Genomic DNA, 164,488 nt, shown 5'->3' with positions numbered 1-164,488 from the left:
CGACACGCTGTCCACGGCCCCGATCAGGTGATCAGTCGTCGTACTCATCAGGCTCACTCCTTCGAGGAGGTCAACACCTGATTCATGACACTCCCTCGGCCGGCTCACGAGAGGCCCGTCGGGAGTGTCCCCCTACTTGGGGGCGTCGTCCTCACCGATGTGGTGCACGCGGACGAGGTTGGTGGAGCCGGAGACTCCGGGCGGGGAGCCCGCGGTGATCACGACGATGTCGCCCTTGGCGCAGCGGCCGTACTTCAGGAGGAGTTCGTCGACCTGGTCGACCATGGCGTCGGTGGAGTCGACGTGGGGGCCGAGGAAGGTCTCGACGCCCCAGGTGAGGTTGAGTTGGGAGCGGGTGGCTGGGGTGGGGGTGAAGGCGAGGAGGGGGATCGGGGAGCGGTAGCGGGAGAGGCGGCGGACGGTGTCGCCGGACTGGGTGAAGGCGACGAGGAACTTGGCGCCGAGGAAGTCGCCCATTTCGGCTGCGGCGCGGGCGACGGCGCCGCCTTGGGTGCGGGGTTTGTTGCGGTCGGTCAGTGGGGGCAGTCCCTTGGCGAGGATGTCCTCCTCGGCCGCTTCCACGATGCGGGCCATCGTCTTGACCGTCTCGATGGGGTATTTGCCGACGCTGGTCTCGCCGGAGAGCATGACGGCGTCGGTGCCGTCGATGACGGCGTTGGCGACGTCGGAGGCTTCGGCGCGGGTGGGGCGGGAGTTGTCGATCATCGAGTCGAGCATCTGGGTGGCGACGATGACCGGCTTGGCGTTGCGTTTGGCGAGTTTGATGGCGCGCTTCTGGACGATGGGGACTTGTTCGAGGGGCATTTCGACGCCGAGGTCGCCGCGGGCGACCATGATGCCGTCGAAAGCGGCGACGATGTCGTCGATGTTGTCGACGGCCTGGGGTTTTTCGACTTTGGCGATGACGGGGAGGCGGCGGCCTTCTTCGTCCATGATGCGGTGGACTCCGTCGATGTCCTTGCCGCTTCTGACGAAGGACAGGGCGATGACGTCGAAGCCGGAGCGCAGGGCCCAGCGGAGGTCTTCCTCGTCCTTGTCGGAGAGGGCGGGGACGGAGACGGCGACGCCGGGGAGGTTGAGGCCTTTGTGGTCGGAGACCATGCCGCCTTCGATGACGGTGGTGTGGACGCGGGGGCCGTCGACGGAGGTGACTTCGAGGCAGACTTTGCCGTCGTCGACGAGGATGCGCTCACCGGGTGTGACGTCCTTTGCGAGTCCGTCGTAGGTGGTTCCGCAGGTCTGGCGGTCGCCTTCGGCGCCTTCTTCGACGGTGATGGTGAAGGTGTCTCCGCGTTCAAGGAGTACGGGGCCTTCGGTGAAGCGGCCGAGTCGGATCTTCGGGCCTTGAAGGTCGGCGAGGATGCCGACGCTGCGGCCGGTCTCGTCGGAGGCCTTTCGGACGTGCCGGTAGCGCTCCTCGTGGTCGGCGTGGGTGCCGTGGCTGAGGTTGAAGCGGGCTACGTCCATTCCGGCTTCGACCAGGGCTTTGATCTGGTCGTACGAGTCGGTGGCGGGGCCCAATGTACAGACGATCTTTGCTCGGCGCATGGTTCGAGCCTAGGCCTTACCGGTCGGTAGAGAATTGGTCGCGCATGACTACTCAACAACCTTTGCGTGAAGGGTTATTGACAAGTGTTGAATTGTGCGCGGGGGTGCTCCGATGAGCAGAGGATGGCCCCCGGCGCGCTGGGGCGTACTGTTCCGCCCGGCCTGTGTCCAGTATCCGTCGGGCGGTGGGGTGGGTGCGTGGCAGAGCCGACTGGTGACTTTCCGTAGTGTCTGCTGGGTGGCTAGAGCCGGGGTGGGGCCATGGTGAAGCGGGCGTTGACCTGGGCGTGGACGTGTTGGCGTTGGGGTTCGAGGTCGAGGGGGGCGGGTTCGTCCTCGATGGGGCCGCCGCCGAAGGCGGACTTGCGCGCGGAGCGGGTGGACTGGGCGGCGAGGGCGTAGGGGTGGGTGTCCTCGGCGCCGATGTCGGCGAGTTCGACGAGGGCGGTGAGGGTGGTGTCGAGGGCCTCGGCGTATTCGCGGGCACGTTGGACGGCTTCGCGGACGGCTTGTTGGCGTGCTGTGCGGTGGGCGGGCGAGTCGGGGCGCAGGGCCCACCAGGGACCGTCGACCTGGGTGAGGTCGAGGTCGGCGAGGGCGGTGGTGAGTTCGCCGAGTGCGGTGAAGTCGGTGAGTTCGGCGGTGATGTGGACGTGTCCGTGATAGGTGCGGACGCGTTCTCCGCGGCCGTGGCGGCCGAGTTCGGGGCTGATGGTGAGGGCGCCGGTTTCGAGGCGTTCGACGGCGTCGCCGTAGCTTTTGACGAGGTCGAGGGCAAGGGCGTTGCGGCGGGTGAGGTCGGCGAGGGCTTCGCGGCGGTCTTTGCCGCGGGCGCTGACGGAGATGCCGATGCGGGCGATCTCGGGGTCGACTTCGAGGTGGGCTTCGCCGCGGACGGCGATGCGGGGGGTGTCGGGGGTGCCGTAGGGGACGGCGGGTGGGGTTTCTTGGCCGGCGGGAGCGGCGTCGGGGGCCGTGTCGGGGGTCATACGTCCCACTCTGTCACCGGGCGGGGGGTGTGTGGTGCCGTCAGGTCATCAGATGGAAACCTCCTGGGCCTGTTGCGGGGGCCGGTGTTGGGTCAGAATCTACGCGCGTCGTTGACCTTTCCCGAGGAGTTCCAGACATGCCGTTGAACCGCCGCAAGTTCCTGAAGAAGTCAGCCGTGACGGGTGCGGGGGTGGCGCTCGCGGGTGCGGCCGCGGCTCCGGCGGCGCAGGCCGCTGAGGCGAAGAAGGGTTCCAAGCCGGTGAAGCGGTATGCGCTGACGGTGATGGGCACGACCGATCTGCACGGTCACGTCTTCAACTGGGACTACTTCAAGGACGCGGAGTACTCGGACAAGGCGGGCAACGCGCAGGGTCTGGCGCGGATCTCGACGCTGGTGAACAAGATCCGTGAGGAGAAGGGCCGTTGCAACACGCTGCTGCTCGACGCCGGTGACACGATCCAGGGCACGCCGCTGACGTACTACTACGCGAAGGTGGATCCGATCACCGCCAAGGGTGGTCCGGTGCACCCGATGGCGCAGGCGATGAACGCGATCGGGTATGACGCGGTGGCGCTCGGCAACCACGAGTTCAACTACGGCATCGAGACGCTGCGGAAGTTCGAGTCGCAGTGCCACTTCCCGCTGTTGGGTGCGAACGCGCTGGACGCGAAGACGCTGAAGCCGGCGTTCCCCCCGTACTTCATCAAGAAGTTCCATGTCCATGGTGCGCCGCCGGTGAAGGTGGCGGTGCTGGGTCTGACGAACCCGGGTATCGCGATCTGGGACAAGGCGTATGTGCAGGGCAGGTTGACGTTCCCGGGGCTGGAGGAGCAGGCGGCGAAGTGGGTGCCGAAGCTGCGGTCGATGGGTGCGGACGTGGTGGTCGTGTCGGCGCATTCCGGCTCGTCGGGGACGTCGTCGTACGGTGACCAGTTGCCGTATGTGGAGAACTCGGCGGCGCTGGTGGCTCAGCAGGTGCCGGGGATCGACGCGATCCTGGTGGGTCACGCGCATCTGGAGATCCCGGAGCTGAAGGTCACGAACACGGCGTCGGGGAAGACGGTCGTGCTGTCGGAGCCGCTGGCGTACGCGGAGCGGTTGTCGGTGTTCGACTTCGAGCTGGTCTTCGAGAAGGGGCGCTGGACGGTCGAGTCGGTGGCCGCGTCGGTGCGCAACACGAACTCGGTGGCGGACGACCCGAAGATCACGCGGCTGCTGAAGGACGAGCACGACGTGGTGGTGGCGTACGTCAATCAGGTGGTCGGTACGGCGACGGACACGTTGACGACGGTGGAGGCGCGTTACAAGGACGCTCCGATCATCGATCTGATCACCAAGGTGCAGGAGGACGTGGTCAGGGCGGCGCTGGTGGGGACGCAGTACGCGTCGCTGCCGGTGATCGCGCAGGCGTCGCCGTTCTCGCGGACGTCGGAGATTCCGGCGGGGAATGTGACGATCCGGGATCTGTCGAGTCTGTATGTGTACGACAACACGCTGGTGGCGAAGGTGCTGACGGGTGCGCAGGTGCGGGCGTACCTGGAGTACTCGGCGAACTACTTCGTGCAGACGGCCGCGGGTGCGGTGATCGACACGGAGAAGCTGACGAACGCGAACAACCGTCCGGACTACAACTACGACTATGTGTCGGGGCTGCGATACGACATCGACATCGCGCAGGCGGAGGGTTCGCGGATCAAGAACCTGACGTACAACGGTGCGGCGCTGGCCGATGCGCAGCAGTTCGTGTTCGCGGTGAACAACTACCGCGCCAATGGTGGCGGTGCGTTCCCGCATGTGGCTTCGGCGACCGAGGTGTGGTCGGAGTCGACGGAGATCCGGACGCGGATCGCGGAGTGGGTGACGGCGAAGGGTTCGCTGGATCCGAAGGAGTTCGCGTCGGTGGACTGGAAGCTGACGCGTGACGGTACGCCCGTGTTCTAGGGCAGGCGGGGTTGGGTGACGGCGTCGGCGCGGATTCTCGCGTCGGCGCCGTCGGCGTTCGTGCCTGCGGGGCGGTTGGGGCGGCGGGGCGGTTGGGGCGGCGGGGCGGTTGGGGCGGCGGGGCGTGGCATTTCCGCCTCGCCGGGGTTCAGGCCTGCGGGCCCGTCCTGGCGTCCCGCTGCTTCCTCATCTTCCGTCGACCAGGGGGATGAGGGGAACGAGGGGGGTGAGTGTCCGGGTCTCCTGGGCCTGGCGGGCGGACGGGATGCGGGGGGTCTCTTCCAGGCCGAAGGTGGTGAAGGCCGTTCGGCCGGGGAGTGGGTAGGGGTCTTTGCCGGTGAGGGAGTTGAGGATGGTGGCGCTGCGCCAGGCGGCGAGGCCGAGGTCGGGGGCGCCGACGCCGTGGGTGTGGAGTTCGGCGTTCTGGACGTAGACGCGGCCCGTGACGGAGGGGTCGAGGATGAGGCGGAACTGGTCGTCGATGCAGGGGCGTTGGGCCTTGTCGCGGCGCAGGTAGGGGTCGAGTCCGGTGAGGAGGGGGGCGATGGGGCGTTCGCGGTAGCCGGTGGCGAGGACGACGGCGTCGGTGGTGAGGCGGGTGCGGGTGCCCTGTTGGACGTGTTCGAGGTGGAGTTCGACTTTGGTGGTGGCGACGCGTCCGGCGGTGCGGACGGTGACGGCGGGGGTGAGGACGGCGTCGGGCCAGCCCCCGTGCAGGGTGCGGCGGTAGAGCTCGTCGTGGATGGCGGCGATGGTGTCGGCGTCGATGCCCTTGTGGAGTTGCCATTGGGCGGCGACGAGCCGGTCGCGGACGGGTTCGGTGAGGGCGTGGAAGTAGCGGGTGTAGTCGGGGGTGAAGTGTTCGAGGCCGAGTTTGGAGTACTCCATCGGTGCGAACGCTTCGGTGCGGGCGAGCCAGTGGATGTTCTCGCGTCCGGTGGGGCGGTTGCGCAGGAGGTCGAGGAAGACTTCGGCGCCTGATTGGCCCGCGCCGATGACGGTGATGTGTTCGGCGGTGAGGAACTGCTCGCGGTGCCGGAGGTAGTCGGCGGCGTGGATGACGGGCACGCCGGGGGCTTCGACGAGTGGTTTGAGCGGTTCGGGGATGTGGGGGGCGGTGCCGACGCCGAGGACGATGTTGCGGGTGTAGGTGCGGCCGAGGGCCTGGGCTTCACCGTCGGCGTCGAGCTCGGTGAAGTCGACTTCGAAGAGCTGGTGTTCGGGGTTCCAGCGGACGGCGTCGGCCTGGTGTCCGAAGCGGAGTCCGGGGAGGTTGTCGGCGACCCAGCTGCAGTAGGCGTCGTATTCGGTGCGCTGGATGTGGAAGCGCTCGGCGAAGTAGAACGGGAAGAGGCGGTCGTGGGCCTTGAGGTAGTTGAGGAAGGACCAGGGGCTCTTGGGGTCGGCGAGGGTCACCAGGTCGGCGAGGAAGGGGACTTGGAGGGTGGCGCCGTCGATGAGGAGGCCGGGGTGCCAGTCGAAGCCGGGGCGTTGTTCGTAGAAGACGGTGTCGAGTTCGGTGAGGGGCTGGGCGAGGGCGGCGAGGGAGAGGTTGAAGGGGCCGATGCCGATGCCCACCAGGTCGCGGGGTGTTTCGGCGGCGGGGCGCTGGGGGTGGGGCGTCGGGCTCATCGGGGGGTGTGTCCTTCCACCAGTTTCAGGAGCGTGGCCAGGTCGCCCGGCCGGGTGTGGGGGTTGAGGAGGGTGGCCTTGAGCCAGCGGCGGCCGTCGACGGTGGCGCGGCCGAGGACGGCGCGGCCTTCGTTGAGGAGGGTGCGGCGTACGGCGGCGACGGTGTCGTCGGTGGCGTCGGTGGGCCGGAACAGGACGGTGCTGATGACCGGCCGGTCGTAGAGCTCGAAGCCGGGGTGGGCGGCGGTGAGGTCGGCGAGTTCGTGGGCGTGGGCGCAGACCTGGTCGACGAGGGCGCCGATGCCGTGTCGTCCGAGGGTTTTGAGGGTGACGGCGATCTTGAGGATGTCGGGGCGTCGGGTGGTGCGCAGGGAGCGGCCGAGCAGGTCGGGCAGGCCGGCTTCGGTGTCGTCGTCGGCGTTGAGGTAGTCGGCTCGGTGTCCGAGGGCGGTGAGGTCGGCGGGGTCGCGGACGGCGAGGAGTCCGGCGGCGACGGGCTGCCAGCCGAGTTTGTGCAGGTCGAGGGTGACGGTGTCGGCGCGGGCGAGTCCGTCGAGTCGGGTGCGGTGCCGGTCGCTGAAGAGGAGGCCTCCGCCGTAGGCGGCGTCGATGTGGAGGCGGGCGCCGTGGGTGGCGCAGAGGTCGGCGATGTCGGGCAGTTGGTCGATGAGTCCGGCGTCGGTGGTGCCGGCGGTGGCGGCGACGAGGAGGGGGCCGTGCAGGTCGGTGAGGGCGCTGTCGAGGGCGGCGGGGTCGAGGGTGCCGGCGGGTGCGGGGACGACGACGGGTTCGGGGAGGCCGAGGATCCAGGCGGCGCGGTGGAGGGAGTGGTGGGCGTTGGCCCCGTGGACGAGTTGGACGCTGCCGTGTTTCTCGCGGGCGAGGAGGAGGGCGAGTTGGTTGGACTCGGTGCCGCCGGTGGTGACGAGGGCGTCGCTCTCGGTGCCGTAGACCTCGTGGGCGAGGGTGCGGGTGAGGAGTGCTTCGAGTTCGGAGGCGGCGGGGGCCTGGTCCCAGGAGTCGAGGGAGGGGTTGAGGACGGAGGCGGCGAGGTCGGCGGCGGTGGCGACGGCGAGGGGTGGGCAGTGCAGGTGGGCGGCGCACAGGGGGTCGGCCGGGTCGGCGGCGCCTTCGGCGAGGGCACGTACGAGGGTGTGCAGGGCGTCGTCGCTGCCGTGCTGGGGCAGGAGGTCGCCGGCGGCGTCGCGCAGGCGCCGGGCGACCTCTTCGGGGCCTCCGGCGGGGAGGGGTCCTCCGCGCGCGGCGGTGCCTTGGGTGAGCGCGTCGAGGACGGTGTCGAGCAGGGGCCGCAGTGCGTCGGGGCCTTGGGGGCCTGAGGCGAGGGGCGGCGTGCTCATGGGTGTCCTCCGGTGGACGCGCGGCGGGGTACGTCTCCAGCGTGTACGCGTTTTGGGCAGGTGTGCCCGCCAAGGACAACGATTCGGCCCCCTGTGGGGGTACTGCCGTACGGAGGAAATGTGGGGGCGGGCGGGTGTACCGGGCCCTGTCGCGGGAGTCGTTCGGGGTGGTCGAGTCTGAACGGCCGTGTACGCGAACGCCGGAGAGGCTGGTGATCAGCCTCTCCGGCGTTCGGGGAGCGGGGTTCGGGAAGTGGGCAGTGAGCAGCGGGGGTCGGGCAGGGGCGGGAGCCCCGGGGGCTAGGCCTCCCTCACCCGCAAGGCCCGTGCGAGGTCGTCGAGTTGGTCGGTGAGCTTGCGGCGCAGGGCCGGGATGGGGTCGGCGTCGCCGAGGCAGGCCTCGCCGAGGGCGAGGGTCTCGGGGGCGACGGCGTGGGAGGGGAAGGCCCAGCGGCCGGCGGCTTCGGCGATGGCGGGGCCGCGCCGCCCGGCGACGGCGACGGCGTCGGGCCAGTAGCGCTCGACGTACTCGCGGACGAGGTCGGTCTGTTCGGGCTGCCAGAAGCCCTGGGCGGTGGCGGTGAACAGGTAGTTGGAGAGGTCGTCGGTGGCGAACATCGCGTCCCAGGCGGCGCGCTTGGCTTCCGGGTCGGGCAGTGCGGCGCGGCAGCGGGCCGCGCCTTCCTGGCCGGTGGCGCTGGGGTCCTGGACGAGTTCGGCGTCGATCACGGCGTCGTCGACGGCGCCGAGGACGGAGAGCCGGCCGAGGATGCGCCAGCGCAGCTCGGGGTCGAGCTCCGGGCCGCCGGGGACGGTGCCCTCGGAGAACCAGGCGCTGATGGTGTCGGGGTGGGCGGCGGCGTCGATGAAGTGGCGTACGGCGGTGAGGCGCAGGCCGGGGTGGGAGCCGTCCTCGGTGCGGCGGATGAGGTCGCGGCACAGGGTGGTGAGGGTGGCGAGGGCGGTGGGGCGTTCCTCGGGGCGCAGGAACCGGTCCGCGACGTGGAGGGTCGCGAAGGACAGGACGCCTTGGACGAGGGCGAGGTCGGTCTCGTGCGGCAGGTGGGCGCGGGCGGCTTCGATGTAGGCCATGGCGGGCAGTTCGCCGTCGCGCACGGCGTCGCGCAGGGCGTTCCAGACGACGGCCCGGGTGAGCGGGTCGGGGAGGCCGGAGAGGGCGGCTCGTACGGTCTGGAAGGACTTGTCGTCGAAGCGGACCTTGGCGTAGGAGAGGTCGCCGTCGTTGAGGAGGAGCAGGTCGGGGCGGCGGCCGGGGCGGGGGTCCGCGGGGTCGCTCCGGGGGACGTCGAGTTCGAAGCGGTCGCGCAGGACCAGGCGGTCGCTCTCGCCGGGGACGGTGTCGTAGGCGCCGGCGGCGATGCGGTGGGGGCGGCTGCCCTGGCGGTCGACGGTGAGCTGCCATTGGCCGTCGGCTTCGGCGATCGCGGGCCTGAGGGTGTCGACGCCGGTGGTGCGCAGCCAGGCGTCGGCCCAGGCGTGTACGTCGCGTTCGGTGGCGGAGGCGAGGTTGTCGATGAAGTCGGCGAGGGTGGCGTTGCCGAACTTGTGGCGGGCGAAGTGGGTGTTGATGCCGGCGAGGAAGTCCTTCTCCCCGAGCCAGGCGACGAGTTGGCGCAGTGCGGAGGCGCCCTTGGCGTAGGAGATGCCGTCGAAGTTGAGCATGGCGGACGCGGTGTCGGGGACCGAGTCGGGGTCGGGGGCGACGGGGTGGGTGGAGGGGCGCTGGTCGGCGTCGTAGCCCCAGGACTTGCGGGCGACGCCGAAGTCGACCCAGGTGTCGGTGAAGCGGGTGGCTTCGGTGAGGGTCTGGTAGCCCATGTACTCGGCGAAGGACTCGTTGAGCCAGATGTCGTCCCACCAGCGCAGGGTGACGAGGTCACCGAACCACATGTGGGCCATCTCGTGGGCGATGACCATGGCGCGGGTCTGGCGTTCGGTGTCGGTGACGGCGGAGCGGTAGATGAACTCGTCGCGGAAGGTGACGAGTCCGGGGTTCTCCATGGCGCCGGCGTTGAATTCGGGGACGAACGCCTGGTCGTAGGAGTCGAAGGGGTAGGGCTCGTCGAACTTCTCGTGGTAGCGGTCGTAGCAGGCGCGGGTGATGTCGAGGATCTCGTCTGCGTCGGCGTCGAGGTACGGGGCGAGGGAGCGGCGGCAGTGGAGGCCGAAGGGGAGGCCGCGGTGCTCGGTGCGTACGGAGTGCCAGGGGCCGGCGGCGACGGCGACGAGGTAGGTGGAGACGAGGGGGGTGGGCGCGGCCTTCCAGTGGCCGTGTCCGAGGTGTTCGGTGACGCCGTTGGCGAGGACGGTCCAGCCTTCGGGTGCGGTGACGGACAGCTCGAAGACGGACTTGAGGTCGGGCTGGTCGAAGGCGGCGAAGACGCGCTGGACGTCTTCCATGAAGAGCTGGGTGTAGAGGTAGGTCTCGCCGTCGGTGGGGTCGGTGAAGCGGTGCATGCCCTCCCCGGTGCGGGAGTAGCGCATGGTGGCGTCGACGCGCAGTTCGTGCTCGCCGGCGGTGAGGCCCTTGAGGGGCAGCCGGTTCTCGTCGAGGGTCTCGGGGTCGAGGGGCCGGCCGTCGAGGGTGACGGAGCGCAGTTCGGCGGGCTTCAGCTCGACGAAGGTGTCCGCGTCGGCGCGGGCGGTGAACCGGATGACGGTGAGGGAGTCGAAGGTCTCGTCCCCTCCTGTCACGTCGAGTTCGATCCCGTAGTGGTGGACATCGAGGAGCTTGGCACGGGTCTGCGCTTCGTCGCGCGTCAGTACGGACATGAGCACATGCTGCCCGATGCGGCGGACGGGACACAGAGGTGGTCCGGTATATACGCTTTGTCGCGGCCCGGTCACGGGCTGCGGTCACGGCGTGCGGCTCTGTTCCACGTGGTCGCCGTCCCCTGCTCGGCGGCGTCCAGGGGCGCGGTGTCTCCGGCGGGATCTGTGCGGGAGTGCGGTGCGCAGGATGCCTGCTGCGGCCCGCCGGTGTCACTCCCCCGCTTCGGCCGTGTCGCCGCCCGCGTCGTCGGCGATGCGCTCGTGGTGCCTGATGACCTCGGCGATGATGAAAGTGAGCAGTTTCTCGGCGAAGGCCGGATCGAGCTTGGCGCTCTCGGCGAGGCGGCGCAGCCGGGCGATCTGGTGGGCCTCGCGGGAGGGGTCGGCGGGCGGCAGCTGGTGGGCCGCTTTGAGGTGGCCGACCTGCTGGGTGCATTTGAAGCGTTCGGCGAGCATGTGCACGACGGCGGCGTCGATGTTGTCGATGCTGTCGCGCAGCCGGGCGAGTTCCGTGCTGACGGCGGGATCGACTTCCTGGGGCTTGCTGGTGGTCATGACAGTCAACCCTACGTGGCCCGTGGGGGTTCGATCATGGCCGGATCGTCGGGGTCCGGGACGTGGTCGCTCCCGTCGCCGGGGGCGGTGCGGCGCTGTTGTTCGCGGAAGCGGACGGGGGGTGTGCCGACGCGGCGGGTGAAGAGTCGGGAGAAGTAGGCGGGGTCGTCGTAGCCGACGCGGCGGGCGACGGCGGCGACGGGGAGTTCGGTGGCGGCGAGGAGTTCCTTGGCGTGGCCGAGGCGGATGCCGAGGAGGTAGTCCTTGGGGCTGCGTCCGACGCCGCGGCGGACGGCGGTGCGCAGTGCGGCGGGGGTCATGCCGTGCCGGGTCGCGTGGTCGGCGACGGACATCGGCTTGAACGCGTCGCGGGCGAGGGCCTGGAGGACCTCGTCGCCGTCGGGGGCGAGGTCGGCGCGTGCGCGGCGCAGGGCGACGAGGAGTTCGTGGACGGCGGCGCCGGTCTCGACCTCGAGGAGGGGGTTGCCGCGGCGGGCGGCGCGGGCGATGCGGGCGACGACGGTTCGGGCGCCGGCCGCGTCGGAGAGGGGCACGACGGGCCGGCCGGGTTCGATGTAGCCGAGTTCGGTGTACGTCGCGGTGGCGGGACCGGTGAAGTCGACGAAGCACTCGTCCCAGGCGGGGTCGGGCCCGTAGTGGTGGGGGGTTCCGGGGGTGAGCCAGATCAGGGCGGGTGCGGTGACCGGGTGGTGTCGTCCGTCGGGGGTGCGGTACCAGCCGCTGCCCTCGCTGATCAGGACGGCGACGTGGTGGTCGAGGGTGCGGGGGCCGACGGCGGGCAGTTCGCCGTGCTGGAGGCCGACGCCGAGACAGGCGAGGCCGAGGCGGAGGTGGACGGGGCCGGGGGTGAGGTAGCGCGTCCAGGTCTGGTACATCCGTGTTCGTCCCGCCCGGTCGGTCTCTTCGTTCCGTCCAATCAGCGACGATCTTTGTCCATGGACGCGCCCGCCGCCAGGGGTGATGGTGTGGCCATGAGCGAGTTCGCGGTGGGGGACACCGATTTTCTGCTGGACGGGCGCCCGGTGCGGCTGCTGTCCGGCGCGCTGCACTACTTCCGGGTGCATGAGGAGCAGTGGGCGCACCGGCTGGGGATGCTGCGGGCGCTGGGGCTGAACTGTGTGGAGACGTACGTTCCGTGGAATCTCCATGAGCCGCGTCCGGGCGAGGTGCGGGATGTGGCCGTGCTGGGCCGTTTCCTGGACGCGGCGCGCGCGGCGGGGCTGTGGGCGATCGTGCGGCCGGGTCCGTACATCTGCGCGGAGTGGGACAACGGCGGGCTGCCGTACTGGCTGACGGGGCGGCCGCGGACCCGGGACGCGGAGTATCTGGGGCAGGTGGAGCGCTGGTTCCGGGTGCTGCTGCCGGAGATCGTGTCGCGGCAGATCGACCGCGGCGGTCCGGTGCTGATGGTGCAGGTGGAGAACGAGTACGGCAGTTACGGTTCGGACGCGGTGTACCTGGGGTGGCTGGCGGAGCTGTTGCGCGCCGAGGGGGTGCGCGTTCCGCTGTTCACGTCGGACGGTCCCGAGGATCACATGCTGACGGGCGGCTCGGTGCCCGGCGTCCTGGCGACGGCCAACTTCGGTTCGGGTGCGCGCGAGGCGTTCGCGGTGCTGCGGCGGCATCGGCCCGCCGGGCCGCTGATGTGCATGGAGTTCTGGTGCGGCTGGTTCGGCCACTGGGGCGCCGGTCATGTCGTACGTGATCCGGCGGACGCGGCACGGGAGTTGCGGGAGATCCTGGAGTGCGGGGCGTCGGTCAATCTGTACATGGCGCACGGCGGGACCAGTTTCGCGGGCTGGGCGGGCGCCAACCGGGGTGGTGGCGCGCTGCACGACGGTCCGCTGGAGCCGGACGTCACGTCCTACGACTACGACGCGCCGATCGACGAACTCGGGCGCCCCACCGAGAAGTTCTGGCGTTTCCGGGAGGTTCTCGCCGCGTACGCGGACGGCCCCCTGCCCGATCCGCCGTCGGCGCCCGCCCGGCTGGGCGTCACCGCGCCGGTCGGTCTGCGCGGGTGGGCCTCCGCGGACGCCGTGCTGGAGGCGGTGGGGGGTGTCGCGGCGGAGTACGCCGTGCCTCCGACGTTCGAGGAACTCGGTGTGGACCGGGGGCTGGTCAAGTGCGAGGTGACCGTGCCGGGCCCCCGGCAGCCGTACCCGCTGTCCGTACGGGGGCTGCGGGATCTGGCGGTCGTGTACGTGGACGGGGTGCGGGCGGGGGTGCTCACGGAGGACGAGCCTCGGCTCGGGGAGCCGGTCGCGGGGCACGCGCGGGTGGAGCTGTGGGTGGAGTCGCTCGGGCGGGTCAACTACGGTCCGCGTTCGGGCGAGCCGAAGGGCATCACCGGGGGTGTGCTGCACGAGCGGCAGTATCTGCACGGGGTGCGGGCGCGGGGGCTGCGGCTGGACGCGCTGGACGGGGACGTCGGGCGGGTGCCGTTCGGGGAGCTGCCCGGGGACGGCTCCCCCGGGCTGTACCGCGGCACGGTCGAGGTCTGCGGCGCCGGGGACGCCTTCCTCGAACTCCCGGGCTGGACGCGGGGGTTCGTGTGGATCAACGGGTTCGGTCTGGGCCGCTACTGGTCCGTGGGGCCCCAGCGTTCGCTGTACGTACCCGGCCCGGTCCTGCGTGAGGGCGTCAACGACGTGTGGGTGCTGGAGTTCGAGAAGGCCGGCCGGGCGGTCCCGGACGCCGCGAACGTGTCGGGTGAGCGGGGTGAGGGGCCGGCGGTGCTGTCGCCGCCGGTCCTGCGCAGGCCGGACCCGGCCTCGTCCGCGCCGCGGACGGTGCGGACGCGCGGGTGAACTCGTGGTGCAGCGCGGCCGGTTCGGCCGGGGGGTGGCGGGCGTCCGGTGGGTCTCCGCCGGCCTGCAGGGGGCATTCACCGGGCGTCCGCCGCGCGTCCGGTGGCCGTGAACGCCCCCTACGGCTGTCCACCGGTGAGCGTCTTGTGGAAGTGCACGTCCTGATGTCCGCCCGGGATGCCGTCCGTGCGGCCGGTCTCCCGGTAGCCGTGCCCGCGGTAGAAGTCGGGTGCCTGGAAGGTGAACGAGGAGACGATCATCTCGGCGCAGCCGCGCCGGACGCTCTCCTCCTCGGCCGCCCGGAGCAGTTTGCCGCCCCAGCCCGCGTGCCGCTGGTCGGCCCGTACCCACAGCATGTCGACGGCGCAGCAGCTGCCCCACACCCAGGCGGTGAGTCCGCCGACGAGTTCTCCGTCGGCGTCGGTCACCCGGACCGAGAGCGGCTCGGGTTCACCGGCGCCGGTCGCCGTCGCGTTGAAGGCGGTGAGTTCGTCGTCGAGGCGCTGTTGCAGGGCGGCGTCCTTGGCGCCGATCTGCAACGACGCGGGAACGGGCTGGTGGTGTCGGCTGGTCATGGCGGCGAGTATGCCAACGCCGCGGCCGGGTGCCGAACGCATTTTCCCGCCCGGCCGCTCTCCCCGTGCGCGGTGCACGCTCCCCGGTACGCGGCCCACCCGCTCCCCCGCGGGTGCCCGCGCCCTCCCGGGGGCGACACCGCGCGGCGGTCGCCCGCGACCGGGATCACGGGCGCCGCGCGTACTGCTGGTGCTAGTGGCGCTGGTGGTGGTGCTGGTGGTGCTGGTGGTGCTGGTGCAGGCGGAACGTCCGGCGGTGTCAGAGCCCGGCGGCGGCCCTGGCTATGTCGGCCGCGAAGGTCGAGACCTCGCTGTACACGCCGGGGTATCCGGGCTCCGCACACCCCTGGCCCCAGCTGACGATCCCGACCTGGATGTAGGCGCCCGTGTCGTCCTTGCGGAACATGGGTCCACCGGAGTCGCCCTGACAGGTGTCGACGCCGCCCTGGGCGACGAATCCGGCGCAGATCTCGTCACCGGGGACGAGATCACTGCCGTACGCCTGCTTGCAGGTGGCGTCGTCGACGAACGGGACGGTGGCCTTGAGCAGGTAGCGCTGCTGTCCGCCGCCCTCGCGGGTGGCACCCCAGCCGGCCACGGTGAAGTTGCCGTTGTTGTAGGCGGTGCTGGTGGCGATCTTCAGGGTGGGCTGCTCGACGGGCCTGGCGAGCTTGATGAGGGCCCAGTCCTTGCCCTTGCCGTTGTAGCCGGGTGCCTGGAGCACCTTCGTCGACTTGACCTTGACGGCGCTGCTGCTCTGCAGGTCCACGACGCCGGTGGTGGCGGTGATGGAGGTGTTGGTGCCGGAGCCGTTCACGCAGTGCGCGGCGGTCAGGACGATGCTCTTGGTGTAGAGGGCTCCGCCGCAGCCCATGGAGAGGCGGACCATGAACGGGAACTCGCCCTGCGCGGCGCGCGTGCCGCCGACGACGGGAGCGGGTGCCGCATGCGCGGTCAGCGGCTGGAGGGACACGGCGGCGAGGGCGACGGCGCCGACGGTGAGCAGTCTTCTGATGACGCCGTACTTCTTGAGAGACTTCAACGCGCTTCCTTTCGTGGGGGGTTGTCCGCACGGCAGACGCACAGAAACACTTCATGGCATGCTCCTGCCAAGCTGGAGGGGATTATGAGGACCGGCCGCCGGAGCGGGCAAGAGCCGTATTCCGGCCAGACACCGTCCCGCCCGGGCCCGCACCCCCCGCCGCCGGGAGGAACCCCGCCTACAGTGGAGAGGAGTTCCGGCGTCTTCTGGGGGTGCGGACGTGGCGAACGGCGGACCCGTCGAGCACGGCTACCCGCATCTGGACACGGTGCGGGCGTCGATCACCGCGCTCTACAAACGGCTCTCGTACGACACCATCCACACCTTCGCGACCAGCCTCGCCCCCGCCGACGTGGCCTTCGCCGACAGCGACGACCTGCATCTGGGCGCCCAGCGCGTGGCCCGCGAGATGGTGCGGCACTACCGGCTGCCGGACGCCCGGATGATCGTCGGCTTCCGTGAGATGACCCACGCGGCCCACGTCGAACTCGCCGCGGGTCCCGAGTACTTCATCGAGCTCAACGACCGCTTCCGCACCCACCGCAGGGACATCGGCGCCGCCCTCGCCCACGAGGTGATGCACGTCTATCTGCACCGCCTCGACCTCTCGTTCCCCGGCACCCGCGACACCGAGATCCTCACCGACACCGCCGCGGCCTACCTCGGCGCGGGCTGGCTCCTGCTCGACGCGTACCGCGAGGACGCCGCGTCCTCGCAGAAGTTCGGCTATCTGACACCCGAGGAGTTCGGATACGTCCTCGCCAAACGCGCCCTGGTCTTCGGCGAGGACCCCTCGGTGTGGTTCACCAGCCCGCAGGCGTACACCGCGTACGCCAAGGGCATGGCCCGGGCCCGTCGCGACGAGCAGCAGCCTCCGCTGACCGCCGCGGGCTGGGCGGGCCGCCGCCGCTATGCCAGGGACCGCCGCCACGCCCAGGACCACGGCACCCCCGACGGCTCCGGCGTCCCCTACGCCTTCGCGCCCGACGACCGCGGCCCGCTGCGCGTCTCCTTCCCGTGCCCGACCTGCCACCAGCGCATCAGGGTGCCGGTGCGCGGCCGGGTACGAGCACGGTGCGCGCTGTGCCGGACGGTACTGGAGTGCGACACCTAGCGGACGGGCCGTGTGCGGCCCGCGGGCGTCCTGTGGGCAGGGATGACACCCGAGGGCCGGGAGGTGAGGCAGAACACCCCAAAAGTCTTTGCCTCGCGTGTCCTTGGCGAGCGAGGGTCGAAGGATGAGCACGAACGACCCCGCCGCACGACTCTTCCCCGCCCTGTACGAGGGGGACGAGGACGCGGTCGTACGGCTGCTGCGCGCCGGGGTGAGCGCCGAGGCGGTGGACGAGGACGGCCAGAGCGCCCTGTACCTGGCGGCGGTGAGCGACCGGCCCGGCGTCGTACGGCTGCTGCTGGCCTGCGGCGCACAGCCCGACCGCCTCAGCCTGGGCACCGACGCCCCCCTGTGCGGTGCGGCGTGCGGCGGGCACACGGAGGTGGTCCGCGTCCTGCTCTCGGCCGGCGCCGACCCGGACATCGTGGAGGCGTTCGGATTCACGGCCCTGACCTGGGCCCTGCGGCGGGGCCACACCGCCGTGACGGAGGCGCTCCTCGGGGCGGGCGCGGATCCCGACCGGCCCGGACCGACGGGCGAGCCCCCGCTGGTGACGGCCGCCCACCGGGGATCCGCCGGCTGCGTCCGGGCCCTGCTGACGCACGGGGCGGGCGCGCGGGCCGAGGCGCTGGCGGAGGCCCGCCGCCTGCTCGGCGTCGGCATCGAGGCGGAGCTGGCGGCGGGCCTGGCCCGCACGCACGGCCCCGGCCACCCCTCGGAGACCCACCGCCATCCGTCCCCCGAGGGCATCACCGTCGAGGTCCGGCTCCTCGACGCCGAGGGCCGCCCTTTCGCCGGCGACGACCTCCAGAGCGGCCACGCGGAGATCACCGCCCTGCTGGAACGCGCCCTGCGGAGCACGGGGCGCTGATCCTTCGCCGGACCCGGACGTGGCGGGCCCAGCCCGCATCGGCCACCGGGCCCGGACAGGCGGGGCGCCCTACCGGGTTCCGTACACCGCCCCCGGAGTCTCCGCCTCCGTCAGGAGCTTGCGGACCGCTCCGCCGGCCTCCGCCGGGCTCCACCGGGCCCCCTTGTCGGCGCTCGGACCCGGCCGCCAGCCCTCCATCACGGTGATCCGGCCGCCCTCGGTCTCGAAGACGCGGCCGGTGACCCCGGCGCTCGCGGCCGATCCGAGCCAGACGACCAGCGGCGAGACATTGCCGGGGGCCATGGCGTCGAAGCCGCTGCCGGGAGCGGTCATGGTGTCGGCGAAGGTCCGCTCGGTCATCCGGGTGCGGGCGGCCGGGGCGATGGCGTTGACCTGGACTCCGTAGCGTCCCATCTCGGCCGCCGCGACCAGCGTCAGCCCGACGATGCCGGCCTTGGCGGCGCTGTAGTTGCCCTGCCCGACCGACCCCAGCAGGCCCGCTCCGCTGCTGGTGTTGACGACCCGGGCGCCGGGTGCGCGGCCCGCCTTCGCCTGCGCCCGCCAGTGCGCCGCCGCGTGCTTGAGCGGCAGGAAGTGCCCCTTCAGATGGACCCGCATCACCGCGTCCCAGTCGTCCTCGTCGAGGTTGACCAGCATCCGGTCACGCAGGAACCCGGCGTTGTTGACCAGCGTGTCGAGCCGCCCGTACGTCTCCAGGGCCGTGCGGACGAGGGACGCGGCGCCCTCGGTCGTCGCGATGTCGCCGCCGTGGGCCACGGCTTCGCCGCCCGCCGCGCGGATCTCCTCGGCAACCCGCCGGGCCGGGCTGTCCGGTCCGGGGGTGCCGTCGAGGCCGACGCCGAGGTCGTTCACCACGAGCAGGGCGCCCTCGGCGGCGTACGCCAGCGCGTGCGCCCTGCCGAGCCCGCGGCCCGCGCCCGTGACGATCACGACCCGCCCCTCACACAGCAATCGTGCGCTCATCCCGCGTCTCCCTGCTGGTCCTTGTTGGCGGTGGCGGCGTCGAGGAAGGCGGGCCGCTCCCCGCCTCCATGGACGAGGATCGAGGCGCCGCTGATGTACGCGGCGGCGTCCGAGGCGAGGAAGACGGCGGCCCCGCCGACGTCGGACGGCTGGGCGAGGCGGCCCAGCGGGACGGTGCGGGCGACGGCGGCGACGCCGTCCTCACCGCCGTAGTGCAGATGGGCCAGTTCGGTGCGGACCATGCCGACGACCAGGGTGTTGACCCGGATCTCCGGGGCCCACTCGACGGCCATCGAACGGGCCAGGTTCTCCAGTCCCGCCTTGGCCGCTCCGTAGGCCGCCGAGCCGGGCGAGGGGCGCGACCCGCTCACGCTGCCGATCATCACGATCGAGCCCCGGGTCCGCCTGAGGTGGTCGTACGCGGCGATCGACGCGGTGAGCGGGGCGGTGAGGTTGAGCTCGATCACGCGGGCGTGCCGCTCGGCGTCCGCCTCGGCGAGGGGCCGGTAGGGGGCGCCGCCCGCGTTGTTGACCAGGACGTCGAGCCGGGGCAGGGCGTCGAAGAAGCCTCGCACGGCGGCCGGGTCCCGCAGGTCGACGGGGACGAAATCGACGTTTTCCAGGGGGACTTCGGGCGGTCGGCGGGCGCAGACCACGACCTGCGCGCCCGCCCGCACGAAGGCGCGCGCGACACCGGCCCCGACCCCGCGGGTGCCGCCGGTGACGACGACGGTCCGGCCGCCGAGGTCCGCGGCGGCGCCTCGGCGATCCATGGTGTCCATGTTGTCCACAGGGCCTCCCGCGCGGCTGCGATCACTGCTAGCTTCGCATCACACCTAACAAACGTTTGGTGGAAAGGTAGCTGATGTGCCCATGGGTGTCTCCACCTCGTCCCCGGAAAAGGGGATTTCCGTCGTCACGGTCGACTACCCGCCGGTGAACGCCCTGCCGGTGCGGGGCTGGTTCGACCTCGCCGACGCCGTGCGCGCGGCCGGCCGCGATCCAGGGATCCGCTGCGTCGTCCTGACCGCCGAGGGGCGCGGCTTCAACGCGGGCGTCGACATCAAGGAGATGCAGCGCGACACCACCGGTCACGGCGCGCTGATCGGTGCCAACCGAGGCTGCTCCGAGGCCTTCGCCGCGGTGTACGAGTGCGAGGTCCCCATCGTCGCGGCGGTGCACGGCTTCTGCCTGGGCGGCGGCATCGGGCTCGTGGGGAACGCGGACGCGATCGTGGCGAGCGAGGACGCCACCTTCGGCCTGCCCGAGCTGGACCGCGGCGCGCTCGGCGCGGCCACGCATCTGGCCCGTCTCGTCCCGCAGCACCTGATGCGCGCCCTGTACTACACCTCGCGCACGGCGACCGCGGCCGAGCTGCACACGCACGGCTCGGTGTGGAGGGTCGTGCCGCGCGGGGAACTGCGCCCGGCCGCGCTGGAACTGGCGCGCGAGATAGCCGCCAAGGACGGGCATCTCATCCGGCTGGCCAAGGCCGCCATCAACGGCATCGATCCCGTCGACGTGCGCCGCAGCTACCGCTTCGAGCAGGGCTTCACCTTCGAGGCCAATCTCAGCGGGATCGCCGACCGCGTCCGCGACACCTTCGGCAAGGAGGCCCACCGGTGAGCGACAAGACCATGTCGGCACAGGACGTCGTCGGCCGGCTGGAGAGCGGGATGACCCTCGGCATCGGCGGCTGGGGCTCGCGCCGTAAACCGATGGCCCTGGTCAGAGCGCTGCTCCGCACCGGGATCACCGATCTCACCGTCGTCGCGTACGGCGGCCCGGACGTCGGCCTGCTCGCCGCCGCCGGACGGATCCGCACCCTGGTCACCGCTTTCGCGACCCTCGACTCCATCCCGCTCGAACCGCACTACCGGGCGGCCCGTGAGCGCGGCGCGTTCGAGCTGATGGAGGTCGACGAGGCGATGTTCATGTGGGGGCTGCACGCCGCGGCGAACAGGCTGCCGTTCCTCCCGGTGCGGGCGGGGATCGGCTCGGACGTGATGCGGGTCAACCCGAGCCTGCGGACGGTCACCTCGCCCTATCCCGACGCGGCCTCGGGGGCACGGGAGGAGCTCGTCGCCATGCCCGCCCTGCGCCTGGACGCGGCCCTGGTCCACATGAACCGGGCGGACCGCGCGGGCAACGGCCAGTACCTGGGCCCGGACCCGTACTTCGACGACCTGTTCTGCGAGGCCGCGGACACGGCGTACGTCTCCTGCGAGCGGATCGTCGACACGGCGGAGCTGACCAAGGAGGCCGCGCCGCAGACCCTGCTGCTCCAGCGGTCGGCCGTCACGGGCGTGGTGGAGACGCCGAACGGCGCGCACTTCACCTCGTGCGTCCCGGACTACGGACGGGACGAGGCCTTCCAGAAGCTGTACGCCACCACGCCGTACCCCGAGTTCGCCGAGCGCTTCCTCGGCGGCGACGAACACGCCTACCAGAGCGCCGTCCAGGCCTGGCGGAAGGAGCGGGACCAGTGACCGCCGGTCGAACCGATCACGGCGTGGGCGTCTCCCGGGCCGAGTACTGCGTGATCGCCTGTGCCGAGGCCTGGCGGGACAACGGCGAGGTGCTCGCCAGCCCCATGGGCCTGATCCCGTCCCTCGGTGCCCGGCTGGCCCGGCGCACCTTCTCGCCGGACCTGCTGCTGACCGACGGCGAGGCGCTGCTCGTCGGCCTCGACGGGACCACCGAGGGCTGGCTGCCGTACCGCAGACATCTGACGGCGGTGACCGGCGGGCGTCGGCACGTGATGATGGGCGCGAGCCAGATCGACCGTTTCGGCAACCAGAACATCTCCTGTGTCGGCGACTGGTCCCGGCCCCGGCGCCAGCTGCTGGGTGTGCGCGGGGCCCCGGTCAACACCCTGAACAATCCGACCAGTTACTGGATCCCGAAGCACTCTCCGCGCGTCTTCGTGGAGCGGGTCGACATGGTGTGCGGGGTGGGGTACGACCGGGCCGCCGCCGCGGGCCCGAGCGCCACCCGCTTCCATCGCCTCCCCCGGGTGGTGACCGACCTCGCCGTCCTCGACTTCGCGACGCCCGGCCACTCGATGCGGCTGGCCTCGGTCCACCCGGGTGTCACTCCCGGGCAGGTCCGGGAGGCCACGGGGTTCGAGCTGACGATCCCGGACGAGGTCCCGTTCACCCGCGAACCGACGGTGGAGGAGCTGGAGTTGATCCGCGCGGTGCTCGACCCGAAGAGCCTGCGAGATCGGGAGGTGCCCGACCCGGGGAGCGGCACGGGGGCCCGGGAGACATCCGGCGGGAACGGCGCCGGACGAGACCGGAAGCCTCCTGGCGGGACGAGCGCCGCACGGGACCCTGAGGCATCCCGCGGAGACAGGCGTACTCGGGACCTGGGCTTCCCCGGCGGTCAGGGTGGGGGCGGGCGCTGATGGAGACCGCGCTGACCGGGCTCGTCGGGGTCAGGCATCCCATCGTGCAGACCGGCATGGGCTGGGTGGCCGGGCCCCGCCTGGTCTCGGCGACGGCGAACGCGGGTGCGCTGGGCATCCTGGCCTCCGCGACGATGACCCTCGACCAGCTCCGCGACGCCGTGCGGGAGGTCAGGTCCCGTACGGACCGGCCCTTCGGCGTGAATCTGCGCGCCGACGCCGGGGACGCCGGCGACCGGGTGCGGATCATCGTCGACGAGGGCGTGCGCGTCGCGTCGTTCGCGCTCGCCCCCTCCCGCGAGCTGATCGCCGAGCTGAAGGAGGCGGGCGTGCTCGTGGTGCCGTCCGTCGGCGCCCGGCGGCACGCCGAGAAGGTGGCCGCCTGGGGCGCCGACGCGGTGATCGTGCAGGGCGGCGAGGGCGGCGGCCACACCGGAGAGGTGGCGACGAGCGTGCTGCTGCCCCAGGTGGTGGACGCCGTGGACATCCCGGTGGTGGCGGCGGGCGGCTTCCACGACGGGCGGGGGCTGGTGGCGGCGCTCGCTTACGGGGCGGCGGGCATCGCGATGGGCACGCGTTTCCTGCTGACCTCCGACTCGACCGTCCCCGACGCCGTGAAGGCGCGGTATCTGGCGGCGACGGTCAAGGACGTCACGCTGACGACTGCCGTCGACGGGCTGCCGCACCGCATGCTGCGCAGTGAGCTCGTCGACGCGATGGAGCGGGCTGGCCGCACGCGGGCCCTCGTCCGGGCCGTGCGCCGCGCGGCCGGGTTCCGGCGGATCTCCGGCCTCTCCTGGTCCGGGATGATCCGCGACGGCCTCGCCATGAGACACGGCAGGGACCTGTCCTGGAGTCAGGTCCTGCTCGCCGCCAACACGCCGATGCTCCTCAAGTCGTCGATGGTGGACGGCCGGACGGATCTCGGGGTGATGGCGTCGGGGCAGGTCGCCGGGGTGATCGACGATCTGCCGTCGTGCGCGGAGCTGGTCGATCGGGTGATGGCACAGGCCCGCGCGACTCTCGACGCCCTTCCCCGCACCGGCGACCGGGCCCTCGCGGCAGGGGACGCCCCTGCCGGCCCGGACGGGTGAGCGCCCGGGGGCAGGGGGTGGACGCCAACTCCTCAGAGCCGCTCGATGATCGTCACGTTCGCCTGTCCGCCGCCCTCGCACATCGTCTGGAGTCCGAACCGGCCGCCCGTGCGCTCCAGTTCGTGCAGCAGGGTCGTCATCAGCCGCACGCCGGTGGCGCCGAGCGGGTGGCCGAGGGCGATCGCGCCGCCGTTGACGTTGACCTTCTCCGGGTCGGCGCCGGTCTCCTTGAGCCAGGCGAGGACGACCGGGGCGAACGCCTCGTTGATCTCGACGAGATCGATGTCGCCGATGGACATGCCGGTCTTCTTCAGGGCGTACGCCGTGGCCGGGATGGGGGCCGAGAGCATCCGGATGGGGTCCTCGCCGCGCACCGAGAGGTGGTGCACGCGGGCACGGGGGGTCAGGCCGTGTTCGGTGACCGCCCGCTCGGAGGCGAGCAGCATCGCGGCGGCTCCGTCGGAGACCTGGGAGGAGCAGGCGGCGGTGATGGTGCCGCCCTCGACGACCGGGTTCAGGCCCGCCATCTTCTCCAGTGAGGTGTCCCGGCGCGGGCCCCCGTCGACCGTGACCTCGCCGTGGGCGACGATCTCGCGTGCGAAGCGGCCCTCGTCGATGGCGCGGATGGCCCGCCGGTGGGAGCGGAGGGCGAACTCCTCCTGGTCGCGGCGGCTGATGCCCCACTTGGCGGCGATCAGTTCGGCGCCGTGGAACTGGTTGACGGGCTGGTCGCCGTAGCGTGCCCGCCAGCCCTCGCTGCCCGCGAAGGGTCCCTCGGTGAGGCCGAGCGGTTCGGCGGCCCGGCGGGAGGCGAAGGCGATGGGGATCTGGCTCATGTTCTGCACGCCGCCGGCGACGACCAGGTCCTGGGTGCCGGACAGGACACCCTGGGCGGCGAAGTGCACGGCCTGCTGGGAGGACCCGCACTGCCGGTCGACGGTGACTCCCGGTACTTCCTCGGGCAGCCCGGCCGCGAGCCAGCTGGTGCGGGCGATGTCCCCGGCCTGCGGCCCGACCGTGTCCAGGCAGCCGAAGACGACGTCCTCGACGGCCGCCGGGTCCACGCCGGACCGTTCGACCAGCGCCGTGAGCACCCGCGCGCCGAGGTCGGCCGGGTGGACCCCGCTCAGCCCTCCCCCGCGCCGCCCGACGGGCGTGCGGACCGCTTCGACGATGTAGGCCTCGGCCATGACGACTCCCTCGCGGACGTGAGTGTTTCGCTTACGGCTCCTCGCGGACGGAGATGCCGTCGAGCACCATCGACAGGTACTGCCGGGCGATCTCCTCCGGGCTGTGCTGACCGCCGGGCCGGTACCAGGAGGCGGCGACCCACACGGTGTCGCGCACGAACCGGTAGGTGAGCCGGATGTCGAGGTCGGCCCGGAAGACCTCGGCGTCGACACCGCGTTCCAGTGTGCTCAGCCACGCCTTCTCGAAGTTGCGCTGCGAGTCGGCGAGGAAGGCGAAGCGCTGCTGTGCGGCGAGGTGCCGGGCTTCCTTCTGGTAGATCGCGACGGCCGCGCGGTGCCGGTCGATCTCCCGGAAGGACTCGGTGACCAGGGCCTCCAGAGTCTCCCGGGGGCCCAGTTCGGCTTCCAGGACGGTGTCGTAGCCGTCCCAGAGCTCGTCGAGGAAGGTCCGCAGGATCTCCTCCAGCATCGATTCCTTGGAGTCGAAGTGGTAGTAGAGACTGCCCGCGAGCATCCCGGCCTCGTCCGCGATCTTGCGTACGGTGGTGGCGTTGTAGCCCTGCTCGGCGAACACCTCGGCGGCCGTGCCGAGCAGTTCGCGGCGGCGCTCCGGAGTGGCGGTCACCTGGGGCTTCTTCTTGGTAGGCACACGGTCATTGTCGTCCTATGCGTGCTGGCTGCTCACGGACACGACCTCGCCGGTCAGATACGAGGAGTAGCCGGACGCGAGGAACACGATCACGTTGGCCACCTCCCAGGGCTCGGCGTACCGGCCGAAGGCCTCGCGGGCGGTCAGTTCCTCCAGCAGTTCGGGGGTGGTCACCTTCACCAGGTGCGGGTGCATGGCGAGGCTGGGCGAGACGGCGTTGACCCGCACCCCGTAGGCGGCGGCCTCGATCGCGGCGCACCGGGTGAGGGCCATGACCCCGGCCTTCGCGGCGGCGTAGTGGGCCTGCCCGGACTGGGCCCGCCAGCCGACGACGGAGGCGTTGTTGACGACGACTCCGCCGCCGCCGCGCTCCTTGAGCCGCCGCAGCGCGGCCCGGGTGCACCGGAAGGTGCCGTTCAGTGTCACGTCGAGGACCTTCGACCACTGTTCGTCGGTCATGTCGACGAGGGGTGAGGTTCCGCCGAGACCCGCGTTGTTGACGACGATGTCCAGTCGGCCGTGGACCTCGGCGGCGGTGTCGAAGAGGGCCTGGACCTGGTCCTCGTCGGTGACGTCGCAGGGCAGTGCGGCGACCGCCGCGGCGCCGAACTCCCCGGCCAGGGTCCCGGCGGTCTCCTTGAGCCGGCGGGCGTGCGCGTCGCTGATCAGCACGCGGGCGCCCTCCTCCAGGAACCGGCGGGCCGTGGCCCCGCCGATGCCCGCGCCGGCGGCGGCGGTGATGACGGCGGTGCGGCCCTTCAGCAGCCCGTGCCCCGGTATGTACGCCGGACTCTCGACGTCGCTCATGACCCCAAGCTAACCTACCAAACACTTGTTAGGGAAGCTTGGAGTCACCCCGAAGCCCCACGCCGAAGCCCCCGGAGGCCACCGCCGACCCGGGGCACACCGCCTCCGGAGCCCACCGCCGAAAGGTGCCGCCGATGGATCTCACCCGCTCGCCCGCCGACGAGGCGTTCCGCGCCGAGGCCCGCGCCTGGCTGGACGCCCATGTCCCGGCGGTGCCGCTGCCCTCCCTGGAGACCGCGGAGGGCTTCGCAGCGCACCGCGCGTGGGAGGCCGAACTGGCGGCGGACCGCTGGTCGGTGGTGTCGTGGCCGTCGGCGTACGGCGGCCGGGACGCGGACCTCGTGCGCTGGCTGGCCTTCGAGGAGGAGTACCACGCGGCGGGCGCGCCCGGCCGGGTCGGGCAGAACGGCATCAGCCTGCTCGCGCCGACCCTCTTCGACCACGGCACCCCGGAGCAACGGGAGCGCGTGCTGCCGCCGATGGCCACGGGCGAGGTGGTCTGGGCGCAGGCGTGGTCCGAACCGGAGGCGGGTTCGGACCTGGCCTCGCTGACCTCGCGGGCCGTGCGCGCGGACGGCGGCTGGCGCTTGAGCGGACAGAAGACCTGGTCGTCGCGGGCCGCGTTCGCCGACCGCGCCTTCGGCCTGTTCCGCAGCGAGCCCGGCCTGCCGAAACCCCATCAGGGCCTGACGTATCTGATGTTCGACCTGCGCGCGCCGGGCGTGACGGTCCGCCCCATCGGCCGGCTGGACGGCAGGCCGGCCTTCGCCGAGCTGTTCCTGGACGACGTGTTCGTGCCGGACGAGGACGTGATCGGCGAGCCGGGGCAGGGCTGGCGGGTGGCCATGTCGACGGCGGGCAACGAACGGGGGCTGACGCTGCGCTCTCCGGGTCGTTTCCTGGCCGCCGCCGACCGGCTGGCCGCGTTGTGGCGCACCCACGGCGACCCGTGCGACTCGGCTCTGCGCGACCGGGTGGCCGACGCGGTGATCGGTGCCCGCGCCTACCAGCTCTTCACGTACGCCAACGCCTCCCGGTTCCTCGAGGGCGGGAAGGTGGGCCCGGAGTCCAGCCTGAACAAGGTGTTCTGGTCGGAGCTCGACATCGCGCTGCACGAGACGGCGCTCGATCTGCTGGGTCCCGAGGGCGAGTTGGCGGACACCGAGTGGTCCGAGGGCCATGTCTTCTCGCTCGCGGGCCCGATCTACGCGGGCACCAACGAGATCCAGCGCGACATCATCGCCGAGCGGCTGCTCGGCCTCCCGAAAGGCCGCCGCTGATGCGATTCCTCCTCGACGCCGAACAGCGCGCCTTCGCCGCCTCCCTGGACGCGATGCTGGCGTCCGCGGACACGCCGTCGGCCGTGCGGGCGTGGGCGACCGGCGACCACGCGCCCGGCCGGGCCCTGTGGTCGCGGCTCGCCGAGGCGGGCGTCTTCGCGCTGGCCGTCCCGGAGGCGTACGAAGGGGTGGGGCTCCTGCCCGTCGAACTGGCGGTTTCCTTCGTGGAGCTGGGTCGGCACGCGGTGCCGGGTCCGGTGGTGGAGACGGTCGCCGCGGCCGTCCTGCTGGGCGAGCTGGGTGAGCCGGGACCGGCCGAGCGGCTGCTGCCGGGGCTGGCCTCGGGCAAGAGCGTCACCACCTTGGCCCCGGCCGGCGCGTACGCGCTCGACGCGGACGCGGCGGCGGCGCTGCTCGTCGTGGAGGGCGAGAACCTGCGCCTCGCGCCCGGCCACGGCCCGGTGCGCGCGTCCGTGGACCCCTCCAGGCGGCTCGCCCTGCCCGAGGCAGGCGGCGAACTCCTCGCCACCGGCCCGCACGTCACCCGCGCCGTCGGCCGGGCCCTGGCCTGGGCCCGGCTCGCCACCGCCGCCCAGGCCCTCGGCGTCGGTCTCGCGCTCCTCGACCGGACCGTCGCGTACGTCGGGCGGCGCACGCAGTTCGGGGTTCCCGTCGGCTCGTTCCAGGCGGTCAAGCACCGGCTCGCGGACGCGGCGATCGCCCTGGAGTTCGCGCGCCCGCTGCTGTTCGGGGCCGCCCTGGCGATGGCACCGGCCGACGTGGCGGCCGCGAAGGTCACGGCGGGCGAGGCCGCGTACACCGCGGCCCGGACCGCGTTGCAGCTGCACGGCGCGATCGGTTACACGGCCGAGTACGACCTGTCGCTCTGGTTCACCAAGGCCCGCGCCCTGCGGACGGCCTGGGGCACCCCGGCCGAGTGCAGGGCCGAGGCGCTGGCCGGTCTCAGTGGTGGTGGTCCTCGCTCGTGATCTCCCGGTACTCCTCGGCCGTCGGCTTCGGGATCCGGGTGCCGGGCCCGTACAGGGCGCGCGCCAGCCGGGCGCGCAGCCTGCGGGCCGGGCCGACCCGGCGGACCACGCCGTTCGCGTCGACCAGCGGACCCACCTCGTACGGCGGCTCCTGTTCGTGCTGGGTGAGGGTGAACCGCTGGGCCGGGGTGAGCGGTTCGTGGACCTCGACGTACTCGCCGTGCGGCAGGAGCTTGATGGTGCCGGACTCGCGTCCGTGCAACACCTTGTCGCGGTCGGCGTGTTGCAGTCCGAGGCAGATCCTCTTCGTGACGACGTAGGCGAGCGCGGGCCCGGCGAAGACGGCGACGCGGACGAACCAGGTGATCGCGTTGATCGACAGGTGGAAGTGGGTGGCCCACAGGTCGTTGCCGCCGCCGACCAGAAGGACGGCGTACAGCGTGAGCCAGGCGACGCCGAGTGCGGTGCGCGTGGGCACGTTGCGCGGCCGGTCCAGGATGTGGTGCTCGCGTCGGTCGCCGGTGACCCAGGCCTCGATGAACGGGTAGACGGCGATGGCGGCCATGATGAGCGGGAAGAGCGAGAAGGGGATGAAGACGCCCAACTGGAGTGTGTGGCCGAAGGCGTTGATCTCCCATCCCGGCATCACCCGGATCAGTCCCTCGGAGAAGCCGAGGTACCAGTCGGGCTGGGCGCCGGTGGTCACCAGGTCGGGGCGGTAGGGCCCGAAGGCCCACACCGGGTTGATGGTGGCGATCGCGCCCATGATCGACAGGACGCCGAAGACGAGGAAGAAGAAGCCGCCCGCCTTGGCCATGTAGACCGGCATGAACGGCATGCCGACGACCGACTTCTGGTCCCGTCCGGGCCCCGGGTACTGCGTGTGCTTGTGGTAGAAGACCAGGATCAGATGGGCGGCCACCAGGCCCAGCATGATGCCCGGCAGCAGCAGGACATGGATCGGGAAGAACCGCGGGATGATGTCGTGTCCCGGGAACTCCCCGCCGAAGAGGAAGAAGGAGATGTACGTCCCCACGACCGGGATCGACAGGATGGCGCCCTGTGCGAAGCGGACGCCGGTGCCGGAGAGCAGGTCGTCGGGGAGCGAGTAGCCGGTCAGGCCGGTGAGGAGGCCGAGCATCAACAGGGTCCAGCCGAAGAGCCAGTTGACCTCGCGCGGCTTGCGGAACGCGCCGGTGAAGAACACCCGCATCATGTGCACGAGCATCCCGGCCAGGAAGACGAGCGCCGCCCAGTGGTGGATCTGCCGGATCAGCAGTCCGCCGCGCACGTCGAAGCTGATGTCGAGCGTGGACTCGTACGCCCGCGTCATGACGATGCCGTTCAGCGGCCCGTACGAGCCGTGGTAGACGACCTCGACGCCGCTGGGCTCGAAGAACAGGGTGAGATACACACCGGTGATGATCAGGACGAGGAAGCTGTAGAGGCAGACCTCGCCCAGCATGAACGACCAGTGGTCCGGGAAGACCTTGCGCATATTGGCCCTGGCCAGCGAGTAGAGGCCCAGCCGTCCGTCGGCCCAGTCGGCCAGCCGCTCCCCCTTGGCCGTCCCGGCCCGCCGCTCGCGCAGACTCATAGGCCCGCCTCCTCGGCCCCCAGGGTGGCACGCCCCTCGCGGGAAGCCAACGGTGCGACGGAGAAGGGGAGTTGTCCCGCCCCCTCCGCCCCTACCCGTCCCTATCCGGGGGCTGCGCCCCCAGACCCCCGCTTCGGCCTGACGGCCTTGTCCTCAATCGCCGGACGGGCTGGGACTTTCCAGCGCCGGACACGAACAGTTCAGCCCCTCCGGCGTTTGAGGAGCGGGGGGTCCGGGGGCAGCGCCCCCGGGTACGGGACGGGTAGGGGCGGAGGGGGCGAAACCCGCCTATGGGTCGACGCGGATCACCGCGACCGGACCTGCCCCCCGGAGTGCGGCGGGCTCCGCCGTGAGCAGGGCCGCGTCGTAGCGGCCGAGGGACAGCCCCGCGACCTGCGCGGATGCGCCGAGCGCGACGACCAGCACGGCCGGCCCGCCAGGAACGGGCACCCCGTTCCTGGGGAACAGGACGTCGACGCCCGGCACCGGCGAACCACCCCGGTTCCACATGACGTTGAGGTTCACGACCGGCCCCCCGAGCAGCCGGCAACCGGTGGGCAGGTCACCGGGAAAGCGCTGGGGCACGTACGGGGTGTCGACGAGCCGGCGGTCGTCCCCGACGGTCAGGTCCATCCCGGCGCCCTCGACCATGGTGAGGATCCGCTCCACCCCGGTGAAGGAGGAGAAGGGCCCGTCGGCGCCGACGTCGGCGAGACTCACCCGCCACGCGAAGCCGGACATGTCCGCGCCCTCGGGTCGGACGACGATCTCCCGGGTGACCCCGCCGCCGTTCTTCCAGGGCACGGCGGTCCGGCCGGCGGCGGGCAGGAGGTGTGCGCTCACGAGACGATCCCGCGGGCCCGCGCCGCCGCCAGCCACTGCGGGAATTCCGCGACCATCCGGTCGTACAGCTCCCCGTCGCTCACCTTCCGCGGATCCGAACCGGCGTGGAAGAAACCGGCGTTGTCGACGACCCGCTTCTGCGGCACCGCCAACTCGTCGAGCTTGCGCAGGAACTCGAACTGCCGGCTGCCCGGGTCGCCGAACCCGATGAACTGCCAGAACAGCGGCAGCCGGGCCGCCTTGCACAAGTACCGTTCGGCGGCGAGCTTGTTGATCGGCCCCCCGTCGGTCTGGAAGACGACGAGGGCCGGGGCCTTGGAGCCGCTGTCGAGGTAGTGGTCGATGACGGCGTCCATGGCGAGGTGGTAGCTGGTCCTGCCCATGTGCCCGAGCCCGGCCGCGATCCGTTCGATCCTCCCCCGGTGGTTGTCGAGCGCGATGTCGGTGACCGCGTCGACGTCCGTGGAGAAGAAGACGACCGGGACGGTTCCGTCGTCGTCGAGATGGGCGGACAGACCGAGCACACGGTCGGCGAGGGCCTGCACGCTGCCGTCGTCGTAGTACGGCTTCATCGACCCCGAGTAGTCGACGACCAGGTACACGGCGGCCTGTTGCCCGCTCAGCCCGTGCTTGGTGAGGGAGACCCCGGCGCTCTTGTACGGGCCGACCAGCGCGGGCGCGGTCTCCTCGACCTTGGTGAGGCTGATTCCGGCCATGCGGGGCTCCCGTCGCGCGAGGGTTCGGAACGCCGAGATTACGTCACGGTGTTGGCCCGGCCGCTTCACGGACCCTGCTGTTCCCTGCCGACGGGCCGGTTGGCTATTTTGATCATCGCCGTCCCCACCGGCTCGCTGTTTCCCTTCCCCGCGCTTTCCGAGGAGCCGGCCGTGGAGTCCGAGTCCGCCGTCACCACCTGCTACCGCCACCCCAAGGTGGAGTCCCATGTGCGCTGTACCAGGTGCGACCGCTACATATGCCCCAGCTGCATGCGCGAGGCGGCCGTCGGCCACCAGTGCGTGGAGTGTGTGAAGGAGGGCGCGAAGTCCGTCCGGCAGGCCCGCACCGCCTTCGGCGGCCGGATCTCGACGGTGCCCATGGTGACGTACGTCCTCATCGGCCTCAATGTGCTGGCCTATCTGGCCGAACTGCTGCGCTCGTCGGTCGTGGACCGGTTCGAGATGCTCGGCGCCGGCCTGGTGGGCACGGACGGGGCGCACTATCTCTGGCAGGCCGTGCACACCCCGGACTACCACCCGGAGGGCGTCGTCGACGGGGAGTGGTACCGGCTGCTGACCGGTGCGTTCCTGCACATGCCGCCCACCGAGGGCACGTTCGGGATCGCGCACATCGTGATGAACATGTTCGCCCTGTGGAACATCGGCAGGATCGTCGAGACCCAGCTGGGCCGGGTCCGTTACCTCGCCCTGTATCTGCTGTCGGCGCTCGGCGGCTCGGTCCTCGTGCTGCTGATCGCACCGGACGAGGCCACGGTCGGCGCGTCGGGCGCGATCTTCGGCCTCGGTGCCGCGTACTACGTGATGGCCCGCCGGCTCGGCGCGGACATGGGGAACGTCAACCGGTTCATGGCGGGCCTGCTGATCTGGCTGCTGATCTCGGCGGGGCTCACGTCCTGGCAGGGCCATCTGGGCGGCCTGCTGGCGGGCGGTGTCGTGACGGCGGCCTTCGCCCACGCTCCCCGGGACCGGCGGCGGGCGCCGGTACAGGCGGCCGTGTGCGTGGGGCTTCTCGCGCTGCTGGTCGTTCTCGCGGTCCTGAAGGCGTCGGCACTGCGGAACGGCGCCGTGTAGTCCCGGCACCGGACGGCCGCCGGGCCCGGTGCGGCACGGACCGAGGGCCCCGTCCGAGGGCGCGGGCGGACGGCGCAGGCCGCGGCCCAGGGGCCGGAGAGCGGGGCGGACGGCGGGTGCGACAGCGCCACGGGCCGCCGCGCCCGGCGCTGCCCGGTCAGCGCCCGGTGGCCCTGTCCTGGACGCCGAGCCTGCCGCGCTCCGGGGGCGCACGCGTGGCGTGCCCGGGGGCGCACAGCGCGTATCGGGCCGCGCACGTGTGGCCTACCCGGGCAGCGCGTCCGTACGCCACCCCTGCGTACCCTGTGCGTCATGAAACGAGCGGGTTGCCTGGTGTTCGCCGTCGTCCCCGTCCTGGTCACGGCGGCGGTCTACTTCGCCACGCCCGAGCACCCGGCCACGGCCGACGCCAAGCGCCCGGCGTCCGTGTCGCAGCAGGCCCGCGAGAAGGCCAAGGCCGACGCCGAGCGGGCGGCCGACGCCGAGGTCGTCGCCGATCTGCCGCCGGGCCTCGCCGCTCCCCGGATGAAGGAGCTGGCCCAGCAGCTCGTGGCCAGTGCCGAGAACTCCACGCTGAAGTGGCACGAGGCGTACGGCTACGTCGAGGACATCGGTGACGGCCAGGGCTACACGGCGGGCATCGTCGGCTTCTGCACCGGCACCCACGACCTGCTCACCCTCGTCGAGCGGTACACCAAGGCGCACCCGGACAACGGGCTCGCCCGCTATCTCCCGGCCCTGCGCGAGGTCGACGGCACGGACTCCCACGAGGGACTGGACCCGGGATTCCCCGCGGCCTGGCGCCACGAGGCCACGGTCGCCGCCTTCCGCGAGGCCCAGGACTCCGAACGCGACCGGGTGTACTTCGACCCCGCCGTCCGGCTCGCCAAGCTCGACGGGCTCGGCACGCTCGGCCAGTTCATCTACTACGACGCCATGGTGCTGCACGGGCCCGGCACCGGCGACCACAGCTTCTACGGGCTGCGCGAGCACGCCATGCGTGAGGCCGACCTCCCGTCCGAGGGCGGCGACGAGAAGTCGTACCTCGACATCTTTCTGGACATCCGTCGCGAGGCGATGAAGTCCAAGAACCCGGACCGCGACACCACCCGCATCGACACGGCCCAGCGCCAGTTCCTCTACGACGGGAACCTCGGCCTGGACACACCGCTGGAGTGGAAGGTGTACGGCGAGACCTACCGCGTGCCGTAGCGCGGGACCTCGCCGCGTCCGGCTGCCGCGTCCGGCTCTGCGCAGTCGACCCCAGCGACACACTCAGGCCCTCAGGCCCTCAGGCCCTCGGGCGCAGTGGACCCCAGAAAAGCACGCGGGCATGCGGCGGCGCCTGCCAGGTCGTCCGGTCGGGGACAGTGAGGCAGGCGCCGTCTCGTGTTCCGTACGCCTTTGTACGGGACGTTTTCGAGTGACCGTCAGGTCACGGTTCCCCGGGTCAGACCATCAGCGAACGGTCCGTCGGGCGGATCGGGGCCGGCAGGTCGCTCGCCCCGGTGAGGAAGCGGTCGACGCCGCGGGCGGCCGAGCGGCCCTCCGCGATGGCCCAGACGATGAGGGACTGGCCGCGGCCCGCGTCACCGGCAACGTACACGCCGGGAACGTTGGTCGCGAAGTCCGCGTCGCGGGCGATGTTGCCGCGCGCGTCGAGCTCCAGGCCGAACTGGGAGACCACGCCGTTCTCGACGTCCGTGCCGGTGAAGCCCATGGCCAGCGTCACCAGCTGGGCGGGGATCTTGCGCTCCGTGCCCGGCTTCTGGTTCAGCTTGCCGCCGACGAACTCGACCTCGACGAGGTGCAGCCACTGGACGTTGCCGTCCTCGTCGCCCTCGAAGTGGGTGGTGTTGACGGAGTAGACCCGCTCACCGCCCTCCTCGTGCGCGGAGGTGACCTTGTAGAGCATCGGGAACGTCGGCCAGGGCTGGCCCGGGTTCCGGTCCTCGCCCGGCCGCGGCATGATCTCCAGCTGCGTGACCGAGGCCGCGCCCTGACGGTGGGCGGTGCCCACACAGTCCGCGCCCGTGTCGCCGCCGCCGATGACCACGACGTGCTTGCCCTCGGCCGTGATCGGGGGCGCCACGAAGTCGCCCTCCTGCACCTTGTTGGCCAGCGGCAGGTACTCCATGGCCTGGTGGATGCCGTTCAGCTCCCGCCCGGGGACGGGGAGGTCACGGGCGGTCGTCGCGCCGGCGGCGATGACCACGGCGTCGTACCGCTTGCGCAGGTCCGTCGCCTTGAGGTCGCGGCCGATCTCGATGCCCGTGCGGAAGCGGGTGCCCTCCGCGCGCATCTGCTCGATGCGGCGGTTGATGTGCCGCTTCTCCATCTTGAACTCGGGGATGCCGTAGCGCAGCAGGCCGCCGACGCGGTCGGCGCGCTCGTACACCGCGACCGTGTGACCGGCGCGCGTGAGCTGCTGGGCGGCGGCGAGACCGGCGGGACCGGAGCCGATGACGGCGACGGTCTTGCCCGACAGGCGCTCGGGGATCTGCGGGGCGACGTCGCCCGTGTCCCACGCCTTGTCGATGATCGAGACCTCGACGTTCTTGATGGTCACGGCGGGCTGGTTGATGCCGAGCACACACGCCGACTCGCACGGGGCGGGGCACAGCCGGCCCGTGAACTCCGGGAAGTTGTTGGTGGCGTGCAGCCGCTCGGAGGCGGCCTGCCAGTCCTCGCGGTAGGCGTAGTCGTTCCACTCGGGGATCAGGTTCCCCAGCGGACAGCCGTTGTGACAGAACGGGATGCCGCAGTCCATGCAGCGCGAGGCCTGCTTGGAGATGATCGGGAGCAGCGAGCCCGGAACGTAGACCTCGTTCCAGTCCTTGAGGCGCTCCTCGACCGGCCGGGACCTGGCGACCTCACGGCCGTGGTTCAGAAAGCCCTTGGGATCAGCCATTGGTCGCCGCCTCCATCATCTTCTCGGTGATCTCGGACTCGTTGAGTCCGGCTCGCTCGGCGGCGTCCTTGGCGGCGAGCACTGCCTTGTACGTGCTGGGAATGATCTTGCTGAAGCGGTCCACGGACACGGACCACTCGGCGAGCAGCTTCTCGGCGACCGTCGAAGCGGTCTCCTCCGCGTGCCGGCGCACGACGTCGTGCAGCCACTGCTTGTCGGTGTCGTCGAGCTGTTCGACGGCGTCCACGTTGCCGACGTTCACGTTGTCGCGGTCGAGGTCGATCACGTAGGCGACACCGCCGGACATGCCGGCCGCGAAGTTGCGGCCCGTCTCGCCGAGGACGACCGCGTGACCGCCGGTCATGTACTCGCAGCCGTGGTCGCCCACGCCCTCGGAGACCACCGTCGCGCCGGAGTTGCGGACGCAGAAGCGCTCGCCGGTGCGGCCGCGCAGGAAGAGCTCGCCGCCCGTTGCGCCGTACGCGATGGTGTTGCCCGCGATGGTCGAGAACTCGGCGAGGTGGTCGGCGCCCCGGTCGGGACGGACGATCACCCGGCCGCCGGAGAGGCCCTTGCCGACGTAGTCGTTGGCGTCGCCCTCCAGGCGCAGCGTGACGCCGCGCGGCAGGAAGGCGCCGAAGGACTGGCCGGCCGAGCCCGTGAAGGTGATGTCGATGGTGTCGTCGGGCAGACCCGCGCCACCGAACTTCTTCGTCACCTCGTGGCCGAGCATGGTGCCGACCGTGCGGTTGATGTTGCGGATCGCCACCTGGGCGCGGACCGGCTGGGCGTCGGTCGCGGAGTCCGCGGCCAGCGCGTCGGCGGCCAGCTTGATCAGCTCGTTGTCGAGCGCCTTCTCCAGGCCGTGGTCCTGCTCGATGACCTGGTGCAGCGCCGCGCCCTCGGGCAGTTCGGGCACGTAGAAGAGCGGGGACAGGTCCAGGCCCTGCGCCTTCCAGTGGGTGATGGCGCGCTCCACGTTGAGGTTCTCGGCGTGACCGACGGCCTCTTCGATGGTGCGGAAGCCGAGCTCGGCGAGGATCTCGCGGACCTCTTCGGCGATGAACTTGAAGAAGTTGACGATGTACTCGGCCTTGCCGGCGAACCGCTCGCGCAGCACCGGGTTCTGCGTGGCGATGCCGACCGGGCAGGTGTCCAGGTGACAGACGCGCATCATGACGCAGCCGGAGACGACGAGCGGCGCGGTCGCGAAACCGAACTCCTCGGCGCCGAGCAGCGCGGCGATGACGACGTCGCGGCCCGTCTTGAGCTGGCCGTCGGTCTGCACGACGATGCGGTCGCGCAGGCCGTTGAGCAGCAGGGTCTGCTGGGTCTCGGCGAGGCCGAGCTCCCAGGGTCCGCCCGCGTGCTTGAGGGAGGTCAGCGGGGAGGCACCCGTTCCGCCGTCGTGGCCGGAGATCAGGACGACGTCCGCGTGGGCCTTGGAGACACCCGCTGCGACCGTGCCGACGCCGACCTCGGAGACCAGCTTCACGTGGATGCGGGCCTGCGGGTTGGCGTTCTTGAGGTCGTGGATCAGCTGAGCCAGGTCCTCGATGGAGTAGATGTCGTGGTGCGGCGGCGGGGAGATCAGACCGACACCCGGGGTCGAGTGACGGGTCTTGGCCACCCACGGGTAGACCTTGTGGCCGGGCAGCTGGCCGCCCTCGCCGGGCTTGGCGCCCTGGGCCATCTTGATCTGGATGTCGTCGGCGTTGACGAGGTACTCGCTGGTGACACCGAAGCGGCCGGAGGCGACCTGCTTGATGCTGGAGCGGCGCGCCGGGTCGTACAGCCGGTCCGCGTCCTCGCCGCCCTCACCGGTGTTGGACTTGCCGCCCAACTGGTTCATGGCGATGGCGAGGGTCTCGTGCGCCTCCTTGGAGATGGAGCCGTACGACATGGCGCCGGTCGAGAAGCGCTTGACGATCTCGGAGACGGGCTCGACCTCGTCGAGGGAGATCGAGGTGCGGTCCGAGGTGAAGCCGAACAGGCCGCGCAGCGTCATCAGCCGCTCGGACTGCTCGTTCACGCGGTCCGTGTACTTCTTGAAGATCTCGTAGCTGCCGGAGCGCGTCGAGTGCTGGAGGCGGAAGACCGTCTCCGGGTCGAACAGGTGGGGCTCGCCCTCGCGGCGCCACTGGTACTCGCCGCCTATGTCCAGGGCGCGGTGCGCCGGCGCGATGCCGGAGGCCGGGTAGGCCTTGGCGTGCCGGGCGGCGACCTCCTTGGCGATGACGTCGAGACCGGCGCCGCCGATCTTGGTGGTCGTGCCGTTGAAGTACTTCTCGACGAAGGCCCGCTCCAGGCCGACGGCCTCGAAGACCTGGGCGCCGCGGTAGGAGGCGACGGTCGAGATGCCCATCTTGGACATGACCTTCAGGACGCCCTTGCCGAGCGCGTAGATCAGGTTGCGGATGGCCTGCTCGGGCTCGATGCCCTGGAGGAAGGTGCCGGCGCGGACCAGGTCCTCGACGGACTCCATGGCCAGGTAGGGGTTGACCGCTGCGGCGCCGAAGCCGATGAGCAGGGCGACGTGGTGGACCTCGCGGACGTCACCGGCCTCGACCAGCAGGCCCACCTGGGTGCGCTGCTTGGTGCGGATGAGGTGGTGGTGGACGGCCGCGGTGAGCAGCAGCGACGGGATCGGCGCGTGCTCGGCGTCGGAGTGACGGTCCGACAGGACGATCAGCCGGGCGCCGTTCTCGATGGCGGCGTCGGCCTCGGTGCAGATCTCCTCGATGCGGGCGGCGAGGGATTCGCCGCCGCCGGAGACCCGGTACAGGCCGGACAGCGTCGCGGCCTTCATGCCGGGCATGTCGCCGTCGGCGTTGATGTGGATGAGCTTGGCCAGCTCGTCGTTGTCGATCACCGGGAAGGGCAGGGTGACGCTTCGACAGGAGGCGGCCGTCGGCTCCAGCAGGTTGCTCGCCGGACCGAGGGAGGAGCGCAGGGAGGTGACCAGTTCCTCGCGGATCGCGTCCAGCGGCGGGTTGGTGACCTGGGCGAACAGCTGGGTGAAGTAGTCGAAGAGGAGACGCGGGCGCTGCGAGAGCGCGGCGATCGGCGAGTCGGTGCCCATGGAGCCGAGCGGCTCACCGGCGGTGTTGGCCATCGGCGCGAGGATGATCCGCAGCTCTTCCTCGGTGTAGCCGAAGGTCTGCTGGCGGCGGGTGACCGAGGCGTGGGTGTGCACGATGTGCTCGCGCTCGGGGAGGTCGGAGAGCTCGATCTCGCCGGCTTCCAGCCACTCGGCGTAAGGCTTCTCGGCGGCGAGACCGGCCTTGATCTCGTCGTCCTCGATGATGCGGTGCTCGACGGTGTCGACGAGGAACATCTTGCCGGGCTGGAGGCGGCCCTTGCGGACGACCTTGGCGGGGTCGATGTCGAGGACGCCGACCTCGGAACCGAGGACGACGAGACCCTCGTCGGTGACCCAGTAGCGGCCGGGGCGCAGACCGTTGCGGTCGAGGACCGCGCCGACCTGGGTGCCGTCGGTGAAGGTGACACAGGCCGGGCCGTCCCAGGGCTCCATCATCGTGGAGTGGAACTGGTAGAAGGCGCGCCGGGCCGGGTCCATGGATGCGTGGTTCTCCCACGCCTCCGGGATCATCATCAGCACGGAGTGCGGGAGCGAGCGGCCGCCGAGGTGCAGGAGTTCGAGCACCTCGTCGAAGGAGGCCGAGTCGGAGGCGTCCGGCGTGCAGACGGGGAAGACCCGCTCCAGGCCCTTGTCCCCGAACAGGTCCGAGACCAGCTGGGACTCGCGGGCGACCATCCAGTTGCGGTTGCCCTTGACCGTGTTGATCTCGCCGTTGTGCGCGACGAAGCGGTACGGGTGGGCGAGCGGCCAGCTCGGGAAGGTGTTGGTGGAGAAGCGGGAGTGCACGAGCGCGATCGCGGAGGCGAAGCGGCGGTCGGACAGGTCCGGGAAGAAGGGCTCCAGCTGGCCGGTGGTCAGCATGCCCTTGTAGACGATGGTCCGCGCGGACAGCGACGGGAAGTAGACACCGGCCTCGCGCTCGGCGCGCTTGCGCAGCACGAAAGCGGTGCGGTCGAGGTCGATGCCCTGGCTCGCGTTGTCGCTCACGAAGATCTGGCGGAAGGCGGGCATCGTCGAGCGGGCGGTGGCGCCGAGGAGTCCGGGGGCGACCGGGACCTCGCGCCAGCCGAGGACGGTGAGGCCCTCTTCGGCGGCGATCGTCTCGATACGTGAGACGGCGTCGGCCGTGCCGTCCTCGGGGAGGAAGGCGATGCCTACCGCGTACGCGCCGGCTGCGGGAAGTTCGAATCCGGCCACTTCGCGGAAGAAGGCGTCCGGGACCTGGGAGAGGATGCCCGCGCCGTCGCCCGAGTCGGGCTCGGAGCCGGTGGCACCGCGGTGTTCCAGGTTGCGCAGAACGGTGAGCGCCTGCTCGACCAGCACGTGGCTCGCCTCGCCGGTGAGGGTGGCCACGAAGCCGACGCCACAGGCGTCGTGCTCGTTGCGGGGGTCGTACATACCCTGCGCAGCAGGGCGAGCATCCATGAAGGACCACTTCTGGTCGTTCGTGGAGTGCTGGGACGGCTGGCGCGGCGTACGCATCGGCTCTCCCGTCGTCGTCGGGGCGGGGGGTCCCTCCCAGGCCCTTGGGGCTCAGGGGGGAGACATCTGCCGAGGGACGACGTTGGCCCTCTGTTGGTGCAAAATTTCGTGCAGGTTACATGATGGAGCGATTCTCGGGAACCGGATACCGCGTTCCAACATGCGGACACCACGGGCGGCGGCGGGGGTACCGCGCTCAGCGGTGGAAAGTATGGGGACCTAAGCGGACAGATCAATGACCGTCGGCCCGGTTCGCGGCAGAGATCGTGATCCGCCGCGAGGAGTGCGGAGCAGGCGTCATTGCCTGCGGCGCTTACGGCTCATGCCCAGTGGTTAAGGAATCGAAACCGCCGGGTAACGACTACTTATGCAGTCCCGTGCATAGGTGATCGAGGCCTCATCCTACGGCCGCACCGAACAGACTGCCCAGGGCGTACGTCACACCCGCCGCGGCACCGCCGAGAGCGAGCTGCCGCAGCCCGCTGAACCACCAGGAACGCGCGGTCACCCTGGCCACCACGGCACCGCACGCGAAGAGGCCGAACATCGCCAGCAGCAGCGCCGGCCACAGCACGGTCGCGCCCAGCAGATACGGCAGTACGGGGAGCAGGGCGCCCAGCGCGAAGGAGCCGAAGCTGGACACGGCGGCGACAGCCGGGGAGGGCAGGTCGCCGGGGTCTATGCCGAGCTCCTCGCGCGCGTGGATCTCCAGGGCCTGCTCGGGATCGCGGGAGAGCTGCCGGGCGACCTCCCGGGCCAGCTCGGGCTCGACGCCGCGGGCCTCGTACAGCGCGGCCAGCTCGCGCTCCTCGTCCTTGGGGTGCTTGCGCAGCTCCCGCCGCTCGACATCGAGTTCCGCCTCGACGAGCTCGCGCTGCGAGGCGACGGAGGTGTACTCACCGGCGGCCATCGAGAAGGCGCCGGCGGCCAGGCCCGCGAGCCCGGTGATGACGATCGTCTGCTGGGAGACGGAACCGCCGGCCACACCGGTCATCAGGGCGAGGTTGGAGACCAGGCCGTCCATCGCGCCGAACACCGCCGGGCGCAGCCATCCGCCACTCACATCCCGGTGGGTGTGGTTGTCGCGGTGCGCCTCGTGCAGCGTCGCCTCGGTCTCGATGAGCGCCATACCGGTCCCCCAGGGTGCTTGATTGGACTGTTTCCACTTTTTGACAACTACGAAAGTACGCTTCGAATTTCGTCGCCGCCAGCAAGGAAAGGCTGCGCTAACCTGCACTTTTACCTTTTGACGCTCATCCGTGGCATGTCATGCACATATGTCGACCGGGTGACAGTGAGGCCCGCGAGGCTCCTGTCAACCGCCAAGGTGGGACAGATCCGCAAAGGGTTCCGCGCACCGCATTCCGCGCACCGGCAGGGGCCCTGAGAGGAGAGGCACGTATGGCTTCCATCGCCTGCATTCCCTCGGCCCCGGCACCCGGGAACGCCGCCGGTCTCCGCGACCGGGCGCGCGGCGCACTGCTCGGACTCGCCGTCGGGGACGCGCTGGGCGCACCCGCCGAGAACATGAAGCCGTCGGAGATCCGCGCCAAGTGGGGCCGGATCACCGGGTACGTCGCCGAGCATCCGGCCGGTACGGACGACACCGAGTACGCGATCTTCTCGGGGCTGCTGCTGGCCCGGCACGGCTCGGCGCTGACCGTGGCGCACGTCGAGTCGGCCTGGCACCAGTGGATCGCGGACCGCGACGAGGGGCCGTTCCGCGGCGCCGGTTTCAGCGAGCGCGGCACGCTGGAGAACCTCCGGCGGGGTCTCGCGGCGCCCATCTCCGCCCAGCACCGGCACGCCTGGAGCGACGGCCTCGCCATGCGCGCGGCCCCCTTCGGCGTCTTCGCGGCCGGCCGGCCCGCCGAGGCGGCCCGGCTCGTGGCGATCGACGGCTCGGTGAGTCACGACGGCGAGGGCATCTACGGCGGCCAGGCGGTCGCGGCGGGGGTCGCCGCCGCGATGGCGGGCGCTCCCACCATCGCGGTCGTCGCGTCCGCCCTGGCCGTCATCCCGGACGACTCCTGGACGGCCCGCTCACTGCGCCGCGCGGTCGCGGTGGCGCACCGCGGCGAGCGGGCGGTGCGCTCCGCGGTGGTGATCGGCGGCTACCCGTGGACCGATCTGGCCCCCGAGGCCGTGGCCCTCGCCTTCGGCGCCTACGCGGCGGCGGACGGGGCGTTCACCGAGTCGGTCCTCACCGCGGTGAACATGGGCCGCGACGCCGACACGACGGCCGCGGTGGCCGGAGCACTGGCGGGCGCGACCCGGGGCGTGTCCTCGATCCCGGCCGCCTGGGCGGCGGCCATCGGACCGGCCCGCGGCACCTGCCTCCCCTCCATGGAGGGCCACCACATCCTGGACGTGGCGGAACTGCTGACGCCGGAGGACGAGGAGAAGTGGGGCGCGGGAGGCCGCGTACCGCCCGCCCCGGACGCGTACGTCGTCACCGCTCCGGAGGCGTACGCCGTCACGGCCCCGGACGCGTACGTCGTCACCGCCTCGGACGCCTACGTCCTTTCGGACCCGGACGCCTGGGAGCCGGCCGCCGGTGACGACGAGGTGCGCTCATGAGCCCCGGCCTGGCAGGCGACGAGTCCGGCCCGGCGACGGGCGAGGGCGCCGCGTCGGCGCCGCCCCCCGAACCGTCACCGCCCGCCCCGGCGGAGACGGACGGGCCGCCCCGGAGCACCCTCGCACCCCGCACACCGGCACCGGTACCTGCAGCCGGCACCGGGGAGCCGGGGCCGGTGGCCCTCGTGACGGCGGCGGACCCGGCGGCGCCCACCGAGGAACCCGAGCCGGTGACACTCGCGGCAGAGGCCGGCCCGGCGGCACTCACCGTGGATGCCACGCCGGTACCCCTCACCGCGGGAGCGGACCCGGCGGCACTCGCGGCGGGCGCCCAGCCGGTGGCACTCGCCGAAGGCGGACAACCGGCCGCGCTCGCCGGGCGCGCCTGCCCGGTGGCGGTCGGCGGGGCCACGGAGCCAGGGGGGCTCGTCGGGGCGGCCGGGCCGGTGGCGGGTGGTGGTGAGGTGGCCCGGGAGCGGGGGATCTCTTCGGGGGAAGTGCCCGTGGAAGCGGGCGCGCGCCGTATCGAAGGGCTGCTCCTCGGACTGGCCGCGGGCGACGCCGCGGGCTGGCCCGCCGCACGGCACCGGGCCGCGCGGATGCCCGAGTGGACCCGGCGGCTGACCCGCGAGCTGGACACCTTCGCGGAGCAGAACGCGACGACGACCCTGCCCGTGCCGATCGCGCTGAACCAGCCGCCGGAGCCGTTGCGGCTCGGCCCGTCGGACGACGCCGAGTGGGCGGCGTTCGCGGCGGAGGCCGTGCTCCGGGCCGGGGAGACCGCGGCACTCGGGGACCTGAGCCGCGAGCGCAGGATGCGCGCGTCCATCGACCTGTCCTGGAACGCCGTCGCCAGCGAGGTCGCCGCCGCGGCGGATCGCGCCCCCGAGGTCGAGTCCGCCCTGCTCCCGCTGCGCGCCCGGATCTCCGTGCGCGCCGGACTCGGCAACCTCGCCACCGGTCTGCGCCCGCCCGCCACCGGCCACGACAACCCCCACTACTTCGACGACGCGGCCTGCGTACGGGCCTGCGTGCTCGCCGTGGCACACCCGGGAGACCCCCGACTCGCCGCGGAACTCGCCGAGTTCGACGCCCGCTACACCCAGGACGGCGACGGTGTGCACGGCGCCCGCGCAATGGCCGCCGCCGTGTCGCTCGCCCTCGCCGGGCACTCCGCCGCCGTCTGCGTGGACGCCGCCCTCGCGGAACTGCCCGCCACGACGGAGATCGGCCGCAACGCCCGCCACGCCCTCACCCTGGCCCGCGAAAGCGAGAGCACCTTCGCCCTGGTCCCCCTGCTGGAGCATCAGATCGTCGACCACGTCTACAGCTACGGCATCGCGGCGGCCGAGACCGTCCCCGTCGCCCTTGCCCTGACCCTGGCCGCGCGCGGCCGGATCGCCGAGGCGGTGCCCGCCGCCGCGTGCCTGTCCCGGGTCGCCGACTCGGCCCCCGCCCTGGCCGGGGCGCTCACCGGGGCGCTCGGCGGCGCCGCCGCGATCCCCGCCTCCTGGCGCGACGCCTGCCGCACCCTGTCCGGCTGCGCGCTGCCCCGTCTGACGGGGACGGATCTCATCGGACTCGCCGAACTCCTCGAGGCGACGGGATTCGCCGACCCACTCGAGGCGACGGGACTCGCCGACCCGCTCGATTCCCCGGAACTGACTGCCCCAGAGGGATGATTCGGGCATGACGCCCAAAGGAGAAGGAACGGGAACCCTCGACGAACGGATCACCGGAGCCCTCGTCGGAGCCGCCGTCGGCGACGCGCTCGGCGGCCCCGTCGAGGGGTACTCCCCCGAACAGATCACCGAACGCCACGGCGGCCGCGTACGCGGTGTCGTCGGCCCCTGGAACGGCGACGCCTGGCCCACCGCCCGCCCCATCGCCCCGTACCACAAGGGCGACGGACACGTCACCGACGACACCCTGATGACCCATGCCCTGGTACGGGTGTACGCCACCGTCCGCGACCACCTCGACGCCTACGCCGTCGCCGAGCACCTGGTCCCCGACCTGATGACGACCCCCCGCTGGATCCCGGAGCTGGAGGCCGAGGCCCTCCCCCTCCAGCGGATCTTCCTCGCCGAGAAGTGGCTGGTCGCCCGCCTCCACTACGGCCATGTGGACCCCCGGGAGGCCGGCGACGGCAACATCGTGAACTGCGGTGCCGCGATGTACATGGCCCCGGTCGGCCTCGTCAACGCGGCGAATCCGGCGGGCGCGTACGCCGAGGCCCTCGACATCGCGGGAGCCCACCAGTCCTCCTACGGCCGCGAGGCCGCGGGCGTCTTCGCGGCAGCGGTGGCCGCGGCCTGCTCGCCCGGCGCCACCCCCGACTCGGTCGTCGCCGCATGCCTGTCGCTGGCCAAGGACGGCACCCGCGCCGCCGTCGAGGCGGCCTGCGAAGTCGCCTCCCACCACACGGACTTCGAGTCGGCGCTCGTCCCGCTGCGCCGGGCGGTGGCTCCGTACGACACGGTCGGCCCGGACTACCGTTCCCCGTCGCTCGGCGCCCGCCGCCCCTCCCGTCTCCACTCCATCGAAGAACTCCCCGTCGCCCTCGGCATGTTGCTGGTGTCCGGCGGCGACTTCCGGCACGCGGTCCTCGGCTCGGTCAACTACGGCCGCGACTGCGACTCCATCGCCACCATGGCCGGCGCCCTCGCGGGCGCGCTGGGCGGCGAGGTCCCGCACGACTGGGCCAAGACGGTGGCCGAGTCCAGCCGCCTCGACCTGGACGCCCCGGCGCGTACGCTCGCCGAGGTGACCCGGGAGATCTTCGACCGCGACGTCCACCGGCGCCGGACCCACGAGGCGGCCTACGCCGCGCTGGCGGGAACACCGTGCTCCGACTGACCTGGGTCCAGCCCGAGGACCTCATCGGCCACGAGCTCCACCAGGCCGTCCAGGACGGCCGCGATCCAGGTCCCGTCGCCGCCCGCTGGCACGCGGCGGGCGGCCGACCGGCGCCGCTCCGCGCGGGTGCGTCGCCGGCCCCCGCCTCACCCGCCCTGCGCCGGCTGGCAGCCGGACTCCTCGACGAACTCGCCGGCCTGCCCAGCACGTCGGCGGACGACGAGCCGACGGAACTGGCACTGATCAAGGCCGGCTGCCCCACCTGGCCACCCCCTCGGCCCGCGCCCGGGCCCGCTCCCGCACGGGCCCGTCTGGAAGCGGCCTGGCTCGGCCGGGCCGTCGGCTGCCTGCTGGGGAAACCCGTGGAGAAACTCCCCCTCCACGGCATCCGGTCACTCGCCCGGGCCGCGGGCAACTGGCCCCTCCGCACCTGGTTCACCGCGCGGGGCGTACCCCTGGACCTCCTGGACGCCCACCCCTGGAACCGGCGCTCCGCCCCCACCTCCCTGGCCGAGAACATCGACGGCATGCCGGAGGACGACGACCTCAACTACCCGCTTCTGAACCTCCTGTTGCTCCAGCGCCACGGCAGGGCCTTCAGCACCGCGGATGTGGCCCGCCTCTGGCTGGACGAACTCCCCGCCGGCCGCACGTTCACCGCGGAGCGCGTCGCCTACCGCAACCTCCTCAGCGGCGTCGAACCCCCGGACACGGCCCTCCGTCACAACCCGTTCCGCGAATGGATCGGCGCCCTGATCCGCGCGGACGTGCACGGCTGGACCAACCCGGGCGACCCGGCCGGGGCCGCCGAACAGGCGTACCGCGACGCCGCCCTGACCCACACGGCCAACGGCGTCTACGCGGCGATGTTCACGGCCGCCGCCATCGCCGGGGCGGCCGGCGGGACGAGTGACGTCCACGCCTGTCTGCGCACCGGACTGACCGTCGTCCCGCCCGGCTCCCGGCTGGCCCGGGCGGTCCGCCACGCGGTCCGGCTCGCCCGTACGACACCGGACTTCGACACCGTCGTCGACGAACTGCACACCACCCACCGCGACTGCCACTGGGTCCACGCCGTCCCCAACACCGCGCTGATCGCCGCCGCCCTCACCCACGCGGACGGCGACTTCGGCGGCTCGGTCTGCCGCGCGGTGTCCGGCGGCCTGGACACCGACTCGAACGGCGCGACGGCCGGAAGCATCGCGGGCCTGCTCGCGGGCGACCCCGCCGCCCTGCCCGACCACTGGACGGGCCCCCTCAAGAACCGGCTCGCCACCTCCGTCTCCGACTTCGACGGCATCGGCTTCGACGCCCTCGCTCACCTCACACACCGGGAGACCGTTCGCCCATGACCCATATCGCCGTGCTCGGCAGCACGAACATGGACCTCGTCGCGTATGTCGCCAAAGCCCCGCAGCGCGGAGAGACCGTGACGGGCCGGGAGTTCCGTACGATCCCCGGCGGCAAGGGCGCCAACCAGGCGGTGGCCGCCGCGCACGCGGGCGCCGACGTCTCCTTGGTCGGCGCGGTGGGCGCCGACTCCTTCGGCAGTCAACTCCGTTCCACACTGGAGCACTTCGGTGTGAACACCGACCATCTGCGCACCACCGAGGGCCCGTCCGGCACCGCGCACATCGTGGTGGACGAGGAGGGCGGCAACGCGATCGTCGTCATCCCCGGCGCCAATGGCACCGTCACCTCCCTCGCCCCCGGCGACGAGGGCCTCATCGCCAGCGCCGACGCGCTGCTGCTCCAGCTCGAGATCCCGCTGGAAGCCGTGCTCTCCGGCGCGGAGGCCGCGCGCCGGCACGGCGTCCGGACGATCCTCACCCCGGCTCCCGCACGGTTCCTGCCGCCCCAGTTGCTGGCCACCATCGACCTGTTGGTGCCCAACCAGCACGAGGCCGCCGCACTCACCGGCTTCACCGACCCGCGCGAAGCGGCCGCCGCGCTGCTCGAACAGGTCCCCGAGGTCGTCGTCACCCTGGGCGCCGAGGGCAGCCTGTACGCGGCCCGCGGCGCCGAACCCGTCGCCGTGCCCGCGCCCAAGGTGACCGCCGTCGACTCCACCGGCGCGGGCGACACCTTCGTCGGCACCCTCGCGGTGGCACTCGCCGAGGGCCGGGAGATGCCTCAGGCGCTGGCGTGGGCGTCGGCCGCGGCCGCCATGTCGGTGCAGCGGCCCGGAGCGTCGTCCTCGATGCCGTACCGCTCCGAGATCGACGCCCAGGCCGGCTCATGAGAGGGCACACCGGGGGCGGCCCCCTCAGCGGCCTGCGCGTCCTCGACCTCGCGACCCTGTTCGCGGGGCCGCTCGCCGCCACCATGCTCGGCGACTTCGGCGCGGAGGTCGTCAAGATCGAGCATCCCACGCAACCGGACCCGTCCCGGGGACACGGTCCCTCGAAGGACGGCGTCGGCCTGTGGTGGAAGCTCCTCGGGCGGAACAAGCGCACGATCACGCTCGACCTGTCGAAGCGCGGCGGACGCGAGACACTGCTCCGGCTCGCCGCCGACGCCGACGTGATCGTCGAGAACTTCCGGCCGGGCACCCTGGAGAAGTGGGACCTGGGCTGGGAGGAACTGTCCGCGGCGAACCCCCGCCTGGTCCTCGCCCGGGTCACCGGTTTCGGCCAGTTCGGCCCCTACGCGCACCGCCCCGGTTTCGGCACGCTCGCGGAGGCGATGAGCGGCTTCGCGGCGATCACCGGCGAACCGGACGCACCACCGGTCCTCCCCCCGTTCGGCCTGGCCGACTCGATCGCCGGACTGGCGACGGCGTACGCCGTGCTGACCGCGCTGACCGCGCGCGACCGCACCGGCGAGGGCCAGGTGATCGACATGGCGATCATCGAGCCGATCCTGACCGTGCTCGGCCCGCAGCCGATCTGGTACGACCAGCTGGGCCACGTCCAGCCCCGCACCGGCAACCGCTCGGCGAACAACGCGCCCCGCAACACCTATCGCACGGCGGACGGGTACTGGGTCGCCGTGTCCACATCGGCCCAGTCGATCGCCGAGCGGGTGATGCGGCTGGTGGGCCGCCCGGACGTGATCGACGAGCCGTGGTTCGCGACCGGCGCGGACCGGGCACGCCACGCCGACGTCCTGGACGGGGCGGTCGGCGCGTGGATCGCCGAGCGCACCCGCGACGAGGTCCTCGCGGCCTTCGAGAAGGCGGAGGCCGCGGTCGCCCCGATCCAGGACGTCCGGGACGTCATGACCGACCCGCAGTACTTGGCCCTGGACACGGTAACCACCGTCGACGACCCCGAACTGGGCCCGCTGCGCATGCAGAACGTCCTCTTCCGGCTCTCCGCCACGCCCGGTGCGATCCACTGGGCGGGCCGCCCGCACGGCGCGGACACCGACGCCGTGCTCACCGAACTCGGCCTGACGGGACCCGAGATCGAGGCGCTGAGAGCGGAGGGCGCGCTGTGACCGCGGAACTCCTGCCCCTCACCTGGCTGTACGTGCCCGGCGACCGTCCCGAGGTGGTGGCCAAGGCCCTCGTCTCCGGGGCGGACGTGGTCCTCGTCGACCTGGAGGACGCGGTCGCCCCGGACCGCAAGGAGTACGCCCTCGCCGCCACCGCCGACCTCCTCGCCGAACCGCCGCCCGTCCCGGTGCACGTCCGGGTCAACGCGCTCGACGGCCCGTTCGCCGACGCCGATCTGAAGACGCTCTCGCCGCTGCCCGGCCTGTCCGGCCTGCGTCTGCCGAAGGTAACCTCGCGCTCCGACGTCGTACGGGTGGCGGAGAGCGCGACCCCCGCGGAGGGCGGCGCGATCCCGCTGTACGCCCTGCTGGAGTCGGCTCTGGGCGTGGAGCAGGCCTTCGCCATCGCGTCCGCCCATCGCGCCCTGCGCGGTATCGCGCTCGGCGAGACGGACCTGCGGGCCGATCTCGGTGTCCGGAACGAAGCCGGGCTCGACTGGTCCCGGGCACGGGTGATCGTGGCCGCCCGGGCGGCGGGGCTGCCCCCGCCGGTCCAGTCGGTCTATCCCGACATCCGTGACGTGGAGGGCCTGGCCTCGTCCTGCGCGCACGGCCGCGCCCTCGGCTTCCTCGGACGCGCGGCCATCCACCCCCGCCAGCTTCCCATCATCGAGCGGGCCTACCTCCCCACTCCGGCCGAGGTCGACTCGGCCGAGGCCGTCATCAGGGCGGCCGCCACCGATCCGGGCGCCCAGGCCCTTCCGGACGGCCGTTTCATCGACGCGGCGGTGGTCACGGGTGCCCGCCGCACCCTCGCCCTGGCGCAGCGCCTGGCCTGAGGCGGAGCACAGCGCCTGGCCCCGGGCACGGCGAAGGGGGCGCCGCGTCCTGGAACGCGGCGCCCCCTTCGGCGTACGGGGAGAACTCAGCTCTTCTTGGCCGACCCGGCCTCGTCCCGCGAGGTCGACTCCGCGTCCGGTTCCGTGTCGGGCTCCGGCTCGGATTCCGTCTCGGACGCGGACCCGGCGGACTCCCGGGACACGGTGGACTCGGTGGACTCGGTGGCGGCAGGCTTGTCGAGGCCGACGGACTCACCGTCGGTCCCGTCCCCGGCCTCGCTCTTGTCCTCGTCCTCGGCCTTGTCGGAAGCGGTCTCGTCGTCCTCGGCGGGAGCGTCCGCGCCGGCTCCGGGCTCCACGATCTCCTCGCGACCCGGACGCAGCCGGGCCGAGAGCACGATGTAGAGCACCGCCAGGAGGAAGACCACCATCGCGGTCCAGTCGTTGAGACGCAGGCCCAGGATGTGGTGGGCGTCGTCGACGCGCATGTACTCGATCCAGAACCGGCCGACGCAGTACGCGGCGACGTACAGCGCGAAGGCCCGCCCGTGGCCGAGCTTGAAGCGACGATCGGCCCAGATGACCAGGAATCCGACGCCGATGCACCACAGGGACTCGTACAGGAACGTCGGGTGGTAGTAGCCGGGCACACGACCGTCCGTGGAGGACGTGATGTGCAGCGCCCACGGAACGTCCGTGGCCCTGCCGTAGAGCTCCTGGTTGAACCAGTTGCCCCAGCGCCCGAGTGCCTGGGCGAAGGCGATACCGGGTGCGACGGCGTCGGCCCACGCGGGCAGCGGGATGCCCCGGCGGCGGCAACCGATCCACGCGCCCAGCGCACCGAGCGCGATCGCGCCCCAGATGCCGAGCCCGCCCTCCCAGATCTTGAAGGCGTCCACCCAGTTACGGCCCTCGCTGAAGTACAGCTCGTAGTCCGTGATCACGTGGTAGAGCCGGCCGCCGACGAGGCCGAAGGGCACGGCCCAGACCGCGATGTCGGCCACTGTGCCGGTCCGCCCTCCCCGGGCGATCCAGCGCTTGTTGCCGAGCCAGACGGCTACGAAGACGCCGATGATGATGCAGAACGCGTAGCCGCGCAGCGGAATGGGGCCGAGGTGCAGCACACCGTGCGACGGGCTGGGAATGTAGGCAAGTTCCATGGCAAGGTCGACGCTACCGTGCCGGACGCCGCCCACGGCGGGCAGCCCCGCAACGGGTCCATAACGTGCGGCGCCCCCAGGCCTGTGGACAGGCGGGGGCGCCGGAGCGTGCGGGACGGCTCAGCCCTTGTTGGCCGCCTCCACCATCTGCTTCAGCTTGGCGGGGGTCATGGACTGGTCCGCGTAGATGTTCTTGCCGCCCAGGAGCACGGTCGGTGTGCCCGTGAAGCCGCCGCTCTGGAACGCGGCGTTCGACTTCTCGACCCAGGTGTCGTGAGTGCCGTCGTTGACGCAGGTGCGGAAGGCCGGGGTGTCCAGGCCTTCGACCTTGCCGGCGAGCTCGATGAGCTTGGCGTTGTCGGCGAAGGCGTCGTCGGTCTCCTTGGGCTGGTTCTCGTAGAGCACGTCGTGGTAGGCGCTGAACTTCCCGGCGTCCTGGGCGCACGCCGCGGCGTTGGCGGCCTTGCGCGAGCCGCTGCCTCCCATGTTCCCGTCGATCAGCGTGACGAGGTGGTACTCGACCTTCAGCTGCCCCGAGTCGACCAGCTCGTGGATCGTCGGGCGGTAGGCCGCCTCGAAGGCCTGGCAGGCCGGGCAGCGGAAGTCCTCCCACACCGTGAGGGTCGACTTGGCGCTGTCCTTGCCGACGGGAATCGCGAGACCGTCCTTGCCGGTGGCGCCCGAGGGCGACACGACCGGGCCCGACGTGTCGCTCTTCTTGTCCTTGCCTGCGTTGGCGGCCACCACGCCGATCACGGCGGCCAGGCCGAGCACACAGATCACCGACGCCCCCACGATCAGCGCGCGCCGGCGCTTCTCCGCGGTCTTCTGCTTCTCTCGCTCGACCGCCAGCCGCTCGCGGGCGTTGCGCTTTCCGTCACGGTTCTTCTCGCTCACATCCGGCAGAACGAACCGGGGAGGCGCAGCGCGCCTCCCCGGTCCAAGGTCCACTCGTTCGAGTGAGCGGATTGTCCGTTACGTGCTCATCCGCACGGCGGCGTTACGCCGTTCCGCGCACACCCTTCGCGAGGTCGCCCGCCAGCGCCCGTACCGCTTCGAGTCCGGCCGCCTCGTCCGGCGCGTCCAGCATCCGCTTCACGAACGCCGAACCGACGATCACGCCGTCGGCGAAGCCGGCCACCTCGGCGGCCTGCGCGGCGCTGGAGACACCGAGGCCGACACAGACCGGCAGCCCGGTGGTGGCCTTGGTGCGCGCAACCAGGTCCTGGGCCTGGGCCCCGACCGACGCCCGGGTGCCGGTGACCCCCATCAGCGAGGCCGCGTACACGAAGCCGGTGCCCGCCGCGGTGATCTCGGCGAGCCGGGCGTCCTTGCTGCTGGGCGCGACGACGAAGACGGTCGCGAGGCCGTGCTTCTCGGCGTGCTCCCTCCACAGCGCCGACTCCTGGACGGGCAGGTCGGGCAGGATGCAGCCCGCGCCGCCCGCCTCGGCGAGCTCGGCGGTGAAGCGCTCGACTCCGTAGCGGTCGATCGGGTTCCAGTACGTCATCACGAGCACGGGCTTGCCGGTGGCCTCGAAGCCCTCCCGGACGGTCCGCATCACGTCCGCGATCTTGACGCCTCCCCGCAGGGCGATGTCGTCGGCGGTCTGGATGACCGGGCCGTCGAGGACCGGGTCGCTGTGCGGCAGCCCGACCTCGACGACATCGGCGCCGCCGTCGAAGACGGCCTTGACGGCGGCGATACCGCCGTCGACGGTCGGGAAGCCGGCCGGCAGGTACGCGATGAGGGCGGACCGTCCCTCCGCCTTCGCCGCGGCGAGGGTGTCGCTCAACAGCTGGATGTTGCCGCTCACTTGGCGTCCCCCTCGATCTCGGCGTTCTCGCTGTCGGCGTCCGCGGGGACGACCGCGTCGGCGCCCTCTTCGTACAGGCCGAAGTAGCGGGCGGCCGTGTCCATGTCCTTGTCGCCGCGCCCGGACAGGTTGACGACGATCAGCCCGTCCTTGCCCAGCTCCTTGCCGACCTCCAGGGCCCCGGCGAGCGCGTGGGCGCTCTCGATCGCCGGGATGATGCCCTCGGTGCGGGAGAGCAGCCGCAGGGCCTGCATCGCCGCGTCGTCGGTGACCGCGCGGTACTCGCCGCGGCCGCTGTCCTTGAGGTAGGCGTGCTCGGGGCCGATGCCCGGGTAGTCGAGTCCGGCCGAGATCGAGTAGGGCTCGGTGATCTGGCCCTCCTCGTCCTGGAGGACGTACGACCGCGATCCGTGCAGGATGCCCGGCTCGCCGGCGGTCAGGGTCGCCGCGTGCTCGCCGGTCTCCAGGCCGTGCCCGGCGGGCTCGCAGCCGATCAGGCGTACGCCGCTGTCGGGGATGAAGGCGTGGAAGAGGCCGATGGCGTTGGAGCCGCCGCCGACACAGGCGACGGCCGCGTCGGGCAGCCGGCCGGCGCGCTCCAGGATCTGCCGCCGGGCCTCGACGCCGATGACCCGGTGGAAGTCCCGGACCATGGCGGGGAAGGGGTGCGGGCCCGCGACGGTCCCGAAGAGGTAGTGGGTGCGGTCGACGTTGGCGACCCAGTCGCGGAACGCCTCGTTGATGGCGTCCTTGAGAGTGCGGGAGCCGGACTTCACGGCGATGACCTCGGCGCCGAGCATGCGCATCCGGGCCACGTTGAGCGCTTGGCGCCGGGTGTCGATCTCGCCCATGTAGATGGTGCATTCGAGGCCGAAGAGCGCGCAGGCGGTGGCCGTGGCGACGCCGTGCTGGCCCGCGCCGGTCTCCGCGATGACGCGGGTCTTGCCCATGCGCCGGGTGAGCAGGGCCTGGCCGAGCACGTTGTTGATCTTGTGCGAGCCGGTGTGGTTGAGGTCCTCCCGCTTGAGGAAGATCCGCGCGCCACCGGCGTGCTCGGCGAAGCGCGGCACCTCGGTGAGTGAACTCGGACGTCCGGTGTAGTGGACGAGCAGGTCGTCGAGCTCGCGGGCGAACTCGGGGTCCGCCTTCGCCTTGTCGTACTCGACGGCGACCTCGTCCACGGCGGCGACCAGCGCCTCCGGGATGAACTTGCCGCCGTACGCGCCGAAGTAGCCCTCGGCACTGGGGACTTGACCCTCGGGGTCGGGAATGAAGAACTCGCTGGGCATGCGGATACCTCGCAGGGGCGACAGCCCCGGTTACGGGTCGGACAGGGGTCACGGTGGCCGGACGCACCCGCGCTCCGCGGTCACCGACGGGTCGGTCGGTGACACCGCCCGCCCTGCCGCCGGCCCGCCCGCGCAGAAGACGGACGTGCCGCCTCGAGGACTGGGGGTGCCGGATCCGGCTCGGTCCACGCGTGAGGTGGACTAGGCCGAGGAGGGCGCGAGCGCGCGTACGCGCTCGGGCCATCGCATCCCGTTGACCTGACCCGGCTCGTCGCCGATGACGTAACGGACCCGGCGCCCGTGCACCCGGCGTGCGGGTGCGCGGCAGCCGCGCGGCCGGCAGCCGCGGGCGAGACGGGCGTAGGGGTCACGGACCGCCGCGGGGACCGGGAGCAGGGCGGCGGACGGCATGGAGGGGCGCCCGGCGGACGCGTCCCCCGAGCCCCCGGGAAGGGAGGAGTGGGTGCCCGGCGCGACGGGCGGGAGCGGGCTTCCGTCGTCCGTCCTCGCCACCGGTGCCCCGGCCCGGGGCCGCGAGACCCCGCCGGCCGGACGCGGCAGCGCCGACCCCGCGCGCGCCGGTACCCCGTCGGGGCACGGGCCCGGACGGGGTACGGCGGGGGCGAGGGTCGGGACGGTCACCGGCAGGTCAGTCCCGTCCGTGCCGCAGGGCCGGGTGGGCACCCGCGGCGACCAGGTCGGAGACGGCGGTCTTCGGGTCGCGGCCGGTCACGAGGGACTCACCGACCAGGACCGCGTCGGCGCCCGCGTTGGCGTAGGCGATGAGGTCGTGCGGGCCGCGGACACCGGACTCGGCGATCTTGACGAGGTTGTCCGGGATCTCGGGGGCGACCCGCTCGAAGGTCGTCCGGTCGACCTTCAGCGTCTTGAGGTCGCGCGCGTTGACACCGATGATCTTCGCGCCGGCGTCCACCGCGCGCTCGACCTCGTCCTCGTCGTGCACCTCGACCAGCGGCGTGAGCCCGATGGACTCGGCGCGCTCGATGAGGGACTCCAGGGCGGGCTGGTCGAGGGCCGCGACGATGAGCAGCGCCAGGTCGGCGCCGTACGCGCGGGCCTCCCACAGCTGGTACGACGTGACGATGAAGTCCTTGCGCAGCACGGGGATGTCCACGCGGGCGCGGACGGCCTCCAGGTCCGCGAGCGAACCGCCGAAGCGGCGCTGTTCGGTGAGGACGGAGATGACGGCCGCACCGCCCGCCTCGTAGTCGGCGGCCAGGGCGGCGGGGTCGGCGATCGCGGCGAGCGCGCCCTTGGACGGGCTGGACCGCTTGACCTCGCAGATGACCTTGACGCTGTCACCGCGCAGGGCGGCGACACCGTCCTTGGCCGCAGGAGCCTTCGCCGCGCGCTCCTTGAGCTCGTCGAGGCTGACGCGCGCCTGCCGCTCCGCGAGGTCGGCACGGACTCCGTCGATGATCTCGTCGAGCACACTCACGCGAGCGGCCCCCTTCCCTGCGGTGGACGGTTGAAGCGGTGGAGCAGTCGACCCGGGTGCACCGTCCCTGACGGAAAAGTCGGGTCACTGCGATGGTATCCGGAGGAAGGCGTAGGCCTCGCATCCGGTTGACGCCGGTCCCACTACCTGGACATTTGTCATTTGATCAAGGATGTAGCCAGCCGCCGGACGGCAGGTTCCGGACAACCGTGAAGACCAGCACCAACGCGCCCACGCTCCACAGATGGACCGGTCCGAGATCGAGTCGCAGGGGCCGTCCGCGCACCGCGCGGATCACCCAGACGGCCCACACCACCGCGAAGACCAGGTAGCCGCCGACGGCGAGCGCGTTGTCCGTGAGCGCCGTGGCGAGGTCTCCGTGCACGAAGGCGTGGGCGCTGCGCAGGCCGCCGCAGCCGGGGCAGTACAGGCCCGTGAGGCGCAGCAGCGGGCAGACCGGGTAGTGGCCGGGCTGATTGGGGTCGACGGCCCCGACGTACGCGAAGGCCCCGGCGACGGCCGCGAGCACTCCGCCGGGAACGCCGAGCCGCCGCACCATGGCACCGGGTCCGGTACCGGACCCGGTCTGTGTCACCCTCTGGGTTTCGGCGTTCACCCGACGCATTCTGCCTCTCGCGCGTAGCGGGCGCTCACCCGCGCACGCGAAAGGCGGCCCCGGCGTGTGCCGGGACCGCCTGGGCGAAGCCTCGGTGGGTCAGGCGTCGGCGCCCACGGTCTCGCGCGCCGTGTGCGTGGGCTGCGCGGAAGAGGTCTTCGGCTGGCCCAGTCCCATGCTCCGCATGACCATGCCGACGACACCGCCCAGGACCACGACGACCATGCCGCCCCAGAAGCCCAGCGGTTCGGCCAGCACCATGTAGGCACCCGCGATGCAGAAACCGATGAAGGCGATGATGACACCGGTCCAGGCGGCCGGGGTGTGACCGTGGCTGCTGCCCGCCATGACTTGCTCCTCGTTGCTGAATGCGTGTGTGAGTCGGACGCTCACCGCCCATTGTCCCGTACGTGCGGGCCTGCGGTGAGCGGGGGGTGGTTGCTCGCGCGTCCGTCCGGCCGAGTCACGACGAAGGACCGGGGGCGAACGACCCCGCGGGTGCCGGGACCTAGGTCCCGGCGGGGTCGGGACCGGTCGGGTCCTCGCCGCGGTCGAGAGCCTTCCAGAGGTCCTCGGGGCGATCCGGGTCGACCGGCTTGATCTTGCGGGGCCGGGGCCTGCCGTCCCGCTCGTAGCGGCCGGACATGGCGGGCCACAGCCGTCCGTAGCGCACGGCGAGCAGCCCGGCGAGCAGGATGAGTGCTCCGCCCGCCGCGGCCACGTACGGCCAGACGGTGTGGCTGAGCCCGCTCGCGGTGGCGGCGGTGTTGCCCGAGACGGCGGCTGCCCGCTCGTCGAGGGCGGAGCTGTCGCCCGCGCCGAGGACGGCGGCGACGACCGTGCCGGCGCCGGAGAGCGCGAGCAGCACGGAGACCAGGAGGCGGCCGGAGCGGCGTACGGCGAAGACGGCGACGAGCGCGGCGAGGCCCACTATGGCGAGCGCCGCGGGCACACCCGTGACGTCGCTGCCCTTGGCGGTCAGCGGGAAGGCTCCGCCGGCCACGGTCGCGGTCCCCTCCGCCCAGTTCTGCCGGGTGGACAGCAGGGCCACGGCCGCGCCGAGCGCGCCGCTCAGCAGGGTCACGGCGAGGCTGCGGCGGCCGGACCGGTCGGGTCCCGCGGCTTCGGATCGGGGGTGAGGTACAGCAGTCACGTACCCCACTATCGCCTGAACCCCGGGCGAACCGTCACCCGGGGCTCACGTGAGCCTCGTCCTATTGGCCGCGTGCACGGTCCGGGGCGGGGGCCGTACCGCCCCGGGTCGCCGTTGTGGCGCCCCGGGTTGCGGTCTACTGCCCGAGCCGGTTCGCGGTGTGCACCGCGCGCAGGACCGCCGCCGCCTTGTTGCGGCACTCGTCGTCCTCCGCGGCCGGCACCGAGTCGGCGACGATGCCCGCACCGGCCTGGACGTACGCCGTGCCGTCGCGCAGCAGGGCCGTACGGATGGCGATGGCGGTGTCGGAGTCGCCGGCGAAGTCGAGGTAGCCGACGCAGCCGCCGTACAACCCGCGCCGGGAGGGCTCCAGTTCGTCGATGATCTGCATCGCGCGCGGCTTGGGCGCGCCGGAGAGGGTGCCGGCGGGGAAGCAGGCGGTGAGCACGTCGAAGGCCGTACGGCCCGCGGCGACCCGGCCGGTCACCGTGGAGACGATATGCATCACGTGCGAGTACCGCTCGATGGACATGAAGTCGACGACCTCGACGGAGCCGGGCTCACAGACCCGCCCGAGGTCGTTGCGCCCCAGGTCGACGAGCATGAGGTGCTCGGCGCGCTCCTTGGGGTCGGCGAGCAGCTCGTCGGCGAGGGCCTGGTCGTCCTGGACGGTCGCGCCGCGCGGCCGGGTGCCCGCGATGGGGTGCACCATCGCCTGCCCGTCCTCGACCTTGACCAGGGCCTCCGGGGAGGAGCCGACGACGTCGAAGCCGTCGAAGCGGAACAGGTACATGTACGGCGAGGGGTTGGTCGCCCGCAGCACGCGGTAGACGTCCAACGCGCTGGCCGTGCACGGTGTTTCGAAGCGCTGGGAGGGGACGACCTGGAAGGCCTCTCCGGCCCGGATGCGCTCCTTGATGTCCTCGACGGCGTCCTGGAAGTCGGGGCCGCCCCAGAGCGCGGTGTACTCGGGGAGCTCGGAGGGCGGGAGGGCGGCGGGCGGCTGGGACACCGCCCGCGAGAGGTCGGCCTCCATGGCGTCGAGACGGGCGACGGCGTCCGCGTACGCCTCGTCGACGCCGGTGTCGAGGTCGTTGTGGTTGATCGCGTTGGCGATCAGCTGGACCGAGCCGTCCCAGTGGTCCAGGACGGCGAGGTCACTGGTGAGCAGCATGGTCAGCTCGGGCAGCTTCAGGTCGTCCCGCTCGCCGGGGCCGATCTTCTCCAGGCGGCGCACGATGTCGTAGCCCAGATAGCCGACCATGCCGCCGGTGAAGGGGGGCAGTCCCTCGCCGTGCGGGGTGTGCAGGGCCTCGATGGTGGCGCGCAGGGCCTCGAGCGGATCGCCGTCCACGGGGACGCCGACGGGCGGTGTGCCGAGCCAGTGCGCCTGCCCGTCCCGCTCGGTGAGGGTCGCGGCGGAGCGGACGCCCACGAAGGAGTAGCGGGACCAGGACAGGGAGGTGCGGCCGTTCTCCGCGGATTCGAGGAGAAACGTGCCGGGGCGCTCGGCGGCCAGCTTGCGGTAGAGCGCGACCGGCGTGTCGCCGTCCGCGAGCAGTTTGCGGCTGACGGGGATGACACGGCGGTCGGTGGCCAGCTTGCGGAACGTCTCGAGGTCCATGGCGGCTGACCTTACTGATTCCGGGCGGGTACGCCGGAATCGGCGTCCTCGGGACGGTGGCCGAGGTCCTTCAGCAGCACGTCGGCGTCGAAGCAGGTGCGGGCTCCGGTGTGGCAGGCGGCGCCCACCTGGTCGACGCGCACGAGGACGGTGTCGGCGTCGCAGTCCAGGGCCACGGACTTGACGTGCTGGAAGTGGCCGGAGGTGTCGCCCTTGACCCAGTACTCCTGGCGGCTGCGTGACCAATAGGTGCAGCGGCCCGTGGTGAGGGTGCGATGCAGCGCCTCGTCGTCCATCCAGCCGAGCATCAGCACCTCACCGGTGTCGTACTGCTGGGCAATGGCGGGGACGAGTCCGTCGGCGCTGCGCTTGAGGCGGGCGGCGATCCCGGGGTCCAGGCTGCTGGGCGAAGGCGTGCTGGTCATGGGTGCCATTGTGCCGCGCCGGACCGTCGCACCCGGACGTTGTCCACAGGCCGGACCCGCGTGGCCGTCCACAGGCGGACCCCGTCGGATCCGGCCCTCTCTCCGCTGGGCGCAGCGGCTACCCGGTCGTAGGCTTGCGGACATGTCGACCCATGCGAAGCGTGAACGACTTCTCCTCGCCGATCTGTTGGAGGCGGTGGGCCCGGACGCGCCCACCCTGTGCGAGGGCTGGAACAGCCGGGATCTCGCCGCGCACGTGGTGGTGCGTGAACGCCGCCCCGACGCCGCCGGCGGTCTCCTCGTCAAGCAGCTCGGGCCCCGCCTGGAGCGGGTGATGGCGGAGTTCGCCGAGAAGCCGTACGAGGAGCTGGTCCAGCTGGTGCGTACCGGCCCGCCCCGCTTCTCGCCGTTCTCCCTGAAGCAGATCGACGAGGCGTCGAACGTGGTCGAGTTCTACGTCCACACCGAGGACGTGCGGCGCGCGCAGCCGGACTGGACGCCGCGGGAGCTGGACGCGGTGTTCCAGGAGGCCCTGTGGTCGCGCCTGGACCGCACGGCCCGGCTGATGGGCCGCGGCGCCCCGACGGGTGTGGTCCTGCGCCGCCCGAACGGCCAGACGACGGTGCTGAACAAGGGCACGCCGGTCGTGACGGTGACCGGCGAGCCCTCGGAGCTGCTGCTGTTCGCGTTCGGCCGGCAGGGTGTGGCGGACGTCGAGCTGGACGGCGACAAGGACGCGATCGCCAAGCTGCACGAGGCGAAGCAGCTGGGGATCTAGGACGCCGGGTCACTCCCGCTTCGGCCGGCATCGGACACCGGATCACCCGGCGCTTCGGCCCGCGTCGGTCGCCGGGTCACCCGGCTCATGAGCCTGCGTCGGTCGCCTGGCCGCCGAAGGGTCCGGCGGCCATCGGGCGCCGGGCCCCTTCGGCCGGGAGCGTCAGCGGGGCAGTTCGGCGTTCCGCAGGTCCCGGACGCCCAGGGCGAGGATGCCGCCGAGGGCGCAGACCGCGGCGCTGGTGACGAAGACGGGCCCGGTGCCCCACCAGCCGATCGCAGCGGCGGTCAGCGGCATGCTGAGCGGGGCGAGGCCCAGGCTCACGATGCCGGCGACGGCGCTGACCCGGCCCAGGTAGGCGGGGTCGGTCTGGGTCTGGAGCAGCGCGCCGCACACGGCGCCGCTGAGTCCGGCGAGCAGTCCGACGAGCAGGGCGACCCCGACGGCCGCCGCGACGTTCGGTACGAAGGCGAGCGCGCCGATCGCGACCGAGCCCGCCAGGATCGCCACCGCGGCCAGACGTCCCGCGCGCGGCAGCCGCCCCCGCACGGTCAGCAGCAGCGCGGCGGCCCCCGCGCCGGTCCCGAATCCGGCGAGCACCCAGCCCATCCCGGACGCGCCCCAGCCCCGCTGGTCGGCCAGCAGGGCCAGGCCCACGTTCAGCGGCCCGACGAATCCGAGGTCGCCGAGGGCGATGGCGGCGATGAGCGGGGCGAGGACGCGGTGACGCCGGATGTAGCGCAGACCTTCCCGGAGGTCTCGCCAGGCGGTGGCCCGTGCGGGCTGCCCCGGCGCGCCGCCCCCGGCCTTCGCACCGTCCTCGCCGGCGGCCACGCGCGCGTGCCCCGTGTCCGCCGGAGCACGTGTCCCGCCCGCCCCGTCCTCGTCGGCCGCGGGCAGCTCCCGCATCCGTACGGAGATCAGCAGCGGCACCGAGACGGCGATCAGCATCCCGGCGAGCCCGAAGGCCGCCGCCGCTCCCCCGAGTGCCACACCGAGACCGCCGAGCGGTGCGCCGACCACGTTGGAGAAACGGATCGCCAGGCCCCGCATGCCCTGGACGCGGGCGAGCTGGTCCCGGCTCGTGATGCGGGCCGGCAGGGCACCCACGGCGGGCATGAAGACGGCGTCGACGGTGCCGAAGACGACGGCGAGCAGGGCCAGCAGCCACAGGCTCGGGCTGGTCGCGAACAGCAGCGCGGCCAGGGCGAGCACGGCGACGCAGCGCACGGCGTCGCTGCCGATGACGACTTTGCGCGGCCCGAACCGGTCGGCGACCACGCCGCCGCCGAGCATCAGCAGAGCCCGGGGAACCGCGCTCACGGTCATCACCAGCCCCGCCTGCGCGGGCGTTCCGGACTGCACGGCCGCCCAGGACAGCGCGATATAGCAGACGTTGTCGCCGATCATCGACGAGGCGTAGGCGCCGAGCCAGCGCAGGACGTTGCCGTCGCGGTGGGCAGGTCTGCCGGGGGCCTGGGTGGCGGGCGGTATGACGGTCGTGGTCACGGGGCCGAGTCCTCTCGGGGTCAGACGCGGAACGGGAATCCGTACAGGTGCAGTGCGACGTTCTCGCGCCCTTCGGTGGCGCCGGCCGCTTCGTCCGTACGGCCCTTCTCGTCGTACTTCCTGACGACGGCGAGCAACTCCTTGTGGAGTTCGGCCAGTTCGGCCGGTGTCAGGCGCAGGGTGGACTCGGAGTCCGATGCCGCCGTGTTCCACTCGGCGCCCCAGGCGTGCCGCTCGTCCAGAAAGCGCCGGTAGAGGTCGGCACGCTGGTCGACGAGGAGCCGGGCGAACGCGGTGTGGGCGGCGGACTTCTCCGGGGCGCTCCGGAAGTCCTCGTCGTGAACGCTCAGCCCTTCCGACGAGGGCTGCCACCAGCGCTCACGGCCGTCACCGCTGCGCGGCTCGGCCTCCTCGATCAGCCCGTGCTCGGCGAGCTTGCGCAGGTGGTAGCTGACGAGCGAGGGCGCCTCGTCGACCTGCTCGCCCAGTTGAGAGGCGGTGGCCGCACCCGCGATGTGCAGGGCGCGGTACAGCTGCATCCGCAGCGGATGGGCGATCGCCTTCAGCGTGCCCATGTCGGTGATCCGGCGGTCTTCCTTGCGTGCCATGTCCTCACGGTAGATGTGAAAGGAAAGTTGCGCAATCAAAATTGCGCAACTTTCCTTTCACGTCTGGAGTGAACAGAACCCCGGCCACCCAGTGACCGGGGTTCACCGACGAACGGGATCAGCGCACGGAACGCCGTGCGCGGGCGGCGGCGGCTCCGACGCTCACGGGTCGAGCAGCGAGTGGGCGGCCAGGGCCAGCGACAGCTCCACGACGTCCGCGGGCCGGGTCAGGGAGCGGCCGGTGAGCTGTTCGCAGCGGCGCAGCCGGTTCAGGACCGTGTTCCGGTGGCAGTAGAGGCGGCCGGCGGCCCGCTGGGCGGACCCGTCACAGGCGAGCCAGGCCGTCAGAGTGTCGAGCATGACGTCCCGGTCGGACAGGTCCAGCCGCAGCAGCGGCCCGAGAACCCGTTCGGAGAGCGCCGCGCCGAGGACCGGGGCGGAGACGACGAGCGCGGCGGGCAGGTGCTCCTCCAGCACGATGGTTCCGCCGGATCGCGGGCAGGCGCGCAGCGCCGTGTCGGCCAGCCGGCGGGCGTCACCGATCGCCGCGAGGCCGTCCACCACCGGACTCACGCCGACCCTGGCCACCGGCGGGGCGGTCAGCCGGCGGGCGATCTCCCCCGCGTCCACGTCGAGCCCGTGCGTACGGGGGCGCTCCCCGCCGCGGCCGTCGCCGCCGCCCGGACCGCCCTCGGCCGCCGGGGCGGACTTCGGCCCGGGAGGGGCGTCGAGGAGCCCGCTCTCGTGGCCGTGACCGGATTCGTCCCCCTCGTAGGGGTGGTCGCCGAGCAGGACGATGCCGTAGCTCCCGCCGCTGTCCCGGTCGCGGTCGCGGTACCAGAGGACCCGCAGGCCCGAGAGGTGCACCTGGCCCCGCACGTCCGCCAATGCCCGGCCGACGGGCAGGCGAGCGAGCACGACCGCGTACCGGCCCTGTTCGGGAAGCCCCAGGGCAGCCGCGGTGGCCGGCAGGTCGGCGATCCGCGCGGTGCCGTCGAGCAGTGCGGCCGTCATCAGCCGCAGCCGGTTCTCCCGGCGCCACATCAGCTCGCGTTCCGTCTGACGGTAGGCGTCCGCGACGATGGCGCAGTGGTCGTCGACGAAGTTCCACACATCGGCGGCGACATGCACGAGCAGACGCGCGTCGGAGGGGTGGCGGCGGGTCGTCTCGTCGACGAGCTCCTGCCAGATCATGCCGCCACCCAGCCGGAAGGCGCGCAGCAGGGCGTCCAGCGGGAGACCTCGTTCGGCGCGCGCCCTGCCGATGGCCCAGGAGCAGCGGTGGGCGGCCTCGCGCAGTTCACCGGGCCTGATGAGTGATCCGACGTTGAGCCGCAGCGAGCGCTGCACCTCGTCGCGCACGCTCTCCGCGTCGGTCTCCAAGGCCGCGCGGTACGCGGGTTCGCGCTCCCTGAGCATGTCCATCAGACGTTCCGTGAGTTCGGGCAGCCCGGCCATCAGCGCCCGGGCGGCACGGTGCAGCACCGAGAGGGCCTCCGCGTCGACGACCGGGCGGGCTGCGGCCACCCGGGGCCGCGGTCCGGGCAGGGGCCGCACGTGGGCGGGTACGAGGTGCTGCATCGCTGTCCTCCACCGGAGTCGGCTCGGTCCGGGACGCCCGGTCGGCCGACGCGCGGCACACGGGTGCTCCGGACCTCCTGATCCCGCAGGATGACATACCGCCCGGTCGGTACCTAGGGGTGTGCGGCGGTCTTCTCCGCCCGGTCCACCAATCGGGAGAGCTCGACACGGGAGCGGACCCCCAGCGCGGCGAAGACATTGCGCAGGTGATGGTCCACGGTGCGGGGGCTCACGGACAGCCGCAGCGCCACCTCTCGATTGGTGGCTCCCTCGGCCACGCAGCGGGCGATCCGCAGCTGCTGGGGGGTCAGGAGAGCGAGCGGACCGGCCGGCTCGCACGGTCCGGCGTCCCCGGTGGCCCGCAGTTCGGCCCTCGCCTGCGCGGCCCAGCCGAGCGCCCCGCCCCGCTCGAAGGACACCAGCGCGTCCCGCAGCCGGCCGCGGGCCTCGCCCGGTCTGCGCCGGCGCCGCAGCCAGGCGCCGTACAGGAGCTGGGTGCGGCCGCGCTCGAAGTCCCCCGCCACCCCGTCGTGACGGGCGAGCGCGGTGGTGAACAGCGCCTCGCGTTCCTCGGGGCCGCTCAGCAGCGCACGGCAGCGGGCCAGTTGGGCCGGAGCCTGGGGATCGGCGCCCTGCGCGGCCCAGCGGGCGAACTCGGCCACCGCGGACCGGGCGGCTTCCGCCTGGCCGGTGGAGGCCGCGGCCTCCACGAAGCAGGGGACGGCGAGCATCCGTACCGCGAAGTGACCGCGGCGCGGGCCGGCGCCGACCAGGGGGCCGAGCCGCGCGGCGGCCTCGGCGAGTCGGCCGCGGGCCAGATCGGCGCGGGCCCGCGCCCATTGCGCCAGCGTGGCCGCCTGCGCGAGACCGTGGGGCGCGGCGACGCGTTCGGCGGCGGCGGCATGCTCCGCCACGACCTCCCAGGACCCCTCGACCGACGCCACCAGCGCGAGGATCGCGTGGTGATGCGCCGCGAGGTTGTCCTGACCGGCGCCGAGGGCCGTGCGCAGGCCGTCCTCGGCGTGGGCGCGGGCGCGGGCGTGCCGGCCTGCGCGCAGTTCCCCGTAGGCCAGGCGTTCCAGCGCCTGGGCGATCAGGATGTGCGGGCCCCGGGCCCTTGCGACGGCGAGCGCACGGGAGTTGGCGCGACAGGCGGCGGGGAGATCACCGACGACGAGGGCGGCGCCCCCGGCCCGCAGGAGGGCCTCCGGGCTGTCGAGGATTCCGGCCGCCCCCGCTCCGGCCACCACCACCTCCCGCAGCGGCTGCCGTCCGGTGTCCAGGTGGCCGTGCATCACGGCGGACATCCCCGCCCGGTACGCAGCGAGCCGCCGGTCGGGTTCCTGCTGTGCCGGGGTGTGGTCCAGGGCTTCCCGGCACGCCGCCGCGTCGCCCATCGCCCAGGACGCCTCCACGGCGGCGAGCCGGGCGACCAGGGCGCGGTTCGGGTCGGTGGAAGCCAGTGACTCGGCGGCCAGCAGGAGTGCTTCACGGGCGTCGGCGACCGGGCCGTCCTGCAGGGCGAGCTGCCCGCTCACCAGCTGGGCCGAGCCGCGCACGGCGTCGTGCGGCCCCTCGCACCCGGCCTGTGCGAGCAACTCCCGCGCGCGGTGCGGCAGTCCCGCCAGCCGGGCCTGATCGGCGGCGTGGATCAGACGGACGGCGCGCAGTCCCTCGTCGACGGCCAGCTCGGCCGACCGCGCCCAGGCCGCCGAACGCTCCGCGTGCGTCGGTCCGCCGCCCGGCAGCGCCGCCGCCGCGGCGAGCGCGTCGCCGAGGCGGGGTGCGGGAGCGGTGGCCGCCGCGGCCCGGTGGAAGAGGACGGGCAGGGCATGCGGACCCCCGGTGTGGGCCCCGGCCAGCAGACGGTGGGCCGCGCGCCGGCGGGCGGGCGGGACGGTCGCGTAGACGGTGCGGACCGGACCCGGATCGACGACGCGGACGCGGCCTCCGGTGAGCTGGAGGAGTCCCGCGGCCTCGGCGGCGTCAAGGGCGTCCGCCGCGAGCCCGCCCGCCCCGGACGCCCCGAGAACCACCGCGGCGTCCACCCCGGCGGTCCTCATGTCCCACGCCCGCTCGGCCGCCACCAACAGGAGCAGGCCCGCCAAGGCCCCACGCAGGGCGCCCGGGCACTCGACCCCGTCCAGGGCGGCCGAAGCGGCGGGGCCGACGTGCTCGACGGCGAACGGCTCGACGGGGCCGACGTGCTCGACGTGCTCGACGGCGAACAGCTCGACGGGACCGGAGGATTGAAGGCCGGACGGCTCACCGACCGGCCCCCGGCTCGTTCCGGGCGAGGCACCGGGCAGGGCGCTGCGCAGGGCGCCGGACGATGCACCGGACAGTGCGCCGGGCCCGGGCCGCGTGCCAGACGGTGTGCCGGGCCGGGTGCCGGGCGGTGGGCCCGCCGACGCACCGGGCCGGGCGGCGAGCGGTGGGCCCGCCGACTCATGGGCCCGGGTGACGACCGGTGGACCCGCCGACGCACCGGGCCAGGTGCCGGGCGGTGTACCCGGCTCGGTCCCTTTTCCGGACCCCGGTGGCGGGGTGCCGGCCGGAAGCGGGTCGTATACCGCGGGTGGGTCGCCGGGGCCGGCGCTCGCACCGGCGCAGCCGGCCCGGGGCTCCGGAGGCTCGGGCCGCCGGCCCGTGTTCCCGTCGCCAAAACCGGCGGGGCCGAGGAGTGCCGCCGGGCCGGGCCCGGTGGGCGGCGGCGCCGTGAAACCCGGCGCCGGGAGGGATTCGGGGTCGCGCCCGGGAGCGGTCGGCCGACCTGCTCCGCAGCCCGGGCCCGGCTCGTCCGACGCACCCCGAGCGGGCGGCGGTAATGGCCTCCGGCCCGCCGTCCGGAGTGGACTTCGCGCAGTCGCGTTTCCCGTCACGACCGTCACGTTACTTCCGCGTAAACGAAGGCGGAAGTCCCGCGTTCACTTGTACCCGCGGGCTGGGACAACCCCTGTGACCTGGGCGGACAAGGTCCTCGTGGGGGCGTCGGCTGGGCGAACTCCCAGGCCCGGCCCGCAAGGCTTGTGCGCCCGCACAAGGACCGTGGGCCGCCCCGGAACCACCCGCGCACACGGGTGACGGCCACCGGATCGGCGGCCGTCACCTGCGCACGGGTCCCGTGCCGGGCGGTCAGGAGGTGTGCGGGCAGTTGCCCCGGTACTCGGCGATCGTCAGCGAGGCCTGCGGCAGCGGGCAGAGGAACTGCTCGTAGCGGGTGTCATTGTCGATGAACCGCTTCAGCCACGAAATGCTGTACTTCGCGATCGTCGTGTTCGAGCTGTTGGGCGTGAAGTGGGTGGCGCCCCTGAGTTCCAGATACGCCTTGTCGAGCGTGCTCGGCAGACTGGTGTAGAAGGGCTTGGAGTGCGTGGCCACCGGTGCGATCGTGTCGCCGTCGGCGCCCACGATCAGGGTCGGCGTCTTGATCTCCGGCCAGGTGGTGTCCAGGTTCCAGCCGGTGAGCGGGATCGCCGCCTGGAGCGAGGGGCGGCTCTTCGCGGCCTCCAGCGTGCCGCCACCGCCCATCGAGTGGCCCATGACCCCGAGCCGGCTGCTGTCGATCCTGGTCCGCACGGAACTGCTCTTGGTCAGGTAGTCGAGCGCGGCCAGCAGCTGCCGGCCACGGCTGTCGGGCTGGTCGAGGGTGGTGAGGGTGTCGATGGTGAACACCACGAAACCCTGGGAGGCGAGCCGGGGCCCGAGCCAGGAGATGGACGACTGGTAGGCCGTGTACCCGGGTGAGATGACGACCGCGCCGAAGGTGCCGTCGCTGGTCGAGGTCGGGTAGTAGACGGTGCCGCCGCCGAAGCCGCTCACGGACAGCGAGGAGACGGTGGTCTGAGAGACGGCGTACGACCCGCGGGAGGCCTCGATACTGGCGACCGTGGGGGCGGGGCCGCGCTCGTACGGGTTCGCGGCGGCCTGCGCCGAGACGACCGGTGCTCCGATGGCCTGCGCTCCGGTGGCCTGCGCGGCGACGAGGCCGCCCGCGGCCAGGAGCACCGCGAGGCCGGCCCGCGCCAGACGGCTCGTGAGCCGGTGCGGGCGGCGGGGGGACGGATCGGGGCCGACGGGTGCGGCGGGGAAGGGGCGGTTCGGCTGCTGCACGGTGGGTGCATCCTCTCGGTGAGGGAGGACGGACCCGCGCCGCGGCCGGAGCGCCGCCCTGGCATGGGTGTCGGAAGGCGCACGCGGCGAAGACGGCGGGGTCCGTCTCGGTGGTTGCGGTGGCAACTGTCCGCCCCGGACCCGGCCCGTACATCGGCAGAATCACCGGTCTTGGCCGCACGCCCCCGCACCCGGCACACCGTCGGACCCCCGCACCCCGGGCCGAACCCGCGGTGCCGAGGCCCGCGGGCCGCGTCCCTCCCCGCACAGGACACGGCCCGCACAAGGACACGGCCCGCACCCGGCAGCGGAGGCTGCCCCGGTGCGGGCCGTGTCCTGTGACGCGGGATCGTCAGCGGACGGGATGTCCCGCCTCGCGCAGGGTCTCCTTGACCTCTCCGATCCGCAGGTCACCGAAGTGGAAGACCGACGCGGCCAGCACCGCGTCGGCGCCCGCCTCGATGGCCGGCGGGAAGTGGCCGAGCCGGCCGGCACCGCCGCTGGCGATCAGCGGAACGGTGACGTGCTTGCGTACGGCCTCGATCATCTCGATGTCGTAGCCGTCCTTCGTGCCGTCCGCGTCCATCGAGTTGAGCAGGATCTCGCCCGCGCCCAGGTCGGCGGCCCGATGGGCCCACTCGACGGCGTCGATGCCGGTGCCCTTGCGACCGCCGTGGGTGGTCACCTCGAAGGAACCGCCCTCGGTCCTGCGCGCGTCCACCGACAGCACGAGCACCTGCCGCCCGAACCGCTCCGCGATCTCCCGGATGAGGTCGGGCCGGGCGATGGCGGCCGTGTTGACGCCGACCTTGTCGGCGCCGGCCCGCAGCAGCTTGTCGACGTCCTCGGCGGTGCGGACACCGCCGCCGACCGTCAGCGGGATGAAGACCTGCTCGGCCGTGCGGCGCACCACGTCGTACGTGGTCTCACGGTTGCCCGAGGACGCGGTGATGTCCAGGAACGTGAGCTCGTCGGCGCCCTCGGCGTCGTACACCTTGGCCATCTCGACGGGGTCGCCCGCGTCGCGCAGGTTCTGGAAGTTGACGCCCTTGACGACCCGGCCGTTGTCCACGTCCAGGCAGGGAATCACTCGGACCGCCAGGGTCATGACTGCGCCTCTCCCTGTTCTGCGGGGTCTTCGCCGGACCGTTCTGCGGGGCCCTCGGCGGAGCGGAAGGCCTCCACCTCGACCTCGACCACCAGCCGTGAGTCCACCAGACCCGCGACGATGATCATGGACGCGGCGGGGCGGACGGCGTCGAACAGCACCTTGTGGGCGCGGCCGACAGCCTCCACGTCCCGGGCATGGGTGAGGTACATCCGCGTACGGACGACGTCGTCGCGGCCGAGGCCGAGTTCCCCCAGCGCCGCGAACGCGACGCCGAAGGAGTTGACCGCCTGCTCGTACGGGTCGCCCTCGGCGATCTCGCCGTCGACCACGGAGGTGCAGCCGGACACCAGCACCAGGCCGTTCGGCAGCTCCACCGCGCGGGAATAGCCGAAGACGTCCTCCCAGGGCGCCCCGGTCGTGACGCGGCGTACGGCGCTCACCGGGCTACCGCCGCCAGCGCCTCTTCAAGGGTGAACGCCTTGGCGTACAGGGCCTTGCCGACGATGGAACCCTCGACGCCGAGCGGCACGAGCTCGGCGATGGCGCGCAGGTCGTCCAGCGACGACACCCCGCCGGAGGCGACCACCGGTCGGTCGGTCGCCGCGCACACGGTGCGCAGCAGCTCCAGGTTCGGGCCCTGGAGCGTGCCGTCCTTGGCGATGTCCGTCACCACATAGCGCGCGCAGCCCTCGGAGTTCAGGCGCTCCAGCGTCTCGTAGAGGTCTCCGCCGTCGCGGGTCCAGCCGCGTCCGCGCAGTGTCGTGCCGCGGACGTCGAGGCCGACCGCGATCTTGTCGCCGTGCTCGGCGATGATCTTGGCGACCCACTCGGGGGTCTCCAGGGCGGCGGTGCCGAGGTTCACCCGGGTGCAGCCGGTCGCGAGGGCGGCCGCCAGGGAGGCGTCGTCCCGGATGCCGCCGGACAGCTCGACCTTGATGTCCATCGCCTTGGTGACCTCGGAGATCAGGTCCCGGTTGTCGCCGGTGCCGAACGCGGCGTCCAGGTCGACGAGGTGCAGCCACTCGGCGCCCGCGCTCTGCCAGGCCAGGGCGGCTTCCAGGGGAGAGCCGTACGAAGTCTCGGTCCCGGACTCGCCGTGCACGAGACGGACGGCCTGGCCGTCGCGGACGTCGACGGCGGGGAGGAGTTCGAGCTTGCTCACAGTGTTCCGATCCAGTTGGTGAGGAGCTGGGCTCCGGCGTCGCCGGACTTCTCGGGGTGGAACTGGGTGGCCGACAGGGCGCCGTTCTCGACGGCCGCCACGAAGGGCTTGCCGTGCGTCGACCAGGTCACCACGGGTGCGCGCAGCAGCGGGTTGCCGACTTCCAGGGACCAGTCGTGGACGGCGTAGGAGTGCACGAAGTAGAAGCGCGCGTCGGCGTCGAGACCGGCGAAGAGCCGTGAGCCGGCCGGGGTGTCGACGGTGTTCCAGCCCATGTGGGGCACGACGTCGGCCTCCAGCGGCCCGACCGTGCCCGGCCACTCGTCCAGGCCCTCGGTCTCCACGCCGTGCTCGATGCCGCGCGAGAAGAGGATCTGCATGCCGACGCAGATGCCCATGACGGGACGGCCGCCGGACAGCCGGCGGCCGATGATCCAGTCGCCGCGCGCCTCCTTGAGACCCCGCATGCAGGCGGCGAAGGCGCCGACGCCGGGCACCAGCAGACCGTCGGCGTTCATCGCGGTGTCGTAGTCACGCGTGATCTCGACCTCGGCGCCGACGCGCGCGAGGGCACGCTCGGCGGACCGTACGTTCCCGAAGCCGTAGTCGAAGACGACGACCTTCTTGGGTGCGCTCAACTCCACACCTCCAGCCTCATGACGCCGGCGACGAGACACATCGCCGCGCCGATGGAGAGCAGCACGACAAGGCTCCTCGGCATGTCCTGCTTGACGAAGGAGTAGATGCCGCCGGCCAGGAAGAGACCGACGACGATCAGGATGCTGGAAAGGCCTGTCACAGCGCGCCCTTCGTGGAGGGGAGGATGCCGGCGGCGCGCGGGTCGCGCTCGGAGGCGTAACGCAGGGCACGGGCCAGCGCCTTGAACTGGCATTCCACGATGTGGTGCGCGTTGCGCCCGTAGGGCACGTGCACGTGCAGCGCGATCTGGGCCTGGGCGACGAAGGACTCCAGGATGTGCCGGGTCATCGTCGTGTCGTACTCGCCGATCATCGGCGCCATCTTCTCGGGCTCGGTGTGCACGAGGTAGGGGCGGCCGGACAGGTCGACGGTCACCTGGGCGAGCGACTCGTCCAGCGGCACGGTGCAGTTGCCGAAGCGGTAGATCCCCACCTTGTCGCCGAGTGCCTGCTTGAAGGCGGCGCCCAGCGCGAGGGCGGTGTCCTCGATGGTGTGGTGCGAGTCGATGTGCAGGTCGCCCTCGGTCTTCACCGTCAGGTCGAAGAGTCCGTGCCGGCCCAGCTGGTCGAGCATGTGGTCGTAGAAGCCGACGCCGGTGGCCACGTCGACCTTGCCGGAGCCGTCGAGATCGATCTCGACGAGGACCGACGTCTCCTTCGTCACCCGCTCCACGCGTCCTACGCGGTTCATGCGCTCTGCTCCTTCAGGGGTGTGGGGGTGTCCCCCACAGAGCCCAGTAGTTCACGTGCCGCGTCGAGGAACGCGTCGTTTTCCTCCGGGGTTCCGGCGGAGACCCGCAGCCACCCCGGTACGCCGTTGTCCCGGACCAGGACGCCCCGGTCGAGGATCTGCCGCCAGGCGGCCTGGGCGTCGGCGAACCGCCCGAACTGCACGAAATTCGCGTCCGACTCGGTCACCTCATAGCCGGCCGCGCGCAGTTCGACGACCAGCCGGTCCCGCTCGGACTTCAGCTGCTCCACGTATCCGAGCAGGGTGTCGGTGTGTTCCAGGGCGGCCAGCGCGGTCGCCTGCGTGACGGCCGACAGGTGGTACGGCAGTCGTACGAGCTGGACGGCGTCCACCACCGCCGGGTGCGCGGCGAGATACCCGAGGCGCAGTCCGGCGGCGCCGAAGGCCTTCGACATCGTCCGGGAGACGACGAGATTCGGCCGACCTTCCAGCAGCGGCAGCAGCGAGTCGCCGTGGCTGAACTCGATGTACGCCTCGTCGACCACGACCATCGACGGCTTCGCCGCCTGCGCGGCCTCGTAGAGCGCGAGGACCGTCTCGGGCGGAACCGCGTTGCCCGTGGGGTTGTTGGGGGTGGTGATGAAGACGACGTCCGGCCGGTTCTCGGCGATCGCCCGCTCGGCGGCGGCGAGGCCGATGGTGAAGTCGTCGTCGCGGGGACCCGAGATCCAGGCCGTGCCCGTGCCGCGCGCGATGAGCGCGTGCATCGAGTACGAGGGCTCGAAGCCGATCGCGGTGCGGCCAGGTCCGCCGAAGGTCTGCAGCAGTTGCTGGATGACCTCGTTGGAGCCGTTGGCCGCCCAGACGTTCTCGGTGCCGACCGGGTGCTTGCCGGTCTTCGTCAGATAGGCGGCCAGCTCGGTGCGCAGCTCCACCGCGTCCCGGTCGGGGTAGCGGTTGAGTCCGCGGGCGGCCTCGCGGACCCGTTCGGCGATCCGCTCGACGAGCGGCTCGGGCAGCGGGTAGGGGTTCTCGTTGGTGTTCAGACGTACGGGGACGTCGAGTTGGGGTGCGCCGTAGGGGGTCTTGCCGCGCAACTCGTCCCGTACGGGGAGATCGTCGATGCCAGTCACTTGCCCTCGGGTACCTTCCAACCGAACCTCGCCTTGATCGCCGCGCCGTGCGCGGGCAGATCCTCCGCCTCCGCCAGTGTCACCACGTGATGCGCGACGTCGGCGAGCGCGTCCTTCGTGTAGTCGACGATGTGGATACCGCGAAGGAAGGACTGGACGGACAGGCCCGAGGAGTGGCAGGCGCAGCCGCCGGTGGGCAGGACGTGGTTGGAGCCCGCCGCGTAGTCACCCAGCGAGACCGGGGCGAAGGGGCCGACGAAGATCGCTCCGGCGTTCCTGACCCGGTCGGCGACCGCCGCCGCGTCCGCCGTCTGGATCTCCAGGTGTTCGGCGCCGTACGCGTTGACGACCCGCAGGCCCTCGTCGATGCCGTCGACGAGGACGATCGCGGACTGCCGGCCGTTCAGGGCCGGGACGATCCGGTCCTCGATGTGCTTGGTGGCCGCGACCTGCGGTTCCAGCTCCTTCTCCACGGCGTCCGCGAGGGCGGCCGAGTCGGTCACGAGGACGGCGGCGGCGAGCGGGTCGTGCTCGGCCTGGCTGATCAGGTCGGCGGCGACGTGCACCGGGTCGGCGGTGTCGTCCGCGAGGACCGCGATCTCGGTCGGGCCGGCCTCGGCGTCGATGCCGATCCGGCCGGTGAAGTAGCGCTTGGCGGCGGCGACCCAGATGTTGCCCGGTCCCGTGACCATGTCGGCCGAGACGCAGGACTCGGTGCCGTACGCGAACATCGCGACGGCGGTGGCGCCGCCGGCCGCGTACACCTCGTCGACGCCGAGCAGGGCACAGGCGGCGAGGATCGTCGGGTGCGGCAGGCCGCCGAACTCGGACTGGGCCGGGGAGGCGAGCGCGATGGACCCGACCCCGGCCTCCTGGGCCGGGACCACGTTCATGATCACGGACGACGGGTACACGGACCGGCCGCCGGGCGCGTAGAGCCCCACCCGGTCGACCGGCACCCACTTCTCGGTGACCGAACCGCCGGGCACGACCTGGGTGGTGTGCGTCGTGCGGCGCTGCGCGCGGTGGACGAGACGGGTGCGGCGGATGGACTCCTCGAGGGCCGCGCGCACGGCCGGGTCGAGCTGCTCCAGGGCGTCGGCGATGGCCTGGACCGGAACACGTACGGAGTCCAGCCGTACTCCGTCGAACTTCTCCGCGTAGTCGATCAGCGCCGCGTCGCCCCGATGATGCACGGCCTCGCAGATCGGTCGCACCTTCTCCAGGGCGGCCGAGACGTCGAAGTCGGCGCGGGGCAGCAGGTCGCGCAGGGCGGAACCCTCGGGGAGGGCGTCGCCGCGCAGATCGATTCGGGCCATCGGGAAATATTGCAGCACGGACCCAATTCTCTCAGACGGCGACAAGGCGCCGGACGCCCGTATCAATGGCTGATACAAGCCACCTTCGGTTCCGCGGAAGATCCCCGTCACCAGTAGCGTTCGGGCCGTCACTGAGCGGGCATTGCACGAATGTACGAAACCCGCGAGTAGCTGGGGAGGAAGGGACGTGCCGTGACCGAGGGTGCCGGCATCCGCACCGGGGACCTGCCGGACGAACTGACCGCCGCCGAAGCCGGGATGTGGCAGGCCTTCCGCAACGGCAGCGTGTACGACCTGCGCGCCGGGAACACCACCGTCGACGATCCGCACGGCGGCCATCCCTGGGGGCCCGAGCGGAGTGTCCGGGCCCGGATAGTCGCCTGGCTGCTGCTCGACGGACCGCCCGCCCTCCAGGGCCGGGTCGCGTCCCTGAAGCTGACCGGCGTGCGGATCACCGATGTGCTCGACCTCGCGGGCGGCACGGTGGTGCCGTACGTGGAGCTGAAGGGGTGCCGGTTCGAGAAGGAGGTCCTGCTGCCGGAGGCCCGGTTCACGACCGTACGGCTGGTGGACTGCGCGGTGCCGCGCCTGGAGGCGGCCCGGCTGCACACCGAGGGCGATCTCCATCTGCCGCGCTGCCGCTTCCACAACGGGGTACGGCTGACGGACGCGCACATCGGCACGGACCTGCTGCTCAACCAGGCCGTGGTCTACCGGGACCGGCGCGGGCGTTCCATCACCGGCGACGGCATGACCGTCGGACAGGACCTCCAGGCCGAGATGCTGGAGTCGCACGGCGAGTTGAGCCTGCGCGGCGCCACCGTCGGCGTGTCGCTGAGCCTGCGCGGCAGCAGGCTGAGCAACCCGTACACCCGGCTCGCCCTCAACGCCCCCCAGCTGACCGTCAACCGCACGCTGTACATGACCCCCGCGGGCCTCGGCAATCCGGTGATGACCAGCGGCACCACACCGGCGCGCGGCACGCTGGTGCAGCGGTTCGAGTGCCAGGGCGGGGTCCGCCTGGACGACGGGCGGTTCGGTGACGCGCTCGACCTCGAGCGGGCCCGCTTCACCTTCGACGACGACCAGGAGCTGTCGCTGCGCCGGGTCCAGACGCCCGAGCTGCGCTTCCTCGGCGAACGGCCCGAGCGCGGCAAGGTCGTGCTGTCCGGCGCGCGGATCGTCAACCTGGTCGACCGGGCGTCCAGCTGGCCGGCGCCCGGCAGCCTGCACATGGGCGGTTTCACGTACGAGAGCCTGGTCCCGCAGGGCGCCTTCCCGCTGACCCGGCGCCTGGAGTGGGTGGCGGCGGCGACCGCCGAGTACAACCCGGAGCCGTACGAGCGCCTGGCCACCGTGCTGCGCAACTCCGGTGAGGACGAGGACGCCCGCGAGGTGCTGCTCGCCAAGCAGCGCCGCCGCCGCGAGACCCTGCCGCTGGCCGCGAAGCTCTGGGGGTACGCGCAGGACTGGACGGTCGCCTACGGATACCGGCCCGGCCGGGCCGCCCTGTGGATGGCGGTGCTGTGGGCGGCGACGTCGGTCGCGTTCTCGCACGCCGGCCATACCCCGGCCAACGGTGACGGGCATCCCCCGTGGAACGCCTCGCTCTTCGCCCTGGATCTGCTGCTGCCGGTCATCGACCTGGGCCAGGCCGGCTTCTGGCAGCTGCGCGGCGGCTGGCAGTGGCTGGCGGCGGTGGTGATCCTCCTCGGCTGGATCCTGGCGACGACGGTGGCCGCGGGGGCCACACGACTGCTGCGACGGGGCTGACGCGGGGGCGCGGGGCGAGGGGCGAGGGGCGAGGATCACTGGGGCCGGGACACCGGAGGGCTCCGGGGCCGGGGACGCACCGGGGGCCGACGGCACCAAGACCAGGGCCGAGGTCAGACGCCGGGGGTCGGGAGCCGGGGCCGGGGCCGGGGCCGGGGGCCGGGGGCCGGGGGCCGGGGGCCGGGGGCCGGGGGCCGGGGTCGGGGGCCGGGGGCCGGGGGCCGGGAGCAAGGGGGCTGGAACGGGGGGGTCGTCCGGCGGTTCGGGCGTCGGTGCGCGCCCGCCTCACACAGCCGCCGCACACGGAATCCCCACCACCATTTTACCCGTCCTTGACCGTGCGCCGCACAACCAAACGGTGGTTACGAAAGCGTCACCGCACACCTCTGGCACAGCTTCGACCTGCGGCTTTCAATGGTCGACACCATGGCACTGCTGCGCGCTCTCCTCCGTACGGCCCGGATGGCACGGAACACCTCACGCCTCGCCTCCGGACTGCCCGCCGACGACGAGGTACTGCTCGACGCGCCCGACGACCGTCTGGGCCCCGCACTCGTCGCGGCGGCCCGGGGCGAGTACGTCCCCGCGGCCAAGCTGCTGGCCACCACCCGCGAGTCCGCCGAGTGGGAGAACCGCGACCGGTACGCCATGCGTCTCGCCACCTTCGCGCGCTCCCGCGACACATGGCTCACGGAATGGCAGGCCGCCGACCCGCACGATCCGGACGTCCTGCTCGTCAGGGCCGAGCTGGCGGTCCGCCGCGGCTGGGAGTCACCCGCACGGGTCGAACTGCTGCGCGAGGTCGGCCCGCTGATCATGTCCGCCGCCGAGGGCGACCGGCACGACCCGGTTCCGTGGCGGATAGCGCTCGACCACGCCCGCGGCACGAACGTCGGGCACACCGGGTTCGAGCAGCTGTGGGCCCAGGCCGTCCGGCGCTCCCCGCACCACTACGGCTGCCACGTCGCCGCTCTCCAGTACCTCTCGGCCGCCTGGTACGGCTCGCACCGGGAGTGCTTCGACTTCGCCGAGCCGGCCGCGCAGGACGCGCTGCCCGGCTCCCTGGTCCAGGCGCTGCCGGTGCGCGCGGCCTTCGCCTATCTGACCGAGGGCGGCGGTCCCGAGGTCCCCCGCGAGCGCCTGGACGCCGCGGCCGACCTCGCGATCGCGGTCTCCGCGTCGTACGCCGCCGCCGACCCTTGGCCCGCCGAGGTGCGCAATCTGCTGACGTACGTCCTGGTCCGGCTGGAACGCTGGCAGGACGCCCTGGAGCAGTTGCGCCTCATCGGCCCGTACGCGACCTCGTTCCCCTGGGACCGGGTCTCCGAAGACCCGCTCGGCCAGTTCCTGGAGCTGCGCGACGGCGTCCGGCTGGAGGTCGCCTCGGGGCTTCCGCTGCGGGATCCGGACCCCCATCCGCGTCCCTGGAGCGGGCACGGCGGACGCGCCCGCTCCGGCGACCATTAGGCTTTCGCGTCGTGACCACCGTCCGGCTCCCGCTCTTCCCCCTGAACTCGGTGTTGTTCCCCGGGCTCGTGCTTCCTCTGAACGTGTTCGAGGAGCGCTATCGCGCGATGATGCGCGATCTGCTCAAGACCCCCGAGGACGAACCCCGCCGATTCGCCGTCGTCGCCATCCGCGACGGCCATGAGGTCTCTCACACCGCGCCCGGCATGCCGGACCAGACCGCCGTGCCCGAGCGCGGGCCCGCCGCCGGCTTCGGCGACGATCCGATCAAGGCCTTCCACGAGGTGGGCTGCATCGCGGACGCGGCGACCGTCCGCGAGCGCGCCGACGGCAGCTTCGAGGTGCTGGCGACGGGCACGACCCGGGTCAAGCTGCTGTCGGTGGACGCCTCCGGCGCGTTCCTGACGGCCGAGCTGGAGGAACTGCCCGAGGACCCGGGCGACGAGGCCGGCGCGCTCGCCGAGGGCGTCCTGCGCGCCTTCCGCCAGTATCAGAAGCGGCTGGCCGGAGCGCGGGAGCGCTCGCTGTCGACGGGCGCGGACCTGCCGGACGAACCGGCGGTCGTCTCCTATCTCGTCGCCGCCGCCGTGATGCTGGACGTCCCGGCCAGGCAGCGGCTGCTGCAGGCCTCCGACACGGCGTCCAGGCTGCGCGAGGAGCTGAAACTGCTGCGCGCGGAGACGGCGATCATCCGTAATCTGCCGTCGTTGCCGGCGTCGGACCTGACGCGCGGCCCGACGAGCCTGAACTGACGCATGCGAGAAGGTCGATGGCCAAGAAGTCCAAGAAGCAGCAGTCCGGCGGCACCCCGGCGACGGTGGCGCTGACGGAGGCGGGCGTCGCGTACACCGTCCACGCCTACGAGCACGATCCGTCCCACCCGTCCTACGGCGAGGAGGCGGCCGAGGCGATGGGCGTCTCGCCGGACCGGGTCTTCAAGACCCTGGTGGCGGACGTGGACGGCGCGCTCGTGGTCGCGGTCGTCCCGGTGGCGGGCTCCCTGGACCTCAAGGCCCTCGCCACGGCGGTGGGCGGCAAGCGGGCGGCGATGGCCGACCCGGCGGCGGCCGAGCGCACGACGGGATACGTCCGCGGTGGCATCTCGCCGCTCGGCCAGCGCAGGAAGCTCCGCACCGTACTGGACTCCTCGGCGGCCGGCCACGCCACGATCTGTGTCTCGGCGGGCCGCCGCGGCCTGGAGGTCGAGCTCTCCCCCGCCGATCTGGCGAAGCTCACGGAAGCGGTGTCCGCGCCCGTCGGACGTGCGTGACCCCTCGACGGATGTCCCGTCCTCGGTTAAGCACGAGGGACATGTCGAAGAAAACGCGGAAACGCAAGTGGCGCATCAGGAAGGGCCGCTCGAACCACGGCCGCCGTCCGGCGTGACCCACGCTCCGCATCCCGGGGCCGGCCGGGCGGCACTCTTCCGATGCCCGGCCGGTCCTGCCCGGTCTGCCCGGTCCTTCGACCGGACAGGGGCTAAGCGGCGGGAGGCCCCGGCGGCGTGGCCGGGTAGGGGCTCTGCTGGTACGGGTCGGGGTCCCTGGGGCCGAACAGGGCCATGAGGCCGAGGTGGACCACCAGGGCGCTCAGGGACCACGCCAGCAGCGCGCCCTTGGCCCCGAGCTTCAGCGGCGCGGAGAACGTGACGCCCTTGCCCACGGCCTTGGCGTGCGCGACCACGTTCTGTGTGGGTCCGAGCCAGATCCCGATCCGCCAGGCGAGGAGCGATCCGAGCAGACCCCCGACGGCGAGCCCGATCACCAGGGGCACACCGCCGCGCCGCCGCACGAGGAACACGACGAGGGCGCTCAGCGCTCCGAAGCCCAGCGCGAGCAGAGTGAACGTTCCATCGACGCCGATGGCCTGCTCCCCCTCGGTGTCCTTGAGGTACACCGCGGTGTCGTCCGCGATCAGCGGCACATGCGGGGCCAGCCACCACCAGAGCACCCCGAGCAGAGCCCCCGCGAGCGCGACCGCGACCGTGATCACGGCGGCCTCCCGCAGTTCGGTCTTCATCCCGGGTCCGTCCTGTCCGTAGGAGGCCTCGTACGCGGCCGGGTACACGGGGTAGCCCGCGGGGCCGGAAGCGGGCGGAGCCTGCCAGGCAGGGTGCGGTTGCTGCCGGTCCTCGGGGGACTGTTCGTGCGGCGGCGGAGGTGGAGTCAGCGGAGCGGTCACCCTGACATCGTGCCAGGCCCCGCCGTCGGCCGCGTCACCGGACGGCTGCCCGGCGATAGGCCCAGGCCGCGAGGGCCAGTGAGGCCACCGCGACTCCGGCGCACACGGCCAGATCACCGAGGACCAGCGCCCAGTCGGGGTGCGCCCCGAAGGTGCGCGCGAAGGCCTCGACACCGTAGGTCGAGGGCAGCAGGTCCCGGGCGTACTGCACCACGGTCGGCATCCGGTCCGCCGGAAGAACGCCCAGCAGCAGGGCCGCGGACATGCCCAGCTGGCCGAGCAGCGTGGCGAGCTCGGGCCGCGGCGCGAGGAGCCCGAACGCGGCCCCGAGCCCGGCGAGCGCGGCGCCCGCGAGCGGGACGACCGCGGCCAGCACCCACAGATGGGCCAGCGGCAGCCCGAACAGCAGACACCCGAAGACGGCGGTGACGACGGTGCCGGGCACGGTGAAGGACGCGTACGCGGCCGCGGCGCCGAGCACCACGGCCGATGGCGGCACCGGCAGCGTCGCATAGTGATCGAGCCCACCGCTCGCCCGCAGCTGCCCGAAGTACTGCGCGAGCAGATTGAGCGCGACGAAGGCCACGACCAGGACGGTCGACCCGGCCACCACGGCGCGCGCCTCGTCTCCGCCGTCCACCACCCCGCGCATCATGATCATGATGCCGATGGACTGGAAGGTGGCCACGAACAGCAGCGGGATCCGCGCCACGCGGGCCCGGGAGAGCTGCGCCCGGTACACGGCGGCCAGCGACGGCCACAGCCGCGCACGCGGCCCCAGCTCCGCGGCGCCACCGGCGGCCTCGGCCACGGGCAGCACGCTGCCCGGCAGAACTTCAGCGGGCACGACACTCACGTCGAACTGCTCCCCTCACTCCGGCAGCCGTCCTGTTCCGCACACGTACGACGCCCCTCTCCCGTACGGATTCCACGCCCCGGACACTCACGCCTTCACCAGCCCCTGCGTCGCGTGGCCGCCCAGCGCCAGGTAGACGTCCTCCAGGCTGGGCGTGGCCAGCGTGAAGTCGTCGAGCGCGGCGAAGGCGGCCCCGCCGGTGACCGTGGCCACGGCCGCGCGGGCCTCCTCGGGCGCGAGCCGCAGCGTCCAGCGGCGGCCCGACTCGACGGCGCGGTCGCGCAGCGCGGCGACCTCGGGGACATGGAGCGGGGCACTGGTACGCCAGACGAGTTCGACCCGGACCTCGCCCGCGACCCGTTCCTTGAGCCCGGCCGGGGTGTCGCAGGCGATGACCCGCCCCTCGTCCATGACGGCGACCCGGTCGAGGACGGTCTCGGCCTCGATGACGTTGTGGGTGACCAGCAGGACCGTGGCGCCCTGTTCCACCCGGCGCCGGTCGACGGCGGCCCAGACCGCGCGCCGGGCGACCGGGTCCATGCCGGTGGTGGGCTCGTCGAGGACCAGCAGCGGGCGCTGCCCGACGAGTGCGGCGGCGAGACAGGCGAGCCTGCGTTGACCGCCGGACAGCTTCTTCAGGGGGCGGGAGGCGAGCGCGGTCAGGCCCAGTTCCTCGAGGACCGCGTCGCGCTCGGCCCGCGCCGCGCGCAGTTCGAGCCCGCGCAGGCGTCCGGTCGTCTCGGCGGCGAGGGACACGGTCAGCTCGTCGAGGGCGGTGGACTCCTGCCCCAGGTAGGCGAGGATGCGCGCGGCCCGCTCGGGGTGGCGCACGATGTCGTGCCCGAGGATCTCGACACTGCCGCTGTCGGGGCGCATCAGCCCGGTCAGCTGGCGCACGAGGGTGGACTTGCCGGCGCCGTTCGGCCCGAGCAGCCCGAAGATCTCGCCCCGGTGGATGTCCAGACGTACCCCGTCGGTGGCCCTGACCTCGGGTGTCGCCGGGGTGCCGCGGCGGCCTCGGACCGCCGGATAGGTCTTGGTCAGACCTCGCACGGCGCACACGACATCGCCCCTGTGTCCGTTCCGGACTGCCTGTGCCGTGCGCGTACTCACGAAGGACGAGAGTACGTGGTCCGATGCCCCGTTATGCCCTCGGGGCCGTGGCGGGCCCTCGGCGAAGGCCTCCGCGCGCCCCCGCGGAGGGCTTCGGATCACTCCCCGACAGGGGCGTGTTCCGCCGCGGTGCGCACATCGATCTCCCGCCAGAATCCGGCCCGGATCGCGTAGCGGTCGTGCTCGTCGATCTGGTCGTCCTTGTGCGCGAGCAGGCCGAAACGGGCCGCGTAGCGCAGCAGTTCGCCATCCACCCGGTGCGGAACCCGCGGGTACATCGCCGACAGCTTCTGCACATGACTCGGGTCGGTCAGTCGCCCCATCCAGCGGCGCGCGAAGACCTGTCCGACCTCGTAGGGATCACCGCCGACCGTGGTGATGTCCTCCTCGCGGTCCGCCCACCGCTGCTCCGCGGAGGTGAGCTGAGCGAGCGTGGGCAGCGCGGCGGCCTCCGGGGACTCCGTGGCGCCGCCGGGCCGGTCGACCCAGCCCTTGTCCGAGGACCAGCGCAGCGTCGCGTTCGTGGGGTGCTGGGCGGCCTGGGTGCCCGGTCCGCGCAGCGCGGCCAGGTCCTTCGGTGTGGGGACCCCCTTGGGGGCGGACGACCGCTCCTGGGTGCCGTTCTGCGATTCGGCCGCCTGGTGGTGCTCGGCCTCCTGGGCGGAGCGCTCGGCCGCCGCCGCGAGCGCCGACTCGGGCAGCGGCGCGGAGAGGATGGCGGCGATCTCCGGGCGCGGCACCGGCGACGGCGCGCAGATCCCGCCGAGGTCCTTGGCACGGACCGCCTTGGTGATCCAGGCCCGGTCGAGCACCCGCCGCTCGTCGGCCTCGGCCACCAGGTCCTCGGACTGGTTGTAGTCACCGTCCGCGGCCTGCACGGCCCACAGGTGTACGGCCACACCGTGTTCCTTGGCGGCCATCATGCCCGGGAGCAGGTCCCCGTCGCCGGTCACGAGGACCACGTCGGAGCAGGCGCGGTTGCGTGCGAGCTCGGTCAGCTCGGCGTGCATGGCGGCGTCCACGCCCTTCTGCGCCCACCGCCCGTCGCTGCGGGTCAGCGCACCCAGGCGCACCGTCACCCGGGGCATCACGCGCAGCCTGCGGTGCTCGGGCTGCGGCACCCGGTCGGGGGCGCCGTCGAACCAGTAGATGCGCAACAGGGGCCGCTCCGTGTCGGACTCGGCGCGCTCGCGCAGGCCCTGGATGAGGGCGGCGTGGTCGACGGTGATCCGGGATCGCGAAGGCTCCCCGGCGAGGAGACTGGCAGCAGCCCCGAGCAGATACCCGGCGTCCACCAGGACGATGCAGCGGTCCACGCGATCCACCCTCTTTCCGGGAGGTTTGCTTCGGGCTTCCTTCGAGTCTGCCCGACCGTGCGGAGGTTAACGGCCGGAACTCGATCTTCGGCGTGGCGGATCGCGAGAACACCTACCGACAGGTCTTATTACGCACGGTAATTCTACGAAATGCGCCACTTCTCAGCCTATGTGAGTCTGGTCGCGGCCCTGGCCCCTAGATCCCCCTCAGGAGGCAGATCACCATGGCCAAGAACAAGAACCGCAAGCAGGGCGGCCACGCCGACCGCTCCTCGCAGGCTGAGCGTGCGCAGGAGCAGGCACAGCGGTCGTCGGCAGAGGCACAGCAGTCGCCGATGTCGCAGGCCCAGGGCAGCCCCGCTGATGTTGCCCGTAAGCATCAGAAGCGCTTCGGCCACAACTGAGGCCGCCGCGCGGGCCGTTGAGGCCCAGGCACGCACCGAGGGGCGCATCCGGTACCGGATGCGCCCCTCGGTGCGTGCCTCGTCGCCCGGCTTCCGCCGGGCCGGTGTCCCGTCGTGACGGCCTCTGCCGGGCCCTACGGCCCGCAGCCCGTCAGCCGGCCAGGCAGGACGGGCCGAGCAGCACCTTCAGGTCTCCGAAGAGCGCCGGATCCGGCTTCACCCGGTGCCGGTCGAGCCGCAGCACCGTGGTCTTGCGCGGGCCCTGGAGCCTGATGCGGACCTCGCTCTCGCCCTTGTGGTGGCTGAGGATCTCGCCGAGGCGGCTGACCATGGGCGGAGTGACCTTCAGCGCCGGGATGGTGAGGATCACGGGCGCGTTGGTGCCCGCGTTCGACAGGTCCGGGACCTGGAGCTCCATCGCGACCAGGCGCGGCACGTCCTCGCGCTTGTCCAGGCGTCCCTTGACGAAGACGACCGCGTCCTCCACGAGTTGGGTCGACACCAGCTGGTACGTCGCCGGGAAGAACATGCACTCGATGGAGCCCGCGAGGTCCTCCACGGTGGCGATCGCCCAGGCGTTGCCCTGCTTGGTCATCTTGCGCTGCAGGCCCGAGATGATGCCGCCGATCGTCACGACCGCGCCGTCCGCGTGCTCGCCCCCGGTCAGTTGGGAGATGCCCGCGTCCGCCTTGTCGGACAGCACGTGCTCGAGGCCGAAGAGCGGGTGGTCGGAGACGTACAGGCCGAGCATCTCCCGCTCCTGGGCGAGCAGATAGACCTTGTCCCACTCGTCGGGCGTGAACTCGACGTCGAGTCCGAAGCCGGGCTCGCTGGTGTCCTCGTCCCCCATGCCGCCGAAGAGGTCGAACTGCCCCTCGGCCTCCTTGCGCTTGACCGCCACAACGTTGTCGATCATCGGCTCGAAGTGCGCGGTGAGGCCCTTGCGGGTGTGCCCCATCGTGTCGAACGCGCCCGCCTTGATCAGCGATTCCGTGGTGCGCTTGTTGCAGGCGACCGCCTCGACCTTGTCGAGGTAGTCGGGGAAGGAGGCGTACTTCCCCTTGGCCTTGCGGCTGCGGATGATCGACTCCACGACGTTCGTACCGACGTTGCGGACGGCCGAGAGGCCGAAGAGGATCACGTCGTCGCCCTGGGCGGCGAAGTTCTGCTCGGACTCGTTCACGTTGGGCGGCAGCACCTTGATGCCCATGCGCCGGCACTCATTGAGGTAGACGGCCGACTTGTCCTTGTCGTCCTTCACCGAGGTGAGCAGCGCGGCCATGTACTCGGCCGGGTAGTTCGCCTTCAGGTAGCCGGTCCAGTACGAGACCAGTCCGTACGCGGCGGAGTGGGCCTTGTTGAAGGCGTAGCCGGCGAAGGGGACCAGCACGTCCCACAGGGCCTGGATCGCCTCGTCGCTGTACTCGTTCTTCTTGGCTCCGGCCTGGAAGATGGTGAAGTTCTTCGCCAGCTCCTCGGGCTTCTTCTTGCCCATCACGCGGCGCAGGATGTCGGCCTCGCCGAGCGAGTACCCGGCGATGATCTGGGCGGCCTTCTGGACCTGCTCCTGGTACACGATCAGGCCGTAGGTGACCGCCAGCACCTCCTCGAGCGGCTTCTCCAGCTCCGGGTGGATCGGCGTGATCTCCTGGCGGCCGTTCTTGCGCTCCGCGTAGTTGATGTGCGAGTTCATGCCCATCGGGCCCGGCCGGTAGAGGGCCGAGACGGCGGAGATGTCCTCGAAGTTGTCGGGCTGCATCTGGCGGAGCAGCGAGCGCATCGGGCCGCCGTCGAACTGGAAGACGCCGAGGGTGTCACCGCGGCAGAGCAGTTCGAAGGTCGTGGGGTCGTCCAGCGGGAGGGCGAGCATCTCCAGGTCGATGCCTTTGTTGGCCTTCACCATCTTGATGGCGTCGTCCATGATCGTGAGGTTGCGCAGGCCCAGGAAGTCCATCTTGAGCAGGCCCAGCGACTCGCACTGGGGGTAGTCCCACTGGGTGATGGTCACGCCGTCGGTGTGCCGCACCCAGATGGGGGCGTGGTCGACGATGGGCTCGCTGGACATGATCACGCCGGCGGCGTGCACGCCCATCTGCCGGACCAGGCCCTCGACGCCCTTGGCGGTGTCGATGACCTTCTTCACGTCCGGCTCGTTCTCGTACATCCCGCGGATCTCGCCCGCCTCGCTGTAGCGGGGGTGCTTGGGATCGGTGATGCCGTTCAGGTCGATGCCCTTGCCGAGGACGTCGGCGGGCATCGCCTTGGTGAGCCGGTCGCCCATCGCGTACGGGTAGCCCAGCACGCGCGCGGAGTCCTTGATGGCGTTCTTCGCCTTGATCTTGCCGTACGTGCCGATCATGGCGACCTTGTCGGCGCCGTACTTCTCGGTCACGTACCTGATCACCTCGACGCGCCGACGCTCGTCGAAGTCGATGTCGACGTCGGGCATGGAGACGCGCTCGGGGTTGAGGAACCGCTCGAAGATCAGACCGTGCGGGATCGGGTCGAGGTCGGTGATGCCCATGGCGTACGCGACGATCGAGCCGGCCGCGGAGCCGCGGCCGGGGCCCACCGCGATGCCCTGGTTCTTGGCCCACATGATGAAGTCGGCGACGACGAGGAAGTACCCCGGGAACCCCATCTGGATGATGACGTCCATCTCGTACTCGACCTGCTTCTGGCGGTCGTCGGGGACGCCGCCGGGGAAGCGGCGCTCCATGCCGAGGCGGACTTCCTCCTTGAACCAGGTGACCTCGGTGAAGCCGTCGGGGATGTCGAACTTCGGCATGAGGTTCTTCGCCTCGAACATGCCGGTCGTGTCGATCTGCTCGGCCACCAGGAGGGTGTTCGCGCAGCCCTCCTGCCAGGCGTCCGAGGAGTCGACCGCGTACATCTCGTCCGTCGACTTCAGGTAGTAGCCGGTGCCGTCGAAGCGGAAGCGGTCCGGGTCGGAGAGGTTCTTGCCGGTCTGGATGCACAGCAGGGCGTCGTGGGCGGTCGCCTCGTGCGCGTACGTGTAGTGCGAGTCGTTCGTCACCAGGGGCGGGATGCCGAGCTTCTTGCCGATCTCCAGGAGTCCGTCGCGGACCCGGCGCTCGATCTCGATGCCGTGGTCCATCAGCTCCAGGAAGTAGCGGTCCTTGCCGAAGATGTCCTGGTACTCGGCGGCCGACTTCAGGGCCTCGTCGAACTGGCCCAGGCGCAGCCGGGTCTGGAGCTCGCCGGAGGGGCAGCCGGTGGAGGCGATGAGCCCCTCCGACCACTGGGAGATGGTCTCCTTGTCCATCCGGGGCCACTTCTGGAGCCAGCCCTCGGCGTAGGCGTCCGAGGAGAGCTTGAAGAGGTTGTGCAGGCCCGTCCGGTTCGCCGCCCAGATCGTCTTGTGCGTGTAACCGCCCGAACCGGACACGTCGTCGCGCTTCTGGTGCGGCTGACCCCACTTGATCTTGCGCTTGTTGCGCCGGGACTCCGGGGCGACGTACGCCTCGATGCCGATGATCGGGGTGACGCCCGCCTTCCTCGCGGTGTGGAAGAAGTCATAGGCGCCGTGGAGGTTCCCGTGGTCGCTCATCGCGATATGGGTCATGCCCATCTCGTTGCACGCGTCGAACATGTCCTTGAGCCGCGCGGCACCGTCCAGCAGCGAGTACTGGGTGTGGACGTGCAGGTGCGTGAACGGCGGCTTTGACACGGCTTTGTCCTCCAAGAAGAACTATTGGCGACAGGCTGCGGACAGTCTGGGGGTCAGCGTCGAAGTCTATGACGCGGGACTGACACTCGGCGGAGGATCACCCGTACCTTCATGTGGGGGCACAGGATCCCGGGCCGGAGTTCGCCGCCGGGCCCCGGGCACTCCCGCGTATCTTCGTCCGTTGGAAGTGGACGGACCCCTCGTCCCAGGGGCGGCGCGCCCGTCCCGTCATGTCACGCACCACCTGCACCAGGAGGCACCCAGCGATGTCGGTCCCGCAGCTCAGCGCCGAGCAACGCGGCGAGCAGATCCTCGCCGTCTTCGACACCGCCTTCGGCGAGCTCCTGGCCGCCGACCCGGCCGCGTTCCGCGTGAAGTTCCGCAAGATGGCGGCCTCCGCCTTCGCGTTCTACCGCGGCACCGCGGCCCTCTTCTACCACGATCTCGACCAGGACAGGCGGGGCGGCCCGTACCTGGACGAGCGGACCTCGCGGGTGTGGATCCACGGCGACCTGCACGCCGAGAACTTCGGCACGTACATGGACGCCCAGGGCCGCCTGATCTTCAACGTGAACGACTTCGACGAGGCCTACGTCGGCCCCTTCACGTGGGACCTCAAGCGCTTCGCGGCCTCCGTGGCCCTCCTCGGCTACGCGAAGGCCCTCAGCGACGAGCAGATCACCGAGCTGGTGCGGGTGTACGCGGCCGCCTACCGCGAGCGCATCCACTCCCTCGCCACCGGTGCCAAGAGCGACGAGGTGCCGCCCTTCACGCTGGAGACCGCCGACGGCCCGCTCCTGGACGCGCTGCGCGACGCCCGCTCGCTGACCCGCTTCGGGCTGCTCGACTCGATGACGGAGATCCGCGACTTCGAGCGCCGGTTCGCGCCGGGCGGCGGCTCCATCGAGCTGGACGCCGCCACCCGCTACAAGGTCCTCGCGGCCTTCGACGGCTACCTGGAGACGCTTCCGGAGTCCTCGCTGGCCCGCCCCGACTCGTACCGCGTGAAGGACGTCGTGGGCCGCCGCGGCATCGGCATCGGCTCGGCCGGGCTGCCGTCGTACAACATCCTTCTGGAGGGCAACAGCGACGCCCTGGAGAACGATGTCGTGATCTACATCAAGCAGGCCCAGACCCCGGCCGTCTCCCGGCACGTCACGGACTCCTCGATCCGCGAGTACTTCCAGCACGAGGGTCACCGCACGGTGATCTCGCAGCGCGCCCTGCAGGCGCACGCCGACCCGTGGCTCGGCTGGACCGAGCTGGACGGCGCGGGCCAGCTGGTCGCCGAGGTCTCGCCGTACGCGGTGGACCTGGACTGGGGTGACATCGACGACCCCGAGGAGATCGCCTCGGTCGTCGCCGACCTCGGCCGGGCCACGGCCACGATGCACGCGGCGGCGGACGACGAGAGCGGTCACTCGGAGCTGGTGCCGTTCTCCACGGAGCGGGCCATCGACGCGGCCATCGCGGCCGACGAGGACGGCTTCGCCGGCCTTCTCGTGGACTTCGCGCACGACTACGGCACCCGCGCCCGCGGCGACCACCAGATCTTCGTGGACCTGTTCCGCAACGGACGGATCCCGGGACTGTAGGGCCCCGCCCCGCACTGCTCTCCCCACAACGCTCCCGTAACGCACAGGAACCCTTTAGGGGACGCTTACGGGAGCGCGTGGGAGACTCACCTCCGCTATGGACATATCCGGGACCCAGCTCAGAGCCGTTCGCGCGGCAGTGTTCACGGCCGTCGTCGTGACACTCTCCGCCGCGTCGCACGTGCTGCTGTCCCGAGTGCCGCTGCCGCTGTCCACCGTGGCCGTGATCGCCGCCGCCGTCTTCGCCCTCGCCTTCGCGCTGGCGGGCCGTGAGCGGGGCTTCGGCCGGATCGCGGCCCTGCTGATCCCGCTGGAACTGGCCGCCGACACCGTGTTCACCGCGGGCCAGCACGTCTGTTACGGCAGGGCGGGCGGCCCGGTCGCCGGTCCGCTGCGCTCGGTCGGCTTCGACGTGCTGTGCGGCGGCGGCAGCGTGGGCACCCCGCTGGCCCGGGTGACCGGCGGTGCCCCCGACCGGGCCGCCGCCCTGCTCGCGCAGGCCGACCCGGCCGCCTCCTGGCTGCTGCTCGGCGCGCATGTCGCCGTCGGCCTGCTCGCCGCCGCCTGGCTGCGCCGCGGCGAGCGCGCCCTGGACCAGCTCCTGCGGGCCGTGGCCGCGACGACGTTCCGGCCGCTGCTGCTCGCCGTCGCCGCGGTGACCGTACGGCTCGCCCCGGCCCGTCCGCTGCCGCGCACCGCGCGCCGGTCGATCGCCGCCCGTACCCGCCTGTTCGTGCACTCCCTGGGACGCCGCGGACCGCCCCGCCCGGTCGCCTTCGCCTGAGCGACCGCTCCCGGGCACAGCCCCTGAGCGCCAGCAGTCCCCCATACGTATTCCGCGTACGACGAGTGCGCGTCCCTGATGGAGATCACCACCATGAGCAAGCGGAACAGCCAGGCGTCCAAGACGGCGGCACGCGAGAAGCTGCGTGTCGAACGCGAGCGCCAGGCCAAGCGCGACAAGGTCAAGCGCCAGGCGATCGTGGCCGGCTCCCTCGTCGCGGTGCTCGCGATAGCGGGCGGCATCGGCTACGCGGTCGTGCAGAACAACAAGCCCAGCCAGTGGGAGGCCGTCGCGAGCGACAAGGTCGTCGCTCCGGCCAACACCACGGGCACCGACGGCACGACCGTGGTCCTCGGCAAGAGCACCGCGAAGAAGACCCTGAAGCTGTACGAGGACCCGCGCTGCCCGATCTGCGCCTCGTTCGAGCAGACTGTCGGCTCGACCCTGAAGAAGGACTTCGACGCAGGCAAGTACAAGATCCAGTACATCGGCGGCACGTTCCTCGACGGCGACTCCGACGACAAGGGAAAGATCCAGATCGGCTCCCGCGGCGAGGGCTCGAAGAACGCGATGAGCGCCCTGGGCGCCGCGCTGAACGTGAGCGGCGAAGCCTTCCTGGAATACAAGACCGCGCTCTACTCGGCGAAGTACCACCCCGATGAGGCGGACGACAAGTTCAAGAGCGACGACTACCTGATCAAGGTGGCGAACACGGTCGGCGCGCTCAAGAACAACAACACGTTCCAGAACGCCGTCAAGAGCGGCAAGTACGACGCCTGGGCGCTGGCCATGTCCCAGACGTTCAACACCAACAAGGACGGTGTCAACGGCACACCGAGCCTGGTGATGGACGGCAAGACGCTAACCGGTTCGGACGGCAAGAACGCTCCGATGACGGTCGCCGACTTCACCACGGCGATCGACGCGGCCCTCAAGGCCTGACCGTCGGCGCGGCGCCCCGAGCCGTCCACGGCGACGGTTGGGCGATCTGCGCGGCCCATGTGGTCCGAGTGACCTGAGCGGCGAAAAGCCAAAGAGCGGGCGAACTTTTCCGGTTCGCCCGCTCTTGGCTTGTACCGCTCGGTAACCTCATCGCCCGTGACCAGTCGACAGAGATCAACCGACTCCGCGGGCAGCCTCAACTCCCGCGCTCCGCGCCGCCGTACGGTCGTCAAGGCCGCGGCCGCCACCGCCGTCCTCGCCGCCCCGCTCGCGGCCGCCCTGCCCGCCCGCGCCGCCGAGGCGCCCGCATTCCTGCACGGTGTCGCCTCCGGTGACCCGCTGCCCGACGGCATCCTGCTGTGGACCCGGGTGACACCCGACTCCCAGGCGATACCGGGTTCCGGACTCGGCCCGGACACCGAGGTGAGCTGGACCGTCGCCAAGGACAAGGCGTTCACCACGATCGTCTCCAAGGGTTCCACCATCGTCACGGCCGCCTCCGACCACACGGTCAAGGCCGACATCCGCGGCCTGACTCCGGCCACCGACTACTGGTTCCGCTTCTCTGCGGGCGGCACCGACTCACCACCGGCGCGCACCCGCACCGCGCCGGCGGCGGACGCGGCCGTGCCGGGCCTGCGCTTCGGCGTGGTCTCCTGCGCCAACTGGGAGGCCGGCTACTTCTCGGCGTACCGCCACCTCGCGGCCCGGAACGACCTGGACGCCTGGCTGCACCTCGGCGACTACATCTACGAGTACAAGTCCGGCGAGTACGGGACCCGAGGCAAGGTCGTACGTCCGCACGCCCCCGCCAACGAGATCCTCACCCTCGCCGACTACCGCACCCGGCACGGCCGTTACAAGACCGATCCGGACCTTCAGGCCCTGCACCACAAGGCGCCGGTCGTCGCGATCTGGGACGACCACGAGTTCGCCGACAACTCCTGGTCGGGCGGCGCGGGCAACCACACCGAGGGTGCCGAGGGAACCTGGTCGTCCCGTCAGTCCGCCGCGAAGCAGGCCTACTTCGAGTGGATGCCGGTCCGTCCGGCGATCGCCGGCACCACCTACCGCAGGCTCCGCTTCGGCAAGCTCGCCGACCTCTCGCTGCTCGACCTGCGCTCCTTCAGGTCGCAGCAGGCGTCCACGGCGAGCGGCTCGGTCGACGACCCGGACCGTACGCTCACCGGCCGCGCCCAGCTCGACTGGCTGAAGTCCGGGCTCAAGTCCTCGGACACCACCTGGCGTCTGGTCGGCAACTCGGTGATGATCTCGCCGTTCGCCGTGGGCTCTCTCTCCGCCGACCTTCTCAAGCCGCTCGCCAAACTGCTCGGTCTCCCGCAGGAGGGCATCGCCCTCAACACCGACCAGTGGGACGGCTACACCGACGACCGCCGCGAACTGCTCGCGCATCTGCGCTCCAACGCCATCCGCAACACGGTCTTCCTGACCGGCGACATCCACATGGCCTGGGCCAACGACGTGCCGGTGGACGCCGGAACGTACCCGCTGTCCGCCTCCGCCGCCACGGAGTTCGTGGTCACCTCGATCACCTCCGACAACCTCGACGACATCGTCAAGGTCCCCGAGGGCACCGTCTCGGCCATCGCCTCCCCGGTCATCCGCGCGGCCAACCGCCATGTCCACTGGGTCGACACCGACCGCCACGGCTACGGCGTCCTGGACATCACCGCCACCCGCGCGCAGATGGACTACTACGTGCTCTCCGACCGCACGAACCCGAACGCGACCTCGTCCTGGGCCCGTTCGTACCGCACGCCCAGCGGCACGCAGAAGGTCGAGCGGACGTACGACCCGGTCTGACCGGCCCGACGACGCCCCCGCTGACGGGCTACAGGCTGTCGAGGAAGCCGAGCGCCACCTTCCAGGTGGCCTCGGCCGCCTCGGCGTCGTGGTCGGGCAGACCGGGGTCGGTGTAGATGTGCCCAGCGCCCGCGTACCGGTAGATCTCCACATCGGCTCCGGTTCTCTGCATCTGGAGATACCAGGCGCTCAGCCAGTCGTCCGTCTCGAACTGGTCGGGCTCGGCGACATGCAGCTGGACCGGCAGTTCGTCCACCGACGCGCTCTCGGCGATGTCCGACGTGCCGTGCAGCAGGAGCAGACCGACGGCCTTCTCGTCGCCGAGGGCCAGGGTCTGCGCGATGGAGGCGCCGAGGGAGAAGCCCGCGTAGACCAGGCCGCGCTCGGAATAGGGCGCCGCGGCCAGGACCGCGCGCTTGAGCAGCTCGTCCTTGCCGATCTCGTCGCTGAAGGCCATGCCCTCCTCGACGGTCTCGAAGGTGCGCCCCTCGAAGAGGTCGGGCGTCCACACCTCGTGTCCCGCGGCCCGCAGCCGGTCCGCCGCCGCGCGCACCGCCGGCCGGGGACCGTAGGTCGAGTGAAAGAGCATGATGTTCATGGGTCCCATGGTGCCAGCCAGCACCGACAGCGCCGGGCGCCCGTCCCCGTGCCGGGCGGGGGCCGCTCCGTGTCAGGCGGAGGGGTGCTCCGTCGTCCAGCGCGGAGGGGATACCCCGTTCCGCCCGGAGAACACATGTTCATGACCGCCCGAGGCCGGTTAGGTTCTCAGCCATGGAGAACGTACTGCGCCCGCTGATCGTCGTCGGTGGCTCGGTCGTGCTCACGCTGCTCATCGGGTGGTCCGTGGACCGCCTGTTGCGTCGGGTGGACGACCGGCACAGCGAGACCTCCCTGTGGGGTCTGCTCCGCCGCGGCCGTGTCCCCTTCCAGCTGCTCCTGTTCGCGGCCCTGCTCAGAGGCTCGTACGACCAGGCGAAGCTGCTGGTGGAACACCGGATCGGCATCGGCCGGACCCTGACCCTGATCCTCATCGGCGCCGCCGCCTGGCTGGTGGTCAGCATCGCGACGGCGATCGTCGAGACCTCGTACACCCGCTACGCGAACGCGCACCGCGATCCGGCGCGGGTCCGCCGGGTCCGCACCCAGGTCACGCTGATCCAGCGGGTGGTCTCCGCGGTCGTCGGCGTGGTCGCGATCGCCGCGATGCTGCTCACCTTCCCGGCGATGCGCGCGGCCGGTGCCTCGCTGCTGGCCTCGGCCGGAGTCCTCGGCATCGTCGCCGGTGTCGCCGCCCAGTCCACACTCGCGAACCTGTTCGCGGGTCTGCAGATCGCCTTCGGCGACATGGTGCGGCTCGGCGACACGGTGGTGGTCGACGGCGAGTGGGGCACGGTCGAGGAGATCACCCTGACGTTCCTGACGGTACGGACCTGGGACGAGCGCCGGATCACCATGCCGGTCTCGTACTTCACGTCCAAGCCGTTCGAGAACTGGTCGCGCGGCACCCCCCAGATGACCGGCATCGTCTTCCTGCACGTCGACCACTCCGCCCCGGTGGAGGCGATGCGCGCGAAGCTGCGCGACATCCTGCGCGAGTGCCCGGCCTGGGACGGCCGTGACTACGCCCTCGCCGTCACCGACTCGACGCCCAACACCATGCAGGTCCGCGCCCTGGTCACCGCGAAGGACGCGGACGACATCTGGACGGTACGGGTCACGGTCCGCGAGCAGTTGATCCGCTGGCTGACCGAACAGCACCCGCACGCGCTCCCCCGCGTCAACACCGCCGAGGCCGTGCTTCCCCCGGGGCAGACGCGGCGCCCGGGGCCCGCGGAGCCGGACGGCGCGGACGGAGTGGCGGCCCGCGCGAACCACGTCCGCCACATCCACGAGCCACCCCGGACGGGCCCCGGGCGGGGCTGACTCCGCCCCCGAGAACCGAAGGCCCTCCGGGTCCCCGGCTCCGTCCTCCGCGCTCGGCCGCGCCATCGCGTGTGCGGCCGGTGTGCGGACGGTGCCGGGGCCGGAGGCGGATCAGCGCAGGCTGCGTACGTCGAGGTGCCTCAGGACGCGGTCCACGATCTCCGGATCGGCTCCGGCCTCGCTCCGCGCGGACAGCACCTCGTGCCGGGCCGCGCTCATCATCTCGGCCTGGATGCGCCGCATCCGCTTGAGCCGCCGCACCCGCTGCTCGTGTGCCTCGCGCCGCTCCTCGTCCCCCATGTCGGGGCTGATCCGCACCCCGATGTCGAAGGCCCGGCGCAGCAGCTGCTCGGAGACCTCCTCCGGCAGCTCCTCCACCTCCTCGATCTCCCGCAGCCGCCGCTTCGCGGCCTTCGCGGCCCGCACCGCGAGTTCCTTCTCGAAGGCCTTCTCGACGTCCTCGTCGGCGCGGACCCCGAGCCTTCTGACCAGCCACGGCAGGGTGAGTCCCTGGATCACCAGGGTCGCCATGATCACGCCGAAGGCGATGAACACGATCTCGTCCCGGTCGGGGAACGGCGACCCGTCGTCCATCTCCAGCGGGATCGCGAGCGCCAGGGCCACGGAGGCGACCCCGCGCATACCCGCCCACCACATCACGACGGTCTCCCGCCACGATGTCGGGATCTCCTCGTCGTAGTCCCGTTTGGCGTGCAGCCGCTTGGTCAGCCAGGTCGCGGGCAGCAGCCAGACCAGGCGTACGAGCACGACCACGACCACGATGGTGGCGGCCCAGCCGAGCATCTCGCCCCACCGCCCCGACGCCGTACGGATCGCGTTGTGGAGTTCCAGCCCGATGAGCCCGAAGGCGACGCCGGTCACGAGCGTGTCCACCACGTCCCAGACGGTCGACCCGGCGAGCCGGGTCAGCACGTCGTCGGCGTCGGTGGCGTACTCCGCGAGGAACAGGGCGGTGGTGAGCACGGCGAGCACTCCGGAACCGTGCAGCTCCTCCGCCAGCACGTACGAGGCGTACGGCACCAGCAGGGTCAGCCCGATCTGGAGGGTCGCGTCGCCGAGCAGCGACATCAGTCTGTTCGCCGCCCATCCGAGGGCGAATCCGATGACGACCGCGACGACGGCCGACAGCACGAGGTCGAGTCCGGCCCGCCACGGCGAGAAGCTCCCGCTGACCGCGGCGGCGATCGCGACGTGGTAGAGCACGATGGCCGTCACGTCGTTGAAGAGCCCCTCCCCCTCCAGGATCGACACCAGCCGGCGCGGCAGCCCGAGCTGTCCCGCGACGGCGGTGGCCGCCACGGGGTCGGGGGGCGCCACCAGCGCGCCGAGCGCCACCGCGGCGGCGACCGGCAGGCCGGGCACGATCGCGTGGGCGACGGCCGCCACGGCGAGCGTGGTGACGAACACGAGCGCCACGGCGAGCAGGAAGATCGGGCGCCGGTTGGCGGTGAACTGTCTCCACGAGGTGCGCCGCACCGCCGCGTACAACAGCGGCGGCAGCAGCGCGGGCAGGATCAGCTCCGGCGGGATGTCCACGTTGGGGACGAATTCCAGCACGGCCAGCACTATGCCGAGCAGCGTCATCAGGACCGGTGCGGGGAGCCCGAACCGCTCTCCCACCGGGACACTGATCACGGCCCCGAGCAACAGCACGAACAGCAGGGCCAACTGATCCACGGTCAGCGCTCCGGCAGGTCTAGACGATCAAAGGCGAACCAGACGTCAAGCGTGCCACGCCCCTACGACAATCCCCGCTCACAGGGCCTTGCGCATCGCGCGGTGCGGCATTCCGGCGTCCGGGAACTCCGGTCCGTACGCCACGTACCCGAGCCGCTCGTAGAACCCCAGAGCGTGGGTCTGCGCGTGCAGGTCCACGGCGGCCAGGCCGCGCGCGCGTGCCGCGTCCTCGATGGCACCGACGAGCGCGGCGCCGACGCCGAGCCCGCGCGCCTCGCGCGTCACGGCGAGGCGTCCGAGCGAGCCGACGGCCGGATCCCCGCCGACCTTCGCCGCGGCCGCCTCCCCCTGGAGGAGCCGCCCGGTGCCGAGCGGCAGGCCGTCCTCGCGGACCGCCAGCACGTGCAGGGCGCCGGGGTCGTACGCGTCGTACTCGATGTCCTCCGGGACACCCTGCTCACCGACGAAGACGTCCTTGCGCACGGAGAAACAGGCCTCGCGGTCTGCGGCGTCCTCGGCCACCCGCACCTCGTAGGCACCGCTCCGCACCGCTGGGGCGGCGCCCGCCGCCCCGTCCGGGCCGCAGCTCACGCGTAGCTCTCCTCACGGACCTTGTCGAGTGCCTGCTGAAGGTCCTCGGGGTAGCCGCTCTCGAGCTCCACCCAGCGTCCGTCCGCGGGGTGCTCGAAGCCGAGCCGCACGGCGTGCAGCCACTGGCGGGTGAGGCCGAGGCGCTTGGCGAGCGTGGGGTCCGCGCCGTAGGTCAGGTCGCCGACGCAGGGGTGCCGGTGGGCCGCCATGTGGACGCGGATCTGGTGGGTGCGCCCGGTCTCCAGCTTGATGTCCAGCAGGGAGGCGGCGCGGAACGCCTCGATGAGGTCGTAGTGCGTGACCGAGGGCTTGCCCTCGGCCGTGACCGCCCACTTGTAGTCGTGGTTCGGGTGGCGTCCGATGGGCGCGTCGATGGTGCCGCTGGTGGGGTCCGGGTGGCCCTGCACGAGCGCGTGGTAGCGCTTGTCGACCGTGCGCTCCTTGAACTGGCGCTTGAGCGACGTGTACGCGTGCTCCGACTTGGCGACGGCCATCAGGCCCGAGGTGCCCACGTCGAGGCGGTGCACGATGCCCTGGCGCTCGGCGGCGCCGGAGGTCGAGATCCGGTAGCCGGCGGCCGCGAGACCGCCGATGACGGTCGGGCCCGACCAGCCCGGGCTGGGGTGCGCCGCCACACCGACGGGCTTGATGATCACGACCACGTCGTCGTCGTCGTACACGATCTCCATGCCCTCGACGGGCTCGGCGACGATCTGCACGGGGGCGGGGGCCTGCGGCATCTCCACCTCGAGCCAGGAGCCGCCGTGCACCCGCTCGGACTTGCCGACCACCGAGCCGTCGACCGTGACCTTCCCCGCCGTGGCGAGCTCTGCGGCCTTGGTACGGGAGAAGCCCAACATGCGGGAGATGGCGGCGTCGACGCGCTCGCCCTCCAGGCCGTCGGGCACGGGCAGGGTGCGGATCTCGGGAACGGTGCTCACCCGTCGAGTATGCCGGACGGCTCGGACACCGCCGGACCACAGCCCGAACGCCAGTGCGCTTGGAGGCCGCCCGGCGGGCGCCCTCGCGGGCCGTGACCGCCCGGCCGGGGGCCCCGTACGTCAGTCCTTGTGGACCGTGCCGTCCGGGTCGAGGCCCCGGAAGGACAGCAGCACGATCAGGATGCCGCCGCAGACGATCGCCGAGTCGGCGAGGTTGAAGACGGCGAAGTGCTTGGGCGCGATGAAGTCCACGACCGCGCCCTCGAAGACGCCGGGCGAGCGGAAGATCCGGTCGGTCAGGTTGCCGAGCGCACCGCCCAGCAGCAGGCCCAGGGCGATGGCCCACGGCACGCTGTAGAGCTTGCGGGCGAGCCGGGCGATGACGACGATCACCGCCGCGGCGATCACCGTGAAGATGATCGTGAACGCCTCGCCGAAGCCGAAGGCCGCGCCCGCGTTGCGGATCGCCTCGAACTTCAGCCAGTCGCCGATGATCTCGATCGAGTCGTGGTGCTCCAGCTTCGCCACCACGATCATCTTGCTGACGAGATCGAGGGCGTACGCCAGCACGGCCACAGTGAAGAGCACGGCGATCCTGCGCCTGCCCTTGGGCCGCTCGGCCGGGGCCGGCCCGTCGGCGCCGGACCGGTCGCCCGACGCCGCCACGTTCCCGTCGGTCTTCCCCGGCTCGGCTCCCGCCGCCTCCGGGATGTCCGGCGTACCGATGATGCGCTCCGCCTCTGCCACGTGAGTGAGTCCCTCGACCTAGGTTCCTGACTGAGGACGAGGGTACGGCACACCCTCCTGGGCCCCTGTGCTCAGGAGCCCTCGCGCACCACGAGGCGGCGGCGCTCCCGCTGCCGCCCGCGGTTCAGTGCCTGCGCTCCTGCTTCTGCTTGCACTCCACGCACAGGGTGGCGCGCGGGAAGGCCTGCATGCGGGCCTTGCCGATCGGATTGCCGCAGTTCTCGCAGAGCCCGTAGGTGCCCGCGTCCAGGCGGTCCAGGGCGCGCTCGGTCTGCTCCAGCATCTCGCGCGCGTTGGAGTTGAGCGCCATCTCGTGCTCGCGTGTGATGTTCTTCGTGCCGGTGTCCGCCTGGTCGTCGCCCGCGCCGTCGCCGGAGTCCCGCATCAGGCCCGCGAGCGCCTCCTCGGACGACGAGATCTCGGTGCGCAGCCGCAGCGCCTCCGACTGGAGCTCCGCGCGTGCCGACCCGACCTCTTCCGGGGTCCAGGGGTCCTCGCCCGGGCGCACCGCGAGCTCGCCGGGCTCCACCGCGGCGAGCCGCGCCTTGGGGACCGCGGTGGCCTTCTTCGCAGCCGTGGCCGTGCCAGGAGTCTTCTTCGCAACCACCGTCGTGGCTCCCGTCGTCTTCGCGGCCTCGGCCGCACCCTGGGCCGCGGAAGCGGCCGTCTTCTTGGCCGTGCTGGTGCTCTTCCTCGCCGTGCCGGCGCTCTTCTTGGCCGCGGACTTCCTGGACACCGGCTTCCTCGCCGCTGCCGCCGTCTTCTTCGCGGTGGCTTTCTTGGCGGTGGGCTTCTTGGCCGCCGCCTTCGTGGACGCGGATCTCGTGGACGCGGTGCCCGGGGACGCCGCTGTCGTGTCAGCCGCCTTCGAGGACGTCGCTTCGGAAGCTGCCTCCTTCGAAGCGCCGGCCTCGGCCGTCGCGGCCTTCGCGGACTTCGAAGGGGCCGACTTCCCGTCGGCCGTCCCGACGACCGTCTTGCTCACAGCCCCGTCGGCCGCCTCGTCGACGGTTTTGTCGACTTTGTCTGCGGTCTCGCTCGCCGTCTTCGCGGGCGGCGCCTTCCCTGCCGGAGGGGTGGCCCTGGAGGTCGTCTTCACCGGCTTCGCCTCACCCGTCGCGGGACCCCCCTGTGCGGTCTTCTTCCCACCCACGTCCTTGGCCGCCGCACCGGTGGATCTGCCGGACGCCGACTGCTGTACGGCGGTCTTCTTCGCCACCATGGCCGCGGCCCCTTCACATATTGTGATCTTGCTCGCGAATCGTGCTGGGACGATAAATCGACTTCTGGCCCGCGGCAACGGGGCACGCCCACGATTCGCCCGCCTCGCGAGCCCCGCGCGGCAAGCCTGCATGCGTTGTGCCCAGCTCCCCGCCGGGTAATCCGCCGGGCCCGGCGTCCCAGGATCCGGAAGCGTGCACCTCGCCATTCGGGTCACCGCGCAGGCCACGGCGGCGCCCGGGAAATCCGGTCGGCCGCTGTCCCCGGGGCGCCGTACACTGGGCGCAGCGAGAAGCGTGGATGGGGACGAGTAGCGGCGTACGCGGCCAGGAGCGACCCGGGGACGGTGGAAGCCCGGGGGCGAGCGCGACGCGAAGATCACCCCGGAGCCGTCGGCAGAACACCCCTCAGGGGCCAGTAGACCCGGCATCGCGACCCCAATGAGGGGGCTCACTGGTGCGAACGGCGCACCGGGGAGCCAAGGAGGGTGGTACCGCGGGAGCGCGCCGCACACGGCGTCCGCAGCAACAAGGCTCTCGTCCCTCCGACGGAAGGCAGAAAGTCCGTTGGAGGAAGCTCGCCGATGACAGCGCCGACGTACCGCCAGGTGCCCGCCCAGGTCGACCTGCCCGCCCTCGAGCACGCCGTGCTCGACTTCTGGCGTGAGCAGAAGATCTTTGCCAAGAGCCTTGAGCAGTCCGAGGGCCGGCCGGAGTGGGTGTTCTACGAAGGTCCGCCCACCGCCAATGGCATGCCGGGCGCCCACCACATCGAGGCGCGCGTCTTCAAGGACGTCTTCCCGCGCTTCCGCACCATGCGCGGCTACCACGTGGGCCGCAAGGCCGGCTGGGACTGCCACGGCCTCCCGGTGGAGCTGGCGGTCGAGAAGGAACTCGGCTTCACCGGCAAGCAGGACATCGAGGCGTACGGCATCGCCGAGTTCAACGACCGGTGCCGCCAGTCCGTGACCCGTCACACCGACGCTTTCACCGAGCTGACGAACCGCATGGGCTACTGGGTCGACCTGGACGACGCCTACCGGACCATGGACCCCGAGTACATCGAGTCCGTGTGGTGGTCGCTCAAGGAGATCTTCAACAAGGGCCTGCTGGTCCAGGACTACCGCGTGGCGCCCTGGTGCCCGCGCGACGAGACGGGCCTCTCGGACCACGAGCTGGCGCAGGGCTACGAGACGATCGTCGACCCCTCCGTGTACGTCCGTTTCCCGCTCACCTCCGGTCCGCTGGCCGGCCGGGCCGCGCTCCTGGTGTGGACGACCACGCCGTGGACGCTGGTCTCCAACACCGCGGTCGCCGCGCACCCGGATGTCGCCTACGTCGTCGTGACGAACGGCGAGGAGCTGCTCGTCGTCGCGCAGCCGCTCGTCGAGAAGGCGCTCGGCGAGGGCTGGGAGACCACGGGCGAGTCCTTCACGGGTGCCGAGATGGAGCGCTGGACGTATCAACGTCCGTTCGAGCTCGTCGAGTTCCCCGAGCCCGCGCACTTCGTGGTCAACGCCGAGTACGTGACGACCGAGGACGGTACGGGCCTGGTCCACCAGTCCCCCGCCTTCGGTGAGGACGACCTCAAGGTCTGCCGCGCGTACGGCCTCCCGGTCGTGAACCCGGTCCGCCCGAACGGCACCTTCGAGGAGAGCGTCCCGCTCGTGGGCGGTGTCTTCTTCAAGAAGGCGGACGAAAAGCTCACCGAGGACCTGCAGAACCGCGGCCTGCTCTTCAAGCACGTGCCGTACGAGCACAGCTACCCGCACTGCTGGCGCTGCCACACCGCGCTGCTGTACTACGCGCAGCCGTCCTGGTACATCCGCACGACCGCCGTCAAGGACCGTCTCCTCCAGGAGAACGAGGACACCAACTGGTTCCCGGAGTCGGTCAAGCACGGCCGCTTCGGCGACTGGCTGAACAACAACATCGACTGGGCGCTCTCCCGCAGCCGTTACTGGGGCACCCCGCTCCCGCTGTGGCGCTGCGAGGAGAACCACCTCACCTGTGTCGGCTCGCGCGCGGAACTGTCCGAGCTGACCGGCACCGACCAGTCGGACCTGGACCCGCACCGCCCGTACATCGACGCGGTGACCTTCCCGTGCCCGCAGGACGGCTGCGGCCTGACGGCGACCCGCGTCCCGGAGGTCATCGACGCCTGGTACGACTCGGGCTCGATGCCGTTCGCGCAGTGGGGCTACCCGTACAAGAACAAGGAGATCTTCGAGAGCCGCTACCCGGCGCAGTTCATCAGCGAGGCCATCGACCAGACGCGCGGCTGGTTCTACACGCTGATGGCCGTCGGCACCCTGGTCTTCGACAAGTCCTCGTACGAGAACGTCGTGTGCCTCGGCCACATCCTCGCCGAGGACGGCCGCAAGATGTCCAAGCACCTGGGCAACATCCTCCAGCCGATCCCGCTGATGGACCAGCACGGCGCCGACGCGGTGCGCTGGTTCATGGCGGCCGGCGGCTCCCCGTGGGCGGCCCGCCGCGTGGGCCACGGCACGATCCAGGAGGTCGTCCGCAAGACGCTCCTCACCTACTGGAACACCGTCGCCTTCCAGGCGCTGTACGCCCGCACCACCAACTGGGCGCCCAGCGAGGCCGATCCGGCCCCCGCAGACCGCCCGGTGCTGGACCGCTGGCTCCTCTCCGAACTCCACGCGCTCACCGACCAGGTGACGCAGGCTCTGGAGGCGTACGACACCCAGCGCGCCGGAAAGCTCCTGTCGGCCTTCGTCGACGACCTCTCCAACTGGTACGTCCGCCGATCCCGCCGCCGCTTCTGGCAGGGCGACAAGGCCGCTCTGCGCACGCTGCACGAGGTCGTGGAGACGGTCACGCGGCTGATGGCCCCGCTGACCCCGTTCATCACCGAGCGGGTCTGGCAGGACCTGGTCGTCCCGGTCTCCCCGGACGCCCCCGAGTCCGTGCACCTGTCGACCTGGCCGGAGGCGGACCTCTCGGTCATCGACCCGGAGCTGTCGCGCCAGATGGTGCTGGTCCGCCGTCTCGTCGAGCTCGGCCGGGCCACGCGCGCGGAGTCGGGCGTCAAGACGCGGCAGCCGCTGTCCCGCGCGCTGATCGCGGCGACCGGCTTCGGGACCCTCGACCCCGAGCTGCACGCGCAGATCACCGAGGAGCTGAATGTGAGTTCGCTCGCGTCACTCTCCGAGGTCGGCGGCTCACTGGTCGACACGACGGCGAAGGCGAACTTCCGCGCGCTGGGCAAGCGCTTCGGCAAGGGCGTCCAGAATGTGGCGAAGGCCATCGCCGAGACCGATGCCGCCGCCCTGTCCCTGGCCCTGCGCGAGGGCACCGCGTCCGTCGAGGTCGACGGCGAGACCGTGACCCTGGCCCCGGACGAGGTCATCATCACAGAGACCCCGCGCGAGGGCTGGTCGGTGGCCTCCGACTCCGGGGCGACCGTCGCCCTCGACCTGGAGATCACCGAGGAGCTGCGCCGGGCGGGCCTCGCCCGTGACGCGATCCGGCTGATCCAGGAGGCCCGCAAGAACAGCGGCCTCGACGTCGCCGACCGCATCGCGCTCCGCTGGACCTCCACGGACCCGGCGGTCATCGCGGCACTCGGCGAGCACGCCGGTCTGATCGCCGACGAGGTCCTCGCCACGGACTTCGCCCAGGGCGAAGCCGACGGCGCCTACGGGGAGCCCTTCACGGACGAGGGCCTGTCCCTGGTCTTCCGCCTCCGCAAGGCGTAACGAAGACCGGCGCACCCGAGCCGAAGGCCCGGGGTCACCAGGATTCCTGGTGACCCCGGGCCTTCGGCGTTGCGTACCCCGTACAAGCGCTCCACGGACCGCACAAGGGGCCGCACAAGAGGTCGCGCAAGGGGCAGGGACCGCACAAAAGGGCGGGGCCCCCGGATTCCGGGGGCCCCGCCCTGAACGCTGCCGACGCCTAAGGCGTGCTCATGGCCGTCAGTTGTCGTCCTCGTCGATGAGGAACCCGCGCATCGGCGAGGGCGCCTGCTGCATCGGCGACGGGCCCTGGGGCCGCACCGGAGCCATCGGCTGCGTCATCGCGGGGGACATCTGCTGCTGCCCGCCGTAGGACGGCGGGGCCTGCGTCGGGCCACCCATGCCCTGGTTGCCGCCGTAGGACGGCGCACCGGCGCCCGCGGGAGCCATGGAGGGCGCGGAGGACGACGGCAGGGACGCCGTGGCCGGATTGCGCGGCGGGGCGAGCGAGTCGTCCGCCTGCGTCTCCAGCTGGCGCAGCTGCGACTCCAGGTAGGACTTCAGACGCGTGCGGTACTCGCGCTCGAAGCCGCGCAGGTCCTCGACCTTGCGCTCCAGCGTGGCGCGGGCGGACTCCAGGGAGCCCATCGCGACACGGTGCTTCTCCTGCGCGTCCCGCTCCAGGGCGTCGGCCTTGGCACGGGCGTCGCGCTCCAGACCCTCGGCACGGCTGCGGGCCTCACCGACGATCTTGTTGGCCTCGGAGCGGGCCTCGGCGATCGCCTGGTCGGCGGTCTGCTGAGCCAGCGAGAGGACACGGGCGGCACTGTCGCCACCGGGGCTCTGCTGCTGCATCTGCTGGCCGTGACCGCCCATGGGGCCACCCATGGGGCCGCCCATCGGGCCGCCCATCTGCTGCATCTGCTGCATCTGACCGGGACCCTGGCCCATCGGACCCTGACCCATGGGGCCCTGGCCCATCGGACCCTGACCCATGGGGCCCTGGCCCATCGGACCCTGACCCATCGGACCCTGACCCATCGGGCCCTGGCCCATCGGACCCTGACCCATCGGGCCCTGGCCCATCGGACCCTGACCCATCGGGCCCTGGCCCTGCTGGCCGCCCTGACCGCTGGGGCCCGCGGGCAGCTGCGGCGCACCGCTGGGCAGCTGGGGCGGGCCTCCCATGGGGCCGCCCATGCCCTGCGGCGGACCCGATATGCCGGCGGGCACGGGGGCGCCCGGGCCTCGCATACCCTGCGGCGGGCCCTGCTGGTCCTGCTGCTCGGGCGGCTTGCGCATACCCTGCTGCTGCTGGTTCTGCGCGGCCGCGCGCGTGGCAGCGGCCAGCTTGGCGCGCAGGTCCTCGTTCTCGCGGAGCAGGCGAGTCAGTTCGGCTTCGACCTCGTCGAGGAAGGCATCGACCTCGTCCTCGTCATAGCCTTCTCGGAGGCGGACGGTCGTGAACTGTTTGTTCCGCACGTCCTCGGGGGTCAACGGCATCTCTTCACCTCAACGTAGTCGTCGGCATTCGGCAAGACCGTATCTCTCACATCGCTCACATCACGTTCTGCGTAAGTGTGATCAGGATGTAGACGATGATCATCAGCACGAAGAAGGACAGGTCAAGCGCCACGCCCCCGAGACGCAGCGGCGGAATGAACCGCCGCAGAAGCTTGAGCGGTGGATCGGTGACAGTGTAGGTGGCCTCCAGAACGACCACCATCGGCTTGCCAGGTTGCCATGAGCGGGCGAACTGGAAGACGTAGTCCATGACCAACCGGAAAATCAGCACGATGAGGAAGCACATCAGCGCGATGTAGAAGACCTGCCCGACCACGCTCATGATCCGTGCGTCCCTCTCCCCTGTTTCCCATGCGGTGTTCCCGGTCCTGCGTCTCAGCTCTGGTTGAAGAACCCGCCCTCTGCGATGCGGGCCTTGTCCTCCGCCGTGACATCGACGTTAGCAGGCGACAACAGGAACACCTTCTGCGTCACCCGCTCGATACTGCCGTGGAGACCGAACACCAAACCGGCCGCGAAGTCGACAAGTCGCTTCGCGTCGGTGTCATCCATCTCGGTCAGGTTCATGATCACCGGAGTGCCCTCACGGAAGTGTTCCCCGATGGTACGGGCCTCGTTGTAGGTCCGGGGGTGCAGCGTGGTGATCCGGTACGGCTCTCGTTCCGACACGACCTTGGGCATGATCACCGGGGCGTTCTTCTCCAGGCTTTGACGTTCTTGTGTGATGGACGCCACGGGGGCGATGCGTGCCGGACGCCCGGACTCCGCCGCGAGCGAAGCGGAATGCGGCACAGGGTCACGCGGCGCCGAGGGCTGTACCACTCGTACCGATTCATCCCTTTGGGACTGGTGCGCCTGATGTGACTGGTGCGACGGCTCATGCCGTCGCCGGTCCCGCTCGGGCTCAGGGTCGAGCTCGGGTTCGAAGTCGTCGTCGGGGTCGAATCCCCTGCCGTCGTACCCATCGTCCTCCACGAGGCCGAGGTAGACCGCCATCTTGCGCATCGCGCCGGCCATGCTCTGAGTCCTCCGCTCTGTGGTGGATCGGCTGACGAAGTGCCAAGTGCCCGCGATCCACGAGGTCGTTATGCCCGCCTTTGGCGGAAATGACCATATTTTCTACTGTGGTCCGACTTCTTGGCGACGTTACCCGAGGCTGGGTCGGACTCCGAGTACCGCAGTACCGACGCGTACATGTGTCGCTCCGGCCGCCACGGCCTGTTCGAGGTCCGAGCTCATCCCTGCCGAGACCATGTTCGCAGCCGGATGAGTCCGGCGCACGGCAGTCGACAAATCCATCAGCCGCTCGAACGCCACCTGTTGGCGCCCCGCGTACTCACCGGTGAGCGGAGCGACCGTCATCAGCCCGTCGAGCCGGAGCCCCGGGGCCTGCGCGACGAGGTCGGCCAACTCCTCGATTCCGCCGACCCCCACACCTCCCCGTTCACCCCGGCCGCGCTCCTGAGCGTCCAGCGCGACCTGGATGAGGCACCCCACCTCGCGCTCCACCCGCACCGCTTCCTTCGAGAGGGCCGCGACGAGCCTGGAGCGGTCGACCGACTGCACGACATCCGCGTAACCGACCACGGAACGCACCTTATTGGTCTGCAATTGCCCGACAAAATGCCACAACAGGGGCAGGTCCGAGCACTCCGCGGCCTTGGGCGCCGCGTCCTGGTCCCGGTTCTCGGCGACATGGCGCACACCGAGTTCCGACAGGATCCGCACATCGCTCGCGGGGTAGGTCTTGGTGACCACGATCAGGGTCACCTCTTCGCGCTTGCGCCCGGCGGCCGTGCAGGCCGCCGTGATGCGCTCTTCCACATTCGCCAGATTTGCGGCGAGTTGAGCCTTACGGTCTGTCATGCGCCATCAGTCCAGCCAGACATAGCCGGCGAGCCGCCCGGTGGCGCGGTCCCGTCGGTACGAGAAATGGTCCCCCGATTCGAGCGTGCACACCGGCGACTGCTCCCGGTCACGCACTCCGAGCCGTTCCAACTGCGCGTGCACTCCGGCGGTCACGTCGACCGCGGGCGTCCCCCACGTGGTCTCGGCGTAGGCCGCGGGCTCGACGGCGGCGACCTCGGCTCGCATCGCGTCCGGCACTTCGTAGCACCGTCCGCAGACCGCGGGTCCGGTACGGGCGACGATCCTGGCCGGGTCGGCGCCGAGTTCCACCATGGCCCGTACGGCCACGGGCACCACTCCGGCGACCATGCCGGGCCGTCCCGCGTGGGCGGCGGCCGCCACCCCGGCGACGGGGTCGGCGAGGAGGACGGGCGTGCAGTCGGCGGTGAGGACGGCGAGCGCGAGCCCCCGCCGCACCGTGACGATCGCGTCGACGGACGGGATCTCCGAGGAGCCCCACGGCGCCTCGACGACCGCCACGTCCGACCCGTGCACCTGGTTCATCCAGACGATCCGGGCCGGATCGAGGCCGAGCGACTTGGCGGCCAGTTCCCGATTGGTGCGTACGGCGTCGGGGTCGTCACCGACCGCTCCGCCGAGGTTGAGCTCCTCGAACGGAACGGCGCTCACCCCGCCCCACCTGTCGGTGAAGGCGAAGTGGGCGCCGCTCGCGGTGCTCGTTTCGGAGCGATGTCCTATCACTTCAGGAAGTCCGGCACGTCCAGCTCCTCGGCCGCGCTGTCCGAGTAGGAGCGGGACGGCGGGACCGGCGGGGACACCGGCAGTTCGCTGACCGGCTCCGGAGCGGGCTCCGGGGCGGCCTCCTTCGGGGTGACGCTGCCGAGCGACCCGAAGGACGGACGGCTCTCGGCGGGGCGCGCCGGAGCGGGCTCCTCGCGTCGGGCCGAGGTCGAACCGAGGACGTTGTCCCGCTTGGCCGGCGGCTGGCCGCCGTCGAAGCCTGCGGCGATGACGGTGACGCGCACCTCGTCACCCAGGGCGTCGTCGATGACCGCGCCGAAGATGATGTTGGCCTCGGGGTGCGCGGCCTCGCTGACCAGCTGGGCGGCTTCGTTGATCTCGAACAGGCCGAGGTCGGAGCCGCCGGAGATGGAGAGCAGGACGCCGCGGGCGCCGTCGATGGAGGCTTCGAGGAGCGGCGAGGAGATCGCCATCTCCGCCGCCGCCACCGCGCGGTCGTCGCCGCGGGCCGAGCCGATGCCCATGAGCGCCGAACCGGCCTCGGACATCACCGACTTCACGTCGGCGAAGTCGAGGTTGATCAGGCCGGGCGTGGTGATGAGGTCGGTGATGCCCTGAACACCGGAGAGCAGGACCTGGTCCGCCGACTTGAAGGCGTCGAGGACCGAGACCTGGCGGTCCGAGATGGACAGCAGCCGGTCGTTCGGGATGACGATGAGGGTGTCGACCTCTTCGCGGAGTTCCGCGATGCCGTCCTCCGCCTGGTTGGCGCGGCGCCGGCCCTCGAAGGTGAACGGGCGGGTGACCACGCCGATGGTGAGGGCGCCCAGTGAGCGGGCGATGTTGGCCACGACGGGCGCGCCGCCGGTGCCGGTGCCGCCACCCTCGCCGGCCGTCACGAAGACCATGTCGGCCCCCTTGAGGACCTCCTCGATCTCCTCACGGTGGTCCTCGGCGGCCTTGCGGCCGACTGCCGGGTTGGCTCCGGCCCCGAGGCCGCGGGTGAGTTCCCGGCCGACGTCGAGCTTGACGTCGGCGTCGCTCATCAACAGCGCCTGCGCGTCGGTGTTGATGGCGATGAACTCGACGCCCTTGAGACCGACCTCGATCATCCGGTTGATGGCATTGACACCACCGCCGCCGACACCGATGACTTTGATGACTGCGAGGTAGTTCTGCGGTGCTGCCACGTCGAAGGCCTCTCGCCTCGAGTTACGTGTCGTCGCCTCGCACGTTCGCGATCCGACGACTGATGCCGAATGGGACGGTCCGAACGCCGACCCGAACCCTAACGCTGAAGTTTAGGGTTACCAGTGTGTCTGTTCCTTGGACTCTTCCGAACAGGACACTAAGTCGACAAGTGGCGCACGTTCAACGAACACGCCGAACCTCCCGTTTTTCTTTTCACCCTATGTGATCAGGCGCAGCGCTGCCCAACCAGGGTGCTGGCCTGCGCTGATGCGCGTCAACTGCCCGATGAGGCGGGGGCGGTGGGGGCACTTACGTCGAAGTGCCGGGCCTCGGGATCGGCTTTCATGAGAGCAAGGAGCGTCCTGGCCTTCGCGCGACCCTTCTCGCCGCTGCCCCACTCGACGGTCCGGCCGCCCCTCAACTCCAGCGAGACGGCGTCGTAGGAACGGACCTTGACGGTACGGGTGTCACGGGCGACGGAGTCCGGAATGTCCCCGGCGATCCGTACCGCCTCGCGCACCAGCCGGTCGGCGGGGAAGCGGCGCAGAACGGCGGGCCGTGAAACGGTCAATTCCAGTACCGGCACGCCCTTCGGGGCATCGGAAACGGTCGCGAATCGCACACCCTTGGCGTCCACTTCGATGAAGTTTGCGCCCTTTTCGATCAACAGGACCGGGGTACGTTCGGCCACTTTGAGACCGATTCCATGCGGCCAGGACCGGACGACGTCAACCGAGTCGATTCGGGGCAATTTCCGGCGCAATCGCGCCTCGATCGCGTCCGTGTCGATGGAAATCAGCGGGGATCCGGCCGGAACATCGGCCGCTTCCTCCACCTGCCCGGCCGTCAGCACCCGCGTCCCGGAGGTCGATACGCGCTCCACGCGCAGCCATGGGGAGCCGTAGAGAATCCACACCGAGGCGACGCCGGCCAACACCACGGCGATCAAAAGGATGATGAGCCTATGAGGGCGGCGAAACCGCCCGAGGAAGGGCGGCCGGGGCGGGCCGGACTCCAGCTTCTGCCGTTCACCGCGCTCGGCGGTCGTCGGTCCGGCCACGCTCCCTGCCTTCCCTCATGCGGTCCTAGCGGTGGCGCGAGGCGATCGCTTCGTACACCATCGCGACGAGCAGGTCGTCGGCGTCCCGGCGGCCGAACTCGCTGGCGGCACGCGACATCTCGTACAGCCGGTGCGGGTCGGCGAGCACGGGAAGCACGTTCTGCTGCACCCACTGCGGGGTCAGCTCCGCGTCGTCGACCAGCAGTCCGCCGCCCGCCCTGACCACCGGCTGGGCGTTCAGCCGCTGTTCGCCGTTGCCGATGGGCAGCGGGACGTAGGCGGCGGGCAGTCCGACGGCGGTGAGCTCGGCGACGGTCATCGCGCCCGCGCGGCAGAGCATCATGTCGGCCGCGGCGTACGCGAGATCCATCCGGTCCACGTACGGTACCGGGATGTACGGGGGCATCCCCGGCATCTGATGCACCTGCGGCAGTTCGTTCTTCGGGCCGACCGCGTGCAGGATCTGGATTCCGGCCTGCTGGAGGTACGGAGCCGCCTGCTGGACCACCTCGTTGAGGCGGCGGGCGCCCTGCGAGCCGCCCGACACGAGGAGCGTCGGCAGGTTCGGGTCGAGCCCGAACGCGGCGCGCGCCTCGGGCCGTACGGCGGCCCGGTCGAGGGTGGCGATGGAGCGGCGCAGCGGGATGCCGATGTAACGGGCCCCGCGGAGCTTGCTGTCGGGCGTGGAGACGGCCACCTGGGCCGCGTACCGCGATCCGATCTTGTTGGCGAGGCCGGGGCGGGCGTTGGCCTCGTGGACGATGATCGGCACGCCGAGGCGCTTGGCCGCCAGGTAGCCGGGCAGGGCCACATAGCCGCCGAAGCCGACGACCGCGTCCGCCTTCGTGCGTTCCATGATCTGCTCGGCAGCCTTGATCGTGCCGCGCAGCCGTCCGGGGACGGTGATCAGCTCGGGGGTGGGCTTGCGCGGCAGCGGTACGGCAGGGATCAGCGCCAGTTCGTAACCGCGCTCGGGTACGAGCCGGGTCTCGAGTCCGCGTTCCGTGCCCAGGGCCGTGATCCCCACGGTCGGGTCCTGCCTTCGCAGGGCATCCGCGAGGGCGAGCGCGGGCTCGATGTGGCCGGCGGTCCCCCCGCCGGCGAGTACGACATGCACCGAAATTCACCGCTCTCCGGACGAACGCGCCGCCGAGGCACGCCGTCGCATCGTGTTCCATCTCCGGGGCCCCGCGGCCCTTGCGGACTCTCTCACCGCACCCCGCCTTCTGCCAAAGCGGGGTTGCCGCATCGCGAGTGCCGCCCGCGCAGCGGGGTCGTCACGCGCGAAGGCGATCAGCAACCCGATGGCGAACATGGTCGGCAGCAGGGCGGAGCCCCCGTAGGAGAACAGCGGGAGCGGGACACCGGCGATCGGCAGCAGACCGAGCACCGCACCGATATTGATCACGGCCTGCGCCGTGATCCAGGTGGTCACGCCTCCCGCGGCATACCTCACGAAGGGGTCCTCCGTGCGTCCGGCCACGCGGATACCCGCATAGCCTAGAGCCGCGAAGAGGGCGAGTACCGACAGCGTCCCCGCGAGGCCCAGTTCCTCCCCGGTGATGGCGAAGATGAAGTCGGTGTGCGCTTCGGGCAGTTGGCCCCATTTCTCCACACTGGCGCCGAGACCGGAACCGAAGAGGCCGCCGGAGGCGAGGGCGTAGATGCCGTGCACGGCCTGCCAGCAGGTGTCGTGCGGCCCCGGCTCGGTCGCCCCGATGCAGGCCAGCCTGGACATGCGGTTGGGGCTCGTCTTGATGAGGAGGAAGCCGATCGCCAGGGCGATGGACAGGACGCCCACGAACAGCCGGGTGGGGGCTCCGGCCAGCCACAGCAGCCCGAACAGGATCGCCGTGAGGATGATCGCCGTGCCCATGTCGCCGCCGAGCATGATCAGGCCGAGCAGCATGAAGGCGACGGGCACGAGCGGCACCAGCATGTGCTTCCACTGGGCCAGCAGCCGCTTGTCCTGCTTGCGGGCGAGCAGATCGGCGCCCCACAGCACGAGGGCGAGCTTGCCGAACTCGCTCGGCTGGATCTGGAACGAGCCGCCGAGGGAGATCCAGTTCTGGTTGCCGTTGACCGCGACTCCTATCCCGGGCACCTGCACGAGGGCCATCAGGAAGACGGCGCCCGCCAGTATCGGGTAGGCCAGCGCCCGGTGCAGCTTCACCGGCATCCGCGAGGCGGCCAGCATCAGCACGCCGCCGATCAGGGCCGCCAGGAACTGCTTGCGGAAGAAGTACGACCCGGGCAAGGACAGCTGGAGCGCCGTGATCTGCGAGGCCGAGTAGACCATCACGAGCCCGAGCACGGTGATCAGCAGGCTGCCGCCGACGATCAGGTAGTACGCGGTCAGCGGCCGGTCCCAGGCCTTGCGGGCACGGAGGAAGAGGCGGCGTACGGGATGGTCGCGCGACACCCGGGCGACGGGCCGCCGGCCGGCCCGCTGCACGGGAGGTCGGCCGGTACGGCTAGTCGGCATCGGCGTCTCCGGGCCACAACGATGTCACGCGTCCGTCCCTCCCAGGTTCGCCCGGCGAGGCGGCCGGGTCAGGCGCCGAGTTCGCGAACCGCCTCCGCGAACGCGTCACCACGCTTGTTGTAGTTGGCGAACATGTCCATGGACGCACAGGCCGGGGCCAGCAGCACCGTGTCCCCGGGCTCGGCGAGCCGCTCGGCCTCCCGGACAGCCGCGAGCATCGCCCCAGTGTCGGTCCGGTCGAGGTCGACGACGGGTACTTCCGGGGCGTGTCGCGCCAGGGCTTCACGGATCAGCGCGCGGTCCGCGCCGATGAGGACGGCGCCCCGGAGCCGCTTCGCCGACTTGGCGACCAGCTCGTCGAAGGTCGCGCCCTTGGCGAGCCCGCCCGCGATCCACACGATCGACTCGTAGGCAGCCAAGGAGGCTTCCGCGGCATGCGTGTTGGTGGCCTTGGAGTCGTCGATGTAGGCGACCTGGCCGACATCGGCGACGTGCGCGATGCGGTGCGCGTCCGGGGTGAAGTCCCGCAACCCGTCCCGTACGGCCCGCGCGGGCACCCCGAAGGCGCGCGCGAGGGCCGCCGCGGCAAGGGCGTTGGCGATGTTGTGCGGGGCGGGCGGACGGACGTCGGAGACCTCCGCCAGTTCCTGGGCGTTCTTCTGCCGGTTCTCGACGAAGGCGCGGTCGACCAGGATCCCGTCCACGACACCGAGTTGGGACGGCCCGGGAGCGCCGAGGGTGAAGCCGACCGCCCGGCAGCCCTCCTCGACGTCCGCCGCGCGCACCAGGTCCTCGGTGGCCTTGTCGGCCACGTTGTAGACGCAGGCGACCTGATTGCCTTCGTAGATGCGGCCCTTGTCGGCGGCGTACGCCTCCATGGAGCCGTGCCAGTCGAGATGGTCGGGCGCGAGATTCAGTACGGCCGCGGAGTGGGCGCGCAGCGAGGGTGCCCAGTGGAGCTGGTAGCTGGAGAGTTCGACGGCGAGGACGTCGTACTGCTCCTCGCCCAGGACCGCGTCGAGCAGCGAGACGCCGATGTTGCCGACGGCCGCCGTACGCAGACCCGCCGCCTTCAGGATGGAGGCGAGCATCTGGACGGTCGTGGTCTTGCCGTTGGTGCCGGTGACCGCGAGCCAGGGCGCGGCCTTCCGGCCGTCCTGCTCCCGCAGCCGCCAGGCGAGTTCGACGTCGCCCCAGACCGGGACGCCCGCCGCGGCGGCCGCGGCGAACAGCGGCTTGTCCGGCTGCCAGCCGGGCGCGGTCACGATGAGCTCGGTGCCCTCGGGCAGGGTCGCGCCGTCACCGAGGCGCACGGTGACGCCGAGCGCCTCCAGTTCCACGGCCTGCGCCCGGGCCCGCTCGTCGTCGCCGTCGTTGACGACCGTGACGACCGCGCCGAGGCCGTGCAGGACCTTGGCCGCCGGGATTCCCGAGACGCCGAGGCCGGCGACGGTGACGTTCTTGCCCTGCCAGTTGGTCACTTCTTGGCTGCCCATCCTGCGTAGAAGAGGCCGAGTCCGACGATCACGCACATGCCCTGGATGATCCAGAAGCGGACTACCACAAGGACTTCGGACCACCCCTTCAGTTCGAAGTGGTGCTGCAGCGGGGCCATGCGGAAGACACGCTTCCCGGTCAGCTTGAAGGAGCCGACCTGGATGACCACCGACATGGTGATGAGGACGAAGAGGCCGCCGAGCAGGGCGACCAGGATCTCCGTGCGGGAGCAGATCGCGAGGCCGGCGAGCGCGCCGCCGAGGGCCAGCGAACCGGTGTCGCCCATGAAGATCTTGGCCGGCGAGGTGTTCCACCACAGGAAGCCGAAGCAGGAGCCCATCAGGGCGGCGGCGACGACCGCGAGGTCCAGTGGGTCGCGCACCTCGTAACAGGCGGCCGGGTTGGTCAGGGTCGTCGCGTTGGCGCAGGACTCCTGGAACTGCCAGACACCGATGAAGGTGTAGGCGCCGAACACCATGGTCGCGGCACCGGTGGCCAGACCGTCCAGACCGTCCGTCAGGTTCACGCCGTTCGACATGGCGAGAATCATGAACAGCGCCCAGATCACGAACAGCACCGGGCCGATGGTCCAGCCGAAGTCCTGGACGAAGGAGAGCTTCGTGGAGGCCGGGGTGTTGCCGCGGTTGTCGGCGAACTGCAGGGCCAGCACCGCGAAGGCGATACCGACGATCAGCTGTCCGGCCATCTTCGCCTTGGCCCGCAGACCGAGCGAACGGCGCTTGACGATCTTGATGTAGTCGTCCAGGAAGCCGACCAGGCCCATGCCCGCCATCAGGCCGAGCACCAGCAGGCCCGAGAACGTGGGCGCGTAGCCCGTGATCACCTTCGACAGGAAGTACGCGATGATCGTCGCGAGGATGAAGGCGATACCACCCATGGTCGGCGTACCGCGCTTGCTGTGGTGCTCGCGCGGGCCGTCGTCGCGGATGTACTGGCCGTAGCCCTTGCGGGCCAGCAGCTTGATCAGCAGCGGAGTGCCGACCAGAGTCAGGAACAGGCCAATGACTCCCGCGAACAGGATCTGCTTCATCATCGGGCGGAAACCTCACCCTCGGCACCGTCGGCGAGCAGCGCGAGCGCCACCCGTTCCAGCCCGACGGACCTGGACGCCTTCACGAGCACGACGTCCCCTGGGCGCAGCTCGCTGCGCAACAGGTCGACAGCCGCCTGTGCGTCGGACACGTGCACCGACTCCTCACCCCACGAACCCTCGTTATATGCGCCCAGTTGCAGCCAGGACGCTTCCCTGCCCCCGACCGCGACGAGCTTGCCGACATTGAGCCGGACGGCAAGCCGTCCGACCGCGTCGTGCTCGGCGAGCGCCTCGTCCCCGAGCTCGGCCATCTGACCGAGCACCGCCCACGTACGACGTCCCTTGCCCATCGACGCGAGCGCGCGCAAGGCGGCTCGCATGGACTCGGGGTTCGCGTTGTAGGCGTCGTTGACGACCGTCACGCCGTCCGGACGCTCGGTGACCTCCATCCGCCAGCGGGAGAGGGAGCCCGCCTCGGAGAGCGCGCGGGCGATCTCGTCTGCGGACATGCCCAGCTCATGGGCGACGGCGGCCGCGGCGAGCGCGTTCGACACGTGGTGCTCACCGTACAGGCGCATGGTCACATCACTGCACCCGGAGGGTGTGCGAAGGCTGAAGGCGGGCTGTCCGTTCTCCGTGAGCCGGACGTTCTCTGCCCGTACGTCCGCTTCGTCGGACTCTCCGAAGAAAATCACGCGTGCCTTCGTACGGGAGGCCATGGCGCGTACGAGGGGATCGTCGGCGTTGAGGACCGCCGCGCCGTCCTCGGGGAGGCTCTCGACGAGCTCGCCCTTTGCTTGCGCGATCTGCTCGCGGCCGCCGAACTCGCCGATGTGGGCGGTGCCGACGTTGAGGACGAGACCGATCTTCGGCGGGGTGAGGTCCGCGAGATAGCGGATGTGGCCGATGCCGCGGGCGCCCATCTCCAGCACGAGGAACTTCGTCTCCTCGGTGGCGCTGAGCGCGGTGAGCGGCAGTCCGATCTCGTTGTTGAGGGAGCCGGGGGTGAAGACGGTCGGCGCCTTGCTCCGCAGCACCTGGGCGATGAGGTCCTTGGTGCTGGTCTTGCCGGCGGAGCCGGTGAGGGCGACGAGGGTCGCGCCGAGCCGTTCGACGACATGGCGGGCGAGGGCGCCGAGAGCGGTCTGCACATCGTCCACGACGATGGCGGGGACGCCGACGGGACGGGACGCCAGTACGGCGGTCGCGCCGGCTCCGATCACCGCCTCGGCGTAGTCGTGGCCGTCCACGCGTTCGCCGACGAAGGCGACGAAGAGACTGCCGGACTCCACTTCACGGGAGTCCCTGACGACCGGTCCGGTGACCTGTACCGCCGGATCCGGTATGTCGTACGTCTGCCCGCCGACGACTGCTGCGATCTCGGCGAGGGAGAGGGCGATCACAAGTTCATCCCTGAGTCTTCTGGATAGCTTCGCGAAGCACCTGGCGGTCGTCGAAGGGACGCACCACCCCGGCGATGTCCTGGCCCTGCTCGTGCCCCTTGCCCGCGACCAGCACGGTGTCGCCCGGCTTTGCGCGCGCGACGGCCGCGGCGATGGCGGCGGCCCGGTCCTCGAAGACCTGGACCTCGCCGCGCTCGTGCGCCGGCACCTCGGCGGCGCCCGCGAGCATCGTGGCCAGGATCGCCAGCGGATCCTCGGAACGGGGGTTGTCGGAGGTCAGGACGGCGGTGTCGGCGAGCCGGGCCACGGCCGCTCCCATCGGCATCCGCTTGGTCTTGTCACGGTCGCCGCCGCAGCCGAGCACCACGTGCAGCTCGCCCCCGGTCACCTTGCGCAGGGCGCGCAGGACGGATTCGACGGCGTCCGTCTTGTGGGCGTAGTCGACGACGGCGAGGTACGGCTGGCCCTCGTCCACGCGCTCCAGCCGGCCCGGGACCCCCGGGACGGCGGCGATACCGTCCGCGGCGGCCTGCGGGTCGATTCCGGCGACCGCGAGGGCGACGATCGCTGCGAGCGTGTTCGCCACGTTGAAGGTGCCCGCGAGCGGCGAGCGGGCGGTGATCCGCTCGCCCTTGGGGCCGACCGCGGTGAACGTCGAGTCCATCGGGCCGACTTCGACGCCCTCGGCACGCCAGTCGGCGTCCGGGTGGCCCTCGGCGGAGAAGGTGACGACCGGGACGGTGGCCTCCTCGCTGAGCCGGCGGCCGTACTCGTCGTCGAGGTTGACGACGCCGAGCCGGCTGCGTCTGGCCGTGAACAGCTGCGCCTTGGCCTGGAAGTAGTCCTCCATGCCCGTGTGGAACTCCATGTGTTCCGGGCTGAGGTTGTTGAAGACGGCGACGTCGAAGACGCAGCCGTCGACGCGGCCGAGGACCAGCGCGTGGCTGGAGACCTCCATCGCGACGGAGTCGACCCCGCGCTCGCGCATGACGGCGAACAGGGCCTGCAGGTCGGTGGCCTCGGGCGTGGTGCGCTCCGACTTGATGCGCTCGTCTCCGATGCGCATCTCGACCGTGCCGATCAGGCCGGTGGAGCGGACCGTCTTCAGGCCGCCCTCGACGAGGTAGGCCGTCGTGGTCTTGCCGGAGGTGCCCGTGATGCCGATCTGGAGCAGATCGCGCCCCGGGTGGCCGTAAATGGTGGCCGCCAGCTCGCCCATCGAGCCGCGCGGGTCCTCGACGACGAGGACCGGCAGACCGGTGGCCGCGGCACGCTCGGCGCCGGTCGGGTCGGTGAGTACGGCGACCGCGCCGAGGCCGGCCGCCTGGGTCACGAAGTCGGCGCCGTGCAGACGGGCGCCGGGCAGGGCGGCGTACACGTCGCCGGGTCGCACAGCGCGGGAGTCATGGGTGATGCCCGTGACCCCGGCGTCGCTCGACGGCTTGTCGGCGCCCAGCTGATCGGCCAGCTCCGCGAGGTGGATGGCGGCGACGTGAACCGGCCGCGGCGGCCCCGGATATGTCACAGGAACGCCCTTCTGGGTGGTTTGGGACTGATCAGCTTGTGGCACGGCGTGAGCGTACCGGGCCCACCCCCGCCGGGGCGAAGCGAGGGCGCGGGCGGAGGGTGCGAGGAGGAGCGGTTCCCGGGGTCCGGGGTGATCGTTGTCACGAGTGGTTCCTGGTCCGTTGTACGTGGGGGCTGATCAGGGCATGCGGTCGGAGGCGGTCACGGCTTGAACTCCACGGGCAGTCGGGCGGCGTGCGCGCCGGTGGGCGGGACCTGAAGGGTCTTCAGAGCGAACTCCATCACCTGCTTGAAGACGGGTCCGCAGATCTGGCCGCCGTAGTAGAGGCCCTTCGTGGCGTTCTGGATCGCGCAGTAGACGGTGATCCGGGGCTTGTCCGCGGGGGCGAATCCGGCGAACGACGAGGTGTAGCCGTGGTACTTGCCGGTGGCCGGATCCACGCGGTTGGCCGTACCCGTCTTGCCCGCGACCCGGTAACCGGGGATGCGCGCCTTGGCGCCGGTGCCCTGCTCGTCGTCCACCACGGACTCCAGCATCTGGGCGAGGCTCTTCGCCGTCTTCTCGCTCACGACGCGGGTCTTCTTCGGCTCGGCGGCGGGCGTGAAGCGACCGTCGGGCCCCTTCGTGCCGCGCACCAGGGTCGGCTCGATACGGACGCCGCCGTTGGCGATCGTCGAGTAGACGGAGGCCGCCTGCAGCGCGTTGATCGACACGCCCTGGCCGAAAGGAATCGTGTACTGCTGCGAGGTCGACCACTTGTCGGGGGGCGCGAGGATGCCCGCGGTCTCGCCGGGGAAGCCGAGCCCGGTGTGGCTGCCGATGCCGAATTTGCGCAAGTACGAGTAGAGGACCCTGTTCGCCTGCTTCTGGGTCTTGCCGAGCTGGCCGGTCGCCAGGATGGTGCCGATGTTGCTGGACTTGGCGAGCACCCCGTTGAGCGTGAGGTACCAGGTGGCGTGGTCGATGTCGTCCTGGAAGAGCCGGTCGCCGCGGTGCAGCCGGTTCGGCACGACGACGTGGGTGTCCGGGGTGGCCGCGTTCTCCTGGAGGACGGCGGCCATGGACATCAGCTTGGCGGTGGAGCCGGGCTCGTACGCGTCCTGGAGGGCCGCGTTGCCCATGGCCGCCGCGTTGGCCTGGGTGAGGTCGTTGGGGTCGAAGCCGGGCGAGTTGGCCATGGCGAGGACCTGGCCGGTCCTGGTGTCCTGCACTATCACGTAGCCGCGGTCCGCCCTGGACTTCTTCACCTGCTCGGTGATGGCGTCCTGCGCGGCCCACTGGATGTCCCGGTCGACGGTCAGCTCGACGTCGGAGCCGGCCACGGCCGGTGTCTCGGTGGAACCCACGGTCGGCACCTGACGGCCGCCGGACTGGGCGTAGCGGATCTTGCCGTCCTTGCCGGTGAGCTCCTTGTCCAGCTGCTGCTCGATACCGCCGCCGCCCTTGCCGTCGGTGTTGACCCAGCCCAGTATCCCGGCGGCGAGATCGCCGTTCGGGTACACGCGCTTGCTGGCCGGCACCGCGAGGACGCCCGCGAGGACGTTGACCGTGCTCCTGTCGGTCTCCGCCTTGGTCCCGAGCGTGCTCTTCAGGTCCTTGATCTGCTGCCAGACCTGGGGGGTGCGGCGGTGCGCGAGGAGCGTGTAGCGGGTGTTCTTCGCCCGCAGCTTCCTGGCGACGGTGTCCGCGTCCTGGCCGATGATCGGGCCGAGGAGCGCGGCGGCCTGCTCGGGCGCGTCCCCCACCTTGGTGGCCTCGCGCGTGAACATTGTCGGGTCCGCGGTGATGTCGTACGCGTCCACGCTCGTCGCCAGTTCGACGCCGTCACGGTCGGTGATCCCACCGCGCTCGGCGGCCAGCGTGCGCCCGACATACCGGTTCTGCTCGGCCTTCGCCGTGTAGGTGCTCGCGTCCACGGCCTGCACCTGGAGCAGCCGTACGACGAACGCGATCATCACCAGCGTCAGCGCGAGACTGACCATGCGCAGACGGGGGCGGGGGCTGCCGAGCCGGATGACGCGCGAGCCGTCGGGCCGGGCCGGGGCCGGGCGGCGCACGGGGCGGCCGCCCGGACCCGGGCGGCTCCGGCCGCCGGGTCGTACGGGCCTGGCGGGGCCTGGCACTCGGCGGCGCGGCGGTTCCCTGTCGGACACTTCCGTCACCTGCCGGGGGTCGTGGAGGGCTGTGTGGACGGGGCGGGGGCCCGGGTGGTGTGCGTGCCCGCGGACGGCTGCCGCGGGGCGGGCGCCGAGGCCGCACTCGACGCCGGGTTCAGGGGCCGGGCCGGGGCGAGGACTTCGGGCGGGGGGATCATCGGGGCCTGTGCGGCGGACTGCCGGGCGGCGGCTCCGGGGACACCCTTGACCGTGCCGTCGGGGTTGAGAAAGGCCGGGTCGCCGCCGGGGACCATGCCGAGTTCGCGGGCGCGGCGCTGGAGGGCGTCCGGGGCGGAGTAGGCGTCCACGTCCCGCTGGAGTCCCTGTTCCTCGTCGGTCAGGCTCTTGGTGTCCTTCTGGAGGTCGTCGAGGCGGAACGCCCCTTCGCTGAGCGCCGAGTTCAGCACGAGGAGCCCGATGAGACCGCCGCCGAGGAGAAGGACGACCAGGAGGACGAAGGGGGTGCGGGCGGCCTGTCCGGCACCGGCCGGAAGGAGCCGCGCGAGCCGCGCGGCCCGCCCTCTGAGTTCGGGTTTGCCGCTCACACGCCCTCCTTCTCCCCGCGCCTCACTCGGCGGCGTCCTCGCGGATGCGTTGGGCCCCCCGCAGCCGGGCGGGAGCCGCTCGCCGGTTCTCGGCGACCTCTTCCTCCGTGGGAAGTTCGGCACCGCGGGTGAGGAGCTTGAGCCGGGGCTGGTAGCGCTCGGGGACGACCGGAAGTCCGGGCGGCGCCGTGGTGGCGGCGCCGGCCGCGAACACCTGCTTGACCAGCCGGTCCTCCAGCGAGTGGTACGACAGCACGGCGATACGTCCGCCGACAGCGAGCGTCTTCACGGCCGCGGGAACAGCCCTCTCCAGGACGCTCAGTTCACCGTTGACCTCGATGCGCAGCGCCTGGAAGGTGCGCTTGGCGGGATTGCCGCCGGTGCGCTTGGCCGCCTGGGGCAGCGCGTCACGGATCAGTTCGACGAGCCGCGCGCTGTTGGTGAAGGGCTCCTTGTCGCGTTCGCGCACGACCGCGGAGACGATCCGCTTGGCCTGCTTCTCCTCGCCGTACGCCCGCAGGATCCGCACCAGTTCGCCCGGCGGGTAGGTGTTGAGCACCTCGGCCGCGCTCATGCCGGTCGTCTGGTCCATGCGCATGTCGAGCGGGGCGTCCTGCGCGTACGCGAAACCCCGGTCCGCCTCGTCGAGTTGCATGGAGGAGACACCGAGGTCGAACAGGATGCCCTGGACGCGCGGGATGTCCAGGCGGTCGAGCACGTCGGGGAGTTCGTCGTAGACGGCGTGCACCAGGGAGGCGCGGTCGCCGAAGGGGGCGAGCCGTTCTCCGGAGAGGCGCAGCGCCTCCTTGTCACGGTCCAGGGCCACGAGTCGTACGTCGGGGAACCGGGTGAGCAGTGCTTCGCTGTGACCGCCGAGCCCGAGCGTGCAGTCGACGACCACGGCTCCGGGGTCGGCGAGGGCCGGGGCGAGCATGTCCAGGCACCGGTCGAGCATGACCGGGACGTGTCGGCTCTGCCCCTCCGGTCGCCCGCTGCCGCCCTCGTTGGGGAGCGCTTCGCGCCCTGTCATTCCGGGCCCTCTCAGGTCCGGCGCGGCCATACGCACCGCCGGGTCCCCACCCGCTCGGGAAGGGGAGGTCTGCTGGCGCCGGATGAATGGTGTCAGCCGACCGGGAGCGGGAGGAGGCCGAGCCGTACGTACGCGCCGCGCACGCGGGGAAACTCCGGAAAGTCGCCGGGTCTCCAGGGAAAACAGTCCAGCGGGGAGAGCCTCGCCTCCCGCTTCGCGTCACTTTAGTCCACGGTGTCTCGCGGTCAATCAACCGGCATGCGCGTCGCGGACCCCGCTCGGAGCGAAGCCGTGGATCCTGAAGAATCACCCGAACGGGCACGTCGTCACCGCCCGTGTGGATTACCTCACAACAAGCCGCGATGACATTCTTTGTCCCCTCTCACAGCAGGACTGCTTCACGGGTGACCAGTAACGTCATGGGTATGACGACTTCCGCATCTGTTCCCACCGAACCCGAAGACGCCATAGCCGCAGAGCGCAAGGTCACCGACCGTCTCGTCGACGCGAACGGGAAGTACGCCGCCGCGTTCACCGACCCGGGGATGGACGCCCGCCCCGTGCTGCACGTCGCGGTGGTCGCGTGCATGGACGCCCGGCTCGACCTGCACGCCGCTCTCGGCCTGGAACTGGGCGACTGCCACACCATCCGCAATGCGGGCGGCGTGGTCACGGACGACGTGATCCGCTCCCTCACCATCAGCCAGCGGGCGCTCGGCACCCGCAGTGTGGTCCTCATCCACCACACCGGCTGCGGCCTGGAGTCCCTCACCGAGGATTTCCGGCACGACCTGGAGATGGAGGTCGGCCAGCGTCCCGCGTGGGCGGTCGAGGCCTTCCGGGACGTCGAACAGGACGTACGGCAGTCGATGCAGCGCGTGCGCACCTCACCGTTCCTGGTGCACACCGACGACGTCCGCGGCTTCGTCTTCGACGTCACGACCGGCCTGCTGCGCGAGATCGACCCCTCCTGACCGGCACCGCAGGACCCCCCGGTCGCCGGCCCTCGGCGGCCCGTGCGACCCTCTCTTCACCAAAAACCCCGACCGCCCGCTGCCCAAAGGGCCGTAAAACCTGACATATCGCGGCCAGTTATCCACAGGCGAGTGACACGAACCGGTAACGGCAACAAGAATGCGGGTGTGGCGTCACGCGGAACCTTTCGCGCGTGGTGTCCGTGTTTCGGGGTGGGCCGGTCCGCACAGGGCGTCGGCCCGGGAAAGGGCCGAGGAGGGCCGGGTGACGACCTATGACGATCGAGCGAGCCTTACAGATCTGACCGCCACTGTGGAGCGTGTCCGCAGTTCGGTGGAAGGAGTGATCGAAGGCAAGCCTGAGGTCGTACGGCTTTCGCTGACCGTGCTGCTCGCCGAGGGGCATCTTCTGATCGAGGATGTCCCGGGCGTCGGCAAGACCATGCTGGCCAAGGCGCTGGCACGGTCCATCGACTGTTCGGTGCGGCGTATTCAGTTCACGCCCGACCTGCTGCCCTCGGACATCACCGGTGTGTCCATCTGGGACCAGCAGCGCCGGGACTTCGAGTTCAAGCCGGGCGCGATCTTCGCGCAGATCGTGATCGGCGACGAGATCAACCGCGCCTCGCCCAAGACGCAGTCGGCGCTCCTGGAATCGATGGAGGAGCGGCAGGTCACCATCGACGGGCAGACCTACGAACTGCCCAGCCCGTTCATGGTGGTGGCCACCCAGAACCCGGTCGAGATGGAGGGCACCTACCCGCTGCCCGAGGCCCAGCGCGACCGCTTCATGGCCCGCGTCTCCATCGGCTACCCCAGCGCGGAGGCCGAGCTGCAGATGCTGGACATCCACGGCGGCGTGAACCCGCTGGACGATCTCCAGCCGGTCGCCCACGCGCACGAGATAGTGAAGCTGATCGACGCGGTCCGCACGGTCCACGTCGCCGACCCGGTGCGCCGCTACGCGGTGGACCTGGTGGCGGCCACGCGCACCCACCCCGACCTCAGACTCGGCGCCTCGCCGCGTGCCACGCTGCATCTGCTGCGCGCGTCGAAGGCGTCCGCCGCTCTCAGTGGCCGGGACTTCGCGCTGCCGGACGACGTGCAGGCGCTCGCCGTCGCGGTCCTGGCCCACCGCCTGCTGCCCACGGCCCAGGCACAGTTGAACCGCCGCACGGCCGAGCAGGTCGTCCAGGAGATCCTCCAGCGCACCCCGGTGCCCGCCGCTCCCCAGCAGCAGTCCGGCCTCTCGATGGGCCGGGGCGCGGCCACGTACGGTCAGCAGCCGCCCCGGAGGCTGTGATGACGCAAGCGGGCACGGGGCACACCGCCGAGGAGGACAAGGGCGGGCTGCGCACCGCGCTCGCCGGGCTCACCACACGCGGTCGCTCGTTCCTGGCCGCCGGAGTGGCCGCCGCGATCTGCGCGTACGTCCTGGGGCAGAGCGATCTGCTCCGGGTCGGCCTGCTCCTCGCGGTCCTGCCGCTGGTCTGCGCGACCGTGCTGTACCGCACCCGCTACCGGGTCGCGGGCAGCCGCAGGCTCGCCCCCGGGCGCGTGCCCGCCGGCTCCGAGGCCCGCGTCCATCTGCGCATGGACAACATCTCGCGGCTGCCCACCGGCCTGCTGATGCTCCAGGACCGGGTGCCGTACGTGCTCGGTCCGCGCCCCCGCTTCGTGCTGGACCGGGTGGAGGCGGGCGGCCGCCGCGAGGTGTCCTACCGGGTGCGCTCGGACCTGCGCGGCCGCTACCCGCTGGGCCCGCTCCAGCTGCGGCTGACCGACCCGTTCGGCATGTGCGAGCTGACCCGCTCCTTCTCGACGTACGACACTCTGACGGTCATCCCGCGCGTGGAGGCGCTTCCTCCGGTGCGGCTGACCGGCGAGGCGAAGGGGTACGGCGACGGGCGGCAGCGCTCCCTGGCCCTGGCGGGCGAGGACGACATCATTCCGCGCGGCTACCGCTACGGCGACGACCTGCGCCGCGTGCACTGGCGGCTGACCGCTCGCTACGGCGAGTTGATGGTCCGCCGCGAGGAGCAGCCCCAGCGCTCCCGGTGCACCGTGCTGCTCGACACCCGGGGCATCGCCTTCCAGGGCGCGGGCCCCGACTCGGCCTTCGAATGGGCCGTCTCGGGCACCGCGTCGACCCTGGTCCACATGCTCGAACGGGGCTTCTCGGTCCGCCTCCTGACGGACACCGGCAGCTCGGTGCCCGGCGAGGGCGCCGACGGGTTCGCGGGCGCCAGCCAGGAATCGGCGGACGCCGCCGGGATGATGATGGACACGCTCGCCGTCATCGACCACTCGGACGGCACGGGCCTGTCCCGGGCCTACGACGTGCTGCGCGGCGGCAACGAAGGACTGCTGATCGCCTTCCTCGGCGATCTCGACGAGGAGCAGGCGACCGTGCTCGGCAAGATGCGCCAGCGCAGCGGCGGGGCCGTCGCGTTCCTGCTGGACAGTGAGTCCTGGGTGCGGGAACCGACCCAAGTGCCCGGGCCGTTGGACAAGAGCGTGGACCGGCTGCGGATGCTGCGCGAGGCGGGCTGGACCACCGTCATGGTGCCGCGGGGCGCGTCGCTCGCCGACCTGTGGCGCGAGGCGGACCGTGAGCGCACGCACGTGGCGTCGACAGGTACTACCGCGGGGGGTGGTGGGACATGAGCGGGCGAGCCCGACTGGCACTGTGCGCGGCCGCGGCCACACTGATGGCGTCCTGCGCCCTGCTGCCGCTGGTGGACCCGGCGACATGGATCTTCCAGGCGGTGTTCCTGGTGACCGTGCAGACCGGCGTGGGCGCGCTGACCCGGCGGGTTCCGCTGGCCCGGCCGCTGACCGTGGCGGCGCAGGCGCTGGTGACGCTGATGCTGCTCACGCTGATCTTCGCCCGGCAGCAGTCCCTCGCCGGTATCGTCCCCGGGCCCGAGGCCCTCCAGCACTTCGCGACACTGCTCCAGACGGGCAGCGAAGACGTCGGCCGGTACTCGATTCCGGCCCCCCTGTCGGACGGGATCCGTCTGATGCTCGTCGGCGGCGTCCTGGTGATCGGACTCGCGGTGGACGCGCTCGCGGTGACCTACCGCAGCGCCGCACCCGCCGGCCTTCCGCTGCTCGCGCTGTACTCCGTCGCCGCGGGCCTCTCCGGCGGCGGCGCGGCCTGGCTGTGGTTCCTGCTCGCGGCGGCCGGTTATCTGATGCTGCTGCTGGCCGAGGGCCGGGACCGGCTCTCGCAGTGGGGCCGTGTTTTCGGCGGCTCCGGCGGAGCGTCCCGCGCGCCCGAGCCCGCGGACGGCGCCGTCGCGCCCGTCCGCACCGGGCGGCGGATCGGCGCGGTCGCGCTGGGCGTCGCCCTGGTGGTGCCGCTCGCCCTGCCCTCGCTCGACGGCGGACTGCTGGGCGGCACGGGACGCGGTGTGGGCAACGGCACCGGGGGCGGCGGCACGATCTCCGCGGTGAACCCGCTGGTCTCGCTCCGCGACAGCCTGAACGTGGACGAGGACCGCACGGTCCTGACCTACCGCACCAACACCGCGGAGACGCAGGACCTGTATCTGCGGATCGTCTCGCTGGACGACTTCGACGGCACGGCCTGGAAGCCGGCCCAGCGCCACATCGAGGACGTGCCGAAGTCGTTCCCGGCGCCGGCCGGTCTCGCCGGCCAGGTCAAGCGGGCCACGATCCGGACCCGTATCGCGGCGGCCGACTGGTACGCGCAGGACTGGCTGCCGATGCCGTATCCGGCCAGCAAGGTCGACATCAACGGCAGCTGGCGGTACGAACCCGTGGGGCGCACCCTCGTCGGTGACCACGGGCAGAACACCCGCGGTGTGCAGTACGAGGTCACGAGCCTGATGGTGCAGCCGACCGCGGAGCAGCTGGCGAGTGCCCCGGAGCCCTCGCCCGCGATGAGGCGCGAGTTCACCAAGGTCCCGGAGTCGTTGCCCGCGCTGGTGGCGGACACGGCCCGCAGGGTCACCAAGGGCTCGGCCAACCACTACGAGCAGGCGGTCAAGCTCCAGGACTACTTCGCCGTCAGCGGGAACTTCCGGTACGACACCGAGGTGCAGGCCGGCAGCGGCTCCGCCGCGATCGCGAACTTCCTGAGGGACAAGGAGGGCTTCTGCGTCCACTTCTCCTTCGCGATGGCCTCGATGGCGCGGACGCTGGGGATACCGGCCCGCGTGGCGGTGGGCTTCACGCCCGGGTCTCCGCAGGCGAACGGTTCGATGTCGGTGGGCCTGCGGGACGCGCATGCCTGGCCCGAGCTGTACTTCGAGGGCGTGGGCTGGACCCGCTTCGAGCCGACCCCGAGCCGGGGCACGGTCCCCGCGTACACGCAGACGGACACGCCGGGCAACGACGCACCGGTCGTGCCCAAGCCGTCGGTCTCGGCGTCCGCGGCGCCCTCCACCGCGCCGTCGGCCAGCGAGAGCTGCTCGCCGCAGATGCGGAAGCTGGAGGCGTGCCCGAGCGAGTCCTCGGCGGCGGCGGTCGGTGCCCAGGACGACGACTGGCCCTGGTTCAACATCCTCGGGCTGACGCTGGCCGGGCTCCTGATCCTGGGCGTGCCGCTGCTGCCCATGCTGTGGCGGATACGGACACGGGCCGTCCGGCTCGGCGGCCACGGCCGCACGGAGGCGGATGTGGCGGCTTACACGCTGGGGGCCTGGCTGGAGGTGACCGATACGGCGTGGGACCACGGGATCGCGCCGGAGGAGTCGCAGACGCCGAGGAAGGCCGCCGAGCGGATCGCCCGGATCGGGGAGCTCGATCCGGAGGCCTCGGCCGCGGTGCACCGGCTGGCCGCGGCCGTGGAGCAGGTTCTCTACGCTCCGCACCCCCGGCCGGTGGCGGGGCTCGCGAACGACGCGCGCCAGGTCGCGGTGGCTCTCAGGACCTCCGCGAGCCGTCCCGTCCGTCTGCGTGCTCTCCTCGCCCCCCGTTCGGCCGTCCGGGTGATCTGGGCGGCCTCGACCGCCTGGGCAGCCCTCGGAGCCCGCGTGTCAGCCCGCAAGGAAACCCTCCTGCACCGCCCGTCGAGCCAGAACACCTGACCCCCGCAGGCCGGCCGCACCGACCGGCCTGCGCGGTCACCCGCTGTGGGCAGTCGTCCCGCGGGGCAGGGAGGGCCGGGTGGGCACAGCCGCAGCCACCAGTGCCGGGTGCCGGGTGCCGTCGAAAGCGGTTCCCGGGCATCGGGCATCGGGCGGGCGGGTTCTCACCGCGGACGGTTCTCAGGAAGTCCGGGCCGCCGGGCTCCTACGGGGCCTCCAGGGCCGCCGGCCCTGGAAGGGAGCTCCGACGGAGCCCCCCGGTAGAGAGCCCTGGGAGCCCCGAGCCAGGCCCCGAGAGGGAGCGGCTCCCTGTCCGGCACGCCCGGCGTGCGCGCGGGCACCCGAACGCACGCGTGAGGGGGCGTCCACCCGGATGCGGGTGGACGCCCCCTCACGCGTATGTCTGCGGCTGCGACGCCGGAGGCTCAGTTACCGCCCTGTTCGTCGCGACGACGCTGCCAGCGCTGTTCGATGCGGTCCATCACGGACCGGCGTTGTCGGCCCTGACGGCGCGCGGCGGGTGCGCCGGACGCGGCCGGCTGTTCACCCGGCTTGGGAGCTTTGCGCCAACCGGTGACGGCGAGCACCGCACAGCCCAGCATGACCAGGAAGCCCACCACGCTCAGCCAGATCTGAACTGCGACCATTCCAGCCATGAGGAGCGCGATACCCACCAGGAAGCCCGCGACCGCCTGGTAAACCCGTCGCCGGGTGTACGTACGCAGCCCGCTTCCCTCAAGCGCTGTCGCGAACTTGGGATCTTCGGCGTACAGCGCTCGCTCCATCTGCTCGAGCATTCGCTGCTCGTGCTCCGAGAGCGGCACGGAGTCCTCCTCATCGTGCAGTCGCCGGGGCGACCGGGGGTCCCCTTCAGGATAGGCAGGGAATCGCCCCCGTGAAACCCGCCCCTCTACGCCAATTCGCCAACCGGAACCCGTCATGGCGACCCGATGTACTGAGGCGTGCATTCCCCAGCGAACGGTCCGTCATGCCGGACGGTCTCCCTCGATCATACGGCGCCGAGCACTCGATCGGGTGGTCTGTGGCGTACTCCATCTGCTGCCGAGCCCCTGATCAGCGGCGCACCACGGGAGGCGGCTCAGCCCTCGGCGCTACCCCGGGCCTCGCCGAGCACATGGAGCTGTGTGGCCACGGAGTGGAACGCGGCGAGTTCGGCCGCCGCAGCCTCCAGCTTCAGCAGTGCCTCCAGGGCGCCCGGCTCGGTGTCCACCAGGACTCCAGGCACCAGGTCCGCGAAGACCCGTACGCCATGCACGGCACCGACATGCAGGCCGGCGCCCGCGACCAGGGAGGTGAGCTGTTCGGCGGTGAACCGGTGCGGAACAGGATCACCCGTGCCCCAGCGTCCGTCCGGGTCGTCGAGCGCGTGCCGGGCCTCCTTGAAGTGCCCGGCGAGGGCGCGGGCCAGCACAGCTCCGCCCAGCCCTGCGGCGAGGAGGCTGAGCACGCCCTCGGGCCGCAGCGCGTCCACCACGTTGCGGACGCCCTCGGCCGGGTCGTCGACGTACTCCAGGACGCCGTGGCACAGCACGGCGTCGTAGCCGCCGCGCTCGACCACGTCGAAGAGGCCGTGCGCGTCGCCCTGGACGCCCTGCACGCGGTCGGCGACGCCGGCCTCGGCGGCGCGGCGCTCCAGCGCGAACAGCGCGTTCGGGCTGGGGTCGACGACGGTGACACGGTGACCGAGACGGGCGACGGGCACGGCGAAGTTGCCGCTGCCGCCACCTGTGTCCAGCACGTCGAGCGACTCCCGCCCGGCGGCCTTGACCCGGCGGTCCAGGGCGTCCTTGAGGACCTCCCAGACCACGGCGGTACGGAGAGAAGCGCGGGGGCGCATCGGGTCCGACACGGCAGTTGACTCCTCGGCGCGGCACCGCCTCTTGAACGGCGGAGCGATCTTCGGGCCTCCCGGCGGGGAGGCAGCAGGCGCCTCCACCCTATTGCCTACGCCACCGCGAACGATCCTCCGTCTCACGTGCGCCGCATCGCGCCCCGAGCGGGTGCCGGGCGGACGTCGAGCGGGTGGCGGCCCCACGCTCCGCCCAAGGCCCCGGAGCCGGTCGATCCGAGGTTCGCGCACCGGCCCGTGCTCGACGCCGCCGCGGTCAACCCGCGTCCGGAACCCCCCTGTCCGCCCGCTCCCGGTTCCCGTCCTGCCGGGGCTGGGGCAGCACCGGCTGGAGCACCAGCATCCGCTCGACGAGGCGCAGGAACATGGCGACGTCGCGTATCAGGTCGTCGGCGTCGCGGGTGGTGGCCGCTCCCTGGATGCCCGCCTCGGCACGGGCGCGACGGGTGGCCCCGGAGGCGAACAACGCGCTCCACTCGGTCAGTTCGGGAGCGATCTCCGGGAGGACTTCCCAGGCGCTGCGGATACGGGCACGGCGTCGGGACGTGGGCTCCGGGCGGCCTCGCGCGGCGAGCACGGCGGCGGCGGTTCGCAGCGCGGCCAAGTGGGCTGTCGCGTACCGCTCGTTGGATGTTTCCAGGGCCGTCGCCTCGTCGAGTCCGGAGCGGGCCTGGGAGAGCAGGTCGAGGGCGGCGGGTGGCGCCGTGGCCCGGCGGAGCACGGGGTGCACGTCGCCCGCCGGGCCGTTCAGTGAGGGGGCAGGGCCGGTGGCGCGGCGCCGGCGAGCGGCGGCTGCGGAAGAGCTGGCCATGACGAACCTCCTGTCGTCGTGTGACGGCACTGTGGCCGTATGTGCCCATCGTGAGGTATGCCACTGACAATCCGTTCTGACCTGGGCTTTTGCTTCGCTCGAAAGTTCGGGATAGTTTTTGCACTGACCAGTCAGTTCAAAAGTAGTTCCATGTTTCAGGGGATGGGGAATCTGTGGACGGTCCGCACGGACTGGGCGTCACGGCTGAGGACTTCGGGCTCGAGGGACCCCGCGGCTGGGCGTTCCGCGGGGTTCGTCTCGACGCGGAGCCCGGATCGCTCATCGCGATCGAGGGGCCGTCCGGGTCCGGCCGCACCTGCCTGCTGCTCGCGCTCACGGGCCGGATGAAGGCCACCGAGGGGACGGCGGCCGTGGGCACGGCCGGACTGCCGAAGCAGATGGCCGCGGTGCGCCGGACGAGCGCGCTCGCACACGTGCCCGGCGTCACGGACCTCGACCCCGCGCTGACCGTCGGGGAGCACCTGCGGGAACGGGCGCTGCTGCAGCGGCGGTTCGGCGGTTCGCTGCGCGTCCTGCTGCGACCGCGCGGCGAGCGGGTGAGCGAGACCGAGACGCGGATCGCCGCCGCGCTGGCCGCCGCGGGACTCGACCCGGAGACACTGCCCAAGGGAGCGAGGACCGCCGTACGCGACCTGGAACGGCTCGAAGCGCTGCGGCTGTCCATCGCACTGGCTCTGATCGGCCGCCCGCGGCTGCTCGGCGTCGATGACACCGACCTCAAGCTCTCGGACGCCGAACGGTCCGACGTCTGGGCCCTGTTGACGTCTCTCACCGAGTCCGGCACCACGGTCGTGGCGGTGTGCAGCGAGGCCCCCGAGGGCGCCGTCGTCGTGTCCACCGCACCGAGCGACACGTCGAGGACGGCCGGCGCACAGGGCCCCGACGGCTCCCGCGAGGCCGCACCGGCGCCCGGGGCCGAGACCACCGCCGACACCACCACCGCTGCCGCCGAGGCCACCACCAAGGCCGACGCCGACGCCACCCAGGCCGACGCCAGCACCGGCGCCAAGGCCACCGGCAGCACCGCCGAAACGGCCAAGGCCGACGCTGACAGCGACAGCGACAGCGACAGCGGGACCAACGACAAGGAGACGGCTGATGCGCTCACCGAAACTGGCCGCTCTTGAACTCCGCCGCTTCGGCCGGGGCAAGCTTCCGCGGGCCGCGCTGGCCGCGCTCCTGCTGCTGCCCCTGCTGTACGGCGCCCTCTACCTGTGGTCGTTCTGGGACCCGTACGGCCGTCTCGACCGCATCCCCGTGGCGCTGGTGAACGACGACAAGGGGGCGACGGCCGGCGGCAAGAAGGTGACGGTTGGCGACAACATCACCGAGGGGCTGCGCGACAGCGACACCTTCGAGTGGCACGAGGTGAGCTCCGCCGAGGCCCGCCGGGGTGTGGAGGACGGCACGTACTATCTGTCGCTGACCATGCCGGGCGACTTCAGCAAGAGGATCGCGTCCAGTTCCGGGTCATCGCCCGAGACGAGTGCGCTCCAGGTGCGGACCAACGACGCGAACAACTACATCGTCGGGCAGATCTCCCGCACGGTGTTCAGCGAGGTGCGGACGGCCGCGTCCACGAAGGCCTCGCGTTCGTTCCTCGACAAGATCTTCATCTCGTTCTCGGACATCCACGGGGCGACCGTGCAGGCCGCCGAGGGCGCCGACAAGCTCAACGGCGGTATCGGCAAGGCGAAGAAGGGCTCCAAGGACCTCGCGGACGGCCTGAAGGCGGCCAAGAAGGGCAGCGGAAAACTCTCCGGGGGCCTGAAGAAGCTCAACACGGGCGCCGGTGACCTGGAGGACGGTTCGCGCCAGGTCGCGGACGGGACCCAGGCGCTGGCCGACAAGGTCAACGGGGTCGCGGACAAGGTCGGCCCCTTTCTGAAGGACAACGAGAAGTCGATCGGTGACACGGCCCAACTGGTCGCCGACTCGGCCGCGGGGATCCGCCACAACCTCGACACCCTGGTGAAGACGGCCCCGGCCGCGGCCAAGGGCGCGCGCACCGCGTCCGACGCGCTGGACACCGTCCACCGCGCGCGGTGCGAGACCCTCCCGCTCCCCGACGCGGCGTGCCCCGAGCTGAAGAAGGCCAAGGAGGCGGCCGCGGACGTCGTCAAGGTCGCCGACGACGTGAACACGCTGATCGACGACCAGGACGGGGACCTCGACAAGCTGGACGAGAACCTGGCGACGCTGGAGAAGCAGGCGCAGGCCCTCGCCGACCGCTCGCCGCATCTCTCCGAGGACCTCGACGACAGCGTCTCCAAGATCAACAAGTTGAACGACGGTGCCTCCGCGGTCGCCAAGGGAGCGAAGCGGCTGCACTCGGGGCTCGGCACCGCCAAGACCGGCGCGGCGGACCTCGACGAGGGCGTCGGACAGTTGAGGACGGGCGCGAGCGACCTCGACGGCGGCCTGTACAAGCTCGTCGGCGGCTCCGGGAAGCTGGCCGGCGGACTGCACGACGGCGCCGACCAGATCCCCGACTACGCCAAGCCCGACCGCGACCGGCGCACCCAGGTCATGGCCGACCCGGTGCAGCTGGCCTCGAGGGACCTGCACAAGGCGCCCAACTACGGCACGGGGTTCGCCCCTTACTTCATCCCGCTGTCCCTGTGGGTCGGCTCGATGGTGGCGTACATGCTGATCCAGCCGCTGAACCGGCGCGCGCTCGCGGCGGGGGCCTCGGCGTGGCGGATCGCGCTGGCGGGCTGGCTGCCGGTCGCCGTCGTCGGCGTGCTCCAGACGGCCGCCCTGATGGCGGTGCTCCACTGGGCGATCGGCCTCCAGATGGTGCGGGCGGCCGGAACGGTGGGCTTCCTGTTCCTGGTGTCGGCCTGTTTCGCGGCGATCGTGCAGTGGCTGAACGCGCGCTTCGGGGCGGCGGGCCGGATCCTCGTCCTCGCCTTCCTGATGCTCCAGCTGACGTCGGCGGGCGGCACCTACCCCGTCCAGACCAGCCCGGGCTTCTTCAACGCGATCCACCCCTTCCTGCCGATGAGTTACGTCGTCGAGGCCCTCCGCAGGCTCATCACCGGCGGCGGCCTCGAGCCGGTATGGACGGCGTGCCTCGTACTGACGGCGTTCACCGTGGGCGCCCTCGCGCTCACCGCCCTGTCGGCGCGCCGCAAGCAGGTGTGGACCCTCGACCGGCTGCACCCGGAGCTGAGCCTGTGACCAAGCGCGCCGGCGCTCCTGTGACAATCGGGGCCATGGACAGCACCAGCACCACGGCGGGCGGCGGCAGCCGCCGCGAGGCGACCCGGCAGAAGCTTTACGAGGCGGCCGTCACACTGATCGCCGAACAGGGCTTCTCCGCCACCACAGTGGACGAGATCGCCGAGCGGGCCGGGGTCGCCAAGGGCACGGTCTACTACAACTTCGCGAGCAAATCGGTTCTCTTCGAAGAGCTTCTGCGGCACGGCGTGGGGCTCCTCACCGCCTCGCTGCGGGAGGCCGCGGAGAAGACCGCCCGGGACGGCGGCAGCAAGGTCGACGCGCTGGACGCGATGATCCGGGCCGGGCTCGTCTTCATCAACCGCTATCCGGCCTTCACCCAGCTGTACGTGGCGGAGCTCTGGCGCACCAACCGTGCCTGGCAGTCCACCTTGATGGTGGTGCGGCAGCAGGCGGTGGCGGTCGTCGAGGACGTTCTGCGCGACGCGGTGGCGGCCGGGGAGCTCAGCGACGAGATCGACATCCCGCTGACCGCGGCGGCGCTGGTCGGGATGGTCCTGGTGGCCGCCCTGGACTGGCAGGCCTTCCAGCCGGAGCGCTCCCTGGACGACGTCCACGCGGCGCTGTCCCGGCTCCTCCAGGGGCGTGTGAGCGGCCACCGCTGAACACTCGTACACACAAAGCGCCGGTTCGAACGGCCGCGTCCCCCGCGGGCCGTTCGAACCGGCGCTTCTTCGTGCTCCCCCGTGCCCCCCCGTGCCCCCCGTTGGGCCCCCGTTCGGTCGTCCCCCGGGTTCCCCCGTGTCTCACTCCCGCCGAGCGAGTCGGCGGAAGGAGCGGCCAAGGGCGCGAGTTCCGTTCCGCCGCCCCGTGTCGGCGGTGCCGGAGCCGCGCCCCTTTCCGTGTCCCCACTCTGCCGTTCGCGCAGGTGGGGCCCATCCGTGCGCCTACTCATCTCACCCTGTAGGTACGGATACTCAGGCATACGCACTCATGCCCAGGACGCGCCGTCGCCCACTGGTTACGATCGCGTCCGTGTCCGTACTCCCCCTGGTCTTCACCAGCGGCTGGGCCAGCGGCATCAACGCGTACGCGGTGGTGCTGCTGCTCGGCATCTTCGGCGCGACCGGGCTGAGCGACGAGGTCCCGGAGTCCCTGCAACGCCCTGAGATCCTGGTCACAGTCGGCGTGCTCTTCCTCTGCGAGGCCGTCGCCGACAAGATCCCGTACGTGGACTCGGTGTGGGACTCCGTGCACACCGTGATCCGGCCGGCGGCGGGCGCGTGGGTCGGGGCGCTGCTCGCCGGACAGAGCGGTTCGGTATCGGATCTGACGGCGGGCCTGATCGGCGGTTCGACGGCACTGGCGAGCCACACGGTCAAGACCGGGACACGGATGGCGATCAACACGTCGCCGGAGCCGTTCAGCAACTTCGTGATGAGCACCGCCGAGGATCTCGGGGTCGCCGGCCTCCTCACCTTCGCGATGTTCCATCCCGAGGCCGCGGCGGTCATCGCCGGTGTCCTGCTGATCACCGGGCTGGTGGTGCTCTACTTCCTCGTCTCCCGGATCAGACGGTTCCTGCGTCGCCGCGCGCAGCGCCGGGAGGAGAGACGGATGGCGGCGCTGGTGGAGCAGCCGCCCGGCCCGGCGTCACGGACGGACCCCGAGTGACCACGGCGGAGGGTCCGGGCGGCAGCCGGACCCGGTGACGCGGTCGCGGGACCGGCCCGATCCGCCTCCGGACAGGACTGTCGGTGGGGGCCGATAAAGTCGCCGGCATGGGACGGATTGCGGTGATCGGCGCCGGGATGGGCGCGATGGCGGCCGCCGCCCGGCTGGCCGTCGCGGGCCACCGGGTGGTGGTGTACGAGCGGACGGAGACGTACGGCGGCGCGGTGCGCCGCTTCGAGCGCGGCGGCTTCGCCTTCGACACGGGACCGGGACTGCTGCCGCTGCCCGCGGTCTACCGCGACCTGTTCGTCAAGACGGGCAAGCAGCCCCTGGAGGAATGCGTCGAACTGGTCCAGGTCGACCCGTCGACCGACCATGTCTTCGCGGACGGCACACGGGTGTCCCTCCCGAACGCCTCGCGCGCGGGCGTGCTCGCCGCGCTGGACGAAGCGCTCGGCCCGGACGCTGGCGCACGGTGGGGCGACTTCCTGGTGCGGGCCCGCGAGGCGTGGGACCGGACGCGCAGACCGCTCCTGGAGGAGCCCCTGTGGCCCAACTGGCCGGTGCTGGCCGAGCGCGAGCCCTACCCTTCGGTGCCGCACAGGAAGCTGCTGCGCACCCGCCGGGCCGGCACCCTCGCCGAGGTGGCCGCCTGGGAACTGCGCGACGCGCGCCTCACGGCGCTCCTGGAGAGTCACGCCCTGGCGTACGGGCTCGACCCGCGCGTCACCCCGGCGAGCGCCGCCGTGCTGCCGTACATGGAGCACGCCTTCGGCACCTGGTACGTGCGCGGCGGCATCCGGGAGCTGGCGCGCGCGGTGTACGAACGGTGTGTGGCCCGCCGGGTCGAGTTTTGCTTCGGGACGTCCGTCGAGCGGATCGTCGAGAAGGACGGCCGGGTCGTCGGTGTGGAGCTCTCCGGGGGCGCCTCCCGGCCTTCCGGCTCCGAGGAAGACACCTTCGCGGAGGCGGACTTCGTGGTCGCGGGCGTGGCGCCCGGCGTCCTGGACGGCCTCCTGCCCGGGGCGGTGATCCGGGGTGGTGACGAGGTCCCGGCGCAGTCGGGGGCGGCCAGCCGGCTGACGGTGCTGCTCGCCCTGCGCGGCGGGCGGCCCGCCGGGGTGGCGCACCGGACGGTGGTCCACACGGTCGACCGCGCGGGCGAGCTGGACCGGCTCTTCGGCGAGCGCCCCGGGCTGCCCGCGGCGCCCACGGTCGTGGTGTCTCGCCCCGACGACTCCGCGCTCGTACCGGACGCGGAGCACGAGGCGGTCACGCTGACGGTCACGGTGCCGTCGGGCGCCCAGGTGTCCGAGGCGGACGTGGAGCGGGTCCTCGACGCGGCCGGGCGCGCCCTGCCGGGCCTGCGCGACCGGCTCCTGTGGCACGAGGTCCGCACCCCGGCCGACATCGCGGAGGCGACCGGTGCGGAGGGTGGCGCGGTTCCCGCTCCCGCGCTCCCCGCGGGGGACGGCCGGCTGCTGCACCCGTCGAACAGCACGCGGATGCCCGGGCTCTTCGCGGCCGGGGGCTGGGCGCACCCCGGCGGCGGCCTGCCGCACGCGGGCATGTCGGGCGCGCTGGTGACCGGGCTGATCGTGGAGGGTCCGGAGTTCCAGGGCTCACAGTGAACGGACGCGGGCGGCGGCGAGGGGAGGCCGCCAGCCGCTGTCCGGCCGGTCAGAAACGGTACTGCTCGTCGTACCCGGCGTTGTTGTTGCCGTTGCCCTGGTACGGGTACTGCTGCTGCTCGGGCGGGAGTTCGCCGCCGTACTGCTCGTCGGTGCGCTGCTGCGGCACCCAGACACCGCCGGGCGGGGTCTCGCCGCCGTACGTGCCGGTGGCGTACTGGTCCTGGCCGTAGTTCTGCTGTTGCTGCGTGTACTGCTGGTCGCCGCCGGTGTAGGTGGTGTCGTACGAGGCGCCCGTGTACGTCTGCTGGCCGACGTACGGGTCGGAGTAGGCCGCGTACTGCTGCTGGCTGTTGTCGTAGCCGTACTGCTGCTGGTCGTAGCCCGTGTATCCGTCGTACGCGTACGCCTGCTGGTCCTGCGACTGACCGCCCGTCGCGTAGGCCTGCTGGTCCTGGGACTGGGCGGCCGCGGCGTAGGCCTGCTGGTCCTGGGACTGGGCCGCGCCGTAGGACTGATCGGTGGCGGCGGCATAGGCGGCCGCGTTGTAGACGCCGTAGGAGCCGGTGTCCTCGGGCAGGGGCTGCGGTTCGTAGACCGCGGTGGACTCGGCGGCCGCGGGGTCGGCGGACCCCGGGGGCATGAACCGGTCGGACTGGGCGGGCGTGAAGACGTCGTCCTCGGCGGCGTACTCGTCATCGTGCCGGTAGGCCGCTTCCTCGACCTCATCGAGGTCGGAGACCTCGAGCGACGGGTCCTCGTTCTCCGGCTCACCGCGGCGGCGCTTGCTGGGCTTGGCCGGCGCGGAGCGGCCGTTGATGGCCCAGCCCTGCGCGAAGCCCTGGCGGAACGACAGCGTCACATAGGTCTGACCGACGGTGAAGGCGGCCGCGCCCAGACCGATGACCACGACCGAGTGCATCAGGACGCCGAGAACCACACCGAGGAAGCCGACGAAGGCGAGCAGCCGGAACCGCAGCCGCGCCTTGTACTGCAGCAGCACCTCGCCGAGCAGCCACAGCGCGACGATGCCGAATGCAAGATAGAGGACCGTCAAGCCCATGTACGCCCCTCTCCCAGTGGCCGCTACGCAGTGTGTCGTACGCGGGTGCGACCGGTCTAGGCCTGCTGCGGGTGGTGCAGGCCCAGATTCTCGTAGATTTCCAGCGTCGCCGTGGAGTTGTTCAGCGTAATGAAGTGCAGTCCGGGGACTCCCTCGGCCAGCAGCCTCGCACAGAACTCCGTCGCGAACTCGATCCCAATGGAGCGTACAGCCGCCGGATCGTCTTTGACTGTGAGGATCCGCTCTTTCAGGACGTCCGGGAACGAGGCATTGGACAGTTTGGGGAGCCGTTCCAGCATCTTCACACTGGTCACGGGCATGACCTCGGGGATGACCGGCGTCGCGCAGCCCGCCGCGTCGACGCGGTCCCGCAGGCGCAGATAGGACTCCGGCTGGAAGAACATCTGCGTGATCGCGTAGTCGGCGCCGGCGCGGCACTTGTCGACGAAGTGGGAGACGTCCAGGTCCCAGGTGTCGGACCGCGGGTGCATCTCCGGGAAGGCCGCGACCCCGACGCAGAAATCGCCCGACTCCTTGATGAGGTGCACGAGTTCGGCCGCGTAGGTCAGACCCTTGGGGTGCGGGACCCACTCGCCCATGGGGTCGCCCGGCGGGTCGCCGCGCACCGCGAGCATGTTGCGGATGCCCGCGTCCGCGTACTGCCCGATGATGTTGCGCAGTTCCGCGATGGAGTGGTTGACCGCGGTGAGGTGGGCGACCGGGGTCAGGGTCGTGTCGAGGACGATCTGCTCGGTCTCCTTGACCGTGCCGGCCCGGGTGGAGCCGCCGGCTCCGTAGGTCACGGAGACGAAGTCGGGCGCGACGGCCTCGACCCGCCGCAGGGCGTTCCACAGGTTCCGCTCGCCCTTGGGAGTCTTCGGCGCCGAGAACTCGAACGAATACGTCTGTTTGCCGGTCGCGAGCATGTCGCGCACGGTGCGTGCGCGATCAGTCCTGGTGGAAGCAGATCCGAGGGCCATACTCGCAGGTTAGCCAGAGGGCGTCGGTCCCCCAACCGAACCGCTGGGATTTGTCCGATCTGTCGAGTTCTTGTCCACCCCTCGGACAGGGGCCGCATCGGCACTCTCCGCGCGGCCCGAACCGCACGCCCGGCAGAGACTCAGCCGTGCCGGCACGCTCCGCGCGGGCCGCTGCCGTGCCTACGCCGCACGCAGCCTCTTGGCGAACTCCGCCGCGGCCGCGCCGGGGTCGTCCGCCTCGGTGATCGCCCGTACGACGACGACCCGGCGGGCGCCGGCTTCGAGCACCTCGTCGAGCCGGCCGAGGTCGATACCGCCGATCGCGAACCAGGGACGGTCGGTACCGAGGGAGGCCGTGGTGCGGACCAGGTCGAGGCCGGGTGCGTGGCGGCCGGGCTTGGTGGGGGTGGGCCAGCAGGGGCCGGTGCAGAAGTAGTCCACGCCCTCCTGGACCGCGGCGGCCGCGGCCTCGGACGCGGCGTGCGTGGAGCGGCCGATGAGCACCTCGTCGCCGAGGATCGCGCGGGCCGCGGGAACCGGGAGGTCTCCCTGGCCCAGGTGCAGTACGCCGGCTCGGGCGGCGTGGGCCACATCGGCCCGGTCGTTGACCGCGAGGAGCTTGCCGTGGCGGGCGCAGGCGTCCGCGAAGACCTGGAGGTGTTCCAGTTCCTCGCCCGCCTCCATGCCCTTGTCGCGCAGTTGCACGATGTCGACACCGCTCCCCAGGACCGCGTCGAGGAACTCGGCGAGGTCGCCCTGCCGCCTGCGGGCGTCGGTGCACAGGTAGACGCGGGCGTCGGCGAGCCGGCCCCGCGCGGTCGTGGCGGCGTTCTCGGGCATGCGTGGATCCCCCGTTTGTCGGTGCGCGGGGAGTGCGGCGGCCGGGATGGTCCCGCCGCCGCGCTCCCCGTGCCGGACGGTCGCGTTCAGGTCAGACGGCGAGCGCCTGGGCGCGGCGCTTCACCTCCGTGCCGCGATTCTCGCTCAGAGCCTGCGCGGGGGTGCCGGGCAGGCTCGGGTCGGGGGTGAAGAGCCACTCGAGGGCCTCTTCGTCGGAGAATCCGTCGTCCCTCAGGAGCGTCAGGGTGCCGGCCAGGCCCTTGACGACCTTCTGTTCGTCCGCGTCGATGAAGTCGGCGGGGACGTGCAGCGCGCGGTTCTCACCACGGCGTACGGCGATCAGCTGGCCGTCCTTGACCAGCTGCCGGACGCGCGTCACCTCGACGCCGAACTGTTCGGCGATGTCGGGGAGGGTGAGCCAGGCGGGGACGAGAGCATCGATCTTTGCGTCAATCTCGGTCACGGGACAAGCCTGCCATCCCGGACCGACAGTCGGAAGCCGAGGGCACCCGACCTGGGGTGACGGATTCAGGCCGCGGCGGCCTTCAGCGGCCTCGACGGGTCCGCGAGCAGCTCCGGATCCATCAGCGCGCCCGCCTCGATGAGCCGGCGGCCCTGGGCGAGATCCCTCGGGCGGCCCACCGCCAGAAGAGCGACCAGACGCGTCTCGTGGAGCCAGCACACCGACCAGGAGGCGCCCGAGGAGTCGCCGCGCCACACCATGGTGTCGGCGGGCGCGTGGTGGCCGACGTACTGCACGAAGCGGCCGAACTGCTCGGACCAGAAGTACGGCACCGGGTCGTAGGCGGCGGGCGCCTCCCCGATGATGTTCGCGGCGACCGTGCGCGGGCCCTGCAGGGCGTTGTCCCAGTGGTGGACGAGGAGGCGGTCCTCGTAGCGTCCCGACGGGAAGGAGGCGCAGTCGCCGACCGCGTAGACGTCCGCCAGGGAGGTGCGCAGGTGGTCGTCGGCGACGATCTCGCGGTCGGCGCCGAGTTCGATGCCGGAGCCGGCGATCCAGGCGGTCGCGGGCCGCGCCCCGATCCCGACCACGACGGCGCCCGCGGGCACCCGGGAACCGTCGTCCAGGACCACCGCGCCGGGCTCGATGCGCTCCACGCGCGCGTGGGTGCGCAGCGATGCCCCGCTGTCCGCGTACCAGGCGGCCATCGGCGCGGCCACCTCGGCGGGCAGCGCCCCGGCGAGCGGCCGGTCGGCGGCCTCGACGACCGTCACCGCGCAGCCCGCCTCACGCGCCGCGGTGGCGAACTCGGCGCCGATCCAGCCGGCGCCGACGACCACGATGTCGTGCTGCTGGGCGAGGACCGGACGCAGCCGGTCGGCGTCGTCCAGGGTGCGCAGCAGGTGCACCCCGGGCACGCCCTCCGCGCCGGGCAGCTGGATCGGTTCGGCGCCGGTGGCGACGACCAGGACGTCGTACGGGACGGGTCCGCCCTCGGTGTCCAGTTCGTGGTCGCCGGGGCGCACGCCGAGGGCCGTGCGGCCCAGCCTCAGCTCGATGTCCAGGGCCTCGAAGTCGACGTCGAAGGCGGAGCCCTCGGCCTTGCCCAGCAGGACGGCCTTGGACAGCGGCGGCCGGTCGTACGGCTGATGCGGCTCCGCGCCGATCAGGGTGACGGTGCCCGTGAAGCCCTGCTCGCGCAGGGCGACCGCGGTCTGCACTCCGGCCATGCCCGCGCCCACCACGACGACCCGCCGTGCCGTGGGCCCCTGCGCCTGAGACTGCGTCTGCTCGCTCACCTGATCACCATAGACACCTGACAATTCGTCAGTCAGCTGACGTGCTCAGTGACCTGTTCCACACGGCCGGTCGAGCGCACCTCTTCCACCACGCTCGTCCCTGTGCCTGTCCGCGACTCCCACGCCCAGCTCTCCTCCAGCCGCAGCCGGCCGTCGGGCAGTTCCACCACGAGGGACACGCAGTGGCCCGACGAGGTGGTCCCGTCGTGCTTCAGCTGCACGTACCGGAAGTCGAGGCGGTCGCCCTCGCGGGTACCCACGAGGTTCCCGCGGACCACGTCGCCGCCCGCGTAGTCGGCCCAGACCACGCCGTCCTGCTCGTGGTACGCGAACCGGGTGCGGGTGCCCACCTGACCCGGCGCCTGGTCGGCGACGGGGGCCAGGACGAGGCCGTCGAGCGATCGTGCCATGGGCGGAGGCTCCCTTACTGGGGCGGGCGGGGGCGGGCTAGGGTGGCCAACGTAAAGCACTCGCGGGAGCCCGGACGCACCGGGCTGAGAGGGAGGCTGGGCGGCCTCCGACCGTACGAACCTGATCCGGGTCATGCCGGCGAAGGGAGGGGCTGGACGCCCATGTCGCCTGCACGTTCCTCAGACGTCCTCGTCATCGGGGGCGGAATCATCGGTCTGGTGACGGCGTGGCGGGCCGCTCAGCGCGGGTTCACCACCGCGCTCGTGGACCCCGAGCCGGGCGGCGGGGCCGCCCAGGTCGCGGCCGGGATGCTCGCCGCCGTCACCGAGCTGCACTACGGCGAGGAGACCCTGCTGGGCCTCAACCTCGCCTCCGCGCGCCGCTATCCGGACTTCGCCGCCGAGCTGACCGAGGCGTCCGGCCAGGATCTCGGCTACCTCCGGTGCGGCACGCTGGCTGTCGCGCTGGACGCCGACGACCGCGCGCACCTGCGGGAACTGCACGCTCTGCAGAGCCGGTCGGGGCTGGAGTCGGAGTGGCTGAGCGGCCGTGAGTGCCGCCGTCTCGAGCCGATGCTCGCGCCCGGCGTACGCGGTGGACTGCGGGTCGACGGCGACCACCAGATCGATCCCCGGCGCCTCGCGGGGGCCCTGGTCACGGCGTGCGAGCGGGCCGGAGTGGTCCTGCACCGGACCTGGGCGGAGCGTCTGACCGTCGTACGGGACCGGGCCGCCGGGGTCGTCACCACGGACGGCACCGAGCTCACGGCGGGCCAGGTGGTGCTGGCCGGGGGCAGCCTCAGCGGCCGTCTGGCGGGCGTCCCCGAAGACGTCCTGCCACCCGTGCGCCCGGTGAAGGGACAGGTCCTGCGGCTCGCCGTACCGCGGCGGTACGCGCCCTTCCTGAACCGCACCGTGCGGGCCGTGGTCCGGGGCAGTCACGTCTACCTGGTGCCGCGTGAGAACGGCGAGCTCGTGGTGGGCGCGACCAGCGAGGAGCTGGGCTGGGACACCACGGTGACGGCGGGCGGCGTCTACGAACTGCTGCGCGACGCCCATGAGCTGGTTCCCGGGATCACCGAGCTGCCGCTCGTCGAGACCCGCGCGGGGCTGCGCCCCGGCTCGCCCGACAACGCGCCGCTGCTCGGCCCGACCGCGCTGGACGGACTGCTGCTGGCCACCGGGCACTTCCGCAACGGCGTGCTCCTGACGCCCGTCACCGGCGACGCGATGGCCCACGTCCTGACCACCGGCGAACTCCCCGCCGAAGCCCGCCCCTTCAGTCCTCTGCGCTTCGGCGCCACCGCCCTCACGGAGCAGCCCGCATGAACATCGTCGTCAACGGGGAGCGGCAGCGGATCGCCGCCGGGACCGCTCTCGACGCCCTCGTCGCGACCCTCACCCCGGCGCCGGCCGGAGTGGCCGCCGCCCTGAACGAGACCGTCGTCCCGCGCGCGCGGTGGTCGTCCACCGCTCTCACCGAGGGCGACCGCGTCGAAGTCCTCACCGCCGTCCAAGGAGGCTGACCCATGGCCGACGATCCCTTCGTCCTCGGGGGCAGGTCCTATGCGTCCCGGCTGATCATGGGGACGGGCGGCGCGCCCAGCCTCGACGTCCTGGAGCGGTCCCTGGTGGCTTCGGGCACGGAGCTGACGACGGTCGCGATGCGGCGCGTGGACGCGTCCGTGCACGGCTCGGTCCTGTCGGTGCTCGACAGGCTCGGCATCCGCGTCCTGCCGAACACGGCCGGCTGCTACACCGCCGGTGAGGCCGTGCTGACCGCCCGCCTGGCGCGCGAGGCTCTGGGCACCGACCTGGTCAAGCTGGAGGTCATCGCCGACGAGCGGACCCTTCTGCCCGATCCGATCGAACTGCTCGACGCGGCGGAGAAGCTGGTCGACGACGGCTTCACCGTGCTGCCGTACACGAACGACGACCCGGTGCTGGCGCGGAAGCTGGAGGACGTCGGCTGCGCGGCGATCATGCCGCTCGGCTCGCCCATCGGGTCCGGGCTCGGGATCCGCAACCCGCACAACTTCCAGCTGATCGTCGAGCACGCGCGCGTGCCGGTGATCCTGGACGCCGGAGCGGGTACGGCCTCGGACGCCGCGCTCGCGATGGAGCTGGGGTGTGCGGGCGTGATGCTCGCCTCGGCGGTGACACGGGCGCAGGAGCCGGTGCTGATGGCGGAGGCCATGCGCCACGCGGTGGAGGCGGGGCGTCTGGCCCGGCGGGCGGGGCGCATCCCCCGGCGGCACTTCGCCACGGCGTCCTCCCCTGCGGAGGGCATGGCGGCGCTGGACCCGGAGCGCCCCGCGTTCTGATCTTCCGTCCGCGTGCCGTGCGCGTACCGTCCGTTTCCGGCCGTACGGGCGCGGTGGACCTGTCGCGGGAGCGTCGCCGTCGGCGGGTGCGCGGGTGCCGTGGTGTCCGGGCGGCCCCGGGAGCGGCCCTGTGACGTGCGCCTGGCTTCGGGGGCGGGCTTCGGGGCGGTGGATGCCGGGGCCGGCCGCGATCGGCCTTCGCGCGGGCGCAGGTTGTCGCGTTGTGGCCTTGCGGTGGCGGACAGGACCCGATCGGACATCAGTACGAAGACAGCGTCCCCGTGCGTGCGGCGTGCGTCACAGGTCGGCTGCAGTCGGGCCCCGGTATCGGCCGAACGGGGCGGTGTGACAGTGGCGGCTCGTAGACTCACCTGCGTGGATACGACCCTTCAGGACCCGCTTGTCGGACACGTGCTCGACGGCCGCTATCGCGTCGACGCGCGGATCGCCGTCGGCGGGATGGCCACGGTCTACAGGGCCCTGGACACCCGCCTCGACCGCGTGCTCGCGCTCAAGGTGATGCACCCGACGCTGGCCGCCGACGTTTCCTTCGTCGAGCGGTTCATCCGCGAGGCCAAGTCGGTGGCCCGGCTGGCGCACCCCAATGTGGTGCAGGTCTTCGACCAGGGGGCGGACGGGTCGTACGTCTATCTGGCCATGGAGTACATCGCAGGGTGCACCCTGCGTGACGTGCTGCGTGAGCGCGGCGCCCTGCAGCCGCGGGCCGCGCTCGACATCCTGGAGCCGGTGCTCGCCGCACTCGGCGCCGCGCACCGCGCCGGGTTCGTGCACCGCGACATGAAGCCGGAGAACGTCCTGATAGGGGACGACGGCCGGGTCAAGGTGGCGGACTTCGGCCTGGTCCGCGCCGTGGACACGGTCACGAGCACGACGGGCGCCGTCCTCGGCACCGTGTCGTACCTCGCCCCCGAGCAGATCGAGCACGGCACCGCCGACACCCGTGTCGACGTCTACGCCTGTGGTGTCGTCCTGTACGAGATGCTCACCGGCGCCAAGCCGTACACCGGGGACTCCCCCGCGCAGGTTCTCTACCAGCACCTCCACGAGGACGTGCCGCCTCCGTCGGCCGCCGTGCCGGGCATGGCGTACCCACTGGACGTGCTCGTCACCTTGGCCACCGCCCGCAACCCCGAGGTGCGCCCGGCCGACGCGGTGGCGCTGCTCGGCCAGGTCCTCGAGGCACGGGCCGGTCTCACCGCGGACCAGCTCGACGCCGTGCCGCCGGGGGCACTCGCCGTGGGCCACAGCAACGCCGACGACCGGACGAGCGTGATCCCGCGCTCGCTGTCCGTCCCCCGTCCGCTGCCCGTGAACGAGGACGACGGCCGCGACCTGAACCGGACCAGCCGGTTCGAGCAGGCCAGCCCCTTCGGTGCCGCGCCGGACGCGCCCGTGCGGCACCCGGGCACACGTCCGCGGCGCGGGATGCTGATGGTCGTCGCCGCGATCGTGCTGGTGCTCGGCCTCGGCGGCGGTGTCTGGTACATCAACTCCGGCCAGTTCACCAAGGTCCCGCCCGTCCTGACGAAGACGCAGCAGCAGGCCACGGACCGGCTCCACGACGCCGGGCTCGACGTCAAGCAGGTCAAGCACGCCTACAGCGACACCGTGAAGCGCGGCAATGTCATCAGCACCGACCCCGGTGTCGGCGAGCGGATCCGCGACAACGACTCCGTGACGCTGACCATCTCCGACGGCCCGAAGACGGTGAAGGTGCCCGACCTGAAGGGCTTCGCGCTGTTCAAGGCGAAGGACGTGCTCAAGGGCGACGGGCTCGCCGCGGGCATGGTCACCAGGCAGTTCAGCGACGACGTGGGCAAGGGCTTCGTGATCGGCACCGATCCGGTCGCGGGCACTTCGCGGCACTCGGGTTCGGCGATCGCGATCATCGTCAGCAAGGGCAGCCCGGTGGAGGTGCCCGAGGTGACCGGCTCGTCCGTCGAGGACGCCACCGCGGAGCTGGAGGACGCGGGCCTGAAGGTGAAGATCGCCCCGAACCGGGTCACCTCGGACTTCGACAAGGGCCAGGTGGCCCAGCAGACACCGGTCCCGGGCCGCGAGGCCGCCACGGGCGACACCGTGACGCTGACGGTCTCCAAGGGCCCCCCGATGGTCGAGGTCCCGGACGTCGTGGGCGACAGCGTGGACGACGCGAAGCAGGCTCTCGAGGACGCCGGGTTCGAGGTCGACGAGGACCGCGGGCTGCTCGGACTCTTCGGCGACACGGTCAAGAAGCAGTCGGTGGACGGCGGCGACACGGCGCCCAAGGGCTCGACGATCACGATCGAGATCCGCTGAGCCCCGGGGGACGTGCGGTCCCGGGCGGACGGTCGCCCGGGGACCGCTCCCCCACGAGGTCCGCCCGCGGGGGACTCGGCGGCGCGTGACACCCTGATGGGTGTGACCAGCAAGCAGCTCCGCAATCCCGTCGGCGGCCATGTCCCCGTGGCCGGCGGCCTCAACTCCGTCGGCCTGTCCTACGCCCGGGACCTCGCGGCCGAGGCCGTCCAGGTCTTCGTCGCCAACCCGCGCGGCTGGGCGACGCCCGCCGGGAACCCGAAGCAGGACGAGGACTTCCACGCCGCCTGCGCCACGGAGTCGATCCCCGCGTACGTCCATGCCCCGTATCTGATCAACTTCGGTTCGCACACCGAGGCGACGGTCGAGAAGTCGGTGGAGTCGCTGCGGCACTCGCTGCGGCGCGGCCGGGAGATCGGCGCCCTGGGGGTGGTCGTGCACACCGGGAGCGCGACAGGCGGCCGGGAGCGGTCCGTCGCCCTGAAGCAGGTGCGCGACCGTCTGCTGCCGCTGCTGGACGAACTGACCCACGACGACGACCCGTTCCTCCTCCTGGAGTCGACGGCCGGCCAGGGCGCCTCCCTCTGCTCCCGCACCTGGGACTTCGGACCGTACTTCGAGGCCCTCGACGCCCACCCCAAGCTGGGCGTCTGCCTCGACACCTGCCACATCTTCGCGGCGGGCCACGACCTGACCGGGCCGAGCGGGATGCACCAGACCCTCGATCTGCTGGTCGACACCGTCGGTGAGGGGCGGCTCAGACTGATCCACGCCAACGACTCCAAGGATGTGGTCGGCGCGCACAAGGACCGTCACGAGAACATCGGCTCCGGCCACATCGGCGAGGACCCGTTCCGCGCCCTGATGACCCATCCCGCCACCGAGGGCGTCCCCCTGATCATCGAGACGCCCGGCGGGAAGGAGGGCCACGCGGCCGATGTGGAACGGCTGAAGAAGCTCCGCGACGGCTGAGGGCCAAAAGCGCCCGGCGCTTCGCGGCCCCTTCGGAATACCCCCGTGGGGTATACGGTTCCTGCTATGTGGAGGAACCGTCACCTGACGTTGGGGGCCACTCATGCACTACGAAACGCACACGCACCGGGCGGTGCACACGCCTCACGAGGGACCGGCCGGCGATGCGCACGGGCACCACGATGCGCACGGCCACCCGCACGCGCCGGCGGGGGCGACCTGGTCCATGGCCGCCCGGGCGACGCTGCACTGCCTCACCGGCTGCGCCATCGGCGAAGTGCTCGGCATGGTGATCGGCACGGCGTTCGGCTGGGCCAACGCGCCCACGACGGCCCTCGCGATCGTGCTGGCCTTCTTCTTCGGTTATTCGCTCACGCTGCGCGGCGTCCTGAAGGCGGACGTCGGCTTCCGGACGGCGTTCCGGGTGGCACTGGCAGCGGACACCCTGTCGATCGCCGTGATGGAGCTGATCGACAACGGGGTGATCGTGCTGTGGCCGGCCGCGATGGACGCGGAACTGGCCGACGCGCTCTTCTGGTTCTCGCTGGCCGCGTCCCTGGTGATCGCCTTCGCGGTCACGACGCCCGTCAACAAGTGGCTGATCGGCCGCGGCAAGGGGCACGCGGTGGTCCACAACTACCACCACTGACGACGCACCCGGACTGCAACGCCGGGATCAGAGCTCGGGGCCGTCCCCGGGCTCTTCCTGGTAGGAGTAGCGCTGCTCGCGCCAGGGGTCACCGACGTTGTGGTAGCCGCGTTCCTCCCAGAAGCCGCGGCGGTCGGCGGTCATGTACTCGACGCCGCGCACCCACTTGGGCCCCTTCCACGCGTACAGATCCGGGACGACCAGGCGCAGCGGGAAGCCGTGTTCCGCCGTCAGCAGTTCGCCGTCCTTGTGGGTGGCGAAGATCGTGCGCTCGGAGGCGAAGTCCGCGAGGCGCAGATTCGAGCTGAACCCGTACTCGGCCCAGACCATCACATGGGTCACGGCGGGCGCCGGCGGGGCGAGCTCCAGGATCGTACGAGCGGGGACGCCACCCCATTCGGCCCCGAGCATGCTGAACTTCGTGACGCAGTGCAGATCGGCGACGACGGAGGCGTACGGGAGGGCGGTGAACTCCTCGTGGGTCCAGCACTGCTTCTCGGCGTCGGCGGTGGCTCCGAAGACCCTGAACTCCCAGCGTTCGGGGCGGAACTTGGGTACGGGCCCATAGTGCGTGACCGGCCAGCCGCGCTGAAGTCGCTGTCCCGGCGGAAGCTCCGACTGTGCCGTTTCTCCAGATTCACGCTCCACCGGCTGACCCATGACTCCATCCTGACAGACCCGGGACAGTGCCTTTGACCAGCAGGGGTCCGATTCGGGCAACTCCTACTAAGCATGTACTTACTGGACGGTCTCGGGTGCCGGTGCAAAGATGCGGCGCAACCTGCCCAGTCCCCCGCTTGGAAGGAGCCTCTGCGATGCAGGGCGACCCCGAGGTCATCGAATTCCTCAACGAGCAGCTGACCGGTGAGCTGACCGCGATCAACCAGTACTTCCTGCACGCGAAGATGCAGGAGAACTTCGGCTGGACGAAGCTCGCGAAGTACACCCGGCACGAGTCGTTCGACGAGATGAAGCACGCGGAGGTGCTCACCGACCGCATCCTCTTCCTGGACGGACTGCCGAACTATCAGCGGCTCTTCCACGTCCGGGTGGGACAGACCGTCACCGAGATGTTCCAGGCCGACCGGCAGGTGGAGGTCGAGGCGATCGACCGCCTCAAGCGCGGGATCGAGGTGATGCGCGCCAAGGGCGACATCACGTCCGCGAACATCTTCGAGTCGATCCTCGAGGACGAGGAACACCACATCGACTATCTCGACACCCAGCTGGAACTGGTCGAGAAGCTCGGCGAGGCGCTCTACATCGCGCAGCTCGTCGAGCAGCCGGAGAGTTAGGCGGCCTCGCGCCGGATGGTCCCGACCGGTCCGAGGACTTCGGAGAGCACCGGCATGCCCTGGTCGGCCAGCTCACGGCGTGGACACGAGCCCCTGCCCAGCAGTGCCTGGATCCGGCGCACGCACGAACCGCAGTCCGTGCCCGCCTTGGAGGCCGAGGCTATCTGCCGAGGAGTGCAGGCGCCGTCCTCCGCGTGCTTCTTCACCTGCTGTTCGGTGATCCCGAAGCAACTGCAGACATACACGCGGTCCACCTCCCGCCGGAATCATTGGGTCGCGCCATCCCGTTAATCGGTGAGGCTAACCTAACCTTACCCGTCACACAGGAACCATAAAAGTGGAGTGGGGCGCGGATCGTATGTGATCCGCGCCCCACCCCATGTGCCGGTAACAGGCGCACTCCCTGTTGATCTACTACTGGTCGCGGTACATCTCAGCGACGAGGAACGCCAGGTCAAGGGACTGGCTGCGGTTCAGACGGGGGTCGCAGGCCGTCTCGTAGCGCTGGTGCAGGTCGTCGACGAAGATCTCGTCGCCGCCGCCCACGCACTCGGTGACATCGTCACCGGTGAGCTCGACATGGATGCCGCCCGGGTGCGTGCCGAGGCCCTTGTGGACCTCGAAGAAGCCCTTGACCTCGTCGAGCACGTCGTCGAAGCGGCGGGTCTTGTGGCCCGAGGCCGCCTCGAAGGTGTTGCCGTGCATCGGGTCGGTCACCCAGGCCACGGTCGCGCCGGAGGCGGTGACCTTCTCGACCAGCTCGGGCAGCTTGTCGCGGACCTTGTCCGCGCCCATCCGCACGATGAAGGTGAGACGGCCCGGCTCGCGCTCCGGGTCGAGGCGATCGATGTACTGCAGCGCCTCCTCGGCCGTCGTCGTCGGACCCAGCTTGATCCCGATCGGGTTGCGGATCTTCGACGCGAACTCGATGTGCGCGCCGTCCAGCTGACGGGTGCGCTCACCGATCCACACCATGTGGCCCGAGACGTCGTACAGGTGGCCCGTACGCGAGTCGACGCGGGTCAGCGCCGATTCGTAGTCGAGGAGCAGCGCCTCGTGGGAGGCGTAGAACTCGACGGTCTTGAACTCCTCCGGGTCGGTCCCGCAGGCCCGCATGAAGTTCATCGCGTTGTCGATCTCGCGCGCCAGCTGCTCGTAGCGCTGGCCGGAGGGGGACGACTTCACGAAGTCCTGGTTCCAGGCGTGCACCTGGCGCAGGTCGGCGTAGCCGCCGGTGGCGAAGGCGCGCACCAGGTTGAGCGTGGAGGCGGACGCGTTGTACATCCGCTTCAGGCGCTCGGGGTCCGGGATACGGGACTTCTCGTTGAAGTCGAAGCCGTTGACCGAGTCACCCCGGTACGTCGGCAGGGTCACACCGTCGCGGGTCTCGGTGCCCTTGGAGCGCGGCTTCGAGTACTGGCCGGCGATCCGGCCGACCTTCACCACCGGCACCGAGGCGGCGTACGTGAGCACGGCGCCCATCTGGAGCAGCGTCTTGAGCTTGTTGCGGATGTGGTCGGCCGACACGGCGTCGAAGGCCTCGGCGCAGTCGCCGCCCTGGAGAAGGAACGCCTCTCCCTTGGCGACGGACGCCAACCGGGCGCGCAGCTGGTCGCACTCGCCCGCGAAGACGAGCGGCGGATACGACGCGAGGTCCGCGATCACATCGCGCAGAGCCTCGGCATCGGGGTACTCGGGCTGCTGCGCCGCGGGCAGGTCTCGCCAGGTGTTGCCAGCGCTCGCGCTGGACTTAGCGTTCACGGTCACCCTCACAACATTACGGGGTCGTGTCGGGCGTCCATTCACCTGCTCATCAAGTGAGACGGACCCCGCTCGATCGACATCTCTCCGGGCGGCCGTACGAACGGTCGCCGCGGCCGCCCGGAGAAGGAATCCGCTAGTCCACGTCGAGCCGGTCGCGGTCGATGGAGATCTTCACACCGCCATGGGTCTCGGTCGTGTCGCCGACGTACTGGTGGATGCGCCGGTGCTTGGACCACAGCGTCGAGGGGATCGACGCGTCGGACGTGGTCGACTCGCGGTTCCAGCGGGCGAAGTGGATCACGTCGGGCAGGGTGATGCTCGCCCGGTGGGCGATCAGGTCGGAGACCAGGGACGAGGTGCTGCCGTACGCGCCCGAGCGGTAGCCGAGCGCGTGCAGGCGCTCGGTGTAGGCGTCGATGTAGCCGAGTACCTGGTCGGTGACCTTTCCGCCGGGCTCGTAGTGCTCCAGGTCGTTGTAGATCACCGTGCCCTTGCCGAAGCCCAGCGCGGCGGCCTGCTTGACCGCGTCGTCGGCGGCCGCGGTGCCCTGCGGCACCGGGCTGGTGATGGCCGCGCAGCCGCCCCCGCAGCTGCCGCCGTCGGAGGAGGGCTGCCGGCCGACGTACAGCGGGAAGAACCGCCAGCCGCGCGTGTACTGGGTGCGCACCCAGCCGGAGGTGAGGTGCTGCTGGGCGCAGGCGCGGTTGAGGCCTCCGATGTAGACGCCGATGGCGCCGTAGCCGGAGTCGTCGCGCCAGGCGTCCATCGCCGACTGGCTCGGGGCGGTGCAGGCGTCGAAGCCCTCCCCGCGGAAGGAGGTCGCGTTGGTGGGCAGCGGGGTCACCGCGGGCCGTTCCGCGGCCCTCTCGGGCCGTGCTGCGGCGACGGGCAGTCCGGCGCTGCGCAGGACGTCCTGCATACGGGCGCGGTCGTACCCGTAGGCGGCGGTGACGGCGATGCGGTTGCCGGTGGCCCGGTAGGTGCGGGCCGTCGGGTTCTCCGTGACGGCCCCGGCGGCGGCGGGAGCGGGCTGGATCAGGAGCGCTTCGGTACGTCCGCTGGCTCTGGCGGGGCAGTTCTGGTCGCTGCCCGGTGTGCCGAGGTAGACGGCGTGCCGGTCGAAGCGGACACAGGTGTTGGGATGTTTGTTCAGGTCCACGATCTGCCAGGAGGCGGGGACGGTGAAGATGTGGCCCCGGTAGGCGACCTGGGTCAGGTCCTCGGAGTCGGTCGGGCGCGGGGCGGAGAGCGCGGGGTCGAGCGGCCCGGCGGCGAGGGCGGCGGCCGCGAGGAGCACGGTCAGGGCGCGGGCGCGGGTCCGGCGGGTCTGGGACGAACGGGCTGTGAGCATGGTTCTCGCTTCTCGGTGGGTTCGGTCTGTCTGGCCATCCATGGCCGGTGACCGTGCGCTCGGAACGCCACGCGGGAACGGTTCACGCTGTTGCCCGCCCACCGCCCTCGGGTAAGGTGCGGCGCATGTTCGCGCATTCGAACCAGAACTGGTGGTGGACCGCTCATCCGGCGGCCCACTGACTGCGCGTACGCACGACTTCGCGAAGGCCGCCCGAGGGGCGGCCTTCGGTGTTTGCGGACCCGGGTCGTTCCTCTCCGAGATGCATCATCCGAGAGAAGGACCGCACCGATGAATCTGCTCGACCTGCTGGACGACCCCCGTCCTTTCGCCCTGCTGCGCCGCCGCACTCCGGGCCGCGACCACGACGTGGTGGAGCTGCTGCTGGGGCCGGTGCGCGAGGTGGAGCGCCTCGCCGACATCCCTGACGAGGGCCTCGCGCTGATCCCGTTCCGGCAGATCCGGGAGCGCGGTTTCGACGTCCGCGACGACGGGACCCCGCTCGCGGTGCTCACCCCCGAGGAGCGTCACGAACTGCCGCTCGCGCAGGCGCTGACGCAGCTGCCGGAGCACGACGTGCGGGTGGAGGACGGCGGCTTCGACGTCGACGACGAGGAGTACTCCGGGATCGTCGAACGGGTGCTGCGGGAGGAGATCGGGCGGGGCGAGGGGGCGAACTTCGTGATCCGGCGGACGTACGAGGGACGGATCCCGGGGTTCGGACGGGCCGACGCCCTGGCGCTGTTCCGCCGGCTCCTGGTCGGCGAGCGGGGCGCGTACTGGACGTTCGTCGTGCACACCGGGGAGCGGACACTGGTCGGGGCGAGCCCGGAGGTGCATGTGCGGATGTCCGCCGGGACCGTCGTGATGAACCCGATCAGCGGGACCTACCGCTACCCGGACGGGGGTCCCACGCCCGAGGATCTGCTCGCGTTCCTCTCGGACGGCAAGGAGATCGAGGAGCTCTCGATGGTCGTCGACGAGGAGCTCAAGATGATGTGCACGGTCGGTGACATGGGCGGGGTGGTGATCGGGCCGCGGCTCAAGGAGATGGCCCATCTCGCGCACACCGAGTACGAGTTGCGCGGCCGCTCCTCGCTGGACGTGCGGGAGGTGCTGCGGGAGACCATGTTCGCGGCGACCGTCACCGGCTCGCCCGTGCAGAACGCCTGCCGGGTCATCGAGCGCCACGAGGTCGGCGGGCGCGGCTACTACGCGGGCGCGCTCGCGCTGGTCGGGCGGCATCAGGGGGACGGATCGGAGGGAACGGCCGGGCAGACGCTCGACTCCCCGATCCTCATCCGTACCGCCGACATCGACGCGGGCGGTCGGCTGCGGGTGCCGGTCGGCGCCACCCTCGTACGGGGATCGGATCCGGCGGGCGAGGTCGCCGAGACACATGCCAAGGCGGCGGGTGTGCTGGCCGCGCTGGGGGTGCGCCCCGGCAGGCCGCGCCCGGGCGGCGCCCGGGCGAAGCTGGGCGACGATCCTCGGGTGCGGGCGTCGCTGGACGGCCGGCGGGCCTCGCTGGCGCCGTTCTGGCTGCGGATGCAGGAGCGCTCACGGGAACTCGCGGGGCACGCGCTGATCGTGGACGCCGAGGACACCTTCACCGCGATGCTCGCGCACCTGCTGCGGTCGTCCGGGCTCGAGGTGGCGGTGCGCCGCTACGACGAGCCGGGGCTGCGGGACGCGGTCCTCGCGCACGAGGGGCCGGTGGTCCTCGGCCCGGGTCCCGGTGCCCCCTCCGATCCGGCGGACCCCAGGATGCGTTTCCTGCGGGCGCTCACCGCCGAGGTGATCCGGGGACACCGGCACGGCGTGCTCGGCGTCTGCCTCGGGCACGAGCTGATCGCGGCCGAGCTGGGCCTGGAGATCGTCCGCAAGGACGTGCCGTACCAGGGCGCGCAGACCGGTATCGATCTCTTCGGGCGGGCGGAGACCGTCGGTTTCTACAACAGCTTCGTGGCGCGCTGCGACGACGACGCGCTGGTGGAGCTGTCTGCGCACGGCGTCGAGGTCAGCCGCGGCGCGAACGGCGAGGTGCACGCGCTGCGCGGTCCCGGTTTCGCGGGCGTGCAGTTCCACCCGGAGTCGGTGCTGACCCTGAACGGTGCGGCCATCGTGCGGGAGTTGACCGGTCAGATGCGGGGCACCAGCACGTTCTCCGAGCGGCGGCCCTCGGTGTAGTCGAGGACGTTCTTGACCGTGGCCTCGACGATCTGGCCGACGGCGTCGCCGGTGTAGTACGCCTGGTGCGAGGTGACCAGGACGTTCGGGAAGGTGACCAGGCGGGCCAGGGTGTCGTCCTCGACGGTCTCGAGGGACTTGTCGAGGAAGAACAGCCCGGCCTCCGCCTCGTACACATCGAGGCCGACGCCCGTGAAGCGGCCCTCGCGCAGCTGGGCGACGAGGGCCTGGCTGTCGATCAGGCCGCCGCGGCTGGAGTTCACCAGGATCGCGTCGTCCTTCATCATGCGCAGCGCGTCGGCGTCGATGAGGTGCTGGGTCCCCGGCATCAGCGGGACGTGCAGGGTGACCAGGTCGGACTCGGCGAGGAGGCGCTCCTTGGAGACGTACTTCATGCCGAGTCCGGCGCAGACCGGGTTCTCGGCGATGTCCCAGCCGAGCAGGTTCATGCCGAAGCCGTGGGCGATCCGGGTGAAGGCCTCGCCGATCTTCCCGGTGCCGATGACGCCCGCGGTGCGGCCGTGCATGTCACGGCCCATCAGTCCGTCGAGGCGGAAGTCGAAGTCGCGGGTGCGGTTGGCGGCGCGCACGATACGGCGGTTGACGGCCATGCCGAGGGTCCAGGCGAACTCGGCGACCGAGTAGGGCGAGTAGTACGAGACCCGGGCGACCGTCATGCCGAGGCGCTCGGCCACCTCGAGGTCGATGTTGTTGAACCCGGTGGATCGCTGGGCGACGAGCTGGGTGCCGCCGGCCGCCAGGGTCTGCAGAACACGGTGCCCCAGGCCGCAGTTGACGCTGGTGGAGACGGCCTCGTGGCCGGCCGCGATGGGAGCGGTGTCCTCGGTGAGGAAGACGTCGAGGCACCGGACCTCATGGCGTCCCGCGAAGGCCTTCTCGATCAGGGGCTTCTCGTCGGACTGGACGCCGAACGCCACGATCTCCACCGGCTTCTCCCGTTCTGGAGGGTACGGGCCGAATATACGGCCCGTACTCCCAGGTCGCAGAGGCGCCGTGAGGCGCCGCCGTCAGCCGAAGAAGACGCCGACCTCTTCGTAGAGCTTCGGGTCGACGGTCTTCAGTCTGGCGGTGGCCTCCGCGATCGGAACGCGGACGATGTCCGTGCCGCGCAGGGCCACCATCTTCCCGAAGTCGCCGTCCCGGACGGCCTCGATGGCGTGCAGGCCGAAGCGGGTGGCGAGCCAGCGGTCGAAGGCGCTGGGCGTCCCGCCGCGCTGGACATGCCCGAGGACCGTGGTGCGTGCCTCCTTGCCGGTGCGCCGCTCGATCTCCTTGGCCAGCCACTCGCCGACTCCGGAGAGCCGGACATGCCCGAAGGAGTCCAGCGTGCCGTCCTTGAGGACCATGTCGCCGTCCTTGGGCATGGCGCCCTCGGCGACGACCACGATCGGCGCGTACGACGCCTTGAAGCGCGAGGTCACCCAGGCGCAGACCTGCTCGACGTCGAAGCGCTGCTCGGGGATGAGGATGACGTTCGCGCCGCCGGCCAGGCCCGAGTGGATGGCGATCCAGCCCGCGTGGCGGCCCATCACCTCGCAGACGAGGACGCGCATGTGCGATTCGGCGGTGGTGTGGAGGCGGTCGATGGCCTCGGTCGCGATGTTGACCGCCGTGTCGAATCCGAAGGTGTAGTCGGTGGCGGAGAGGTCGTTGTCGATGGTCTTCGGTACCCCGACGACATGGATGCCGTATTCGTCGCCGAGCCGCGCGGCGACGCCCAGGGTGTCCTCGCCGCCGATCGCGATGAGCGCGTCGACCTCCTGCTTGGCGAGGTTCTCCTTGATCCGGCGGATGCCGTTCTCGTGCTTGAGGGGGTTGGTGCGCGAGGATCCGAGAATGGTGCCGCCGCGCGGCAGGATGCCGCGCACGGCGGGGATGTCGAGCCGGACGGTGTCGCCTTCGAGCGGCCCCCGCCAGCCGTCCCGGTAACCGACGAAGTCATAGCCGTACTCCTGCACGCCCTTGCGGACGATGCCCCGGATCACGGCGTTGAGCCCGGGGCAGTCGCCGCCTCCGGTCAGTACTCCGACCCGCATGGAAAGTCCCTTCGCCAAGGTTGGCTGTCGGACTCACGCTAGTAGTGATCCAGGTCACTTCGGCATGGTGCGGAAGGTCTATTCCGGTGAATTGTCAGTAGTTGATCAAGGCAGATCACCCGAAGGGCGGTACCGGGGCGGCTCAGGCCTCGTCCAGGCCGCGCTCGATGGCGTAGCGGACCAGCTCGACACGGTTGTGCAGCTGGAGCTTGCCCAGGGTGTTCTGCACATGGTTCTGGACCGTGCGGTGGGAGATGACCAGGCGCTCGGCGATCTGCTTGTAGCTCAGACCCTTGGCGACCAGGCGGAGCACCTCGGTCTCGCGGTCGGTCAGCTGCGGGGCCCTCGGCTCGTCGCCGCCCGTGGCGGTGACCGGCTCCGAGGCCAGCCGGCGGTATTCGCCGAGGACCAGGCCCGCGAGGCCCGGCGTGAACACCGGGTCGCCGACGGCCGTGCGGCGCACCGCGTCGGTCAGCTCCTCCGCGGACGCCGACTTCAGGAGGTAGCCGGTCGCGCCGGACTTCACCGCCTCCAGCACGTCTGCGTGCTCACCGCTGGCCGACAGGACCAGAACACGCAGGGCCTGATCGGCGCCGACCAGCTCCTTGCAGACCTGGACACCGGGCTTGGCGGGCAGGTTCAGATCGAGGACGAGCACGTCGGGCGCCACCGCCAGGGCGCGGCGCACCGCCTGTTCGCCGTCGCCCGCGGTGGCGACCACGTCGAACCCGGCGGCAGCCAGGTCGCGGGCCACGGCGTCGCGCCACATGGGGTGGTCGTCCACCACCATGACCCTGATGGGGTCCTCCCCCGACCGGCGCCCCGCCACCGTCGTCCCGCCCGTCATCGCCGTACCGTCGCCTTCGTCATCGTGTCTTCGCCTTCCCCCGTGAGTCCTTCGGTACCTTCAGCTCGACCTCGGTGCCCTGCCCCGGGACCGAGATCAGCTCGGCCGTGCCGCCCAGCTCGCGCAGCCTGCCGCGGATCGACAGCGCCACTCCGAGCCGCCCCTCGCCCTCGGCCTGGGCGAGCCGCCCCTCCGGGATGCCGGGGCCGTCGTCGCGCACCGTCACGATCACCGCGTCCGGTTCGTCCTCGACCAGGATCCAGGCACGGGCGTCCGCGCCCACGTGCTTGCGGACATTGTCCAGGGCGGCACCGACGGCCGCGGCCAGTTCCCGCGCGGCGGCCGGGGTGAGCGGCACCGGCGCGCCGGGCTCGGAGAAGGTCACCCGCGCGGTGGCGTACGGGGCGAGCAGGGCACGCAGGTCGACGGCGTCGGTGCCGGCGGGGTCCTCGTCGTCGGGTTCGTCGACGGCTCGTACGACCGCGCCGAGAGCGGCGTCCTCCGACACGCGGGAGACGGGCACCAGCCCGCCCGACACCAGCGTGCGCAGCGCGACCTCCTGCTCACCGGCCATCCGGCCCAGCTCGGCGGCCTCGCCGCCGAGCGCGCTGCCGCGCCGCTGCACCATGGCGAGGACCTGGAGCACACCGTCGTGGATGTCACGGGCGAGGCGCTCGCGTTCGCGGGTGGCGGCCTCGATCTCCAGGGCCCTGGCGAGGGTGCGCTCGGAGGCGCGGGCGACCTCGACGACGTAGCCGATCGCGATGGACGCGACCCAGACGAGAATCACGTTGTGCACGGTGTCGCGGGTCGGGGCGCCGCGCTCGACGATGTTGGCCGCGGCGACGAGTGTGGAGGCGAAGGCCGCCCATCGCCAGCCGCCCTTGATCGCGAAGGCGAGGACGGCACCCGCCGTCCATATCGACGGCAGCGTCGGCCCGCCCGACTCGATGCGCGCGCCGGAGTCGGCGACACGGGTGAGCATGATGCCGACCAGCGCGACGGTGAGGTCCGCGGCGAGGAACCGTTTGGTGCAGTTCGCCGCGCCGGCGACCCTCGGGAGAGTGGCCAGCGTCCAGACGAACAGGAACGCGAAGAACGCGATGGCCACCCACGGGCGGGTGAACTTGTCGTACGCGGTGGCGAAGAGCCCGATCGCGTACAGCACCGTCAGGACCCGGTACCCGGTCAGCGCACGCCACAGCGGCTGCTCGACCGACATCCTCATGACTCTCTCGCGCTTGGCCATGCCCCCCACCCCACACTGCCGACGTCCTGACGGACGCTTCTAGGAGCCGGACCGTTGCCTGTCGGTCGGTTCGGCTTCCCCGGCGGTCCCCTGCTCCGCCTGCTTCTCGGCCGCCTGCTTCTCCGCCTGTTCGGCCGCCTGCTTCTCGGCCGCCTGCTTCTCCGCCTGTTCGGCCGCCTGCTTCTCGGCCTGCTCCTTGGCCGCCTGCTTCTCGGCCTGCGCGAGCGCCGCCTTCGCCGCCTTCTCCGCGTCCTTCTCGGCCTTGGCCGCGTCCGCGATCTGCCGCTTGGCGGCCGTCGCGTACATGTCCACGTACTCCTGGCCGGAGAGCTTCATGATCTCGTACATGACCTCGTCGGTCACCGCGCGGAGCACGAACCGGTCGTGCTCCATCCCGCTGTAGCGGCTGAAGTCCAGCGGCTTGCCGATGCGGATGCCCGGACGCATCAGCTTGGGCATCACCTTGCCCGGCGGCTGGATCTTCTCCGTGTCGATCATCGCGACGGGGATCACGGGCGCGCCGGTGGCGAGGGCCACGCGCGCGAGGCCACCGGGCTTGCCCCGGTAGAGACGGCCGTCGGGCGAACGCGTGCCCTCCGGGTAGATGCCGAACAGCTCACCGCGCTCGATCACGTCGATGCCGCTCTTGATGGCCGCCTCGCCCGCGCCCCGCGCGCCGGAACGGTCGACCGGGAGCTGGCCGACGCCCTTGAAGAAGGCGGCGGTCATCCGGCCCTTGATGCCGGGTGTCGTGAAGTACTCGGCCTTCGCGATGAAGGTCACCTTGCGGTCGAGGACCGCGGGCAGGAAGAACGAGTCCGAGAACGACAGGTGATTGCTCGCCAGAATGGCCGGGCCCTCGGCGGGGATGTTCTCGAGGCCTTCCACCCAGGGTCTGAAGGCGAGCTTCAGCGGCCCTCCGATGGAAAACTTCATTGCGCCGTAGATCACCCGAGTGCCTCCTGTGTCGTAGATCAGACCTTAACCCGGAGCACCGTCAAAGGACCCGACGACCCTGGTCGGTGTCAGTACGGTCGCGTACGGTGAAGAACACCTGGAGTCGTTCCCGCCCTTCTCATGAACAGGAGACCGAGGTGCCGGTCCTTCCTGGAGCCGAGCCGTTCCGCCACGAGGGCGGAGAGGTCGGCGTCCTTCTCTGCCACGGCTTCACCGGCTCCCCGCAGTCGCTGCGCCCCTGGGCGGAGTATCTCGCCGAGCGCGGTCTCACCGTCGCGCTGCCCCTGCTGCCGGGACACGGCACCCGCTGGGAGGACATGCAGGTCACCGGCTGGCAGGACTGGTACGCGGAGCTCGACCGCGAGCTGCGCACCCTGCGCGAGAGTTGCTCGCGGGTCTTCGTCTTCGGGCTCTCCTTGGGTGGTGCGCTGACGTTGCGGCTCGCGGCCAAGCACGGCGACGAGATCAGCGGTGTCGCGGTGGTCAACCCGCTGAACAAGGTGCACGGCCTCGCCGCGCACGCCCTGCCGGTGCTCCGTCACCTCGTTCCCTCGACGAAGGGCATCGCGAGCGACATCGCCAAGGAGGGCTCGGAGGAGCTCGGCTACGACCGGGTGCCCCTGCACGCCGCGCACTCGATGCGAAAGCTGTGCGCGGTCGTGGACGCGGAGCTGCCGCAGGTCACCCAGCCGCTCCTGCTGCTGCGCAGCCTCCAGGACCATGTGGTCTCCCCCGCCGACTCGGCGCGCATCCTCAGCCGGGTGTCGTCCACGGACGTGACGGAGATCGTGCTGGAACAGAGCTACCACGTCGCGACGTTGGACCACGATGCGGACCGTGTCTTCGAGGAGAGCTACTCCTTCGTCACCCGGCTCGCGCCCGGTGCCGGCAAGGAGGCCGACGCGGGTCAGGTGGGTCGGCAGGAAGGGACGGCAGCCGGTGGCTGAGCACGACGCGGACCGCGGCGATTCCGAGGAGAAGGGCGTACCTGTCGGCGAGCCGCTCGACGGGGCTCTCGGCGAGGGCCGCGGGGAGTCGCTCGGTGATGCCCGCGGGGAGTCGCTCGGCGACGAGCAGAGCGTGCCCTTCGACGAGGACGCCGCCTGGCGGTCGATCGTCGAGAGCTATGGCGAGGAGCCGCCGGACCCGCCCGGCTCGAAGCCGTTCAGGTCGGTGGAGGACCTGGCGCTCCCGGAGCCCGGGACGGTGACCGCCGCGGGACCCGAGGCCGGCGCCAAGGGCACCAAGAAGGCCGAGAGCGCCGAGGACGGCACGGACGAAGAGGCCGACGCCTCGGCTCCGGGAGCCGCGGCCGAGCCGGAGGCCGCCTCCGGCGACCAGCCCCCCGCCGCCAAGCCCCTGGGCAGCTCGATCGCCTTCGCCCCGGGCGTCGGCGGCCCGCGTGACTACCGGACGCCCGAGCCGGCCGAGGACGACTTCGACGAGGACGACGAGGGCCACTTCGTACCGCCGGAGCCGCCTCCGCTGCCGGCCGCGGACACGACCGCCAAGTTCGCCTGGCTCGGCGTGCTCGGCGGCCCCGCCCTGCTGCTGCTGGCCGTTCTGCTGAGCTGGGACATGACCTGGTGGCTCACCACGCTCGGCATCGGCGGCTTCCTCGGCGGCTTCGCCACGCTGGTGGCGCGCATGAAGGGCGACGACGAGGACCTCGACGACCCGGGGCGCGGCGCGGTGGTCTGACCAGGCTCCGACCGGGCGCGGGCGGAAACACCCCTAGGACGCGGGCACTCTGAGGGCGGCCAGTACGGGCAGGTGGTCCGTGGCCGCCCTCAGGTCTGTCCCGGTGATGCCGGGAAGGCCGAGCGGCACCCCGCAGCCGAGGACCTCGATGCCGGGCGTGGCGAAGATCGCGTCGATGCGCCGCTCGGGCCCCGTACGCGTCCAGGTGTGCTCCGTGCCCCAGGGACGGGTCGCCCAGCCGTCCTGGAGCGTGCCCGAGAGGCGGCGGAACGAGGGGCCGGTCGGGCGTTCGTTGAGGTCACCGCCCGCGACGGCGTGCGGGGTGCCGAGACCGGCGAGACGGTCGAGGAGCATGCCGCTCTGCTCATAGCGCTCGTCCCTGTGGAGCGACAGATGGCAGCTCAGCACGCCGAGCCGGGCACCGCCGAACCGGACGACCGCCGTGGCGAAGCCGCGTCGGTGCCGGCCGGGGGTGAGCGGGAGCAGCACGTCCTCGGTGCGCTCCACGGTGGCCCGCAGGGTGCACAGCAGGGCGGGGCCGGAGGCGGTGGCACCGCCGGACAGGACGACCTGGCCGGAGGCGGCCGCGAGACGCGCGAGCTTCTTGCGCCAGCGGAAGAAGCGCGGCGCCTCCTGGACCAGGACGAGGTCCGGTGCGCAGGCGCTGATCACCCGGGCCAGCGCGGCGGTGTCGTCGCGCATCGAGCGGATGTTGTAGCTGAGCACGCGGATGACGGCCGAACCGTCGGATTCGGTGCGGGACGCGGGCAGCGGACTGGCGGAAGGGCTGGTCGGCATGGCGATCAAGATACGCGCTGAGGGACCTCCGGAAGGGGCGAAGGGCCGCGCGGCTCCGCCGGCTTCGGGCGGCCGTCCCCACAACTCCGCCGGCTTCGGACGGCCGCCCCCACGGCCCCGCCGGCATCGGACGGCCGTCCCGGCAACGTGGATGACTCTGCCGCCCGGCCCTGGCTGCCCCGGCCGTCCCCGGCGGGACGCGGACCGGCCGTCCTGGCCCAGCCGCTCCCGACCCCGCCCGGTCCCGATCCCGGATCCGGGTCGGGTCTGGGAACCGCCCGGTGCCGGGTCCGCCCGAGCACCACGAGCGCTGCCCAGCCCACTCCGGGGCCCGGCCCGTCCTCGGCCGTCCCCTCCCGTCTCCTGGCTACGCCGTGCCCAGGCGCCGCCGGTTCCGCCGCCGCACACCTGCGCACGGGCGCCCTGAAAGCGCGTGGAGCCAGGCGTCTTGCGGCCCCGACGGCCACTCGATCGGGTGAGGCCGGACACGGCGGCGCCCGCCGTCCCGTGGGGGTGCGGCGGGCGCTGCCGTGCGACAGGGTGTGCGTGCGCTACATGATCGGGTCGGGCTCCCGAGCCAGGTCCGCCGCTCCGACGAGACCCGCCTTGTTGCCCAGCTGGGCGGCGATCACATCGGCGACCGGGCGCCAGTTGCCACCGACCAGCCAGCGCTTGTACGACTTGCGGATCGGGTCGAGGACCAGTTCGCCCTCGTCCGAGAGGCCGCCGCCGACGATGAAGGCGGACGGGTCGAAGAGCGAGGCGAGGTCGGCCAGACCCGCGCCGGCCCAGCGGGCCAGCTCGCGGTAGGAGTCCACCGCGACATGGTCGCCCTGGCGGGCGGCCATGGAGATGTGCTTGCCCTCGATGCCTTCGGGGGTGCCGTCACCGAGGCCCAGCAGGACCTCCGCGGCTTCCGGGGTCGCGTTGGCCCGCTGCTTGGCGTAGCGGACGAGAGCGCGCCCGGAGGCGTACTGCTCCCAGCAGCCCTGCGAGCCGCAGCCGCACAGCAGACCGTCCGGCACCATCCGGATGTGGCCGAACTCCGCGGCCACGCCGAAGTGGCCGCGGCGCAGCTTGTTGCCGATGATGATGCCGCCGCCGAGGCCCGTGCCCAGGGTGATGCAGATGACGTTGCGGTGGCCCTTGCCCGCGCCGAACTTGTACTCGCCCCAGGCGGCCGCGTTCGCGTCGTTCTCCACGACGACCGGCAGGCTCACGCGCTGCTCGACCTCGGCCTTGAGCGGCTCGTTCCGCCAGTCGATGTTCGGCGCGAAGTAGACCGTCGAGCGCTGGCGGTTCACGTATCCGGCGGCACCGATGCCGACGCCCACGATGTCGTGACCGGCACGCGCCCCCTCCACGGCCGAGGCGATGGCGTCCACGATCGCCTGCGGCGTGGTCGGGGTCGGCACCTTGTGCGTCGAGAGGATGTTGCCTTCCTCGTCGACCACACCGGCCGCGATCTTCGTGCCGCCGATATCGACGCCGATGGTGAGTCCCATGAATCCCTCAGTTTCGGTCGAGCCCCGCTACGGCCAACCGTACCCGAGGGGTGATTAGTCCAAGTCGATGTGTTCGCCCGGACCGGAATCCTCGTCGGGGGATCCCGTGCCCCGGGTGGTCCAGCGACGCTCCTGGTTCTCGACGGCCGAGCGGTAGGCGGCGAGCAGTTCGGAGCCCGCGGCCGCGAGGTGGTCGAAGACCTCCGGGTTGCGCTCCAGCACCGGTTCGACGGCGGCCTTGGCCTGCTGCACGACCTGGCTGACCATCTGCTGGGCGGTGCCGGAGGCGACCGCGCCGAACAGCGGGGACTGGAGACCGGCGAGTTTGTCGGCGACGGCGTCGACGAGCTTGCGCAGTTCCTCGGCGGCCGAGCCCGGCGGCGGGCCGTGCTGGGCTCGGCGGCGGGCCTTCTCCTCCGCGAGGTCCTCGGCACAGGCCGTCGCCCACGCGTCGTCGTCGGTGGCGTGCGCCTCTTCGACGCGCACCTCGTCGGCCGTCTCCTCCTGAGCGGCGTCGGATGTGGGGCGCTCTTCGCTCATGGCGGACTCCTGCCTACGTTTTTCGTGCCTTCGACGTTACCCGAACGGGGGTACCCCGTTCACCGTCTCCCGAGCCTCTCGTCGTGATGCGGTCACTTCTCGCGCGGCCACAGCCCGGGATCGGGTGTGAAGCGGATGCGCAGCTCGCCCTCGCGCAGTGCCGCGCCCGCCACCGAGCAGCGGCGCAGCGCCGAGGGGAGCGGGACGATCCGGCGGAACTGGCCGACGGTGACGACGAGTTCGTCTCCGCGCCGGATGAGGTCGAGTTCGTCGCGTATCGCGCCGGGCAGCGGAATGTGCCAGACGAGCACACCGTCGTCGGCGAGGTGGTCGGTGACGGGCCACTCGACAGGGGTGGGCGCGGTGTTGACGCCGGGCACCGGAAGCGCGGCGAGGTCGTCGGTGCCGCGCGGGTCGTGGCCGCGGTGCGGGACCTCGTGCAGGTCGTACGTCTCCTGCCACTCGTCCAGCGCCTTGCGCTGCTGGGCCGCGAGGGCCGCCAGCCAGGCGTCGTTGGTGGCGCCGGGCAGCACCCGGCTCGCGACCAGGCTGTCGACGGGCAGGCCGCGCAGGGCGAGGGCGGTGGCGGCGGTGCGGACGGCGTCGGCGCCGGCCGGTCCCGGCTCGGCGACCAGCCGTACGGTCGTGGCGCGGTCCTGGACCACGGCCTGCACGGCGGCCAGCTCGAGGTCCCAGCGCGCCGCCGTCTCGTACAGCCACTCGGCGGGCATGGGCACGCCCGCGAGCCGCCCGAGAACGGGGCGCAGGGCGCGGGCCGCCTGGCGTTCCGGCGGGAGCAGGCGGCGCAGATAGCGGCGGAGTTCCTCGGGCAGGGCGAGGAGGGCGAGGGCCTGGGGGGCCGGGGGGAGGTCCACGACGAGGAGGCCGTACCGCTCCGACAGCGCGGCGTCGCGCAGGGCGCGCAGCAGGGCGAGTTCCTCGGCGCCGGGGAGCGGGGTGACTTCCTCGGCGTCCAGTCGGGAGGCGCCGAGGAGGTCGAGGGCGGTGGTGGCGCGACGCTGGAACGCGGTGAGATCGTCGCGGAAGCGGGCGGCGGCGTCGGGGCGCCAGGCCGTCAGGCCGGGAGCGGCCTCGACGGGGTCCGGGCCGGTGGGGACGCCGAGGACGGCACCGAGGGTGTCGGTGCGGTCGGCGGTGAGCACCAGGGTGCGGGTGCCCTCGCGGGCCGCCTTCAGCGCGGTGGCCGCGGCGACGGTGGTACGGCCGGTGCCGCCTTGGCCGGTGATCAGGATGGTGCGCATGGGGGTGAACGCTACCGGTGCCCCGCCGCGGGGACGGACCGCGCTCCCTCGCCGCCCGGGAGTCCGGGTGCGGGTGCGCTCGCGCCGGCGTCGGGCGGGGGCATCGGCGGTTCTCGGGTGGGGGTCCGGTGGGTGGGTCGGGGCCGTGCCGGTACATCCCAGTCCGTCGCCGCTGGATCAGACGTGGGTCCAGGAGGG

143 protein-coding genes, 1 pseudogene and 1 riboswitch are annotated in these 164,488 nt (G+C 71.6%); of the genes and pseudogenes, 51 read left to right on the top strand and 93 right to left on the bottom strand.

Features of this window, described 5'->3' with window-relative positions; genetic code table 11:
- Window positions 1-132: 132 nt before the first annotated feature.
- Window positions 133-1,569: a pyruvate kinase gene (gene pyk, locus ACWD68_RS14375; RefSeq protein WP_451806734.1), complete on the bottom strand. Its 1,437-nt coding sequence runs from the start codon at window positions 1,567-1,569 to the stop codon at window positions 133-135.
- A gap of 242 nt (window positions 1,570-1,811) precedes the next feature.
- On the bottom strand, window positions 1,812-2,558 hold the full coding sequence (locus ACWD68_RS14370) for an SIMPL domain-containing protein (protein WP_451806733.1): 747 nt from the start codon (window positions 2,556-2,558) through the stop codon (window positions 1,812-1,814).
- A gap of 137 nt (window positions 2,559-2,695) precedes the next feature.
- Here ACWD68_RS14370 and ACWD68_RS14365 point away from each other — a divergent pair, with 137 nt between their 5' ends.
- The gene (locus ACWD68_RS14365) at window positions 2,696-4,501 is read left to right on the top strand and encodes a bifunctional metallophosphatase/5'-nucleotidase (RefSeq protein WP_451806732.1); all 1,806 of its coding nucleotides are present in this window, start codon (window positions 2,696-2,698) and stop codon (window positions 4,499-4,501) included.
- Window positions 4,502-4,687: 186 nt separating this feature from the next.
- Here the strand turns inward: ACWD68_RS14365 and ACWD68_RS14360 are convergent, their stop codons facing one another.
- The 5 genes from ACWD68_RS14360 to ACWD68_RS14340 form a co-directional block, all read right to left on the bottom strand.
- Window positions 4,688-6,133: a lysine N(6)-hydroxylase/L-ornithine N(5)-oxygenase family protein gene (locus ACWD68_RS14360; protein ID WP_451806731.1), complete on the bottom strand. Its 1,446-nt coding sequence runs from the start codon at window positions 6,131-6,133 to the stop codon at window positions 4,688-4,690.
- Complete coding sequence (locus ACWD68_RS14355) at window positions 6,130-7,491, bottom strand: pyridoxal phosphate-dependent decarboxylase family protein (RefSeq protein WP_451806730.1); 1,362 nt, start codon at window positions 7,489-7,491, stop codon at window positions 6,130-6,132. The genes ACWD68_RS14360 and ACWD68_RS14355 overlap by 4 nt, the downstream gene beginning before the upstream one ends.
- Before the next feature lie 300 nt (window positions 7,492-7,791).
- The gene (pepN, locus tag ACWD68_RS14350; RefSeq protein ID WP_451806729.1) at window positions 7,792-10,284 is read right to left on the bottom strand and encodes an aminopeptidase N; all 2,493 of its coding nucleotides are present in this window, start codon (window positions 10,282-10,284) and stop codon (window positions 7,792-7,794) included.
- Between the two features lie 210 nt (window positions 10,285-10,494).
- On the bottom strand, window positions 10,495-10,839 hold the full coding sequence (locus ACWD68_RS14345; RefSeq protein ID WP_451806728.1) for a chorismate mutase: 345 nt from the start codon (window positions 10,837-10,839) through the stop codon (window positions 10,495-10,497).
- 11 nt (window positions 10,840-10,850) lie between these two features.
- Window positions 10,851-11,735, bottom strand: a complete 885-nt coding sequence (locus tag ACWD68_RS14340) for a helix-turn-helix domain-containing protein (RefSeq protein ID WP_451806727.1) — start codon at window positions 11,733-11,735, stop codon at window positions 10,851-10,853.
- 96 nt (window positions 11,736-11,831) lie between these two features.
- Between ACWD68_RS14340 and ACWD68_RS14335 the strand changes: the two genes are divergently transcribed.
- Window positions 11,832-13,670: a glycoside hydrolase family 35 protein gene (locus ACWD68_RS14335; protein ID WP_451806726.1), complete on the top strand. Its 1,839-nt coding sequence runs from the start codon at window positions 11,832-11,834 to the stop codon at window positions 13,668-13,670.
- A gap of 119 nt (window positions 13,671-13,789) precedes the next feature.
- Here ACWD68_RS14335 and ACWD68_RS14330 read toward each other — a convergent pair whose 3' ends face one another.
- Window positions 13,790-14,245 carry a GNAT family N-acetyltransferase gene (locus tag ACWD68_RS14330; protein ID WP_451806725.1) on the bottom strand — a complete coding sequence of 152 codons (456 nt, stop codon included), beginning with the start codon at window positions 14,243-14,245 and terminating at the stop codon, window positions 13,790-13,792.
- A 259-nt stretch (window positions 14,246-14,504) separates the two neighbouring features.
- Window positions 14,505-15,287, bottom strand: a complete 783-nt coding sequence (locus ACWD68_RS14325; protein WP_451806724.1) for a S1 family peptidase — start codon at window positions 15,285-15,287, stop codon at window positions 14,505-14,507.
- Between the two features lie 220 nt (window positions 15,288-15,507).
- Here ACWD68_RS14325 and ACWD68_RS14320 point away from each other — a divergent pair, with 220 nt between their 5' ends.
- Both ACWD68_RS14320 and ACWD68_RS14315 read left to right on the top strand, forming a co-directional pair.
- The gene (locus ACWD68_RS14320; RefSeq protein WP_451806723.1) at window positions 15,508-16,401 is read left to right on the top strand and encodes a hypothetical protein; all 894 of its coding nucleotides are present in this window, start codon (window positions 15,508-15,510) and stop codon (window positions 16,399-16,401) included.
- Window positions 16,402-16,525: 124 nt separating this feature from the next.
- Window positions 16,526-17,272, top strand: a complete 747-nt coding sequence (locus tag ACWD68_RS14315; RefSeq protein ID WP_451806722.1) for an ankyrin repeat domain-containing protein — start codon at window positions 16,526-16,528, stop codon at window positions 17,270-17,272.
- A gap of 69 nt (window positions 17,273-17,341) precedes the next feature.
- Here ACWD68_RS14315 and ACWD68_RS14310 read toward each other — a convergent pair whose 3' ends face one another.
- Together ACWD68_RS14310 and ACWD68_RS14305 are read right to left on the bottom strand one after the other, a co-directional pair.
- Window positions 17,342-18,256 carry an SDR family oxidoreductase gene (locus ACWD68_RS14310; protein ID WP_451806721.1) on the bottom strand — a complete coding sequence of 305 codons (915 nt, stop codon included), beginning with the start codon at window positions 18,254-18,256 and terminating at the stop codon, window positions 17,342-17,344.
- Window positions 18,253-19,029: an SDR family oxidoreductase gene (locus ACWD68_RS14305; RefSeq protein WP_451806720.1), complete on the bottom strand. Its 777-nt coding sequence runs from the start codon at window positions 19,027-19,029 to the stop codon at window positions 18,253-18,255. Before ACWD68_RS14305 ends, ACWD68_RS14310 begins: the two co-directional genes overlap by 4 nt.
- A gap of 100 nt (window positions 19,030-19,129) precedes the next feature.
- Here ACWD68_RS14305 and ACWD68_RS14300 point away from each other — a divergent pair, with 100 nt between their 5' ends.
- The 4 genes and pseudogenes from ACWD68_RS14300 to ACWD68_RS14285 all read left to right on the top strand — a co-directional run bounded on the left by ACWD68_RS14300 (window position 19,130) and on the right by ACWD68_RS14285 (window position 22,759).
- A complete protein-coding gene (locus ACWD68_RS14300) occupies window positions 19,130-19,882 on the top strand; it encodes an enoyl-CoA hydratase family protein (RefSeq protein WP_451806719.1) in 753 nt (250 codons plus the stop codon).
- The gene (locus ACWD68_RS14295; protein ID WP_451806718.1) at window positions 19,879-20,745 is read left to right on the top strand and encodes a CoA transferase subunit A; all 867 of its coding nucleotides are present in this window, start codon (window positions 19,879-19,881) and stop codon (window positions 20,743-20,745) included. The genes ACWD68_RS14300 and ACWD68_RS14295 overlap by 4 nt, the downstream gene beginning before the upstream one ends.
- Window positions 20,742-21,491, top strand: a pseudogene (locus ACWD68_RS14290) (CoA-transferase subunit beta); the annotation flags it as partial. The gene ACWD68_RS14295 and the pseudogene ACWD68_RS14290, both read left to right, overlap by 4 nt.
- A gap of 173 nt (window positions 21,492-21,664) precedes the next feature.
- A complete protein-coding gene (locus ACWD68_RS14285; RefSeq protein WP_451806717.1) occupies window positions 21,665-22,759 on the top strand; it encodes an NAD(P)H-dependent flavin oxidoreductase in 1,095 nt (364 codons plus the stop codon).
- Between the two features lie 32 nt (window positions 22,760-22,791).
- On the opposite strand, the gene ACWD68_RS14280 is transcribed toward ACWD68_RS14285, so the two are convergent.
- Genes ACWD68_RS14280 through ACWD68_RS14270 form a run of 3 tightly spaced genes read right to left on the bottom strand, consistent with a single transcriptional unit; the run spans window position 22,792 to window position 25,405 of the window.
- Window positions 22,792-23,949, bottom strand: a complete 1,158-nt coding sequence (locus ACWD68_RS14280) for an acetyl-CoA C-acetyltransferase (RefSeq protein ID WP_451806716.1) — start codon at window positions 23,947-23,949, stop codon at window positions 22,792-22,794.
- A gap of 31 nt (window positions 23,950-23,980) precedes the next feature.
- Window positions 23,981-24,598 (bottom strand): TetR/AcrR family transcriptional regulator, encoded by a 618-nt coding sequence (locus ACWD68_RS14275; protein WP_451806715.1) that lies wholly within the window; start codon window positions 24,596-24,598, stop codon window positions 23,981-23,983.
- 15 nt (window positions 24,599-24,613) lie between these two features.
- Window positions 24,614-25,405: an SDR family oxidoreductase gene (locus tag ACWD68_RS14270; RefSeq protein WP_451806714.1), complete on the bottom strand. Its 792-nt coding sequence runs from the start codon at window positions 25,403-25,405 to the stop codon at window positions 24,614-24,616.
- A 134-nt stretch (window positions 25,406-25,539) separates the two neighbouring features.
- On the opposite strand from ACWD68_RS14270, the gene ACWD68_RS14265 reads away from it, so the two are divergent.
- Together ACWD68_RS14265 and ACWD68_RS14260 are read left to right on the top strand one after the other, a co-directional pair.
- Window positions 25,540-26,685, top strand: coding sequence for an acyl-CoA dehydrogenase family protein (locus tag ACWD68_RS14265; RefSeq protein ID WP_451806713.1), 1,146 nt, complete (start codon window positions 25,540-25,542; stop codon window positions 26,683-26,685).
- Complete coding sequence (locus tag ACWD68_RS14260; protein WP_451806712.1) at window positions 26,685-27,674, top strand: acyl-CoA dehydrogenase family protein; 990 nt, start codon at window positions 26,685-26,687, stop codon at window positions 27,672-27,674. The genes ACWD68_RS14265 and ACWD68_RS14260 overlap by 1 nt, the downstream gene beginning before the upstream one ends.
- Here ACWD68_RS14260 and qcrB read toward each other — a convergent pair.
- The 3 genes from qcrB to ACWD68_RS14245 all read right to left on the bottom strand — a co-directional run bounded on the left by qcrB (window position 27,649) and on the right by ACWD68_RS14245 (window position 30,830).
- Window positions 27,649-29,271, bottom strand: a complete 1,623-nt coding sequence (qcrB, locus tag ACWD68_RS14255) for a cytochrome bc1 complex cytochrome b subunit (RefSeq protein ID WP_451806711.1) — start codon at window positions 29,269-29,271, stop codon at window positions 27,649-27,651. The two genes, ACWD68_RS14260 and qcrB, sit on opposite strands and share 26 nt — an antisense overlap.
- A gap of 288 nt (window positions 29,272-29,559) precedes the next feature.
- On the bottom strand, window positions 29,560-30,114 hold the full coding sequence (locus ACWD68_RS14250) for a HutD/Ves family protein (protein WP_451806710.1): 555 nt from the start codon (window positions 30,112-30,114) through the stop codon (window positions 29,560-29,562).
- Window positions 30,111-30,830: a vWA domain-containing protein gene (locus ACWD68_RS14245; RefSeq protein WP_451806709.1), complete on the bottom strand. Its 720-nt coding sequence runs from the start codon at window positions 30,828-30,830 to the stop codon at window positions 30,111-30,113. Before ACWD68_RS14245 ends, ACWD68_RS14250 begins: the two co-directional genes overlap by 4 nt.
- Window positions 30,831-31,001: 171 nt before the next feature.
- Between ACWD68_RS14245 and ACWD68_RS14240 the strand changes: the two genes are divergently transcribed.
- Window positions 31,002-31,922 carry a rhomboid family intramembrane serine protease gene (locus ACWD68_RS14240; protein WP_451806708.1) on the top strand — a complete coding sequence of 307 codons (921 nt, stop codon included), beginning with the start codon at window positions 31,002-31,004 and terminating at the stop codon, window positions 31,920-31,922.
- Window positions 31,923-32,234: 312 nt separating this feature from the next.
- A complete protein-coding gene (locus ACWD68_RS14235; RefSeq protein ID WP_451806707.1) occupies window positions 32,235-33,134 on the top strand; it encodes a chitosanase in 900 nt (299 codons plus the stop codon).
- 238 nt (window positions 33,135-33,372) lie between these two features.
- Here ACWD68_RS14235 and ACWD68_RS14230 read toward each other — a convergent pair whose 3' ends face one another.
- From ACWD68_RS14230 to ACWD68_RS14220, 3 genes are all read right to left on the bottom strand, one after another.
- Window positions 33,373-34,833, bottom strand: coding sequence for a glutamate synthase subunit beta (locus ACWD68_RS14230; protein WP_451806706.1), 1,461 nt, complete (start codon window positions 34,831-34,833; stop codon window positions 33,373-33,375).
- Window positions 34,826-39,418 (bottom strand): glutamate synthase large subunit, encoded by a 4,593-nt coding sequence (gene gltB, locus ACWD68_RS14225; RefSeq protein ID WP_451806705.1) that lies wholly within the window; start codon window positions 39,416-39,418, stop codon window positions 34,826-34,828. The genes ACWD68_RS14230 and gltB overlap by 8 nt, the downstream gene beginning before the upstream one ends.
- 397 nt (window positions 39,419-39,815) lie before the next feature.
- Window positions 39,816-40,547, bottom strand: coding sequence for a VIT1/CCC1 transporter family protein (locus ACWD68_RS14220; RefSeq protein WP_451806704.1), 732 nt, complete (start codon window positions 40,545-40,547; stop codon window positions 39,816-39,818).
- A gap of 272 nt (window positions 40,548-40,819) precedes the next feature.
- On the opposite strand from ACWD68_RS14220, the gene ACWD68_RS14215 reads away from it, so the two are divergent.
- The 7 genes from ACWD68_RS14215 to ACWD68_RS14185 all read left to right on the top strand — a co-directional run bounded on the left by ACWD68_RS14215 (window position 40,820) and on the right by ACWD68_RS14185 (window position 49,134).
- On the top strand, window positions 40,820-41,998 hold the full coding sequence (locus tag ACWD68_RS14215; RefSeq protein WP_451806703.1) for an ADP-ribosylglycohydrolase family protein: 1,179 nt from the start codon (window positions 40,820-40,822) through the stop codon (window positions 41,996-41,998).
- Between the two features lie 464 nt (window positions 41,999-42,462).
- Window positions 42,463-43,680 (top strand): ADP-ribosylglycohydrolase family protein, encoded by a 1,218-nt coding sequence (locus ACWD68_RS14210; RefSeq protein ID WP_451806738.1) that lies wholly within the window; start codon window positions 42,463-42,465, stop codon window positions 43,678-43,680.
- Between the two features lie 7 nt (window positions 43,681-43,687).
- On the top strand, window positions 43,688-44,857 hold the full coding sequence (locus ACWD68_RS14205) for an ADP-ribosylglycohydrolase family protein (RefSeq protein ID WP_451806702.1): 1,170 nt from the start codon (window positions 43,688-43,690) through the stop codon (window positions 44,855-44,857).
- The gene (locus ACWD68_RS14200) at window positions 44,845-46,209 is read left to right on the top strand and encodes an ADP-ribosylglycohydrolase family protein (protein ID WP_451806701.1); all 1,365 of its coding nucleotides are present in this window, start codon (window positions 44,845-44,847) and stop codon (window positions 46,207-46,209) included. Before ACWD68_RS14205 ends, ACWD68_RS14200 begins: the two co-directional genes overlap by 13 nt.
- Window positions 46,206-47,099 (top strand): ribokinase, encoded by an 894-nt coding sequence (gene rbsK / locus ACWD68_RS14195; RefSeq protein ID WP_451806700.1) that lies wholly within the window; start codon window positions 46,206-46,208, stop codon window positions 47,097-47,099. Before ACWD68_RS14200 ends, rbsK begins: the two co-directional genes overlap by 4 nt.
- Window positions 47,096-48,298, top strand: coding sequence for a CaiB/BaiF CoA transferase family protein (locus tag ACWD68_RS14190; protein ID WP_451806699.1), 1,203 nt, complete (start codon window positions 47,096-47,098; stop codon window positions 48,296-48,298). The genes rbsK and ACWD68_RS14190 overlap by 4 nt, the downstream gene beginning before the upstream one ends.
- Window positions 48,295-49,134, top strand: coding sequence for an HpcH/HpaI aldolase/citrate lyase family protein (locus ACWD68_RS14185; protein ID WP_451806698.1), 840 nt, complete (start codon window positions 48,295-48,297; stop codon window positions 49,132-49,134). Before ACWD68_RS14190 ends, ACWD68_RS14185 begins: the two co-directional genes overlap by 4 nt.
- An 86-nt stretch (window positions 49,135-49,220) precedes the next feature.
- On the opposite strand, the gene lgt is transcribed toward ACWD68_RS14185, so the two are convergent.
- The 11 genes from lgt to hisI all read right to left on the bottom strand — a co-directional run bounded on the left by lgt (window position 49,221) and on the right by hisI (window position 58,676).
- A complete protein-coding gene (lgt, locus tag ACWD68_RS14180) occupies window positions 49,221-50,294 on the bottom strand; it encodes a prolipoprotein diacylglyceryl transferase (protein ID WP_451806697.1) in 1,074 nt (357 codons plus the stop codon).
- Between the two features lie 120 nt (window positions 50,295-50,414).
- Window positions 50,415-51,191, bottom strand: coding sequence for a DsbA family protein (locus ACWD68_RS14175; protein WP_451806696.1), 777 nt, complete (start codon window positions 51,189-51,191; stop codon window positions 50,415-50,417).
- Window positions 51,192-51,294: 103 nt separating this feature from the next.
- Window positions 51,295-52,110 carry a tryptophan synthase subunit alpha gene (trpA, locus tag ACWD68_RS14170; protein WP_451806695.1) on the bottom strand — a complete coding sequence of 272 codons (816 nt, stop codon included), beginning with the start codon at window positions 52,108-52,110 and terminating at the stop codon, window positions 51,295-51,297.
- A complete protein-coding gene (gene trpB / locus ACWD68_RS14165) occupies window positions 52,107-53,399 on the bottom strand; it encodes a tryptophan synthase subunit beta (RefSeq protein ID WP_451806694.1) in 1,293 nt (430 codons plus the stop codon). Before trpB ends, trpA begins: the two co-directional genes overlap by 4 nt.
- 201 nt (window positions 53,400-53,600) lie before the next feature.
- The gene (gene trpM, locus ACWD68_RS14160; protein ID WP_451806737.1) at window positions 53,601-53,810 is read right to left on the bottom strand and encodes a tryptophan biosynthesis modulator TrpM; all 210 of its coding nucleotides are present in this window, start codon (window positions 53,808-53,810) and stop codon (window positions 53,601-53,603) included.
- 238 nt (window positions 53,811-54,048) lie between these two features.
- Entirely contained in the window at window positions 54,049-54,858 is an 810-nt protein-coding gene (gene trpC / locus ACWD68_RS14155) for an indole-3-glycerol phosphate synthase TrpC (RefSeq protein WP_451806693.1), read from the bottom strand.
- A 166-nt stretch (window positions 54,859-55,024) separates the two neighbouring features.
- On the bottom strand, window positions 55,025-55,483 hold the full coding sequence (locus ACWD68_RS14150) for a DUF2752 domain-containing protein (RefSeq protein ID WP_451806692.1): 459 nt from the start codon (window positions 55,481-55,483) through the stop codon (window positions 55,025-55,027).
- 90 nt (window positions 55,484-55,573) lie between these two features.
- A complete protein-coding gene (locus ACWD68_RS14145) occupies window positions 55,574-55,822 on the bottom strand; it encodes an HGxxPAAW family protein (RefSeq protein ID WP_451806691.1) in 249 nt (82 codons plus the stop codon).
- Window positions 55,823-55,982: 160 nt separating this feature from the next.
- Window positions 55,983-56,636, bottom strand: coding sequence for a TIGR02234 family membrane protein (locus ACWD68_RS14140; protein ID WP_451806690.1), 654 nt, complete (start codon window positions 56,634-56,636; stop codon window positions 55,983-55,985).
- A 127-nt stretch (window positions 56,637-56,763) separates the two neighbouring features.
- Complete coding sequence (locus ACWD68_RS14135) at window positions 56,764-58,251, bottom strand: anthranilate synthase component I (RefSeq protein ID WP_451806689.1); 1,488 nt, start codon at window positions 58,249-58,251, stop codon at window positions 56,764-56,766.
- Window positions 58,252-58,262: 11 nt separating this feature from the next.
- Complete coding sequence (hisI, locus tag ACWD68_RS14130) at window positions 58,263-58,676, bottom strand: phosphoribosyl-AMP cyclohydrolase (protein ID WP_451806688.1); 414 nt, start codon at window positions 58,674-58,676, stop codon at window positions 58,263-58,265.
- A gap of 142 nt (window positions 58,677-58,818) precedes the next feature.
- Here hisI and ACWD68_RS14125 point away from each other — a divergent pair, with 142 nt between their 5' ends.
- The gene (locus ACWD68_RS14125) at window positions 58,819-59,454 is read left to right on the top strand and encodes a TIGR03085 family metal-binding protein (protein ID WP_451806687.1); all 636 of its coding nucleotides are present in this window, start codon (window positions 58,819-58,821) and stop codon (window positions 59,452-59,454) included.
- Window positions 59,455-59,616: 162 nt separating this feature from the next.
- On the opposite strand, the gene ACWD68_RS14120 is transcribed toward ACWD68_RS14125, so the two are convergent.
- From ACWD68_RS14120 to hisD, 13 genes are all read right to left on the bottom strand, one after another.
- Entirely contained in the window at window positions 59,617-60,963 is a 1,347-nt protein-coding gene (locus tag ACWD68_RS14120; RefSeq protein ID WP_451806686.1) for an MFS transporter, read from the bottom strand.
- Window positions 60,964-60,983: 20 nt separating this feature from the next.
- Window positions 60,984-61,571, bottom strand: coding sequence for an ArsR/SmtB family transcription factor (locus ACWD68_RS14115; protein WP_451806685.1), 588 nt, complete (start codon window positions 61,569-61,571; stop codon window positions 60,984-60,986).
- A 162-nt stretch (window positions 61,572-61,733) separates the two neighbouring features.
- Window positions 61,734-63,152, bottom strand: coding sequence for a PucR family transcriptional regulator (locus ACWD68_RS14110; protein WP_451806684.1), 1,419 nt, complete (start codon window positions 63,150-63,152; stop codon window positions 61,734-61,736).
- A 113-nt stretch (window positions 63,153-63,265) separates the two neighbouring features.
- Window positions 63,266-65,260, bottom strand: coding sequence for a LuxR C-terminal-related transcriptional regulator (locus ACWD68_RS14105; RefSeq protein WP_451806683.1), 1,995 nt, complete (start codon window positions 65,258-65,260; stop codon window positions 63,266-63,268).
- Between the two features lie 1,027 nt (window positions 65,261-66,287).
- Window positions 66,288-67,265: a bis(hydroxyethyl) terephthalate hydrolase gene (bdeA, locus tag ACWD68_RS14100; RefSeq protein WP_451806682.1), complete on the bottom strand. Its 978-nt coding sequence runs from the start codon at window positions 67,263-67,265 to the stop codon at window positions 66,288-66,290.
- Between the two features lie 352 nt (window positions 67,266-67,617).
- Window positions 67,618-68,373: an imidazole glycerol phosphate synthase subunit HisF gene (gene hisF, locus ACWD68_RS14095; protein WP_451806681.1), complete on the bottom strand. Its 756-nt coding sequence runs from the start codon at window positions 68,371-68,373 to the stop codon at window positions 67,618-67,620.
- Complete coding sequence (locus tag ACWD68_RS14090) at window positions 68,370-68,816, bottom strand: RidA family protein (protein ID WP_451806680.1); 447 nt, start codon at window positions 68,814-68,816, stop codon at window positions 68,370-68,372. Before ACWD68_RS14090 ends, hisF begins: the two co-directional genes overlap by 4 nt.
- Window positions 68,813-69,538 carry a bifunctional 1-(5-phosphoribosyl)-5-((5-phosphoribosylamino)methylideneamino)imidazole-4-carboxamide isomerase/phosphoribosylanthranilate isomerase PriA gene (gene priA / locus ACWD68_RS14085; RefSeq protein WP_266757714.1) on the bottom strand — a complete coding sequence of 242 codons (726 nt, stop codon included), beginning with the start codon at window positions 69,536-69,538 and terminating at the stop codon, window positions 68,813-68,815. Before priA ends, ACWD68_RS14090 begins: the two co-directional genes overlap by 4 nt.
- Window positions 69,535-70,182, bottom strand: a complete 648-nt coding sequence (gene hisH / locus ACWD68_RS14080; protein WP_451806679.1) for an imidazole glycerol phosphate synthase subunit HisH — start codon at window positions 70,180-70,182, stop codon at window positions 69,535-69,537. The genes priA and hisH overlap by 4 nt, the downstream gene beginning before the upstream one ends.
- The gene (locus tag ACWD68_RS14075) at window positions 70,173-70,337 is read right to left on the bottom strand and encodes a hypothetical protein (RefSeq protein ID WP_326788335.1); all 165 of its coding nucleotides are present in this window, start codon (window positions 70,335-70,337) and stop codon (window positions 70,173-70,175) included. The genes hisH and ACWD68_RS14075 overlap by 10 nt, the downstream gene beginning before the upstream one ends.
- Entirely contained in the window at window positions 70,334-70,927 is a 594-nt protein-coding gene (gene hisB / locus ACWD68_RS14070; protein ID WP_266757720.1) for an imidazoleglycerol-phosphate dehydratase HisB, read from the bottom strand. Before hisB ends, ACWD68_RS14075 begins: the two co-directional genes overlap by 4 nt.
- Window positions 70,924-72,060 carry a histidinol-phosphate transaminase gene (locus tag ACWD68_RS14065; protein ID WP_451806678.1) on the bottom strand — a complete coding sequence of 379 codons (1,137 nt, stop codon included), beginning with the start codon at window positions 72,058-72,060 and terminating at the stop codon, window positions 70,924-70,926. Before ACWD68_RS14065 ends, hisB begins: the two co-directional genes overlap by 4 nt.
- Window positions 72,057-73,379, bottom strand: coding sequence for a histidinol dehydrogenase (gene hisD, locus ACWD68_RS14060; RefSeq protein WP_451806677.1), 1,323 nt, complete (start codon window positions 73,377-73,379; stop codon window positions 72,057-72,059). The genes ACWD68_RS14065 and hisD overlap by 4 nt, the downstream gene beginning before the upstream one ends.
- A 192-nt stretch (window positions 73,380-73,571) precedes the next feature.
- On the opposite strand from hisD, the gene ACWD68_RS14055 reads away from it, so the two are divergent.
- The 4 genes from ACWD68_RS14055 (at window position 73,572) to ybaK (ending at window position 77,889) form a co-directional block, all read left to right on the top strand.
- A complete protein-coding gene (locus ACWD68_RS14055; protein ID WP_451806676.1) occupies window positions 73,572-75,152 on the top strand; it encodes an oxidoreductase in 1,581 nt (526 codons plus the stop codon).
- Window positions 75,153-75,578: 426 nt separating this feature from the next.
- On the top strand, window positions 75,579-76,619 hold the full coding sequence (locus tag ACWD68_RS14050) for a hypothetical protein (protein ID WP_451806675.1): 1,041 nt from the start codon (window positions 75,579-75,581) through the stop codon (window positions 76,617-76,619).
- Between the two features lie 11 nt (window positions 76,620-76,630).
- Window positions 76,631-77,371: an LON peptidase substrate-binding domain-containing protein gene (locus ACWD68_RS14045; protein WP_451806674.1), complete on the top strand. Its 741-nt coding sequence runs from the start codon at window positions 76,631-76,633 to the stop codon at window positions 77,369-77,371.
- A 17-nt stretch (window positions 77,372-77,388) separates the two neighbouring features.
- Complete coding sequence (gene ybaK, locus ACWD68_RS14040) at window positions 77,389-77,889, top strand: Cys-tRNA(Pro) deacylase (protein ID WP_351540171.1); 501 nt, start codon at window positions 77,389-77,391, stop codon at window positions 77,887-77,889.
- 209 nt (window positions 77,890-78,098) lie between these two features.
- Here the strand turns inward: ybaK and ACWD68_RS14035 are convergent, their stop codons facing one another.
- From ACWD68_RS14035 to ACWD68_RS14020, 4 genes are all read right to left on the bottom strand, one after another.
- On the bottom strand, window positions 78,099-78,800 hold the full coding sequence (locus tag ACWD68_RS14035; protein WP_451806673.1) for an AAA family ATPase: 702 nt from the start codon (window positions 78,798-78,800) through the stop codon (window positions 78,099-78,101).
- Between the two features lie 34 nt (window positions 78,801-78,834).
- Window positions 78,835-79,656, bottom strand: a complete 822-nt coding sequence (locus ACWD68_RS14030; RefSeq protein WP_451806672.1) for an ABC transporter permease — start codon at window positions 79,654-79,656, stop codon at window positions 78,835-78,837.
- A gap of 87 nt (window positions 79,657-79,743) precedes the next feature.
- The gene (locus ACWD68_RS14025) at window positions 79,744-80,718 is read right to left on the bottom strand and encodes an ABC transporter ATP-binding protein (RefSeq protein WP_451806671.1); all 975 of its coding nucleotides are present in this window, start codon (window positions 80,716-80,718) and stop codon (window positions 79,744-79,746) included.
- Between the two features lie 149 nt (window positions 80,719-80,867).
- Window positions 80,868-82,085 carry an NYN domain-containing protein gene (locus tag ACWD68_RS14020; protein WP_451806670.1) on the bottom strand — a complete coding sequence of 406 codons (1,218 nt, stop codon included), beginning with the start codon at window positions 82,083-82,085 and terminating at the stop codon, window positions 80,868-80,870.
- Window positions 82,086-82,309: 224 nt separating this feature from the next.
- Here ACWD68_RS14020 and ACWD68_RS14015 point away from each other — a divergent pair, with 224 nt between their 5' ends.
- Window positions 82,310-82,489 (top strand): hypothetical protein, encoded by a 180-nt coding sequence (locus ACWD68_RS14015; protein WP_266757739.1) that lies wholly within the window; start codon window positions 82,310-82,312, stop codon window positions 82,487-82,489.
- 151 nt (window positions 82,490-82,640) lie between these two features.
- On the opposite strand, the gene dnaE is transcribed toward ACWD68_RS14015, so the two are convergent.
- Entirely contained in the window at window positions 82,641-86,180 is a 3,540-nt protein-coding gene (dnaE, locus tag ACWD68_RS14010; RefSeq protein WP_451806669.1) for a DNA polymerase III subunit alpha, read from the bottom strand.
- 266 nt (window positions 86,181-86,446) lie between these two features.
- On the opposite strand from dnaE, the gene ACWD68_RS14005 reads away from it, so the two are divergent.
- From ACWD68_RS14005 to ACWD68_RS13990, 4 genes are all read left to right on the top strand, one after another.
- Window positions 86,447-87,775, top strand: coding sequence for a DUF2252 domain-containing protein (locus ACWD68_RS14005; RefSeq protein WP_451806668.1), 1,329 nt, complete (start codon window positions 86,447-86,449; stop codon window positions 87,773-87,775).
- Window positions 87,776-87,872: 97 nt separating this feature from the next.
- Window positions 87,873-88,559, top strand: a complete 687-nt coding sequence (locus ACWD68_RS14000; protein ID WP_451806667.1) for a hypothetical protein — start codon at window positions 87,873-87,875, stop codon at window positions 88,557-88,559.
- A gap of 93 nt (window positions 88,560-88,652) precedes the next feature.
- Window positions 88,653-89,501: a thioredoxin domain-containing protein gene (locus tag ACWD68_RS13995; RefSeq protein ID WP_451806666.1), complete on the top strand. Its 849-nt coding sequence runs from the start codon at window positions 88,653-88,655 to the stop codon at window positions 89,499-89,501.
- Between the two features lie 156 nt (window positions 89,502-89,657).
- Window positions 89,658-91,325 (top strand): alkaline phosphatase D family protein, encoded by a 1,668-nt coding sequence (locus ACWD68_RS13990; RefSeq protein WP_451806665.1) that lies wholly within the window; start codon window positions 89,658-89,660, stop codon window positions 91,323-91,325.
- A gap of 28 nt (window positions 91,326-91,353) precedes the next feature.
- Here the strand turns inward: ACWD68_RS13990 and ACWD68_RS13985 are convergent, their stop codons facing one another.
- Window positions 91,354-91,923 (bottom strand): dienelactone hydrolase family protein, encoded by a 570-nt coding sequence (locus ACWD68_RS13985; protein ID WP_451806664.1) that lies wholly within the window; start codon window positions 91,921-91,923, stop codon window positions 91,354-91,356.
- Between the two features lie 173 nt (window positions 91,924-92,096).
- Here ACWD68_RS13985 and ACWD68_RS13980 point away from each other — a divergent pair, with 173 nt between their 5' ends.
- Window positions 92,097-93,248, top strand: coding sequence for a mechanosensitive ion channel family protein (locus ACWD68_RS13980; RefSeq protein ID WP_451806663.1), 1,152 nt, complete (start codon window positions 92,097-92,099; stop codon window positions 93,246-93,248).
- A gap of 111 nt (window positions 93,249-93,359) precedes the next feature.
- On the opposite strand, the gene ACWD68_RS13975 is transcribed toward ACWD68_RS13980, so the two are convergent.
- The 5 genes from ACWD68_RS13975 to ACWD68_RS13955 all read right to left on the bottom strand — a co-directional run bounded on the left by ACWD68_RS13975 (window position 93,360) and on the right by ACWD68_RS13955 (window position 98,447).
- Window positions 93,360-94,946, bottom strand: a complete 1,587-nt coding sequence (locus ACWD68_RS13975) for a Na+/H+ antiporter (RefSeq protein ID WP_451806662.1) — start codon at window positions 94,944-94,946, stop codon at window positions 93,360-93,362.
- 78 nt (window positions 94,947-95,024) lie between these two features.
- Entirely contained in the window at window positions 95,025-95,495 is a 471-nt protein-coding gene (locus tag ACWD68_RS13970) for a GNAT family N-acetyltransferase (protein ID WP_451806736.1), read from the bottom strand.
- 38 nt (window positions 95,496-95,533) lie between these two features.
- On the bottom strand, window positions 95,534-96,478 hold the full coding sequence (locus ACWD68_RS13965) for an RluA family pseudouridine synthase (RefSeq protein WP_451806661.1): 945 nt from the start codon (window positions 96,476-96,478) through the stop codon (window positions 95,534-95,536).
- A 120-nt stretch (window positions 96,479-96,598) separates the two neighbouring features.
- Window positions 96,599-97,225, bottom strand: a complete 627-nt coding sequence (gene lspA, locus ACWD68_RS13960; RefSeq protein ID WP_451806660.1) for a signal peptidase II — start codon at window positions 97,223-97,225, stop codon at window positions 96,599-96,601.
- Between the two features lie 124 nt (window positions 97,226-97,349).
- Entirely contained in the window at window positions 97,350-98,447 is a 1,098-nt protein-coding gene (locus ACWD68_RS13955) for a TraR/DksA C4-type zinc finger protein (protein ID WP_451806659.1), read from the bottom strand.
- A 582-nt stretch (window positions 98,448-99,029) separates the two neighbouring features.
- On the opposite strand from ACWD68_RS13955, the gene ileS reads away from it, so the two are divergent.
- Window positions 99,030-102,173 (top strand): isoleucine--tRNA ligase, encoded by a 3,144-nt coding sequence (ileS, locus tag ACWD68_RS13950; RefSeq protein WP_451806658.1) that lies wholly within the window; start codon window positions 99,030-99,032, stop codon window positions 102,171-102,173.
- A 219-nt stretch (window positions 102,174-102,392) separates the two neighbouring features.
- Here the strand turns inward: ileS and ACWD68_RS13945 are convergent, their stop codons facing one another.
- The 16 genes from ACWD68_RS13945 to rsmH form a co-directional block, all read right to left on the bottom strand.
- Entirely contained in the window at window positions 102,393-103,655 is a 1,263-nt protein-coding gene (locus tag ACWD68_RS13945; protein WP_451806657.1) for a DivIVA domain-containing protein, read from the bottom strand.
- A 55-nt stretch (window positions 103,656-103,710) separates the two neighbouring features.
- Window positions 103,711-103,998 (bottom strand): YggT family protein, encoded by a 288-nt coding sequence (locus ACWD68_RS13940; protein WP_451806656.1) that lies wholly within the window; start codon window positions 103,996-103,998, stop codon window positions 103,711-103,713.
- A 53-nt stretch (window positions 103,999-104,051) separates the two neighbouring features.
- On the bottom strand, window positions 104,052-104,693 hold the full coding sequence (locus tag ACWD68_RS13935; protein WP_356755824.1) for a cell division protein SepF: 642 nt from the start codon (window positions 104,691-104,693) through the stop codon (window positions 104,052-104,054).
- A 129-nt stretch (window positions 104,694-104,822) separates the two neighbouring features.
- Window positions 104,823-105,542 carry a YggS family pyridoxal phosphate-dependent enzyme gene (locus ACWD68_RS13930; RefSeq protein WP_451806655.1) on the bottom strand — a complete coding sequence of 240 codons (720 nt, stop codon included), beginning with the start codon at window positions 105,540-105,542 and terminating at the stop codon, window positions 104,823-104,825.
- Window positions 105,543-105,548: 6 nt separating this feature from the next.
- The gene (gene pgeF, locus ACWD68_RS13925; RefSeq protein ID WP_451806654.1) at window positions 105,549-106,286 is read right to left on the bottom strand and encodes a peptidoglycan editing factor PgeF; all 738 of its coding nucleotides are present in this window, start codon (window positions 106,284-106,286) and stop codon (window positions 105,549-105,551) included.
- A complete protein-coding gene (gene ftsZ / locus ACWD68_RS13920) occupies window positions 106,283-107,476 on the bottom strand; it encodes a cell division protein FtsZ (protein ID WP_451806653.1) in 1,194 nt (397 codons plus the stop codon). Before ftsZ ends, pgeF begins: the two co-directional genes overlap by 4 nt.
- Before the next feature lie 275 nt (window positions 107,477-107,751).
- Window positions 107,752-108,537 (bottom strand): cell division protein FtsQ/DivIB, encoded by a 786-nt coding sequence (locus ACWD68_RS13915; RefSeq protein WP_451806652.1) that lies wholly within the window; start codon window positions 108,535-108,537, stop codon window positions 107,752-107,754.
- Window positions 108,538-108,562: 25 nt separating this feature from the next.
- Window positions 108,563-109,654, bottom strand: a complete 1,092-nt coding sequence (murG, locus tag ACWD68_RS13910; protein WP_451806651.1) for an undecaprenyldiphospho-muramoylpentapeptide beta-N-acetylglucosaminyltransferase — start codon at window positions 109,652-109,654, stop codon at window positions 108,563-108,565.
- A 6-nt stretch (window positions 109,655-109,660) separates the two neighbouring features.
- A complete protein-coding gene (gene ftsW / locus ACWD68_RS13905; RefSeq protein ID WP_451806650.1) occupies window positions 109,661-111,022 on the bottom strand; it encodes a putative lipid II flippase FtsW in 1,362 nt (453 codons plus the stop codon).
- A 68-nt stretch (window positions 111,023-111,090) separates the two neighbouring features.
- Window positions 111,091-112,518, bottom strand: coding sequence for a UDP-N-acetylmuramoyl-L-alanine--D-glutamate ligase (gene murD, locus ACWD68_RS13900; protein WP_451806649.1), 1,428 nt, complete (start codon window positions 112,516-112,518; stop codon window positions 111,091-111,093).
- A complete protein-coding gene (gene mraY / locus ACWD68_RS13895; protein WP_451806648.1) occupies window positions 112,500-113,573 on the bottom strand; it encodes a phospho-N-acetylmuramoyl-pentapeptide-transferase in 1,074 nt (357 codons plus the stop codon). The genes murD and mraY overlap by 19 nt, the downstream gene beginning before the upstream one ends.
- Entirely contained in the window at window positions 113,570-114,976 is a 1,407-nt protein-coding gene (locus tag ACWD68_RS13890) for a UDP-N-acetylmuramoyl-tripeptide--D-alanyl-D-alanine ligase (RefSeq protein ID WP_451806647.1), read from the bottom strand. The genes mraY and ACWD68_RS13890 overlap by 4 nt, the downstream gene beginning before the upstream one ends.
- A gap of 4 nt (window positions 114,977-114,980) precedes the next feature.
- The gene (locus tag ACWD68_RS13885; RefSeq protein ID WP_451806735.1) at window positions 114,981-116,501 is read right to left on the bottom strand and encodes a UDP-N-acetylmuramoyl-L-alanyl-D-glutamate--2,6-diaminopimelate ligase; all 1,521 of its coding nucleotides are present in this window, start codon (window positions 116,499-116,501) and stop codon (window positions 114,981-114,983) included.
- A gap of 203 nt (window positions 116,502-116,704) precedes the next feature.
- Window positions 116,705-118,657 carry a peptidoglycan D,D-transpeptidase FtsI family protein gene (locus tag ACWD68_RS13880; RefSeq protein WP_451806646.1) on the bottom strand — a complete coding sequence of 651 codons (1,953 nt, stop codon included), beginning with the start codon at window positions 118,655-118,657 and terminating at the stop codon, window positions 116,705-116,707.
- A gap of 5 nt (window positions 118,658-118,662) precedes the next feature.
- Complete coding sequence (locus ACWD68_RS13875) at window positions 118,663-119,205, bottom strand: hypothetical protein (RefSeq protein ID WP_451806645.1); 543 nt, start codon at window positions 119,203-119,205, stop codon at window positions 118,663-118,665.
- A 22-nt stretch (window positions 119,206-119,227) separates the two neighbouring features.
- Entirely contained in the window at window positions 119,228-120,235 is a 1,008-nt protein-coding gene (gene rsmH, locus ACWD68_RS13870) for a 16S rRNA (cytosine(1402)-N(4))-methyltransferase RsmH (protein WP_451806644.1), read from the bottom strand.
- Window positions 120,236-120,660: 425 nt separating this feature from the next.
- On the opposite strand from rsmH, the gene ACWD68_RS13865 reads away from it, so the two are divergent.
- The 4 genes from ACWD68_RS13865 to ACWD68_RS13850 all read left to right on the top strand — a co-directional run bounded on the left by ACWD68_RS13865 (window position 120,661) and on the right by ACWD68_RS13850 (window position 126,266).
- The gene (locus ACWD68_RS13865; protein WP_451806643.1) at window positions 120,661-121,209 is read left to right on the top strand and encodes a beta-class carbonic anhydrase; all 549 of its coding nucleotides are present in this window, start codon (window positions 120,661-120,663) and stop codon (window positions 121,207-121,209) included.
- A 265-nt stretch (window positions 121,210-121,474) separates the two neighbouring features.
- Window positions 121,475-122,512, top strand: coding sequence for an AAA family ATPase (locus ACWD68_RS13860; protein ID WP_451806642.1), 1,038 nt, complete (start codon window positions 121,475-121,477; stop codon window positions 122,510-122,512).
- The gene (locus tag ACWD68_RS13855) at window positions 122,512-123,876 is read left to right on the top strand and encodes a DUF58 domain-containing protein (RefSeq protein ID WP_451806641.1); all 1,365 of its coding nucleotides are present in this window, start codon (window positions 122,512-122,514) and stop codon (window positions 123,874-123,876) included. Before ACWD68_RS13860 ends, ACWD68_RS13855 begins: the two co-directional genes overlap by 1 nt.
- Window positions 123,873-126,266: a transglutaminase TgpA family protein gene (locus ACWD68_RS13850; RefSeq protein ID WP_451806640.1), complete on the top strand. Its 2,394-nt coding sequence runs from the start codon at window positions 123,873-123,875 to the stop codon at window positions 126,264-126,266. The genes ACWD68_RS13855 and ACWD68_RS13850 overlap by 4 nt, the downstream gene beginning before the upstream one ends.
- Before the next feature lie 425 nt (window positions 126,267-126,691).
- On the opposite strand, the gene ACWD68_RS13845 is transcribed toward ACWD68_RS13850, so the two are convergent.
- The 3 genes from ACWD68_RS13845 to ACWD68_RS13835 all read right to left on the bottom strand — a co-directional run bounded on the left by ACWD68_RS13845 (window position 126,692) and on the right by ACWD68_RS13835 (window position 128,947).
- Window positions 126,692-127,090: a DUF3040 domain-containing protein gene (locus tag ACWD68_RS13845; protein ID WP_451806639.1), complete on the bottom strand. Its 399-nt coding sequence runs from the start codon at window positions 127,088-127,090 to the stop codon at window positions 126,692-126,694.
- A gap of 275 nt (window positions 127,091-127,365) precedes the next feature.
- A complete protein-coding gene (locus ACWD68_RS13840) occupies window positions 127,366-128,136 on the bottom strand; it encodes a methyltransferase (RefSeq protein WP_451806638.1) in 771 nt (256 codons plus the stop codon).
- 256 nt (window positions 128,137-128,392) lie between these two features.
- Complete coding sequence (locus tag ACWD68_RS13835) at window positions 128,393-128,947, bottom strand: SAV_6107 family HEPN domain-containing protein (RefSeq protein WP_451806637.1); 555 nt, start codon at window positions 128,945-128,947, stop codon at window positions 128,393-128,395.
- A gap of 173 nt (window positions 128,948-129,120) precedes the next feature.
- Between ACWD68_RS13835 and ACWD68_RS13830 the strand changes: the two genes are divergently transcribed.
- From ACWD68_RS13830 to ACWD68_RS13810, 5 genes are all read left to right on the top strand, one after another.
- Window positions 129,121-130,095 (top strand): ATP-binding cassette domain-containing protein, encoded by a 975-nt coding sequence (locus ACWD68_RS13830; protein WP_451806636.1) that lies wholly within the window; start codon window positions 129,121-129,123, stop codon window positions 130,093-130,095.
- Entirely contained in the window at window positions 130,067-132,151 is a 2,085-nt protein-coding gene (locus ACWD68_RS13825) for a YhgE/Pip family protein (protein WP_451806635.1), read from the top strand. The genes ACWD68_RS13830 and ACWD68_RS13825 overlap by 29 nt, the downstream gene beginning before the upstream one ends.
- Before the next feature lie 35 nt (window positions 132,152-132,186).
- Complete coding sequence (locus tag ACWD68_RS13820; RefSeq protein ID WP_451806634.1) at window positions 132,187-132,816, top strand: TetR/AcrR family transcriptional regulator; 630 nt, start codon at window positions 132,187-132,189, stop codon at window positions 132,814-132,816.
- Between the two features lie 370 nt (window positions 132,817-133,186).
- Window positions 133,187-133,825, top strand: coding sequence for a DUF4126 domain-containing protein (locus tag ACWD68_RS13815; protein WP_451806633.1), 639 nt, complete (start codon window positions 133,187-133,189; stop codon window positions 133,823-133,825).
- Window positions 133,826-133,932: 107 nt separating this feature from the next.
- Window positions 133,933-135,456 carry a phytoene desaturase family protein gene (locus ACWD68_RS13810; protein WP_451806632.1) on the top strand — a complete coding sequence of 508 codons (1,524 nt, stop codon included), beginning with the start codon at window positions 133,933-133,935 and terminating at the stop codon, window positions 135,454-135,456.
- A gap of 49 nt (window positions 135,457-135,505) precedes the next feature.
- On the opposite strand, the gene ACWD68_RS13805 is transcribed toward ACWD68_RS13810, so the two are convergent.
- From ACWD68_RS13805 to ACWD68_RS13780, 6 genes are all read right to left on the bottom strand, one after another.
- Window positions 135,506-136,519: an SCO2102 family sporulation regulator gene (locus tag ACWD68_RS13805; protein WP_451806631.1), complete on the bottom strand. Its 1,014-nt coding sequence runs from the start codon at window positions 136,517-136,519 to the stop codon at window positions 135,506-135,508.
- A gap of 56 nt (window positions 136,520-136,575) precedes the next feature.
- Window positions 136,576-137,499 carry a methylenetetrahydrofolate reductase [NAD(P)H] gene (gene metF, locus ACWD68_RS13800; protein WP_451806630.1) on the bottom strand — a complete coding sequence of 308 codons (924 nt, stop codon included), beginning with the start codon at window positions 137,497-137,499 and terminating at the stop codon, window positions 136,576-136,578.
- Window positions 137,500-137,679: 180 nt separating this feature from the next.
- Window positions 137,680-138,339, bottom strand: a complete 660-nt coding sequence (thiE, locus tag ACWD68_RS13795; RefSeq protein WP_451806629.1) for a thiamine phosphate synthase — start codon at window positions 138,337-138,339, stop codon at window positions 137,680-137,682.
- Window positions 138,340-138,430: 91 nt separating this feature from the next.
- Complete coding sequence (locus tag ACWD68_RS13790; protein ID WP_261706908.1) at window positions 138,431-138,802, bottom strand: Rv2175c family DNA-binding protein; 372 nt, start codon at window positions 138,800-138,802, stop codon at window positions 138,431-138,433.
- A 65-nt stretch (window positions 138,803-138,867) separates the two neighbouring features.
- A complete protein-coding gene (locus ACWD68_RS13785) occupies window positions 138,868-140,100 on the bottom strand; it encodes an NAD(P)/FAD-dependent oxidoreductase (RefSeq protein ID WP_451806628.1) in 1,233 nt (410 codons plus the stop codon).
- A gap of 32 nt (window positions 140,101-140,132) precedes the next feature.
- Entirely contained in the window at window positions 140,133-140,510 is a 378-nt protein-coding gene (locus ACWD68_RS13780) for a hypothetical protein (protein ID WP_451806627.1), read from the bottom strand.
- Window positions 140,511-140,562: 52 nt separating this feature from the next.
- Window positions 140,563-140,675, top strand: a riboswitch (TPP riboswitch).
- Here ACWD68_RS13780 and thiO point away from each other — a divergent pair.
- The 6 genes from thiO (at window position 140,673) to ACWD68_RS13750 (ending at window position 146,774) form a co-directional block, all read left to right on the top strand.
- Complete coding sequence (thiO, locus tag ACWD68_RS13775; RefSeq protein ID WP_451806626.1) at window positions 140,673-141,839, top strand: glycine oxidase ThiO; 1,167 nt, start codon at window positions 140,673-140,675, stop codon at window positions 141,837-141,839. It overlaps the preceding riboswitch by 3 nt.
- The gene (thiS, locus tag ACWD68_RS13770; protein WP_451806625.1) at window positions 141,836-142,036 is read left to right on the top strand and encodes a sulfur carrier protein ThiS; all 201 of its coding nucleotides are present in this window, start codon (window positions 141,836-141,838) and stop codon (window positions 142,034-142,036) included. The genes thiO and thiS overlap by 4 nt, the downstream gene beginning before the upstream one ends.
- Window positions 142,037-142,039: 3 nt before the next feature.
- On the top strand, window positions 142,040-142,834 hold the full coding sequence (locus ACWD68_RS13765; protein ID WP_451806624.1) for a thiazole synthase: 795 nt from the start codon (window positions 142,040-142,042) through the stop codon (window positions 142,832-142,834).
- Between the two features lie 375 nt (window positions 142,835-143,209).
- The gene (pknB, locus tag ACWD68_RS13760) at window positions 143,210-145,153 is read left to right on the top strand and encodes a Stk1 family PASTA domain-containing Ser/Thr kinase (protein ID WP_451806623.1); all 1,944 of its coding nucleotides are present in this window, start codon (window positions 143,210-143,212) and stop codon (window positions 145,151-145,153) included.
- 102 nt (window positions 145,154-145,255) lie between these two features.
- Window positions 145,256-146,125 carry a deoxyribonuclease IV gene (locus tag ACWD68_RS13755; RefSeq protein WP_451806622.1) on the top strand — a complete coding sequence of 290 codons (870 nt, stop codon included), beginning with the start codon at window positions 145,256-145,258 and terminating at the stop codon, window positions 146,123-146,125.
- A gap of 103 nt (window positions 146,126-146,228) precedes the next feature.
- Entirely contained in the window at window positions 146,229-146,774 is a 546-nt protein-coding gene (locus ACWD68_RS13750; RefSeq protein WP_451806621.1) for a DUF4396 domain-containing protein, read from the top strand.
- Between the two features lie 27 nt (window positions 146,775-146,801).
- On the opposite strand, the gene ACWD68_RS13745 is transcribed toward ACWD68_RS13750, so the two are convergent.
- The gene (locus ACWD68_RS13745; RefSeq protein WP_451806620.1) at window positions 146,802-147,434 is read right to left on the bottom strand and encodes a sulfite oxidase-like oxidoreductase; all 633 of its coding nucleotides are present in this window, start codon (window positions 147,432-147,434) and stop codon (window positions 146,802-146,804) included.
- A gap of 155 nt (window positions 147,435-147,589) precedes the next feature.
- Here ACWD68_RS13745 and bfr point away from each other — a divergent pair, with 155 nt between their 5' ends.
- Window positions 147,590-148,069: a bacterioferritin gene (gene bfr / locus ACWD68_RS13740; protein ID WP_266757830.1), complete on the top strand. Its 480-nt coding sequence runs from the start codon at window positions 147,590-147,592 to the stop codon at window positions 148,067-148,069.
- Here bfr and ACWD68_RS13735 read toward each other — a convergent pair.
- The 3 genes from ACWD68_RS13735 to ACWD68_RS13725 all read right to left on the bottom strand — a co-directional run bounded on the left by ACWD68_RS13735 (window position 148,066) and on the right by ACWD68_RS13725 (window position 151,184).
- The gene (locus tag ACWD68_RS13735; RefSeq protein ID WP_451806619.1) at window positions 148,066-148,323 is read right to left on the bottom strand and encodes a (2Fe-2S)-binding protein; all 258 of its coding nucleotides are present in this window, start codon (window positions 148,321-148,323) and stop codon (window positions 148,066-148,068) included. The genes bfr and ACWD68_RS13735 overlap by 4 nt on opposite strands.
- Window positions 148,324-148,483: 160 nt before the next feature.
- A complete protein-coding gene (locus ACWD68_RS13730) occupies window positions 148,484-149,836 on the bottom strand; it encodes a class II 3-deoxy-7-phosphoheptulonate synthase (RefSeq protein WP_451806618.1) in 1,353 nt (450 codons plus the stop codon).
- A gap of 130 nt (window positions 149,837-149,966) precedes the next feature.
- Complete coding sequence (locus ACWD68_RS13725) at window positions 149,967-151,184, bottom strand: glycoside hydrolase domain-containing protein (RefSeq protein ID WP_451806617.1); 1,218 nt, start codon at window positions 151,182-151,184, stop codon at window positions 149,967-149,969.
- A gap of 125 nt (window positions 151,185-151,309) precedes the next feature.
- Between ACWD68_RS13725 and ACWD68_RS13720 the strand changes: the two genes are divergently transcribed.
- Complete coding sequence (locus ACWD68_RS13720) at window positions 151,310-151,366, top strand: trp operon leader peptide (RefSeq protein WP_101392327.1); 57 nt, start codon at window positions 151,310-151,312, stop codon at window positions 151,364-151,366.
- Between the two features lie 109 nt (window positions 151,367-151,475).
- Entirely contained in the window at window positions 151,476-153,374 is a 1,899-nt protein-coding gene (locus tag ACWD68_RS13715) for an anthranilate synthase family protein (RefSeq protein WP_451806616.1), read from the top strand.
- Here the strand turns inward: ACWD68_RS13715 and ACWD68_RS13710 are convergent.
- The 5 genes from ACWD68_RS13710 to ACWD68_RS13690 form a co-directional block, all read right to left on the bottom strand.
- Window positions 153,326-154,321: a 2-hydroxyacid dehydrogenase gene (locus ACWD68_RS13710; protein WP_451806615.1), complete on the bottom strand. Its 996-nt coding sequence runs from the start codon at window positions 154,319-154,321 to the stop codon at window positions 153,326-153,328. The two genes, ACWD68_RS13715 and ACWD68_RS13710, sit on opposite strands and share 49 nt — an antisense overlap.
- Before the next feature lie 81 nt (window positions 154,322-154,402).
- The gene (locus ACWD68_RS13705) at window positions 154,403-155,431 is read right to left on the bottom strand and encodes a 6-phosphofructokinase (protein WP_451806614.1); all 1,029 of its coding nucleotides are present in this window, start codon (window positions 155,429-155,431) and stop codon (window positions 154,403-154,405) included.
- A 142-nt stretch (window positions 155,432-155,573) separates the two neighbouring features.
- Window positions 155,574-156,278, bottom strand: a complete 705-nt coding sequence (locus tag ACWD68_RS13700) for a response regulator (RefSeq protein ID WP_451806613.1) — start codon at window positions 156,276-156,278, stop codon at window positions 155,574-155,576.
- Window positions 156,279-156,297: 19 nt separating this feature from the next.
- Window positions 156,298-157,527 (bottom strand): MacS family sensor histidine kinase, encoded by a 1,230-nt coding sequence (gene macS / locus ACWD68_RS13695; RefSeq protein WP_451806612.1) that lies wholly within the window; start codon window positions 157,525-157,527, stop codon window positions 156,298-156,300.
- A gap of 39 nt (window positions 157,528-157,566) precedes the next feature.
- Window positions 157,567-158,463, bottom strand: a complete 897-nt coding sequence (locus ACWD68_RS13690; protein WP_451806611.1) for a lysophospholipid acyltransferase family protein — start codon at window positions 158,461-158,463, stop codon at window positions 157,567-157,569.
- 158 nt (window positions 158,464-158,621) lie between these two features.
- On the opposite strand from ACWD68_RS13690, the gene ACWD68_RS13685 reads away from it, so the two are divergent.
- Both ACWD68_RS13685 and ACWD68_RS13680 read left to right on the top strand, forming a co-directional pair.
- The gene (locus ACWD68_RS13685) at window positions 158,622-159,431 is read left to right on the top strand and encodes an alpha/beta hydrolase (RefSeq protein ID WP_451806610.1); all 810 of its coding nucleotides are present in this window, start codon (window positions 158,622-158,624) and stop codon (window positions 159,429-159,431) included.
- Entirely contained in the window at window positions 159,424-160,185 is a 762-nt protein-coding gene (locus ACWD68_RS13680; protein WP_451806609.1) for a hypothetical protein, read from the top strand. The genes ACWD68_RS13685 and ACWD68_RS13680 overlap by 8 nt, the downstream gene beginning before the upstream one ends.
- Before the next feature lie 33 nt (window positions 160,186-160,218).
- Here ACWD68_RS13680 and ACWD68_RS13675 read toward each other — a convergent pair whose 3' ends face one another.
- The 4 genes from ACWD68_RS13675 to ACWD68_RS13660 all read right to left on the bottom strand — a co-directional run bounded on the left by ACWD68_RS13675 (window position 160,219) and on the right by ACWD68_RS13660 (window position 164,290).
- Window positions 160,219-160,983, bottom strand: a complete 765-nt coding sequence (locus tag ACWD68_RS13675; protein ID WP_451806608.1) for an endonuclease/exonuclease/phosphatase family protein — start codon at window positions 160,981-160,983, stop codon at window positions 160,219-160,221.
- Between the two features lie 551 nt (window positions 160,984-161,534).
- On the bottom strand, window positions 161,535-162,488 hold the full coding sequence (locus ACWD68_RS13670; RefSeq protein ID WP_351539979.1) for an ROK family glucokinase: 954 nt from the start codon (window positions 162,486-162,488) through the stop codon (window positions 161,535-161,537).
- Window positions 162,489-162,542: 54 nt separating this feature from the next.
- Complete coding sequence (locus ACWD68_RS13665; RefSeq protein WP_451806607.1) at window positions 162,543-163,028, bottom strand: DUF5304 domain-containing protein; 486 nt, start codon at window positions 163,026-163,028, stop codon at window positions 162,543-162,545.
- Between the two features lie 92 nt (window positions 163,029-163,120).
- Window positions 163,121-164,290 carry an ArsA family ATPase gene (locus ACWD68_RS13660; protein WP_451806606.1) on the bottom strand — a complete coding sequence of 390 codons (1,170 nt, stop codon included), beginning with the start codon at window positions 164,288-164,290 and terminating at the stop codon, window positions 163,121-163,123.
- Window positions 164,291-164,488: the final 198 nt, after the last annotated feature.

This window comes from Streptomyces sp. NPDC005141, assembly GCF_053599975.1.
This window is presented reverse-complemented; position numbering and strand designations above follow the sequence as displayed.

Coding starts and splice junctions, on each gene's coding strand:
- pyk (WP_451806734.1), bottom strand. CDS start 1,569: ATGCGCCGAGCAAAGATCGTCTGTACATTGGGCCCCGCCACCGACTCG.
- ACWD68_RS14370 (WP_451806733.1), bottom strand. CDS start 2,558: ATGACCCCCGACACGGCCCCCGACGCCGCTCCCGCCGGCCAAGAAACC.
- ACWD68_RS14365 (WP_451806732.1), top strand. CDS start 2,696: ATGCCGTTGAACCGCCGCAAGTTCCTGAAGAAGTCAGCCGTGACGGGT.
- ACWD68_RS14360 (WP_451806731.1), bottom strand. CDS start 6,133: ATGAGCCCGACGCCCCACCCCCAGCGCCCCGCCGCCGAAACACCCCGC.
- ACWD68_RS14355 (WP_451806730.1), bottom strand. CDS start 7,491: ATGAGCACGCCGCCCCTCGCCTCAGGCCCCCAAGGCCCCGACGCACTG.
- pepN (WP_451806729.1), bottom strand. CDS start 10,284: ATGTCCGTACTGACGCGCGACGAAGCGCAGACCCGTGCCAAGCTCCTC.
- ACWD68_RS14345 (WP_451806728.1), bottom strand. CDS start 10,839: ATGACCACCAGCAAGCCCCAGGAAGTCGATCCCGCCGTCAGCACGGAA.
- ACWD68_RS14340 (WP_451806727.1), bottom strand. CDS start 11,735: ATGTACCAGACCTGGACGCGCTACCTCACCCCCGGCCCCGTCCACCTC.
- ACWD68_RS14335 (WP_451806726.1), top strand. CDS start 11,832: ATGAGCGAGTTCGCGGTGGGGGACACCGATTTTCTGCTGGACGGGCGC.
- ACWD68_RS14330 (WP_451806725.1), bottom strand. CDS start 14,245: ATGACCAGCCGACACCACCAGCCCGTTCCCGCGTCGTTGCAGATCGGC.
- ACWD68_RS14315 (WP_451806722.1), top strand. CDS start 16,526: ATGAGCACGAACGACCCCGCCGCACGACTCTTCCCCGCCCTGTACGAG.
- ACWD68_RS14310 (WP_451806721.1), bottom strand. CDS start 18,256: ATGAGCGCACGATTGCTGTGTGAGGGGCGGGTCGTGATCGTCACGGGC.
- ACWD68_RS14305 (WP_451806720.1), bottom strand. CDS start 19,029: ATGGATCGCCGAGGCGCCGCCGCGGACCTCGGCGGCCGGACCGTCGTC.
- ACWD68_RS14300 (WP_451806719.1), top strand. CDS start 19,130: ATGGGTGTCTCCACCTCGTCCCCGGAAAAGGGGATTTCCGTCGTCACG.
- ACWD68_RS14285 (WP_451806717.1), top strand. CDS start 21,665: ATGGAGACCGCGCTGACCGGGCTCGTCGGGGTCAGGCATCCCATCGTG.
- ACWD68_RS14280 (WP_451806716.1), bottom strand. CDS start 23,949: ATGGCCGAGGCCTACATCGTCGAAGCGGTCCGCACGCCCGTCGGGCGG.
- ACWD68_RS14270 (WP_451806714.1), bottom strand. CDS start 25,405: ATGAGCGACGTCGAGAGTCCGGCGTACATACCGGGGCACGGGCTGCTG.
- ACWD68_RS14265 (WP_451806713.1), top strand. CDS start 25,540: ATGGATCTCACCCGCTCGCCCGCCGACGAGGCGTTCCGCGCCGAGGCC.
- ACWD68_RS14260 (WP_451806712.1), top strand. CDS start 26,685: ATGCGATTCCTCCTCGACGCCGAACAGCGCGCCTTCGCCGCCTCCCTG.
- qcrB (WP_451806711.1), bottom strand. CDS start 29,271: ATGAGTCTGCGCGAGCGGCGGGCCGGGACGGCCAAGGGGGAGCGGCTG.
- ACWD68_RS14245 (WP_451806709.1), bottom strand. CDS start 30,830: ATGGCCGGAATCAGCCTCACCAAGGTCGAGGAGACCGCGCCCGCGCTG.
- ACWD68_RS14235 (WP_451806707.1), top strand. CDS start 32,235: ATGAAACGAGCGGGTTGCCTGGTGTTCGCCGTCGTCCCCGTCCTGGTC.
- ACWD68_RS14230 (WP_451806706.1), bottom strand. CDS start 34,833: ATGGCTGATCCCAAGGGCTTTCTGAACCACGGCCGTGAGGTCGCCAGG.
- gltB (WP_451806705.1), bottom strand. CDS start 39,418: ATGCGTACGCCGCGCCAGCCGTCCCAGCACTCCACGAACGACCAGAAG.
- ACWD68_RS14220 (WP_451806704.1), bottom strand. CDS start 40,547: ATGGCGCTCATCGAGACCGAGGCGACGCTGCACGAGGCGCACCGCGAC.
- ACWD68_RS14215 (WP_451806703.1), top strand. CDS start 40,820: ATGGCTTCCATCGCCTGCATTCCCTCGGCCCCGGCACCCGGGAACGCC.
- ACWD68_RS14205 (WP_451806702.1), top strand. CDS start 43,688: ATGACGCCCAAAGGAGAAGGAACGGGAACCCTCGACGAACGGATCACC.
- rbsK (WP_451806700.1), top strand. CDS start 46,206: ATGACCCATATCGCCGTGCTCGGCAGCACGAACATGGACCTCGTCGCG.
- ACWD68_RS14190 (WP_451806699.1), top strand. CDS start 47,096: ATGAGAGGGCACACCGGGGGCGGCCCCCTCAGCGGCCTGCGCGTCCTC.
- lgt (WP_451806697.1), bottom strand. CDS start 50,294: ATGGAACTTGCCTACATTCCCAGCCCGTCGCACGGTGTGCTGCACCTC.
- trpB (WP_451806694.1), bottom strand. CDS start 53,399: ATGCCCAGCGAGTTCTTCATTCCCGACCCCGAGGGTCAAGTCCCCAGT.
- trpM (WP_451806737.1), bottom strand. CDS start 53,810: ATGCCGTCCGCCGCCCTGCTCCCGGTCCCCGCGGCGGTCCGTGACCCC.
- ACWD68_RS14150 (WP_451806692.1), bottom strand. CDS start 55,483: ATGCGTCGGGTGAACGCCGAAACCCAGAGGGTGACACAGACCGGGTCC.
- ACWD68_RS14145 (WP_451806691.1), bottom strand. CDS start 55,822: ATGGCGGGCAGCAGCCACGGTCACACCCCGGCCGCCTGGACCGGTGTC.
- ACWD68_RS14135 (WP_451806689.1), bottom strand. CDS start 58,251: ATGGACCTCGAGACGTTCCGCAAGCTGGCCACCGACCGCCGTGTCATC.
- hisI (WP_451806688.1), bottom strand. CDS start 58,676: ATGACCAGCACGCCTTCGCCCAGCAGCCTGGACCCCGGGATCGCCGCC.
- ACWD68_RS14125 (WP_451806687.1), top strand. CDS start 58,819: ATGTCGACCCATGCGAAGCGTGAACGACTTCTCCTCGCCGATCTGTTG.
- ACWD68_RS14115 (WP_451806685.1), bottom strand. CDS start 61,571: ATGGCACGCAAGGAAGACCGCCGGATCACCGACATGGGCACGCTGAAG.
- ACWD68_RS14110 (WP_451806684.1), bottom strand. CDS start 63,152: ATGCAGCACCTCGTACCCGCCCACGTGCGGCCCCTGCCCGGACCGCGG.
- hisF (WP_451806681.1), bottom strand. CDS start 68,373: ATGACCCTGGCGGTCCGAGTGATTCCCTGCCTGGACGTGGACAACGGC.
- hisB (WP_266757720.1), bottom strand. CDS start 70,927: ATGAACCGCGTAGGACGCGTGGAGCGGGTGACGAAGGAGACGTCGGTC.
- hisD (WP_451806677.1), bottom strand. CDS start 73,379: ATGGCCCGAATCGATCTGCGCGGCGACGCCCTCCCCGAGGGTTCCGCC.
- ACWD68_RS14050 (WP_451806675.1), top strand. CDS start 75,579: ATGGCACTGCTGCGCGCTCTCCTCCGTACGGCCCGGATGGCACGGAAC.
- ybaK (WP_351540171.1), top strand. CDS start 77,389: ATGGCCAAGAAGTCCAAGAAGCAGCAGTCCGGCGGCACCCCGGCGACG.
- ACWD68_RS14015 (WP_266757739.1), top strand. CDS start 82,310: ATGGCCAAGAACAAGAACCGCAAGCAGGGCGGCCACGCCGACCGCTCC.
- ACWD68_RS14005 (WP_451806668.1), top strand. CDS start 86,447: ATGTCGGTCCCGCAGCTCAGCGCCGAGCAACGCGGCGAGCAGATCCTC.
- ACWD68_RS14000 (WP_451806667.1), top strand. CDS start 87,873: ATGGACATATCCGGGACCCAGCTCAGAGCCGTTCGCGCGGCAGTGTTC.
- ACWD68_RS13995 (WP_451806666.1), top strand. CDS start 88,653: ATGAGCAAGCGGAACAGCCAGGCGTCCAAGACGGCGGCACGCGAGAAG.
- ACWD68_RS13985 (WP_451806664.1), bottom strand. CDS start 91,923: ATGAACATCATGCTCTTTCACTCGACCTACGGTCCCCGGCCGGCGGTG.
- ACWD68_RS13980 (WP_451806663.1), top strand. CDS start 92,097: ATGGAGAACGTACTGCGCCCGCTGATCGTCGTCGGTGGCTCGGTCGTG.
- ACWD68_RS13955 (WP_451806659.1), bottom strand. CDS start 98,447: ATGGTGGCGAAGAAGACCGCCGTACAGCAGTCGGCGTCCGGCAGATCC.
- ileS (WP_451806658.1), top strand. CDS start 99,030: ATGACAGCGCCGACGTACCGCCAGGTGCCCGCCCAGGTCGACCTGCCC.
- ACWD68_RS13945 (WP_451806657.1), bottom strand. CDS start 103,655: ATGCCGTTGACCCCCGAGGACGTGCGGAACAAACAGTTCACGACCGTC.
- ACWD68_RS13940 (WP_451806656.1), bottom strand. CDS start 103,998: ATGAGCGTGGTCGGGCAGGTCTTCTACATCGCGCTGATGTGCTTCCTC.
- ACWD68_RS13935 (WP_356755824.1), bottom strand. CDS start 104,693: ATGGCCGGCGCGATGCGCAAGATGGCGGTCTACCTCGGCCTCGTGGAG.
- ACWD68_RS13930 (WP_451806655.1), bottom strand. CDS start 105,542: ATGACAGACCGTAAGGCTCAACTCGCCGCAAATCTGGCGAATGTGGAA.
- ftsW (WP_451806650.1), bottom strand. CDS start 111,022: ATGCCGACTAGCCGTACCGGCCGACCTCCCGTGCAGCGGGCCGGCCGG.
- murD (WP_451806649.1), bottom strand. CDS start 112,518: ATGGGCAGCCAAGAAGTGACCAACTGGCAGGGCAAGAACGTCACCGTC.
- mraY (WP_451806648.1), bottom strand. CDS start 113,573: ATGATGAAGCAGATCCTGTTCGCGGGAGTCATTGGCCTGTTCCTGACT.
- rsmH (WP_451806644.1), bottom strand. CDS start 120,235: ATGACAGGGCGCGAAGCGCTCCCCAACGAGGGCGGCAGCGGGCGACCG.
- ACWD68_RS13865 (WP_451806643.1), top strand. CDS start 120,661: ATGACGACTTCCGCATCTGTTCCCACCGAACCCGAAGACGCCATAGCC.
- ACWD68_RS13855 (WP_451806641.1), top strand. CDS start 122,512: ATGACGCAAGCGGGCACGGGGCACACCGCCGAGGAGGACAAGGGCGGG.
- ACWD68_RS13850 (WP_451806640.1), top strand. CDS start 123,873: ATGAGCGGGCGAGCCCGACTGGCACTGTGCGCGGCCGCGGCCACACTG.
- ACWD68_RS13835 (WP_451806637.1), bottom strand. CDS start 128,947: ATGGCCAGCTCTTCCGCAGCCGCCGCTCGCCGGCGCCGCGCCACCGGC.
- ACWD68_RS13825 (WP_451806635.1), top strand. CDS start 130,067: ATGCGCTCACCGAAACTGGCCGCTCTTGAACTCCGCCGCTTCGGCCGG.
- ACWD68_RS13820 (WP_451806634.1), top strand. CDS start 132,187: ATGGACAGCACCAGCACCACGGCGGGCGGCGGCAGCCGCCGCGAGGCG.
- ACWD68_RS13810 (WP_451806632.1), top strand. CDS start 133,933: ATGGGACGGATTGCGGTGATCGGCGCCGGGATGGGCGCGATGGCGGCC.
- ACWD68_RS13805 (WP_451806631.1), bottom strand. CDS start 136,519: ATGGGCTTGACGGTCCTCTATCTTGCATTCGGCATCGTCGCGCTGTGG.
- metF (WP_451806630.1), bottom strand. CDS start 137,499: ATGGCCCTCGGATCTGCTTCCACCAGGACTGATCGCGCACGCACCGTG.
- thiE (WP_451806629.1), bottom strand. CDS start 138,339: ATGCCCGAGAACGCCGCCACGACCGCGCGGGGCCGGCTCGCCGACGCC.
- ACWD68_RS13780 (WP_451806627.1), bottom strand. CDS start 140,510: ATGGCACGATCGCTCGACGGCCTCGTCCTGGCCCCCGTCGCCGACCAG.
- thiO (WP_451806626.1), top strand. CDS start 140,673: ATGTCGCCTGCACGTTCCTCAGACGTCCTCGTCATCGGGGGCGGAATC.
- thiS (WP_451806625.1), top strand. CDS start 141,836: ATGAACATCGTCGTCAACGGGGAGCGGCAGCGGATCGCCGCCGGGACC.
- ACWD68_RS13765 (WP_451806624.1), top strand. CDS start 142,040: ATGGCCGACGATCCCTTCGTCCTCGGGGGCAGGTCCTATGCGTCCCGG.
- ACWD68_RS13750 (WP_451806621.1), top strand. CDS start 146,229: ATGCACTACGAAACGCACACGCACCGGGCGGTGCACACGCCTCACGAG.
- ACWD68_RS13745 (WP_451806620.1), bottom strand. CDS start 147,434: ATGGGTCAGCCGGTGGAGCGTGAATCTGGAGAAACGGCACAGTCGGAG.
- bfr (WP_266757830.1), top strand. CDS start 147,590: ATGCAGGGCGACCCCGAGGTCATCGAATTCCTCAACGAGCAGCTGACC.
- ACWD68_RS13725 (WP_451806617.1), bottom strand. CDS start 151,184: ATGCTCACAGCCCGTTCGTCCCAGACCCGCCGGACCCGCGCCCGCGCC.
- ACWD68_RS13715 (WP_451806616.1), top strand. CDS start 151,476: ATGAATCTGCTCGACCTGCTGGACGACCCCCGTCCTTTCGCCCTGCTG.
- ACWD68_RS13705 (WP_451806614.1), bottom strand. CDS start 155,431: ATGCGGGTCGGAGTACTGACCGGAGGCGGCGACTGCCCCGGGCTCAAC.
- ACWD68_RS13700 (WP_451806613.1), bottom strand. CDS start 156,278: ATGACGGGCGGGACGACGGTGGCGGGGCGCCGGTCGGGGGAGGACCCC.
- macS (WP_451806612.1), bottom strand. CDS start 157,527: ATGGCCAAGCGCGAGAGAGTCATGAGGATGTCGGTCGAGCAGCCGCTG.
- ACWD68_RS13690 (WP_451806611.1), bottom strand. CDS start 158,463: ATGAAGTTTTCCATCGGAGGGCCGCTGAAGCTCGCCTTCAGACCCTGG.
- ACWD68_RS13675 (WP_451806608.1), bottom strand. CDS start 160,983: ATGCCGACCAGCCCTTCCGCCAGTCCGCTGCCCGCGTCCCGCACCGAA.
- ACWD68_RS13670 (WP_351539979.1), bottom strand. CDS start 162,488: ATGGGACTCACCATCGGCGTCGATATCGGCGGCACGAAGATCGCGGCC.
- ACWD68_RS13665 (WP_451806607.1), bottom strand. CDS start 163,028: ATGAGCGAAGAGCGCCCCACATCCGACGCCGCTCAGGAGGAGACGGCC.
- ACWD68_RS13660 (WP_451806606.1), bottom strand. CDS start 164,290: ATGCGCACCATCCTGATCACCGGCCAAGGCGGCACCGGCCGTACCACC.